Below are 222305 nucleotides of genomic sequence, written 5' to 3' on the forward strand. Positions count from 1 at the left end.
ATATATTCCAGGTGTCAGGTTGCTTACTTTTAAACTGTTATTTGCAAAAGCGCCGGTTTTTCCGTTTATGTTTGCAACATACGGGAATTGTGCACTTGCAGTTATAGAGATTTCTCCATTATTTTCACCAAGACAAGATTCTCCTTTTGATTCTACAGTGAAATTTTTTGATGGTAAGCTAAAACCACATTCGGTATTATAACTTGCGATTGCATCTTTATAAGTCGCCCATGTTTTATTTGCATAAGCTACATCATCAACAAGAATGCAAAGTAAATTTGGATTGTTTGAAAAGATACTTTGGTATTTACCATCTAAATTTGTATTGCCGCCATTTTTTAAATTTAATTTTGTCAAATTGCTATTGCTGCTGCAAAGAAGTTGTTTTAGTTTTGGGTTAGAAGATAAATCCAAAGTGGTTAATTTATTATTGTCGCAATAAAAGAATTCTAATAAAGTATTTTTTGATACATCTATATTTAGTAACTGATTGTTAGAGCACATAAGTGATTTAAGTGCTGTTTTTTGAGATACATCCAGAACTGTTAACTGATTAGAAGAACAATCGATTGATTCTAAAGCAGGATATTTAGAAAGGTCTATAGATGTTATTTGATTGTTATTACATCTTAAAGATTTTAAAAGTTTATTAGCAGAAAAATCAACTGAAGTCAAATTATTATAACCAACATTAATAGATGTTAGATTGCTGTTTTTAGATACATCTAATTTAACAAGTTTTTCATTCATACTACAATCTAAGAACTCTAACGCTAAGTTCTTTGAAACATCTAAACTCGTCAGCAAACCTTGTTGTAAGCTAAATACGCCTTCCTTATTAGACGAAGAGCAAGACAAGCTTTTAAGATTTATATTATTAGTAACATCTAAAACTGTTAATCTATTATAAGAACAATCAAGAGTTGTTAATGCACTATTTTTAGACACATCTAAACTCGTCAATTTGTTGCCATAACAGTTTAGATCTGTTAAAGCAGTGTTTTTAGAAACATCTAAAGTAGTTATACCGGATTGTCTGCAATCTAATTTTTTTAAGAATTGATTTTTAGACAGGTTTACAGTTGCTATATTAGCCTCGTTATTATTAGGAAATTTTAATTCTTCTAATGCTTCAAAATCCTGAATTCCTGTTAAGTCCTGAATTTTATATTTAGTATTGGCATTGCTTAAATTCAATACTTTTATTTTTGCAATTATATTGGTGAGGACTTTACCATCCTGAACACCGTCAATTCCTTTTTGTATTAATAGTTTTTCAAATTCAGCATCTGGAATAAGGGTATATAATGGTGCAGTACATGCTGCAGCAGTATAATCTACATATGCGTCTTTGTTTATCCAGTTTTGAGTTGAATAATTTACATCATCAACTTGTATACAATACAAACTCGGATTACCGTTTAAGGCTACATCTCCATTTGTTAGTTTTGTATTATTACCATTTTTTAGATTTATCTCGTTTAAAACTAGATTATATTGACAATATACTGTAGATAAATTAATGTTTTTAGACAAATCAAGACTTTTAAACTGACTGCTATTAGCGTTAAAATAGTTTAATTTTAAATTTTTAGAAACATCAATGTTTGTTAATTGAGCTGATCCACAAGTAATTGATGTTAAATTAACGTTTTTTGAAAGATCTATAGTGGTTATTGCAGTATCAGAAAAATTTACCCGCTGCAATACAATATTATTAGACAGATCAATAGTTGTAAATGGATTTCCAAAACAAGAAAGAGTGAGTAAACCTAAATTTTTAGAAACATCAATAGCGGTTAATTCATCTGCTTCACAATATAAGGCATCAAGATTTATATTTTTAGAAATATCTAAAGCTGTTATTTTGTTACCACTTATGTTTAAGTTTCTTAATCCTGTATTTTTACTAACATCAAGAATCGTTATATTAGTATAGGAACAACTAAATATACCCAATGCCTGATGTTTAGAAATATCAATTGTACTGATTAAAGTACTGTTGAATGCTAATTGCTGTAACGAAAGATTTTTTGTTATGTCTATATTTGCAATCTTATTTCCATTAAAAATTAAAGTAATTAATTTTGTGTTTTTAGAAATATCTAAACTTGTCAATTTATTTGCAGTACAATTTAAGGATGTTAAATTTATATTTTTAGAAACATCTAACTTTGCCAGCTTTCCATCTGCATCTCCTTTAAAATTATAACTACCTCCACTAGCAGAAAGTATTTCTAAGGCTTCAAAATCCTGAATTCCTGTTAAATCAGAAATAACTCTTGTATCAACGGTTAGTGATTTAACCGTTTTAATGTTAGACGTTAATACTTTACCATCAGTTGCACCTGAGTCAAGACCTAATGAGATTAATTTTTTTTCGAATTCAATATCAGGAATTGCCGTGTATACCAGCGGACATGAGTTTGAATAACTGGCGGAAGCGTCTTTAAATTTTTCCCAATTTGTATTAGAATAGACCACATCATCTACAAGTACACAGCTTAAATTTGGATTGTTTTTTAAATCGAGAGAATTTATCAGACTGTTTTTACCGTTTTGCACATTTAAAGTCGTCATTTCAAAATTCCCATTGCATGATATTGTAGACAAGGCAGTGTTTTTGCTTAGGTCTAGTGTTGTCAAACGATTAGAGTCAACAGTTAAGCTGGATAAATTTTTATTTGTAGAAAGATCTAATGAAGTTAATTGATTAGAATCACAATGCAGGTAAATCAATTGAGTGTGTTTAGAAACATTTAGCGATGTAAGTCGATTAAAACCGCATGATAGAACTAATAAATTTAAATTATTAGAAATATCGAGAGTTGTCCATTTAAGTCCCTGAATGTCCAGTTCCCTCAATTTTGTAAGTTTAGAAATGTCTAAGCTTGTTATAGAAGTAGATCCAAAATATAAATAAGTTAATGCTAAATTATTAGAAATATCAAGTGTAGTAATTGGGTTATTACTTACAAGTAAGTAGTCCAGAGCAGGGTTTGCGGATGTGTTAAGACTAGAAATTTTATTATAACTCATACTCAAAGTAGTCAATTTAGGATTGTTAGAAATATCTAAACTACTAATTTGATTTCCTCCAATAATCAAAGATGTCAAATTAACATTTTTTGAAACGTTTATCGTTTTAAGTTTACCATTTCCTCCGGCACCTGTATATGAATTTGCATTACAATTTAATAACTCTAAAGATTCAAAATCTTCTATTCCCGTTAAATCAGAAATTATCGAAGGATCAATAGTTAGCGATTTAACCGTTTTAATTTTAGAAGTCAATACTTTACCATCAGTTGCGCCTGTGTCAAGACCCAAAGAGATTAATTTTTTTTCGAATTCAATATCCGGAATCAAAGTATATTTCAAAGTAACCTCGTTAACATCTACAACGGATACATTATCAATTAAAATTTCAGAATTAAGAGATCCTGTTGTCCAGACATCAACTTCGATATTCTCAGATACTGTTGAAGTATATTCAAATTCAACTTTTCTCCAGTCTGTAGTAGAAAAAATAACATCAGATTTTTTTATTATTTCCTCTTTAAAAGTGCCTGGTTTGCGGTATAAACTTAAATCTAGAGAAGTAAAAGTTCCTTTTACAGTTTTGTGATATAAAGTTATGCGGTACGTTTTATTTGCCTGTACTGCAAAATACTCACTATTAATATAATTAAAAGTTCCGCTTGCTACCATCATGTTGGTACTTGATTTACCACTTTGAGCAGTTGTACTTTGAGAAACATAACCGCTAAAATAACGGTACCAGTTGTCTGGCTGTGAAGATGAAGCCCAGTTTTCGAAATCACCATTTGGAACCAAATTGGTTTGGGCACTAATGGTTAAAGAAATCAATAATAAAAATAAAAGTAGTTTTGTTTTCATATAATCAGTTTATAATTAGGTCAGGCAAGTGTACAAATTGCAATTCAAATTTCCTTACGGGAACACGTAATTGATTATTGTTTAATTTTTGAAAATAGGCTAAACATAAAAAGCCCCATTTTCATAGTATTGAAAATGGGACTTTTTAGTTGAATTAAATTATAATTATTCGACGATAACTTTCTTTGCAGAAGCAGTATCCTGATTAATTAAATAGACATAATAAACGCCTTTTGGCAAATCAGATAAATTAATCGTGTTATTTGTGTCGCTTGTACTAAAAGTAAACGATTTAACTAATTGTCCGATAGAATTATAAACAGTTGCTTTTTCTAAAGAGATATTGCTAATGTTTACTTCACCTTTAGTTGGATTTGGGTATAAAACAGCTTTATTAAAAGCAGCATCTTCCAGACCTAATGCAGAACAAGTCGCAGAATAAATAGTAGTTGGCTCTTTTATCTTAGACCAATTTGCATTAGAGTAAGCAGGATCATCAACCATCACACAACTTAAAGTAGTAAGACCAAGAAAAGATGTTCCTCCCGTATTTGCCGCTTTTTTATCTGTAACAGATGCTATTACAAGATTTCTGTTGTTTCCATTTCTAAGGTTTATTGATACTAAAGGATTGTTTGTAATATAGATTACTTTAATGTTAATATTTTTAGAAACATCTAATGTAGTAAGTTGGTTTGAGGAAACATTCAATGTTTCTAAAGCCACATTTTTACTCACATCAATAGTTGTCAGATGATTATAGCTACAATCTAAATAGACTAATGATTTGAAATTTTCGATTCCGGATAAATTAGAAATATTACTGTTAGAAAGATCTAAATAAGTAACAGAAGTAATATCTGCAACTGTAATTTTTCCGTTTAAACCATCCGTATCAATTCCTAAATCAATTAATCGCTGTTCAAAATTGTGATCTGCAATCAAAACAAAATCTCCTCCACAATTGGTATTAAAAGTTGCCGCAGCATCTTTTTGAGTTGACCAGTGCGAATTTGAATACGCTGCATCATCAACCTGAATACAAGTTAAATTAGGATTATTTCTAAAATCTACATTATATAAAATAAAGTTAGGATCAGGATTGTATGGATCTAAAAGAGTATTATTTCCGTTCTTTAAATTTAAGCTTGTTAACTTATTAGAAGCGCATTCAAATGAATGTAGATTAGTATTTACCGAAACATCTAAAGTCGTTAAAAGGTTATTGCTGCAATCTAATAAAGATAATTTAGTGTTTTTTGATACATCAAGATTTGTTAGCTTATTATTATCGCAATACAAATAATCTAATTTCAGGTTTTTCGAAACATCTAAATTTGTTATTACATTATCACTACAATCAAATATCTCTAAATTAGTATTGAATGAAATATCGATGCCTTGTAAATCATTTCTGTAAATAAGAAGCCTTGTCAAAGCTAAATTTTTCGAAACATCTAAATAAGCTAACTTATTTGTGTTACAGATTAATGAAGTTAAAGCAGTGTTTTTAGACAGATCAATAGTTGTAAAAAGATTGTTTCCGGACGACAATTCAGTTAATGCTAAATTCTTTGTAATATCCAGATAGTAGATTTGATTTGATGTACAAGTCAACGATTTCAAAGCCACATTTTTAGAAACCTCTATGTAACTTATTTTATTATATCCAAAATCAAGTTTTGTCAATTGAGTATTCTTTGTAATGTCTAAATCAGTGATTTGATTTGAAGCACATTGCAAAGTTGTTAATGCTTTGTTTTGAGTAACATCCAATATTTTTAGTCCGTTAGAGTAACAATTTAAATACGTTAAAGCCGTGTTTTTTGTAACATCTAATGTCGCAACAAGATAATTATTGTTACTGTCTAAATACGTTAAAGCAGTATTTTTAGAAACATCTAACGTTTTTAATTGATAATTACCATTACATTCTAATTTAGTCAAAGCAGTAAAACCCTGGATTCCTGTCAAATCAATAATAGAACTGTAAGAAACGTTTAAAGAAGTTACAGTATTAATATTCGAAGTCAAAACTTTCCCATCAACAACACCATAATCAATACCTAATGCGATTAGTTTATTTTCGAAATTCACATCTGGAATCAAAGTATAGCCATTTGAACAATTAGCCGAATAACTTGCAGTTGCATCTTTGGCATTTGCCCAATTTGTATTTGAATAGGTTACATCATCAACCTGAATACAGGTAAGATTAGGATTTTTGGTAAGAGTCAATATCGAACTGTTCAACAAAGTGTTTTTTCCGTTTTTCAAATTTAAGTTAGACAGATTATTCCAGTCACAAAACAAATTAATCAATGCGGGATTTTGAGATAAATCTAAACTTGTCAATTGGTTTGAGCCACAAGACAAATAGTTCAAAGCTGTATTTTTTGAAAGATCAATCGTTGTTAAAAAATTTGAGCCAAAATTAAATTGAGATAAAACAGTATTTTTAGAAACATCTAAAGTGGTTAATTTGTTAGACGCACAATTAAAGTTTTTTAACAAAACATTTTTCGAAACATCTAATGTAGTAATGTCATTTAAACCACAAAAGATGGTGATTAATTGTAAGTTGTTAGTAACATTTATTGATGACAACCTGTTTGCGCTACAAATTAAAACTTCTAAAGCTTTATTTTGAGAAACGTCTAAGCTTGTTATTTGGTTATTTCCGGCATATAAGTTTACTAACAATGTGTTTTTAGAAACATCTAGACTAGTTAGTTTTCCTTCGCCGCGATTGTATGAGTTTCCGTCCAGACCATCGCATCTCAATGTAGTTAACAAAGTGTTTTTTGTAACATCTAAGCTTAATAATTGTTTTGAACTACAATTTAAATCTTTCAGTAAAGTATTTTTAGAAACATCTAATGTTGTCATTAAATTTCGGCTGCAGTCTAAAGTTGTCAAAGCAGTAAAACCTTCAATTCCTGTTAAATCTGAAATTGAACTGTTATATACATCTAAAGTTGTTACCTGGTTAATATTCGAAGTCAAAACCTTACCATCAGCAACGCCCGAATCATGACCTAATGCGATTAGTTTGTTTTCGAAATTAACATCTGGAATCAAAGTGTATAAATTTGAACAATCTGCAGAATAATTTGTAGTTGCGTCCTTAGCAGCAGCCCAATTTGTATTTGAGTATGTTACATCATCAACTGTAATGCAGGTAAGATTAGGATTTTTGGTAAGATTTAAAACTGAACTGTTCAATAAGGTATTTTTTCCGTTTTTCAAATTTAAGTTAGACAGATTATTCCAGTCACAAAACAAATTAATCATTGCGGGATTTTTTGATAAATCTAAACTTGTCAATTGGTTTGAGCTACAAGACAAATAGTTCAAAGCCGTATTTTTTGAAACATCAATTGTAGTCAAAAGGTTTGAACCAAAATTAAATTGAGCTAAACTGGTATTTTTAGAAACATCTAAAGTGGTTAGTTGGTTAGAAGCACAGTCAAAGTTTTTTAACAAAACGTTTTTCGAAACATCTAAAACAGGAATGTCATTTACACCACAAAACAATGAAGTTAATCCGGTATTATTAGTAACATTTAATACTGATAACCTATTAAAATCACATATTAAAACAACTAAAGCAGTGTTTTTAGAAACATCCAGACTTGTTATTTGATTGCTGTTGCAATATAAATTAGTCAATAATGTATTTTTAGAAACATCTAAAGCAATTAATTTTCCATCGCCTCTGGCATATGAACTTCCGTTTAACCCGTTGCAGCGTAATGAAGTCAATAAGGTGTTTTTTGTAACATCTAAGCTTAATAATTTTTGTGAACTGCAATTTAAATCTTTCAATAATGTGTTTTTAGAAAGATCTAAACTTGTCATTAAATTTCGGCTGCAGTCTAAAGTAGTCAAGGCAGTAAAACCCTGAATTCCTGTTAAGTCTGATATAGAACTTGATGATACATTTAAAGTTGTCACTTTGTTAATATTCGAAGTCAAAACCTTACCATCAGCAACACCCGAATCAATACCTAATGCAATTAATTTATTTTCAAAATTAATGTCCGGTATTAAAGTGTAAGAAATAGAACAATCTGCTGTATAATTTGCAGCAGCATCTTTTTTACTTGCCCAATTAGTATTAGAATAAGTTACGTTATCAACTTGTATACAACTTAAATTAGAATTATTTGTAAAGTCAATATAGCTGGACAATGAAGTATTTTTTCCGTTTTTTAAGTTAAGGTTTACTAACAGATTTGATTTACAGGATAAAGCAGTAAGCAAAGTGTTTTTAGAGACATCAAGACTTGTTAATTTATTAGCACTACAATCTATATTATAAAGACCAATATTTTTTGAAACATCTAATCCTGAGAGTTTATTTGATTCACAACGTAAATCTGTCAAAGCGATATTTTTAGAAATATCAAGAGTTATTAACTCATTTGATCCACAAAATAATTCAGTAAGTAAAGTGTTTTTAGAAACATCTAAACTTGTAAATTGATTTGAAGTTGCATAAAGTTCTTTGAGTTTAATATGCTTAGAAATATCAATAGTTTTTAACGGATTAGAACTTACACGCAACGAAGTTAAATCTAAGTTTTTAGTAATATCAAGTGTGGAAAGTTGATTATAATGAGACCACAACTGCGTCAATTTAGTGTTTTTAGAAACATCAATAGTTGTTAATAAATTACCGCTAAAATTTAATTGGGTCAAATTAACATTTTTTGAAACATCAAGATTTGTTATTAGATTGTAACTGCAATCTAAATAAGTCAAAGCAAGATTATTTGATATGTCCAGATTTGTTAGTTGGGCTGGGCTTGAAGAACTTGAATTACAGGACAAATATAGTAAGTTTACATTTTTAGTAACATCCAAATTAGTTAATGGATTTAACCCAACATATAAAGTAGTCAGATTTACATTCTTAGAAACGTCAATATTTGTTATTTGATTTGAATCACAATATAATTCAAGTAATGCTACATTTTGAGTAACATTTAGGTTTGTCAATTTATTAGAATAACAAACTAATTGAGTTAGTGAAGTAAAATCCTGTATTCCCGTTAAATCAGTAATATAGCTGGAGGCAACATTTAAAGATTTTACAGATGAAATTCTTGATGTTAATACTTTACCATTTTGACCATCATTATCAATACCTAATTCAATTAATTTATTTTCAAAAAGTGGATCAGGAATAAGAGTGTAGGATCCGCAGATCGTATTAAATGCAGTTGCCGAATCTTTTTTTGTACTCCAGTTGTTGTTAGAATAAATATCATCATCAACCTGAATGCAGCTTAAACCGGGATTATTAGTAAATAAAATAGTGTTATTTACAAAAGCAGTATTATTTCCGTTTTTTAAATTTAGATAATAAAGATCATTATTATCACAACGTAGAGACGTTAAAAGCAAATTTTTAGAAACATCAATAAATGTTATTTGGTTAGAACTACAATTTAAAGTTTGCAGTTTACTAAAATATTCAATTCCTGATATATCTTTAATTGAACTGTTTGAAATATCAAGTGATGTCAGGTTGCGAATATTAGCAGTTAATACATATCCATTTTTTCCATCAGTATCAATACCAAGGCTAATTAATTTATCCTCAAACTTTTCATCGAAAATTTTTGTAATTTCAGTACAGCTTACCTCAGAATAGGTGCCTGCGGTACTGTTTAAGCTTGGCCAGTTTGTATTTGAAAAAGCAACATTATCAACCTGAATACATTTTAGATTGGAATTGTAGGTAAAATCTAAAGCATAATTGCGAATATAAGTATTACCTCCGTTTTTTAAATTTATCGACGTTAACTCATTAAAACTGCAATTGATTTGAGTCAGAGTTCTGTTTTTAGATAAATCAAGAGTGGTTAATTTATTATTATTGCAGATTAACTCATTTAAACGCATATTTTCTGTTACATCTAAAACGGTTAAGTTATTATTGGCACAATCTAAACGCGTTAAATTTGTATTGTCTGAAACAATTATACTACTAAGATTGTTTTGTGAACAAGACAAACTCACTAAATCTCTATTTCTGGATACATCTAAAACGGTCAGTTGATTTTGATTTACATATAAATCCTGCAATTTTAAATTTAGTGTTACATTTAAATTTGTTAATTTATTTTCACGACAAGATAAAGTAGTAAGATCTGAATTTTTCGAAATGTCTAAATTTGTTAGTTGATTTATGTGACAACTTAAAGTAGCGAGATGAATGTTTTTTGTAACATCAAGTACCGTTAATTGGTTATCTAAACAAGACAAATAAGTCAAAAGAGTGTTTTTTGAAACATCTAAACTGGTCAGTTTGTTAGAATAACAAAATAATTCTTTTAATTGAATAAAATCCTGAATTCCGGTTAAGTCTGCAATATTACTAGATGAAACATTAAGAGTGGTTAATGAATTAACATTAGCAGTAGCTACTTTACCATCAGGAATTCCTGAATCAATTCCCAGTGCAATTAATTTTTTTTCAAAGTTAATGTCAGGAATAGAAGTGTATTGAGCATAAATAGAAAAATTTGCCAGTAACAGCAATAAAAGTAGTTTTGTTCTCATAAATTAAATTTAGGATTTCGAGGTACAAGTATACAATTTAGAATTATCATTTTATTACGGGAAGACGTATTAAAAATAAATTACTTCTCATTTTAGACTGTAAACGTAAACGCCTTATATTTCACCTACTGTATTAGGTAGAAAAAAAGCCTGTTAATATCAAGTTCAGACGTTTCTTAAATCTTTTACATAAAAATCATAACACAGTGTTAATCGTTAGTTTTATGTAACAAAAAATTATAATTTAGACCCATATTTTAATTTCCATCAAAAATAAATACATGAGTCCTATAAAAATAAATACTTTATCTGCCTTTGCATTACTTGTATTTGCAGGCTGCAGCACTACTTTGCAAGCTCAAACATCTAAAGAAATAATTACTGCACCTTTAGCCGTTATCAAAAAAGCACCACTTAGCGAAAATGAATTAAAAAGATGGAGTCATCTTGATTTAATAAAGGATTCTATTCCTGGAATGAGTGTTGACAGGGCTTACGCCGAATTATTACAGGAAAAAAAAGGAGTAAAAGTAATTGTAGGAATAGTAGATTCAGGTGTTGATATCGAGCACCCGGATTTACAGGGAATGATCTGGACGAATCCTAAAGAAATTCCCGGTAACGGGATCGACGATGATAAAAACGGTTTTATTGATGATATTCACGGGTGGAATTTTCTTGGAAATGCCGTTCATGAAAATCTTGAATTAACACGTGTTATTAAAAAAGGAGATAACGGTTCTGCCGAATATAAAAGTGCTTTAGCGCAATACGAGGAAAAATCTAAAAAAGTTCTGGAAGATAAACAGCAAGTAGATTTTTTAATAGATGTTCATAATACTATAAAAAAAGCACTAAATAAAACCACTTATAAGTTAGAAGATTTAAGTACTATTTCTTCAACAGATCCAAAAGTGGCGAGAAGCAAAATGGTGATGACTCAAATTTTAACGAATGCAGGACCAACTTTTGACCCTGAATCAGAATTAGAAGATTACAGAGCATCAGTTTACGATCAATTCAATTACAATTTGAATAAAGAATATGACGGAAGAAAAATTGTAGGCGATAATCCGGATGACATCAAAGACAATCATTACGGAAACAATGTAGTTTTTGGACCGGATAAGGAAGAAGCACTTCACGGAACTCACGTTGCCGGAATTATTGCGCAAATTCGCGGTAATAATTTAGGCGGAGACGGCGTTACCAATAATGTCGAAATCCTTACTGTAAGAGCCGTTCCGGATGGTGATGAATATGATAAAGATATCGCATTGGCAATTCGTTATGCAGTAGATAACGGAGCAAAAGTAATTAACGGAAGTTTTGGAAAAAGTTATTCTCCGCACAAGCAATGGGTTTATGATGCTATAAAATATGCTGCTAAAAAAGATGTTTTAATTGTACATGCAGCAGGAAATGACGGATATGACATCGATAAAACAGAAAATATTAATTACCCAAATGATTCTGAAGACAACATCAAGGAATTTACCAATAACGTACTTACAATTGGAGCAATCAATAAACAATACGGAGAAACTGTAGTAGCTCCATTTTCAAATTTCGGAAAAATAAATGTTGATGTTTTTGCACCGGGAGAAGAAATTTATGCAACGGTTCCTAACAATAAATACAAATATTTACAAGGAACTTCAATGGCGTCTCCAAATGCAGCCGGAGTTGCAGCATTAATACGTTCTTATTATCCAAAATTAAAAGCAGCTCAGGTAAAACAAATTTTAATGGATTCTGGAGTTGCGCTTCCTGCAACAGTAGTTTTAGGAGAAGAGCATGTGCCAACACCAGTTGCTGAAACTTCAAGAACAGGTAAGATGGTCAATGCTTACAATGCTTTATTAATGGCAGAAAAAATGTCTAAAAAATAAAAACAACACACATTATTAACCTAATGGAAGAGTGAAAACTCTTCCATTTTTATTGAAAAATATGATGCAAAAAATTCTACTATTTTCATTTTTGAGTTTCGGCTTCAACGCAGCATTTGCACAAAGCGCTCCATATTGGCAACAACATGTTGATTACAAAATGGAGGTTTCGATGGATGTAAAAAACTATCAATACAAAGGAAAACAGGAATTGGTTTATACCAATAATTCGTCTGACACTTTAAAAAAGGTATTTTATCATTTATTTCCAAATGCTTTTCAGCCCGGAAGTGAAATGGATGCACGTTTGCATTTTATAAAAGATCCTGACGGAAGAATGGTAACCAAAGTAAAAGGTGCCGATGGAAAAGAAACAAAGCAAAGCCGCATTGAAACTTTAAAGCCGAACGAAATTGGTTTTCTAAAAATTACCAATCTAAAACAAGATGGTGTAACGGCTCAAACCAGAACATCAGGTACAATCTTAGAAGTAACTTTGGCTAAGCCAATTTTACCCCATTCAAAAACTACTTTTACTTTAGATTTTGACGGACAAGTTCCGGTACAAGTTCGTCGTTCAGGACGTAATAATTCTGAAGGAGTCGAATTGTCAATGTCACAATGGTACCCAAAATTAGCCGAATTTGATTTTGAAGGATGGCATGCAGATCCTTATATCGCAAGAGAATTTCATGGAGTTTGGGGAAATTTTGATGTAAAAATCACAATCGACAAAGAGTATACTCTTGGAGGTTCAGGATATTTACAGGACAAAAACGAAATTGGTCACGGATATGAAGATGCAGGTTTAACAGTTACGTATCCGAAGAAAGCAAAAACACTGACTTGGCATTTTATCGCGCCAAATGTTCATGATTTTACCTGGGCAGCAGACAAAGAATATACACATGATATTGTAAAAGGACCTAACAATGTTGATTTGCATTTCTTTTACAAAAACAATCCAAAAACTACTGAAAATTGGAAACAATTAGAGCCTTTAATGGTAAAAGTAATGGATTATTATAACCAAAGAGTAGGAGCATATCCATACAAACAATACTCCTTTATTCAGGGTGGAGATGGAGGAATGGAATATGCAATGTGTACTTTGATGTTAGGAAACGGAACGCTTCAGGGAATTTTAGGAACCGCAACGCATGAGTTGGGACATTCCTGGTTTCAGCATATTTTAGCTTCAAACGAGTCAAAACATCCATGGATGGATGAAGGTTTCACAACCTACATCGAAGACAGTGCTTTGAACGAAATCGCTGCTAAAAAGGAAGTAAATCCGTTTAAAGGAAATTATGCCGCTTATTACCAATTAGTACAATCAGGAAAAGAGCAGCCACAAGGAACACACGGAGATCGTTATGATGAAAACCGACCTTATAGTATTTCGGCTTATGTAAAAGGAAGCATCTTTTTATCGCAATTAGAATATGTAATTGGGAAAGAAAATGTTGATGCAACTTTAAAAAGATATTTCAATGATTTCAAATTCAAGCATCCAACTCCAAACGATATCAAAAGATCAGCAGAAAGAGTTTCAGGAGCTGAGTTAGACTGGTATTTAATTGACTGGACAGAAACTACTAATACAATTGATTACGGAATCAAAGATGTAGCAGATAATGCAGGAAAAACTACAGTAAGTTTAGAAAGAATAGGCAGAATGCCAATGCCAATTGACTTAACCGTTGAATATACAGACGGAACTACTGAAAGCTTTTACATTCCGTTAAGAATGATGAATTTCATTAAACCAAATCCGAATCCAACTGTAAAAAGAACCGTTTTAGAAGATTGGGCTTGGGCGCAATCGAACTACAGTTTTACAATTGATAAAAACAAAACAGCGATCAAAAAAATCACCATTGACCCAAGCGGATTAATGGCAGATGTAAAAGCTGCAAATAATGTTTATGAGGTGAAGTAAAAAACTCTAAATTCAATAAAAAAATCCAAAGCTGGTTTCCGGCTTTGGATTTTTTTTTGCTTTAAACAAGTCACACTATGTAGTAAACTGATATAAATTTAACCTTATTCTGATATAAAAATACCGTTTGCAGGGCAAAAAAATAATTATTGACTTATACTTTTAGCCGTTAATTTTTTAATAGTTTAAAAATGAGTGATGACGAAAAGTATAATTTCAGAATTCTGCACAAAATAAATTATGAGCTTTTCGACAAAAAACAGGAAGCAAATGTATCTTATGAAATTGAACTTAAAAAATTTGAAAATTATAATTTTCGAGTAGCATTAAAACGCGATAATTTCAAGATAGATGGACATAAGCCGGAATCAAAATTTGAAAAAATAGCTCATGCCTACAATGATGCACTTTTTCCCGTTTTGTTTGATATCATAGACGGTAATTTTTCGCTTGTCAATTTTAGTGAAATTATAGACCGATTAGAATTAAAAGATGCAGCACTTCAATTAAAATATCAGGGTTCGGGTTTTGATTTTATTAGAGAGGATTTTCTTCAAAAAGTGGCAAAAGACGGATATGCTATGGTTGAATATCTTTATTCTTTTGGATTGATTAGGATACTATTGCTTTGCGCAGAGAATCCTGAAAACAGTAATTGCTACAATTTTAATTGGAAAGTACTACCATTAGGAACCAATGTTTTCTGGAAAGGCAAAAAAAGCTTTGACACTGCATCTAATATTTTAAAATATGAGGGAGAAGGTGATGAAAATGATGCCATTTTCGAAAAAGTAAAAACTGCAGCAAACGCTTACCAATATCCTGATAAAGTTACAAATGAAGAGTCTGTAATTACTACTACAATTAAACAGGAAACACAATATAATACGACAGAATTAGATTTTAAGACTTTAGATACCCAAATAAAAATCAGTAACTCCTATTTCAATTACTTGGAGACTTTTTCTATAACAGCTTTTAGTAAAACAGAAGATAAACATGAGTATTAAATCACACGGGGATTTTAAGGTTCTAAGTAATATTCGTATGGAGCAACCAAATCACATAGCTGAAATAACAATTACCTATGAGTTTAGTTTTGAAGAACTTAATGAACGGGAATTAAAAATAGAAATGAGGAAGTTTTCATTTAAAGTAAATGACAGTACTGTAAAATTAGGTATAGCAGCAAAAGTTATTCAGGAATATTCAAAAGTATTGTACCCCCTTTTATTTAATGTTTATAAAGATTCAATTCAACTCTGTAATCACGAAGATATAATCGAGAGGATAAAGAAAAAAAACGAAAAACTTAGACTAGATCCAAAGTATTTTATAAAACGAAATTTAGAGCAGGCAGTTGACATTGACCAATATGCAGTAATTGAAAGTATTAAAGATCATTTTTTAGGTTTAGCCAAAAAAGACGGGAAACAGATGGCGAAATATTATTTACCTCTTAGTTTTTTGAAAATGGCAGTCTTCTGCACTAAAAAACAAAAAACGATACTTTTTATGAGTTTCCATGGAGTATTAATCTCTTTGGCTATGAAGTTGTATGGCAAGGTGAAAAGCATTTTGATCCTGTTTTAAATGAAGTAACCTATAATGGAGAAGTTATGGAAAGTCAGGAATTTTTGAAGATTGTAAATAAGGAGGCAAATTTATTTGAATTTGCTTTAGATATTAAAATTGAGCGAGAGCCTATGGTTTCCAGCATTAAACATACAGTAGAATTTCTTAATGAAACAGGAGATTTTGATTTTTCTGAAACTAACTTACAAATAGATATAGGTACTTTTTATAAACATCGTGAAACAATTTACATATCAGCCATTAATAAAAATAACCACAATGAATAATTCAATACCTTATTTAGTAAAAAAAGACGACACACTCGCAAGTATTGCTAACGAGCTTGGAATAACAAATCCATACGATCTCCGTCATTATCATAATATGAATGCAGGAATAAAGGACGGAATTGGACCTGAACCCACGGCAGGGAAAACACTCCTTACACCTCCTCCCGAAAAAATAAAGGAAATAAATACCAAAAGGGAAGCATTTGATAAAGTCGAAAAAATAGAAACAGATAAAGAAGATCAAACAAAAGAAGAGCAGAAAAAACAGCAGCAAGAAGAAAAAAAACAGGAAGAACAAAAAGAAAAAGAAACTGCTCAAAGTGAGCACGACAATAAATATTTTGTAGTACATGGAGCTTTATGTTGTTGTGATAAAGCAGAAAATCCTAATCAAACGGCAAAATTATTAGTTACTTCTCAAAGCAAAGTGGTGCTAAATGGAAAGGCAGGAAAATTTTTTGCTACAGAGATCGATAAAACGTTTAATCCCGCAGCAGCAACTTTTGGCAAATGCACACTCAAACCATCATCCGGCGGTAATCAGCCCTGCGCGCTCGTTCCGGCACCTAAATGGACAAAGGTATTTGATAAGACGAAGGTTTTTGGTAATAAAGTATTGACAGAAATCTCAACGCTGGATTGTACAATTGGAGGAAAAATAACGGTAGCAAAGTACGGACAAATTGAGAACGTAATGAAGGAGCATGCTGAAAATACCAATGCTGCCGCGCTTGCGCTGATAAACCCGGCGATAAAAATGCCTGTTTTAGAAACAGCCTATCCAAGTGTTTCTAATATTATATTAAAAAATCTTAAAAATCAACCCGACTTTAAGCCAGTATCATCAAAAGATGATACAAATGTCGAAAAAGTTACAATACGCCAAAACAGCGAATGTGATTTTTTTGCCAAAATAAAAAAAGGAAATGTTAACCTGACTTCATGGGTTATTTATGATGGTTTTACAGGCGATAAAGACAAAAGATTATTTATCGAAGAACAACTGGGAACCAGTTTTAAATATACATTTTCAACACTGGGAAAATATCGTATTGAAGGCTACGGCAAACCCAAAAAAGAAGATTTTGACGGAGGAAAATACAATAAAAACTATCCGGACTGTTCTATTGATGTTGAGGTAGTTGTAAATAAACTCGACGGGACTGAACTTGTACCAATTGACGGTGAAAATTTTGCCAGGATCGTAGGAGGAAAAATGAGGCTAAGGCAAAACTTTCCAGTTAGTTTTAAGGCCAAATTTTTAATGACGCCTACAAGTGAAGAACTTGAAAACTTGAAAATGTATGTTACAGATGCTTCAGGAAATGTCTTAAAATCGACAAGAATTGAAAATACAGTTTCATTTACTCCCGTAAATACAAAAGCAAAATATACTATTAACGCAGTATATAAATTTTCATTAGAAGAAGTGCAAAAGCAAAGTTTTTCAGCCGAAACAATTACCAACTCTGTGTCTCAGATAACACATAATGCTGAGGTAATCAGACCCGGAACCCCAATGACCTTTGGTGTCAAAAAAAGTACATTTAGTTTGTATATTCCAGAGGAACAAGAGGCAATCTCTAAAGAAGTAAGAGATATAAAGTGGAATTTAAACGGACGCTTAATGGGTAATGGCACAAACATCATTATACCGGGACATGAACTCATGAACCTTAAAAAATATGTAGTTGAAGCCTATGTAACATTAGCAAATGCCTACGGACAAAATGCAAAACATGAAGAGGACGACTGGCATTTTGAGGTTAAGGAAAATGATGTCATTGCTTTTAGCTACAACGGTATACCTAAAGTGGGTAAAACAACCCAACTGGAAGCAGATCAATTAGTATTCCCGGATTTGCCCGCAAACGAAATGGTAGTTTGGGAGACCACAATACCGCATAAGGATATAGATAAAAAAACGATAGCGATAACACCTCTTAAAGCAGGGAAAGAAATCGTAAAATGCTGTATTAACAGGCAGCCGGGAAAAACATTAAGTATAGATGTAAAACAAGCCAAAGTACTGGGAATGCTTTTTACAGACAGTAACGGTATCGAGATCGAAAAATCAAGCTGGTATCAAACGGTAAATATTTGGGTAAAGCAGGAACATCTTACAGGCGAAGACCTTATTATAGAAATTTGGGATAACGATGCTTTTAAAAATGATTACTGCAAAGTAATTAATGTAACTAATTATGACGGAAATCTTATACCATTTACTTTAGACAGCTATGTAAAAAACAAAGCTGGAAATTGGGGTATGTTGTATGTCAAAATTGGTGCACCTAAACTTAAATTGGCCAATGATAAAAATGTTTTTGAATCTAAAAACCATCTTGATGTAGAGGATAAAAGAGAAATTTACTCCGCCCAAATTGGTACTCAGGACGCCAAACAAAGACACTATCATGTCGATTATAACCAGGTAAGTTATTTCTATGGTAAATCGCGAGGCATAAAAGCAGAAGAAAAACTAAAAATCACAATTTACGAGAAAGGAAAAAAACTTTTTGAAGTATTGCCTCCGGATGTAAAAGTAGATACAAGTGGTGCAATACAAGCAACCTTAACATGGGATGCAATTGCTCAAAAATTACCTTCTCGTGCTGTGTATGCTGTTGTTCAGGATAGTGAGGATATAATTTTATACAATGGGGTTAAAACAAATGGCGGCGTGGCGATTACTAAAAAAAGTGCTTTGTTGGGATTGGCAGAATATAAGAGTGCGGTTTTGGTGCAGAAGTCTGGTTCATCTAAAAAAGACAACAAAAATTGTGCTTGTGAATGTGAGGCGCGAGTAAGAGCATTTATGAGAATGTTGAGGGTTGGTGAAGGTACAGGGGAATTGATTAAATCATATGATAAGGAGCAGAAAAAAATTGTTTATATATCTCATGATTTTCAAAAAGGATATACTACAGCTTTTAATAATAATGAAATTACAGATCTAAGTAAACATCCTGAGAAAAACTATGGGGGCTCAACTGCTGCAGGGGCTTATCAAATTATGCGATATGTATGGTGGGATTTATCAGGATTTGAAGTTGTAAAAAAGAAAAAAACAGGAAAATATTTTGAAAACAGAAATTTATTGAAGAAGTATAATGTATTTGATTATAAGGCTGACTCACAAGATAAAATATGCCTTGTAATTATGAAAAAACAAAGGTCACAATTAATGAAGAAGATTATATCAAATAAAATAGAAGAGGCTATTAAAAAAGAGGGTTCTCGCATTTGGGCAAGTTTACCAATTGAAGGCGATATTAGTTATTATGAATTAGATGAAAAACCGCAGCCCGCAACTCCATTGAAAATTTGTTTAGAACATTATAATAAATTTTTAAAAGAAGAATTAGCTGAAATGAGTAATTTACATCTGAAGAAAGGCTTTCTAAAGGAGTTTGAGTCTGATTGCTGTGACAAAGAGACTTCAAGCAAAAAAGGTTGTGGAGACAAAGATGATATTGATTTAAGAAGTAAAATGAACTTTATTTCACAAAAAGCCGGCTCAACAAACTGTGGAGCAATAGCTCGAAATATCGTTTCGCAGATTGAAGGAATTTACGCAGAAGGAACTGGAGAAAAAAATTCACATGCGTTTTTTCAATTAGCTCTAGAAAATGAAAAATCAACGGAACTTGTTTTCGATATATCTAAAAGCCAATCAGCCATTACCTATATCGATAAAAGTTTAGAAGCTGGTTATCCATTAAGGGCTGGTGTTAATCATACATTTGATCGAAATTATAACGAAGATGATAATCCTACAACAGATCATTACGTAGTTATAGTTGGTAGAAAGTGTGATAATGGTGTTCTCACATATTTATATTGGGATGTAGGTACAAAGAGAGGAGAATCTGCTGATTATAGGTTTAAATTAATAGATGGATATAAATTAATAAATACAAATGCTCATGGAACAGGGAATAATGATAATAAAATATTTACAGTTACTCAAATTGCAAGAAATTTTAAAGATGGAAAAATTATTTAAACTACTATTATTAATAAGTACTTTTTCAAGTTGTCAAGAAATTAAAACTGATTTTACAGAAATTAAGAATCATTCATTTTATGAAGTAAAAAAGATAAATTCAATCAATAGTATTTATGAGCCTTGCGATGCTTCAAACAAAAAATATATTTTAAAAGATTCAATTTTAATATATACAAGTGCTCAGGATGGTGATTTTAGATATAAAGTTTTGAATTTTTCAAAGAATCACGAAGGCTACCAACTTAAAATAAAAAATAACGATCCAACTCAGAATATATCATCATTAAGTATTAGAAAAATTGACACAAAATATTTTTCAATAAATGGAAAAACTTATATAGATAGTGTTTTTATAAAAACGATTCCCCATATAAAACAATCATGTGAAGAATGTGGTAATTGTGATGATGTTCAGGAAAAAGTAGATGATAAAAAAGACATCAAAAATCATGCACCTGATGGCTATTGGAAAATTAATTGTAGAAATGGAAATACTAGTATGAATATTAATAATAAGACAGCATTTTTAGAAGTCATGTTTAATCAAATTTATATAGATATGATTGAACTACAAAGATATGATTCAGAGAATGGAATAGCATATAAACTAAAAGAGATCCCTGAAGATAAAGGTGTTTTAGGGGCTAAATTAAACTGGAAAGAATATCTAAATGATAATCCAATTGCATATGTAAAAGTAATTGATAAAAATACAATGTATTTTTATTGGTATGGTTTTTTTAATAAAAAAACTCAAAAAAGAGAGTTTATCGAGTGTGGATTTCAACAAGAAAAAAGTGAAAGTAAACAAGAAATAATTCTAAAAAAATGTGCAGAATAGATTAAAGTAAATAATATTAATAAATGAAAGGAATACTAAGTTTTTTTTGTGTCATACTAATGTCTTCTATAATATCATGCAAAGACAAAAAAGAAACAACAAATTTTAAAGAAATACAACCACCTATCGGACATACTTTTTTCCGTATTGGGATAAATAATACAGATACCATTATATATCAGCCATGCGATGCTGATATTGCGAAATATATTTTATATAAAGATAGTATTTTCCATAACTGGGGCCAAGAACATTATATGCTGAATATTATTTCATCAATAATTGCAAATAATCGAGTTAAATTAAAAACTACTTATAAATATAATAATGAAATTCCTGATGGAATAGATAGTACGATTACTTTTCAACAATTAAATAAAAAAATCTGGAGGATAAATGGTGAAATTTTTATAGATAGTTTATATGTCAATTCAATTAAACATATAAACCAACTATGTAAAGAATGTGATAATTGTGATGATGAAAAAAAGAAAGAAGATATATCGGCTTTATTTAATATAAATAAGCAGTGGAGTAATCATTGCGAAGATGGATTAGATAAGGATAATTTAATTTTTTATTCTTCTGATGAGATAATTTTTGGGATAAGCTCAATTAATTTTATTTGCGGTGCAACTTCTAAACAAACAGGCAGTAATAGCATTGAAATATATTTAAAAGAATCAGGGAACAACTATGCGCCAAATGGCGAAGTATATTCTAATAATAACGTACCAAAAGAGATTGATTTTAATGACTGCTCATTAACTGTTCCTATAGCGGAGATTAAATTAATAGATGAAAATAAAGCAGAATTTAAATGGTTTGGTTTTTATGATAAGAAGAAGAAACAAAGGGTTTATTTGAAAAATCCCTTTACTAGTAAAATAGAAGAAAAATCGGTTGTTTTAAAAAAATGTGATGAGTAAATATTTCCAAACAGCATCTGTATGTAGAGGACAAACGTGAAATTTACTCTGCCCAAATAGGTACTCAGGACGCCAAACAAAGACACTATCATGTCGATTACAACCAGGTAAGTTATTTCTATGGTAAATCGCGAGGCATAAAAGCAGAAGAAAAACTAAAAATCACAATTTACGAGAAAGGAAAAAAACTTTTTGAAATCCTGCCTCTGGATGTAAAAGTAGATACAAGTGGTGTGATACAAGCAACCTTAAAATGGGATAGAATTTGAGTTTTAGAAAAGTATAGAAATAAAAATACCGAAGATGAACTCTTCGGTATTTTTTTGTTTAAATTTCTAATCTACAAATACATGAAACCTTGAAAATGGCAAGATTTTTTGTTTTTGATAGATTTTATCCTAAATGTTCCAGCATATCTTTTGTCATAGATTCAAGATCAAAAGTATGTTTCCAGTCCCAATCTTCTCTAGCTTCAGAGTCGTCGATACTTGCCGGCCAGCTATCCGCAATTTTCTGACGGAAATCAGGCTCATAAGTAATTTCAAATTCCGGAATATGTTTTTTGATTTCATTCGCAATCTCAGTCGGCGTAAAACTCATCGCCGCTAAATTGTATGACGAATGTATTTTTATTTTTTCGGCAGGAGCCTGCATAATATTAATAGTCGCATCAATCGCATCATCCATGTACATCATAGGCATTTTGGTTTCGGAAGATAGAAAGCATTCGTATTTTTTATCGGCAATAGCCTTATAGAAAATATCCACTGCATAATCTGTAGTTCCGCCACCAGGAGGCGTAGACCAGCTAATTAATCCGGGATAACGAATACTGCGCACATCAACACCATAAATATTATGGTAATATTCGCACCATCTTTCACCCGCTTGTTTACTAATTCCGTAAACCGTAGAAGGTTCCATTATAGTATATTGTGGCGTATTTTCTTTAGGAGTTGTTGGTCCAAAAACAGCTATGCTTGAAGGCCAGAATATCTTTTTTATTTTTTTGGCTTTAGCCAAATTTAAAACGTGAAATAAAGAATTCATATTTAAATCCCACGCAAAAGCAGGATTTTTTTCGGCTGTAGCCGATAAAAGAGCTGCCATTAAATAGATATCAGTAATTTGATGCACTTCGACAAGATGCTCAATCTGATTAAAATCTAAAGCATTGACCACTTCAAACGGACCTGAATTAACAACGTCAGTATTTAATTTTCGAATATCAGACGCAATTACATTGTCTGTACCATATAATTTACGCAGTTTTTGAGTCAGTTCTGTCCCAATTTGACCGCAAGCGCCAATGATCAATATTTTTGGATTCATTATGTAGTTTTTAGATATGCAAATATAACGTTTTCGCAAATATTTTTACTTTTTAGAACATCAAATTACAAATTTAACAATGATAAAGATGCTTTTTTAGATTATTCTCCGTTGAGGGTTTAATTATTTTTACGTTTAGCACACATACAGATTTTTTACCGCAAAGGGCGCAAAGTTTTTTAAATGAAGCAGTTTTTATAAAAACACAAAGTTCGCAAAGCTAGATGTTGAAACAGCTTTGCGAACTTTGTGTTTTCTAAACTTAACTATAAGATAAAAAAACTTTGCGCCCTTTGCGGTAAAATTTTTAAGCCAAAAAAACAACCATCATTTATAGAATCTTTAGCAAAAAACAGAATTCATAATTGTAAATTTACTTTGTAACTTTGTAGCTTAATGTTTTTTCAAATGAAATATAAAATATCTCTTTTTCTGCTTTTTGTCTTTGTGTTGCATTCATGTCAAAATGAAGATGAAAAACGTCGTGCTGAAAATGAAAAAGAAGCTAAAAAAAAGGAAGTTATTTTTGATAACATCAATAAAGGCTGGGTATTTATTGAGGAACCAATAAATGAAATTTCAGAACAAAAAGTAAATTCATGGAATGAATGGCGCGATTTTTTAAAAGAAATAGGCGATAAACCACGAAAAACTATTGGAGCTTTTCAAAAAAAGTCAACTGCGATTTCAAAAAAAGCAATGGCACTAAACAACAATATTCCTGCGGAGTTTAATGTTCCTGCAATAAAAAGCCGAATTTCTGTTTTGATTACCAAAATAAAAATGATGGATTTATTTATTCATTTAAATCAAATTCCGGCTGAAAAAGTGACGTTCTTAGTGGGAGACATCAATAAAGAATTAGTTTCTTTAGAAAGACAAATGGATAATATTATTGTAAAAAGTAAAATTCCGAAAGAACAGGGAGAAGAAGATTTTTTAAAAATGTTAGACACAACGCGTGCCATTCCCAGCACAAAGGTAAATCCGATTCCGGGAAGAAGTACAGATCCAAATTCACCACAACTTGAGTAAAAACGCCTTATATACAATGTATGATAATCTGCCAAAAAATCAGCAGATTGCCACACAATTACTGGAGCAGAATCAGATAAAAATGCATCTTAACGGATTGTTAGGATCAGCAGTTTCATTTGTGATACGCGCACTTTTCAAAAAAACCGAGTTGCCTTTTTTACTTGTCCTAGACAATAAAGAAGAAGCCGCTTATTACCTGAACGATCTCGAACAAATGATTGGCGAACAGGATGTATTGTTTTATCCGGCATCATTTCGCCGCCCTTATCAGGTGGATGAAACAGATAATGCCAATGTTTTACTTCGCGCTGAGGTTTTAAACCGAATTAATTCCCGAAAAAAACCAGCGATAATTGTCACCTATCCCGAGGCACTATTCGAGAAAGTAGTAACAAGACAACAGCTTGAGAAAAACACCTTGAAAGTCGCTTTGAACGATAAAATTTCGATCGATTTTATCAACGAAGTTTTATTTGAATACGAGTTCAAACGAGTCGATTTTATTACAGAACCCGGCGAATTTTCGGTTCGTGGAGGAATCGTCGATGTATTCTCCTTTTCAAACGATCATCCGTACAGAATTGAGTTTTTTGGTAACGAAGTCGACAGTATTCGTAGTTTTGATGTTGAGACACAATTATCTGTCGAAACCCATAAAAAAATCACCATAATCCCAAATGTCGAAAACAAGATATTCCAGGAAAACCGAGAAAGCTTCTTGGATTATATTGCGGAGAAAACCGTCATTTTTATTCAAAATACTGATGGACTTTTTAGTCAGTTAGACAAACAATTTGCAAGAGCGCAAGAAGCTTTTGAGAAACTTTCGGGAGAAATAAAACATGCAACGCCTGAACAATTATTTTTAAATCAGGCTTCGTTTATCAAGCGTGCTTTAGATTTTTCGGTTGTAGAATTGGCTTCGAAACCCATTTTTAAAACTACTAAAAAGTTTGATTTTCATATTCAACCACAACCATCTTTCAATAAACAATTTGATTTGTTATTGAACAACTTGAGCGACAATCATTTTAACGGATTCAAGAATTATTTATTCTGCTCGAATGAAGCGCAGGCAAAACGTTTTCATGATATTTTTGAAACTCTGGACGAAGCCAATTCAGAGAATATCCGCAAGCAATATCATACTATAGTTTTACCTTTATATCAGGGTTTTATTGACGAGGAAAATCAAATTACGGCGTATACAGATCATCAGATTTTTGAGCGTTATCATAAATTCAACATCAAAAACGGATATTCTAAAAAGCATAATATTACCCTTAAAGAATTAACCGCACTTTCGGTTGGGGATTATGTAACACACATCGACCACGGAATTGGGAAGTTTGGCGGATTGCAGAAAATTCAGGTCGAAGGCAAAACGCAGGAAGCCATAAAATTGGTTTATGCCGATAATGATATCGTGTATGTAAGCATACATTCGCTTCATAAAATTTCAAAATACAACGGAAAAGACGGAACGCCGCCTAAAATTTATAAGTTAGGATCGAATGCCTGGAAAATTTTAAAACAAAAAACCAAAGCGCGCGTCAAACATATTGCATTCAACCTGATTCAGTTGTACGCAAAACGCCGATTAGAAAAAGGTTTTCAGTTTGCACCCGACAGTTATTTGCAAAACGAATTAGAAAGTTCGTTTATCTATGAAGATACACCGGATCAAACCAAGTCGACACAAGAAGTAAAAGCCGACATGGAAAGCGATCGCCCAATGGATCGTTTGGTTTGTGGTGACGTAGGTTTCGGAAAAACGGAAGTTGCGATTCGTGCTGCTTTTAAAGCCGTTGATAATAGTAAACAAGTCGCGATTTTGGTTCCAACCACAATTTTGGCGTACCAGCATTACAGAACTTTTACGGAAAGATTAAAAGATATGCCGGTTTCTATTGGTTATTTAAATAGATTTAGAACCGCAAAACAAAAGGCACAAACCTTAAAAGATTTAGCCGAAGGAAAGCTGGATATTGTCATTGGAACACATCAATTAGTTAATAAAAACGTGGTTTTTAAAGATCTTGGTTTATTGATTGTCGATGAGGAACAAAAGTTTGGTGTAAACGTAAAAGACAAACTCAAAACGATTGCAGCAAATGTTGATACGTTGACATTGACGGCAACGCCAATTCCGAGAACTTTGCAATTCTCATTAATGGCAGCAAGAGATTTATCGGTTATTACAACGCCTCCGCCAAATCGTTATCCGATAGAAACAAACGTCGTTGGATTCAATGAAGAGATAATTCGTGATGCGATTTCGTATGAAATTCAGCGAAACGGACAGGTTTTCTTTATCAATAACAGAATCGAAAATATAAAAGAAGTGGCAGGAATGATTCAGCGTTTGGTGCCAAATGCCAGAGTCGGAATTGGACACGGACAAATGGAAGGTGCGAAACTCGAAGAATTGATGTTAGGTTTCATGAACGGAGATTTTGATGTTTTGGTAGCAACCACAATCATCGAAAGTGGTTTAGATGTACCAAATGCTAACACGATTTTTATTAACAATGCCAACAATTTCGGATTGTCAGATCTGCATCAAATGCGTGGTCGGGTAGGACGTAGCAATAAAAAAGCATTCTGTTATTTTATCTGTCCGCCATATTCATCCATGACCGAAGACGCCAGAAAGCGTATTCAGGCATTGGAACAATTTAGCGAATTAGGAAGCGGTTTCAACATTGCCATGAAAGATCTTGAAATTCGTGGTGCAGGAGATTTATTGGGCGGTGAACAAAGCGGTTTCATCAACGAAATTGGTTTTGATACGTATCAAAAAATCATGAACGAAGCCATCGAAGAATTAAAAGAAAACGAATTCAAAGATTTATATCCGGAAGAAAATGATATTGAAACTAAAGAATATGTAAAAGATCTACAAATCGATACTGATTTTGAGCTCCTGTTTTCTGATGAATATATCAATAATGTAACCGAACGTCTAAGTTTATATAACGAGTTGGGTTCTGTAAAAAATGAAGAAGAGCTGGTTATCTTTCAAAACAAATTAATTGACCGTTTTGGTCCAATGCCTCCGCGTGCCAATGCCTTGATGAATAGTATTCGCATCAAATGGATTGCGACCAATATAGGAATTGAAAAACTGGTCATGAAAAAAGGCAAAATGATTGGTTACTTTGTTTCAGATCAACAGTCTGATTATTACCAATCTACAAAGTTTAGAAAGGTGTTACAATTTGTACAAAAATATAGTTCACTTTGTACCATGAAAGAAAAACAAACTCCAAACGGCTTACGACTTTTGCTGACCTTCGAGAATGTAAAATCGACCAAACGCGCTTTGGAATTAATGGAAATGTTGGGGGAGTAAAAAAGTTTGCCACGAATTTCACGAATTTTCACGAATTAATTTTAAAGGTTTGCCGCATAAAAATTAGTGTTAATTAGTGAAATTCGTGGCAAGAAAAGATCGAGTTAAAAGTTTATTTTCCTTTATATAATTTCTCTAAATATTCGTTTTTATCTTTTTCTGCCTGAACCAAACGTTCGTAAAGCTCAACTACTTTGTCAAGAGGATTGAAAGTACAATGATAATTTCCATCATGATTTCCTATAGTTCCCTGACTATTGTCATTAAAAGTATTAAAATAATTAAAAACACTTTCTTCCGAAAAATTCTTAATGGCCTCAACACTTATGCCAAGTGCTTTTGCAACTAGTTTGAGTTTTTCTTCGTCTATAGTTTCACTATTTTCCATAGCAGATATTGCCTGTTGATTAGTTCCTAAAGCTTGAGCGAGTGCTTCTTGCTTCATGTCTTTCAGTTCACGAATACGACTGATATTTCTTCCTATATGATTTGGTTTTGTTATTGTGCTCATAACCCAAAGATATTAAAATTCTTAAGACAAAAATTGAATTCAGTAAAAAACAGTTTTATCTTTGTAAGATACATTTTACAAATTGAAACTGTTTTTAATTCCTCTAAAAATTTTATTTAATAAAAATATACTTTTCAAACGACTACTATTTAAATACAGTAATTAGTTAAAATAATTCGTGCTAATTTGCGAAATTCGTGGCAAAAAAACATTAAGCTTTATTTATCTTTTACTTAAGAAAATACTTAGAACTAAATAGGTTTCTTTGATCAACATCCAAAGTAACTTTTATATGCAGTATCAATTCATTCTTCTGTTTTTATTTTTCGGGTTAACCTCAACTTTTGCTCAGGGAAAAAATAGTATCGCTTTGAACGATACGCTTAAATCAACAACAATTGATCCTTTACGTCCTGCAAAAGCAGCTTTTTATTCCGCTATTTTTCCTGGTTTAGGACAGATTTATAATAAAAAATACTGGAAACTTCCGTTAGTTTACGGAGCAATTGGCGCGAGTACTTATTTTTATATCGACAGCCAGAAAAGTTATAACATTTACAGAGACGAATACAAAAACAGACTGGCAGGAAACACGGGAAGTTCTGAATACTTAGCCAACTTAAGCGAGAGTCAATTACTTTCGGCACAAAAGCAATTTCAGCGAAACAGAGATTTATCCGCATTGTTTATCGTTGGTTTCTATGTTTTAAATATTATCGATGCTAATATTGATGCCGCTTTGTCTCAGTTTAATGTAAGCGAAAATTTAGCTTTTAAACCTTCAATAAATAGGAATAATATAACATCAACAAATGATTTTGGGTTTGCACTCAATTATTCATTTTAAATGTTTCTTCAAATAAAACAAAAAATGGCGTATGAAAGTTTCATACGCCATTGGTTTTGATGCTTTAAAGGTCTATTCTAATTTTAAATAATGTAAGCCTTTAAATCCAGAAATTATAATTTTAGATTTAGAAAAAGAAATATCACTTATAAATGAATTTACAGGTAAATCCATTTCTAATTCCCATGTCGCACCAGAATTTTTTGTAACCAGCAATTTGTCTCCAGACTGAATGTACCACTCTTTTTCCGTTCTAAGAAATACTGAATTTACATTGGTTCTTAACACAGTCCATGATTTCATCATATCAGTAGATTGAACTAGTGTATTATCAACTTGATTTATTGTTAGGATTTGGTTAATGTTTTTAAATTTGTAATTGTAAGATAAGTTTTTACCTGTTTTAGAAATAGTATCTTTAATTGCCCAGTCGCTATAGCCAGTAGGGGATTCTAATACTGCATTTTTATTATTATCTATATTATAATTTAAATCCTGTATTATACCTAGTTGATAAAATTTACCATTGGATGTTGACTTTCCAAAAGTCTTGACATTCAATTTAATTTTACCAGTATTACTATTAATTGCCCAAGAAGGAGGTTGATTCTTAACAAAAGTTTTTCCGTTGTCATTAGTATACAACTGCCCTCCAAGCATTGTATTCAAAATGCATTGGTTACTTTCTAAAAAACCTATATTTAATTTGGAAGATGTAAATTTATACTCTGTAGTGATTTTATTTATATTTTGAAAAGCATCATCTGTGAAACTAGCGTTAGGAGTAGATATTAAAATTCCTGCTTTGTCATCAATCATTTGAAAATCTTCAAAAAAGCCGGGAACATTTATTGTGGTTTGTGTATAGCCATTTGATTTCGCTTCCAATTTCTTCGGAATTTCAGTATCTAGCAATGAAAAGATAGTTTTACTATTTTCTAAAACAGTAGATTTATAAATATTTATTGCTCCTAAAGCATTTATCTTATTCCATCCTTTCGCTATTGCATTGAAATTTAAAGGAATACTATTTATATTTTGGATTTGGATTCTGACTACATTTATTCCCGATTTTACATTTGGACTCGAAATTAAGATTTTGGTATCTGTAATTTCTTTAGGTGTTACTTCTACCTCGTTTACAAAAACTTTAGTGGGATAATCTTTATTAACAAAATTAGATCCTGTAAGTTCTAAATCTTCTCCTGAAAAAAGAAATTCAGTAGAAGCAGCTGTAATTGTAATAGGTGATGGATCAATTAATATAGGCGTTTTAGGCTTATCAGATTCATCGCCTGAGCAAGAAACAAATAATACTCCAAATAAAAGAATAATAATTAAAAGTAATTTTTTTTTCATTGCGGTATAGATTAATATTGGCTGTAAATGAATGGAATTATCAAGTAGTATCAAAATTTTAGAAGAGATTAATTTTAGGTTTTCGGAATAAAAAAAGGCATATGAAAATTTCATACGCCTTTTGCTTTTTATATAAACTTTAAGTTATTTAACAACCAGTTTTTTAGTCACATTAAAACCTTTTGAAATAATATTTACAACATAAATTCCTGATGCTAAATGATGATTAATTTGTCCCGAACTTGAAAGTCTTTCGGTTAAAACACTTCTTCCGTTCATATCAGAAACTGTAATTGAAGCTATATCACCATTTTCTAATTCAGGCAATACAACTTGAAATTGATTGTCTGTTGAAGGGTTTGGGTAAATAGTTACCGCTTTTTCTTCTATTGAAACTTCTTCCACTTTAAGAGCAGATTTAGCACTTGAAACAGTTGTTGGTTCCAATTGCCATTGTGCGCTAAACCAGCCATCCTGAGAATTGCCATATTGCGCAGATCCTGTTTGGTTTTCAACATGAATGATGTTTCCGGATTGCCATCTGTTTCTGATTCTGATCCAGGTTCCATCAACATTATCGCTAGACCATTGTGCGCTCCAGAAAGTAGAATCTGTAACATTACATTGCACAGATCCAGTTTGACCTTCGATATTAATCAGTTCGCCTGTCGCTACATTTTTAAGGACATAATATGTCGCATCTATGGCAATTTTTTGCCATTTGTAATTGTTGTTAGAGGCTGTTGCTCCGTAACCTGTATTTGCTCCGGCATCAGATAAATAAGCACCTGTCCATCTGTTTTTGATCGTGTAATAAGTTCCTCCGGTTGAAGATGTAGAAACGGTTACGGGACAAGTACTTGTTTTATTACCGTCAACTGTTGTAACCGTGATTGTCGCATTTCCATTTGCTACAGCGGTAATTAAACCGGAACTGTTTACAGTTGCCACAGTGGTATTATTTGAACTATAACTTACTGCTTTATTTGTTGCATTTGAAGGCAAAACAGTTGGAGTTAATTGTTGTGTTGCACCAACAGATAATGAAGCTGTAGTTGGACTCAAACTGATGCTCGTAACTGCAACAACAGTTCCCGGATTAGAATCATACCAAATATCGTTCATATACCAACCCGTTTTGTTTCTGGTTAAGTTGGCTGTTTGACTTGTACCATCGTTAAAAATTATATTGGTCGAAGTTACATTTGTAAATGTATAACTGTACCAGCCATTTCCTGCATTGGTCATGTTTACACCAGGCCAGGATGCATCTGCTAAAACTCCGGTTGGTAAAGCACTCCAATAATAAATTTTAATTCCGGTTCCCCAAGCTGATGGTTTGTAGAAGTATACCGTAAAATTACTATTTGGATTTACCGTAATAGTTGCTGTTGCGGTTTTATTTCCGTCCTGAGTTTTTGCTGTAATAATTGCCGTTCCTGCCGAAACTGCTGTAACCAATCCGGATGAATTTACAGTCGCAATTGCTGTATTGTTAGAACTCCACGTTACCGTTTTGTTTGTTGCATTTGCAGGAGCAATTGTTGCCGAAAGTTGTTGCGTATTTCCTGCATACAAACTTGCCGTATTTGGCGAAACACTTACTGAAGCAACCGGAATAGCTGCCACAGTTATTGCCGATGTTGCTGTTTTATTTCCATCAACTGTTTTTACTGTAATTGTTGTTGTTCCGGCAGAAACTGCAGTTACTAAACCAGAACCATTTACAGTTGCAACCGCAGTATTGCTCGAAGTCCAGGTCAGGTTTTGATTGGTTGCATTTGCCGGAGCAATAGTTGGATTTAATTGTTGTGTAGATCCTAAACCAACCGTTGCTGAAGTTGGATTTACAGAAACTCCTGTAACCGCAACAACCGGTGCGTTTGTATTGGTTAAAACCAAATATTCGTAAGCGGCAAACGATCTAGTTGCGCCTGCAGTTAATGTTACCGAAGCATTATTGTTATACGGATTTACATAAGTTCCCGCCAAAGCTGCCGGAATTACATACGATTTCGAAGCATTTCTCAAATTCGACATTACGATTACTTTTTCAGTACCTAATGTTTTGGTAAAAATACTAATATCGTCATTGGCATACATTGTTAAATCTCCACGTCTTATGGCTGCGCTTGCTGTTCTGAAATTTAGAATTTTAGCAAAATCGGCTGCTGCAGTTGGATTTTGTGACCAGTTGAATTTAAAGCCAGTCCAAGGCCAGTCGGTTTTGGGTTCATAATCTATTTCCTGTCCGCTCATTAAAAAAGGAACTCCTTTCATATAGGCCGAAACTAAGAAATTGGCAACGATTCCGTTATGATTGTTGAAGATTACAAAGGGTCTTTGTACACCATTATCATTGGTATACGTATCATGATTTCCTGTGTATCTTACGGCTTGGTTTGAACCTGTGGCATTGGCATATTCATAATCGTTTATGGTTTGAAAACGCTGCGAAACCGGGCCTCCGGCAGCAACATCTTTCAAGGCGTTCCAAAACCATCTGTCGCCAAAATTCATATCAAAACCCGCCGTAAAGTTGGCTTGTCTGTCTCCTTCGGCTAACATTAATAATTTATGAGACGAAATTCCACGGATGTTTCCAATCACTTCTGACCAAAAATCAAGCGGTGGATTATTTGCATAATCGCAACGGTAACCGTCGACATTTGCAGCCAGAATCCAGTAACGCATCGCATCTTTTATTGCGTTTCTTGTTGCGGAACTATTAAGATCAAGTGCTGCGATATCAGAGAAATTCCCTAATTGCTGAATCGTTGTTCCACTTCTTAAATAGTATTCCGGATGTGAAACTGTCCAGGCATTATCCCAGGAAGTTCCGTTAATGGCTATGTCAAGAATAACCGACATTCCACGGCTGTGAGCGCCATCAACTAAAGTTCTTAAATCGGCGAGGGAACCATATTCTGATCCTACCGCTTTAAAATCTTTAATGCAATAAGGCGAAGCAGAACTTCGGGAATCTGTACCATGTGGATAAATGGGCATTAAATAAATAACATTGGTACCAAGTGCTTTTATATTATCTAAACGGGCGGTTACTCCGGCTAGATTTCCGTTAGCACTAAACGGACGAATATGTACCTGATACATGTTTACATCTCTGGTATCCGGAACACCTGCAAATGGTGTACCGTATTGAGGTGGATCTTGCGCATAAACGGAACTTGCAAATAATATCAGAAAACAGATTAAAGTTTTCGTGATATGAAATAGTCTGGTAATTTTTTTAATTTCCATAATTTTAATTTTTTGCATGCTTGTCAGCATCTTAACTAAAATTCATTCTCACTCGCATTGGTTTTAAATTTGACAAACATTTGTGGTTAATAGTTTTCAAGCAGTAATAAAATTCTTAATTTTTTTTCGCCACGAATTACACGAATTCTCACGAATTAAGCTTTTTCATAATCTTAAACAGATTAAAATTTGTGCTAATTCGTGTAATTCGTGGCAAAAATCTTTGATTACATGTGATTATGTAATCTTATAACTTTTTCAATCCCTTTAATTCGTTAGCATTTCCCTCTTTGATGCTAATGGCAACACCTCCGCCCGGAGCTAAATACTGTTTCAAAATTGTTTTTGAGGTTACAACAACTTTAGTAACGGTATATTTTTGTGGATTTTTGTCCCAATTCGCTTCTTTCGCGTCAGCGTAAATGGTAGCGATGAATTTTTTTCCGGCAGGTAAATAATCAAAAGTAATATTGGCAGTTCTGGCATTTTCATCTGTGATTCCTCCCACAAACCAGGCGTCTTTTCCTTTTGCTTTACGGGCAATTGTGATATAATCTCCCGGTTCAGCTTCAAGAATATAACTGTTATCCCAATCAACAGCAACATCTTTTATGAACTGAAAAGCATCTGGAAAACGCTCGTAATTCCCCGGAATATCTGCCGCCATCTGCAACGGACTGTACATGGTAACATAATATGCCAATTGTTTTACCAAAGTCGTATTAACACGCTGAGAACTTCCGGTTCCGTAATACGAAAGATCGGTTTGGAAAATTCCAGGCGTATAATCCATTGGGCCACCCATTAATCTTGTAAATGGTAAAATTGTGGTATGATCCGGCGCTAATCCTCCCATAGATTCAAACTCAGTTCCGCGAGCAGATTCCTGAGCGATCCAGTTGGGGAAAGTTCGGTTTAAACCCGTTGGACGAACTGCTTCGTGACTGTCAATCATAATTTTATAATCGGCAGCACGTTTGGCTACGTTAATGTAATGATTGACCATCCATTGTCCGTCATGGTGTTCGCCACGCGGAATAATTTTACCAACATAACCCGTTTTTACAGCGTCATAACCGTTGTCATTCATAAATTGAAAAGCACGATCTAAACGACGCTCATAATTGGTTGCAGATCCCGAAGTTTCATGGTGCATGATAATTTTTACTCCTTTTGAAGCAGCATATTGATGAACTGCTTTTACATCAAAATCCGGATATGCGGTTACATAATCAAAAACTTCTTCTTTCCAGTTGTTGATCCAGTCTTCCCAGCCAATATTCCAGCCTTCGATCAGGATGGCATCGAAACCATTTTTAGACGCAAAATCAATATATTCTTTTGCACGTTCTGTTGTGGCTCCGTGTTTTCCGTTTGGCGTAAGCTTTGTAAAATCATCCGTTAATTTTACATTATTTTCTTTTCCAAAAGCCCACGTACTTTTTCCGGCTACGAAATATTCCCACCAGATCCCGATGTATTTTACCGGTTTAATCCAAGAAACATCCTTGTAACTTGTTGGTTCGTTGAGGTTCAGAATTAATTTTGATGCCAAAATCTCAGTTGCTTTATCGCTTACAACAATGGTTCTCCAGGGCGATTGTGCATCTGTCTGAATATATCCTTTTGCACCAACTGCATCCGGCGCTAAATGACTTACCATTTTATTGGTTTTAGCATCAACTTCAAGGTACATTGCCGGATAATTGATTAAACCTGCTTCGTGGATGTTGATGTATAAACCATCATCAGATTTCATCATGGATGGTGTTTGTACTGATAATTCCTTGATAGGCCATTGTGCATTGATTTCGATAGTTGCTTTTTTCATCAACGAAGGAATTTCAGAAATCTTCGAAGTCGTATAAGCATATTCGTTCGTGTCATAATCTCCCGGAATCCAGAAAATTTTGTGATTTCCTGCCAATTGAAATTCGGTACGTTCTTCTTTTATTACAAAATAACTCAAGTCATTTTGCTTTGGAAACTCATATCTAAAACCCAATCCGTCGTTGAATAATCTAAAACGAATTCGAATATATCGGTTGTTATTTTTGGCCTGAGCCAAAGTCACAACCAATTCGTTGTAATTGTTGCGAATTGTTTTTTCTTCACCTAAAACTGGATTCCAAGTATCATCAACAGAGGATTGTGCTGTATTTGTAACGGTAAAACCATCCAAAAACGAAGGCATATTTTGTAGTTCTAAACCCAAAGAACTTGGTTTTATAACTGCTTTTTGTTTATATGATAATTGGTAAGATGGAATTCCACCTTCTTTCAATTCAAATTTTAAGGAAAGATTTTTGTTTGGTGAAGTTATTTCCTGAGCGTGAATCCAGAAGGAATTGGCGCATATAAAAAGTAACAACGCTATTTTTTTGCTCAAACGAATTTGAAGCGGCATTTTTTGGGATTGAAAATTCATGTTATTTAGTTTTTTGCAAATCTAATTTAATTTTAAAGTTGCGTGGGTATTAATTCTTCAATATTAGATATTGAAAAGGAAGTAAAGTGATTTCGGCACCAAGAGTTACAGAATTTCCTGTAATAACATCTTTCCATGTTGCTTTTAATGAATTGGCTACCAGATATTTTACAGAATTATTGGTCAGGTTAGAAAGCACCAAAACTTTTTCAGTATCTTTTACCATCGTAAAAGCACTTATCGCATCACTGCTATATCCTGTGTAAGTTCCTCTTTTAACGGCATTGCTTGTGTTTCTAAAAGCAATTATTTTTTTGTATTCGGCTAACATTGAGGTATCTGCAGTTGTCCAGTCAATTGGAGTTTTGGCAAAATAATTAAGCCTTTTGTCATATCCTACTTCTTGTCCGTTGTAAATCATTGGAACAGATTTCATGTATGCTGCAACAACAAAAGTGGCGACAGATCCTTTTTTACCTCCAAAAAGTTCTAACGGTGTTCCTTCTGAAAGGTTCACATCATGATTGCTGGTATATCTTACTACTCTGTTTTCAGTAGTATAATTGTTCGCATATTCTGTAGCATTAGAATCCTGAATTGTAGTTGCGGGTTTACTTTCCTTAAATATTTTTTCTAATGTGCTGAAAAAGTTAAATCCAAAAGTATAATCAAAACCAGAAGCGAAATGATTGACTTTTGAACCTTCTGCCAACATTAATATTGTTTGATTTTTTTTGATGCTTCTTAATTTCGTAATCGCATCAGACCAAAATGTTTGCGGAACAAAATCGGCATAATCACATCTAAAACCATCAATGTTGGCATTATAAACCCAATATTCCATAGCATCGATCATTGCGCTTTTCATTTCGTCATTATTGAAATCCAATTGCGCTACATCATTATAATTTGTTCCGGGCGGAATAATGATATTTCCTTTGTCATCTTGTTGATACCAATTTTTATGTTGTGTAATCCACGCATTATCCCATGCGGTGTGATTGGCAACCCAATCCAGAACAACGGCCATATTTTTTTTATGAGCCTCTTCAACCAAAACCTGAAGATCCTGTAAAGTTCCAAAATCCGGATTTACAGCTTTGTAATCCTGAACGGCATAAGGCGAACCTAATTCGCCGGAAGCTTTTACTTTCCCAACAGGATAAATGGGCATTAAATAAATCACATTGGCACCCAATTCCTGAATTTGTGTTAGTCTTTCCTGAACGCCTTTTAAGGTTCCTGCCTGACTAAAGGCCCTAATGTTTACCTGATAAATTACGGCGTCTTCCTTACTTGGCATTTTTTCGAAAGAAGTACCATATTGCTGATATGGAGAACTTTCGACTGAATCATTGTCAGAAGAACTACACGAAATAAATGCTAAGGCAAGTATTAAAGTATAGGCAATATTTATATTTGATTTCATATTTTTTTGAATTTGGTTGTATAAGCTTAGCATTTTTTAAGTTTAAGATAGCCTGCCTTTCGCTCAAAAAAGGCAGGTATCACTCTAACTAATCTAGCTTATTAAAATGTTAGATTATTTTTTTACGATTGTACAAGTTGCCGTTGCAGGATATCCTGTTGTTGCCGGATCTACATCGTTTATGGTAAATGTTATTTCGTAAGTTCCCGGTTCTCCAATATCATAAGCACCGCCATTATCCTTATTGATTGTATTTGTTGATGCATCGGCTGGTCCGTAGTTTACATCCCATTTATCATTTAATCTGAATTTTAAAGCTCCGGCTAATAAATTGGCAGTTACTTTCCATGTTTTAGTTTCATGGTTGTAGGACATCGGGATAGAATGATTCCATCCATAATCTTTATCTTCCGGTGTTGCTGCATGAGTCGAAGATCCCACAATTCCCCAGGCATACGGAGTAGAAGTCCATTTTAAAGTATTTAAATTTACTTTTATCTGGTAAGATCCTTCTCCGGGTAAATTGAAATCAGTATCACTCATGTTTTTTAAATCGGCATTTGTGTCTCCCGCTCCGTAAAACTGAGCCCAGTTTCTTGCTGTATTTAATTTAAATCCGGTTCCGTAACCCGGCAGAACAGTTACATAACCTTGGTAAACACCTTTTGATATTGCGCTTAAAGCCAACGCCTTGTCAACATTCCATTCTCCCTGATACGCTCCCGGCATGTAAATTTCGCAAAAAACAACACTTTTTTCATAAGGTGTAACGGTTAAAGTAATAGGATCAGAGTAGATTTTTCGATCCATTGCAGCTTCTACACGAACTACTAATTTTCCGGCAACATCCGGTTGAAGTCCTAAGTCTGTGGCAATTTTATTTAAATCAATAGCAATAAATGACTTGCTTAAAACATCTTCACCAACAACAATTCTTTTGGCTTTTTCCCAGGCATTGCTGCCGCTGGTGTCGCCAATTAAATCAAATTGAATGGCATACGTAACCGGTGCATCAATGGGGAAGGTTACTTTTGGCCAGGAGACAAGTAAAGCATTATCATCTGCGGTTTCTTCTTTTAGCACTATTGTACTTGCAGAAACTTCGATTGCAGAAGGAAAACTAACGGATTTTAATGTCGTTAACTGACCTTCACTTTCACAGGAAGCGCCCAGAACAAGCAAGCTTGCTAAAAGGAATAATTTACTGATATATTTTTTCATGATTGTTTTGTTTTTAGTAACCCGGGTTTTGTTTCAGTCCACGATTTGCATCTAAAGCAGATGTTGGGATTGGGAATAATTTTCGGAAAGCAGGAGATGCAGGTCTGAATTCGTTTGCCAGTAAAAATTTGTCAAAACGAATCATGTCTTGTCTTCTGTGACCTTCCCAGTTGAGTTCGAATCCTCTTTCGTTATAAATATCATCAAGAGTTGGGTTTGCCGCTAATGCATCTAAACCGGCACGTTGTCTGATTTGATCTACGAAAGGTTTTGCAGCTCCGGGATTTCCTAAACGGGCATTACACTCCGCCATCATTAAAATAACATCAGCATATCTAAAAATTGGAAAGTCATTTGAAGCTCCTCCGCCACTTTTTGCTCCTGCAGGATAAAACTTAATGTTACGAACTCCCGCCTGAGGATCAGCTCCGGGATTGTCAAGAGAAGCCACTTCAAGGGTATAATTATATCCTCCGGGTTGTTCACCCACTAAAAATTGTTGTCTTCTAATATCTGTCAAAGCATATTTCAGGAAAAAATCTTTAGGAACAATAGTTCCGTTCCAACCCGCCATTCCAAATAAGGCGGTACCATGCGGACCATATACACTACGAACGGCATAAATGTTACGGGAAACGACATCAAGAGTGGCGTAAATAGGTAATATGGTTTCATCTTCCGGAAGTACATCTCCAAATAATTCATAATATTTATTTCCTAACGGACTAGAAGCATTTGCTGCTCCTGAATGTAGTGTAAAACCACCTTCGCTCACTTTGTTACAAGCTGCTAAACATTCACTCCATTTTGCTTCTCCGGTGTAAACCTGCGCATTCAAATATACTTTTGCAAGTAAAGTATAACCTGCCCATTTATTGAATCTTCCGTAATAATTTCCTCCTCTGGTTCCGGAAAGCAGTTCTACGTTTTCGGTTAATTCTTTTACAATAAAACTATAAATTTCCTTACGGCTTGATTGCGGAATTTTATCTACGGTAATATTATTATCAGTAAAAAACGGAACATCGCCAAAATCATCAATCAGTAAATAATAAAAGAAAGCGCGTAATACTTTAGCTTCGGCAATTTTTGAAGCTTCGGCATTTGATTTTTCTAATAAACCAACTGCTAAATTGGCATTGAAAACCGATTTGTACAACCAGTTCCAGGTATTGTTGATAATGAAATCTGTAGGTAACCATACATGTTTATGCAAACGTGCAAAATCCTGTTGCCAGTCTCCAGTATTTCTATGGGGTATCACCTGCTCGTCTGACGACATACAGTTCATATCATACCAGCCATTATCAGCACCTGCATAACCAACTCCTGGTATATTATTACGTTGAAAGTCACCGGGAATTTCGGCATAAACGCTCGCAAGGGCAATATTGGCTCCTTCGGGTGTGCCATAAAATTCTTCGGCAGGATATTTATCGTACACATTTTCGCTGATATCTGTGCATCCAAAAAGGGCTAGGAAACAAACGCTTCCTGCTATTACTATATTTTTAATTTTCATCTCTTTTACTATTTAAATTTTACAGTCAGACCAAATGCAACACTTCTTGTACGAGGATAAATTCCCCTGTCGCCACCAAAGTTGTCAGCTGGATTACCACTCCCACTTATATTCAATTCAGGGTCGAGACCTGTATAATTAGTAATCAGTAATAAGTTGTTTCCTGTAAGAGAAAGTCGGATAGAGTCTACATATTTATCTGTAAAACGGAAAGTATATCCTGCAGTAACATTTTCTAAACGAATAAATGAACCATCTTCCAACCACAAATCAGATCCATAAGGCGAAGAATAAATTCCTTTATCAACAGCACTTTCTAAAATATTTGATTTACCGGTATTTTCCAGCATACTTAAATTTTGATTTAATGCGTTGTAGATTTTATTTCCTCCTGAACCTCTTACAAGTACAGAAGCGTCAAAATTTTTGTATCTGTATGAAGGGTTAAATGCAAAAGTATAAGTTGGTAAAGCGGAACCTGCATAATAGCGATCAGGGCTTTTAACACCTTGATCAATAACACCGTTGCCGTCACGATCTTTTACGGTTTCAACTCCATTGTCATTTTTGCCTGTATGTTCTAAGATATAAAATGCTCCAACTGGTTTTCCTTGTACTAGATAAGAGTTTGCAGCTCCCCAGCCTACATAATCTGTATTTAAAGGAATGCCATTAATACTACCACTTAAATTAAGCACTTCGTTTTTCATCAAGGATACATTTCCTGCCAATGTAAGCGTACTGTTTTCGGTTTTGATAACATCGTATGCAAGAGCAATCTCCAGACCTTTGTTTGAAATGCTTCCTACGTTTGCCTTAATTTGATTATAAGGATAAGGTGGTTGAGGTACGGTGTAATCAAACAATAAATTTTCGGTTTTAGAATCATAAACGTCTACGCTACCTCTTAATCTATTGTTTAAAAGAGCAAAATCAAGACCAATATTCGTTTGTTTTTTGGTTTCCCATTGCAAATCAGCATTTGCATTCTGGGTAATATTAAAATTGGTAATAGGCATTCCTCCAAAATAAGTTGTTCCTGCACTGCCCACTAATGACAATGAGGTTTGTGGATAAAGACCTTGTTGATTACCGGTTTCTCCATATCCTACACGCAATTTTAATTCATTAAATAAAGTTTGAGTTGCCATGAATGACTCTTTGTTAATTTGCCATGCAACAGATGCTGACGGGAAATTTCCCCACTTGTTGTTGGCTCCAAATACAGATGAACCATCACGTCTGATACTTGCCGTAACAAGATATCGATCGAGTAAAGAGTAGTTTAATCTTCCTAAATAGGAAACTAAAGTCCTGTCATTTTTATAAGAAGAAATATCAGAAGATTGTACTTTCGAAAAATCCCCAAATTGTAATGCGTTGTAAGTAGTGTTATCATTTATAAAACCTCTTGCCTGCGCATAATTACCCTGATACGCCTGACTTTGCCATTCATATAAGGCTAATGCATTGAAACTGTGAATCCCGAAAGTTTTTTTATAATTAAGACTAATATTGGTTAATTTTTCATTTTGTCTTTCATTTTTAATATTAGCATATCCTTTTTGATCAATTGCCAAAGCATCTGTTGATTCTGCCGGCATGAAATATCCAATAGTTGCATTTGTTTTTCTCCAGCTTCCAAACCAGTTTGCCGAAAAACCTTTGCCTAAATCTAATTCAGCTTTTAAACTTCCAAATAAATTATCACTTTGTCTTTCATTTGTAGCGGTTTGAGCCACTGCATAAGGATTTAAATATTGAAAAACAGTTGGATCTGTATAATAGGTTCCGTTAGTATTAAAAACAGGATCTGTTGGTCTTGCCAATAATGAATTTGTAATCAGGTTTGATTTATACGAAACTGTTCCTACTTCGCCAATACTGCTTGTTACATTATTTACTCCTGTATTTAAATTAAAAGTCAATTTTAACTGGTCATTAAGAGCTAATTGTGTCGCCTGAATACGACCAATGTATTTTTGGTTACTGGAGTTAATTACAACTCCATCCTGTAAAATAGCAGTTAAAGAAGCTCTGTAATTGAATTTATCAGTTCCGCCACCAAAGGATAAAGTATGTGTTTGAGTGATTCCGGTTTGCGTTAAAAGACCATACCAATCTGTATTTGAACCATGATTTGCAGATGCCGGAACACCAACACTCTGAGCAGTCGCCCACCATTGATCAGCATCTAACATCTCTAATTTTTTTGGAATAAAATCGACAGAAGTAGAACCAATATATTCCATAGTAGTTTTTCCTGCTTTGTTCTTTTTAGTTGTTACGATAATAACTCCCGGCGCTCCTCTTGAACCGTAAACGGCAGTTGCAGAAGCATCTTTTAGAACATCAATACTTTCAATTTCGCTTGGCGGAACCTGATTTAGCAAATCCATGTTTCCCTGAATTCCGTCAACAACCACTAAAGGATCATTTCCTCCAATTAATGAAGAAATTCCACGAATACGAACACTTGGTCCTGAACCCGGTTCACTGCCAATTTGAGTAATGTTTACACCGGCTGCTTTTCCTGCAATCAATTGTAAAGGATTCACAATTGCACCCTGATTCATATCTTTTGCAGCTATGGAAGAAACCGCTCCCGTAACATCTTTTCTGGCTGTAGAACCGTATCCTACAACCACTATTTCCTGCAAATCTGTAGCATCAGGCATAAGCTGAATATTGATAACGGCTTGGCTGGCAACTACCTTTTTTTCTTTATAACCAACAAAAGATACAATGATTACTGAAGAAGCACTTTCTACAGTAAGTTTATATTTCCCGTCAAAATCAGTTACCATTCCGTTTTTTGTTCCCTCTTCAATCACCGAAGCTCCCGGCAAAGGCAAACCATTTTCATCCGTAATAATTCCGGATACAGTTTGTTTTTGAAATGGTGTATTTTGTGTTTTGAGTTCCGGCTTTTTTAGAATAATCTGAGTATCTCTCACTTTAAATTCAGTGGGAGTTCCCTTAAAAAGTTTATCTAAAACAATACTGATGTTCTGATCTTTTACAGAAATAGAAATAACACGATCAAGGTCAATGTCACTTAGTTTGTAAATAAACCTGAAATCTGTTTTTTGTTCGATGGTCTCAATAACCTTCTCGATTGTTGAATTGTTTAATTCAAGGGTTACTTTTGTTTTTTGTGCATAAGTATTCCCTCTAATATTAAACATGGCGACCAAAATAAGTAGTGTGGTTAGTTTCAATTTTAGGTCATTTTGGAACAATGAGTATAGGAACCCAATGTTCTTAGATTTTTTTTTCATAATTTTGTTAATTGATTGTAGTTAATTCGTTATATTCAATCACTTAGTAAATCGGAAATTGTTCGCAGCTCTTTCCGATTTTTTTTATTCCTGTAATTTTAGTTCTTCATAATTGATCCTGTTTTTGTGGTTATTTAATTAGTATCTGATTGTTTTTTATGGTGTAATGTATGCCGTGAATATCATTGAAATAGCTCATAACTTTCTCAATAGATTCATCGTTAAAACTGGCATTGAATTTTTCGCCGGCTAATTTTTCGTTTTTGTTTACAATTGTAACATTGTAGCGTCTTTCCAGCTTGGTAATAATATTTTTGAATGTCATATTTCTAAAAGTCAAACCGCCATTAATCCATGAAGTATAAATATCAGTAATGACCGGTTTTGTAGATATTAAAGTATTTTCTCTGTTGAAACTTCCTTTGTAACCCGGTTTTAAGATGGTGTTTTTTGCAGCATCAAAATCTTCATTTGAACGGTACATTCCCACAGAACCTTCAACTAAAACAACATCTGTTGCAGCATCTTCAGGATAATTAGAAACATTGAAATGAGTTCCTAAAACCCTAACATTCAACGCATCAGCATTTACAATAAAAGGATGTTTTTTATCTTTGGCAACATCAAAAAAAGCTTCGCCATCCAGAAAGACCTGTCTATTTTCACCGGCAATAAATTTTACCGGATATTTAAGAGTTGTACCTGAATTTAAGTGAACAAGCGTTCCGTCAGACAATTGTAATTTGAATTTTTTACCATACGGAATTTTAATTGTGTTGTAGGTTACATGCTCTAAATCAGAACTGTTTTCGTAAACAATTTCATCTCCGTTTTGATTTCCAACCACATTGCCGTGCGCATCTTTTACCTGAACCGAATTATTTTCGGATATAATCTGAACTTTTCCGTCTTCTAACTGCAATACAATATCAGTACTTTTATAGTCGAATTTAGGTTCTGTTTTAGCGGTATTGAAAATTCCCTTTTGATAAGCAAGACCAATTCCTAATAAAAGAACTAAAGAAGCAGCGATCGAAATGTACTTTCTGAAATTTGATTTTTTAGGAGCAATTTCTATTACTGTTTGCTTTTCCTGCGAATTATTCAAAATGTTTGCAAAAATAGAATCAGCAGTTCGTTGGTTCATTTTGGGCATTTCACTCAAAAGATTTTGAATATCTTGTACCGAAGGAAAATCATCTGTAAGTTTATTTTTTTTATAATAGTCGATTACCTCGCTTGTTTCATCGGGTGTACATTGGTTTAAAACAAACTTTTGTAAAAGTAGTTGCATTTCAGAATTTGAATTCATTACGAATTGATTTAGGTCCGGGTTTTATATAATACAGCCGAAAGCAAGTTGAGTACTACTCAAACGTTGTAAATTTTTTAATTTTAACGTTTTCTAAGGAGATTATTGTAAGAATAACGCTTGTTAAGTGCTGATTTTATTGAGTTTTTCGATTAAAATATTTTTTAAAAATATTTTCTTTTTTTGACGTTAAACAAGTTGTTTTAATTTCGAGGTACAAGGATTCCTGGAAACGTGACTAAACCCGACAGGTTTTAAAACCTGTCGGGTTTGCTATTCAGATTCAGTTTTGTAATCTAGACCAAAGGGACAGATCACCGCAAACAAAATCGCCAATCTTTGTAGAATTACGAGTGTGATCTCTCCCTTCGGTCGAAATGACAAACTTTGCGCTCTTTGCGTAAACCTTTGCGAACTCGCGGTTAAAACAAAAAAAAATCACTCTAAAAAAGAGTGATTTTGATGGTTAACTTGGTTTTGTGGTTTAGATAATTTCGTCATGAACCTGAAAAAAGACTCGCATTGATTCTAACGCTTTGCTCATTTGATTCCTGACTGTATTGATTGAAATCCCGAGTTCCTGACTAATTTCCTCATAAGTCATTCCTTTTTTACGGGACATCTTAAAAATTTGCTTTCGTTTTGGCGGCAATTGTTTCATTGCTTCTTTCCTGAGTTTTTTACAATCTTCTTCACGAATGGAATAATCTCCGTATTCATGTGATTTCTGACTTTCGTAAAAAATGGCTTCTTTCAGTAAAACATCATTTGCAGCTTTATTGAGGCAATTAAATGCCTGATTCCTGGCAATGGTAAAAATGTATGCTTTAAAAGATTGTTCAACATTTAAGTTTTCACGATGTTGCCAGACTTTCATAAAAACATCCTGTACATTTTCTTCCGCTGCTTCTCTTGATTTTAATAGACTGATGCTGTACCCATAGATATCCTGATGATATAAATCAAAAAGTGAACGAAATGCTTTTTCGTTGCCATTTTTGAGTTCGCTCACCAATAATTTTTCGCTATGGTCTTTCGTTTCTAACATTAATTTAATTAGTCGTATTTAAATCTAATTATATTATGATACTATCAAAATGGATACTCTGATTTACTTACTGATTAGCAAATATATAAAAATATTATTCGCAACAAATTATATTAAAAAAAACTTAATTGTGTTTTTTTTAATATAATTAATATTGAATCGCATAAAAGGTGACTTTTAAGACTGTAATTAGTCTTATGTTTTTATTGATGTTTTGAAAATTTATTTAATTATTGAGAATATTCTTATTTGAGATAATCTATATTGTTTATTACATCCATAAATAAAAAAATCCTTTCATCTTTATATTAAAAGATGAAAGGATTTTATAAGTTTCAAGAATCTTGAATTTGATTCTAAATCAAATTTTTATTTAGTTTTTCAAATCTTTAATAACTTTAAAAGCAACATCAACCTGATCTTCTCCAACTAAAATGGTGAATTCATTTGAAGTAGAAATTACCTCGTTTATGATAATTCCTTCCCAGGCCAAACGTTGAAAAATAAAATAGTAAATTCCCGGAACAACGATATTTTCCTTCGGTAATTTTACTGTTATAGAAGCAAGATTATCTAATTTCTGAATTAATTTTTCTCTCACAAAGTGCTTTTCGACTAAATGATTTACACTGCTGCTAACAACAATATTAGTTTCATTTACGCCACGAGATGAGGTATAAAATATATCAGATAAGGCATTTATGTCAGAAATTAAGTCGGCTTGTTTGTTTAAAACCGTTTCTGATGCAGCAAAGGTATAATCAGTCAATTCAGATCGAACGGTGATTTCACCAATATTCTTGATTACCTTATTAATTTTGTGATTCAATTTAAAATCTAATTCTTCAGTGAGTCGTTTTAAGGACATTACAACTGCGCCTTGTTTGACTTCTTTACCAAATTCGCTTTCTAATTCGGTCATAATATTTCGGGAAAGAGAAGTTAGGTTAATGATTCCAAGCGATAACGCATTTAATAAAAAGGGTTTCGTTTTAATGTAATTTTCGACGATTGAAGAAACGGTTTTCATAATTTTTTCTTTTTTTTTTGTAACTTAATTGTGGTTGTTTGGTGTAATAGCGATGTTATAAATCTTGGCAAAGATAAATAAAAAAACAATTTGTTACAAATATAACAATAAAAATTTATGTTAAAAATGATAAAAAGCGTCTGTAAGATGTTCAATTGCAAATGTTTCGCCGCTTTTATGAATGGCCATTATGTCAAATCTGATATTTAAATCATCACAAAAATCCTTTTCCCTATCGTTTATGTAGGCATTTACTGCTTTAACGAGAAGCTGAATCTTTTTTGGCTTCACAAAATCTTGTGGAGCACCAAAATCTAAACTTGATCTGGTTTTGACTTCAATAACCGCTAAAATATCATCTTTTAGTGCAATAATATCAATTTCAGCCTTTTGAAAAGTCCAGTTTCGATCTAAAATTTTATAACCTTCTTTCTGAAGAAATTCTACAGCAAGATTTTCTCCTTTTTTTCCTAATTCATTATGTTCGGCCATTTTTTAATTGTGAATTATAAGTTATGAATTATGAATTATGCTGTAGCGAATAATTTGCGCGCAAAGTCGTAAAGACGCAAAGCAATTTGGTTAAAACTTTGCGTCTTTGCGACTTTGCGAGAGATATATTGTGGTATTTTTTTCTTATTTAAAAGAAATGAGCGACTATATTATTTTTGAAAAGAAACAGTACTTCCCGTTCCGTTTACTTCAATTGTAATAGTGTTTCCCATTATCAAAGCGCGATTGTCCTGAATATGTCCCGCCGGAAAGTTAAAAATTACCGGAATATTGTATTTTTTAGTCACATCATCGACGATTTCAACTGCATTTTTCCCCCATGGTACTTCGTTATCTTTCATTTTAGTCATGCCGCCAACAATAATTCCCTTTAGGTTTTCGATACATCCATTACGCCTTAAATTCATCATCATTCGGTCAATATGATACAAATATTCATCAAGATCTTCGATAAATAAAATTTTATCCTTGCAATCAATTGCTGATGGAGAACCTAGTAAACTGTATAAAATAGACAAGTTACCACCAACTAATTCTCCGGTTGCTTTCCCGAATCTATTCATTTTGTCCGGAGCAATAGAATAGGACAATGGCTCACCAAACAAACTTGATTTCATGGAACTAATTGCCGCTGGAGTAGCACGAGGAATTGTAACCGGCATTACACCATGAATCGATTTATAGCCCATTGTGTTCAAATGATTGTGTAAAACCGTTACGTCACTAAAACCAATAATCCATTTTGGGTGTTGCTTGAACTTAGTAAAGTCTAAAAGATCAACCATTCTTACCGTTCCGTATCCGCCACGAACACACCAAATTGCTTTTATATTCGGATTATCCAACTGATGCTGAAAATCTGCAGCACGTTGTTCATCGGTTCCTGCAAGCTGATTAAAGTCAAGTCCAATTGTGGTTCCTACAACGGCTTCTAACCCCCAACTGTGCAATAAATCAATGGTTGGTTTTAAGTTATCGTCGACATTTTTTCTTGCAGTTGCTAAAATAGCTACAGTATCTCCTTTTTGTAAATAAGTTGGTGTTATCATGTTTTGTTGGGATTGACAGTTGAATGATTGCAGAGCAAAAATAAGAAATACGAATTTACAAAAACAAAAGTGTTTCCTGAAGTATTGAATTGGGCTCGTTTTCATGTTTTTCGCGGGTTCATTTATTAAATATAAACAAATATAGATATTTTAAAAAATAAAATAATTAGAAAATTCTTACAAATTAATTTATTTGTCTAAATTGAACTTTTTTAAAACATCAAATTTTATGAAGCTTACCAGATTATATCTTTATTGTATTGCAATTTTTTCATTTTCATTTTTGCAGTCACAATCAAAAAAATACACAATTCACACCGTTACTTTCTATAATTTCGAAAATCTTTTTGACACGATAAATGATCCAACAACTCATGATGACGAATGGACGCCAAACGGAGCGCAACATTGGACAAAAGAAAAGTACGAACAAAAATTAAAAAATCTTTCCAGAGTTCTGTCCGAAATAGGAACGCCGGAAAATTCAAACGCACCAACATTAATAGGAGGTTCTGAAATTGAAAATCGCGGTGTTCTTGAAGACTTAATCAAACAGCCTAAATTACAGAGTTTTGATTACGGAATTATTCACTTTGATTCGCCGGATAAACGTGGAATTGATGTTGCATTGCTCTATCAAAAAAAACATTTCAAACCTACGTCATATTCCAATATTCCTTTATATATCTACAAAAATAATTCAATTGCAAAAGAGGAAAAGAAGGAGGCATCAGATGATGAATTCGAAATAAAAACGGAAAATAAAAACCGAATTTTCACCAGAGATCAGCTTTTGATAACAGGATTTCTGGAAGATGAGGAAATTCATATTATCGTGAATCACTGGCCTTCGAGATCTGGAGGTGAGAAAAAAAGTAGTCCGTTTCGTGAAGCAGCAGGAAATTTAAACAGGAGAATTATTGATTCACTCCAACAAATAAATCCCAATGCAAAAGTCATGACGATGGGCGATTTAAACGATGGTCCGTTTAACAGAAGCGTAAAAGTCGCCTTAGGAGCAAAAGCCAAAAAGAGCGAAGTTCCCAAATTTGGCACCTTTAATCCGTTTGAAGAAATGGCAAATAAAGGCATGGGAACAATTGCCTTTAGAGATTCCTGGGATGTTTTTGATCAGATTATCATAACCGAATCTCTCCTAAAACCTGATTTTTCAACATTCAAATTTTGGAAAGCCGGTATTTTTAATAAGCCGTTTCTGGTTCAGACTTCGGGGCAATATAAAGGATATCCGTTACGCCACAGTTTAACCGAAGTTGGATTTAGTGATCATTTTCCTGTTTATATTTATTTGATAAAAGAGATGAAATAGTCGCAGTTTACAGTCTCAACTTATTGGAAACTGTGACTTAAAAATTTTCACATCGCAACTTACTGAAAACTGCGACTGAAAACTGAAAACTTTTTCCTTAACTTAGCTTCATAGAAATTAACCTTCAAAAAAATGTCAATAGCAAAGCCCTTCAATCTTACTAAATGGATCGACGAAAACCGTCATTTACTTAAACCACCAGTTGGAAATAAAAATCTGTATGTGGATTCCGGTGATTATATCGTGATGATTGTCGCGGGACCAAATGCCAGAAAAGATTATCATTATAATGAAACCGAAGAACTTTTTTATCAACTTGAAGGTAGTATAAAAGTGATTATTCAGGAAGAGGGCGAACGCAAAGAAATGGAATTACATGCAGGCGATATGTATCTTCATCCTGCAAAAATTCCGCATTCACCAGTTCGTTCAGAAGGTTCTATAGGTTTGGTAATCGAACGTAAACGTGCCGGAAAAGGATATACTGACGGATTGCTTTGGCATTGCGAGAATTGCAATCATAAACTTTACGAAGTGTTTTTTGAACTTCACAATATCGAAAAAGATTTCCTGCCACATTTCGAATATTTCTATAATTCTGAAGAGTTAAGAACCTGCGATAAATGCGGAACCGTAATGGAAAGTGATCCTAGATTTGTTGCGAAGAAATAAGTGTCATTTTGAAATATGTCAAATAGCAATTTTGGAATTTTAAAATGGTAGTTTTTAGTTTTTTCGGAGCTATTTCCCGCTATCCGTTTCAATCTTTTCCTGGCTAAAGAAGCCAGAAAAAGGATTTCCACTTCTATCGGGGCTAGCGAATTCAATTTCATAAGAATGATTGTATTTTTAAAGAAAGAATATTACTATATTTGCCTCATAAATGATATAAAATTAAATCAAAAATGATACAAGAAATTATCACATATAAAAATATACTTAATAGTATAGAGGAATTAATGGATAAATCGCCATTTAAAAAAACATATATTATTGAAAAAGCTGGTATACCAAGTCCTACTTTTTACAGAAAACTAAAAACTCAGACTTTTACTCCAGATGAGATGCTTTCTATTGCAAAAATACTTTCTCCGGAAGAAAATTTTCGATTAGAACTAAAAGCAGAAATTGAGCAAGGTAAACTTGATCTAAAGAATGGGGATTTTATAACGCATGAGGAAGTGTTAGAGGAATTAAAAAGAAAAAACCTAATATAAATTACAAATTATACATGTCTATTGGTTGTTGGCGATTATTCCAAAGAGCGATTAATGTAATAAAGCTTTCTTCTACTTCGTAATATAAGGTAATTTGTTTTGAAATCAATATTTCCCGACATTCCAAATCGGGTCTGTATTTCCCTAATTCGGGGTTGTTTTCTAGTAGTTTGGTAATGTGCATAACATCTTTTATAAACTTCTTAGTAATAAAAGGACTCCAATAGTGTTCAAGATAATTCTGAATACTATCAAAATTATATTTTGCTTTTTTAGACCAAATAATTTCCATTCAATTTCTAATTATTGGCTAAATTATAAAAATTAACTTACAAATAATTATTTACAACTCAAATCTTTTCCCTTGTTCCGGATAAATAATATACAAACCAAGATCATTTTGTTTTTGTAATTGTTCTTTAAGTTTGATAATATTTTTAGTTGGCGGTTTCAAATGCGTAACAATAATATTAAAACCTTTCAAAATTCCTTTTCCTGATAAATCTTCTAAAGTGTGAAGTTCTTTCATTAAATAATTTGGCGTTAAATGCCCAAACAAAAATTGATCTGGTTGTTCATTAGGGAACGAAACTTCAATAAAAATTCCTTTCAATTGTTTGCTTTTTACAAGAGGAGCAATCGCTGTCCAAAGTGTTTTTAATTTATCGCTTTTTTCTACCGAATCAGGACCTGTATCTCCCAGATAAAGCACATATGATTCTCCATTTTTAATTAAAAATGCAGTACTTTCAAATGGATTCACATGACTAAGCGGAAAAGCTTTTACGGTCATGGCTGTATTTGTAATGGGAGTTTCTTCACCGATATTTAAAGTTTGAAAATGATATTTTTTCAAAGGCTTTCCCGGGCCTTTATCTCCAAAATTCGCCCAGGTTTCGTCATTAAAATAATGATTTTCCATCATTTCCATACATTTTTCAGTCGCATAAACCGTCTTCGAAGAATCTGCGGGAGAGTTGATAATCAATCCCGAAACGTGATCTAAGTGTGCGTGCGAAATAAAATATCCTTTAATGTATTTTCGCAAAACTTCCTCTGTTGAAACTCTAAATACTTTATTTTCAATTGCTTTTTCGATTCCGGCATTTATAGTTCCGGCATCTAACGAAATAAAATCATTGGTATTTGTTGGAGCGACTAAATAAGCTGAAAGATTTTTTTCATCAATTCCGCCTTTTATTCCCAACGGAACAACCTGAAAAGAGGATTTTTGTTCTTTTTGAGAAAATGCATTCACAGAAATTAAGACGAAACAAATAAAAAAGCGATTGAAGATAGACATATTTAAATAATTTTGTTACTGCAAAGTTGCTGAATTACGACGAATAAATAGAGGAATATTTCTTTAATTCATTTTTATTAATCCTAAATTTACTTGATTTTAACAAAGTCGTTCGGTTGAAATTCAACACGAAATAATATCTTTACATAAAAATATAACAATTTTAACTAAAAAAGTTACAATGACAACAATAGCATCGCAATTTGGAATGAATGAGGCTCTGGAAAAATTAGGCATCAAATTGATCAATGAAGGAACATCGACTGGTGTAAATAATTTTTCATCAGGAGAAATTTTGGATAGTTTCTCACCGGTTGACGGAAAATTGATTGCTTCGGTAAAAATGTCCACACAGGAGGATTATGAAAAAGTAATGCAATCAGCCACTGAGGCTTTCAAAACTTTTCGTTTAATTCCAGCGCCACAACGTGGAGAAATTGTTCGTCAGTTTGGGCAAAAGTTGCGTGAAAATAAAGAAGCTCTTGGTAAACTGGTTTCTTACGAAATGGGAAAATCATTGCAGGAAGGATACGGTGAAGTACAGGAAATGATCGATATCTGTGATTTTGCGGTTGGATTATCTCGTCAATTACACGGATTAACCATGCATTCTGAAAGACCCGGACACCGCATGTATGAGCAATATCATTCATTAGGAGTTGTGGGGATTATTTCGGCATTTAACTTTCCGGTTGCAGTTTGGTCATGGAATACGGCTTTAGCATGGATTGCGGGCGATGTTTGCGTTTGGAAACCTTCTGAAAAAACACCTCTTTGCGGAATTGCATGCCAAAACATCATTGCTCAGGTTATTAAAGAAAATAATCTTCCGGAAGGAATTTCTTGTTTGATTAATGGAGATTATCAAATAGGAGAATTAATGACGGCGGATACCAGAATTCCGTTAGTTTCTGCAACAGGTTCAACCCGAATGGGAAAAATTGTGGCACAAGCCGTGGCAGGACGTTTAGGAAGATCATTATTAGAGTTAGGAGGAAATAATGCTATTATTGTGACACCGGATGCGGACATAAAAATGACGGTTATTGGTGCTGTTTTTGGTGCTGTAGGAACTGCAGGACAGCGTTGTACATCAACACGCCGATTAATCATTCACGAGAGTATTTATGATAAAGTAAAAGATGCTTTGGTTGCTGCGTACAAGCAATTACGAATTGGAAATCCGCTTGACGAAAACAATCATGTAGGACCTTTAATTGATACTCATGCCGTTGAAATGTATGCGATTGCTTTGAACAAAGTAGTTGCCGAAGGTGGAAAAATTTTAGTTGAGGGCGGAGTGCTTTCAGGCGAAGGTTATGAAAGTGGTTGTTATGTAAAACCCGCTATTGCCGAAGCTCAAAATTCATATGCCATTGTACAGCACGAAACATTTGCTCCGGTTTTATATTTGATCAAATATTCGGGAGATGTTGATAATGCGATTGAAGTTCAAAATGGAGTAGGACAGGGATTGTCATCTGCAATTATGACGAATAATTTACGTGAAGCCGAAAGATTTTTATCAGTAGTAGGTTCTGATTGTGGAATTGCAAATGTAAACATCGGAACTTCCGGAGCTGAAATTGGTGGTGCTTTTGGTGGAGAAAAAGAAACCGGCGGCGGACGTGAATCTGGCTCTGATGCCTGGAAAATTTATATGCGCCGTCAAACCAATACAATCAATTATACCACTAGTTTGCCTTTGGCACAAGGTATTAAATTTGATTTATAGAATTTGATTTTAAAATATTATGTAAAAGGCTTCCAAATTTGGAAGCCTTTTACTTTTAAAAATATATTTATTTCTTTATAATCGTCTGGTGGAATGAGCCATCATTAGTATTTACTTTTACTAAATAAGTTCCCGGAATTAACGGAGTCAAATCAATACTTTCTACCTCTTTTCCAACACTTTTAACTAATACTCCAGATAAATTATAGATTAATATTTGTTCTATTTTCTGACTTGAATTTGATAAATATAAAGTGTTTGTTACAGGATTTGGATATAGAATTGTTTTTGAAGATTGCGTAGTTTTGACTGTTTTTTCAGTTTCAGTAATTTGTGCTATTCTGGCTGTTCCGCTGCTATATTTTGTACTTATATAAAATAAATTGGCGACAGATCCTTTAGTAATTGTGTGAGAACCCGAAGAAATTGAGGCAGTAACAATTCCTGCAGATGCCGTGTAAGAAACATTATCGACCTTAACTGTTCCTGTAAAATTTGAATCGAAAACTAAAGTCAATGTCGAAGCGCTTGTTGTTGTATAGTTAATTGAAGTACTTGACTCGATTTTTAATCTTGCCGTTAAAGTTAGTCCTGCATAACTCACAGATCCTGAGGATGAATTCATGTTTCCTGTAATGTTATAAAATGAACTTGTTTTTCCCAAAGTTGAAAAATTGTGAATTTGATCTGTACCCGGATTACTTGTTGTTACTGTAATAGTTCCTGATCCTGTAGCGGCTGTTCCTGTGCCTACTGTTGCAATTGAATACGAAACAGTTGCTGTTGGTGTTCCGGTAATTGTGATTGTTTTTGCTGAAGCATTTTTTACAAAACTAATTCCAGATGCTGGTAATCCAGTTACTGTGGCATCAGTTGCACTTCCGCCCCATGTAAAAACGATAGAAGCAATTGCCGTTCCGCTGGCTACTGTTTGAGTTTTGTTAGATGGCGAAGTAAGCGTTTGAGCGCTCGCAGATGAAACAGTAATAGTTCCTGATCCTGTGGCTACAGTTCCAGTTCCGCTGGTAGTAATTGAATACGAAACAGTTGCCGTTGGAGTTCCTGTAATAGTAATTGTTTTTGCCGAAGCATTTTTTACAAAACTAATTCCAGATGCCGGTAATCCGGTTACTGTTGCGTCAGTTGCGCTTCCGCCCCAGGTAAAAACAATTGAACTTATTGCTGTTCCGTTCACTACCGTTTGGCTGTTATTTGTTGTAGACGTTAATGTTTGTGAACTTGCAGGAGGATTACCTTCGCCTTGTACGGCAACTAATGAACCTGTATAGTTGGTAAGTGCTGATTTTAAAGCTGTAATTACAAGTGATGATTTATCATCGATACTATTGTCAAATGTCCATTTTAAATCTCCGCCGGAAACACGTCCTGCGTATTGTGTTACTTTAGTTTTTGCAGTTGCCGGTTGATCTGTCACTAAGTTTTTTACATATAATGATGCATTTGTATCAAAGTTATTATACGTGTTTGCTCCTGATTTAGATTTTACATTACTGCTCACAACCTCACCTCTTGAAGATGCTGCATAAGCATCAAAATCTGTAGTAGAACTAATTTTTCCTGAAATATTATATAAAGGATTGGTGTCTCCATAAGCTACGAATCGCATATTGTTTGTAGCAATATCTGCATCAAAAGTATTATTAAAAGCTTTAATCGACCCACCTGCTTCACCAGAGAAAGTTCCCATAGTTCCGGCATTATTCACCTGATTGGCTTCGTCCCAAATATCTGAACCTTGTAAAGATGTTAGCATGGGATGTTTGCTGTTTCGGAAATAATTTCCTTCAACAAATAGGGAAGAACCCAATGTAGATCCAGAACCGTATTTTGAAACACCGTCAAAATAATTATTATAAATATGTGCCGAATAATAGCGTACACGAGGATGACGAGAATCTGAATGGTCGAACCAGTTGTGGTGATACGTAATGTATAAACCTGTTGTAGTTCCTTCGCTTAATCCTAAAAGACTTGCTTTTCCGCTGTCCCAAAAGTGATTATACGCTAAGGTTATATAGGTTGATGTTTTATTATCCAGTGCGCCGTCACCTTTTATCTGGTCAGCATCACTTCCTGCATTTCCATAAAATAAATCACAATTGTGAACCCAAATATGGTCATTGTCCTGCTGCATTCCAATATTATCTCCTGCCGTACTATTACAGTTCATAACACCAATATTGCTTACTTCTATATTTGATGCTGCTTTAAGACGTATTCCCCAACCATTGGCAACTGCATCGTTTCCAACGCCTTCCAGAGTTACGTAACTGGATGCGTTATTGGCATTTTCAATTACGATATCTCCGCCTTCCATTACGCTGAAATCTGTAATATTTCCGATTAATCGAATAATAAAAGGGCGTGTGTCTTTTCCTTTTTTAATCGCATAAAGAATATTTTGTAAACCAACACAAGGATTTGTGCTCGCTCCTGTGATGTCCAGTGAGATCGTGTTTTTTGTGTTTTGAGTAATGTATAAAATCACCGCACCGGTTTTTGGAGTTCCATCAGCATTATAACCGCCAGGAACGCGACCTCCGTCAAAAGCAAAACCATTTCGATCTTGTGCTAATACAGTTAAATTCCCCGTTGTGGCTCCTGTTCCTTCGGTTCCTGATAGTACAGGTTTTACTTTTATGGTATATGTTCCGGCTTTTAGTCCCGGAACATCAGCTCTGTAGTAAGAACCGTAACTTCTGATAAGTTGATCGTCAATTTTTTTGTCAACAAATCCATTTCCGCTATAATAAACATTGTAAGATTGTGCATTGCTAACGGGTTGCCATTTTACAAATGCAGATTCTAACCAGCCTGAGGCTTCGTTAATTGTTACTTGCTGTGCCCATATTTGCGAACAGACAAACAATAAGGCTAAAATAAGTAGGTTTTTTTTCATAATTGTGGTTTTTTAGTTAATAAAGTTTTTTGTGGTTTTTTGGTTATCGAAATCACCTGATTAATTGTAATCGATTGCACAAAAATATATTTAATTTCTTAATTATGTAAAAATTATGCTATAAAAATATTTAAATAATAAAAAATTATATATTTAAATATTGATTATGTAATAAATTACACTAAATGCAATTTATTACATAATGTAAGAAATATTTGTAAGACGTTGTTTGTATTGTGTCTTCAAAAATTGATAGTGGTCGTGAGATTGATAAATTGTCTCTAAATTCAAGTTTGAAACAGTTTTGATGCCGTAATTTAAAAAATAAGAAAAACACTATACATTAGTATTTTAATTGGAGATATTTCGACTCAAAATTGCTTTAATTTTAAATAATTTTGATGAATTGAAGAGGTAAATAGTTTAATAGATTTTATTTCGATACGTTTTATTGAGTGGTTTTTTCTAAAAAAAAAGAGCCTCCAGGCTCGATTAATTTTGTAGAGCTGGAATTCAGTCCAGTTTTGATAAAGTTTTAGGGTATAAAAAAGGCTCCCGATTCAGGAAGCCTTTCTGTTTTTTAATAGTTAGATTAAATTATTTTTTAATTATTTTTTTAGTAAATGTTCCTTTCTCAGTTGTTACCTTAACAATGTAGTTTCCCGTTGCCAGGTTGCTAACATCAATCGATTCAGTCTCTTTTTCAATAGTTTTTATTAACGCTCCTAAGACATTATAGATTTCTACTTTTTGTATATTTTCTGAAGAAATAAAAAGTTCATTCATTACCGGATTAGGATATAAAGTTAATTTCTGAACTTCAAAATTTTCACCTAATCCTAAAGTGCTAAATGCTGTTTTTATATAGAATAAATTTGCAGTATCTTTTTTTGCTATGGTATGATTTCCTGCTGCGATAGGCAAGGTTATGATTCCTCCCGTTGCAGTATAATTAACTCCGTCAATTTTAGCAGTTCCTGCTGGCTCAACAAAAACTAATGTCAATGTACTTGGCTGTGTTGTTGTGTAAGTTATAGTTGTAGCAGTTTCCATTTTTAAACATTGTGTCAATGTTAAACCATTATAAGTAACTGTTCCTTTATTTGTTGCCAGATTACCGGTGAAGGTATAAAATGTGCTTATCTTTGCCGAAACAGTAAAGTCATGAATTTGATCTCCGGCAGCTGGTATAGAAGTTGTTTCAAGAGTTATCATTCCTGATAACTTGGCGGGAGTTCCTCCGGTACCACTCGTTGTAATTGAGAAAGAAACGCTTGCCGTAGGAGTACCCGTTATGGTTATCGTTTTATCAGTTGTATTTTTTATAAAACTTATTCCAGACGCAGGTAATCCGGTTACTGTTGCATCTGTTGCATCACCGCTCCAGGTAAAAATCATTGGTTCAATTGCTGTTTGTTCAGCTACATTTTGGTTAATATCGCTGTCTGTAGTTAATGTTTGACTGCTTTCAATAACCGGAATTTCGCCTTGTACTTTAATTAACGTACTTGTATAATTAGAAAGTGCTGATTTTAATGCTGCAATTACAAGTGAAGATTTATCGTCAGTTGCATTATTAAATATCCATTTTAAATCACCGCCTGAAACTCTCCCTGCATATTGCATAACTTTATTTTTTGCTGCCAAAGGAGAATCGATTACCAGATTTTTTATATATAAAGAAGCATCGGTGTCAAAGTTGTTATAAATATTTCCTCCGGCAAAGGATTTTACAGTAACAGGAACCTGATCTCCACGATTAGTTACAACATATGCATCAAAATCAGTTGTTGAATTTATTTTTCCAGCAATATTGTATAGGGGATTTGTATCTGCATAAGCTACAAAACGCATGCTATTAGTTGCAATATCAGCATCAAAAGTATTATTAAATGCTTTGATGCTTCCCCCCGCTTCACCTGAAAAAGTCCCAACAGTTGTTGCATTATTTTTTTGAGCCGATTCATCCCATGCGTCTGTACCTTGCATTGAGGTCATCATTGGGTTTTTGCTGTTTCTGAAATAATTTCCTTCAACAAATAAAGAAGATCCTAAAGTTGATCCGGCTCCATATTTTGAATTACCATCATAATAATTATTGTAAATATGAGCAGAATAATAGCGAACACGTGGATGACGAGAATCTGAGTGATCAAACCAATTATGATGATAGGTAATATACAAACCCGCAGTAGTTCCTTCGCTTAAACCTAAAAGACTTGCTTTTCCACTATCCCAAAAATGATTATAAGCAAGTGTAATGTAGGTTGAGCTTTTGTTATCAAGCGCTCCGTCGCCTTTTATTTGATCTGCATCACTTCCTGCATCTCCGTAAAATAAATCACAATTATGAACCCAGATGTGATCGTTGTCCTGTTGCATTCCAATATTATCACCTGCAGTACTATTGCAGTTCATAAATCCCAGATTACTAACTTCAATATTAGAAGCTTTTTTCAATCGAATTCCCATTCCGTTAACGACGGCATCATTTCCTACACCTTCTATTGTAACATAGCTATTTACGTTGTTGTTATTTTCAATGGTAATATCACCGCCTTCCATTATTGTCAGGTCAGTTATGTTTCCAATAAGTCGAATGATAAAAGGACGATTATCTTTTCCCTTTTTAATTCCGTAAAGAATATTTTGTAAACCTACGCACGGATTTGTACTGGCTCCTGTTATATTCATCGAAATAGTATTTTTTGTGTTTTGAGTAATGTAAAGAATTACAGCATTATCTTTTGGCGTTCCATCAATTTTATATCCTCCTGGAACGCGTCCGCCTTGAAAAGCGAAACCCGCACGATCCTGAGCTATCACAGTTAGACTTGAGGTAGATGTTCCAGATCCTTCAATTGTTGCAGTTACCGGTTTTACGGTAATAGTGTAATTTCCTGCACTTAGTCCGGGAATGTCAGCCCGAAAATAACTTCCATAGCTGCGAATCAGTTCATTGTCGATTTTTTTGTTTGTTTGACCTCCTCCCGTATAATAAACATTATAAGAGTCAACTCCCGAAACGGGATTCCATTTTACAAAAGCTGATTCCAGCCAGCCTGCTGATTCATTAATTGTTACTTGTTGCGACCATATTTGATGAGAGGTCAATAATAAGAATAGAAAAAGTAGTTCTTTTTTCATAATTGGTGGTTTAAGGTTAGTAAAGCGTGGTTTTTTGTGGTTTTTATTTTTGATTGACAATTTGGGGGTTATTGTAATCGATTACACAAACATAATCAAAATTTCGACATTATTAATATTTTTGCCTTAAAAAACATATGACGTAAAAAAATACCGTTAATTTTAATTAATTTGTAATTTATTACATAAAATGTAATTTATTGCATATTACTGGTGCCGTTACTTACAAAGCTTTTTGAAAGTATTTTTTTATTTTTTTGAGAACTACTTTTTTAATAAATTTTATTTTAAAATCAAGATTATTTACTTTTAAAGTATAAGAAATTACACTTTAAAATTTATTTCTTTTACAAACAATGATTAAATTTTAATAGAATAAAAATTAAAATTTTTTAAAATTTGAATATCCCAATGAAGATATTTGAAATATGCGAGTAGAAAACAGGGAAGATATTTTAGAATAAGATTAGAGGACAAATAACTATCTTCTTAATTTTAAGAAGATGATGTAATGAAATTTAAAGAGCGTAAAAAAAGCCTTTTTGAAAATATCAAAAAGGCTTCGTATGTATTATTTAAAAAGAAATTAATTCTTGCTTGATAATTTTGATAGTAATCTTAAAAATTCAACGTACAACCAAACTAATGTGATCATTAATCCCATGGCACCGTACCACTCCATGAATTTTGGCATTCTTTCCTGAACACCTTTTTCGATTTGATCGAAATCTAAAAATAAGTTTAATGCTGCAATGATAATTACAAAAACACTAATTCCTATACTCATCATTCCATTTCCGTAATGAACAGGGGTGAAATTAAAAATTAAAGAAGCTACCCAAGAAATTAGGTAATAAGTTGCAATTGCTAATGTAGCTGCAATAACTACAGATTTAAATTGCTCTGTAACTTTTACAATTTTAAATTTATAAAGTCCCAGACAAACTAAAAAAGTTACCAGTGTTGCGCTTACCGCATTCACTACAATTCCCGGATACATAGCTTCAAAAATTGCAGAAATTCCTCCAATAAATAATCCTTCAAATAAGGCATAACCCGGAGCTAAATAGGGAGAAAGTTGCGGTTTGAAGGCTGAAATTATAACTAAAATTAATCCAACTATTGCACCACCAATTGTAGGTAACATTGCATTCATTCCGTTAAAAGCCATCCACCATGTTAACATTGCAGATCCGCATAATATTAAAAACAAAATTGCTGTCTTATTAATTGTACCTGACAAAGTCATTTCCTGATTGTAATCAATAATTTGAGCCTGGTGTACTTCTTCAGCTTTTGAAACAGCATTTGATGAAAAACGTTTGTTGCTTAAAAATGGATTTTTAGAATTGAAGTTCATAATAATATTGGTTTTAAAACTCATCAAATATAATCGATATTTTTTGATGTGCCTGTAATACTATGGAATTTTTAACAATTACTACCAATAAAAAAGCCATCAATAACAATTGATGGCTCTATATAAATTATGAATTTACTTTTAGTTTAAAAGATCTAAAACAAGTGATGGAAATAAACCTAAAACAATATTCAAAGTAATCGAAATTACAGCAACTGCATAAATAAGGAAAGGTTTTCCGGTACGTTCCTGATTTGGTTCTTTAGAGTACATTGCTAATATTAATTTGAAATAATAGCCAACACTAATAATCGAATTTATTACAGCAACAATTACTAAAGCAATATATCCTGCCTGAATAGTTTGACTGAATAAGAATAGTTTCGCAAAAAATCCGGAGAAAATTGGAATTCCGGCCATTGACAGTAATGATGCTGTTAGGATTGCTGCTAACAAAGGATTTGTTTTTCCTAAACCGTGAAAATTCGTAATATCTTCATTGTCTTGGTTTTTACATACATATAGAATAACACTAAAAGCAGCTATTCCGGCTAATGCATAAGCGGCTGCATAGTATAATAAAACTCCTGCTGAAGTTGCAATAGTTAATAAAGTCATTAGCATAAAACCTGCATGTGAAATTCCTGAAAATGCCAGCATACGTTTTACATTCACCTGACGTAATGCCATTATATTACCAACAGTCATAGAAGCAATAGAAATAATAACTATAATATTTTCAAAAGTGCCTAAAAGCTCCTGATTGTCTAAAGAAGGTACAAGATTTAATGCCGAAACTAATTTATAAAGTGTTGCAATTGCCACAACTTTGGCTAAAGTACTCATTAATGCAGTAGTCAAAGCTGGAGATCCTTCGTAAACATCCGGAGCCCAAAAATGAAAAGGAACTGCGGCTACTTTAAATAACATACCAATTATCACCATGATCATTCCAATAGGAAACCAGATTGGTAATTCGGCAGATAAAGAACTTTCATGAATTTCCGCAACATCAAAACTTCCCATTGCCCCGTAAATTAAACAAATTCCAAATAAGATAATTCCTGATGCAAATGATCCCATCAAAAAGTATTTCATACCTGCTTCGTTACTTTTTAAATTTAATCTTTCACTTGCTGCTAATACGTAAAGTGAAATGGATAAAATTTCGATTCCCAGAAAAAACATTGCTAAGTTTCCAAAAGAAACCATTGCAACTCCACCAGCTAATAAAAAGATTTTTATAGCCACAAAATCGGAGATTTTGGTTGGATGATTTTCATAAAAATTATGACTTAACGCTACTAAGAAAATAGTTATAATAATAAATAACGATGAAAACGTAGTCGAGAATTTACTCACTGTAATCATATTATTATAGTAACTTGCTGTTGATCCAAACTCGTAATAATTGATTGCCAAAACACCCAATAAACCAAGAATGGTAATAGGAACAATGGCCTTTCTTAAATTAAGAATTTCAAACAATAGGCAAAAAATACCCAATCCTGTTATAGCTATTAATGTATTCATTTTTGTTTTTTTGATTTAGGAAATCTCAAACTAATGATGCCCTAATTTATTTTTATTTAAAATACTAATTTTTATTGATGACGTTTAGGATTGACTCTAAACTTGGAGTAATCAAATCTGTAATTGGTTTTGGATAAAATCCAAAGAAAATTAAAACTGCAATAATTACTACAAATGAAATTCCTTCATTAATAGAAACATCTGCAAAAGTTTTAGAATTTGTTGCTCCTAACATTACATTTTGAAACATTTTAAGCATATAATAAGCTCCTAAAATAATAGTTGTTCCGCCTAAAACAGCAAACCAAACATTAATTTGAGAAAGACTATACAGAACAGTAAATTCCCCAACGAAGTTAAAAGTACTTGGTAAAGCTACCGAAGCCAATACCAAAATTAAAAACATCGAAGTGAATTTTGGTGATTGTGTACGAATACCGCCCATTTCACTAATTTCTCTCGTTTCAAATCTTCTGAAAATAACTTCAGCAGCAAAGAACAATCCTACTACAACAAAACCGTGAGCAATCATTTGTAAAACAGCTCCGCGGAAACCATCAATTGTTAGTGTATAAGTTCCTGCAGCAATTAATCCAACGTGTGCCAGAGAAGAATAAGCTAATAATTTTTTCAAATCTTTTTGTCTTAAAGCAACAATAGATCCGTAAATAACTCCTGCAATTCCTAAAGCAATGAAAATATTCATGTATTCTTTTGCAGCTAGTGGCGCAAGCGGCAACTGCCAACGAATTACACTATACAATCCCATTTTTAACATGATACCGGATAAAAGCATTGTTCCAACAGTTGGTGCTTTTTGGTAAACACTTGCCTGCCAGGTATGAAAAGGAATAATTGGAATTTTAATAGCATAAGCAAAAAAGAAAGCCAAGAATATCCAAAGTTGCTCAGAAGCTGATAAATTTAGTTTGTATAAATCTTCAATCATAAAACTTCCCGCTTTTGTATACAAGTAAATAAAAGCAACAAGCATGAATAAAGATCCTGCAAGAGTATAAATGAAGAATTTAATAACAGCTTTTCTACGTTCTTCTGCATCTCCATTACCCCAAATAAGAGCAATAAAGTAAATAGGAATAAGGGCTAACTCCCAAAAGATATAATATAAAAGACCATCTGCTGCAAGGAAAGTTCCAGTCATAGCAAATGCCATAAATAAAATTAAAGCATAAAAACCTTTAGCATTTTTATATTCATTTCCAAAAGAAGAGAATATAATGATTGGCGTTAAAGCCGCAGTCAATAAAAGCATTGCAATTCCTAATCCATCGGCATTAAGTGCAAATGAAATTTTAGGCTGATTGATCCAGTTGCTGACAAAACTAATACTTTCGCCTGCGTAAAAATGATTTAGTAATACAATTGAACAACCTAAAGCTACCAAACTAAAGAACAAAGCTACTTTTGATGCTAGTTTATCACCGGCAAAATAAGTGACAAATGCACCAATTAAAAGAATAATTAATATAAGAGAAACGTTCATAGTTGTAAAATTATTTAGCTAAAAATATATAGGAAACAATGGCGCAAAGACCCAAAACAAAAGCAAACAGATATAATCCGATACTTCCGCTTTGTAATTTTTTACCTTGAAATCCTATTTCATTGGTTACTTTTCCTAATCCGAAAACAAGTGCTGATAAACCTGTTTCAACAGTATCTCTAAAGAATTTTGATAATCCGTTAATAGAGCGAACAAATATTGCGTCGTAAATTTCATCTACATAATATTTGTTGTATAAAACTTTAGTCAGACCTGTAATGTTTTCGTCAGTTTCAGGAACGTTGTCTTGTTTAAAGTATTTAATGTAAGCAATTAATATACCTAATAATCCACCTAAAACAGCAACTCCCATTAAAGTATATTCTGTTGTTCCTAAATGATGTTCTTCGCCAGCCACTTTTATGAAAAGCGGAGCTAAGTATTCATTTAACCAACTATTTCCCGGCAAACTTATTAATCCGCCAAAAGTAGCCAGAATTGCTAAAATTATAAGAGGGAAAGTAATCAATGTGCCACTTTCATGTAAATGATGTTTTTGCTCTTCAGTTCCTCTAAAATCTTTAAAGAAAGTGAGGAACATTAATCTGAACATATAAAATGCCGTCATGATTGATGCAATAGATCCAATAACATATAAAGGAATACTATGCTCAAAAGCCGTTAATAATATTTCATCTTTAGAGAAAAATCCTGAGAAAAACGGAATCCCTGAAATTGCTAATGATGAAATCAACATTGTCCAGAACGTGATTGGCATTGCTTTACGCAAACCACCCATTTTACGCATATCCTGTTCGCCATGCAAACCGTGAATTACAGACCCTGATCCTAAGAACAAGCAAGCTTTAAAGAAAGCGTGTGTGATTACGTGAAAAACAGCAACTTCATAAGCACCAAGTCCTAATGCTAAAAACATTAATCCTAATTGTGAAACGGTAGAGTAGGCCAAAACCTTTTTAATGTCAGTCTGAACTAAACCAATTGTTGCAGCAACTAATGAAGTTATAGCTCCAATGACAGCAATAATATTTTGTACATCCGGAGCTAAATCAAATACAAAGTTTAATCTAGTTACCATAAAAATACCAGCTGTAACCATTGTTGCAGCGTGAATCAATGCAGAAACCGGAGTCGGTCCAGCCATCGCATCAGGTAACCAGGTATATAACGGAATTTGTGCTGATTTACCACAAGCTCCAATAAACAAGCACAAAGCAGCTAATGAAAGCAATGGCAAATTCAGGTTTGTTGCGCCAACAATAGCGGTTTTTAAAGTTGCATAATCTAAAGTCGAGAACATTGAACCAATAATGAACATTCCAATTAAAAGACCTAAATCTCCAATTCTGTTCATTATAAAAGCTTTTTTCGCAGCATTATTGTAATCCTGGTTTTTATGCCAAAATCCAATTAATAGGTACGAACAAAGTCCAACGCCTTCCCAACCAATAAATAAAACTAATAAGTTACTTCCCATTACAAGCGTAATCATGAAGAATATGAACAGATTCAAATAGGCAAAGAACTTGTGCATATTTTCATCATCGTGCATATAACTAATAGAGTATAAGTGTATCAATGAACCAATACCAGTTACAAAAAGCAACCACAATAATGATAACTGATCTAATAAAAATCCAAGATTAATATGTAAATTACTAATTTGAATCCAGTCAAATAAAGTAATCTGAATGGCTTGTTTTGTTTGGCTGATTTGATTGAAAAAGAAAAGCGTAACAGCAAAAGAAACTACTACAGCAGCAGTCCCAATAATTCCTGAAACAGTTTTTCCTAAGCTTTTGCCAAAGAAAACATTGATTAAAAATCCTAAAAAAGGAGCTAATACTAAAACTAAAGCTAAATTGGTATCCATTTCCATTTATCCTTTTAAATTTTTTAAATTATCGATACTAATCGAACCTAAATTTCTAAAGATCGAAACTAAAATAGCCAATCCAACTGCAACTTCTGCTGCAGCAACTGCCATCGAAAAGAATACAAAGACTTGTCCTTGTGCATCTTGATGATAAGTTGAAAAAGCAACAAATAAAAGGTTAACAGCATTCAACATGATTTCGATAGACATGAAAACGATAATAGCATTTCGTCTGTACAATACACCAAAAATACCAATACAGAAAAGTACAACACTTAAAAAGATGTAGTTTTCAATACCTATTTGATTTAATATATTACCCATTATTTATTTAATTTTTCTTTTTTAGACAATAATACAGTTCCAATCATAGCTACTAAAAGCAAGATCGAAGCGAATTCAAACGGAACCATATATTCGTTCAGTAATATTTTACCCAATACTTTAATAGACTGGAAATCTTCACCAGTTGAATCATACTCTCCAACAATTGGTTTAGAATTGATGAAAATGGCAATCAACACAATACAAATCAAACAGAAAGATACAATTGCACCCAGACGTGTAATTCTTGGTCTGTGCACATCTCGCTGTTCGTTCAAATTCATCAACATGATCGTAAACAGGAACAAAATCATAATAGCTCCAGAGTAGACTATAATATGTACGATAGCCAAAAATTGAGCGTTTAATAATAAATAGTGACCTGCAATAGAAAAAAAACAAATCACTAAGTAAATAGCGCTATGAATTGGGTTTCTGCTAAATATAGTCAGGAAAGCGGTGATTACAGTAATAAACGCTAAGAAACAAAATATAATTTGTACAGTTGTTGCGTGTGCAAAATCAGGAATATGTATCATTTAATTAGCATTATTAAGTTGTGCATTTTTGATAGCCACATCAAGAGGCATCACTAATCTGTCTTTTCCAAAAATGAAATCTTCTCTTTCATAGCTTGAAGGAACCAATACTTTAGAAGTCGTCAAATAAATGGCGTCTTTTGGGCATGCTTCTTCGCATAAACCACAAAAAATACAACGTAACATATTGATTTCGTATATTGAAGCGTATTTTTCTTCTCTGTACAAATGTTTTTCATCAGCTTTACGTTCAGCAGCTTTCATTGTGATAGCTTCAGCAGGACATGACAAAGCACATAATCCGCAGGCAGTACAGTTTTCACGACCTTGTTCATCACGTTTCAACTGGTGTTGACCACGATAAACCGGACTCATTTCACGCACTTGTTCAGGATAGTGAATGGTCACTTTTTTTCTGAATAAGTGTTTAAGTGTGATGAATAATCCTTTCACAATCGCCACAAGATACAATCGTTCCCAAAAAGTCATCTCTTTATTTGAGACCATCTTCTTTCTACCCGATAATGATATAGTTTCTATTGACATTTTTTTAATTTTTATTTTGAAGCCTAATCCTGCTATCCGCTATATCTTTTATTTTTTAAAGAAAAAAAATAAAAGGATACTGCTTCTATCAGGGCTAAGGCATTTGGTATTAATCAAATTTATTTTTTATAACCAATTTTTGTTCTTTCAATCTTATTTTCCTGTTTGTCCATTAACTCATCCAAATAAGTAAAGACTAATTCAATGTTTTTACTCTGATTCGATAATTTTGTTTTTATCTCTTCAATTTCCAATTTCATATTCAAGGTTTCCGAAATCTCCTGACGGATTTTTGTAAAAACACGAATAATTTGAATATTAACTCTTATAGCCGTTGCGCTATTCAAAACACTTGATAACATTGCAACTCCTTGTTCTGAAAACACCATCGGAACATATCGTGTGCCTCCCCAACTTGAGGTGCCAATTTGGCTCCTCAAGATTTCGCTTTCAATTTCAGTCAATTCAAACATAAAATCATCTGGGAATCTTTCTATGTTTCTACGAACCTGTCTTTTGAGTTGTTTAGTTTCCACTCCATAAAGTATGGCTAATTCAGAATCAAGCATTACCTTTTGTCCTCGAATAAGCAATATTTTGCTAATTATGAATTCTTCCGTAATAATTAATTCTTCACTCATTCATTATTTTTTATGCAGTGGGTGTAATTTACAACCGCTTTTTTGTTTTAGTGTCGCAAATTGTGATACCTAAGAATTAGACGCACTTTTAATTTAAAATCCTAAATATGCTGCGATTTGATGTCTTAAAATAACAACTCCGGTAATCATGATATTAACTATTGAAAGCGGAATCAAAATCCTCCATCCTAAATGCATTAATTGGTCATATCTAAATCTTGGAATTGTCCAACGTACCCACATATAGAAAAATATAAAGAAACATACTTTAGCAAATAATGCTACCATTCCTAAAACGTTTCCAATATTTACACCAACATTTTCTACCATCCATTGCATTCCCGGATAGTTATATCCTCCAAAAAATAATACAGAAATAATAGTTGCTGAAGTAAACATACTTGCATATTCAGCAAATAAATAGAATCCCATTTTCATGGATGAATATTCAGTATGGTAACCTCCAATTAATTCAGATTCACATTCAGCCAAATCAAAAGGAGTTCTGTTTGTTTCTGCAAACGAACAAATTAAGAAAATCAAGAATGATAGAGGCTGATAGAATACATTCCAGTTCATTCCTTGTTGCTGTAATGAAATTTCTTTTAAACTCATTGTTCCTGTCATCATCAACAATGCAATCATTGATAATCCCATTGCAACTTCATAAGAAACCATTTGCGAAGCCGCACGAACAGCTCCCATCAATGAGAATTTATTATTAGAAGCCCATCCACCAATCATGATACCATAAACTCCAACTGAAAGAACTCCAAAAATATACAGTAAAGCAATATTAATATCAGTTGCCTGAAGTATTACATCTCTTCCAAAAACATGAAGTTTATCTCCCCACGGAATTACCGCACTAGTCATTAAAGCAGTACTCATGGCGATTGCGGGTCCTACAACAAATAAAAATTTGTTAGGCGTATTTGGAAAAAATTCTTCTTTCGAAAATAATTTCATACCATCAGCAAGAGGTTGCAATAATCCTCCCCATCCGGCACGGTTAGGTCCTACACGATCCTGAAGAAAAGCAGCAACTTTACGTTCAGCCCAGGTAGAATACATTGCCATAATCATCGTCACGGCAAAAACCACAACAATTACAACACTCTTTTCTATAATAAACGCACCATCTACCATCATTAAGAATTTTTGTTGTTAGTGTTTAATGGAATTTCAGCCATACTAATTTTTTTACGGTCGATATCTCTACCTTCCAATATTGTTTTTTCTGTAGCAATTATTACTTTCTCTAATTTTTGAGTGTAATTGTTTTGGTTGATAACAGAATCTTTTTCAAATTCTCTTGGTCCTTCAATAACCCAGTCGTTTACGTTTTTGTGATCAAAACGACAACTGTTGCAAATGAATTCTTCTACTTCATGGTACTCATCTTTACGACCGGTCACACGTTGGATTTCTCCTCCAAACATCCACACAGTTGTTTTACCACAACATCCCGGAGTTGTACATTCTCTGTGTGCATTGTAAGGCTTATTGAACCAAACTCTTGATTTAAAACGGAAAGTTTTATCAGTCAATGCCCCAACAGGACAAACGTCGATCATGTTTCCGGAGAATTCATTGTCAATAGCTTTTGAGATACCGGTTGAAATATTAGCGTGATCTCCACGATCTAATACTCCGTGAACTCTGTTGTCAGTCAATTGATCTGCAACTTGTACACATCTTTGACATAAAATACAACGGTTCATATGTAGTTGAATATTTGGACCAATATCTTCTGGTTCAAATGTTCTTTTTTCTTCAATAAAACGTGATTTTGGATTTCCGTGCTCAAAACTCAAGTTTTGAAGATCACATTCACCAGCCTGATCACAAACCGGACAATCTAATGGGTGATTGATCAGTAAAAATTCAGTTACAGATTTACGCGCTTCGGTTACACGATCCGATGATTTACTGTTTACTTCCATTCCGTCCATACAGCCTGTTACACAAGATGCCATTAATTTTGGCATTGGTCTTGGGTCAGCTTCACTTCCTTTTGCAACTTCAACTAAACAACAACGACATTTACCGCCGCTGCCTTTTAATTTTGAGTAATAGCACATGGCTGGCGGAACTAAATCTCCACCAATCATACGTGCAGCTTGCAGGATCGTTGTTCCTGGCTCTACGTCTATACTTTGACCGTCTATGGTTACTTTCATCTCTTTGTTTTGTTTTTTTAGTTTCAGGTTTAAAGTTTCAGGTTGGGTACCTGTAACTAAAAAAACATGAAACTTGAAACTATTTTTTAACTTTTATACAATTACTTTACCGCCTACTAAATGCTTTACTTGCGAGAAAGGTTCAGTAACAAAGTGATCTCTATTTTTTATCTTTTCAGGGAAACGAACGTGATATTCAAATTCATCTCTAAAATGACGAATAGCTGCTGCTACTGGCCATGATGCGGCGTCACCAAGCGGACAAATTGTGTTACCTTCGATTTTGCTTTGAATGCTCCACAATAATTCGATATCCTCTTCACGGCCCTGACCGTTTTCGATTCTCCACAATATTTTTTCTAACCAACCTGTTCCTTCGCGACATGGTGTACATTGTCCGCAAGATTCGTGGTGATAGAAACGAGCAAAATTCCAGGTGTTTCTTACTACACAAGCAGTATCATTATAAACAATGAATCCACCTGAACCTAACATCGATCCGGTAGCAAAACCACCATCACTTAAAGATTCGTAAGTCATTAATCTGTCTTCACCATTAGCCGTTTTGAAAATTAATTCAGCTGGCAAAATCGGTACTGAAGATCCTCCCGGAACAAATGCTTTCAAAGGTCTGCTGGAAGACATTCCTCCTAAGTATTCATCAGAATTCATAAATTCATCAACACTTAATCCTAATTCAATTTCGTATACTCCCGGATTTTTTATGTGTCCTGAAGCAGAAATTAATTTAGTTCCTGTTGAACGGCCTACACCAATTTTAGCGTAATCATCACCGGAATTGTTGATAATCCAAGGCACAGTAGCGATAGTTTCAACATTGTTTACAACTGTAGGGTTTGCCCATAATCCAGAAACTGCAGGGAATGGTGGTTTAATACGAGGGTTTCCTCTTTTACCTTCTAATGACTCAATAAGTGCAGTTTCTTCTCCGCAAATATAAGCACCAGCTCCACAATGAACATATAATTCTAAATCGTAACCTGTTCCTAATATATTTTTTCCTAACCAACCGGCAGCTTTAGCTTCGGCGATGGCTCTTTCTAATATTTTGAAAACCCACATATATTCTCCACGAATGTAGATATAAGATAGGTTAGCACCTAAGGCAAAACTTGATGTAATCATTCCTTCGATCAATAAGTGAGGAATATACTCCATCAAATAACGATCTTTGAAAGTCCCTGGTTCAGACTCGTCGGCGTTGCAAACTAAATGTCTTGGTTTTCCTGATTTTTTGTCAATAAAACTCCATTTCATTCCAGCTGGGAATCCAGCTCCACCACGACCACGAAGACCTGATTTTTTCACTTCTTCAACAACTTCGTCAGGCGTAAGTGTTTTTAAAGCTTTTTCTACAGAAGAATAACCACCATTTTGGCGATATACTTCATAAGTTTTAATACCCGGAACATTGATTTTATCTAATAATATTTTTTGTGACATATTATTTATCGTGTAATATTATTTTATCATCTCTGCAATCAGCGATTAACTGATCGATTTTTTCTTCTGTCAATTTTTCTTTGTAGAAATCTCCTAACTGCATCATAGGAGCGTATCCGCAAGCGCCTAAACATTCTACGCCGGCAATGGTAAACATTCCGTCAGGAGTTGTTTCGCCCATTTTGATGCCTAATTTTTCAGAAGTATAATCCATTAAATTTTCAGCACCATTTAAACAACAACAAGAAGTCTGGCAAAATTCAAACATATATTTTCCAATTGGTTTTTGGTTGTACATGGTATAAAACGTAACCACTTCGTAAACTTCAATTGGTTTTATATGCAAAATTTCAGCAACTTTATCCTGCAACTCTGTACTTAACCAGTTATCATGCGCATCTTGCACTTCGTGCAAAACAGGCAACAAAGCTGATTTTCTTTTGTCTTCAGGATAATGACTGATTAACTCATTGATGCGATTCATCAATGCTTCAGTCATGTTTATTTCTTGTTTGTAATGTTTTCTTTCCATTCTTATTTTGGATTTTAGATTTTAGATTTTAGATTTTTCAATCCGTATCTATAATCGGCATTCTGCAATCTTTTTTTTAATTTTAGATTTTCTCAGTTTAGATTTGATATTTTTTCAATCTGAAATCTATATTCTAAAATCTACAATCTTCTTATGCGTCTAATTCTCCTGCAATAACATTTAAACTTGACAGAATAACAATTGCATCTGATAATAAAGCGCCTTTGATCATTTCAGGATATGCCTGGTAATAAATAAAACAAGGTCTTCTAAAATGCAATCTGTATGGAGTTCTGCTTCCGTCTGTAACTAAATAAAATCCTAGTTCTCCATTTCCGCCTTCAACAGGGTGGTAGATTTCTGCAACCGGTACAGGAACTTCTCCCATTACAATCTTAAAGTGGTAAATTAAAGATTCCATTGAAGTGTAAACATCTTCTTTTGGAGGAAGGTAATAATCAGGAACTTCTGCATGATATTCATTTCCGGCTGGCATTTTATCTAAAGCCTGACGAATAATGCTTAAACTTTCGCGAACTTCTGCATTACGAACACAAAAACGATCGTAAGTATCACCTGATTTTCCAACAGGAACAATAAAATCGAAATCTTCATAAGAAGAGTAAGGATGTGCAACACGAACGTCATAATCAACTCCGGCAGCACGTAAATTTGGACCTGTAAATCCGTAAGCCATTGCTTGCTCTGCTGAGATTGCACCTACGTTTACCGTTCTGTCAAGGAAAATTCTGTTTCTTTCGAATAAGTTTTCAAATTCTTGCCATGCGACAGGAAAATCTTTTAAAAACACATCCAGTTTGCGGAATGCTTCTGGTGTCCAATCTCTTTCGAAACCACCAATTCTTCCCATATTTGTTGTTAAACGTGCTCCACAAATTTCTTCGTAGATCTCGTAAACTTTTTCTCTAAATTGAAAAACGTACAAGAAACCGGTATACGCACCAGTATCTACACCAAGAATCGAATTACAAATCAAGTGATCTGTAATACGCGCCAATTCCATTACGATAACTCTTAAATATTGAGCACGTTTAGGTACTTCGATATTTAGTAATTTCTCTAAAGTCATCCACCATCCCATATTATTAATAGGAGAGGAGCAATAGTTCATACGGTCTGTAAGAGGGGTAATTTGGTAAAAAGGACGATTTTCGGCAATTTTTTCGAAAGCTCTGTGAATGTAACCAATAGTTGGTTCAGCTTCAAGAATTCTTTCACCGTCCATCAACAGGATATTTTGAAAAATACCGTGAGTGGCCGGGTGTGTAGGACCTAAATTCAATACTGAAAGCTCGCTTCCGTCTTCGTTTAGTTTATCCTTTACTATTTTAGCATAACGATGCTCTGGGGGTAATAATAGTTCTGACATTTATAATGTTGAATTATTTATTTTTTAGCAATTTGTTGTTGTTCTTCCAAAGAATCTATCATCTTTATCAGTTCTTCCGCTGTCTTCCATTGGGAATTCTTTTCGCATTGGGAACGATATCATTTCATCCATATTCAAAATACGTTTCAATTGCGGATGACCAACAAAGTTAATCCCAAAGAAATCGTAAGTTTCTCTTTCCATCCAGTTTGAACTTAAGAAAATATTTGAAATGGTTTTTATTTCCGGTTTTTCGCCGTTAAGATATACTTTGATTCTAATACGTTTGTTTTCGTACCAGTTGTGCAGGTGATACACAATTGCAAACTGACGATCTAATTCGTTGTCCGGATAGTGAATACCGCATAAATCGGTTAAAAAGTGAAAACGTAAGTCAGAGTCGTTTTTCAAAAAAAGAATTAAAGCTGTAATTTTATCAGCAGTAGTTTCCAGTGAAAAAATATCTCTTTCTTGTTGAAAGTTAAAAACACTTGCGTCAAATGTTTCTGTAAGTTTATCCTGAATCAGGGTATTTTCTAAAGCCATCTTATGAAATGTTATATGAAGCTAGTAATTCTTGGTACTCTGGTGAACTTCTACGTCTCACAGATTCAGATCTTACCAATTCTTGAAGTTTCATTACTCCATCTACTATTTGTTCTGGTCTTGGAGGACATCCCGGGACATAAACGTCAACTGGAATCACTTTATCGATTCCTTGTAAAACGGAATAAGTATCAAAGATTCCGCCTGATGAAGCACAAGCTCCAACTGCAATAACCCAACGAGGTTCTGCCATTTGCTCGTAAACTTGTCTTAAAATAGGGGCCATTTTTTTAGAAATAGTTCCCATTACCATTAGCATATCAGCCTGACGGGGAGAAAAACTCACACGCTCAGAACCAAATCGTGCTAAATCATAATGTGAAGCCATTGTTGCCATAAACTCGATTCCGCAACAAGAAGTTGCAAACGGTAAAGGCCAAAGAGAATTCGCGCGCGCCATTCCTACTACATCATTTAGTTTTGTGGCGAAAAAACCTTCACCAACAACACCTTCAGGAGGGGCAACCATATTTACTTTTGAATCGCTCATTTTTATTTTAGATTTCTGATTTTAGATTTTAGATTTGGGGAAATCGTAAAAATTAAAATCAATTTTTAAATCAGTATATTAATTCCAGGAAATCAAATCTTAAATTGTAACTCTAAATCTATTCGGATAACCGATTCTTAAATCTAAAATCACCAGTCTAAAATCTAAAATCGTTTTATTCCCAGTCTAAGGCTTTTTTCTTGATGATATAGAAAAAGCCAACTAAAAGAAGTGACATGAATACGATCATCTTTAACATTCCTTCAATACCAAGTTCTTTAAAGTTTACTGCCCAAGGGTAAAGAAAAATTACCTCTACATCAAACAATACAAATAAAATGGCTACCAGGAAATATTTTACTGAAAAAGGAATACGGGCGTTACCAACAGATTCGATACCGCACTCAAAGTTTTTATCTTTAACTTCTGAGGTTCTTTTTGGTCCTAATTTTCCAGAAATAATGATTGTTCCTACCACAAAACCAACAGCCAGAATAAACTGCATTAAAATAGGAAGATAACTGTATTGATCAGATTGCATAAACTTAGGTTTTTTACTTAAAGAATAAGCCACAAAGATAACTTTCAACTCTGTAAATCACAAGCTAAAAAAGGATTTAAGTGTATCACTTAAGGGTCATTATTTGTAATTTTTATTGATTATAAATAATAACAACCTATTTTAAGTTTTTTTTAAGATTTGAGCAAAAAAAAACGTCTCGAAATTAATCGAAACGTTTTTAAACCATTCAGAGGCAAAAAAAATAAATTGCTATATTTTTCTTAGATTACTGCTACTTTAGCAGCAACTTTCCCTTTTCTTCCTTCTTCTTCTTCGTAGCTTACACGGTCACCTTCGCGTAATTCTTCCGCGTTAATTCCTGAAGCGTGAACGAAGATATCTTTTCCTGTTTCTTCGTCTGTAATGAATCCATAACCTTTAGATTCATTGAAAAATTTTACTGTACCTGTACGCATTGTAATTGTAATAATAATTTATAATGAAGCAAATGTAATATATAAATTCATACAAAAGACAAGAAGGTGTTAATTTTTTGTAAAAATTATTGATTCACAGTGTTTTCGCTATTTATATTGCATCAATTTTGATATGTAAGTGCTTTATTTAGGAATCATCAATTGTAAGAAAAAAAGCTGTAAAAGTAGCTTATAGTGTACAAATATTTCTTAACTTTTGCAAAAGTAAATCCTGTAATTATGGGTTATGTGAGAGAATACTTGTATTTACTGAGGTTGTTGATTTCAATGAACCTGTTTTTCAAATTAAAAAATGTATAAAAAGAAAAACGGCAGCTAAAATTTTTTAGCTGCCGTCTCATTTTTCAAATTCTCAAAAAATTATATTGAGTCAATTTTAATGTGTAATTCTTTTAATTGGGCATCATCAATTTTAGCCGGTGCATCGATCATTACATCACGTCCTGAATTATTTTTTGGAAATGCAATAAAATCTCTAATGGTTTCCTGACCTCCCAAAATAGCAACTAATCTGTCAAGACCAAATGCTAAACCTCCGTGTGGTGGTGCTCCAAACTGAAAAGCATCCATTAAAAAGCCAAATTGCGCTTTTGCTTCGTCTTCGGTAAAGCCTAAATATTTAAACATCAATTGTTGAGTAGCTTTATCATGAATACGAATTGATCCTCCACCAATTTCATTTCCGTTTAAAACCATATCGTAAGCATTTGCACGAACTTTTCCAGGTTCTGTTGCCAGTAAATGCATGTCTTCAGGTTTTGGAGATGTAAATGGGTGGTGCATTGCGTGATAACGACCCGTTTCTTCATCAAGCTCTAATAATGGGAAATCAACTACCCAAAGTGGTGCAAATTCTTCCGGTTTACGCAATCCTAAACGAGTTGCTAATTCCATACGAAGTGCAGAAAGCTGACCTCGTGTTTTATCAGCCGGACCAGAAAGAACAAAAATCATATCACCAGGTTTTGCTCCTGTAATTTTTGCCCATTGTGCTAAATCATCCTGATCGTAGAATTTATCTACAGATGATTTGAAAGTTCCATCGTCATTACATTTTGCATACACCATTCCTGATGCGCCAACCTGAGGACGTTTTGCCCAGTCAATTAATCCGTCAATTTCTTTACGGGTATAATTTCCTGCTCCAGGAACTGCAATTCCCACAACTAATTCCGCAGCGTTGAATACCGGAAAATCTTTATGTTTTGCAAATTCGTTTAACTCACCAAATTCCATCCCAAAACGAATGTCCGGTTTGTCATTTCCGTATGTTTTCATGGCATATTCGTAGGTAATTCTTGGGAATTTATCTACATTAATACCTTTAATTTCTTTTAGTAAATGTCTTGTCAAACCTTCAAAAACATTCAAAATATCTTCTTGTTCCACAAATGCCATTTCGCAATCGATTTGTGTAAACTCAGGCTGACGATCTGCACGCAAATCCTCATCACGGAAACATTTCACGATCTGAAAATATTTATCCATTCCGCCCACCATCAATAATTGTTTAAAGGTTTGTGGAGATTGCGGCAATGCATAAAATTGTCCTTCGTTCATACGACTTGGTACAACGAAATCTCTTGCGCCTTCCGGAGTCGATTTTATTAAATAAGGAGTTTCAACTTCGCAAAAATCTAAATCAGATAAGTATTTACGAACTTCCATCGCTACTTTATGACGGAATAATAAACTGTTTTTTACAGGATTTCTTCTAATATCTAAATAACGATATTTCATTCGGATATCTTCTCCACCATCCGTTTCATCTTCAATAGTAAAAGGAGGCGTTAATGCTGCATTTAAAACAGTCATTTCTGTAACTAAAATTTCAATTTCACCAGTCGGAATGTTTTTGTTTTTGGCTTCACGCTCAATTACAGTTCCTTTTACCTGAATCACAAATTCTCTACCAAGAGTTTTTGCCAGTTCAAAAACCGTTTTATCCGTACGACTTTCGTCGAAAATAAGTTGTGTAATTCCGTAACGGTCACGTAAATCGACCCAATTCATAAATCCTTTATCGCGTGATTTCTGAACCCAACCCGCTAGTGTAACTTCCGTATTAATATTTGAGGCGTTCAATTCGCCACAATTATGACTTCTATACATGATCAAAATTTTAGACTGCAAAAGTAAACACAAAATTCAAGATAATATAGTAAAGTGATAAAGTTGATACATCGAAATTTGAAATATTTTGTTAATTCTTAAATTTTGACGCTGTAATTTCTTTAGATTTGAATCACTAAAAGCAAACTATAATTATTATGAAAAAACTTTTTATAACTGGTCTGTTGATTTTTAGCGCTTTGCATGTTATTGGTCAAGCTAAAAATCAAATCAAATTCACGGCTAAAATCTCTAACAGAAATAGCGATACTTTAGTTATTAGAGGCAAGGATAATTTTAAACAAGTTATCCCAATTGATAAAAAAGAAGTTTTTGCAGCTAATTTTGAAGCTCCTAAAGGATTTTATATGTTTTCTGACGGAACAGAATCTTCTAATTTATATTTAAAGGCGGATTCAGAAATTAACTTAACAATGGATGCCAAGGAATTTGATGAGACTATTTTATATAAAGGTAAAGGTGTTGATGAAAGTAATTTCATGGCACAACAGGCTTTAAAAGATGAGCAATTTCAAAAAGAGGCTTTCGCCAAAGAACCGACAGAGTTTGCGACTTTATTAGCGGCAAAGAAAAAGGCAGATATTGAAAATGTTGAAAAAGGTAATTTTGATCCTGAATTTAAAACAGCATTAAAAAACAGTCTTGAAAGTTTTAATCAATATGCTGCACAGGAATACGACAGAGCATCAAAAGCAAATAAACTAAACGGAAAACCTTCGCCCAATTTTGATTACGTTAATTATAAGGGAGGGAAAACTAAACTTTCTGATTTAAAAGGTAAATATGTTTACATCGATCTCTGGGCAACCTGGTGTGCGCCTTGTAGAGCTGAGATTCCGTATCTGCAAAAAATTGAAGAAAAGTATCACGGAAAAAATATTGAGTTTGTTAGTATTTCAATTGATAAACTGAAAGATAACGAAAAATGGAAAAAATTTGTAGCTGATAAAAGTCTGGGCGGAATACAATTATTTGCTGATAAAGATTGGGAATCTGAGTTTGTAACCAGTTATGGCGTAACCGGAATTCCCAGATTTATTATTGTTGATCCAAAAGGAAATGTTTTAAGTGCAGATGCTGATCGACCATCATCTCCAGAGCTTCAGAAGCAATTAGATACATTATTAAAGTAAATTATTATAAAACTTACAACGATATAGTAAATTATCATATTGTAATAAATATCAGTAAAACCAGTGCCTGAGCACTGGTTTTTTTGTTTTAGATCATTTTCCAATGTTAAGTTTTTATTCAATGTTACCAAATTGTTAAGTAAAAGTTTGTTTAATGTAAACTATTAATTATATTTGGTAAAGATTTGAAAACATAAATACCTAAAGATATGAAAAAGTGTGTAATTTTAGTTGCAATATTGTTCTCTGGAATTTTAGTTGCACAAGAGGTAAAACCAGAATTAGAAGCTGTTGGAAACAAAGTAAAAGCTACTTATTACTATGAAAATGGTAAAGTACAGCAAGAAGGTTTTTTTAAAGATGGTAAATTAGATGGCGTTTGGGTATCATACGATGAAAACGGGAATAAAGTTGCCGTAGGAGAATATACAAACGGATTGAAAACTGGAAAATGGGTTTTCTTTAATGAAAAAAACCTTAGCGAAGTTGCTTATGAAAACAGCAAAATCAGCTCAGTTAAAAACTTACAGAAAAATGCTTTGGCAAATAGAAATTAATACAATTTCAAATAATAATAAGAACCGCTTTTATGAGCGGTTTTTTTATGAATAAACATATTGTGTTTGTGGAGAAACATAGAATATTGTGAATCTGCTTTGCGGATTTACCGCAGAGTCTGCAAGTTTACATATAATAGTAATGTTTATAAACAGAAAGTTCACAAAACTTTATCTTGATCTGGCTTTGTGAACTTTGCATTTGCAATCATAAAATAAGATGAAAAGTTGTGTTCTTTGCGGTTAGATTTTTATGCCTTTATTTTTTTACAGGATTTTTTTCTTCTCCCGTACCAAATTACGAAACCGGTTACAGGCAAAGCTGCTGCTATCAAACTAACAATAAAAGCGACGATTTTCCCAGGCAGATTTAAGATTTGTCCTGTATGAATTCCGTAATTCATTTCGACAACTTTCAGGCCTAAGCTTTTTGAGTCATAAGGAACGCTTTGAATTAATTCCCCACGATACGGATGAAAATAATAATTACTTTGATGGTCAAATCGTAACGAGTGAGGATAAGCTCCCGTGTTAATAATATCTCCTTTTTTTTGCGGAAGCATTACGTAGAACATTTCAGATTTTGGATTCTTCAGCATAGTCTGAATCAGAGCACGATCGATTGCTGCAGAAGTATTTATATCAAATTTTGTAGTGTCAATTACAGGAGCTTTGATTTCGGTATTTTTATCTCCACCAAAATTAAAGCCTTTATAAATACCATTTCCAACCCAATCATAGGTAAAAGTTAAACCTGTAATGGCAATAATAACAGCGATAATTGTAATGTAAAATCCGGATGTATTGTGCCAGTCGTAATTTACTCTTCGCCATCTTGCGGACCATTTTACAGAGAAACTTCTTTTAATATCAATTCTTCGCTTTGGCCACCATTGAATGATTCCTGAAATTAACAATAAAATGAAAATGATGGTTGCGCCGCCAATAATGTGTTTGCCAATATAATCCGGCAGCAATAAATACAAATGAATATATTCTACAATCATAAAAAAGTCCGATTCCGGATCTTCAACTCTTAAAACTTTTCCTGTGTATGGATTAAAGTAGAGATATCTATTTTCTGTATCAGAATAGACATAAACAATTGCAGAGCGATTTCTTCCATAATAGGCAACCATACTGGATTTATATGTTGGCAGAATTTTTTTTACCTTTTCCTGTAAAAAAGATGGCAGGATAAAAGGTTTGTTTTGAGGTTCAACCAATCGCCATTCTTTACGAGTGATGTCTTTTATTTCATCATGAAAACAAAATATACATCCGGTGATGCTGACTATAAAAACAATAAGCCCGGAAATTAATCCGAGCCATTTATGTAAAAAACGTATTTTTAGTTTGAATCCCATTTTTTGAATAAAACGCAAAAGTATACGCTAAATCTCGCGGGGACAAATTATTTATGCCAATTTTTAAGAAACTACTTTTTTTGGCTTTAAGTGGTAAGCGACATAAAGTGTGATTGATGCTAAAACAATCCAAAAAACATCAATAAAGAAAACCTGAATATGATTTTGCAGGAATGAATTCCAAAACCAATTTCCAGATACAATTCCGTTTGTTATTGGAATCAGAAATCCTAAAATACTTCCCGATATTAAACAGAATTTATTCGTGAACGCATCATTCTTTTTAATTATAAAAAATATCGTAAGGATAAGCCATCCTCCAAAATAAACTAAGAAAAGATGATCCTGAGTTAAGGGATAAAATATTTTAGCAGCAATAAATGCAACCGCGGTAATGGGATACATACTCAAACAAATTGCCAAATAGATACGAACAACGGCTGCGTTGAAGCGTCTTTTCTTTTCAGGTAAATTATTTTTCTGTCTGGCAACTAACCAGATCATCACGCCGGAAATAATTACAAAGCAAGTGATAATTCCTAACACGAAACTCACAATCTTTAATGCATATCCGCCATAATCACCAAAGTGGATTCGATACAAAACGTTTTTCACAACGTCGAGATAGTTGTTTTGTGTTACAGGATTTTTCTTTGCAACTTCTTTTCCATCAGCGATTCGATAAATTACTTTTCCAACTCCTGTGAATTTTTTATGACTTAACATTTCGCCTTCAACGACAACATGCATATTGGCATCGCCATAATTTTGAATAAAAACGCGTGTAATTTCAAAATCTTTCCAGTTGTTTTTTGTTTTTGCAACTAGCTGGTCAATATTAAAAGGTGTTGCTAATTTTTTATTGTCAAATTGATAAACAGGATCATTGTATTCTAATTCTTTGTACAATTTGTCCTGATCGCCTTTGTATAATGCCATTACAGCAGGCGCAACAATCAAAAGCTTGATCATAAAGAATGCTCCTGTTACAGCATAGACAAATTGAAAAGGTAAACCAATCATTCCTAAAGCTGTATGTGCATCTGTCCACAAGGTTTTTAATTTTTCTTTTGGACGGAAAATATAAAAGTTAGAAACGATTTTTTTCCAATGTAATAAAACACCGGTCACAATTGCAAATAGAAAAAACAATGCGACAAAACCGGAAAGATAATATCCAAGCGGATAAGGAATCTGAGCCAGAAAGTGTAAACGATATAAAAATTCCCCTAACGAATAAGATTGTTCATAGGTGTAGGTTTTGAATGTTTGGGTGTCAAGGTAAAAAAACGTTCCTTCTTTTTGTTTGGCCGGAGCCAAAGTATCTTTGGTACCTTCAAGATAAACGGCAACTCTTCGTTCGTTACTTGGTTTAGAAATAGTAATGTTTCTTCCGTGTAAAATGTATTCTTTATTAAGTTTATTTAAAGTTGTATTATAGTCTAATTGAATTTCTTTAGTAATTGCAGAAGATTCATTTCTTTCCCAATTGATGATTTCATCCCTGAAGAAAGAAAAAGATCCTGCGAAAAAAATCACAAAAAGAACTACACTGATAACAATTCCGCTAACGGTATGTGTATGAAAATAGATATTATAATTACGGTTATTCATAAGTTACTTTGCTATCGGATTGTAGGTTTGACCCAAATAAATAAAAAGAGAAAAAACTAAAGTCAGCAGGATATAAATACCCCAGATTTTCCATGCGCTTTTTGCTAAAAAAGCAATTACCATTAGTGCTACCCAAAGTATAAATCCGGTAAAAGCCATTGTCATTAAAATATTAGCACGATTAAACCACGAAGCTAAAGCCAAATGAAAAGTGACAGAAACAAAATAGCCGCCTAATATAGCAGCTGTAATTTTGGCAAATCGTTGCCATGGAGATTTTGTTAGATATTTAGGATTTGCTGGCATATTTTGGTTAGAAATAAGTTAGTGGAAATAAAATTCTAGTAAAGCCACAATGATAAAAAGAGCAATAATAGCGAATCGGTTTATTTTTTTTAACGGAGTTAAAATGATGATTAAACTTCCAATAGTCATTAATTGAATAAAAAACATTAAAGTTCCGCAACATACAGATTGTGTAATCAGCCACAATGAGTAGGCAAGAAGCAGAAGAGCTAAGCCTACAAATTTAGTTGGTTTTGGATTGCTCTTCATCCATTTTTCAAAACCTAAATCATAAGATAAAGTAGCTCTTTTTGAAGTGTAATAAAGAGTATAAAAAGCTAAAAAAACGATAAGACTTGCTATTGTTATCATGATTTTATGAATTTAAAAAACACCTTTCTGTTTCAGCAAAAAGGTGTTTTTGTTTGTTTTATTAGAATTTGTATGAGAAACTTGCAGCTAAGCTTCGCATGTTTTTTGGGTGTATAGTTGACCAACCATCATAAGTATCAACATTTGCGATATTATCAAGTTTAAGTGTCAAAGTGAATTTTTCTGTTCCGTAGAATACAGAAGAATTAAGTACTGTATACTCCGGAATTGTAAATTGTCCGGTAAGTGTACGGTTCATGATTTTATTATTACTTGCATAATTTCCTCCAAAACCTAAACCGAAACCTTTTAAGTCTCCGTCAAGAAATCTGTAGCTTGCCCAAAGATTGGCTAAGTTTTGCGGTCCTGCACTTTCTGGTCTGTGACCTACAAAATCAGGATCTCCAGCAGTTAAAAGCGCATCATTATAGCTATAACCAGCAACAATGTTTAAACCATCAATAGGGTTTGCAACGATTTCAGCTTCAAAACCTTTATTTTTTTGTCCACCATCTTGGTAAGACGTTTGTGTTGTTGCAGTGTAAACTGTATAAACCTGATCTTTAACTTCAGTGTTGTAATAGCTGAAAGTTGCATAAAGTCTGTCTTTAAAAACATTCAATTTTGTTCCAACTTCAAACTGATTAGCATGTTCAGGAGAAAATGTTCTTGGTAAAGAAGTTCCATTTGCTAATATATCGCTGGTTGGTGATGTGTTAGCAAAACCATCCATGTAGTTTGCGAAAACAGATACTTTGTCAATAATTGGCTGATAAACCAATCCAAATTTAGGTGAAAAAGCAGTTTGGTTGTAATCATCAGTATCTGTATTAACATCACCTTGAGTCATGAAACGATCTACACGTAAACTTGCCATTGCAGATAATGCAGGAGTAAAGTTGATTACGTCAGATACGTAAGCACTCATTACTTCTTGTTTGGTTTTGTTATTGTTCATAGGAGCTGAAGATAAAAGTTTGTCAGCGCCTGCTTTTGTCAATTGACCACTATCTCCATTAGTAATGTATTTAGTTGGATCAGTAATTTGATATAGGTTTTCGTTTACTGTTTTAAGATCAAGATTTCCAATATAGATTCCGCCATTTGCTACATATCCGGTACCATTATCAATTGAACCTCTATTGAAATAATCTAAACCGGCAACAATCCTGTTTCGTAAGTTTCCTATTTTAAAATCACCAATAAAATTTTGTTGAATATCAGTAATTAAAGTAGTGGCATCTTGATAGTTCATTTGACGACCAAGTACAATTCCTTCAGTTATACCAGGATAATATTGAGTTCCTTCATATAAATAGGAATAATATCCTTGTGATTTTGCTGAATTTCTTGAAACAACAGTTTGAGAACTCCATTGATCATTAAATTTGTAATTCATTTGCCCTTGTAAACTATAAGAAGGAGTTTCCATAGCAAGTTGATTACTTGTGTATGAACGCTTATTGTCATAACCTAATTCATCAATATTATGCACTCTTAAAGGCGCACCTCTGTCTAAGAATAACATTGTTTGATTAGTTGATTTGTTATTCATGAATTCCGTGTTAATAAAAAACGAAAGTTTGTCATTAACCTGATAAGATAAAGATGGGGCAAAAAAGAATGATTTTTTGAATCCTGCATCCTGAAAACTGTTTTCGTTATGATAAGCAGTATTGATACGCAAGTTTACTTTGTGTTCTTCATCTAAAGGAGTATTAACATCAGCTGTAACACGATTTAAACCGTAACTTCCTGCAGTATAATTTATTTCTCCTCCAAAATGATCGTAAGGTTTTTTAGTTGTTAAATTGATTAAACCTCCGTATGAAATTAAACTGCTTCCAAATAAAGTTCCTGATGGTCCTTTAATTACTTCAATTTTTTCAATGTTAGCAGGATCAAGACTTCCGTTTGATAAAGCAGGTAATCCGTTAATCATACTTGGCTGAACAGCAAATCCTCTTAAAGAGAAATATGCAGCACCATCTCCACCACGACCTGTTGAAGCCCAAAGTGGTGATAATCCCGGAGCATTTTTAAGTGCGTCATCGATATTTGTAACTACTTGCTCTTTTAAAAGTTCACTTGTAATAGTAGTATAAACTTGTGGGTTTTCAAGATTTTTAAGTGGTAATCTTGAAACTTGCTGAGTCTCTTTACGTGCTAATGGATTTTTTTTATTTCCTCCATTTACTACAATTTCGTCTAATTGTTCTGAGTTTGAACTAATAGTAAAGTCTTCGATTATGTCATCTCCATTATTAAGAGTAACACTTTTCTCTTTTGAGGAATGTCCAACAGCAGAAACTCTAATTATATAGTTTCCTGGTTTAAGATTTTTAATTTCGTAAAAACCATTAGCGTCAGTATTCGTTCCTATTTTAGTTCCTTTTAAAACTATTGAAACATTGTCAGCAGCCTGATTGTTGGTTAAGCTAATTTGACCTTTGATGCTAGCTTTTTCCTGAGCTGTGATATTTGTAACAGCTAATAGAAAAAAACAAAAGCTCAAAAAAGAAATTGTAAATTTATATTTCATTTTATTTAGAATTGATTTTAATAGCGCAAATTTAATGGTTGATTATTAACCAAACAAGCTATTCTTATTTATTCTAAATAAAATATTTTTTAAAGGGTAAAATTTACGTTTATTCAAAAAATTAACATCTTAAGGAAGATTTAAGCTAATATTAAGAAAAAAAACCTGTTCAATTGAATGAACAGGTTTTAAATTATTGTCGAAAATGATTACAATTACAATTCTAAAGCACGTTTAGCATCGCCATTCATCAATAATTCAACTGGATTTTCTAAAGCTTCTTTTACAGCAACTAAGAAACCAACAGACTCACGTCCGTCGATAATTCTGTGGTCATAAGAAAGTGCTACGTACATCATTGGGTGAATTTCAACTTTACCGTTTACAGCAATTGGACGCTCAATAATATTGTGCATTCCTAAAATTCCTGATTGTGGAGGGTTGATAATTGGAGTACTCAACATGCTTCCAAAAACACCACCATTAGTAATTGTGAATGTTCCACCAGTCATATCGTCAACAGTAATTTGACCGTCACGAGCTCTTAAAGCTAATCTTTTGATTTCAGCTTCAACTCCACGGAAAGTTAAGTTTTCAGCATTACGAACTACGGGAACCATTAAACCTTTAGGTCCTGAAACTGCGATAGAGATATCAGCAAAATCATAAGCGATTTTGTAATCACCATCCATCATTGAGTTTACATCAGGATATAATTCTAATGCTCTTGTAACTGCTTTTGTAAAGAAAGACATGTAACCTAAACCAAGACCACCATGTTTTGCTTTGAAAGCATCTTTGTATTCGTTACGAATCAAGTTGATTGGCGTCATGTTAACTTCGTTGAAAGTAGTTAACATTGCTGTTTCGTTTTTAGCTGCTACTAATCTCTCAGCAACTTTACGACGTAACATTGATAATTTTGTACGCTCAGATCCACGGTTTCCTCCAGTTGGAGTTCCCATAGAAGGTACTGCATTTACAGCATCATCTTTAGTGATTCTTCCGCCTTTACCAGTTCCTGAAACAGTAGCTGGTGCTATATTTTTTTCGTCTAATATTTTTCTTGCTGCCGGAGATGGAGTTCCAGATGCGTAACTTGTAGCCGCCGGAGCTTGAGTTGGAGCTGCTTTTGGCGCTTCAGCTTTTACTTCAGCTTTAGGTGCTTCAGCCTTCACTTCTGCTTTTGGAGCTTCTGCTGCCGGAGCATCACCTGCTGGTTTTACACCATCAGTATCAATTAAACAAACTACAGCTCCTACAGCAACTGCATCACCTTCTTCTGCTTTAAGCGTAATAATTCCGCTCATTTCAGCCGGTAATTCAAGAGTTGCTTTATCTGAATCTACTTCAGCAATAGCTTGATCTTTTTCTACATAATCTCCGTCTTTTACTAACCAAGTTGCAATTTCAACTTCTTTTATTGATTCCCCTGGTGATGGGACTTTCATTTCTAAAATCATCTTTGTTTTTGTTTAAAGTTGTAATTGTTTAAAGTTTCATGTTGTTAAAAACCTGAAACTTTAAACCTGAAACATTTTTTTATCTGAATAAATCTTTATCGAATACCATTCTAATCGCATCTGCATGACGGCGTTTTGCTCTTGTATAACTTCCTGATGCCGGTGCAGCGTAAGCTTTTAACGAAGCTAATCTCCATTTTACAAGATCAAAGTTCATTAACATAAAGCTGTAAGCTCCCATGTTTTTAGGTTCTTCCTGAGCCCAAACATAGTCGTCAGCATTTGGATATTGTGCAATAATTGCTTTCAATTGCTCAACCGGCAAAGGAAACAATTGCTCAATACGCACAACTGCTACGTCATTTCGTCCGTTGTTTTCTCTTTCAGCAACGATGTCATAGTAGAATTTACCAGTAACAAAAACTAATGTTTTTACTGCTTTTTTGTCTACTGTATTGTCATCGATAGTTTCCTGGAAACTTCCTTTTTCTAAATCTTCGATTGTAGATACACATCTTGGATCACGTAACAAACTCTTAGGTGTAAAAACAATAAGAGGTTTACGGAATTTTGTTTTCATTTGTCTTCTCAACAAGTGAAAGAAGTTGGCTGGAGTTGTACAGTCTGCAACATACATATTTTGTCTTGCGCAAAGTTGTAAATAACGTTCCATTCTTGCAGAAGAGTGTTCAGCTCCCTGACCTTCATATCCGTGAGGCAATAATAAAACAATACCGTTTTGGTTGTTCCATTTGTCTTCACCACATGAAATGTATTGGTCTAACATAATTTGAGCTCCGTTAGAGAAATCTCCAAACTGTGCTTCCCAAATTGTTAAGGCATTTGGACTTGCTAAAGCATATCCGTAATCAAAACCTAAAACTCCGTATTCTGATAATAATGAGTTATAGATATTGAAATTTCCTTTTTTGCCTTCAAGGTTATTGATAAGGATTACTTCTTCTTCAGAATCTTCCACTTTAACAACAGCATGACGGTGAGAGAAAGTTCCACGCTCAACATCCTGTCCTGAAATACGAATATCATAACCTTCCTGAAGTAATGATCCGTAAGCTAAATGTTCTGCCATTCCCCAATCTAATAAATTGGTATCGAAGAACATTGTTTTTCTGTCGTTGATTAATTTCTGAATTTTACTGATGAATTGTTTGTCTTCCGGTAAATTAGAAATTGCATTTGCAATTTGAGTAAGACCTTCTCTTGAATAAGAAGTATCTACATTTTCAAGCATTTGCGTATCTGTTACCTGAACAAATCCGTCCCATTCGTTTTTCATGAATGGAGTTATAATAGTCAAATCTTTTTTACGGGAAGCTTCTAAATTCTCCTCCATTGTAGATTTGTATACTTTTTCTAAACCATTTACGTAAGAAGCATCGATTACGCCGTCTGACAATAATTTCTCTGCATAAATATCTCTTGGATTTTTATGTTTTGAGATGATTTTGTATAAAACCGGTTGTGTAAAACGAGGTTCGTCACCTTCATTATGTCCGTATTTTCTATATCCTAATAAGTCAATAAATACGTCACGACCAAATTGCATTCTGTAATCCAGTGCAAAAGATATTGCGTGTACAACAGCTTCAGCATCATCAGCATTTACGTGTAATACCGGTGAAAGTGTTACTTTAGCAACATCTGTACAATAAGTCGACGAACGTGCATCTAAATAGTTAGTTGTAAAACCAACTTGATTATTGATTACAATATGAATTGTTCCTCCGGTTTTGTAACCGTCAAGTTGAGCCATTTGAATAATTTCATACAAAATACCCTGACCTGCGATTGCAGCATCACCGTGAACGGCAATTGGTAGTACTTTTGAAAAATCATTAGGGAAATATTTCTCTTGTTTTGCTCTTGTGATTCCTTCAATTACAGCTCCAACCGTTTCTAAGTGAGATGGGTTTGGTGCTAAATTGATGTTTATATTTTTTCCTGTTCTTGTTTTTTTATCGGCAGTAAGACCTAAGTGGTATTTTACGTCACCATCAAAATATTCCTGATCGTAATCTTTACCGTCAAACTCACCAAAAATATCCTGAGTAGATTTCCCGAAGATGTTTGCTAAAACGTTCAGACGACCACGGTGAGCCATTCCCATTACGAATTGTTCAACACCTTTTTCTGCAGCTTGCTCGATTAAAGCATCCAAAGCTGGAATGATAGTTTCACCACCTTCTAATGAAAATCTTTTTTGACCTACATATTTAGTATGCAAGAAGTTCTCGAAAGAAACTGCCTGGTTTAATTTATCTAAAATAGTTTTCTTTTCTTCAGAATTGAAATTAGGCTGATTAACATTTACAGCTAATTTTTCCTGGATCCATTTTACAACACCAGGATTCCTGATGTACATATATTCAATACCAATATGTTGGCAGTAAATAGATTGAAGACGCGTAATAATGTCCTGTAATGTAGAAGGTCCCACTCCGATAGTCTGAGCAGCATCAAAAACTGTAGAAAGATCAGCGGTTGTTAATCCGAAATTCTCAATATCTAAAGTTGGAGAAGAAGTTCTGCGATCACGAACCGGGTTTGTTTTTGTAAACAAATGTCCGCGGGTACGGTATCCATCAATTAATTTTAGAACGTTGAATTCTTTTTGCAGTTTTTCTGAAACCTGACTGTAATCTGTGTTGGGGCTAGTCACATATTCAACAATCTGTTGAACAGGATTTTCGTCATTATAAGTGGTTTGTCCAAAGTCGAAACCCTGAAAAAAACTCCTCCAGCTTGGCTCAACGCTATCTGGATTTACTAAATACTGATCGTATAATTGTGCGAAAAATTCTGTATGCGCTGCATTTAAAAATGAAAACCTATCCATAATATTAGTGAATATACTTTTTGTTAAATAGAATGGCAAAAGTACAACAATCGACTTTATTTAAACCTTTTTTTTACGTACTTTTACGTAAAAATTTGTTAAAAATAGACTCAACTATGAATAATATTCAACTTTCAATCGATTGCAAGAATTATTTTGTGATTTTTGCAGTCTTATTCTTTAGTTCGGCAATTGCGCAACAAAATTATGTAATTGACAATAGTAATCACTTTTGGGACAAGGTTCAGTTTGGTGGCGGACTTGGTTTAGGAATTGGTTCCGGTTACACGGATATCTCTGTCATGCCAAGTGCGATCTACAATGTGAACGAAATCGTAGCGGTAGGTGTTGGGTTGCAATTTGGTTATTTGTCATCAAAAAGCTACTATAACTCATTTGTTTACGGCGGAAGCGTGGTTGGACTTGTAAACCCGATTCCTGAAATTCAATTATCAGCTGAATTAGAACAGGTTCGTGTAAATACAGATTATAATTCGACTCCATACAGACCTTCCTATTCAGATAATTACTGGAACACCGCCTTATATCTGGGTGCAGGTTACAGAGCCGGAAGCGTTACAATTGGTGCGCGATATGATGTTTTGTATGATCCAAACAGAAGTCTTTACGGATCTGGATTTATGCCTTTTGTGAGGGTTTATTTTTAAGGAGGTTCAAAGTTGCAAAGGTTCAGAGGTTTTAATCTATAAAATCTTCTTTTGAGAGAATAGATGACAACCCCCAACCAATTTTAAAAAATGTAGGGTTTAGAAATGATTATTTTTTCGAACAAATTTGTAAGAAGGACAAGATTGGGGTTATTATTGCGAAAGAATGGATTAAAATCCATCCCTACAATATATTTTGTTCCTACCGGAACTGCTAAAAATACGAGAAACTATTTTGTAAAAAAGTCCCAAGTCTTAAGAATTAAAGGCATTGAATTTTTACTCAATTTTTAATGCCTAAAAAAAACATATCTCGGAGAGATTATCTATTGGTAGAATATTAATAACATTCACCAACATTTGTCCCGTAAGGGACTAAACTACATTTGTAAATTTTAGCGTGAAAGGGAGAAAACTTAGAATCTCAGCACCTTATTTAGAATAATGCTTCCTAAACCAAACTTTCTGCCATTCCCTTTTCAATACTAAAAAAGAAACTTGTTCGGCAAGAATTACCAAATCTGAACCGTCTAGTTTTTTGATTTCTTCTTCCGATACATCGATAATGTAAAGCAGGTTGAGATATTCAGCAAATTTGTACTGAATCATTCTGTAGATTTTTTCATGAAGCTGAATTTTTAATTCTTCAGGAGAAATACTTAACGGAAAATCGATTCCTTCGTTTGCCAAATTAAAGTCTTTGTTAATTTGCTCAATCAGACTTATATATAAATTTTCACTTTCGGCATCAGCCAATAAAAAATCGGTATTTTCAGGAATCGGAAACATTGATGCTTTTTAAGATTGGCACAAAGTTAAAACTAAAAAATCATTTAACTGTAGATTCTCTTTCAATGATTCTTGTAGGAAGTTCGATAATTTGATGCGTTACGGGGCGATGTTCTTTGATATCGACAATTTCATCAATTAAAAGCGAAACTGCCTGATGTCCCATTTCAAATCCGGGCTGATCAATTGTTGTTAATTTAGGCGAAATAACTGTACTCATAAACCAATTACTGAATCCGAAAACTGCCACTTGTTCAGGCGTTTTTATTCCGGCTTCATTGAAATATTTAATTATTCCTATGGCTACCAAATCCGTAATGGCAAAAATGGCATCGATATCCGGATTTTCAGTCATTATTTTTTGGGCATTTTCATAACCATCTTCAAAATCAGTATTGTTGTCGCAAACATAAACCAATTTCGAATCGTACTCAATTCCGTGTGCTTCAAGCGCTCTTTTATAACCTAAAAAACGATCGATGGAGTTTTGCGGAACATACGAACCTCTAAAATGGGCAATTCTTTTATATCCTTTGTTAATAAGGTATGTAACGGCATCATAAGCCGCTTTTGCATCATTAATTACCACTTTGGAACAATCAACTCTTTTAGCAATTTTATCAAAAAGAACCACAGGAGTATTTTTGCGAATTGCTTCATTAATATGAGTAAAATCATCCGTTTCGTTTGAGAGCGACATTAAAACTCCGTCGACTCGTTTCTGAATTAATAAAGCAAGTTGTTTTTTTTCCAGTTCATATTTTTCGTTTGATTGCAGTATAATGACAAGATATCCTCTTTTTTCGGCTTCATCCAGAATTCCATTTAATACACTCGAAAAAAAATGATGAACCGTAGCGGGAATAATAACGCCAATGGTTTTGGTTTCATTGGTTCTTAAATTTACCGCAACAGAATTGGGGATGTAGTTCATTATTTCCGCCATTTCAATAACTCTGGCGCGTGTAGACTTACTAATATCTGTATATCCTTTTAACGCTTTTGAAACCGTTGTAACCGAAATTCCCAGTGCTGAGGCTATATCTATTAATTTTGTGTCATTCATGAAATAAAAGTACTAAAAATAAACTGCATTGATAAAAAATTAACTTCCGAAAACGTTTTAGGTGTTTTCGAAAACGTTTTCGATTTTTAATTTCTATATTCCTTATAATTAGTTATTAAGTTTGACAGTGATAACCATAATTACTAACTAACCGAACAAAAAAAATGAAAAAGCTACACCAGTATTCAGGTACATTACTTGTAATGATTTGCCTGTTTTTTTTATCCAATAAAGGGTTTGCCCAAACTCAAAATACAGTTTCAGGAAAAGTAGTCGATGACAGCGGTGCAACAGTTCCAGGAGCAAATGTTACTATAAAGGAAACAGGAAAAAGTACTGTTACGGATGAAAACGGAGGATATTCGTTCTCGAACATTACTGCAGGAACTTATACAATTATAGCAACAAATGTGGGGTATAAAACTTTTGAGAAAAAGTTTGCAGTAAAAGAAGGAGATTCATTAGAAGTAAACTTGCTTCTTGAAGGTGAATCTCAAAGTTTAAATGAAGTTGTGGTTACAGGATCATCAGCGCCAAGATCAAAGTTGGAATCCAGTGTTGCGATTACAACGATGGGAGCAAAGGCAATCGAAGACAGAGCGCCTTCAAGTACGGCTGCTTTACTACAAACTATTCCGGGATTTGTTGTTGAAGCTTCAGGAGGAGAAATAGGAAACAACCTTTTTGCAAGAGGAATTCCATCTGCGGGAGCTTATGAATATGTACAAATTCAGGAAGACGGATTACCTGTTTTTGAAGATGGAGCTTTGCAATTTGCTAACGCCGATACTTTTTACAGATTAGATGAAACCGTAAGTAAAATGGAAGCTGTTCGTGGAGGTTCGGCATCTATTTTTGCTAATAATGCGCCGGGAGGGATTATCAATTTTATATCAAAGACGGGTCAGAATGAATTTAAAGGAAGAGCAAAATTCACGACTTCAGATTACGGAATGTTCAGAACAGATCTTAATTTATCAGGAGCCTTAATTCAGGATAAATTATTTTTTAATGTTGGCGGTTTTTACAGAGCAGATAACGGCGTAAGAAATACTGGTTTTACAGCCAATAAAGGAGGTCAGATTAAAGGAAACATCACTTATAAATTCGATGACGACGATTATTTGAGAATCAATTTCAAACATCTTGATGACAGAAACACCTTCTATTTGCCAATTCCGCTAAAAAGCAATAACGGAAAGATTGAAGGAATTCCAGGATTTAATCCGAATTACGGAACGTTGACTTCAGTAAATTTAAGCCGATTAAATGTGCCTCAATACGGCGGCGGAACTTTTAGCGCCGATTTAGAAGATGGTTCTCACCCGATTATCAACTCAATAGGAGCGGAATTCAAAAAGAAAATATCAGAAAAAGTGACTTTTAAAAACTCTTTCAAACAAACGAATATTGATTTAAATTACAATGCTATTTTTCCAAATGGCGGACCTTGGACACAAGACGCTTATGCAACAGATATTCAAAGTACAACGGCTAGTAATCTGACATATTCTTATGTAGATAACGGACAAACTCTTGATCCAAACGCTTTGATTATGCGAGCTGATCTTTGGCATATCGAGAAAAAGATGAACAATTTTGCGAATAATTTCTCTTTTAATTTTGATTTAGATCCTGTAAAATTAACGGCTGGATATTATTATTCAAACTGGAAATCGAACCAATACTGGAACTGGAATTCCTATTTAGTAGGAGTTTCAGACAATCCGAGATTATTGAATGTAAAGGACAATACAACTGGAGTAGATCATACCTGGAATGGTGTAGAAAGAATTACATGGCTTGAAAGAGATGCACAAACAAAAGGACTTTTGAATGATATTTATGCTGACGCGGAAATTAAAGCGACTGATAATCTGACTTTCAACGCAGGTTTAAGATACAACAAAGACAAATATTCAGGTTACAGAGACAACGCAAGATTTTTTGCTGAAAACTTAGGACTTTTAGACAATAATACGGCTGATGATGCGGTGACGACTGTAAAAGGAAATCCGTATACCTACTGGAGATATGATGTAAGTGAATGGTCATATACCGCAGCAGGAAATTATAAATTCAATGATAAAATGGCATCTTATGCCCGATACAGTCATGGTTTTAGATCTCCAATTGAGGAATCATTTTATGACAATGCAGCAGATTTAAGCAAATTGGAGAACACAGAAGTGAATCAAATTGAATTGGGTTACAAATATGCTAATTCCTTCTTCTATGTGAATGCGAATTTATTTCACATGGGATTAAAAAATGTGGCTTTCACCGATATTTTATCTGACGGAAGCTCTGAAAATAAATTTGCCGATGTAAACAATATTGGTCTTGAAGTAGAGACCAATGCAAGATACGAAATGGTAAAACTGAACTTTACGTTCACCGTTCAAAAACCGGAATATGATAATTTTACAGGAACAAATGCGGATGGTTCTACGTTTGATTTTAACGGAAATACAGCACGAAGAATCCCTAAATTTTTCTGTAACCTAAGACCGGAAGTAGATATTACAAAAGATTTCACAGCCTATGTTCAGTTCTCTTATTACGATAAAAAATTCACCAATCAGGATAACAAACAAGTTTTGCCGGCTTATAAAGAAGTTGGCGCAGGATTAAATTATACCTATAATAATCTTCGTTTTGCAGTTGATGCTTCGAATTTATTCAACGAAATTGGTTTGACCGAAGGAGATCCAAGACAAACAACTTCTGCAGCGAGCGATGTGTTTATGGCAAGACCTATTTTAGGACGTGCGTTTAGATTTTCTGTAGCGATTAATTTCTAAATTTAACCCGTTTGGTGTTATTTTTTAACACATAGAAACATAGAATTATTGAACTGAAAAAAAGGCGTTTCACTTGCATTAATACACATAGCTATGTGTGAGAAACGAGTTTCTTTTTGATTTACTTTTTTCAAACACATAAAATCTATGTTTCTATGTGTTTAATTAAATTTTCATTACGCCCAATGAGTTAAATAGAATATATATACAGTTACTGCAGAGGCGCACAGCAGTGCGTCTCCGCACCATAACCACAAAGAAAAGCAAATAACAACAAATGAAAAACCTAGGAATCAAAATCTCACTTTACCTTAATTATTTTGTCTTTGCTATTTTATTAAACAGCGTAGGAATCGTGATTTTAAAATCGCAAAAAAATTACGGAGTTGATGAAGTTCAGGCGAGTATTCTGGAAGCTTTTAAAGATATGCCCATTGCTATCGTGTCTTTTTTCATAGCCTCTTTTTTACCCAGAATAGGCTACAGAAAATCGATGTTGATAGGTTTAGGATTGGTTATTTTGGCTTGTATTTCTATGTATTTTGGGAATTCTTTTGACAATGCTAAAATTCTTTTTGCCACCGTTGGAGTTTCATTTGCTTTGATCAAAGTTTCGGTTTATTCACTGATAGGAACCGTGACCGAAACCAAAAAAGAACACAACGCTTTAATGAGTAGTATTGAAGGTTTTTTTATGGTTGGGATTGCGTTAGCTTATTTTTTATTTCCGGCTTTTAATAATGAAAATGATCCTAATTCATGGTTGAATGTCTATTGGTTTTTAGCAGGATTATCATTCTTATCATTTCTGTTTTTACTTTTTGTAAAATTCGAAGAAGCAGAAATTTCAGCAGGAGTAAATCTCAAAGACGATTTCCTGCAAATGTTCAAATTAATGGCAAAATTGCTTACCGTTATTTTTGTAATCAGTGTCTTTCTGTTTGTCATGATCGAACAGGGAATTTTGTCCTGGTTGCCTACATTTAATACAAAAGTGCTTCATTTACCGGAGAATATCAGTATTATGATGGCGAGTATTCTGGCTATTTCATTAGCAATTGGAAGGTTGATTGCAGGTATTATAACCAAAAAAGTAAACTGGATTTGGGTTTTAAGTGTTTGTATATTTTGTGCCATGCTGATTGTCATTTTTGTACTTCCAAAAACAGTTGGATTAGAAGTTAAAAACATCAATACGCTTTCAGATATTCCATTAATAGGTTTCGCATTTCCGCTAATCGGATTGTTTATTGCGCCCATATATCCGCTATTAAACTCGATTGTCTTAAGTGCTTTACCTAAGAATTTACAAAGTTCCATGACGGGATTAATTGTGATTTTTTCTGCTCTTGGCGGCACATTAGGATCCAGAATTACGGGTTGGCTGTTTAAAAATGAAGGCCCGGAAAACGCATTTTACTTTACTTTAATTCCAATGTCTTTATTATTAATATCCTTTTTTATTCTTAAAAAAACAACTGCAAAAGATGAAATTTAAATTACATATCACCCAAACCATCGAAAAATTATTGGCTCAGGAAGATACTGACGGTGATAAAAAAATAACGATCGATGATAACGGACCAAAAAAGTTTTTGCTGAATGATGAAAACGGAAATTCTGCGGTTATTGAAGGAACTTATCAGCTTTCGAATTTGTTGCAGGAACTGGCTTTGGCCAAAAAAAACAAAACTGAATTTGCAGAAATAGATCTGAATGAAATCACCGAAGATCCTGTAAAAAGAATTTCAGGAAAAATAAAAAACCTGTATTGGAAAGGCCTAACGCGAACAATTGATGCAAATGGCGTAAAGAAAATTCTGGAAGACAATAAGATCGAAAATGAAATAGCGTATTTGTATGTGCCTTTTGGTGATGAAATTGTTTTTGATTATTTCAAGAAATTAGAAGCTACAACGCCAAAATTGAAAGTGGTGCAAATGCCTAAAAACATTTCGCCGGAATATGTTTTATCGCTCAATAAAAAACCGGGAATTTTGGCTTTGGCACTTCAGATAAAAAACAATGAAATTTCAGGAGTTCCGTTTGTAGTTCCTGGCGGAAGATTCAATGAAATGTACGGTTGGGACAGTTATTTTATTGCCAAAGGACTTTTGATAGATGATAAAATTGATCTTGCTTTAGGCATTGCCGAGAATTTTAAATACCAGATCGATCATTACGGAAAAATCCTGAACGCTAACAGAAGTTATTATTTAACCCGAACGCAGCCGCCGCTTTATACATCTTTAATTATGGATGTTTTAGAGAAGTCAAATCCTGATATTTTCTGGATCGAAAGACATTTAAAAACAGCCATAAAGGAATATCAAACGGTTTGGATGGAAGAAGGAAAACGACTTACAGCAAATGGATTGAATCGTTATAAAGCCGAAGGAATCGGGCTTCCGTTTGAGGTAGAACAGGGACATTTTGATGATATTCTGGAGCAATATGCGCCAAAATATAATCTGTCTACGCGCGAATTCGAAAAGAAATATCTCGAAAGAGAAGTTGTTGATCCTGAGCTTGATAAATATTTTATTCACGATCGCAGTATGCGTGAAAGCGGACATGATACAACGAACAGATTGGTTGGGGTTTGTGCCAATTTGAATACTGTTGCGATCAATAGTTTACTTTATAAATATGAAACGGATATTGCTTTTTTAATTAAGAAATATTTTAAAAATGAATTTCAGTATTTTGAAGATAAATCGTATTCAAGTGAATATTGGATTTCGAAAGCAGAATTGAGAAAAGAGAAAATCAATAAAATGTGTTGGAATGATGAATCCGGTTGTTATCTCGATTATGATTTTGTAAACGAAAAACAGCATTTTTTTGAAGCTGCGCCAACATTTTATCCGCTTTGGGCAAAAATAAGTACGCCGGAACAAGCCGAAATTTTGGTAAAAAAGACATTGCCCAGATTTAAAATGAAAGGCGGAATTGCAGGTTGTACCAAAGAATCAATTGCTGATCTAGAAGAAAATGCACCAATCAGACAATGGGATTATCCGTTTGGCTGGGCACCTCACCAAATGCTTTTATGGGAAGGTTTGCTCAATTATAATTTTCATGACGAAGCGCAGGAAATGATTTATCGATGGCTTTGGCTGATAACCAGAAACGCGGTTGACTACAACGGAACCATCCCGGAGAAGTTTGATTTGTCTATAAGTTCACACAAGATTTTCGCAGAATATGGAAACGTAGGAACCGAGTTTGATTATATCACCGAAGAAGGTTTTGGCTGGATGAATGCTTCTTATCAATATGGTTTAACGATTTTAGAAGATAATCTAAAACAAAAATTATCGGATTTAGTTGACCCTGATGAAATTTTTGAATAAATGAGTCTTCGACTTCGCTGAGGATGACATTCATTTTCTGTATAACTATTGTCAGGCTGAGCAGAGTCGAAGCCCTTTTTCGCTACAATGACAAACCCGACAGATTTTAAAACCTGTCGGGTTTAGCGTAGTTCTAAGTTACTGAAAACTGATACTGAAAATTGAAAACTAAACCTTTCTTCCCATTAAGTTCTCACCAAATTTTCTTAAAATATTTTTCTTTTCGGTATTAATATCCATCTTTTCTAAAGTTTCAAAAGCTTTAAAAGTATACATTTCGATTGCTTCCTGCGTTGCTTTTGAAGCTCCTGATTCGTTAAAAATAGTTTTTGCAGTTGCTATTTTGTTGGTATTATCTTCTAATTGTAAACTGAATAATTTTTCTAATTCTGAAGCTTTTTCAGTAGATGAAAATTCACGGGCTTTTAGGTATAAATAGGTTTTTTTGTTGACGATAATATCACCGCCAACTTGTTTTCCAAAAGTTTTAGGATCTCCAAAAGCATCTAAATAATCATCCTGAAGCTGAAAAGCCAATCCTAAATTTAATCCGAAATCGTAAATTAAATCAGCTTCCTTTTGAGTAGTTTTAGCTACAATTGCACCCATTTTCATGGCTGCAGCAACTAGTACGGCTGTTTTATATTCGATCATTTTAAGATATTCCGGAATTGTAACGTCGTTTCTTTTTTCAAAATCAACATCCCATTGTTGCCCTTCACAAACTTCAAGTGCCGTTTTACTGAACAATTTTGCCAAATCTCTAAAAACGACAGGTTCGTATTGTTCAAAATATTGATAAGCAAGAATCAACATCGCATCGCCGGAAAGTATTCCGGTATTCAGATCCCATTTTTCATGCACGGTTTCCTGTCCTCTTCGCAAAGGCGCATCATCCATAATATCATCGTGAACCAGTGAAAAATTATGAAAAACCTCAACAGCCATTGCCGCCGGAAGTGCCATTGTATAATCAGTATCAAAGACTTCTGATGCCATTAAAGTTAGTACGGGACGCATGCGTTTTCCGCCAAGACCTAAAATATATTCAATGGGTTCATAAAGGTTTTTAGGCTCTTTGTGGATGCTTTGATTTTCTAAATAATTAATAAAAAAATCCTGGTATTGGCTAATATCGTGCATAAAATATAATCTGAATTGCGAGCCTCAAAGATACAATTCATTATGAATTATTTCTTTCTTATAGTTTTAAATGATAGTTTCTATTTGAAATTTATATGTAATGTACTGTTTTTTAGCTTTTTAAAATTATTTTAAAAAAAACTTGGAAACTTTCTTGGTGTTTACAGTTTCCTGTTTATATTTGCACTTTTAATTGGAAACTCTGAACACTAAAAAAGTTTCCTTAAGAGTTTTGAGTAATATATAACCTCATTAAACCAGTAATTTATGAAAACAACATGGACCTTAGATTCTAGCCAATCAGATGTTTTAATTAAAATGAGACATTCGATAATCGCCTACATGGGAGGAACTACGAATAAATTTGATGGTTATGTGAATATTGAAGACAATGAAATTGAAGATGCTTCGGTTGAGTTTTCACTAGACATTAATAACAAAAAAGATAGTTTTCAACAAATAGACACGTATTTACAGCTTCAGGATTTTTTTGATGTAAATGAGCATCCTATTATTAGTTTTAAATCGACTTCTTTTCAAAAAATAAATAATAATATCAATTTCTTTAAAGGAGATTTGACTATAAAAGACGTAACCAGAGTAGTAGAGCTTGATGCTGAATTTATTGGCATCAATAATTACAATGGCGAGAGAAAAGTAGCTTTTGAAATTAAGGGTGACATTAAACGTCAGGACTTTGGCTTAGATTATAATTCGTTCAATCATAATGGAGGTTTAGCTTTAGGAAAAGATATTAAACTTATCGCAAACTTAGAGTTTAGTATATAATTCTTATACAATGAATAAATTAATGTAAAATTATTACAAAAATTACGGAAACTATTTTTCTGATTTTAGTTTCCTAAGTATATTTGTAATGCAATTTGAAAATTAAGATGAAAGAGAAAATTATATCAAAAGCAAGCGAATTGTTTTTAAAGCTTGGTTTTAAAAGTGTTACGATGGACGATATTGCCGGAGAAATGTGTATTTCGAAAAAAACGATTTACAAATATTTTTGTAATAAGGAAGTTTTGATCGAAGAGAGCACATCGACAGTTCATCAGCAAGTTCATCAGGTTATTGATACTATTGTAGCGAAAGATTATAATGCCATTCATGAAAATTTTGAGATTAGGGAAATGTTTCGCGACATGTTTAAAAACGCCGCTGATACTTCGCCATTATATCAGTTAAAAAAGCATTATCCTGAAATTTATCAAAATATAATGACCAATGAAATTGATCAGTGCAACCATTATTTTAGAGATAATATCTTAAAGGGAATCCGCGAAGGTTTATACAGACCGGATTTGAATATAGATTTATATGTAAAATTTTATTACACGCTGATTTTTCATATTAATGAAACTACGATTTCAGAAAGAGAAGCACAAAAAATAGAATTAGAAGCATTGGAATACCATACAAGAGCTATGGCAACCGAAAAAGGAATACTGGAATTAGAAAAGCAACTTAAAAAAATTATCATTTAATCATCAATCTATGAAACGAATAATTCTTATATTTTTGTGTTCAATTGGCTTGTCTGCCAGCGCACAAGTTAAAACACTAACCCTGAAAGATGCTATTTTATATGCGCTTGAAAATAAAGCAGACGCGAAAAAAGCAAAACTGGAGGTTGAAAATAGTGAGTACAAAATTCAGGAAGTACGCTCAAGAGCCTTACCTCAAATTTCTGCAAACGGAAGTTTAACTTACAATCCTGTAATACAAACTACAGTTATTGATGGAGCTGGTTTTGGTGCACCGGGAACTACTATCCAGGCAGCATTTGGTCAAAAATGGACTTCAACAGCAGGAATAGGATTAACTCAGACAATCTTTGATCAATCTGTTTTTACAGGGTTAAGAGCTGCAAGATCTACACGCGAATTCTATCAAATCAACAATCAATTAACAGAAGAACAAGTAATTGAAAGAGTTGCTAATAACTATTACTCTGTTTATGTGCAACGCGAAAGATTAATTTTATTAGACAGTAACTATGTTAATACCAGTAAAGTTCGTGACATTGTAAAAGGACAATTTGATAATGGTCTTGCTAAAAAAATTGACTTGGATCGTATTGTTGTTAAAATGTCGAATATTGATACAGAACGTCAACAAATTAAAAACCAAATTACATTACAGGAAAATGCTTTAAAGTTTTATATGGGAATGCCTATAGAAACTGTGATTGAGATTCCGAAAGAAGAATTTGAAGTGATTCCTGCTGCATTGTCAGAAATGCCTAATACAGAAACGAGAACAGAGTATTTGCTTTTGAAAAAACAAGAAGAGCTTTTAGTATTCAATAAAAAAGCGGTTGAGGCTGGATATTATCCTACGCTTTCGTTAACTGCAGGTTATAATTACATTGGTCAGGGTCCTGAAATGCCTTGGTTTGCAAAACCTAAAGATGGTGTTTACTGGTCAGATTACTCTGCAATTGGATTAAACTTACACGTACCCATTTTTACAGGATTTGGAACCCGTGCTAAAGTAAGACAAGCCGATGTACAAATCAGATCGCTTCAGGAAGATATAAAAGACACGAAACTTTCACTTGATTTAGATTACAGAAATGCAGTTGCTGATATGGAAAATAACCTTATCACTATCGAAAATCAAAAAGAAAATATGCGTTTGGCGACTGAAATCCTAAGCAATACAAAAAACAATTATCTTCAGGGATTGGCATCATTAACAGATTTATTAGATTCTGAAAATGCATCACTTGAAGCTCAAAATAACTATACCAGAGCAGTATTGAATTATAAAATTGCCGAAGTAGCACTAATCAAATCAAAAGGCGAACTTAAAACTCTTATTAAATAACTAAACAAAATGAAGAAAACTATTATAACAATCGTAATCATAATTGCAGCCCTTGGTGTGATTGGATATGTCTTAAATAATAATAAGAAAGAGAATAAAGCTAAAACAGATATCGTAGCAGAGAAAAATGCTGCAATTTCAGTTAAAGTAGCTCCGGTAAAAACAGAAGAAGTTTCGTTAGATTTCGTTACAAACGGAAACTTTCAACCTATTCAGCAATTGACTTTCTCTGCTGAAAAATCAGGAAAAGTAATTAGTGTTTTAGCTAAAGAAGGAGATTATGTAAAAGTAGGTCAGACTTTATTAACAGTTAGAGGTGATGTAATCAATGTAAATGCACAACAAGCTCAGGCCGTATATGCAAATGCAAAATCTGATTACAGCCGTTACGAAAATGCTTTTAAAACTGGTGGTGTAACAAAACAACAATTAGACCAGGCAAAATTAGCATTAACAAATGCTCAGTCTAGTTTAACACAAGCTAATATTAATGTTGGAGATACAAGAGTAAAAGCTCCAATTAGCGGATTCATCAATAAAAAATACATTGAGCCAGGATCTATTCTTGCAGGAATGCCGGCAACTGCTTTGTTTGATATTGTAAATGTTTCTAAATTAAAATTAGTAGTTACAGTAAATGAAACTCAGGTTGCAAGTTTAAAAAAAGGAGACAATGTAAATGTAACAGCTAGTGTTTATCCTGATAAAACTTTTACTGGAAAAATTACATTTATTGCTGCAAAAGCAGATGAATCTTTAAGTTTTCCTGTTGAAATTGAAATTGCAAATAACTCAAACAATGACCTGAAAGCAGGTATGTACGGAACTGCAAATTTTGCATCAAAACAACAAAAACAACACTTAATGGTTGTGCCTAGAAATGCATTTGTAGGAAGTGTGAGCAGTAACGAAATTTTTGTAGTTGAAAACGGTATTGCAAAATTGAAAAAAGTAACTGCCGGAAGAATCTTAGGAGATCAGGTAGAAATTGTAAATGGATTGTCTGACGGAGAAACTGTAATTGTTACAGGTCAAATTAACTTACAAGACGGTAATACAGTAGAAATTATTAAATAATTATAGGCTGTAAGCCGTAAGCAATAAGCTTTAAGCAATTCAAAAGCGTAAAGCTTATTGCTTATAGCCTAAAGCATAAATAAACAAATATGAAATTAGCCGAAATATCCATAAAACGTCCGTCGTTAGTAATCGTATTGTTTACGATTCTGATACTTGGTGGATTGTTTAGCTACAGCCAGTTAGGCTATGAGCTGATCCCGAAATTTGAACAAAACGTTATTACAATTTCTACTATTTATCCGGGAGCTTCTCCAAGTGAGGTAGAGAATACAGTAACCAAGAAAATCGAAGATGCGATCGCGTCCTTAGAGAATATCAAAAAAATTGACTCTAAGTCCTATGAGAGTTTATCTATTGTATCTATCACATTAACATCGACTGCAAAAGTTGATATTTCGATGAATGATGCACAGCGAAAAATAAACGCTATTATTAGTGATTTACCGGATGATGCCAAAACACCGGCGTTAACCAAGTTCTCATTGAGTGATTTACCAATTATGACGCTGGGTGCCAACGGAAAAATGGACGAAGCAGCATTTTATGACTTAATTGATAAAAAAATTGCTCCTGTTTTGTCTCGTGTAACAGGTGTTGCTCAGGTAAATATTATTGGTGGTGAAGAGCGTGAGATTCAGGTAAATCTTGATGCTGTAAAAATGCAGGCTTACAATCTTTCAATCCCTCAGGTACAACAAAATATTTTGACTTCGAACTTAGATTTCCCAACAGGAAATATCCAAACTCGTAATCAAAAAATATTAATTCGTTTAGCGGGTAAATATAAAAGTGTTCAGGAATTAAGAAACTTAGTAGTTTCTTCTCAAAACGGAATTCAAATTCGTTTAGGAGATATTGCAGACGTTCAGGATACTCAGAAAATTGCGGAAAAAATATCACGTGTAGATCAAAAAAGTGCGATCGTTTTACAAATTATCAAACAATCAGATGCAAATGCGGTTGCGGTAAGTGAACAATTATTAAAAACAATTGCGGCGCTGGAACAAGATTATAAAACCAGTCAATTAAAATTACAAGTTGCAAAAGATAGTACAATCTTTACTCTTGAAGCTGCAGATTCTGTAGTACACGATTTATTGATTGCGGTTATTCTGGTAGCTTTTGTAATGTTGTTCTTCCTGCACAGTATTAGAAACTCGTTGATTGTAATGGTTTCGATTCCTGCATCTTTGATTGCGACATTTATTGGTATTTACTTAATGGGATATACCTTAAACTTAATGAGTTTATTAGGATTATCTCTTGTTGTAGGTATTCTGGTCGATGATGCGATTGTGGTACTGGAGAATATTTACAGGCACATGGAAATGGGTAAAAGCCGAATTCGTGCTTCGTATGACGGAACTGCTGAAATTGGTGGAACTGTAACTTCGATTACATTAGTAATTGTGGTGGTATTCTTGCCTATTGCAATGAGTTCAGGTTTAGTTTCTAATATTATTACACAATTTTGTGTTACTGTAATTATTTCAACTTTACTATCGCTTTTAGCTTCATTTACAATTATTCCTTGGTTATCATCTCGTTATGGTAAATTGGAACATATTGAAGGAAAGAATTTATTTGGAAGAATTATTCTTGGTTTCGAAAGCTATTTAACACGTTTTACAAACTGGGTTTCCGGTTTATTAGAGTGGAGTTTAGATCATTATGTTAAAACAATTATAATAGTTCTTGTGTTGTTTTTTGGATCTATCTTTTCATTGCTTGGAGGAGGTTATATTGGAGGAGAATTCTTTGCTTCTTCTGATAGTGGTGAGTTCTTAGTTCAAATCGAAATGCCGAAAGATGCTTCGTTAGAACAAACTAACTTTATGACGCAGAAAGCTGAAGCATTTTTAAAAACTCAGGAATATGTTTACAGCCAAATTACAACTGTAGGACAAACCAGTGAAGGTTTAGGAGCATCGCAAGCTACAGCTTACAAAGCGGAGATTGACGTAAAAATGATCGAACAAAAAGATCGTACGGATGGTGCAGCAGTTTACGCTGCAAAAATGAAGCGTAAGCTTGAAAAAGTATTAGTTGGGGCAAAAGTAAAAACAGTTCCCGTAGGTATTTTAGGTACTGCTGATAATGCAACATTAGGATTAATTGTAACAGGTCCTTCAACTGATGCTGCTATGGCATATGCTAAATTAGCTGAAGCTGAATTGCGTAAAATTCCCGGAACAACAGAGATTAAATTAACTGTTGAGGACGGAAACCCTGAAATTAATGTTCAGGTTGACAGAGATAAAATGGCTGCTTTAGGTTTAACACTTCAAACAGTTGGTTTAACGATGCAAACTGCTTATAGCGGGAACACTGATGGAAAATACAGAGCTGGTGAATACGAATACGATATCAACATCAAATACAATGCTTTTGACAGAAAAAACATTACCGATGTTAGTAATCTGATCTTCATTAATTCAGCAGGTCAACAAATCAAATTGTCTCAATTTGCTACCATTAAAGAAGGTTCAGGACCTAGCCAGTTAGAGCGTAGAGATAAAACAGCATCTGTAACCGTGCAAGGTCAGAATGTTGGGGTTCCTTCAGGAACAATCGTTACGCAATGGCAGGAGAAATTAGATAAACTTAAAAAACCAGTAGGTGTAAGTTATATTTGGGGTGGAGATCAGGAAAACCAAAGTGAAGGTTTTGGTACTTTAGGGATCGCTTTATTAGCCGCTATTATTTTAGTTTACCTTGTAATGGTTGGACTTTATGATAGTTTTGTTCACCCGTTTGTAGTATTGTTTGCTATTCCGCTTTCGTTTATCGGGGTATTATTAGCCTTAGCTTTAACAAACAATACATTAAATATATTTACGATTCTTGGAGTCATAATGTTGATTGGTCTGGTGTGTAAGAATGCGATCATGCTTGTGGATTATACCAATCAAAGAAGAGCAGCTGGAGAATCAATCAGAACGGCATTAATTCAGGCGAATCACGCCCGTTTACGTCCGATCTTGATGACAACAATTGCCATGGTATTTGGTATGTTCCCAATTGCATTAGCATCCGGAGCAGGAGCAGAGTGGAAAAACGGATTGGCATGGGTAATTATTGGAGGATTAATTTCTTCATTATTCCTAACCCTGATCGTAGTTCCTGTTATTTATAGTATCATGGAAAAAATAATTGCAAGAGTTAGCAAAGGAGAAAAAGTTGATTATGAAGCTGAAATGGTTGCTGATTATGAGCATATCGAATTAAGCGAAGACGGTTTTAATCCTAAACATACTCATTAATAAATTCCAATATTTTAAATTCCAAATTCCAAAAAGGAAATTAATATTAAACATAAAAAATCCCAAATTCCAATTAAGGAGTTTGGGATTTTTGATTTATAAGAATTCCTAAGAATTGGAATTTGGAATTTAAAATTTAAAATATTGGAATTTAATACCGCTTATTTCTTCACAATTTTGATTGTCTTCGTTTGTCCTTCAGATTTCACCTTTAATAAATAAAACCCTGATGCAACATTTGATAAATCAATTTCAGAATGATTGCTATTTATCTTCTTAGTTAAAATAGATTTCCCTGAAACAGATACAATTTCAATTTCATCAATAGTAGAAGCATTATCTACTATCAAAGTATGCTGAACAGGATTTGGATAATAGCTGAAATTAGGCAAAACAACATCCGGAGTAGAAAGAGAACCGTTTAATTTTGCTGTAACAGCAAGACGTTCTATACTTTCGATTCCGTTTATGGTTTGAGAAGCATAATAAGTCGTTCCGTCAACTAATAAAGTTGTTAACGGCAAAGTAACTTCACTTGATTTAGTCGTTTTTCCTCCTAAAGGATTCTGATTGCTGTACCACTTAATGTTTTGACCATCAATGACCAAATCTCCTAAAGTTTGTCCGGCTTTAAATTCGATAGTTATAATATCTTTCCCATCTATTAAAGGAGCAGGAGGATCTACAGCAACAATAATTGATACCGTACAGCCATTTTGGTCTCTTACAAATACATCATGAATTCCATAAGAGATATTAGTAAAAATAGGACTGCTTTGAAAACTACTTCCATCTAATGAATATTGATAATTACCATTTCCGCCCGTAGCATGAACAACTATTTTTTGATTGTCTACCGTTACGGCAGCAACTATAGCAGTTGGTGCGTTTAGATCTACAGATACAACCTGAGTACAGCCATTTATATCTTTTGCTGTAATTATATAATTACCTGGACTAAGTTCAGTGAAGACATTGGTATTTTGAAAAACACCTCCATTTAACGAATAAGAATACGGAGCTAAACCTCCTGTAACATTAACTGCAATTATACCGTTTGATACACAAGTTACGTTAGAAACAACTGTTGCATTAACAAATATAGGATTCAAAGGCATAACAACTACGTTCTGAGTATATATTACATTTTGCGCATCACGAACTGTTAGGATATAGTTGCCAGGTTGTGTAACAATAAAAGTATCTGTTACATTATATGTAACACCATTATCGATCGAATATTGATATGGAACAGTTCCTCCTGTTGCGTTTATAGTGATCACTGCTATTGGGTTATCACAACTCGGCTGAGTGACGGTAGCTATTGCTAAAAGGGTTGGTGGCGATGAAATAGTTGCTACTTTTAAAGGCGATGAACAGCCTTTTGCATCTGTAACAAGTATGCTATATATTCCGGTCGCAAGATTACTAAAAGTATTTGATAACTGGGCAGGAATTATAGTTACATTATTGCCGTTCAAAAGTGAATAAGTATAAGGTGCTGTTCCTCCACTTGCCAGAACAGTTATACTTCCGTCATTGTTATTAGGACTTGTAGCATTCGTTACTGTCCAGATTGTACTTACAGGCACACTTGCGGATTGTATTGTAACATATATTGTTGCAATACAGCCATAACTGTCTTTTACGAATAAAGTATAGCCACCTGGTGATAATTCATTTGTGTTTACAGGCGAATAAGTACTTCCTCCTGTAAAAGAATAGGTATATGGAGCTTGTCCTCCGGTTGCATTGATAGTTGCGGAACTCTTACCTCCACAAATTGCGGCGTCAGTAATAGTTGCAGTTAATGTCAATAACGATGGTGATTCGATAACTAAAGCAGTTGTAAAAACACATCCATTAGCATCCTTAACATTCACAATGTGTGTTCCTGGTGCTGCACCAAAATATACATTGCTTGTTTGATAATTAGTTGAACTATTTACTGCGTATACATATGGAGCCTGACCACCATTTGCTGTTATAGTTATTGTTGAATTATAATTAATAGAACAATCTGCAATTTTAGTACTTGCAGCTGTTGCTGTCAAAGGAACCGGTTGTTCAAGAGTTATATTATTTGTAATTACCGTACAGTCAAGGGAGTCTTTTACCCGAACAAAATAAGTTCCTGCATTTATATTGGTAAAAGTATTGATTGATGTATAACTTGCTCCGTTATCTAACGAATATTGATAAGGTCTTTTACCTCCAGAAGCATTAACTGTTATTGTAGCATTGCTTACACAATCTATAGTTTTAGTAACAACAGCTATAGATGTTAAAGGAATATAAGGAATTATACTCGTACTAATACTTGTCGTATTGTTCTGACTGTCTTTAACATTTATAATGTAATTTCCAGCGGATAAATTAGAAAATGTATTTGAAGCACTATAACTTACACCATTATCTATTGAATACTGGTATGAACCGGAACCTCCACTTGCAATTATAGTTAGGGCTCCTGTAGGATTCACACATGTTATAGGCGTTATATTAGTTGTAGCTACAATAACAGGTGAATCAGTAATATTGATGTTATCACGCAATAACGAACATCCTTTTGCATCAACAATTTGTAAACTATAAATTCCTACCGGTAAATTCGTAAATGTATCAGATGTTTGAGGCCCTGAAATTATTTGGTTATTCTTTTGTAGATAGTAGATGTAAGGCGCTGTTCCATCTGTTGAATGTGCGGTAATTGTTTTATCATTAACTACAACCGTTGACTTTAATGGTTTAGGTTCTGTAATTGTTACTGTTACAACTGCGGTACAGTTATTTTTATCAGTTACTTGTATAGTATGAATTCCTGCGCTCAAATTTGTAAAAGTACTGGTTGACTGAGAATTAGTGTTATCTAACACATACGTATAAGGAGCCTGCCCCTGAATTGTAGTTACTCTTATTACACCATCATTAGAGCCATAGCAACTTAAATTAGAAACAATTTCTGCAGTTACTAATAAGGGTTGTGCAACATTAACAGTGATAAAAGAAGTAGTTTTAAAATTATTTGAATCTTTAACAGTTATCGTATAACTACCAGCATTTAGATTAGGTAAAATATTTGAGGTTGTGTAAGAATTTCCAAAATCCAATGAATATTGATATGGACTTTTTCCTCCGGTTGCAGTTACAGTTATAGTACCTTTAAGATCACGACATGTTATAGAAGTTGCAGTAGATATTGCAGTAAGCACTGATGATTGAGAAATAATTATATCAGCTTGTACGTATGTAGCGCCTTTAGAATCTGTTACTATGGTTTTGTAAGTGCCGTTTACCACATCTGTAAATATGTTACTTGCTTGAGTTTTATACGTTGGATAGCCGGAAATATCCTGAAGACTATACGTGTAAGGCAGCGTTCCTCCGGTTGCAGTAATTGTTAGTGTCCCTTTGTTAACTATAACAGATGAAAGAACAGGAATAGGCTTTATTACTGTTATCGTTTGAATTAGAATACATTTATTAGGATCCCTTACATAAATTGTGTGATTGCCATAACTTACATTTGAAAATACATTCGCATCCTTATAAGTGCCTCCATCCAGGGCATATTCATATTTTCCGTAACCTCCGCTAGCATTAATTACTACAGATTTATCAGAAATAATGATTTCAGCAGTTATAAGAGCAGGATCTTTTAATGTTACAGATCCGGAAACAATACAGCCATTAGAATCCTTTACTGATAAAACATAATTCCCTGCCGGCAAATTTTCAAAAAGATTATAAGAAATATATTCCCCTCCATTTATTGAAAAAAGATTAGGCGATTTTCCGTTACTTGCCCCTACTAATATTGAACCATTAGAATCTCCATGACATAGAACATCTTTATATGTTATGGTTATTTCCGGCATTTTTATAGGGTCTATTGTTGAAATTGCATCAACTACAGAATTTTGCGCATCACGAACTTTTATGTTGTAAGTTCCTGCAACTAAACCAGAGAATACATTAGAATTACCATAAGTATTTCCGTTATCTATTGAATATTGATAAGGTAAAACACCACCATGTGGAGTAACAGTTATAGATCCCGTAGTAATAACGCAAGTAATTGCAGTTACCGCTGCAGTAGTAGTGAGAGGAGTAGGAGCATTAAGTATATTTATTCCTTTTTGTGATAAAGTACATCCCTGAGTATCTGTTACGATTACTTCATATGATCCTACAGCAAGTCCGGTAAAAGGATTAGTTGTTTTAGACGGAATTATTATTCCTTTGTCATCTTTAAGAGCGTACATATAGGGAGGAACTCCACCAGAAACACTTAGATCTATTTTCCCTTCATTAGCAGCATTACTATCATTTGTTATAACTGTACTTATGGCTATAACAGGATTTATAGCACGGATGGTAAAATTAAAAGAAATAGTACATCCGGTTGCATCCTTTATTGTTACAGTATGGTCTCCGGCTTTTAAATTCCTGAAAATATTTGAACTTGCAAATTCGTTTCCTATAGAAAATAAATAAGGAGCTTTTCCTCCTACCGCGGTAACTTCAACAGTACCATCATTTGATTCCGGACAAGTTACGCCTTTTGTTTGGGCGCGCCAGGACAGTGGGCTCAGAGAATCTACAATCAATGATTTAGAAGCTACACAACCATTTCCGTCCCTAATATATACTGTTTGAGAACCAGGACTTGGATTATTAACAATATTATTTTGCGTAAAAGTAACTCCGGCATGTGAATATTCGTAATTAGAGTTACCACCACTTCCGGAAATCACAATTCTGGGAACACAGTTTACATAAACAACTGAAGCATTAGCTACTAAAACCGGATTCACAATCAAGTTAAAATAATTTGTAGTAATGCTTCCCTTATTATCAATTCTGGCATAAATAGTTGGAACATTTCCTGTTTCTACGAAATTTGCAGGATTTACAATTGGATTTAGGTTATTGTTTGCATCAGCAAGACTTATGTGATAACTAACAGTAGTTTCGGCAGGATTTAAATTACCAATTAAAAGTGGTTTTTGTAAAGTTAAATCAAATGTATTATTTCCTGCGCAGTGCTCCATATTACTGACCTGAGCATAAAAATAATTAGTAAACAATAAAAGAAAAAAAAGTAGAGTTTTTTTCATAGGTATAGGTTTGTTAATTTTTTTAACAAATATATACAAAAAACTCAATCTATTTCAAATACAAATAATGATTATAATAATCGATAATCGCCTTACCTTCAAGTAGAACGTCGGCACCAATAATGCCGTGAACAGGTTTTGCCTTATATGCTATTAATGCTTCGTTTACATGCGAAAGATCAAAAATTACAATATTGAAAGCTGCGTTTTTCCAACTCCCAATTTGTAAATTATTATGGGCAGAAATTTGGGTTTTCATACCAGTTCCGCCCGCGCCGGAAGCTTTGGTTTTAGATTTTTTTGCCGTTAATTCAAAACGTTCAATGCTTTCAAATCCCACGCATGAGTTTGATGCTCCGGTATCTAAAATAAAATTCCCTGAAACACCGTTTATTTTTACTTTTATTAAAAGATGTTGCGTCTTGGTAACTTTGAATTTTATTTTTTTGTAATTCTCTTTTTTGAGAACCTCGTGAAGATTTTCCATTTTATAAGGATTGAAAATCAAAAATAAACCAATTACGCTCAATAAACTAATGATGTAAAAGATATAATTTGTTGATTTTTCTTCTATAGAAATTGAACAACAATATACAATCAAATCATTCAATACGGGTTTTTTGATTCCAAAAGTTTACGCCTCAAATTCCGCAAATTTTAAATTCCGAAATTAAAAAAGAAATCTGTGATAATCTGTTTTTCCGTTTAACCTATGCGCAAATTTTCGATGAATTCATTTTTAGGAATCCTAAAAGGTGTTTGTTACGTTATATCAACATTATTTGTTAATTGTTACCCTATAATGTGAAATTTATTTACAATTGTTTTCTAAATTAGCGACAAAAAGTTTTTTATGGGCAAAACGAAAATTCATCCTGATCAAATATACATTGAAGGACTGGCAGCAAATGATTCGGCAATTATTCAGACGATCTATAAAAAGTTTGTTCCAAAAGTGGTAATGTTCATTATGAATAATTCCGGAGATAAAGAGCATGCGCAGGATATTGTTCACGAAATCATGATTTTACTTTTTAATCAGGCTAAAGCCAATACATTACAATTGACTTGCCCTTTTGATGCGTACTTTTTTTTATTGTGCAAACGCAAATGGCTTAACGAACTCAAACAAACATCTTATAAAGGCGTATCAATTAATGAAGATGCAGTATCTATGAATGAATCTGCACTGGAATTAATTACTCACACAGAAGAATTTGATAAAAAGCAACAACTTTTTGACACCTCATTTCTAAAATTAGAAGATAAAAACCAGGAATTATTAAAGCTGAGTTTCACCACAAAAACCACTGAAAAAGTTGATGAGATCTTGAATGATAATTACGGTGATGTTCAGGAAAACAAAGTGTTTTGTTCAGGACAATTAACGCAATGGATTCTGGAAGCCAACAATTTTAAATCGGTAAAAAATAATTAGTCATGAACCAAGACCGCTATATAGTATTTGATCAATATCTTCAGGGAAAAATGACTGATGAAGAACGAAATAGTTTTAAAGAACAATTGTCTCACAATCCTGAATTATCTTCAGAATTTGAAACTTTCAAAGATGTACAACTGCGTTTGAAACGTAAATTTGAATTTGAACAAGAAAGGCAATCATTTGCAGCAAATTTAACTACCATTTCAGAGAAACATTTTAACACCCATATCGATAAACCAAAAGTCGTGCTAATGCGACCGTGGTATTATGCCGCCGCCGCTTCCATCGTTATTTTATTTGCGTTATTCTTTTTTGATTATAATAACCCCACTTTTGCCGATTATGATAATCCGGAACCAGCAACGTTTTTAGAAAAAGGAGATGTAAATGCAACTTTAAATAAAGCACAAATAGCTTTTAATGACGGAAAATATGCAGTTGCGATTCCTGTTTTTGAAGAAATCCTAAAAGAAAACAATACGCCTGAAATTAAATATTTCTATGGAGTTTCGTTATTAGAAGAAAGTAAATACACAAAAGCCGAAGCTGTTTTTAAAGATTTGATATCAGGAACATCTGTATATAAAGAAAAAGCAAAATGGAATTTTGCCCTGTCAAAACTAAAACAAAAGAAATATAAGGAATGCGAGCAAATCTTACAGACTATTTCGCAGGATTATGAAAATTATGATGATGTTGAAAAGCTTCTGGATGAACTGAATTAGAGTTTGTTGTAACAAAAAATAACCCTAAAAAATATCGCTTTACGTAAAACCTCAATCGAATTTAGATTTTTAATTCTAAATTCGATTTTTCTTTTTATAAATGAACTAACCAAAACCATCTCTTATTATATGAAAAAAATTACCCTGTTTTTTCTACTTATCTTTTCACAAATTAGCTTCGGTCAAGCCAAAATAACAGAAAACGAAAAACTTATTGCGACCTGCAAAGTCTGGGGATTCTTAAAATATTATCATCCAAAAGTTGCCAATGGCGATTTTAATTGGGACAATCAGCTTTTAGAAACTTTACCTAAAATAGAAAAAGCCCATACTAAAGCAGAATTTTCAGTAGTGCTTGAAAACTGGATTGATGATTTAGGCGCGATAAAGGAAATTGCTCCAGTAATACCTGAAAAAGATGTTGAATACTTTAATAAAAACTTCGATTTATCTTGGATTAATAGCAATAAATTATTCTCTAAAAAGCTTTCTAAAAAATTGAAATTTATCGAAAATAACAGATTTCAAACTGATGAGGAAATGGGGCCGGGATACAATCCTTTTAAAAACGGAAATTATTTTGACCTGAAATACGATGATAAAAATTCAAGAATATTATGGTTGTTTGCATACTGGAATTTAGTAGAATATTTTTTCCCGTATAAATATGTAATGGATCAAAAATGGGATGTTACCCTGGAAAAAGCACTTCCCTTAATTCTTGATGCTAAAAACGATGATGATTTTTATAAAGCAGTGAGAAAAATATCGGCGAAGCTGGATGATAGTCATGTTGAACTTGCGGTGTATAAAAATAATAAATTTGAAGCAAACAGAAGATATTTTCCTGCAAACTGTAAAATAATAGAAAACAAAATGGTTATTACCGAAATTTTTGCAGACAGTCTCGCTCAGGCTTATGATTTAAAAGTAGGAGATGTAATTACAAAAATTGATGACAAAACAATTCCAGAGTTTGTTTCAGAATATAGAGATTTATATGCAGCTTCAAATGAACCTGCGCTTTTAGATAAAGTGGTTAGAAAAATTTTAAATGGGTATGCAGATAATGTAAATGTTGAGTTTTTAAAAGACGGTCATTACACAACAAAAGCAATGGTATGGTTTAATTATCATGATTCGCACAGAAATGAATTTAAAAAAGGAGCTAGAAAAAAGAAAGAAAAATTTAAAGTTCTGGATAACAATATTGGATATGTGAATATGGGAATCTTAAAAAGTGCAAATGTTCCTGATATGATTCAAGCACTAAAATCTACCAAAGCAATCGTTTTTGATATGAGAAACTATCCACAAGGAACTTATGATGATATTGCCAAATTTTTAAATGCCCACGAAGAAAAATTTGCAATCTATACTTATCCTGATTTTAATTATCCTGGAAAATTTAAATGGACAAAAGGATCGACTTGCGGTTCTGAAAACAAGGACAATTATAAAGGAAAAGTTATTGTCTTGCTGAATGAAGACTCGATAAGTCAGTCAGAATGGACTGCGATGTGTTTTCAAACTACGGGCAACACCACAGTTATAGGGAGCCAAACCGCAGGAGCAGATGGAAACGTTACAGAACTTGATTTTAAATCATTTCATACCAGATATTCAGGAATTGGGGTTTATTATCCTGATAAACGCGAAACGCAAAGAATAGGAATCGTTCCGGATATTGAAATAAAACCAACCATAAAAGGAATTCAGGAAGGGAAAGATGAGGTTTTAGATCGTGCTTTAGTATTTATTGAAACTGGGGTTTAGTATTGTGTAGTCCCTACGGGACAAAATCTACGATGTAATTGTTTTTTCTACCAATATGTAATCTCTACGAGATATATTTATATTGTAAAAAAAAATATTACAATAAAAATCATCATAATACTCCGTTAGGAGTTAAATATTGGTAGAAACATATTGGTAGAAACATGTTGATAGAAAATATTGGTAAAAAAAAATAACATAAAAATCAAAACAATACTCCGTTAGGAGTTAAATATTGGTAGAAAAATATTGGTAGAAACATATTGGTAGAAACATGTTGATAGAAAATATTGGTAAAAAAAAATATTATATAAAAATCAACACAATACTCCGTTAGGAGTTAAATATTGGTAGAAAAATATTGGTAGAAAAATGTTTATATAAAATATTGGTAAAAAAAAATATTATATAAAAATCAACACAATACTCCGTTAGGAGTTAAATATTGGTAGAAAAATATTGGTAGAAAAAAAATAACAATTAGAAAAATGTCCCGTAGGGACTAAACCATTATTAAAAACCCGCGCAGTTTAGCTGTCATACGCCATAAAGAGCGTTACGGATGTTTCCAATACCGCCAGCATACCGCACGGGATTATTGTAATAATTTTTGTTGGAAAAAAAAGCGACCATTAAAGTCGCTTTTTCTATTTAGTTATTCAACATCTAAATAAGGATTTAAAATTTCGGCCAATTCATTCAGCCAATAAAAACCATCTTCGAGATTTGTTTTCTCGATCATAATAGTTTCACATTCTCGCATCATACCTAAGGCAAGAACATAATTTTGTCTTCGGATTGTTTTTGCCATACTTTTAGGATCTATTGATTTGTTAAAAAAATCAATTAGCCTCGTTTCGGCTTCTTTCGAAAGCGTGTTTGTACTCATAATCTTAAATTTTAGGGAAATATAAAACCCGCATAGCTTAGCTGTCCTACGCATTTAAGAGCGTTACGGTTGTTTCCAATACCGCCAGCATACCACGCGGGCAAAAGTTTTATCGAGTTCATAATCTTAAATTTTAGGACTGCGAAGATACCAAAAAGCGTTATGATTTGTATGGTTTTTCTTTATGAATCTAAAATTGTTATGGTGAATTAATTATTACAATTTAGTCTGCACACAATCTTGTCATCCTGACGGAGCAAGGATCGTACTAGAAACTCCGCAAAGTATGAAACCAATCTTTGTTGATTCTCGCGTGCGATCCTTCCTCCGTCAGGATGACAAAAAAAATCCGCGTTTTCACAAAGTGAATCCGTCTCATCCGCGTGCCATTTCATCACAATAATATTCAAATTGGGAAAGTTTTTAATAATATCGTAATTTTGAACTTTAAAAATTATAAAATTGAATTCAACAACCATAATTACCGATACACATACACATTTATATTCTGAAGAATTTGATCAGGATCGCGACGAAATGATACAACGCGCCATAAATGCCGGAGTAACCCGTTTTTTTATTCCTGCTATCGATGCCGCTGCAACGCAATCAATGTATGATCTTGAACAAAATTATCCGGATCATGTATTCCTGATGATGGGTTTGCATCCTACTTATGTAAAAGATAATTATCAAGACGAGCTAAAACACGTTGAAACCGAACTGGCAAAAAGAAAGTTTTATGCCGTAGGCGAAATTGGGATTGATTTGTATTGGGATAAAACACATCTTAAAGAACAGCAAATTGCTTTTAAAAGACAAATTCAGCTTGCAAAACAATATAAATTACCAATTGTAATTCATTGTCGTGAAGCTTTTGATGAAATTTTTGAAATTTTAGAAGAAGAAAAATCTCCTGAATTATTCGGAATTTTTCATTGTTTTTCCGGAACACACGAACAAGCGCTTCAGGCGATTTCTTACAATATGAAGTTAGGAATTGGCGGAGTTGTAACGTTTAAAAACGGAAAAATCGATCAGTTTTTAAATCAGATAGATCTTAAACATATTGTTTTAGAAACAGATTCACCTTATTTAGCGCCAATTCCGTATCGCGGAAAACGTAATGAAAGCAGCTATTTAATAAATGTTATTAGCAAATTAGCCGATATTTATGATGTTTCTGAAGAAGAAATAGCATCAAAAACGACTCAGAATTCTAAAGACGTTTTTGGGATTTAACCCGTACCTTACAATACTTTAATTTTTTTTTTGTTCTTTTGCCCACTAAAATAGATATTTAATGCAGAAATTCGACGCAATTCGACCGTTTTATGATTCCGAAATAAATGAAGCACTTCATGGTGTTGTCAATCATCCGATGATGAAAGCCATGATGAATTTTACTTTTCCAGAATTAGAAGATGATGCTTGGAAAGATCAATTGAAAAAGACACATTCTATTCGTGATTTTCAATGTAATTTCATTTATAATACTATTCAAAAAGTACTCGATAAAAGTTCTGAAGGTCTTACAACTTCAGGTTTTGAGAAACTGGAAAAAAACACTTCTTATTTATTTGTCTCTAATCACAGAGACATTCTTTTAGATACAACCTTATTAAATGTTTGCCTTTTTGAGCATGGTTTAGTCATGACAGCATCGGCAATTGGGGATAATTTAGTTCAAAAAGCATTCCTGAGCACTTTAGCTAAACTAAACAGAAACTTTTTGGTTTTAAGAGGTTTAACGCCTCGTGAAATGTTGCAGAGTTCTAAATTATTATCAGAATATATAGGACAATTATTGCTTCGCGAAAACAGATCAGTTTGGATCGCACAAAGAGAAGGACGTACCAAAGACGGAAATGACGAAACCAATCCCGGAGTTTTAAAAATGATAGGAATGGGTTCTGACGAAGCTAATTTAATGGATTATTTTAAGAAATTAAAAGTGGTTCCGGTTTCAATTTCATACGAATATGATCCTACAGATGTTTTAAAAATGCCACAATTAATGGCAGAAGCAAACAACGAAGTTTATATTAAGGAAAAAAACGAAGATTTCATGACCATTTTAAGTGGTATCATGGGAACTAAAAAACGAATACACATTTCTGTAGGAGACGTTCTGGATACTGAAATTGACCAGATTGTGGTTGAAAATGACAACGCAAACAAACAAATTCAGGCTTTGGCACAAGTTATAGATGATTCTATTTTAAAGAATTATCATTTATGGCCAACTAATTTTATTGCTTACGATATTATAAACGGTACAGATAAGTTTGCTCATTTATACAAGGAAAATGAAAAATCGCTGTTTGAGCGTCGTTTAGAAATGCGCATTGGCAGTACCGAAAATCCGGTAGCAAGACAAGGATTTTTAGCCATGTACGCGAATCCTGTAGTCAATAAATTAAAATACCAAGATGTCATCTAAAGCTAAAATACTGCTAATTTATACCGGTGGAACCATTGGTATGAGTAAGGATTTTGCAACAGGTGCATTAAAAGCATTCAACTTTGGTAAATTATTGCAGAATATTCCTGAAATCAAACAATTAGATTGTGAGATTGAAACGGTTTCATTTGAAAATCCAATCGATTCATCAAACATGAACACCGCAGAATGGACAAAAATTGCAGAAATTATCGAGAAAAGCTACACTTCTTTTGATGGATTTGTTGTACTTCACGGTTCAGATACCATGTCATATTCGGCATCAGCATTGAGTTTTATGCTGGAAAATTTAGCAAAACCGGTTGTGTTTACAGGATCGCAATTGCCAATTGGTGATTTGCGTACAGATGCAAAGGAAAACCTGATTACGGCAATTCAAATCGCTTCGTTACAAGAAAACGGAAAACCCGTGATCACCGAAGTTTGTTTGTATTTTGAATATAAATTATACCGCGGAAACCGAACTTCAAAAGTAAATGCAGAACATTTTAAAGCATTTACAGCACCTAATTATCCTGAATTGGTAGAATCCGGCGTTCATCTTAAATTAAATTCTCATTTATTTCTTCCTGTAAATAGAGATGCAAAATTAATTGTTCACAAGAATTTAGACAATCATGTGGCGATTATAAAGATGTTTCCGGGAATGAGCGAAATTGTTTTATCCTCGATTCTCGCCATTAAAGATTTAAAAGGAATTGTGCTTGAAACCTACGGATCCGGAAATGCACCAACCGAAGACTGGTTTTTGAATTTGATTCAAAAAGCGATTCAGTCCGGTTTACACATTGTCAACGTAACGCAATGTTCTGCCGGAAGTGTCAATATGGGACAATACGAAACAAGTACGGCTTTAAAATCTCTTGGCGTTATCTCAGGAAAAGACATTACAACCGAAGCCGCCATTACAAAATTAATGTATTTATTAGGTCACAATATCCCAAAAGAAGATTTTAAAACTATTTTTGAAACTGCTTTGCGTGGTGAAATATCACTTTAGATTTGTCATCATATAAGTTTTTTTCTCACCATATAAGTGATATAAGTTCATTTAATTGAAGGGAATGTTTCAGTTTGTTTTTAATTGCCTCCTGCTTTAGCTGGAGGAGCTGGAGTAAAGAACGATTATTGGCTTTAGCCAAAATTCATTTAGGCTAAAGCCAATGTTAAACCTATAAATAAACCTCCAGCTAAAGCTGGAGGCAATTCAACTGATATTTTACAAAGAGTTCCGTAGGAACAAATCATATTGTAGAGATGGATTTTAATCCATGATTCATAGTATTGTGATTTTTCTTGTAATTTCTTATATAACTTATATGGCTTAAACTTTAAAATTTGGAATTTCTATATGGAATCTCACAAGTTTCTAAATCTTCTTCAACTGCTTTTTGGCTTTTGTAATACACATAAACAATTACAGAAATTATACATATTATTCCCTGAATAGCAACCGTATTTCGGGTTCCTATGATGTGTGAAACATAGCCAATAATTAAACTTCCCACAGGAATCATTCCCTGATATGCCATTAAATAATAACTAATACTGCGGGATCTCATGTTCACAATACTTTGCGTCTGAATGTAAATATTGATTGATGAGGTTTGCGCCATCATTCCTACGCCGCTCAAAGCCATGCATATAAGTGCAACCGTTAAACTGTTTGAATAAGCAAGTATAATGATGCTAAAGCCTAATAATAGACTCGCAGCGATCATTATTTTACCCATATTATCTGATCTTTTAAGATTCGCCAGATAAATAGCCGACAAAATAGAGCCAATTCCCGCAGCACTTTCAAACCAGCTGAAAGTTTGGGCATTTCCGCTAAAAATATCTTTGGCAAAAACGGGCATTAAAGTATTAAACGAAATCACAAATAAACTGCTGCACATCAACATTAAAAGCATTTTTGCCATTTCGGTTTCTTTTTTAACGTAATCCAGGCCTTCAATAAAATCTTCTAACATTTTAAACTTATCAGTTGCTTTGATATGCGGCGTAATTTTCATCATCAATAAAGAAACCAACACCGGAATGTAGCTTAAAAAGTTCCCTATAAAACAAATGTCTTCACCGTAATTGTGCAAAATAATTCCGGCAAGAGCAGGTCCCGCAATTCGGGCAAAATTGTTTAGAGTCGAGTTCAAAGCTACGGCGTTTGGCAAATCTTCCTTATTATCTACAATATCAATCATCATGGTTTGACGACACGTCATATCAAAAGCATTGATGATTCCCTGAATAAGGCTTAAAGCCAAAATAAAATTGATGTTGTAAATTTTTAAGTAAATCAGCAAAGCCAAAGCTCCAGCCTGAAGCATCGCTAAGGATTGTAATAAAATCATGGCGCGGTGTTTATCATAACGCCCAATAATACTTCCTGCCAAGGGCGCAAGAAACAAAGATGGAATCATACTTAAAAAAGTGGTTAACCCCAATAAAAAAACAGAACCTGTCACGCTATAAACCATCCAACTCACGGCTGTTTTTTGAAGCCAGGTTCCAACTACAGAAACTGATTGTCCGTAAAAGAATAATTTGAAGTTTTTTGATCTTAGCGCTTTAAACATGATTTCTACTATTTTTTACAAAGTTCGGGATTATGATTTCATTAGAAAAATTAATAATTTTACTGATAATAAGTATTTAAACTTATCAATATGGAAATTTATCAATTACAATATTTTATTAAAACTGCTGAGGTACTTCATTTTACTAAAGCTGCAGAGTTGTGTTTTGTAACGCAATCCGGCTTATCTCAACAAATGAAAAAGCTGGAGGAAGAACTCGGAATGCCTTTGTTTATAAAGATTGGCAAGAAAGTTCAACTTACCGAAGCAGGATCTGTTTTCCTGATTCATGCCAAACAAATCATCGAAAATGTACAAAGCGGCAAACAGGCAATCGACGATTTGAACGACATGATTGGCGGTGAATTACGAATAGGCGTAACCTATATTTTTGGACTTTTGGTTTTGCCAATCGTCAACATGTTTGCAAAAACGTATCCAAATTTGAGAATCGTAGTAGAATACGGCTCAACAGAACCTCTGGAAAATAAATTACTGAATAACGAATTAGATTTGGTTTTGGTAATTTCATCCAAAGAAATAAAAGAAACGATTCAGAAAATTCCCTTATTTACTTCAAATCTGGTTATGGCTGTTTCAAAAACACATCCTTTGGCAGTTTTGGATAAAATTTCTTTTAAAAAAATAGGCGATTATCCGCTTATATTACCCGTAAGAGGATTTAGTTCCAGAGAATTTCTCGACGAATTGTTTTTGAAAAATAATATGAAACCTAAAGTTTCAATTGAATTAAATGCAGTTCACGCCCTTTTGCAATTAGTAGAAGAAAGTAATTGGGTTACAATTGTAACCGAGAAAGCACTAAAAGGCTGGGATAATTTAAAAGCCATCGCAATTACCGGAGTTCCCACTCAAAGAGAATCGTTTATGTTAACGATCGAAGGCGCCTATCAAAAAAAGGCTGTAAAACTATTTATGGAAGAATTTAGAAAAAGCATGTAAAGAAAATTTTGCCACGAATTTCCCGAATTTCCACGAATAAATATTAATCTGTTGCTGTTCATAAAAAATTAGTGAAAATTAGTGAAATTCGTGGCGAAAAATAAAATTTACCAATACAATCAAAACTCTTCTAAACTAATCCCTGATTTGTTTTTCTAAGTCAGTTTTTTTTATGTTATTTGCAAACCCAATTTAGAGAGGTGTCCGAGTGGTTGAAGGAGCTAGCCTGGAAAGCTAGTATATGGGTAACTGTATCGTGGGTTCGAATCCCATCCTCTCTGCAAATTTTTGAACTTAAATAATACCAAACCTCGAAATCTATTTCGGGGTTTTTTTATTAACTTTCTCCAATTAGCAAATCTGTTGTAATATCCCCAATATAAAAACTTCTTTTTAAGATGGAAAAACAAGAATTTATTTTTTACAATACTGCTGATGGAAGGGCTAATGTCATTCTTCTTGCTAAAGATGGAGATGTATGGATGAACCAAAATCAACTGGCAGAACTTTTTGACACCTCTAAGCAAAATATAAGTTTGCATGTTGTAAATATCTTAAAAGAGAAGGAGTTAGATAAGAAATCAGTTGTAAAGGATTACTTGACAACTGCCTCTGATGGTAAAAAGTATAATGTTACATTTTATTCCTTGGCTATGATTTTGGCAATTGGTTTTAGAGTGAGAGGTAAAAGAGGAACTCAGTTTAGACAGTGGGCAAATCAAAATCTGCAGGAATATATGATTAAGGGTTTTGTAATAGATGATGAACGCCTTAAAAACCCTAACGGAAGATCTGATTACTTTGATGAATTACTCGAACGTATTAGGGATATTCGGGCCTCTGAAAAAAGATTTTATCAAAAAGTTCGTGATTTATTTACTTTAAGCAGTGACTATGACGCAACAGATAAAGCTACCCAAATGTTTTTTGCAGATACACAAAATAAAATGCTATACGCCATTACAGGAAAAACAGCTGCTGAAATAATTGTTTCACGTGCCAATGCTGATGAGCCAAATATGTCATTAACAAACTGGAAAGGAAATATTGTACGTAAACAGGATATTTATATAGCAAAAAATTATCTTACCGTTGATGAAATAGACACACTAAATCGTTTTGTAGTTGTATTTCTTGAAACTGCTGAATTGAGAGCAAAAAACAAACAAGATATTACAATGAGTTTCTGGAAAACAAATGTTGACAGAATTATAGAGTTTAATGATAAAGAAGTTCTGACTCACAAAGGAAAAGTAACTCATTTACAGATGGAAGAAAAAGTGGATGCTATTTATGATGCATTTCATAAGCAACGTAAACAATTAGATGCCAAAAAAGCAGATGAACACGATCTCGAAGAATTGAAACATTTAGAAGATAAAATTAAAAATAAATGAAGCTAATGTCTTTGAGATAATATTAATGACTAAAATTAATGTTTCAGTCATTAATATTATTTCTTACTGTAAATATCTTTTAAATTTGCACTAGCTTTAAAAAACAAAACAAAAAAGAGATCTCAAATGTGAGATCTCTTTTGGTGTAAATTTATGTTTTATAAAAGGCTATTTATTTCCCTTTTAATAATTTCTCCAAATATTCATTTTTATCTTTTTCAACTTGTACTAAACGTTCGTAAAGTTCGACAACTTTATCAAGAGGATTGAATGAACAATGATTAGACTGAGGTGCAACAATACTTCCATTAATTTCGTTATCGTAAATATTATTAAAATAATTAATTACGGCCTCTTCCGAAAAATTTTTAATGGCTTCAACAGTCATTCCAAGTGCTTTTGCTACTTCTTTAAGTTTCTCTTCGTCTATGTTTTCACTGTTTTCCATAGCCGAAATTGCTTGCTGATTTGTTCCCAAAGCCTGTGCAAGTGCTTCTTGTTTCATGTCTTTAAGTTCACGAATACGGCTTATTTTTCGCCCTATATGATATGGTTTTGTTGTTGCGCTCATAGATCAAAGATATTTAAAATTTTAGAGAAAAACAGATTTTAGTAAAAAACAGGCTTGTTTTTGTAAGATACGGTTTGCAATTTTATACTACAGGAATATAAATATCAAATTTTGCTCCCTGACCATGTTTACCGGTTGCTTTTATAATTCCGTTGTGGTTTTCTACAATCTTTTTTACAATTGCAAGACCAATTCCTGTGCCTTTATAATCATTTTTGTTGTTAAGCTGTTGAAACATTTCGAAAACACGACTTTCAAATTGCGAATCAAATCCAATACCATTATCACTAATAATAATATGACAATAATTAGCTGAAAGTGAATTTTTCGTTTTGGGTTTTGTATAAAGACTTTCTATTTTTATATGTGGTGCTTTTTCTTTTGCTGTAAATTTTAGCGAATTACTTATTAGATTATATATTAATTGGTGAAATTGCGACGAAATAATATGTGCTTTACAATCTCCGGAGATTTCGATTGTTGCTTTTTTTGTTTTTATTTCTTCTTTTAAATCCTCCAGAACCTTATTAATAATATCATTAAGGCTTACGTTTTCAAATTTCTTTTCTGTTACACTTGTTCTGGAGTAATTCAGTAAATCATTTATAAGTGCCTGCATATGAAAAGCAGCAACTTGTATGCGATCAAAATAGTACGTTCCTTTTTCGGTTAAATTATGGTGTTCATCTGTTGAAATTCGATCTGAAAAAACTTGTATTTTCCTTAACGGTTCCTGTAAATGATGACTCGAGATGTAAGTAAAAGCTTCAAGTTCTTTGTTTGCAAGAATTAATTCGGCAGCACGTTTTTCTTTTTCATTATTTTGAAAAGTAAGTTCAGCATTTGCGATAATAAGTTCAGCAGCCCGATCTTCTTTTTCATTATTTTGATATTCCAGCTCCATATTAGCGATAAGCAGTTCAACGGCGCGTTTTTCTTTTTCCTTGTTCTGAAAAGTCAGTTCTTTATTAGCAATAACAAGTTCTGATGCGCGATTTTCTTTTTCCTGATTTTGATAAGCAAGTTCAGTATTTGCAATCACCAATTCGGCAGCGCGTTTTTCTTTTTCATTATTTTGAAAAGTAAGTTCAGCGTTTGCGATAAGAAGTTCAGCTGCCCGATCTTCCTTTTCCTGATTTTGATAGGCAAGCTCCATATTAGCAATTACCAGTTCAGCAGCGCGTTTTTCTTTTTCCTTGTTCTGAAAAGTCAGTTCTTTATTAGCAATTACAAGTTCTGATGCGCGATCTTCCTTTTCCTGATTTTGATAGGCAAGTTCTGTATTTGCGATTACCAATTCGGCGGCGCGTTTTTCTTTTTCTTTATTCTGAAAAGTAAGTTCAGCATTGGCGATAACCAGTTCAGCAGCACGATTTTCTTTTTCCTGATTTTGATAGGCAAGTTCAGTATTTGCGATCACTAATTCGGCAGCGCGTTTTTCTTTTTCTTTATTCTGAAAAGTAAGTTCAGTATTGGCAATAACCAGTTCCGCGGCACGATCTTCTTTTTCCTGATTTTGATAAGCAAGTTCAGTATTTGCAATAACTAATTCGGCAGCACGTTTTCCTTTCTCTTTATTTTGATAGGCTAGTTCCTTATTCGCAATAATTAGTTCTGCTGCGCGCTTTTTTCGCACTTCAATTTGCTCTGCGAGTCTTTTATTAACAAATAGCAATTCATCATTATGATTTGCTTTATTCCGTTCAGGAAAAATATTTTTATCAAGCGGAATAATCTTTTTTTCACTCATGTTTTCGCACGCATTTATCCAAATATAATCTAACTGAATTAAATGTCTTACTTTAAAATATAATAACTGAATTTATAATTTTTAAGAGGCGGAAATGCTCAAATAGAACAATTATTTAGTTAAGTTTTTTCTTATTTTTTTCTGTAACTTAAATTTAGACAGAAAGATTTTTAGATTCTCCTTTGTCTGATTTTGTGATGGTTTTAGATTTAAATTAAAAAAAAAATAAAAAGCATGTAGCATTTTGGTTATAAAGTCGTCTTGATTTAAATGCCTGAATTATCAGATTTACAAGAGGACTAAAAAGTAAAAATGATTTTGCAGGTAATCAATCATCAATCAAAATTTTAAATCAATCACAATCATGAAAATAAATTTTTCTAAATCTTTAGTAATACCTATTTTAATTAGTTTAGTAAGTCTTGCAGTTAATTCTCAAAGCAAGCAAAATACAGATAGTATAGATGTCTTTCTAAAAAATAAAATGGAAAAACTTCATATTCCGGCTCTACAAATTGCCGTTGTTCAACACGGAAAAATCGTAAAAAGTAATAGCTACGGAATTGCTAATATCGAAAACTCAGTTATGGCAACAAATCAAAATATGTTTTCTATTAATTCATGTACAAAGGCATTTGTGGGTGTAGCAGTGATGCAGCTTCAGGAAGAGGGAAAACTAAATATCAATGATTCTATTTCAAAATATTTAGATGATTTGCCAGCTGCCTGGAAAGGTTTGAGTATGAAACAATTGTTTGCTAATATTTCCGGACTTCCAAATATTATCGATTATAAAGAAAATTTATTGGCAGATACTGAAAATGGTTCTTGGGAAAAGGTAAAAACATTACCAATGGAATTTAATACAGGAGATCGTTTTCGCTACAATCAGACAGGTTATGTGATTATTGGTCGAATTATTAATAAAGTAAGCGGTATGCATTTTACTAAATTTATTGAAGATCGTCAGTTTAAAGTAGTTGGAATGAAACAAACCCGTTTTGGAGATTCTAATGATATTATTCCAAATTCGGCCGGAGCTTACACAACTCAGGATATTGTTGACGGCAGATGGATTACTACTGATAAGGTAAGAAGCAGTTATGCTAAATTTCCGGAATTTTTTAGAACATGTACAGGAATAATTACTACATCTGATGAAATTGCACAATGGATTATAGCATTACAAAATGGAGTATTATTAAAACACAAATCAAGTTTAGATTTGCTGTGGCAACCGGCAGTTCGAAATAATGGGCGTGTGGGAGGATTTAATAAACTTGTAAACGGATATGCAATTGGTTGGCCAACAGTTACAAGAGAAGAACATCCGGCAGTTGGACCTATTGGCGGAATGCGATCTGCATTTTTTGTTTACCCAAAAGATGATCTTTCTATAATTGTTCTTACAAATCTTCAGGGAGCAAATCCGGAGTGGTTTATGGATGAAATTGCAGGTTTTTATATTCCTGATATGAAAGAATCTAACGGTTTTGGATTATCGCCTACAGTAAAAAAGTTAAGAAAGGAATTGATAGTTCAAAATTATAAAAATCCCTTAAAAATTGCTGAAAGCCTTAAAAAGAATAATGCAGCATTTAATTTAAGTGAAAACGATTTGAATGATTTTGGATATAAATTGTTAGCAGAAGGCAAACAAAACGAAGCATTGAAAATCTTTAAACTAAATACAGATCTTTATCCGGAAAGCGGAAACACTTATGATAGTTATGCAGAAACATTGGCTGGTTTAGGAAACAAAAAAGAAGCCATTAAAAATTATAAACGAGCATTTGAACTGAATCCAAAAAACATCAACGCTCAGGAACAAGCAAAGAAATTGGCAGTTTTGTAAAAAACATTGATTATTTTGATGAACCCTTTGTGAATGATTTTTCGCAAAGGGTTTCGTTTTTTAATTAAAGTTCCTAAAGTTTAATCTCAAACAAACTAAAAGAACCTTCTTTATAATGTTCCGGTAATTCGCTTGTCCATTCTATCGTGCTGATGCCTTTGTAATCGAAACCACAGCTGGTGTAGTATTTGTTTATTCTTTCGTTGCCGCTATGCGTGTCAAGCCTGATGTATTGTTTACCGTTTTCTTTGGCGTAAGTTTTAGCCCATTCAATAATTTTTTTGACATACGATTGTCCTCTAAATTTTGGATTCGTGGCAATTCTATGAAGATATATTGCAGGATCTGCACTGGCTTCTTTCCAAATAATTACATCATCAAAAGTAAGTACAAATGTACAGGCAACTTCATTTCCTTCTTTGATTATAAAATGACGATTTTCAGCAATTTCCTTTTCGATAAGTGCTTTTTCAAAACCTCTCCAGCTTTTGTTATTGACTGTTTTTTGATAAGATGTTGCTTCGTTATAAATATCGAAAACTGCATCGATATCTTCATTTGTAGTTTTAAAAAATTCCATTATTGTGTTGTATTCTCTAGATTAATGAATCCTGTAAAGATAAATCTTTCGTTAGCGTAAAGCCTGATAAATTATTGCTTTTAACTTTTTTTATCAGAGTTCAGCCAAACGACATTTTGTTCAGATTCGTGATTTTGCCCAATAATATCTCGGTATAATTCTGGTCTTCTAGCTTTTATGTAGCGGTTTCCTCCAGCCTGAATATTTTTTTCCGGAGTAATTATCGCGGTTGCAAAAGAGTCGTCGAAAGAACGGCATTCAGCAATTATATCTCCAAAAGGATCCACAATCATCGAACAGCCATTTTTTAGTTGGTCATCATCCATACCAATCGGGTTTGAAAAAACGGCATAAATGGCATTATCATAAGCTCGTGCCGGCAGCCATTTCATTAACCAGTCGCGACCTTTCATTCCGTCAAATTCCAGTCTTAACGATGTTGGATCAGCTTCTCGGTTTTTCCAAAGTTGAGGTGCAACAAAACCTGCACCAGGTCGCGTCGAAGGCGTGCACATTGTAACATGTGGCATGAAAATGATATCAGCTCCCAAAAGTTTTGTGGCTCTGACATTTTCGATAATATTATTGTCGTAGCAAATTAAAATTCCGCATTTCCAGCCTTTGATTTCAAAAATGCAGTAACAATCTCCGGGTGTTAAATATGGATTTATAAACGGATGAAGTTTCCTGTATTTTGCAATCAATCCATTTTTGTCAACGCAAACATAAGCTTTGAATAAAGTATCATTTTCGTCTTTCTCAAAAAGACCTGCTAATATGATAATGTCATAGTTTTTGGCAATTTCAGTAAGTTTTAAAATGCTTTCTCCTGTGGGAATAATTTCTGCGAGGTCCAGCATTTGTACTTTCGATAAATGTCTGGCAAAAGTATAGCCTGTTATCGAACATTCGTGAAACGAAATAACATCGCAACCGTCATTTGATGCCTTTTGCGAAAGTTTTTCTATTACAGATAAATTATAGTTTTTGTCGCCGCTTTTATTCTCGAACTGAGCTGTGGCTATTTTTAGATTTTTCATATGATACACTTTTAATGAGAATCAAAATTAGCGTTCAGGAAAATCTATAAATTGTATAAAACCGACATTTTAAAGTAAAACTGAAGGAGAAGTTTTTATAAGGTTATTGGCTAGTTTTCCGGTATTAAATAAATATTCTCTTGGAGAAATTCCGGTATGTTTTCTAAATTCTTTTATCAAATGAGATTGATCTGAAAATCCCGCCTCATAAGAAATTATAGTCAAATTAGTTGATTCAGATTTATTTTTTAATAGTTTGAGAAAATAATGCAGTCTTATAACGTTGCCAAATTTCTTAGGATTTAAACCAACGCATTCTTTAAATTTTCTTTCCAGATGCCTTTCGGTATAACCGGTATACTCAACCAATTGTTTTACAGAGAAAAGTCCCTTATTTACTATAATGAAATCTAAGGAACGGTTTATTAGTAAATGATTTGGAATCGATTTTTTATTTGCAAGTTTTCTAAAAAACTGATTTAGAAGTTGCATTTTTCCTTCATTATTTTGTTCCAATAATTGTTCCTGAAGAAGTAAAGCATCTAAGCCTGAAATAGCATCAATAGAAATAATGGAATCCTGAAATTCATTAGCAGGAATTCCTAATAACTGATGTATTCCGTTAGGCTGAAAAACAACAATTACCAGAGAAATCTCCTGATCAGAATAAATATCTTTGAAACCATTGAGTTGTCCGTACAAAAACGAATTAGGTAAATAATTTTTTACTTTATAATTGCTGATGTCTGAGATAAGTTTGTTTTTTAAAGAAAACACCATCCCGGTATTACCGTCAGAAAATAGGCGAAGTTTCTGGATATCACTTGATGCATTATCTAAAAAAAGATAATGTTTGATGTAAGGAGATAATTCTTTTAGCGGTGAAACTTGCATTGTTATAATTGTAATTTTCAGGAATGCCTAATCTTGCAAAACCATTTTTACTTTTGGTAAAATACGCTCAGTAAACAAAGTATACGCTTGTTTTGAAGGATGTAGACCATCTCCCGCAACTAAACCCGGACTTTCAATTCCCTTTTGTGTAATATCAGTTATTGAAACGAAAACTACGCCGTTTTCTTTGCAGTAATTCTCTGCAAAAGTATTGTATTGCGCAATTTCGGTTGAAATTCTTGTTCCCTGACCTTGCATTTGAATAGTTCCAAAAGGGGTATAGGCATAATCTGGAATTGAAATTACAATTACATTTTTCTTATCGCCCTTTGCCAGAGTAATTGCTTTGTTGACCAATTCCGGAAATTCGTTTTCATAAATTGAAAAATTCTTTCCCTGATATTGATTGTTTACGCCAATTAAAAGAGTAACTAAATCATAATTAGCCTCTAAACTCTGATTATTGATTGCCGAAATTAAATTAGTCGTTGTCCAGCCGGTTGTAGCAATTACTTTTAATGAAAAGTTAGTTTGCGGATAAATTGCTTTTAGGCTTGCTTTTAATTGTTCAGGATAACGACAGGTTTCGCAAACGCTTTGACCTATTGTATAACTATCTCCTAAAGCTAAATAATTGACAGTTTTTGAAATTGTATTGGTAGGAGGAACTTGTGTTACTGGCGGAATAATAGGATCCGGAGTAACAGCGATTTCTGACTTTGTTTCATCAGAGCTGCAGCTTAAAAGGAATATGGAAAGGATAACAATAACTATTTGTTTGAAATGTGGGTTCATAATTTAGGTAAATTAAGTTTCGGTTCATTCTAAACAAATAGTTACGTTAAATAACTTATTTCGGTTTTTATACCATTTCGGTTTTCATTATAATTTGTTCTTCGATGGCATTCCAAAGTCCAATTCGTTTTTCTAATGCAAGAATTGAAATTTCTTCGACTTCTTTCCATTTTTGAGCATCATCTTCACACAAATCAGAGATCATTTGCATTGCCATTGGTCCGTGTTCATCAGCATCTAATTCGATATGTCTTTCAAAATAATAAAGCAATTTGCTTAAATCTGTATCGGGAAGATTTTTTTGAAAGTTTTTCAATATTGCAGTAAACATACTCGGAATCAAATCTTCTCTCCCAAAAGTAAATGCAGCAGCAATTTCATGCGGTTTTCCTTGTTCGATCACTCTAAAAGTAAAATCTAAAAAGGCTTTTATATCTGCGTGTAATGAACTTTGTTTTATGGCAACAAAAATATTATGAAGAGAATTTACTTCAGCTAAAAAATTGTTGATTCCGTTGGTGTCGGCACCACAATCTTCCATTGCTTCAAGATACATTTCATAATGACTTTGTCTTCTTCCGTCGATTGTTAAATCTGTTTCTTCGGCAAGAACAATTTCATTGATTAAATATCTTGTTTCAGGATTTTTTGTAGCAAACCAAGGTGTTGTTGTACAGGTAAGTTTAGCTTGTAAAGCTTTTAATAATGACATAAAATCCCAAACCGCAAAAACATGACTTTCTAAAAAACGATGCAAATCATCAATGCTTTGGATTTTATTGTATAAGGAATGTTGTAAAAGTTGATCTTTTTGAGGTTGAATGCTATTGTGTATAGTTTCAATATTCATTTGCGTATTTTTTTGCAAAGATAAAAAGCTTCTTGATAACAAGAAGCTTTTCATATTGATTTTGTATATATTTTAATAGTTGTTTGTTATTTAAATGCTGGAATTCCAGTTACATCCATTCCTGTAATCAGTAAATGTATGTCGTGAGTTCCTTCATAAGTGATAACACTTTCCAGATTCATCATATGGCGCATGATAGAATATTCTCCTGTAATTCCCATTCCGCCTAGCATTTGTCTGGCTTCGCGGGCAATATGAATTGCCATATCAACATTGTTACGTTTTGCCATTGAGATTTGTGCCGTAGTTGCTTTTCCTTCGTTACGCAAAACACCTAAACGCCAGGTTAATAATTGTGCTTTTGTAATTTCGGTAATCATTTCTGCGAGTTTTTTCTGCTGTAATTGAGTTCCTCCAATTGGTTTTCCAAACTGAATTCTTTCTTTAGCATATCTTAAAGCTGTATCATAACAATCCATCGCTGCACCAATTGCTCCCCAGGCGATTCCGTAACGAGCAGAATCTAAGCAGCCAAGTGGCGCTCCTAATCCTGATTTATTAGGCAGGAGGTTTTCTTTAGGCACTTTTACATTGTCAAAAATTAATTCTCCGGTTGATGAGGCACGAAGCGACCATTTATTATGGGTTTCAGGAGTAGTAAAGCCTTCCATACCGCGCTCTACAATTAATCCGTGAATTCGTCCTGATTCATCTTTTGCCCAAACAACAGCAATATCTGCAAAAGGGGCATTTGAAATCCACATTTTTGCACCATTTAAAAGATAATGATCCCCTTTATCTTTAAAATTGGTAATCATACTTCCCGGATCAGAACCATGATCGGGTTCGGTTAGACCAAAACATCCCATAAATTCTCCCGTTGCCAGTTTTGGTAAATATTTCATTCGTTGTTCTTCGTTTCCGTATTTCCATATAGGATACATTACTAAAGATGACTGAACAGATGAGGTTGATCTTACGCCAGAATCTCCGCGTTCGATTTCCTGCATAATCAAGCCGTATGAAATTTGGTCTAAACCTGCACCTCCATATTCAACAGGAATGTAGGGTCCAAAACCACCAATTTCTCCAAGTCCTTTAATAATTTGTTTAGGAAATTCTGCTTTTTGAGCATATTCTTCTATAATAGGAGAAACTTCTCTTTTTACCCACGCACGTGCTGATTCGCGAACTAATTTATGTTCGTCTGTCAATAAATCGTCTAGGTTATAGTAATCTGGAGCTTGAAATAGGTCTGGTTTCATTTTTGATAGTTTTACAAAACAAATTTACGGAATAAAAATATAACAAAACAATGTTAAAATGTTATATTTTAATAACCATGAAAGAAGAAAAATAGTATAAATGCAAATTTATTTTAGTTTATTGAAAATTTATAAGCTATTTTTGAGATTCCAAAAACAAAATGAATGAGGCTGATCATCTCTTTTTTACTCTTTTTTGTTCTGAATAATGCATTTGCTCAACAAAAAAGTGCCTTAACAGAGCAGGAGTACTTAATTTTACAAGATAAGATTCGATTAAATATTAATGTAAATGTTGATAGTGCTTTTGTATATGCCAATAAAATGGCAAATTCCCATAATTATAAGCATCTTGCCTTTTCGAATGGAGCCATGTCATATCTATTTCAATTAAGAGGAAATACTATTCAATCAAAAGAAAAATATAAGCTTGCAATTGATTATTTAAATAAAATACCAGATTCGCGCGATAAAATTCAGCTTAGAACTTATTTGTATAATTATGCCGGATTGACTGAGTGGAAAAGAAGTAATTTTAGTAAAGCTTTAGAAAATTATCAGGAAGGAATGAAGCTTTCTGCACAAATTGGAGATGTTATTCAAATTGTAAAATTTAAAAACAACATAGCTTCCATAAATAATGCTGTAGGTAACTATCGATTAGCGATTAAAAATCTAAGACAGATTAATGATTTTGTGGATAAAAATGAAAGCTTTTATACAAAAGAGCAATTTTTAAATACTAAGAGTAATATCAACTTAAGTTTGGCGGGTTCGTATGAGAATTATTATGCAAAGAACCTGACCAAAAAAAACCTGCTGGATTCTTCGGAATATTTCTATAAACGAACAATTAGTTATTCTAAAAATTTTACAGATAATAAAATAGTTGCTAAATTAAGTCTAGGTAATATCTATAGCTGGAAAAAAGATTATGTCAACGCTGAGAAAACATATTATGATATTATATTTTTAGCAAATCAAAATAATATGCAAGACATGCTGTCTTCTGCAAATTACAATTTGGGAGATGTATATTATTCTACAAAAAAATATGATAAAGCATTAGTTTTTTTTAAAAAATCTGATTCAATTGGTTCAATAACTAAAACGAATGGAGTAGATTATTTAAAGTCAAATTACTATCAGGCAAAGATTTACAATATCCTCAAAGAACCTGATTTAGCGTATAAGCATTCAAAAATTTATTTGGATAATTATGAAAAATCCGAAACAAAATTAAATGATCAGATTTTAGAAGTAAATTACAAACTTGGAGTAGGTGATTTAACTGAGGAAATGGTTACTATTCAGGAAAAATATAAATATGAGGTTTTTTTAAATAAAGCTCTGAAAGTTTTTTATGTTGTTTTATTTGTTACAATTGTCTTTTTGTTAATTAAAAATATTCGGGATAAAAACAAAGCACATAAAAAGATGAATGCTTTAATTGAAGAATTCAAAGCCAATTTAGAGAAGAAAGTTCCTGTTGAACTACAAGAAGTTTTGATTGAGGAAGAAGAACAGGAAGAAATTCTGCTTAAAAAAGAAAATGTCAATTTAAGTATTGATGAAGCAAAAGAAAATAAAATAGTCGAAAAATTACTGGCTCTTGAAAGTAAACACGAATATTTAAATGCCGATTTTACTTTGTCGTATGTGGCTAAAAAGATAAAAACAAATACGACTTATTTATCTTATATAGTTAATAAACGATTTGGTAAATCATTTGGAGAATACTCTAATGAGCTTAAGATTAATTATGTGATTAATGAAATGATTACCAATCATATGTATCGTAAATATTCTACTCAGGCTATTGCTGAAAGTGTCGGGTTTAAAAATGCAGTATCTTTTGCTAAATCATTTCGCAAAAGAACTGGAGTATCTCCAGCTCAATTTGCGAATAATATTTAATATTAAAAAACTGCTTTTTAATTAGTGATTACCAGCTCCTTTTCCGTCTTTTATCGTTGGATCGACTTCGGGTTCATCACCATCACCTCCGCGAACTGCTTTTTGTTGAGTTTGTGATAATTTTTCAGTTTCAAAGTCTTCTAATTTTATTTTATAATTTTTCATGTTTTTTATATTTATAGTTTAACTAATTCCTTTACCTGCTCCAATAGTTGGATCTACATCACCTCCACAAACTGTTTTTTCCTGATCTTTTGATAATTTTTCAGTTTCAAAATCGCTGATAGTTAATTTATGATTTGACATTTTTTAATTTTTAATGGAATTATTATTTAAAAGTATACACTTATACTTGAAAATTACCAGTGATTTAAGATAGTGTGTTTGAGATTTTTGACCAGTTTTCAAATTGTTTTATGAAACTTTTCAAGTTTTTGAACATAATTTTTACTGTGAAAATAATTATGGACGAGTGGCACCTTTGCCAGTTTGGATACTTGGTTCAGTTGGATCGTCACCTCCTTTAACTGTTTTTTGTTGCATTCTTGATAACTTTTCTAATTCAAAATCTTCGAATTTTAATGTGGTATTTTTCATGTTTTTACAAATTAGGTTTATTGATTTATCAAAACTAGACAAAAAGCAAAACGCTTAATCGAGATTAGGGTTTTTGCAACTATGGAGAATAAAAAAACGAGTTAAATTATTGTTTTTCAGGTGTTTGTGTTTTTATTCAGACTGATATAATTTATAAATTGTATGTAGTATAATTAATAAATTGTATGCTTAGAGCACTTTTTTATCAATAAAAACACCAATATTTGCATTGTAATTATGATTTTAAAGATCCGAAAAGATGTTAAAACTTGTCCAAAAATTTCTACAAATAAATAGGTACTCGGAAATTAAAAATGAGTTTAAAGATTTGTTCCTTTCTCATCCTAATTATCCAAGCTTATTTGCGATAACAGATTCTTTGGATTTGCTTTCTGTAGAGAATGCTGCGGTACGAGTTTCGAAAGAACAAATAGTAGATTTGCCTTCGAACTTTTTAGCCTATTTTAAAGAAGAATTAATATTAGTAGAAAAGGCAAAAAACTTTGTTCGTATTAATACAATAAAAAAGGGAAGTATAAAAATGCCCTATGAAAAGTTTCTTTTGGATTGGAATGGAGTAATAGTTGCAATAGAACCTAATAATGTAATTGCAAGAGATAATTTAAAAGTAGAGTCTAGTTGGTTAAAATATACTTTGCCACTTTTGTTATTAGTTGGGTTATCTTTTTTTTATAATACTTATAACCTATTTAGTGTTGTTTTTTTAGCGACATCAATTTTAGGATTTTTAGTAAGTGTTTTTATTGTTCAGGAAAAACTAGGTTTTAAAAATAGTATTATTTCAAGATTTTGTAATCTAAGTTCAAATTCTTCTTGCAGTTCAGTAATAAACGGTAACGAAGTAATAGGAGATAAATGGATAAATTTTTCAGATTTACCGCTTATTTTCTTTGGATCAAGTTTGATAGCTATTTTAATTGCGCCTTTAGAGTCGGCTATTTTTGTTGGGTTTTTAAGTTTATTGGCGATACCGGTAATTGTATCATCAATTTGGATTCAAAAATTTGAAATTCAAAAATGGTGTGTAATGTGTTTGGCTGTTTCGGCTTTGATTGTTGCACAAAGTGTTATTTGGTTTGCATCAGATTTGTTTACGTTGAGTTTTAGTTTTGAGAATGTTTTTCCATTCTTATTGTCTGTAGTTCTTCTTTTCCCGATCTGGTCCATTTTAAAAACCATGATAAAAAATATTTTAGGGAACGAGAATTCTTTAAAAGAGATGAAAAAGTTTAAACGAAACTACTCTTTATTGGATTTCTTATCAAAAAAAGTTCCTTACACAAGTGGATTTGAAGATTTGAGAGGCTTGAATTTTGGAAATAGAAATGCAGCAGTAAAGCTTTCGATTATTATTAGTCCGAGTTGCGATCATTGCCATAAAACATTTCAGGAAGCATTTGATTTGGTATTAAGATTTCCAGACAAGATTTATTTAAGCGTTTTATTCAATATTAATCCTGAAAATGCCGAGAATCCATATAAAGCAGTTGTCGAAAGACTTTTAATCATAAATAGAGCAACACCAGGAAAAACGGTTGAAGCGATATCTGACTGGCATATTAAAAAAATAGGCTTAAAAAAATGGTTGAAAAAGTGGCATGTTGATTCCGTAAATATGATGATCAATCAGGAAATACAAAAGCAATATGAATGGTGTTCTAAAAATAATTTTAATTATACACCGGTTAAAATTGTAAATGAAAGAATATTTCCTCTAGAATATGAATTAAGCGAATTAAAATATTTTCTAAACGATTATATAGAAGAAAAGGAAACCCAGGTTCTTGAAAAAACAGCCTAGTTTCAGGATTTTATAGATTGAGTTAAGCAGTATTGTTGTTTTGAGAAAAGATTAATGAAGGAGTAAAAATATCAAAAACTAATTATCATGATAAAAAATATCTTAAACCTCGAAGGAGCTCATTTATTAAGTTCACATGAGCAAAAAGTTATACAAGGAGGACAGCCAATTCCGCCATCTACTTGTCATTGCTTTTGTGTTAGAGGAAATGTGTCGAGTAGTGCATCATGTTTTGCCTATTGCCCTGACGGATCGATTCCGGGTTTGAGCGAAGGAAGTACCGGAAATTGTAAGTTTCCGTTTGAATAGAATTTAATTGTAGTAAATATATAGATGTTAAAGAATATTTTGAATTTAGAAGATGCACAACATATAAGTAAAATTGAGCAAAAAACGATTAAGGGAGGAATTCCTGAATGTTGGATTTATGCAATTGAAGCTGGTTGTGTTTTAATACCCGTAGGCGGAACCTGCCCTGTAAATACATTAGCAGGTATTTGTGAAACAAGTCGCCTTTGTTGTTAATTTTTAACCGTTTTAATAGAAGTACAAAATAGCCTTTTTTAGAATTTAGTCATGTTTTTTTTAATTTGTAGGCGCTCGATCGTGGAACATTGAGCAAATTTCCCAACATTGATGATTGGTGTAGGGATTCTTAGGAAATTGGTCACTGAGTTGATTTTAATTGGTTAGGGTTAACCAGTGCCATGTCCTACAGAAATTGTATTTCTAATAAATATGGTCTTAAATACCTGAACAGAGAAGATGTAAATCTTCTCTGTTTTTTTATGCTTTAAACTTTTATTAAGTTTAATTTATTTTTACAATTCCTTTTTTAATTGTTTTTTGAGAAGAATATTTTTAAGTTCGTCAATATCTTATCTAAAATTTTGACAAAAATTAATCATTCATTTTCTCTTATTCGAGATATCCCCATTCTATTTAGAACAAAGTAGTTTGCTCATAGCGAGCATATCTGCCATTTCCTTTTATGTAAATCCTTTTCTTTTCTGGCTTATATTAAATTTTCATTCCATCTTAAAAGAATTAAACTAATACATTTTTATTTCTTAAAAGATTGTGAAGTTTTTTTTATTTTAATTTTCATTTGTAGGATTAAAAATAATGTTTTTCCTACTTTTGAAAGGGTAAACTTTTAAAAGAACTACCATCAGAAATTATTAAAGAATTAAAAGAAGCTTTAAATTACTATCAAATTATAAATGAATTAGAACAATATGCTTTTTAAAATAAAATTACTGTCTACTCTATTCTTTTTAATCCATTTAAATTTATTTTCTCAAAATGAAGAGAGTAAATATATTGATCAAAATGGTTTTTATAAAATAAATATTATATCAAAAAAAGATACCATTTCTATTCTCACCACAAATACGGATAAAAAGACACCAAAACCAACAATTCTATTTTTACAAGGATCATTAGCAAAACCCATAATTTTTCATGATTCAACAGGGGCAAGTGTTACAGCGTTTCCTTTTGAAATTGAAGAATATTTAAAAAAATTTAATTTTATTATTATTGCCAGATATGGAATTCCATTAGTGGGTTCATATGAAAAAGATACTGAAGGGTTTTTAAATAAAAAAGGACAAATACCAATTGAATTTATTAAAAATGACAATTTAAAATATAGAACATTTCAAGCCCAATCTGTTCTTAACTACCTTTATAAACAGAAATGGGTACAAAAAGATTCCATATTTGTTATTGGTCATTCAGAAGGATATAGAGTAGCGGCTCAACTTTCTGAAAAGAATAGAAAAATAGCTAAGCTAGTGTGTATGTCAGCCAATCCGTTTAATAGAATAGCTGAATACATTTTAAAATCCAGGATAGAAACCTTATCTACATCTTCAGATAGTTTGATTCAAAAAGAAATTGAACAAGATATCAATAGTTTTAAAAGTATACCTCTAAATATTGAACAATATAAAAATGACTATGAAGTATACAATAGAATGAGTTACAATAGTGTACTGTCGTATGAGAGTTTATTACAATTTAAAAAGCCTATTCTTGTTACTTATGGTACAGAGGATATTGGTTCATTAAATAATGATTTACTTCACTTTTTATTGAGAAAAAATAAGTTAACAATGTTTGTTTATCCAGATTTGGATCATAATTATAATAAAAAAGAATTTGATAAAAATGGTAACGAACTTGAGAGTAGTTATCATTGGGATAGTGTTTTTAAAGACGTACAAAATTGGCTTTTATAAAAAGAAGTAAAAGAATGATGATAACTTATAAATGAATATATTGACACCACTAATTTTTAGTTAGTGACCAATTTTGTAATTTTGACTTTATTGCTAAATATTTTCATAGAGAATATTTTACTCTGTATTTTTTATTTTTTTTGATGGCATCAGAATTATAATGTTAAATTGCACTAGAATTAAACATAATAAATTGAAGAAATTTACCAATTACAAACAGGCAGATCATAAAGATTGCGGTCCGACATGTTTAAAAATAATTGCCAAACATTACGGTAAAACAATCCAGATTCAGGAGTTGCGAGACATTAGTGAAACAACTCGTGAAGGAAGTAATTTGCTTTTTTTAAGCGATGCGGCAGAGAAAATTGGTTTCAGGACTTTAGGAGTAAAATTAAATCTTGAAAGATTAAACGAGGCACCTTTGCCTTGTGTTTTGCATTGGAATAAAAATCACTACGTCGTACTTTATAAAATTAAAAAAAATACATATTATATATCTGATCCTGCTTTTGGGTTAATCGAATATAATAAACGGGATTTTCTTAAATTCTGGATAGGCAATAATGCCGATGATGCAACTCAGGAAGGAATCGCCTTATTGATGGAAGCTTCGCCCAAGTTTTTTCAGTCAGAATTTGATAAAGAGGAAAATAAAGGATTAGGCTTTAAGTTGCTGTCACAATATGTATTGCGGTACAAATCATTTTTAACACAACTGAGTATAGGTTTATTAGCGAGTAGTTTGATTCAGCTAATTTTCCCTTTCTTAACCCAAAGTATTGTTGATGTTGGAATACAAAACCAAAACATTCATTTTATTTATCTCATTCTTTTTGCCCAGTTATTTCTCTTTGCCGGAAGAACAGGCTTAGAACTCATAAGAAGCTGGATATTATTACATCTTTCTACAAGAATAAACATTTCGCTTATTTCTGATTTTTTTATTAAATTAATGAATCTGCCTATTTCGTTTTTTGATGTGAGAATGACCGGAGATATCATGCAGCGTATAAATGATCATCGCAGAATCGAAAAAATCCTGACAACATCATCATTAAATGTGCTGTTCTCTGTAATTAATATGTTTGTAATGGGAGGAGTTTTAGCCTATTTCAACCTGCAGATATTTTTTGTGTTTTTTGCAGGAAGCCTACTTTACTTCGGATGGATTACTTTATTTTTGAAAAGAAGAGAAGTGCTGGATTATAAGCGCTTTGCTGAGGTTTCCCAAGAACAGAGTAAAGTAATGGAACTTATTAACGGTATGCAGGAAATTAAACTCCATAATGCCGAAAAACAAAAACGCTGGGGCTGGGAATATGTTCAGGCAAGATTGTTCAGGGTTTCTATAAAAGGATTAGTTTTAGAACAAACCCAAACTATTGGTTCCTCTGTAATCAATGAGTTAAAAAATATTTTCATCATATTCCTTTCTGCAAAACTGGTTATTGATGGTTCTATAACGTTGGGAATGATGTTAGCGATAAGTTCAATCGTAGGAAGTTTAAACGGACCAATAACACAACTTATAGAATTTGTGAGAGAACTTCAGGACGCTAAGATTTCATTGGCAAGATTATCTGAAATTCATGAAAAAGAAGATGAAACACAACAGGAAGAACATCAGACAAGCGATGTGCCGTATGATTCAGATATTGATATAAAAAATCTTTCGTATCGATATTTAGGATCTGATATTCCTGTATTGGATAATTTAAGCCTGAATATTCCTGCCAATAAAGTAACCGCAATAGTAGGTGTCAGCGGAAGCGGTAAAACCACTTTGATGAAATTGCTGCTTAAATTTTATGAACCTGAAAAAGGAGAAATCAATATTGGTAATGCGCAATTGAAAAATATTTCGCAAAAAGCGTGGAGATCAAATATTGGAGCTGTAATGCAGGAAGGTTTTATTTTTAGTGATACCATTGCTAATAATATTGCCATTGGTGTGGATAAAGTCGATAAGGAGCGATTGGTTTATGCTGCGGATGTGGCTAATATTAAAGAATATGTTAGCGGTTTGCCACTTGGTTATAATACTAAAATTGGTGCAGAAGGAACAGGAATGAGCACAGGACAAAAACAGCGTTTGCTAATTGCCAGAGCAGTTTATAAAAATCCTGAAATATTATTTTTTGATGAAGCAACATCTGCTTTGGATGCCAATAATGAAAAAGAAATTATGCAGAAACTAGATCTTTTCTTTAAAGATAAAACAGTAATAGTCATCGCGCATCGATTAAGCACAGTAATGAATGCGGATCAAATCGTAGTTTTAGACAAAGGAAAAATCATCGAAATAGGAAATCATTCGGCTTTAGTGGAGCAAAAAGGGAATTATTTTGAGCTCGTTAAAAATCAATTACAATTAGGCAATTAAATCATGGCTGAAGATACTACATTCGAACTCAGAAGTGAAGAAGTTCAGGACATTCTCACCAAAGTACCACATTGGATGATCCGTTGGGGAACAGTTTTAATATTCGTAATCATTTTTATGCTGTTTTTTGTGTCGTGGTTTATCAAATACCCGGATGTTGTAAATACTGAAATTGTAATTACAACCAATATTCCGCCAGAGAAAATAGTGTCAAAATCTTCCGGACGCATCGAAGCTATTTTGGTAAAAGATAAATCTATCGTGTCAAAAAACAGCACACTTGCCATTATCGAAAATACCGCCAATTACAAAGACGTTTTTTTATTAAAAAAAATAGTTGATGAATATAACATTAATAATCACCAAAAAGCATTTCCTTTTGCTTTGCTGAAAAATGCACAATTAGGTGAAATCGAAAGTGCTTTTGCTGTTTTTCAAAAAGATTATCAGGCAGAACAGTTGAATAAAAATCTTCAGCCGTTTGAAGTAGAAAACCGAGCGCAGGTTTCTGAAAAAATTCAAATCAAGGAAAGACTGGAAATTCTGCAACAGCAAAAAGTAATTAACGAAAGTGAATTGCAGCTTCAAAAAAATGAAATTGCACGTTTTGAAACGTTATTCAATAAAGGCATTATTTCGGCTCAGGAAATGGAAGCCAAAAAATTAGGCTATCTTCAGGCTCAAAAGAGCTATAAAAGCCTTTTAACGTCAATTTCTCAATTAAGGTCGTCTTTGATTGATAATTCAAAACTGAGTCAGAATTCGCAAATTAGCGGTACTAAGGAAGAAGTTACATTGGGCAGAAACATGGCGCAATCTTTTTATCAGCTTAAAAAAGTGATAAAGGACTGGGAATTGGCGTATGCTTTAAAATCATCCGTTAGCGGAGTTGTTACTTTTTTGCAGGTCTGGACAGAGAATCAAACCATAAATGTAGGTGATAATGTTTTTTCGATTATTCCCGATACTAAAAATGGGTTTGTTGGAAAAGTAAAAGCACCAGCATTGAATTCCGGAAAAATAAAAGTGGGACAGGTTGTAAATATAAGACTGGCGAATTTTCCGGATCGTGAGTTTGGCGTTTTAAGAGGTAAAATCCGTAATATTTCTCTGGTTCCTGATAAGGATGGAAATTTATTATTAGATGTAGCGCTTCCAAACGGATTAATGACTTCTTATAAAAAACAAATTGTGTTTCAGCAGGAAATGAAAGGAAGTGCTGAGATTGTAACCGAAGATTTACGATTAATCGAGAGAATTTTATATCAGTTTAAAAGCATTTTTGAGCAAGTTTAGAAAAACCAATAAACCACTAATTAACCAAACTATTTTTTATAATGAAAAAAACTTTACTTATTGTTCTTGTTTTATTATTTCAAATTTCATTTTCAAAACCAATAACTGAAATCCAAAAATTAACTGCAATGACTAAAATTTGGGGATTTCTAAAATATTATCACCCAAATGTCGCTGACGGAAGTAAAAACTGGGATGAAGAATTGTTTAAGATTTTACCAAAAATAGAGGAAGCAAAATCAGCAGAAGAATTTTCTTTAGTAATCGAAAATTGGATTAGTTCTTTAGGAGAAGTAAAGGCTTATAATGTTGTTAAGCCTGTTTCTAAAATGGAGTATTTTGACAAAAACTTTGATTTGTCATGGATTTCAAAAAGCAATTTTTTTTCGAAGTCCCTTTCACAAAAATTAAAATTTATTGAAGAAAACAGAATTCAGACCAAACAGTATTATGTTAATTATGAATTAGGTAGTGGAGCTGTGCCTTTGCAATTTACGAATGAAGTTAAATATCCGGATTTTAAGTGGACAGATAAAAATCTTCGTCTTTTGGCATTTTTCAGATATTGGAATTATATAGAATATTTCTTTCCGTATAAATATCAAATGGATCAAAAATGGGACAAAACCTTAGTGGAATTCCTCCCCAGAATTATTACCCCGGAATCAGAAAAAGATTTTGTATTAGCAATGCGTGAAATTTCTATAAAAATAAATGATACACATGCCTCAACTCACACACCGCAATTATTTGATTATTTCGGAGACAAATTTATTCCGTTTGATATTAAAATAATTGATGAGAAGGCTGTAATTATTGGTTTAAAAAATGATTCTTTGGCAAAGATCAGTGATGTAAAAATTGGTGATGTTATTACAAAAGTAGAAGGAAAAACTATCGCTGAAATTATAAAAGAAAACAGAAAGTACGTTGAAGGATCAAATGAGCCATCAGTTTTAAAAAATGCATATTGGATTATTTTTAATGGAAAAACAACATCAGTTGAAATTGAATTTCTAAGAGATGGTAAAACAGCTGTAAAATCAATTAATAGATATAAATATCAAGATTTAAAAATTGAATATCCTAATAAAAAAGAAAAATGGAAAATTTTAGAAGGGAATATTGGGTATGTTAATTTTGATGCCTTAGATATTGAAGATGTTCCAAATTTAATAAGTCAGCTTAAAAATACAAAAGCCATTATTTTTGATGACAGAAGAAAACCCCATAGTGTAATGTATGCGCTTGCAGATTGGCTTAATCCGAAACCGACAGAATATGCAAAATATATTGATTCGGACATTACGTTTCCGGGAAGATATATTTGGAGATCAGGAAATGAAAGTTTTGGAAAAATCAATCCGTATTATTATAAAGGGAATGTAATTGTTTTAGTAGATGAAAATGCTGTAAGTCATGCTGAACATGCTGCTATGGCTTTGCAAACTGCTCCAACTACAACTGTAATAGGTAGTCAAACCGGAGGTGCGGATGGAGGAAACTATAAGTTTTCGATCATAAAAGGATTTTCTTCCTCATTTACTTGTTATGGCGTTTTTTATCCTGATAAAAAAGAAATTCAACGTATTGGGATTGTTCCTGATATTGAGGTAAAGCCAACAATTTTAGGTATCCAGCAAGGAAAAGATGAGGTTTTAGACAGGGCTGTTCTTTTTGCGAAAAGCGGAAAATAGGAAGTTTAATCTTTGTCAGAGTTCAAGCTTTGGCAAAGATGTTTTTACATCTTCATGTAAAAATCCTTTGTCAGCTCAATATATTCGGGAGTATAAACATGTCTGTCAATTTCGATTGTTAACTCGTCGATTTCAACGTCTGGATTTTCACTTCGGCTAAAAGCCAATAAACTGCGTTTTACATTAGAAGTGGGAGTTCCTTTAACACGAGTAATTTTCAAAGGATATAGTTCTGATTCTTTTGCTAATAAGATAAAATTTGCTTCTTCTTTGAATGGAAGGATAACAGCAAATATTCCATTTTCAGAAAGTAATAAATCGGCTGCTTCAACCAATTCTTCAAAAGGCATTGCATCTTGAAAACGGGCTAAATCACGTTGCTCATTGTCTGTTTTATAATCTTCAGCATAAAAAGGGGGATTTGAAACAATTAGATCGTATTCGTCTTCCGGCTCTTCAATAAATTCATCCAATCCTGCATGAAAACAAAATAAGCGATCGCCCCACGGAGAATTTTCAAAATTATCAACGGCTTGTTCATAAGCATCTTCATCAATTTCAAGAGCATCGATTTGTTCCGCATGAGTTCGCTGAGCAAGCATCAAAGCAATAATTCCGGTTCCTGCACCAATATCAAGTACACTAAACGGATTATGATTAATAGGAGCCCAGGCACCTAATAAAACGCCGTCGGTTCCTACTTTCATAGCAGTTTTATCTTGTGTAACTGAAAATTGTTTAAATTGAAACATCAAATTAAAGGTTTAAAATTAATGACTGCTGTTTTCTTTGATAGATAGATAAATTTTCTGTTTCGATTAAACAGTTTTACCAATTAAACAAATAAACTTTTTACAAATACATTTCAACCAATCCTTCAGGTAAATTCATGATCACTTTTTTATTCTCGCGGTCAATTTTTACAAGAAAATGATCAATCATTGGAATCAGCATTTCTACTTCACCATTTAAAACTTCAAAAAGTGGCTGTGCAGTTGTATCGTTGACAGCAGCAATTTTTCCAAACACGCCTAAACGCTGGTCTTCGATTTCAAAACCGATAACTTCATGGAAATAAAATTTGTTACCTGTAAGTTTTGGTAACATATTCAAAGGGAGATAGATTGCGTTACCCATAATGGCATCTGCATCTTCTTCGGTGTTCATATCTTCAAAACGAATTCTAAGAAAATCGTTTTTATGTAAGGAACTTTTTTCAATAAAAAAAGGAACCAGGTGTTTGTTGCATTCAACAAACACTGATTCCAGATTTTCGTATAACTCAGGTTCATCCGTGTCTAAATAAGCCAGGACTTCACCTTTGAAACTAAATTTTTTAGCGATCTTACCTAAATAAAAACATTCTTCTTTACGCATTCCCGCTAAATATAATTATGCTTCAGTTGTTTCGTTATTTTCTTCAGCAGCAGGAGCTTCTTCAGTTGATTCTTCAACTTCAGCAACTTCTTCTTCAACTGCAGGATTTGCAGCAGCGATAGCATCAGCTTCAGCTTGAGCTGCAGCAGCTAAACGTTTAGCGTTAACTTCTTGTTCTGCTTTAAAAGCTTTAGATTTAGCATCAGCCTGTGCTTTTGTTAAACCTTCTTTTTTAGCATCAACTTTTCCAGCTTTAGCATCTAACCAAGCAGATAATTTAGCATCAGCTTGTTCTTGAGTTAAAGCTCCTTTACGAATACCTCCATCAAGGTGGTGTTTCAATAAAGCACCTTTATAAGAAAGAATTGCTCTGGCTGTATCAGTAGGTTGTGCACCATTGTGCAACCATTTTACAGCACTATCAATGTTTAATTCGATAGTTGCAGGGTTTGTGTTTGGATTGTAAGTACCGATTTTCTCTAAGTATTTACCATCTCTTTTTGAGCGTGCATCCGCAGCTACAACCCAGTAAAAAGGTTTTTGTTTTTTACCGTGTCTTTGTAATCTAATTTTTACTGACATAATCGTATGATTAAATTTTGAGGTACTCGACCTCTGTTAATTAAGGGCGCAAAGATATAATTTTTTTATCAATTTTCCGTTTCAAAATATATTAAAAATTAGCGGGGCTGATTTTTAACGTTTTTGACTGCTTTTAAGCGTAATTTTAAATTATTTATCTCAAATAAAATATTTTTGTATAAAATTTATCACTCATGAAAAAATACTGCTGCTTATTAATTACTGTTTTCTTGTTTGCATCGTGTACAGAAGATGTTAAATTTAATAATCCGGCATTTCAGGGTTTAAAAGATAACGTTTTTTGGAGGGCTCAAAGTTATAAAGCTCAGATGCAGACAAATGGAGTTTTTATTATTGAAGGTTCGTTGGGGTTTGAAAAAGTAACTTTCAATATACCGTCGCCATCTCAAGAAACTTATATTCTGGGTGTTGATAATTTAACTACAGCATCTTATTCTAATACTCTTCCTGCACAATCTGAAGAATTTACAACGGGAGAAAACAGAGGAAATGGGCAAATAACAGTAACGGAGTACAATGTTGAAAATCAGACTATTTCAGGAACATTTAAATTTAATGCACTAAATGTAGATGAAACAGATCTGGAAAAAACAGGAATTAATTTTACAGAAGGGGTCTTTTATAAAATTCCGGTTTCTCCTAATTTAGAGTATTAATATTAAGTTTTGAATTTAAGATTGTTCGATTTTATTGATTTTTATTTTTTTAAATCCAAATAAAAACATAAATAAACTAATATATAGTAGATTACAGAAAAAATAAGACTACATTTGCTACATTATTATAAATAAGTACATATGAACATTTTTGTTGGAAGTCTTCCATTCAGTATTGAGGAAGCAGATTTAAGAGAGTCTTTCGAGGCTTACGGAGCAGTAGATTCAGTTAAAATTATTACAGATAAATTTACTGGAAGAAGCAAAGGTTTTGGTTTCGTAGAGATGCCAAACGATGCAGAAGCTCAAAAAGCAATTGATGAATTGAACGGAGCTACTGTTCAAGGTCGTGCAATTGTTGTTAATAAATCTGAACCGAAACCTGAAGGTGAAAGAAGAAGCTTCAACAATAACAGTCGTGGTGGAGATTCACGCGGAGGTTATGGTGGAGGAAACAGCCGTGGTGGAAATGACCGTGGTGGTAACAGAGGAGGATATTAATATTTTTTTCTAAATATATAAAAGGGATCAACGAAAGTTGATCCCTTTTTTTATGAGGTAAATTTTGTTTCAGTTTTTATTTTTTTGTTTCACGTTTCAAGTTTCAGGTTGCGCAACCTGAAACCTGAAACAAATAAAACTTGAAACAAATTATAAATTTTCTACAAGCCAGTCTCCAACTTCGCTTGTTTTGTATGCTTTACTTCCTTTTACAGCTAAATCTTCAGTAACAATTCCTTGTTCTAATGATTTGTTTACAACTGTTCTGATCGCTTCAGCTTCGTCTTTTAACCCAAAAGCATCTTCGAACATCATTGCAGCAGATAAAATAGTGGCTAACGGATTAGCAATATTTAATCCGGTTGCTTGTGGATAAGATCCGTGAATTGGTTCGTATAATGAAGTATGCTCTCCAACAGAAGCAGAAGGCATTAATCCCATTGAACCTGAAATTACAGAAGCTTCATCGGTTAAAATATCTCCAAATAAATTTTCAGTAATCAATACATCATAAGAGTTTGGCCATTGTACCAAACGCATGGCAACAGCATCAACAAATTCGTATGAAACCGTAACTTCAGGATAATCTTTTTCCATTGCCTGAACCGTTTCTCTCCATAAACGTGAAGTTTCAAGAACGTTTGCTTTATCAACACAACATAATTTTTTACTACGAGTCATCGCTAATTCAAAACCTTTTTTAGCCAAACGCTGCACTTCGGCTCTTGTATAAACACAATTGTCAAAAGCAGTTTCTCCACCGTCTCTTCTTCCTTTTTCTCCAAAATAGATTCCGCCTGTTAATTCTCTTAAGAAAACTAAATCAGTTCCTTCAATTCGCTCTCTTTTTAAAGGAGAATTATCAATTAAAGAGGGAAATGTAAAAGTAGGGCGCACGTTAGCAAATAAACCTAATTTTTTACGCATCAATAATAAACCTTGTTCCGGACGAACCGGGGCGCTTGGATCGTTATCATATTTTGGGTGACCAATTGCTCCGAATAAAACCGCATCGGCAGCCATACAAACCTCGTGTGTTTCATCAGGATAAGGAACTCCAACTGCATCAATTGCAGCAGCTCCGGTTAAAGCTGGTGTCCATGTTATTTCGTGATTGAATTTTTTTGCAATAGCATCAGATACTTTTACAGCTTCATTAATTACTTCTGGTCCGATTCCGTCACCGGCTAAAAGGGCTATGTTAAATTTCATTTTTTTTAAGTATTTGTTAATTTTAAGGTTCAAAGAGGCAAAGGTCCAAAGGTTCAAAGTTTAAAAAAACCAAAGATTGGAAACCTTTGTAGCTTTGTAGCTCTGAACCTTTGGACCTTTCTTTAAGGAATCACATTCAACATTTTTTGAGTTGCGATAATCGCTGCAACTGTTTGATCAGAATCTAATCCTCTTGTTTTAAATTCTTTTCCGCTGTCATTGATCCAGGTGATAATAGTCTCGCATAAAGCGTCTGAACTACTTCCCGGAGGGATTCGAACAGCATAATCAATCAATTTTGGCAAAGTCATTTTTTTGCTTTTATAGATTTTTGTTAGTGCATTCATGAAAGCGTCAAATTGTCCATCGCCCTGAGCGTGTTCTTCAATGATTTCTCCGTCAAGATTTAAGCTTAATGTTGTTGAAGGACGTGTTCCTTTGGAATGAATTAATATATAGGATTCGATTGTAATTTTGTCCTGATAAGTATGACTGTCCAAAACATCTGAAATGATGTATGGCAAATCTTCCTTAGTAACCGTTTCTTTTTTATCGCCTAATTCGATGATTCTTTGGGTAACCAATTTCAAATCTTCATTGTTCAGTTTTAGGCCTAATTCCTGAAGGTTTTTTTCGATATTGGCTTTGCCCGAAGTTTTTCCTAAAGCATATTTTCGTTTTCTCCCAAAGCGTTCCGGAAGTAAATCGTTAAAATATAAATTATTTTTATTGTCTCCATCAGCGTGAATTCCGGCAGTTTGCGTAAAAACATTGTCACCCACAATTGGTTTGTTAGCCGGAATTCGATATCCGGTAAAAGTTTCGACTAGTTTGCTTACGGTGTATAAAGAAGTTTCCTTGATATTGATGCTAACCTCTGGCAGATAATCGTTTATAACGGCAACGGTGCTTTCAAGCGGCGCATTTCCGGCACGTTCTCCCATTCCGTTTACGGTAACGTGAAGTCCGTTTATGCCTGCTTTTACGGCTTCCATAACATTAGCAATGCTTAAATCGTAATCGTTATGAGCATGAAAATCAAAATGAATCTGCGGATATTTTGCTCTGATTTTCGAAATAAATTCAAATGTCAAGGACGGAATTAAGACGCCTAAAGTATCCGGTAGTAAAATTCTTTTTACAGGCTGAGTAGATAAAAAATCAAGAAACTGAAACACATATTCAGGAGAATTTCGCATTCCGTTGCTCCAGTCTTCCAGATAAACATTAGTTTCAATATCGTTTTCTTTCGCTAAAGCGATGATTTGCGCAATTTCAGAAAAGTGTTGTTCCGGAGTTTTTTTTAATTGATGTGTTAGGTGATTCATTGAACCTTTAGTCAACAAATTCTGCACTTTTGCACCCGCTTTTATCATCCAGTCAATTGAAACACCGCCATCAACAAATGTAAGTACTTCAATTCTATTAATATATCCTTTCTCGGTTGCCCAGAATGTAATGCCTTTTACTGCTTGAAATTCTCCTTCGCTTACACGAGCCGAAGCAATTTCGATTCTATCAATATTTAATTCGTCTAACAATAATTGTGCAATGGTCAGTTTTTCTGCAGCAGAAAAAGATACTCCGGAGGTTTGTTCACCATCACGAAGCGTCGTATCCATTATTTCAATTTTTCTTTTTTCCATATTGATATTCTATATTTCTGACTTTTTGGATAGTACTGATATCCCATATTTTAATTTTGACGCAGATTTTACTAATTCACTTTGCAAAAACGCAGATTATCACGGATTTTTCCTTTAGCTAAAAGATAATCCGTTTTTTTTTCGTGTTTTTGCGATAGCAATCTGTTTTATCCGCGTTCTGTATTTTCTACTTTAATTTAGAAAAACCCGACAAGTTTCAAAAACCTGTCGGGTCTAAATAGATTGAACCAGATTTTTTAGTAAGGAAGTTTATCGGCAAAAGCCACAATATCTTCTTTAATATTTTGTAGATAATCAATGTCATCAAAGCCATTAACCATATTGTTCTTTTTGTATCCGTTAATAGCAAATGATTCAGATTGCCCCGTTGCCAATAAAGTAATCGTTTGGTTGGGTAAGTTGATTTCTAATTGCGTATTAGGATCAGCTTCGATTGCTTTGAAGATTGTATCAGCAAATTCAGGGCTAACCTGAACCGGCAAAACACCAATGTTTAAACAATTTCCTTTAAAGATATCGGCAAAGAAACTAGAAACTACAGCTCTAAAACCATAATCGTAAACTGCCCATGCCGCGTGTTCTCTGGAAGATCCTGAACCAAAGTTTTTTCCTCCAACAAGGATTTTTCCGCTATAAGTTGAATCGTTTAAAACGAAATCAGCTTTTGGAGAATCGTCTCCGTTATATCTCCAGTCTCTAAAAAGATTGTCTCCAAAACCTTCACGTTTTGTAGCTTTCAGGAAACGAGCCGGAATGATTTGATCTGTATCTACGTTCTCAATTGGCAGCGGCACTGCACTGCTGGTAAGTATATTAAATTTATCGTATGCCATTGTTTTTTTTGCTTTAGGCTGTAGGCTTTAAGCTTTAGGCTTTTCCTACAGGTGTGTATTATGTATTGTGTTTTTTGCTTAAAGCCTATTGCTTAAAGCTTACAGCGGAATTAAAATAACTCCCTCGGGTCAGTTAGTTTTCCGGTAACAGCAGCAGCGGCGGCCATAATTGGGCTCGCTAATAATGTTCTGGATCCAGGACCCTGACGGCCTTCAAAGTTTCTGTTTGATGTACTAACGGCATATTTTCCGGCAGGAACTTTATCATCGTTCATTGCCAGACACGCAGAACAACCCGGCTGACGTAATACAAAACCAGCTTCGGTTAAAATATCTAATAAACCTTCTTCTTTAATCTGAGCTTCAACAACGTGAGAACCCGGAACTAACCAGGCAGTAACATTATCTGCTTTTTTTCTTCCTTTTACAATTTCTGTAAAAGCCCTGAAATCTTCAATACGACCGTTTGTACAACTTCCTAAGAAAACATAATCAATTGGTTTTCCAATCATTACGTCGTCTTCTTCAAAGCCCATGTAGGCAAGAGATTTTTTGTATGTTTCGGCACCACCTTCAACTTGATTGGCGTTCGGAATATGTTTTGAGATACCAATTCCCATTCCCGGGTTAGTACCGTAAGTAATCATTGGTTCAATATCCGATGCTTTGATGTTTAATTCAGCATCAAAAACAGCATCAGCATCCGTTTTTAAAGTTTTCCAGTATTCTACAGCTTTTGTCCACGCTTCACCTTTTGGGGCATATAAACGTCCTTCCAGGAAATCAAAAGTTTTTTGGTCAGGCGCGATCATTCCGCCACGAGCACCCATTTCGATACTTAGGTTGCAAACGGTCATACGACCTTCCATACTCATATTTTCGAAAACATCTCCGGCGTATTCAACAAAATAACCCGTTCCTCCGGAAGTAGTTAATTGTGCAATAATATAAAGGGCAACATCTTTTGGACCAACACCTTTGCTCAATTCGCCGTTCACGTTAATGCGCATTTTCTTTGGTTTTGGCTGCATAATACATTGTGTAGAAAGCACCATTTCAACCTCAGAAGTTCCGATACCAAAAGCAATCGCTCCAAAGGCACCGTGAGTAGACGTGTGCGAATCACCACAAACAATAGTAGCACCTGGCAAAGTAATTCCGTTTTCAGGACCAACTACGTGTACAATTCCATTTTTAATGTGACCTAAACCCCAGTGCGAAATTCCGTATTCGGCAGCATTATCTTCAAGCGCTTTAAGCTGATTGGCAGATAAAGCATCTTCAACTGGTAAATGTTGGTTTATGGTTGGTGTATTGTGATCTGCAGTTGCAAAAGTACGTTCAGGATATAAAACCTTAACATCTCTTGCTTTTAATCCTAGAAAAGCAACGGGACTTGTAACTTCATGAATGAAATGACGGTCAATAAAAAACACATCCGGTCCATCTTCAATTTTACGCACTACATGTGAATCCCATACTTTGTCAAATAATGTCTTACTCATTTTTTATTTTTTTTAATTGTAATTTCTAACCACAGCAATTTCCTGCTCATTATAATAGAAAAACAAAATTATAAAAAGATATAAGCTCGTCAATTTCAATATTTCATTATATACGATACCCAAACCAAAATACAAATTGGGATTGGGTTTTTTGTAACTGAATTTGATTGTAGAATGAATATAAATTGGTTTTACTTTTCTATTTTAGTGAATTTTGATTTTAACACTGTGTTTTTTAATAGTTGTCAAATTTATTTCGAAATAATCATAAATTATTGTTATATGGTAAAAAATATATAACAAAAACGATAAAAATAGTAATAATTGTTATGTTTGAATTCATTTTTTAATTTTTAGAGCTTTGCATTAAAACGCCTTTTCAGGATAATAAAAGAACATTTGAAAGCACGTTTTTATACTATTCTTTACTTGAAATACTACGACATCCAAGAAGTGTATTTTTATCAAATTTCGCGAATTTTAAGAGAAAAACTGATTACTTAATAAGAATCACTTTTTAAGGAGCTAACCGTTTTCTATCTCCAAAAAAAGCGTAAATTTGAACTTGCTCCATTTTCTATAAGACAATTTTTTATCCTCCATATAATCAAGTATTTATGTGGTGAAATTTTGGAATTTGGAATTTAATTTTTGCTATTTAAACTTATGTATTTAATATTCGATACCGAAACTACCGGATTACCAAAACGTTGGGATGCTCCAATCACTGATTCTGATAACTGGCCTCGCTGTATTCAGATTGCCTGGCAGCTTCATGACGAAATGGGAACGCTTATCGAACATCAGGATTATTTGGTTAAACCTGACGGATTTAATATTCCGTATGATGCGGAGCGTATTCACGGAATTTCAACCGAATTGGCTGAAGCCGATGGAATCACTTTGGCAGAAGTTTTAGAGAAATTCAACATTGCATTAAGCAAAACCAAATTTATTGTGGGTCAGAATTTAGGTTTCGACGTTAATATTATGGGAGCCGAATTTCATAGGATGGGAGTGGATTCTCAAATGGGTTCTATGCCGGTTTTAGATACTTGTACTGAGGTTACGGCTTCATTACTAAAACTTCCGGGAGGTCGTGGAGGAAGATTCAAATTGCCAACATTAACAGAGTTACACGAATATCTTTTTAATAAACCTTTTGCAGAAGCGCATAACGCAACTGCCGATGTTGAGGCAACTACGCGTTGTTTCTTAGAATTAATAAGAAGAGAAGTTTTTACCAAAGAAGAACTGGATGTTCCAAAGGATTATTTCAAGGAGTTCCAAAATAGAAACCCACAGGAATTTCCGTTAATTGGTTTAAAACACATCAACTTAAAAGCGGCTTCTGATAAAATCAGGGAGCAGCTAAAAGCTTTAGAATCTGTTGGTAAAGAAACTACAGTTTCACATTCTGACAGAGAAGATTTTAAAACGGCAAAATATGCGCATTTACACAATCATACTCAGTTTTCGGTTTTACAATCTACTATAGGAATTGGTAATATTGTTGCGGCTACAGCCAAAAACGGAATGCCGGCCGTTGCCATGACCGATACCGGAAACATGATGGGTGCTTTTCACTTTGTGAGTGCCGTTATGAATCACAATAAAGCCGCATCAGGAAAAAATAAAGCTTTGGTTGAAGCAGGTGAAGAACCAACAGAAACCGAAATAAAACCAATTGTAGGCTGCGAATTTAATGTTTGCGACAATCATCTTGATAAAAGTAAAAAAGACAACGGAAATCAGGTTGTGTTATTAGCCAAAAATAAAAAAGGGTATCATAATCTGGCGAAAATGTCGTCGATTGCTTTTACAGAGGGATTTTATTATGTTCCAAGAATTGATCGAAAAATCGTCGAGCAATATAAGGAAGATATCATGGTATTGTCAGGGAATTTATACGGAGAAATCCAGAGTAAAATCCTGAACGTGGGTGAAAATCAAGCCGAAGAAGCTTTGATTTGGTGGAAACAGCAATTTGGCGATGACTTTTATTTAGAGGTTATGCGCCACAATCAGGAAGACGAAAATCGCGTAAACAAAACCCTGATTGAGTTTTCTCAAAAACACAATGTCAAATTAATTGCGACAAACAATACCTATTATTTAAATAAGGAAGATGCCAATGCTCACGACATTTTGTTGTGTGTAAAAGATGGTGAAAAACAAGCTACGCCAATTGGTCGTGGTCGTGGATATCGTTACGGATTACCGAATCAGGAATACTATTATAAGTCGTCTGAAGAGATGAAAAAACTTTTTGCTGATTTACCAGAAGCTATTATCAATATTCAGGAAATTGTCGATAAGGTCGAGATTTACTCGCTTTACCGAGATGTATTGCTTCCTAAATTTGATATTCCGCAGGAGTTTGTAGTGGTTGAAGACGAAGCCGATGGCGGAGTTCGTGGTGAAAATAAATATTTGCGTCACCTGACCATGGTGGGCGCTAAAAAACGATATGGCGAAATTACAGAATCTATCCAGGAACGTCTGGATTTTGAGTTATTAACGATTTCGAATTCCGGATATCCGGGTTACTTTTTGATTGTTCAGGATTTCATCGCAGAAGCCAGAAATATGGACGTTTCGGTAGGGCCGGGACGTGGATCTGCAGCGGGTTCTGCCGTTGCTTATTGTTTAGGAATTACCAATATTGACCCTATTAAGTACGATTTGCTTTTTGAGCGTTTCCTGAATCCGGATCGTGTATCCATGCCCGATATTGATATCGATTTTGATGACGAGGGTCGTGGTCGTGTAATGGATTATGTAATCAATAAATACGGAAAAAATCAGGTTGCGCAAATTATTACTTATGGTAAAATGGCAACCAAATCAGCGATTCGTGATACGGCGCGTGTGTTGGATTTACCATTGTTTGAAGCCGACAGAATTGCAAAACTGATTCCGGCAATGATGCCGTCAAAATGGAATTTGGCGCGTTTTATTTCTGAAAATGAAGACGAGGTAAAAAAAGCACTTCGTTCTGATGAATTTGATAATGTAAAAGAATTGATCGCCATTGCCAATGAAGATGATTTGGCAGGAGAAACCATTCAACAGGCAAAAATCCTCGAAGGATCGATGCGAAATACCGGAATTCACGCCTGTGGGGTAATCATTACGCCATCTGATATTACGAATTTCGTTCCTGTTACCACCGCAAAAGATTCTGATTTGTATGTAACACAGTTTGATAACTCGGTTGCAGAAAGTGCAGGATTGCTGAAGATGGACTTTCTGGGTCTGAAGACCCTTACCTTAATAAAAGATACCGTTAAACTGGTAAAATACAGAAACGGAATCGATCTGGATCCGGATACATTCCCGATTGATGATGAAGAAACCTATGCGCTTTTCCAGAGAGGAGAAACTGTTGGAATCTTTCAATACGAGTCACCCGGAATGCAGAAATACATGAAAGATCTGAAGCCAACGGTTTTTGGAGATTTAATTGCCATGAATGCCTTGTATCGTCCGGGACCTTTAGAATATATTCCATCTTTCGTAAGAAGAAAAAACGGCGAAGAGGAAATCAAATACGATTTAGATGCCTGCGAGGAATATTTAGGAGAAACCTACGGAATTACCGTTTATCAGGAGCAGGTAATGCTTTTGTCGCAATCGCTGGCTGACTTTACAAAAGGTGAAGCCGACGTTTTGCGTAAAGCCATGGGTAAGAAACAAAAAGATGTACTGGATAAAATGAAACCCAAATTTGTGGAACAAGCCGCAAAAAAAGGTCACGATGCAAAAGTTTTAGAGAAAATCTGGAAAGACTGGGAAGCATTTGCGAGTTACGCCTTTAACAAATCGCACTCGACTTGTTATGCCTGGATTGCCTACCAAACAGCGTATTTAAAAGCACACTATCCTGCAGAATATATGGCAGCGGTACTTTCTAATAATATGAATGATATTAAACAAGTATCATTTTTTATGGAAGAATGCAAACGAATGGGATTACAGGTTTTAGGGCCAGACGTAAATGAGTCATTCTATAAGTTTACCGTAAATGATGAATATGCAGTCCGTTTTGGGATGGGCGCTATTAAAGGAGTGGGTTCCGGAGCTGTAGCAACCATTGTAGAAAGCAGAAAAGACGGTAAGTATAAATCGATTTTTGATCTGGCGAAACGTATCGATTTGCGTGCTGCGAATAAAAAAGCGATCGAAAATCTGGCTTTGGCGGGAGGTTTTGACTCGTTTGAAGGAACAACAAGAGCGCAATATTTTCATGATGATGGTGACGGAATTACCTTTTATGAAAAAGCAATTCGTTATGGATCAAAGTTTCAGGAAAACGAAAATTCATCACAAGTGAGTTTGTTTGGAGAAGCAAGTGAAGTGCAAATTGACGAGCCTGTTGTGCCTCCTTGTGAAGACTGGAGCACGATGGAAAAATTAGCCAAAGAAAAAGAAGTTGTCGGGATTTATATTTCAGGACATCCTCTTGATGACTTTAGATTCGAGATGAAATACTTCTGTAATGCCCGATTAGAAGCCCTGAAAAGCATGAATGAATATGTAGGTAAAAATCTAAATTTTGCCGGAATCATAAATAATGTTCAGCATCGTGTTGCCAAAAACGGAAAAGGTTGGGCAGTATTCAATTTAGAAGGATATGATGAAAGTTATGAGTTCAAGATTTTTGGTGAAGAATATTTAAAGTTCCGTCATTTCCTGATTCAGAATAATTTTGCCTTTCTAAAAATAGTAATAAAAGATGGCTGGGTAAATCACGATACAGGTAAAAAGTCAGATCCAAGAATGCAATTTGTTGAAATAAGACAATTGCAGGATATTCTGGAAGCTTTTGCTAAAAAACTGGTTTTACTTTTAAATATAGAAGATTTGCAAACAGAGTTTATTCATAACCTGAGCCAATTATTTAATGCAAATAAAGGAGATAATACCGTGACTTTTGAAATCATGGAGTTAGAAAAAATAAAACGTCTCGTTCAGGTTGAAACCGCTACTGATTTTGAGGAAGCTGATGATGCTGTTTTTGTTGACGAAAATGAAAGTGAAAATGAAGACACTCCAGTTGAAGAAACTAAAATTCAGGAAGTCAATGAAGTAGAAGAAATTAAGGTAGTAACTAAATTAACGATGCCAAGTCGCAGGTTAAAAATTAAGATTTCGACAGAACTATTGATAGAATTAGAGAAAATGCAGGTAAATTTTAAGCTAAACTAAATTTTAACAGTTAAAATTTAATAGAATGCATTTTTTTTAAGTTAAAAATATGCATGCATAATACTTTTTTAGTAATATTGCTTAAAATTACAACGATTTCGTACCAAGTCTAACAATGCAAATTATAAGATTGTGTTAAAATAATCTAAGTTTGTACAAATTAATTAAATCAGAATTATGAAAAAGAACCTATTTTTACTAGGATTATTAGTTTGCTCTATGGCCACAATGGCGCAAACAGAAAAAGCAGATAAACCAGAGTCATGGTATTTTAAATTGGGTGGATCTTATTTCAACCAGACCGCTTCAACAGAATTTCCAACAGTTGGAGGTCAATTACCAAACAGAGATGTATATGCTGGTACTTTAGCAAATAATAAATTGGTTTCAAGAGAAGGAGTAACTGGTTCTTTTGGACAAGGTTTTAGAAGCGGAATTACTGCAGGTTACCGTTTTTCAACACGTTTAGGAGTTGAGATGGCAGCAAATTACTACATTAGTAATAGCAAAACAATGGCGCAAACTACAGACAGACTTATTTCATACAATCCAGCTACAAGTCCAGCTGCTACTTACTTAAGTTTTACTGCAGAAGGAGAAATCAAAGCTTTTGATTTAGCTCCTGCTTTAGTAATGTTTTTAGGAGAGGCTCATGGATTTGAACCTTATACAAAAGTTGGGGTTATTGTTCCAGTTCACGGTACATTAGATATTAAAACAGACAGAACATATTCTACTTTTGTAGGTGCTAATAAAGTTGCTACAACAGAAGCTTATTCAAAAGATGTTGTAAAACCTAATCCTTCACTTGGTTTTATGGCTTCTATAGGTACATCTTATAAATTAGGAAAACATATCTCAGCTTTCGCAGAATTAGAATACCGTAACTTTACTGTACACGGAAAAACTAAAGAAACTGAAACTTACACTGAAAATGGTGTAGACAAATTAAATGTAGCCACTACTTTCCGTCCTGATGCATCATACTCTGCAAGTCATACGAAATATGTTGAGTCAATCAATTCTACTTCAAATAGTAAAGTAACTAATGCAGCTGGTTTTGATAATACAAAAGCTACTGATGACGTTAGTACTTACGTAGGAATTTCAGGTTTAGGTTTGACTTTAGGTCTTAAATACAGCCTATAATCTATATAGTTTTATACTTTATAAAAAAGAGGATATTCGTTAGAATATCCTCTTTTTTTGTGCTTTTTTGTCATTTCGACGAAGGAGAAATGATATATCATATTTAGGTAAATGTTAATGTGATTTACTTCGTCCGTTCGCGAAACCCAACATGTTTTTTAAAACCTGTCGGGTTTACTGGCTGAGCGTACTCGAAGCCCACGCCAATAAGCAGACTAAATTTAAAACATTTTAGATTCATAACGAAAAACCATACAAATCATAAGGCTTTTTTGGTATCTTCGGCCCTAATAGTTAAGTTTATGAAATCAGAAAAATTTTTTACCCGTGTGGTATGGTGGCGGTATTGGAAACAGCCGTAACGCACTTAACTGCGTAGGACACCTTAGCTATGCGGGTTTTATATTTCCCTAAAGTTAAGATTATGATTACAAACACCCTTTCAAAAGAAGCAGAATTGAGATTAACTGATTTTTTCAGCCAATCGATTGATCCCAAAGAAATGGCAAAAACAATCAGGCAAGTAAATCACATTCTTGCCTTAAGCCTAATGCGAGAATGCGAAACCCTTGAAACTGAAAAAACAACCCTTGAAAATGGTTATTATTGGTTAAACGAATTAGCAGAAATTTTAAATCCTTATTTAGATGTTGAATAAGGTTTGAATAGATTAAAAGCCACTGAAAAGTGGCTTTTTTTATGTTTTTTTGTCATCAAAAGGCATGAGGGATCTTCGTTAGCAGGTCGACAAAGATTGGCGATTTTCTTTGCGTAATTTCTAGTGTGATTTCTCCTTCGTCGAAATGACATAAATTGAGAGAAAAATTTGCCATTTAGCGACTTTGCTAGACTAAGGAACAACAGGTTGAATTATTATTTTTTAGAATCCCTAAACTCCTTTAAAACTTCATCAATGACCCAGGTTGTTCTTGCGGCTGAGGTTCCTTTTGATGGAGAAAAACCTTCTTTGCCTAAAAGCTCTTCAACAACAGTTTCTATAAAAGGCTGCTGTATATGAAGCGGATTTTCGATTGTAATAGTTTCCTTTTCTCCATTTGTATATTGAATCTCAAGTGGATCATTTCCAAAAGTAGAGAAAGATATTTTTCCTTTATCCCCAACAATATCAGTATTATCGTAACGCTCAAAACTGGCAAAGTTCCATAAACCGGTTCCGTGAATTCCGTTTTCGAATAAAAAAGACATCGAAACAGAATCTTCCGCAGGATAAGCAAGAAGCTGAGAACTTGCATGTCCGCGAACTGACTTTATTGGACCCAATACAAAATCAAGAAAATCTAAGGTATGACAAGCTAAATCAACGAATATTCCGCCACCTGAAATGTGTGGTAAAACCGTCCAGGGTAAATTAATATCGTCATCATAACGTTCTTCAAACGGATGATATAAAACGCAATTTACGTGTCTGATTTTGCCTAATTTATTTTGATCAATCAGTTCTTTTATTTTCAGGAATCTAGGTAAGCTTCTTCTGTAATACGCAACGAATAACGGAACATTGTGTTCTTTGCAAACGCTGATCATTTCGTTACATTCTTCAAAATTTAAAGCCATAGGTTTCTCTACATAAACCGGTTTTCCTGCTTTAGCACATAAAATAGTATATTCTTTATGAGAGGATGGAGGCGTAGCAATATAAACAGCATCAACTTCCGGATCATTAATTAAATCAACAGCGTTCGAATACCATTTAGGTACATTATGGCGTCTGGCATAATCTTCGGCAAGAGCCGCATCTCTTCGCATAACGGCAACCAAAGCCGAGTTGGGCGTTTTCTGAAAACCCGGACCGCTTTTAACTTCGGTTACATTTCCACAACCTATAATTCCCCATTTAACAATTTTCATCTTTCTGGTTTTTTAGTTTCTCAAATTTAAAAAAGGTTTGCCACGAATTACACGAATTTTCGCGAATTATTTTTTCACGCTCCCGATAGTTATCGGGAGCGTGAAAAAAGTTTTAAAAAAGGTTTGCCACGAATTACACGAATTTTCGCGAATTATTTTTTCACGCAGATTAAGCAGATTTTTCCACATAGTATCTGCTTAATCTGCAAAATCTGCGTGAAAAAATTAAGCAGACCTAAAAATAAAAATTCGTGTGAATTCGAGAAATTCGTGCCAAAAAAAAAGCCACAAATTAGAGAATCATTTTAATCCTTTAATCTGTGGCTATAAAAAAATAGACTAAAGTTTACTTTTTCGGTAAAGCCTTAAATCCCATATTGTAAAGCGTGAACGCCTGAATGTCTACACTTTCCTGAATCATTGCGGCAACAGATTTTCCTGCTCCGTGACCTGCTTTTACATCAATACGAATTAAAACCGGATTATCTCCCGTTTGTTTTTCTTGTAATTCGGCAGCAAATTTAAAACTGTGTGCAGGAACAACACGATCATCATGATCACCGGTTGTAACCATAGTCGCCGGATATTTAACCCCTTTTTTTACGTTTTGTACCGGAGAATATCCTTTAAGATATTCAAACATTTCTTTACTGTCCTGAGCAGTTCCGTAATCGAAAGCCCAACCTGCGCCAGCCGTAAAAGTATGATAACGTAACATATCCATTACACCAACAGCCGGTAATGCAACCTTCATTAAATCCGGGCGTTGCGTCATTGTTGCTCCAACTAATAAACCTCCGTTAGAACCTCCGCGAATCGCCAGGAAATCAGATGAAGTATATTTTTGAGCAATTAGATATTCGCCTGCAGCAATAAAATCATCAAATACATTTTGCTTTTGCAGTTTAGTTCCCGCATCATGCCATTTTTTGCCATATTCACCGCCACCTCTTAAATTGGCAACGGCATAAACTCCTCCATTTTCTAACCAGACAGCATTAGCAATACTAAAATTCGGAGTCAGACTAATATTGAATCCGCCGTAACCGTAAAGTATAGTTGGATTTTTACCGTTTAATTTTGTTCCTTTTTTATAGGTGATAATCATCGGGATTTTTGTTCCGTCTTTTGAAGTATAGAATACTTGTTTTGATTCGTAATCGTCACTTTTAAAGTCAACTACAGGTTTTTGATACACTTCAGATTTACCTGATTTTGGTTCCAGTGAATAAATCGATCCCGGAGTTGTATAATTCATAAAACTATAGTACAATGTTTTTTCGTGTTTTTTTCCTCCAAATCCAGTTGCAGTTCCTATCGCCGGAAGTTTAATTTCACGAATTAATTTTCCGCTGTAGTCGTATTGTTGTACAAACGAAACCGCATCTTTAGTATAATTGGCAAAAAAGAACCCACCACCCGTTGAAGGAGATAAAATATCTTTGGTTTCTTTAATAACGTCTTTCCAGTTTTCAGGTTTTGGATTGCTTACATCAACTGTAATAACACGTTTGTTGGGTGCGTTTAAATCAGTTTCAATAAATAATTTTCCTCCTTCATTTTCTATCACCTGATTGTCGCTGTTAAAGTTATCTACAATCGTAACAATCGGACTGTTTGGTTTTGTTAAATCTTTAATATATAATTCATTTCCGTAAGTTGAATTAGCTGCAGAAATTACCAGGTATTTATCATCTTCAGTAACATAACCGCCAATATATCTGCGTTTTTTATCGGCGCCAAAGATTACTTTATCTTCTTTTTGAGAAGTTCCTAATTTATGGAAATACAGTTTGTGTTCATCTGTTTTAGCGGATAATTCACTCCCTTTTGGTTTTTCATAACTTGAATAATAAAAACCTTCGTTTCCGTGCCATGCAACTCCACTAAATTTTACATCAACCAGCGTGTCTTCTAAAACTTTTTTAGACAAAGCATCAATGATAATAACTTTTCTCCAGTCGCTTCCACCTTCAGAAATTGCATATGCAGCTTTGTTTCCGTCTTTAGAAAAATCTAAACCTCCAAGCGAAGTTGTTCCGTCTTTAGAAAAAGTATTGGGATCTAAAAAAACTTCTTCTTTACCATCTGTTCCTTTTCTGTAAATAACAGATTGATTCTGAAGTCCGTTGTTTTTAGAATAATAAGTAAATTTTCCTTCTACAAACGGGGCACTGATTTTTTCGTAATTCCACAATTTTTCCATGCGTTTTTTAAGTTCATCACGAAAAGGGATTTTATCTAAATAGCCATAAGTAACTTCGTTTTGAGCTTTTACCCAAGCACCTGTTTCAGCAGATTTGTCGTCTTCAAGCCAACGATACGGATCGCTTACTTTTGTATCAAAATAGACGTCAACTGTTTCGCCTTTTTTTGTTTGTGGATATTGAATTTTATTTTGTCCAAATGAAATTCCTGCAGTAGTAATTGCCATTAATAGAAAAGTTTTTTTCATTGTTTAAGTTTAAACGGTTGTAACAAAAATAACAAATTATGTTGTGAAAAATAATTTAAACCATATAAGTGATATAAGTAAATATAAGCATGCTAAAACTAAAATGAACTTATATAACTTATATGGTGAAAAAATAATTTATAAGTTAAAGTTAACTCCCAGAACAATATTTCTACCAATATTAGGGATACCGTCTGTTTTTAATCTTGATAAGTGCGCAATATATTTTTTATCCAATAAATTGTTTCCGTTCAGGTTCACGTCAAAAGCATGTTTCCCCAATTTTACCGTTCCTCCAAAGCCAAGATTTACCAAAGTATAACCATTTGAAGCCGTTTCAAAACCACTCACATTATTCTGATTGAAAGTAGAGGAAACGTTTAAAGACGCATATCCCTCTTCAAACCAGTTTTTAATTTTAAATTCAGTTCTTAAAGTATTGTTCCAATTGTTTGCCGGAATTAACGGCAAATAATCATTGTTATCTTTTTTACCCGTTACAGTTTCAAAACTGGTTTCAAAATGCAGCCAGTCAAGCGGATGCGGGTGAAAGTGAAAACCAACTTCACCACCATACAATTTTGCATTGTCCTGAGTATAAGCAAAAACATCATTGTCATCACGAGTTTCTCCAGTTGGCGAAGTGTAGATGTAATTGTTGATATGATTATAAAATCCGTTAATGAAAAACTCAAAATGCGTGTTTTTATATTCTAAATTTAAATCTGTCTGAACGTTTTGTTCCGTTTTTAAATCAGCATTTCCTATTTCATATCTGTTAGTTCCTTCATGAACACCGTTTGAAGTTAATTCTGCTAAGTTTGGCGCTCTAAAACCAGTCGCCACATTCAATCGAAGCGTTAACGGTTCAGCAAGTTTTGTCTTATATCCTAACGAAGCATTAAAACTATCAAATGATTTATCCAGAGGCAGAAAATAACCTTCTTCACCTTCAGTTCCGTGAGCTTGCGAAGTAACATTTCGGTTGTCAAAACGCAGTCCAGCTTGTACAACACTATTATTCCATTCGTAATTTGCAGTTCCAAAAACGCCAAAATCATTAGTGGTAGCATCCGGAATTAAATATTCCTCACCTGAATTTTTATTTGTCTGATGCATTCCCTGTACGCCCAAAATTGTTTCAATTTTTCCAAGTTTAGGAAAATGATATTTAGCATTATAATTAAAAGTATTCAGCTTCATATGAAGCGAAGCCTCGTTACTGTCTTCAAACTCACTTCTGTCATTGGCAATATAACCCAAATCAACATCAAGTTTTGAGTTTTCAAAAAAGATAACATTGTTTAAACTCAATAAATGATTGAAAATTCCCTGACGAGGAAACAAGGTGTTTTTACTTGAAGATTGTTCTGCAATACCATCTTCCGGCATTCCAAGATCAAGTTTGTTATAGTTATATCTTAAAACACTTGAAAAACTAGAGTTGCTGTATCCAATTCCGGTTTTAAAATCAGTTTCATTGTAACGAGTATTGGTTACGCGATCACCATCGGCAATTTTATAATCAGAATGTGTGTTGAAACTTCCGCGAGCAAGAAATTTCCAGTTATCAGTAGATGTTTTTAATCCAATAGAAGAATTACTTCCTTGTGTATTTGTAAAATATTTTTGACTGAAATTTGCTTTAAAAGTATTCGCATCAGCAAATTTTTCAGGATTAAAATACAAAACACCACCCAGTGCATCAGAACCATATAATAAAGAGGCAGGTCCTTTAATGACTTCAACACTTTCAATTCCGGCATCATTTAAACCTAAACCATGCTCGTCTCCAAATTGTTGATTTTCAATACGAACACCTTGAGAATACACTAAAACACGATTTCCGCTCAATCCGCGAATAACCGGTTTTCCGATAGAAGTTCCGGTAGAAATTTGCGAAACCCCCGGAATCGTTGCCAAACCTTCAATTAAAGTCGATGTTCCTTTTTGCTGCAAAGTTTTAATACTTTCATGTTCCACCTTCATAACGTTTTGCGATTGCAACTTATTAAAAGGAGTAGAAACCACCACTTCATCCATTTCAAAAATAGATTCCGTTAAAGTTATGTCTATTGTGTTTTCTTTTAAGAGTTTAGAAATTGATTTACTTTGAGTTGTAAATCCAACGATAGTAAAAGTAAGTCGGAAACTTCCGTTTGGAAGATTTTTAAATTCATATTTTCCGTTTTCATCAGTTGTTGTTCCTTTATGTAATTCTGCTGCATAAACAGATACATTTGCTAATGGTTGGTTTTCAAGATTTGTTACGGTTCCTGAAACTGTATTTTGAGCCGAAAGAAAGCTCGAAAAGCCTAAAATTAAGGCAATTATTAATTTTTTCATTTGAAAATAATGCTATAGTTAAATTGATTTTCTCCTTGAACCAAAAAGCAAAATAATAGGGAAATTTGCCGATCCTGATAATTTCAAGATGGGGAAACTTTCTAATTTTTGAATTAGATTTAAAAGAGTTTTGTTTATTTCGAATATATTCGAGACTAAGAAACTATAGCTGCGGGCGGACCTCGTAATAAATACGGGCATTCTGAAAGGGAAAATATTTTTTCTGAAAGAGAGAAAAAATATGGAATTTCGATAGGGTAATTGTGAAATTGAAAAGCAAATTCTTGAGGTACAATATAACTTCCAAACACAAAATGACACACATAACACAACTCATAATCATGATGTTGATGCGTTATTTCACCACTTGGGTCATTATAATTGTGATGGCATTGTTTTTCTGAAAGTTGCTTTACAATGTGCTCATAACTGTGTATGGACTGAAACAATATTGAGAACAATAATGTTAAAGCCAGAAAAACACTTGATATGAGCTGTTTTCTTTTCATTGCTGACAAAGGTATAAAAGATCAAAGTAAAATAGATTCATTTTTTTAATTCTGTTACTTATTTATTGAAAAAAGTGCAACGAAAGATTTTATTCGTCATCAGAATCAGAATAATTACGATCTAATTGCATCCTGAACTAGCATTATATTATATTTGTAAGTAAAATAAATCTACCCTAAAAAACGTTTACTTGAAAAACTCCTTAAAACCAAAATACGATATGCGATTACTTTTTAGTTGTTTGTTTTTAATATCGTTTTTCAATTCTTTTGCGCAAGAGGTTAAGCCTGAGATAATCCCTATTGTGAAAATCGATTCCTTATATCGTGAGGATCAGTTTTATTTTTCGGTTACCTATAATTTACTAGTTCAGGGACCATCAGGTTTAAAACAAGATAAATTCTCTGCAGGACTTTCTGCAGGTTTTTTGCGCGATATGCCTATTAATAAATCCAGAACAATTGCAATCGCAGCCGGTTTGGGATTAAGTTATCAAAATTTCTTTCAAAATCTGACTATTTCAAAAAGCCAGGACGGAGCACAAATTTATGGAGTAAATAATTATAATGAATTTGTTTCAAACAGGTACAAGCAATATTCAGTTGATGTTCCAATCGAGTTTAGATGGCGAAACTCAACATTTGAAAGTTATAAGTTCTGGAGGATTTACAGTGGTGTGAAACTAAGTTATATTTTCTCAGACAAATCAATTTTAAGAGACGGTGAATCCACTTATAAAATCTCCAATAATAAGGATATCAATCAGTTTCAATACGGAGTATACATTTCTGCGGGTTACAATACCTGGAATGTTTATTGTTATTACGGCTTAAATGGCTTGTTTGATAAATCTGTTAAAACAGTTTCAAGCGAAAGTATTGGTGTTAACGCAATGAATATTGGTGTGATCTTCTACATTTTATAGCCACAAATACAAAAACAGCAATTGCGGAAATATTCCGATAAAGGTCCCAATTACCAATTCGTTTGGTGAATGTGCTTCCATTTCTAATCGTGAAGATGCTACAACACCTGTCATTAAAATTAAAAAAGCAGACCAATACGGATTTTGCATTTGAAGATGGATATTTAATCCAATCGCAAAAATCGTAAATCCACTAATTGCCATCATATGCAGACTTGCTTTTATTTTAAACAAAGAACACACTAAAGCTAATATTGTACTAAACAAAGCGCCCAGAAAAAAGAAATGCAACTCAGGATAACGAGTAATCACAATGCTTCTTTTTACCAATAAAATGTATAAAAAGCACTGTAAAATAAGCGGGATTTTGCGTTGCGTAGTTTCATGAACCATTATAGATTTTATATGTCCCGTTGAACGAAGCAACAGGAAAAACAATACCGGTACAAGAATCGTAATAATCAGGATTTGAAATAAAACATAATATTTTTCCTGATTCGTAAAAACTTCATTTTTGCAAAAAAGATAAAATAATGCAGCATACATCGAGATAAAAATCGGATGTAATATATAGGAGAATAAAGGAAGGATTCTTTTCAAAACGTTGTATTTAGTGGCGTTAAACAAATATAAACAAATAATATTTTTTTGCCACGAATTGCATGAATTAGCACAAATTTAATTTGCATCAAATTTTTTAAATCTGATTGACATTTGTTTCACGCAGATTTTACTGATTTAAGCCGATCTATTTAATAGCAAAAAATCTACGCTTATTGTTTAAATCTTTTTATTTCGATAGTTATAAGAAGCGTGAAAATAACCGCAAAGAATTCGTGTTGATTCGTGCAATTTGTGGCAGACTTTTTAATCTGTGAAAAAAGATACCACAAAGAATTATTGAAAATTCGTGTAATTCGTGGCAAACGTTTTTTTAAATTTGACAAAAAGAATTTTAAATGAGCATAAACTTAAAAAGCCTTATCCCGGTTCTTGATGCCAAATGGATGGGGTCAGATACTACTATTTTAGTAGATCATATTTCAATCGATAGCCGTTCCTTACAAAACGGATCTGAAACTTTGTTTATTGCCCTTTCAGGTGTTAATAATGATGCTCATTTGTATATTAAGGAGTTGATTGAAAAAGGTGTTCAGAATTTTGTTGTGCAAAATATTCCTGAAAATTCTGCCGGAAAAGCGAATTTTCTGGTAGTCAAAAATACATTGAATGCATTACAGGAATTGGCAGCTTATTATAGAAATCTTTTCAATTTTCCTATTATCGGATTGACCGGAAGTAATGGTAAAACGATAGTAAAGGAATGGCTTAATTTTTTATTAAGCCCCGATTATAATATTGTCAGAAGCCCAAAAAGCTATAATTCACAGGTTGGAGTTCCCTTATCTGTAATTTCAATTAACGAGAAACACAATTTGGGTATTTTTGAAGCCGGAATTTCGACGGTTAATGAAATGATTAAAATCGAAAAAATCATCAAACCTACAATTGGAGTTTTGACCAATATAGGTTCTGCACATGATGAAGGTTTTAAAAATTTGGAGCAAAAAATCAATGAGAAATTATTATTGTTTAAAGAATCTAAAGTAATAATTTATCAAAAGAATCCACTTGTAGATCAATGTCTGGACTCATTTTGTGCCGAATATCCCTTAACTGACAGAAAACTTTTTTCATGGAGTTTTACTGATATTGCTGCAGATGTTTTTATTCTGAAAAAGGAAAATAAAACCGATTCTACGCATATTAAATACCAATATAAAGAAGAGGTTTATAATCTGGAAATTCCGTTTAGTGATACGGCTTCTATAGAAAATGCCATTTCCTGTTTGCTGATTTTACTTTATTTTAAATACGATTATGAAACCATTCAAAGCCGCGTTCAAAATTTATATCCGGTACAAATGCGTCTTGAAGTTAAAAACGGAATCAACAATTGCAGTATTATTGACGATAGTTACAGCTCAGATTTTGAATCACTTAAAATCGCATTGGATTTTCTGGAAAGCCAAAAAAAGAAGAACGCTTCAAAAACGATTATTTTATCTGATATTGTTCAAAGTGGATTTTCTAAGGAAGAATTGTATTCAAAAGTAGCTCAGTTAATTGCTGATAATCAAATAAACCGGGTAATAGGAATTGGATCTGTAATTTCCTCTTATGCAGCAAAATTCCCCAACTGTATCACATTTCAAAATACAGCAGAATTTATCGCGCAGATTGAAAGTCTAAATTTCGAAAATGAAACGATTCTGATAAAAGGTGCGAGATCATTTCAGTTCGAGGAAATTGTCTCTTTATTAGAAGAAAAGACGCATGAAACCATTCTTGAAATCAACCTGAATTCAATAAGTCACAACCTCAATTATTACAAATCAAAATTAGCCGTTAACGTTAAATTGATGGTAATGGTAAAAGCATTTGGTTATGGAAACGGAGGTTTAGAAATCGCCAAATTACTGGAACATCATAAAGTAGATTATCTAGGAGTGGCTTTCGCCGATGAAGGAATCTCACTAAAAAATGGCGGAATTAAATTGCCTATTATGGTTTTGAATCCGGAATCGACAAGTTTTCCTTCGATCATTCAATACAATTTAGAACCCGAAATTTACAGCCTAAAAGGATTAAAAGCTTTCCTGAAAATTGCAAAAGAGAAGAATTTAAAAGATTTTCCAATTCATATAAAACTAGATACGGGAATGCATCGTTTGGGTTTTGAAGAAAATACACTCGATGAATTGATTCAAACTTTAAAAGGGAATTCAACTGTAAAAGTAAAAAGTGTTTTATCGCATTTGGCTACAAGTGACGAAATGAAACATTATGATTTTGTAATTTCTCAAATTAATTTATTCGAAAAACTATCTTCCAGATTGATAACAGCATTAAATATTGATCCAATTCGTCATATTTTAAATACATCGGGAATTAGTAATTTCCCGGATGCACAATATAATATGGTACGTTTAGGAATTGGTTTATACGGAGTTTCAAATGATTCGGCAGAACAAAAATATCTGGAAAACGTTGGGACTTTAAAATCAATAATTTCTCAGGTTCGTACCATTCCTGCCGGAGACAGCGTAGGTTACGGACGTCGTTTTATGGCAGAAAAAGAAACGAAAGTCGCCACAATCCCAATAGGTTACGCCGATGGGATTTCAAGATTGTGGGGAAATCAGGTTGGATATGTCGTAATTAAAAATCAGAAAGCCTTCATTTTAGGAAGCGTTTGTATGGATATGTTAATGGTCGATGTAAGTCATATTGATTGTAAAGAAGGAGATTCGGTGATCATTTTTGGAGAAAACCCAACTGTAATTGAAATGGCTTTGGCATTAAAAACAATTCCGTATGAAATAATGACGAGTATATCTCAACGTGTGAAAAGGGTATTTTTCAGATAGATTTTTGAACTTTGCAGAAAATTCCGTATTTTCGATGATCAATTAATTATAAACTAAAAGAAACAATTATGGGGATATTTTCAGAATTTAAGGAATTTGCAATGAAAGGCAACGTAGTCGATTTGGCTGTCGGTGTAATCATTGGAGCAGCTTTTGGTAAAATTGTGAGCTCATTAATTGAAAATGTAATTACACCATTAATATTAAAACCAGCATTAGATGCAGCACATTTATCTACGATAGAAGAGCTAACTGCTTTTGGCGGTGTCAAGTACGGTTTGTTTATTTCGGCAGTAATTAACTTTATAATTGTCGCGTTTGTATTGTTTCTAATCATAAAAGGAATAAACAATCTTAAAAAGAAAGAGGAACCCAAACCAACTTCGCCAGCCGGACCAACGCAGGAAGAACTTCTTGTTCAAATTAGAGATCTGTTAAAAAATAAACAATTATAAAATATACCGCTACACTAAGTCTAACTTAACCGTTCCTTAATTGGGACGGTTTTTTTATCAACGCTTAATGTTGTGGGAAAATATAGAATATTACCGCAGAGAAACACAAAGATTTTATCTAAGAGAATGCCTTAGAAGCCACAAAGTTCGCAAAGCTAAATCAGTACAAAGCTTTGCGAACTTTGCCTTTTATAAAAGCTAATAGTAAAACCTAGCGTTCTTTGCGGTAATTTTTTATCCTCCACACGTTTTGGGTTTACCCTGTTGTCTTGTTTTGTTTGATTTATAACATTTTGTTATTTTTTGTGAAGCTCCTTGTTTTGTTTTTTATTATAGCTACTTTTGTATTGTAAATTAGATTAATTCATACTAAAAATATAAAAATGAGAATAGCCGTTGTAGGTGCCACTGGTATGGTTGGCGAGATAATGCTTAAAGTTTTAGCAGAAAGAAATTTTCCTGTTACTGAGTTAATTCCTGTTGCTTCTGAAAAATCAATAGGGAAAGAAATTGAATATAAAGGTCAAAAATATAATGTTGTAGGATTGCAAACGGCGGTTGATATGAAAGCTGATATTGCTCTTTTTTCAGCTGGAGGAGATACTTCGCTGGAATGGGCGCCAAAATTTGCTGCAGCCGGAACAACGGTTATTGATAATTCTTCGGCATGGAGAATGGATCCGACAAAAAAATTAATTGTTCCTGAAATTAACGCAGATACTTTAACAAGTGCTGATAAAATTATAGCAAACCCAAACTGCTCAACGATTCAAATGGTGCTGACTTTAGCTCCGTTGCACAAAAAATACAACATAAAAAGAATCATTGTTTCTACCTACCAATCCATTACGGGAACTGGTGTAAAAGCGGTAAGACAGTTAGAGAATGAGTACGCAGGAGTTCAGGGAGAAATGGCTTATAAATATCCAATTCATAGAAATGCAATTCCACATTGTGATAGTTTCGAGGAAAACGGATACACTAAAGAAGAAATGAAATTAGTTCGTGAAACTCAAAAAATACTAGGTGACAATACCATCAGAGTTACAGCAACTGCAGTTCGTGTTCCTGTTGTAGGCGGACATAGCGAAGCTGTAAATGTTGAGTTTACAAATGATTTTGATGTAAACGAAGTTCGCGAAATTTTACACCATACTGATGGAGTAGTGGTACAGGATAATTTAGATACTTTTACTTACCCAATGCCATTATATGCAGAAGGTAAAAATGATGTTTTTGTTGGAAGAATTCGTCGTGACGAAAGCCAGGAAAACACCTTAAACATGTGGATCGTTGCTGATAACTTAAGAAAAGGTGCTGCAACAAACACGATTCAAATTGCCGAATATTTAATTCAGGCAGGTTTAGTATAATCAGAGATTAAAGAAAATTGTTATAAAGAGAAAGCCGTAATTGCAGTAATGTAATTGCGGTTTTTTTGGCTTTGTAAAATTCATTTTAATGTTTTAGAAAATAAATGAAGTATTAATATCTAAATAAAAGAGAAAATAATGAATGAATTAATCGAAAAATTAGATAAACAATTAGCCGGATTAAGACCAGAATATTATCGAGAACTTAAACCTTCTTTGAGCGATTTGGAAATTCAAAACTTAGAAAAACAATATAAAATCCAGCTTCCTGAAGATTTAAAAAGAATCTACAAATGGAAAAACGGACAAAATCAAAACTGTTATGAATCTTTTGTCAATAACGCTGTGTTTATGTCTTTAGAAGATGTATTAGATTCAGCAGCAGAACTTACCGCAATGATTGATTCTGATTTTGAAATTGAAAACTGGTGGAATGAAAACTGGTTTCCCATTTTTCACAATGGCGGAGGAGATTATATTTGTTTTGATTGTAAAGGCACTTTTACAGGAAACTCAGGGCAAGTAATCGAGTTTTGGCATGCTGATGCAGATAGAAACGTAATATCACCAACTTTAGAAGTTTTTATTTCGCAAATTGTAAAGTATTACGACACAACGAATCCACAAGATTTTGATGAGTATTTTGAAATAGAAAATATAGATAAATATCCACTTGAATTTACTGTTGAATAAATTAATAGTATAATGAATTTAAGCATTTATCACATTTCCCGTGTTGTTGATATACAGAATTGGATAAAAGATTAAACTAAAGAAATAAAAAAATCCTACTTTAGCTATTATAAATAAAAAATTTCATGAACTTCGATAATTACAAAATAATCCCAAATTATAAGACCAATACAACAGATTTATTTGTTGCTGATAATGCAGAAATCCTGGCTTGTGAAAAAACCTTAAACATTGTTTTTGATCAGGATTACAAAGAATATGTTCTAACATACGGAAGCGGAATTTTGGGTGGAACTTATGTCAGGATATTTCTTCCTGAAACAATAATTCTGACTTTGCAAGAATGGAAGGATCGTATAACAGAATATTGGTTTTGGGATGAAGGTGCAGCTATTTTGAGAAAAGAAGAAGTCTTAAACTCGATTAGAATTGGTGATACTTTTGACGGCGATGAAATTATTTTTCTAAAAAACGAATACTTTATTTTGCCAAGAAACAGCGAAATGATCTACAAAACAGGAAATACTCTTGAAGAAACGATAACGTGGTTGTGTTCATCAGGAATATTAACCGAAGCATTTTCTGAAAGAGAATTTGAACCTTTTGATCCGGGTGATCTGGAAGAATAATTTTAATTGGAATTATTTCTGTAAAGGCATTTATGGTATTTGCACTTTAGAATGCAATGAGAAAGCTATTAAAAAATACAATTAAAAAAAATATTTTAATTAGATAAAATTATGGAATTGCCAACGTTTAAATACAGTCCTAATGCTTATGATATTGATGTATTTATAAAAGAAGAAGGGACTTGTTCTGTTTGTAATCTAAAAAGAGGGATGAAATATACCGGTTCTTTCTATAGTATAGAGGAGCCGGAATACATATGTCCGTGGTGTATTCAGGATGGTAGTGCGTCAAAAAAATACGATGGGGAATTTAATGATTATGCAGGTATCGAAGGCATATCCGCTAATCCATCTATTCCGAATAGTTTAAATATGGATAAAGAATCTTTGCTCGAAGTTAGCGAAAGAACTCCCAGTTATATAAGCTGGCAGCAGGAAGCATGGTTGTCACATTGTAATGAACCATGTGCTTTTATAGGTTATGCAGACAGCGAAATGATAAAGCCCTATTTAGATGAACTTAAAGAGGATATTGAAGTCAATATTGGTTATGATCCGGAATTTGTTCAAAATAATTTAACAACTGACGGAAGTCTTGTTGGCTATTTATTTCAATGCATACATTGTGGAAGACACAGGCTCCACGCAGATTGTGATTAATGAAATTGGAATATAAAAAAAGCGTGAATTTTAATTCCCGCTTTTTTTATAACTTACTAGTAATGAATCTGAAATTTGATTACAAATACATTTTCATTCAATGATTTATCATAAATTACAAATAAAAAATTCCAAATCCTAAAAAGCAAGTTGCTAGTTGGAATTTGGAATTTTTAAAAAATTGTAATTTATTGTTTAGTATTCAGGTGCTAATTCTAATTCTAATCCTTCTAACTCGGTAGTAATTGGAATCTGACAACCTAAACGACTATTTGATTTAACATAAAATGCTTCCGACAGCATGGCTTCTTCTTCATCTCCCATTTCAGGTAATGCAACATCATTAAGAACATAACACTGGCAAGAAGCACACATGGCCATTCCGCCGCAGGTTCCCTCAACAGGTAGTTCGTATGCTTTGCACAACTCCATTATATTCATCGCCATATCAGTTGGAGCTTGTAACTCGTGTATAACTCCTTCTCGATCTTTAATCTTTATTAATACATCCATTTTAATTATTGGAATTTTACTGGTTAGGATTTTATAACGTGAAAAAATCCCTAATTTTATTAGCTATTTTTTATAGTAAAAGCATATTCTTTCTTGTTTCCTTCTTTAAGACGCATTTTTAAACCAAGAGTATTTCCGTTTTTCTCTAATATGGTTACTAAAGCAATTACAGAATAATAATCTTTATCTGATTGAAAAATAAGAGTGCCTTCATAAGTTGAATTCATTACTCCCTGTTTATCTGTTGTAACAGATACTTTTCTGGGATTTGTAAATTGAGCAGCGCTGTAAGTTGCTTTGTTTGAAAATTTAGCTTTCCCGTCGCATAAGTCATACAGGAAATCATAATTGCCAATTCTTAAACTTCCTTCTGCTTCATTTGCATTTGTTGAAAATACAATCTGACCTGCATGTTGAAAATCAGACCATTCTTCAGCCTCGTTTACCCAGGATTTATCAACCACCAGAGTTTGGGTAGTTTGTTGTGCGTAATTTACAGAAACGCAAAATAGCAATAAAAATAGTGCGTAATAATTCTTCATAGATTTAAGATTAAGTTAAGTTACAAATTTAAGTTAATTATGTAACAATTACTTAGCTCTAACTCTTAAAATTTTACGTTATTTTTTGATAATTCCGCAATAAGCAGTATTATTTATGCTGCTTTATTGTTAATTCTGAAATTAAACTACTCAAAGAACTATTATTCCTGTTAATTGTAAAAATCTAAAAAGCAGAAAAATATCATTTTATTACATGATATTTACTACAGTTTCAATTTGCGGAGCGTATTTTTTTATTGTTGTTTCAACACCTGCTTTTAGCGTCATTTGGTTTACACTACAACTAATACATGCTCCTTCAAGACGAACTTTGACATGTTTGTCATCGTCTATCGAAATTAGTGTAATATCTCCGCCGTCAGAATTTAAAAAAGGTCTGATTTCGTCAAGAGCCAATAATACGTTGTTTGTTAATTCTTCTGTTGTCATCATAATATTGAATGTGTCAATTAGAGCATTAGATAATGAGAAAATGTGTCAATTAGATAATATGTCAGTTAGAAAATGTGTCAGTTAGATAATTTCTCAACTATCCAATATTTCATTATCTCATTTCATAAAATTTCTAATTATCTCATTTTTTCATTATCTAATTTTTATCTCAATTATCTAATTATTTTTTAACTGCTGAACAACCTGCCATAGTTGTAATTTTAATGGCTTCTGTTGCTGGCAAATTATCATTTCTGTTTACTGTTTCCTGAACCACATTTCGGGTGATTTCTTCAAAAACAGCTTCGATTGCCGAAGCAGTCTGCATGGCTGCCGGACGACCAAAGTCACCAGCTTCACGAATTGATTGTACAATAGGAACTTCTCCTAAAAACGGAACATTTAAATCTTCGGCAAGGTTTTTTGCACCTTCTTGTCCAAAGATATAGTATTTATTGTCAGGTAATTCTTCTGGTGTAAAATACGCCATATTCTCTATAATTCCCAAAACAGGAACATTGATGTTGTCCTGCATAAACATGGCAACTCCTTTTTTGGCATCGGCAAGAGCCACAGCCTGAGGTGTACTTACAACAACAGCTCCGGTAATTGGTAATGATTGCATGATCGACAGGTGAATATCTCCAGTTCCCGGAGGTAAATCGATTAACATAAAATCTAATTCTCCCCAATCAGCATCAAAAATCATTTGGTTCAATGCTTTTGCAGCCATTGGACCTCTCCAGATTACAGCTTGACTTGGCGCTGTGAAAAAACCAATAGAAAGTATTTTGATATCATAACTTTCAACCGGTTTCATTTTTGATTTTCCGTCAACGGTAATCGAAATTGGTTTTTCGTTTTCAACATCAAACATAATAGGCATTGAAGGCCCGTAAATATCTGCATCAAGAACTCCAACATTAAAGCCCATCTTAGCAAGCGTTACAGCAAGATTTGCAGTAACAGTTGATTTTCCAACTCCACCTTTACCAGAAGCAACGGCAATAATATTTTTTATTCCCGGTATCGCTTTTCCTTTTATTTCGTTTGGATTTTCCTTAGCTTCAACCTTAATGTTTACTTTGATTTTTGCGTCAGGCGATACCAATTCAAGAATTGTTTTTTTGATATCATCTTCGGCTCTTTTTTTAATGTGCATTGCCGGTGTGTGTAAAAGTAAATCTACCACAACTTCATCACCAAAAGTGATAACATTGGCAACAGCACCACTTTCAACCATATTTTTTCCTTCTCCAGCTATAGTGATTGTCTCTAGAGCTTTAAGAATTTCTTTTCTATCTAATTTCATTTTAATCTACTGTTTTCTATTGAAAGAAATCAAATTAAGCATTGTGTTTATTTAAACTGATTTCAGACTGCAAAGATAACAGATTATGTTCGGATTCAAACCCTTTTAAATTGTATTTATTGATATTGGGATTGGTCAAAATGATTCTGATTGTTTGTATTTGCTTTCCTGTCTTAAAAATTGGAGTATTTTATTGCTACACTTTATTATCCATTGTAAGGAAAACTAAAATATTTATGATTTAACTTTAAATTTAAGAATAAGCTGATTAAAATGTCAATAATCTTAATTATATTTGAGTACCCAAATCTTTTTATTCTGCTATTTTGAAAAGTATAGAACTTCTCCTGGGTCAATTATGGGTTTCGGTATTTTTCGAATAGAATTTATTTTCTAATTTAAATTTTAAGATATGCGAAAATTTACTTCTTTATCTGTAATTATTGCCGTTATTTTTTTAATGTTTTCTTTTGAATCTTCTTCCAAAGGAATTAAAATAAAAAACTATACAACGGAATCTGAGATTGTTTTTACTTCTAAAAAATATGTCTCTAAAGTGACTGTTGATGTAAAGTCAATTGATGAATTTTATAAAAAATATCCTAAACTAAAAAAATACCAAAACGATGTTTTAGACCTTTATAAAAAAAAGGAATACAATTCAATTTGGTACGACGATAAAAGTGTCAGTGAATTTGGATCCCTTTTATACCATAAAGTGCGCTTGCTTAACGATCAGGGAGTTAAGGCAACAATGCCTTATATGGATTTGGTAGATGATGTTTTTAATGAAAATGTATCTGTTGACCTGCCTCAAATTGACACAGAACTTTTATTGTCTAATATGTATGTGTTTTATGCGAGCAATGTTTATTCGGGCGTTGATGCTGCAACCTTAAAAAAAATTGGCTGGTTTTTACCGGCCAAAACTATTTCGTATGCTAAAATATTAGATTCACTAATGGTTGATCCTGACCGATTGAATAAAGATGAAAACCTTTTGTACGGGCAATATTACAAACTGAAATCAATGTTGAAAAAATATCGGACTATCGAGAAAAATAACCAATGGAAAAAGATAGATATTGATGTTGCAAATTATAAAGAGTTAAAACCTTTTGATAGTGGTGTTGCGGTAAAACAAATCAGAGAACGCCTGTTTATTATTGGAGATCTCGCACAAGATTCTAAAAGCAAAGTATATGACGAAGAGATGATGGCTGGAATTTTAAAATATAAAGGCAGATATGGACTTAAACTGAATTATACTTTAACCAAAGAACATATCGACCAGATGAATGAGCCGATAGGCAATCGCATTAAAACGATAATGTTAAACATGGAACGATGCAGATGGATACCAACACAATTGACACAAGCAAGTGAATATGTGATGGTGAATATCCCGTCGTTTAAACTGGTGTATGTTAAAAATGGCAAATACGAACTTATATCTGATGTTTTTGTAGGTACCAGAATGACCGAAACGGTAATTTTTAGCGGCAATATAGACCGAATTGTTTTTAGTCCGTATTGGTATGTTCCGCAGAGCATCATCAAAAATGAGCTTAAACTGAAAATGGCAGAAGATAAAAATTATCTCGCAGATCATGATATGGAATGGAACGGAGGGAATGTGAGACAAAAACCGGGACCTAAAAACTCTTTAGGTCTGGTTAAATTTATTTTCCCTAATCCTAACGATATCTATTTGCATGATACACCGGCAAAAAGTTTATTTGATTTTGAACAGCGTATTTTTAGTCACGGTTGCATCAATGTAAAGGAAGCAAAAGGTCTAGCCCTTGCCATTTTAAAAGACAATCCTGACTGGCCGACAGATAAAATTGATCAGGCAATGAGCGGAGAAAAGGAAACGACCTGCATGTTGAAAAATAAAATCCCCATATATATTGGCTATTTTACAGCTTGGGTAAATGAAAATGGAGAAATTGGTTTTTATCCTGATGTATACGACAGAGATCCGCAATTAGATAAATTACTTTATTCAGATTCAGTCGCTGTGAAATAAAGACATCCTGTATTGAACCCGAAAAGTTTTAAAACCTGAAAGGTTTGACATTTTACACTATTAAATAAATAAACCCGCCAAATAACTTAATCTGGCGGGTTTACTAAAAAATGGTCTACAAGCTTATTCGTATTTTAAATATTTTAAGATGTCTATTTTGGTTACCTGATAGGCTTTTGCCAAAACGATTATCAGGGTTAAAGCCAATAAAGAAATTAGCGCAATACCAAATGGAACTAAAGAAACATTTATCCTAAAGGCAAAATCTTCCAGCCATTTTTGCAGTAAAATATAAGCCGGAATAATACCAATTACAAAACCTATTAAACAAAAGCCAACATATTGTTTTGATAATTCTTTCAATAAAATATCCGTTTCTGCACCCAATGTTTTTCTAATAGCAATCTCTTTCAATCTTCTTTCCATAGAAAAAGAAGCCAAAGCAAATAATCCAAAAACCGCAATAACGATTACTACAAGATTCAGGATAAAAAATAAATCTTTCTGTTTTACTTGCTCCTGATAGGTTTTAGCGAATCCTTTGTTTACAAATTCATATTGAAAAGGATAATCCTGATTGATATTTTTCTCCCAATATGCTTTAAGTTTCGCTAAAGTCTCTGCTAAATTACCAGGAGAAACTTTGATATACACATTATTAAAATTATTCCATTTAAGCGTTTTAAGATTGATAAAAACCATTGGAGGAACTTTATCCTGCAATCCTGTAATGTGAAAATCTTTTACAACACCAACGATTTTAAATTTTGCATTTTCGCCTTTTCCATCTCCCCAGCCAGAGGTAACGATTGTATTAACAGGGTTTTTGAGATTAATGGTTTTTGCCAGAGTTTCATTAATAAGCATATTATTAACCGTATCTGATGCAAACTGAGGAGATAAATCCCGACCCTGCAGTATTTTTATTTTCATCATTTCGAGAAAACCAAAATCCATCTCGACATTTCTTGGCTGTACAAAAATGCCATTGTGTCTAAATCCTGAACTTGAATTAGTACTGTTTCCAAAAGTCCCTGCGAAAGTACTAATATCTTGAACGCCGGGAATTTTTCTGATTTCTTGTTTTGCTGTCAGATATTTATCTATTCTTTTATTTCGTTCCGGATTATTAAATGGAATTCGAATGACCTGATCGCCGCTAAATCCAAGGTCTTTATTCATCATATAATTAACCTGGGAATTTACAATTACTGCTCCAATAATAAAAAATGCCGCAATCCCAAACTGAAAAATAAGCATTGAATTTCGAATCCAGATCCCGCTTTTACTTCTCGAAAAATTACCTTTTAAAACTTTTAAAGTTTCAAAATTTGAGATATAAACGGCAGGGAATATACCGGCAAGAATAATTACTAATCCAAAAATAAAAATAAGCTGCAGGTAAAATTCACCACCATTCATAGTCAGGGATTTTTTCAGGAAAGCATTGTAAAACGGTAATGAAATTTCGACAATTGCTAACGCAAAAAGTATAGCCAGAAAACTAATTATGGCTGTTTCAAAGATAAACTGAAAGATAATTTGTTTTTTTGAAGCCCCAACAATTTTGCGTACACCTACTTCCTTAGCACGTTTAATGGCGGAAGCTGTAGCCAGATTGATGTAATTTACCAGAGATAAAACTAAGATTAAAAGGGATAAGCCAATCATTATATAAAGTAATTGCAGATTACCTTTTCCTTCCGGAAAATTACGCCCAGGTGTAGATTTTGTCCCATGCAAGCGAGCTGTATCTAATTGATCGATGATTACAGTAGTTTCTCCGTTTTCTTTAACATATTGCTTTACATCCTGACCATTTTCTTTTGCTTCCTTTAAAGTTCTGTTCACAAAATTCACATTTTGCATTTTCTTTAAAAGAGCAGCAGGATCAATTCCTTTTTTAGTTTTGATTACCAATCCGTAATTAAAATTCCCCCAACTTGTTTTGTCGCTTTCATGCTGAACACCTCCAAAAACATAATTCGGTTCTATTGACGATGGTCTTATCAAATGATAAACAGATTTTACCGTATAGAATTTATTGTCATAATGAATTGATTTGCCAATTGGATCTTCGTTTTTAAAGAGTGTTTTTGCAGCTTCTTCAGACAAAGCAACACTATTATCTTCTTTTAAGATATTAGTCTTAGCTCCTTTTACAATTGGAAATGGGAAAATGCCAAAAAAGTCATTGTCAGCAGCGGTGATTTTTTCAGCCATTATTTTCCTGTTCTTGTATTTTATTGGAGCATCATCATACCAGGTATTATTGAAGAAAGAAATGGATTCAATTTCCGGAATAGTGGCTTTACAGGTTTCTCCAAATGGAATAGAGTTTGATGCCCAAATATCACCAGTTGAGCCAATTTTATTCAGAACCTGATAAACGTTTTCTTTTTCAGGATTCCATTTGTCGTAGGCGTTTTCGTTATTCCAATATAAAATGGCGAAAATAACGCCTGCGATGCCAATGCTTAATCCCAAAACATTTAAAAACGAAAACAATTTGTTTTGCTTTAAATGATAGATGAATATTTTAAACCAGTTAAAAATCATGTTGTGTTTTTTATAGTTATTATACTTGCTTTTAGTATTCTAACAATTTTAAATTTTGTTAGTTTTTATATCATTGCTATTACTTTGCAGACAAATCCCGCCAGGATTAAGATTGCTGTTACAATAAATTTTATCATCTTGAATTATTTAGCGTCCATAAAAACATCAACATTTCTCTGATTTAATCTTTCAGAAAATATAACACCATCTTTCATATGAATTGTTCTTTGCGAAAATGAAGCATCATAATCAGAGTGTGTAACCATCAAAATAGTAGCTCCTTTTGCATGTAAATCAGTCAAAAGTTCCATCACTTCATTACCGTTTTTGCTATCTAAATTCCCCGTTGGCTCATCGGCAAGAATAATTTTAGGATCATTTACCAATGCTCTTGCAACCGCAACTCTTTGCTGCTGACCGCCTGAAAGCTGTTGAGGATAATGTTTTAATCGGTGTGAGATATTAAGTTTCTCGGCAATTGCTTCGATTTTTTGTTTTCTGTCAGATGCTTTAACATTATTATAAAGCAAAGGCAATTCGATATTGTCATAAACCGAAAGTTCATCGATTAAGTTGAAATTCTGGAATATAAAACCAATATTTTCTTTACGAACATCCGCTCTTCCTTTCTCTTTTAAACCAATCATTTCCTGATCTAATAATTTATAACTTCCGCCATCAGCACTATCCAAAAGTCCGATGATATTTAGTAAGGTCGATTTTCCACAACCCGAAGGTCCCATAATAGTCATGAAATCTCCTTTTTTAATTTCTAAAGAAATGCCGCTTAAAGCAGATGTTTCTACTTCTTCTGTTCTAAAAACTTTGGTTAAATTTTGAATTGTTATCATAGTTTTAAAATTTAGTTGGTATTGATTGTGTTTTTGATTGATGATTGAAACTTGGCTAATTGTTAGTTGTTAATTGTTAATTGTAAACTGAGAACTGAGACTGCGACTGAAAACTGAAAAACTGAAAAACTGAAAAACTGTCACTGAGAACTAATTGCCAATTCCTCAACATCTTTATAGTCAGAGTAAGACGATATAATCACAGATTCTCCTTCTTTCAAGCCTTCCAGAACTTCGTAATACGAAGGATTTTCACGTCCTAATTTTATATTTCTTCTTTCGGCTTTATTTCCTTTTACAACAAAAATCCATTTTCCGGCTGTTTCCTGATTAAAACTTCCTTTTTGCAGGACGAGAGTTTTGTTTTTTTCTGATAAAATAAGCTTTACGCCAAAGCTAAGTCCGTCTTGCAGGACAATATTTTCCTTAGATACAAAAGCCAGTTCTACAATAAAATGTCCGCTTTTAACTTCCGGAATTACTTTGGTAACTAAAACTTCCAGATTTTTCCCTTGAAATTCAACCTGACCTTTTAAGCCTTCTCTAACTTTTTCCAGATAAAACTCATCCACTTCGGCAGTAAGTTTATAACCTTGTTTAGAATCTATTTTGCCTATGCTTTCTCCCGCCTGAAAAGTTTTTCCTAAAACGGGTTGAAACGAAGTTAATCTTCCGGATTCCGGAGCTGTAATCAAAAAGTTTTTCTTGTTGTTTCTTAAAATATCCAGGCTTTTTTCCATAGTTAGAATCGAACGATTAATTTGGGAAATCTGAAGCTGGTTGGTTTGTTTTTCCTTTTGAATACTTTGCTGAATCGTTCTTTTGCGTTCTTCCTGAAAGCGTAAACTTTCCTTAAAAGTATTCCAGTCATTTTTTGAAATCACCTCTTTTTCAAATAATCGTGCATTCATGTCATACAATCTTTTGGCATCATTATAATCGTGTTCGATCAAAACTAAATCCTTGTTGAGGTTTAATTCCTGGTTTCTGATGTTTAGTTTTCCAGTATTCAAATTATTAATTTGTTCAATAATGGCCGTTTCCTGAGTCAGATAATTCAATTCAGTATTTGGATTGTACAAACGTGCAAGCGATTGACCTTTAGTCACCATTGCTCCGTTTTCAACAAAAATCTCTTTTACAGATCCTCCTTCAGTAACATTGACAAGCATTACGTTCAAAGGTTCAACTTTTGCCTGAAAAACAACAAAATCTTCAAAAAAGGCCTTTTCCACTTTCTGAATATTTATCTCATCAGTTTTTACATTTAAACTTCTTTTAGTGTTGAATGAAAAAAAGACGATTGTTGCCAAAACTAAAAAAACTCCAATTGCTATTGTCAGATATCTAAATTTTCTATTTTTACGAGGAATTACTTTGTCCATTTTTTTAATAATTTACTGATTACCAATAGGTAAATACTGTGCCATAAAAATTATTAATTGTAAAGTATTGATTTTAAAGAAGCTTTAAAAACCGTTCAAAAAAGAACTGTTCGATAATGAACAGTTGACCGTTCGATATCGAACAAAAAAATAAACCATGCGAAGAAAACAAGCCCAAATATTAATCGTTGACGATCAGGAAGAGATTCTTTTTTCGGCAAAAATGATTCTCAAAAAGCATTTTGAAACCATTTTTACGGCAAATAGTCCTAAAAAAATCATTTCTATTTTAAATGAAAATGAAATAAATGTGGTTTTGTTAGACATGAATTATCGAATTGGTTTTGAAGATGGGCGGGAAGGAATTCATTGGCTCAAAGAAATAAAAACACTTTCGCCTCAAACTGTCGTGATTTTAATGACAGCTTTTGGCAAAATTGATACAGCGGTTGAAGGAATAAAAATAGGTGCTTTTGATTATGTTTTAAAACCCTGGAACAACGAAAAATTACTGGAAACCATTGATAAGGCTGTCGCCGAAAGCAGAAAGAACAGTAAAAAAACAGTAATAGAAAAAACAGATAAAAAATATTTTGTTGGAAATTCTCTTAAAATAAAGCAAGCCTATTCTATCGCAGAAAAAGTAGCCAGAACGGATGCAAATGTTTTGATATTAGGTGAAAACGGAACAGGGAAATATGTTTTTGCCGATTTTATATATCAAAATTCAGAACGAAAAGAACAGCCTTTTGTTCACGTTGATTTAGGATCTTTGAGTGATAATTTATTCGAAAGCGAACTTTTTGGTTATGCTAAAGGTGCTTTTACGGATGCCAGAACAGATACACCCGGAAGGTTTGAAACGGCGCAAAACGGAACCATTTTTCTGGATGAAATAGGAAATATTCCGCTTCATTTGCAATCAAAATTATTACATGTTTTACAAACTAAAACTGTCACTCGTTTAGGCGAAAGCAAAGCAAGACCTTTGAATGTTCGTATTATTGCAGCAACAAATAGCGACATAAAAGCAGAGGTTAAAAACAAAACGTTCCGTGAAGATTTATTGTACCGAATAAATACAATGGAAATTCATTTGCCTTCGTTACGCGAACGAAAAGATGATATTGTACCCATGGCGAATTTTATCCTAAATAAGATTGCCGAAAAATACCATCAGGAAAACTGGCATTTTGATGATAATGTAGCACCGTATTTAGAAAAGTATCCCTGGAAAGGAAATATTAGGGAACTGGAAAATAAAATCGAACGTGCGTTGATTTTATCTGATCATAATACAATTTCTGTAATTAATTTAGATATTCTTGATTTTGAAGAAATTCAGGAAAACGATGAAAATCCGTTATCAGAAATGGAAAAAAGTGCTATTGAAAAAACACTTTTTAAATACAACGGAAACATCAGCAAAACGGCAGAAGAACTTGGTTTATCCAGAGCTGCTTTGTACAGAAGAATCGAAAAATACGATTTAAAAAATTAATTTTACCGCAAAGCACGCAAGGTATTTTTTTAGGTCTGATTGTAATTGGCTTTATTAAGTTCGCAAAGCTTTCATAGCGAACCTTGCGTAAACCCTTTGCGAACTTTGTGGTTAAGTATAAAATATAAAAACACAAACAATGAAAAATTGGAAGTTTCATAACGCCTTATTTGTAAGAATCTTGTTTGTCATGATTCTCTTTTTTATTTGCGTTTTTCTAATTTATAAAATCCTTTATTACAATGCGCTTTTGGTTGGACTTTTTGCGGTTGTAATGCTTTTTGAAATGTATTTTTTTGTCAGAAACAAATTGCTTTTTTTCGACAAAACATTTATTTCGATACTTCAAAAGGATTTTTCAACCAACTTTCCCGAAGAGAATAAAAAAGACAGTTTTAAAAATCTCTATCTGTTATATGAAACTTTAAAAGTGCAGCAACAAGAGCAAACTTCAAAAGAGCTTATTTATCAATCAATTTTAAATAATATTGATACGGCAACTTTAATTTTAGAAAAGGAAAATGAGGATTGGAAGATTTTTTTAATGAACGATTGTTTTTCAAAGTTGTTTAAAGTCCCAAAAGTAAGTCATTGGAATTATCTTAAAAATTATTTACCGTCACTTTGCGATGAAATTGAGAAGGGTGGTTTCGCTGAATTAAAATCGGCGATTTCGATAAAAATAGAAGATCAGGATTTGCAGACCTTTATGTTGCAGACCTCTTACACGAAAACCTACAATAAAGAATATTTCATCATTTTATTGGATAGCATTCAGCGCGTTATTGAGAAAAAAGAAAAAGAAGCCTGGATTAATCTGATGAAAATTATTTCGCATGAATTAATGAATTCCCTGACGCCAATTCGCGCGCTTTCGCAAAATTTACTGCAAATCGTCGATCAGGAACAATTAGAAGATGATGATTTTGACGATATAAAAAGCAGTATTTCGACAATTATAAATCGAAGTGATCACTTGCAGGTTTTTGTGGAGAATTACCGAAAATTAGCCATGTTGCCGACTCCAACGAAAAAAATGACGCCAATAAATGCACTTTTCGAAGATTGTATGCGAATTATGAGTCCGATTTTAAAAGCAGAGAATATCGAATTAATAAACGAAATTAATAGTTCAAGATCTATTTTGATTGACAAAAACCAAATGGAACAAGTGATTATTAACTTAATTACAAATAGTATTTATGCGTTAAAAGAAAAGACCGAAAAGAAAATGTTCTTATCCGGTTATACTGAAAACAATCGCTTTTTTATCACTATTTCAGACAACGGTAAAGGAATCGATCAGGAAATTCGGGACAAAGTATTTCTGCCCTTTTTCACGACCAGAAAAGACGGCGCCGGAATTGGTTTAACTCTTTCTAAAAACATCATCGAAGCGCACGGCGGTTATTTAAGTTACCAGACAGATGAAGATAAAACGAGTTTCGTGATTTGTTTGATTTAGTTTTTTGAACCATATAAGTGATATAAGTTCATTTAAATGATGTCTTGATTTACTTTGTCATTTTAATCGTGCAAAGTCGCAAAGTCGCAAAGTTTTTTTATTTTGTTTGCGGCTTTTTGAGAGATTTATGCACAATGCTTAATATGAACTTATATCACTTATATGGTGAAAACTAACCTCTTTAAAGTTCAATTTCCGGTGACCAAAAATGTTTTTCTAAATCTATAATTTGATTGTTTTCGATCACAATGCCTTCGCTTTCCAGAAGTTGCTGCATTAAATTAGTGCCGTCAAAATGGTGTTTTCCGGTCAAAAGGCCTTTTCTGTTTACGACTCTGTGCGCAGGAACATCTTCCATATTATGGCAGGCATTCATTGCCCAGCCCACCATTCGTGCAGAACGAGCAGTTCCTAAAGCTTTCGCAATTGCGCCATAAGAAGTTACTTTTCCGTACGGAATCTGTCTGGCGATTGCATAAACGCGTTCAAAAAAATTATCTTCAGCCATAAAATTGATTTTACTTTGAAGTACTCATTTATAAAATTTCACGCAGATTTAAATAGATTTAAGCAGATTCAAAAGGATTTTTTTAAAATTTTCATCTGCTTAAATCTGCAGAATCTGCATGAAACAAATTCGAAAATCATTTTAATCTGTGAATCCCGATAGCTATCGGGAGTGGCTTATATTTTATTAACCAAAATAGTAATTCAGGATATTAAAAAGTGTTGCAATAGCAATTAATCCTGTAATGCTTCCAATGATAGTATTCATGTTTCGCATGATGTAATCGGTTTTCTTTTCTATTTTTCCAAAGAAACCAATATAGCTGTACAAAGCTGCAAATGAGCCCAAAACAGATCCGAATATAAAAGTAAAAATAATGTTGTTTTCGAATGCAAAAAGATGATATGAAGCCAGCGTAACACTCACTACAACATAATACGGAATGGGAAAAAAGTTCAAACCGGAAAGTAACATTCCTAAAAAGAAACGGCTTTTTTTACTTCTTTTTTTAATCTTCGATTTTTTGGCTTTTGGTTCTTTTGCAATAAACAAAAAATAAATCGTTAGAATCGAAAAAATAGCAAAACCAACTTCACGTAGTAAAGTAACAACATCCGGGCGATTATCAATTACCTGCGCAAATAAAACCGCCAGCGAAACCTGAAAAAAGATCACTACAACAGCGCCGGCAACAAACCATAAGGCATTTTTTTTACCCTCTTTTAGATTTACTTTTGCAGCAGTCATGTTGATTAAACCTGGCGGAATAATCCCAATGAAAGCGGCAATAAAACCTGAAAGTAATGGGGTAAGTAATGCCATTCAGTTATTTAATGTGTTGGAAAAACGTTCTTTAAAATTAAATTAGTCTTTAATTTTAAAGCGAATATACGTAATTGCCTTGTTAATTTCTAAATATTGTTTCTCGTAAAAAGTCTGGAAAGCAGTAACTTCCTCAGGACTTCCTTCATTTGTATACACATTATGATTCGCGTATAAAACCTCATGTCCTTCACCGTGCAGTAATCCAAGAGTATAACCGTGCATGAATTCACTATCGGTTTTTAGGTTTACGACACCATCTTTTTTAAGGATTTTTTTATACAATTTCAAAAACTCAGAGTTGGTCATTCTGTGTTTGGTTCTTTTGTATTTGATTTGGGGATCCGGAAAAGTAATCCAGATTTCGTCTACTTCATTTTCATTAAAAATATGGTCGATCAATTCGATTTGCGTACGAATAAAAGCAACATTATGAAGTCCGTTTTCAACAGCGGTTTTAGCACCTCTCCAAAAACGTGCACCTTTAATATCGATACCAATAAAATTTTTGTCAGGATATCTTTCTGCTAATCCAACAGAATATTCGCCTTTTCCACATCCTAATTCTAAAACTAATGGATTATCATTTTTAAAGAAATCAGAGTTCCATTTTCCTTTCAGAGGCATTAAATCGCCTACAACTTCTTCTCTGGTTGGTTGAAAAACGTTTTCAAATGTCTCGTTTTCTCTGAATCTTTTTAGTTTATTTTTACTTCCCACTTTTACAAAAATTTTCAGCAAAATTAAGGAATATAAACGAATGAAAGTAGCGCAATTGGGTTTAAAGTTTTTTGCCCCGAATTTTTACGTTGTGAATCATTTTTTTAACCACAAATTACACAAATTACCGCGAATTAATTTTTGCATATATTATTGACAAAATATTGAAATTCCGAGCTGTTTTTTGCCACTCCCGATAGCTATCGGGATTCACGGATTCAAAAGATTTTTTAATTAAGATTGTCTAATTAGTGTAGTCCCTACGCGACAAACTTGCGCTATTATTTGTTTATACCAATATTTAACTCCTAGCGGAGTATATCTCGTAGAGATTAAATATTGGTAGAAAATAATAGTTACCACGTCAGACATTGTACCATAGTGACTACACATTCATAGTTAGAATTAATCAAAAAAAATAATCATTTTAATCTGTGAAATCTGATCTGTGGCAAACTTATTTTCAGCCGTAATGGGGTTCTGTAATAGGTTTTAATTTCGGATCCAGCGTTTCATCGTGTTGGGATAAATCAAGTCCTATATGTTCGTTTTCTTCTGAAACTCGTAACGGAATAATAAAGTTGGTTACTTTGAATAAGAAATAAGCTCCGAAGAAAGTAAATATCGAAACCAGAACCAATGCCATCATATGGTGAGCAAAAACATTCCATCCTCCGTGTAATAAACTTGCATTTTCACCATGGGCGAAGATCGCGGTAAGGATCATTCCCATAATTCCGCCAACCCCGTGACAGGCAAAAACATCAAGCGTATCATCAAATCTTTTAGAGAATCGGCAATTTACAACCGAGTTTGAAACCAAAGCCGTTACAAATCCAAAAAACATACTTTCAGGAACTGATATATAACCTGCAGCAGGCGTTATAGCGACTAAACCTACAACAGCACCAATACAAGCGCCAAGAGCCGAAACTTTTCTTCCGTTCATTCGGTCAAAGAAAACCCAGGTTAACATTGCAGCGGCAGATGAAGTTGTGGTTGTAGCAAATGCCATTGCAGCAGTTCCGTTGGCAGCAAGTGCAGAACCAGCGTTGAAACCAAACCAGCCAAACCATAACATTCCCGTTCCTAATAATACAAACGGAATATTAGTTGGAATATGATCACTATTTTTTCTTTTACCTAAAACCAAAACTCCTGCAAGAGCTGCAAATCCGGAACTCATATGTACTACAGTTCCTCCGGCGAAATCTTTCACGCCAAAATAACTTCCTAAAACTCCCGTAGGATACCAAACCGAATGACACAAAGGTGCATAAATAAAAATGGTAAACAAACTAATGAAAAGTAAATAGGATATAAAACGAACACGTTCTGCAAACGAACCCGTAATAATAGCAGGAGCAATAATGGCAAATTTCATCTGGAACAAAGCAAATAACATAAACGGAATCGTACTTGCCAGTTGTTTATGAGGCAAAACGCCCACATAATCCATGAAAGCAAAAGTAGTTGGATTCCCAAAAAAGCTATAAAAATGTTCTCCTGAACCAAAACCCACAGGATCGCCAAAAGCCAGACTAAAACCTACTACAACCCATAAAAGCGTTACAACGCCTAAACAAATAAAACTTTGCAGCATGGTAGAGATCACATTTTTGCGACCCACCATTCCTCCGTAGAAAAATGACAATCCCGGAGTCATGATCAAAACCAGACAACAAGAAGTTAACATCCAGGCAACATCTGCAGGAACAATATGATCAATTGTTCCAAATTCTGATAATACGTAACTATTTTGAGTAACCGTTGGCCAGAATGCACCGGTAACACAAACAATACTTATAATAATAAAGGAAATGACCCAGCGTTTTTCTATTTTCATTTTTCAGATACTTTATTGAACCCTATTTTTTTTGGGGTCAAAGTTAAAAAAAAATAAAGATTTTGATTTTCAGGGCTATTAAAATAGAGGTTGTGCTTTTATTTTAGTCAATTTTGTAAAATTCAATCTCTTTTTTTGAGACTATCTTATTTTAAACTTCTAAAACAGGAGTAAAATTGCCAATTGTATTATAATTAATTTGATAACTCATAACCTAAAACGCTAGAAAAGTTAGGATTATAATAACAAAGCCTCAAAATGTTTATTTTTTTTGAAGCTTCGCAATCAAGAGGTCTTCAATTGGGGCTTTTGCTTTTGTCACAGCGTCAACTTCATCATTAGGGATTGTCATTGATAAAACATAATGCTGGATTTTCCATTCTTTCCCTACTTTAACCAAAACACCGGAACCACGGCAAATTTTCATTTGTGTATTGAGCAATTCATCAAACCAGGCAATTTTTCCTGTTTTGTCAAAAAAGATATGACGTTCAAGAGCCGTAAAATTCCATGTTTTTCCTTTATCAAAAAATGGTTTTGCCCAAACTTTAAAATCTTTTTTATTCCAGTTTTCGGCAGCATCAGTTCCTATAAAAATTCCGTCTTCAGCGATTAAATCAAAGTAGGCGTCAAATTTAACATCGGCGGCAGCCTTATGCCAAATATCGAGAGTTTGATTGACTTTGTCTTTTTCAGATGTTTGTGCATTGGCAAAAGTAGCGACGAATAATAATAGTAGAATTGATTTTTTCATAGTTTATCTTGTATTTGGATTTAAAGTTAGTAAAAAAAGTTTCAAAGAGGCAAAGGTTCAAAGGCGCAAAGTTTTTTCTTTGTAAATTTAAAACTTAGCGCCTCTACGCAAAATTCTCTATGCAAAACATTAGAAAACTTAAAATTTAAGTCACGTCAAGTCCCGGAGAAAAATAAAACTTCGCGACTTTGCGACTATATTATAAAGCAAATCTTATATTACTTATATGGTGAAATCTTAGTATATTTGAGGGCTTTAAAAAATATACATCATGAATCCAAAAGTACTCATCAGTTCACTAATTGTAACTTCCTTACTATTTGTTTCTTGCAAGAAAGAATTAGAACCGCAGGAAAGCACACCAACATCTGAATTGGTAAAATTAGGATTAGCAAAAGACACCGCAAAAACCCAGTCAGTAGTTCAGGTTCCTACCGGGAACCCCAACACTGTAATGGGCGCAACGCAAGGAATAAATCCTGCACACGGACAACCCGGACATCGTTGTGATATTGCAGTTGGCGCACCTTTAAATTCCGCTCCAACACAACAAACCCAAACTGCAACAACCCAAACCGCACAACCGGTAAAGGTAAATGCAGGTCAGCAGCAAGTCGTGACGACTACAGTTGCCGCGCCGGTAAAAGTAGCCAAAGGAATGAATCCGTCGCACGGACAACCCGGACACAGATGCGATATTCCCGTTGGAGCACCTTTAAATTCTGCGGCGCCTACACAACCAGTTGCCAATACTGCTCAAAGCGGAACCACAACTCAAAACTTTACTGTAACGCCACCCGCAAACAACGCAGTTCCGGCTTTATTAAGTACCGAAGTTGCAACCGCAGACGGAATGAATCCTGCACACGGAAAACCCGGACATCGATGTGATATTGCAGTTGGAGCTCCGTTGCCAAAATCATAAAATAACCAAGCCCTATATAATTTAGTACATAATATTCTGGGCGTGCCACCAATAAAAAAAGGGGCTGACTATGCAAAACGCTTAGTCGCCCCTTTTTTTATTGCTGTCGGGCCATCGCGCGCGAAGACATATTTTAGCTCCAGCGGAACGAAATATTTATAGAAAATAAAAACAACACATAACAAAACCCCATTGGAGTGACATCTTAAATTACGCTCAAAGCATATCTCGCTCCGCTGGAGCTATTTTAGTGACACATAATAAATAGCTATAAATATCTCGCTCCGCTGGAGCTGTGAATAAAAAATTTATATAAAATCGCGTGACGATATATTTATAGCTCCATGGGAGCGAAATATTTATAGAAAATAAAAACAACACCCAACAAAACCCCATCGGGGTGACATCTTAAATCGCTCAAAGCATATGTTGTTCCGTTGGAGCTATTTTACTGACGCATAATAAAGAGCTATAAATATCTCGCTCCGCTGGAGCTGTGAATAAAAAGTTATAGGTTTGTTTGCCACTGATTCGCTGATTAAAAAAGATTAAAAAAAATCTGCTTAATCTGCAAAATCTGCGTGAAACAAAAAAACATCAATCATTCTAATTTATGAATCCCGATAGCTATCAGGAGTAGAAAAATTTCTAACTTAGAGAAAACAAATCGCCTTATTATGAAAAAAGCAATTGTATACGGAGCAAGCGGATTGGTAGGATCTTATATTGTGGAGACCTTGTTGAATAATACTGATTACGAACAAGTAATAATTGTAGTCAGAAAAGAGTTAAATATTCAGCATCCAAAAATAAAAACCATAATAGGAGATTTTAATTACTTACCCGAAGTGGTAAAAGACATTCAAACCGATGAGGTTTTTATTGCGCTTGGAACCACAAAAAAGAAAACACCTGACGAAAAACTATATTACCAAATCGATCATGATTATCCGGTATTAGCAGCAAAACTGGCAAAAGAAAACGGAGCAAAAGCAGTTTTTTTAGTTTCGGCAATTGGGGCAAATGCAAAGTCGTCGATATTTTATACCAGAACCAAAGGCGAAACCGAACAGGATATTATCAATCAGAATTTCGATCGTACCTATATCTTTCGACCTTCGATGATTTTAGGCGACAGAAAAGAAAGCCGTCCTGTTGAAAAAGTTTTCATAGGAATATTCAAATTCATCAATCCGTTATTTATGGGAGGACTGAGTAAATATAAAGGAATCGAAGCGCGGGATATTGCAAAATCAATGGTCAATAGTGCGAAACAACTTAACGAAAAAGTCAAAATCCTGCATTGGGAAGAAATGACTAATTTGCTCAAATAAAAAATGGCATTATCTTAATTAGAGATAATGCCATTTTTAAATTTTGATGCTATATAAATTAATGCGCTTTCATTTTTTCGAAAGTCGTAGTAAGTGATTTTTTTGCTTTGGCAAGAGCACCGCTAAAAGCTTTTTCAATTGTATCGGCGTGGTCTGTTACCGTTAAGGGTTGTAAATTGGCAACACGAACTTCAATCACACATTTTTTATCGTTTAAGCTGAATTTTTCTCCGTTTTCATCTCCAAAATGTACTTCAACGCGTGTTATTTTTTCTTCAAAACGTGCTAAACCTTTTTCTAATTCTTCAGAAAAATAAGTAGCTAATCTTTCGTGTCCTTCGATGTTCTTGTCTGTATTGATTTGAATTTTCATATGGTTTTATATTTAATGATTGTTTCTCAAAGCTATCTTAATTAGAATTAAAAGACAAACGAGTTAATAAAACATTATGAAAAAATGTTGGAAAATTTCAAAGCCATTTTTGTTAGATTTGGCGGTGTTAAATTTTAGTATAGAACGCAGATTTAACGGATTCACTTCGTGAAAACGCGGATAAAACAGATTTTTTTTATTTGTATTTTTTGTCAGGCTGAACGAAGAACAGCGAAGTACTTTTGTCAGGCTGAGCGGAGTCGAAGCCACACAATAATAAGAAATTTAAAAACTAAGAAAATTACCTGTAACTTTTTTGATTTTCATATCTTCGCAGTCCTAAATTAAGTAAAGATTATGAACTCAGAAAAATTTCTTGCCCGTGTGGTACGGTGGCGGTATTGGAAACAACTGCAACGCTCTCTTTACAGCGTAGGACACCTAAGCTATGCGGGTTTTATATTTCCTTAAAGTAAAGATTATGAGTGTAAACACCCTTTCAAAAGAAACCGAATTGAGGTTAAATGAATTTTTCAACCAGGCTACAGATCCTAAAAGTTTCGCAAAAGCAATTCGAAGAGTAAATTATCTCCTCGCTATATCGCTAATGCGAGAATGCGAAACCCTGCAAATCGATACAAAATCAGTCGAAGACGGTTTTTATTGGTTGAATGAATTAGCCGAAATTTTAAATCCTTATTTGGATGCCGAATAAGGTTTTTGAATAGATTAAAAGTCACTGAAAAGTGGCTTTTTTTATTTTTTTGTCCGCCTGCTTTGTCATCCTGACGAAGGAAGGATCACACGCGGAACTACGTTACAATTGTCCAATCAAGAATTTCGTCTTTCGCGAATTGCATTCTCAATTTCAAGAATACACGAATCTAAATTCTTTTTGATATCGTTACTCCAAAAACGTAGAATCTTCCAGTTTTGAGATTCTAAATATGCATTGACTTCTATATCGCGTTGTATATTTCGTTCAATTTTTTTGATCCAGAACTCAGGATTGGTTTGTGGTTTTTTTCGGGTTTCCCAATCTTTCCCATGAAAGAATTCGGAATCTACAAAAATGGCAATTTTTAATTGTTTGAAAGTAAAGTCCGGTTTACCGAAAACTGTTTTGTTGTTTTTTCTATATCTGTAACCTAGATTCCATAATGCTTTTGCCAAAGTGACTTCGGCTTTTGTTGCAGTGCTTTTAATGGCACGCATGTTTTTTGAGCGTTGTTCTGTATTATGGACATCCATATATTTTAAAATACATTAAAATGAAATTTTAAATAATTTGAGTAATACCCAATCTACTAGAATAACTACTATACTCAACTTGCATTTCAGATAACAATTCTTTATTAAAAATTTTTATCTTATCAAATTGCTCTTTGAAGATCTTTTCTGGAACAGAAAAATTGTATCTGAAATCAAATAATAATGTGACATCATTTTCTTCAGCACTAAAATATAAGTGGTCGTATAATTTTACTGAATCAATGTCTGATGATCCTTTCTGAAATTCCATTTTAACATTGGTTTTTCTGATAGGATTTGTTATTTTTAAGCCACTTATTAGTTTTAGATTTCTACCATATTTATTCTGAGCTATATCACAAGGTCTTGTTAGAAGAAGAGCGATACTTGATATTTGCACTTCATCACCAATTTGTTTGCTAATATATTCCATTACATTTTTATCGTTATGAATAGAATACATTTCTTTCCATTCATTCTCTTTAAATTCAGAGATTAACCCAGGAACAATTAACTCGTTATTAATTTTTTTTTCTAATTTGAAATGAAACCAACTATTGAGTTCTTTATCTATAAAAGGTTGTTGAATTGCTTGTAGATTATATATTCTTTCGATAGTTTCTGGATTAATATCAGAGCTAATGTTTTTTCGGGTATTGGAAATCAAAATGGTATCTAAAGCTTCAAATAAAATAGCTCTTTTTCTTAGGGCATTGTCGCTTTCAATGATAGATCTGCCTCCATGACTAATTATAATTTTTTTTAATTTGTCATTAATTTGAGAAGGATCTTTTGTAATATTACTTATTACATTATTAGATGAGATCTTTAAATTATTTTTCCAAGTGAAAATTTCTTCAAGAGCGTTATTATTTTCAATAACTTCATTTACTTCTTGAATTAATTGTTGAAAATCATATTTGCTTTCTCCTGTTTTGGAAGGATATTCTGTTTTATTTTTTTCGATTGATAAGAAAGGTTTTCTATTATGTGTAGTTAATAATTCCAATACTTCTGCAGCTTTGCTAATATCTTTGGTCCATAAAACAAGAATGTAAAAAGTCTTTTCATCAACAATTGAACGTATCCAATTAGAACATTGTTCAGCATCAAATTTCCCAGAATAATATAGATCTAGGTATATTATATTTACATCTGAAAAATGTTTTTCAGGCATGTCATCACCGTCTGTATAGTCTGGATTTAATAGTTTACAGCCAATCCCATTGTTTTTATAATAATCTAAAATGTCTTGTATTTCTTGTTGATGATCATCTACAATTACTATATTTGGTTCGAAATACTTCATTCTTTATTGATTTTTATTAAAAATTAATTTTACAGCGGCGCCATCAAAATCTTCAGGTATTTTTTGTTGATTTAGTTCTTCCCGATTTAATAGAATATCAAATTTTCCATATTTTAGCATTATTGTATCTATTAAGTATAATCCAATTCCAATTCCATCAGATTTTCTTGAAAAAAATGGACGGATAAGTTCTGAAATATCGTCTTTAAAACCTGGACCATTATCAATGATTATTACGCATGTAGTAGTGTCTTCCTTATATGATTTTACATATATCGCTTTATTCGGTTTGTAAACTGTATCAAGCCAATAGATGCTATTGTCAATTATATTCATTACCATAGTAATGAAAAATCTTTTATCACAATTAATTGTTGTAACGTTGTCGTCAATATCAATGAAAAAATCAATGTTTCGATCAAGAAGTTTTGTTTTGTAATTTTTAAATGCTTTGTTAATTGATTCGTTAACATCAATTGGTTTATCTCCACCTTTTCGTAATACAGAAATAATGCCGTCAGTATATTGTCTTAATTCTTCTACTTGGTCATTGATTATTTTTATATCAATTGGATTTGTTTTAACCGTTTCCTCCATTCTTGGTACTAATTTTTCTATTTCATGTAATGCGATAGAAGCAGTCATTCCAACACCCGCGGGAATTAGAAGTATTTTTTTATCTTCCTCATATTTCTTTTCTAGAATTTCAGCTTCTTCCAGTAATTTTTGTTTTTTTTCTTCATTGTTTAAATCAGTGTTTTCAAGCAAAGTTTTAAAACTATTTATTTTTTGATCAAAAAGATTTCCTGATTCTTTTCTGTTAAAATTGAGCCACCTTTCTCTATCCTTATTTCTTTCAATTTTAAATTGAGTTAATATAAAATCAAGAATATATTTAAATACTATAAAAGCATTGTTTTCAACAAACCCTTCTCTATTTGTTTTTTCAGTTAGTTTACCTGAATTTTCAGGATCTAGGCTAACAAAACCGAGCACCAAGTTATTTGAAAACCAACTTGTATCTTGAACTCTTTTTAAATCTATCCCAAGCCAATCATTACCTTTTTCACCATAATCAAATACTCGTAAATCACCTTTATAAACTCTTATTCCAGAGTTTTCACGTAATATTTTTCTTGTTGTTGGTGGATCAAAAGAATAATCTTTTAAAGATTCAGAATCTAGATCAAATGTGTTTAATTCAAACAAAAGTCCTCCAAAAGGTAGTTGTTCCTCTTCGTCATATTTTGACAAAATGATTTCTATAGAATCTTTAGAGTACTCCTTTTTCTCCAATTCCTTTCTTATGTATGGTTTAATATCTCCTTTTATATTTCTATCATAAGAGCTATCGTCAATTACTCTGACTCCAAGTTCAGGATTGTTTTTTAAAGAAAAAGTATATTCGAATGTTAAATTGTAATTTTTATCAACTAAAGCAACAAGTTTAAAAGGAGCTTCATCAATAATTGTATCTATTTTGGGAAAATCGACTAGCCATTGATTATTAAAATTTAAATTTATTTTAAAGCTATTTTCGTCAACTTTTGGCGAAAGCATTGCTAAAGTTTGACCTTTTAAGTCCCTTGCCATCCCTTTAGTCCAATTTTCTTTTAAGCCACTTAAATGTATATATGTTCCACTTTCTTCTTTGAATCTAAAGCTATTTTTATCCTTTCTTAATTTCCATTTAATAGGTATATCTGATAAGTGTTTTGATTGATTAAAATCTTTCCAATTTATATATAATTCAATCTCATATTCAGCTAGATACTCATTAATTATTTCTGTTTTTTCTTCGTTGTAAATTAAAATTAAAGGTCTGGAAATTAGTAAAATTTTTGTTCCTAATTTATGTACAGCAAAGCGTCCAACACCTTTCTCTCCCATTGGGATTCTACCATAAATAGGAGATTTAATTATTTCTCTAATACCATCTTTATTAATTGGTTTTCTGAAATCAGAACCAGGTTCAAGCCAAACATCTTCGACTATTTCAGATGTCATTCCAATTCCATTATCCTCTATTATAATTGCAGCATTTTCTGCATTGTCAATATCTCTAAAATATACATCAACTTTTTTAGCATCAGCATCATAGCTATTTTTAACTAACTCATAGATAGCCATTACAGGGCTTTTTATTAACTCTTCACCTAATAAAGTTAGTATATGTGCCTTAGGTTTAAAATGTTTTTCTTTTAGCTCTTCTGACATAATAATTCTTTGATTTTTTTAGCAATTGCATTTGCCATTAATGGAGGAACTGCGTTACCAATTTGTTTAAATGCTGCCGAGCGTGAACCTTCAAAATAAAAATCATCAGGAAATGATTGTAATCTTGCAGCTTCTCTTACTGAAATTGAGCGACATTGTTTTTCATCAGGATGAATATAATAATGACCGTCTTTAGCAATGTGCGCTACTACTGTATGAGAAATACCTAGTCCGTCAATTACTTTGTATCGGTCTGTAAATGAAGTTTCGTTTTTATGTGTTTTTAATTCTTCTGGTAAATCAGGATAGCGCAATCTTTCCTGTCCTTTATTCCATTTTTGAATAGCGGTTTTATAAATAGCTAAGTCTCTTGAATTATGAGGTCTGGAAATATGTTGTGTAACAAAGTCAACACCATTTCGCAATTCGAATTTTTCAAGATATTCGTTCTTACTTTCTGTGTATTTTGTTGTTTTAAAACCTTCTCCCGGTTTTAGTTTTGGTAAATCCTGAAATGCATCATTAACTTTAAATTGTTGAATTATTTTTTCGAATTCTGGAAAACCAAAATCATTATCTTTTTTCCATCCAACAATAATTATTCTTTTACGTGCTTGTAAAACTCCAAAATCTGACGCAATTAAAGTTTCATGATAAACTTCGTAACCAATTCTTCTAAAATAAGCTTTTAGATTTTTAAAATGTTCACCTTTATTTGCCGTTAATAACCCAGGAACATTTTCGAATACAAATGCTTTGGGTTTAAACTCTTTAAGAAATCTTCCGTATTGAATATATAATTTATTTCTTGGATCTTCTTCAATTTTATCCTGATGTCTTCTTAATAAAGAATAAGCCTGACAAGGAGGTCCGCCAATTATTAGATCAATCGTCTTTCCAGATTGTTTAATTTTGTCAAAAAGCCCAGAAATTGTATCATCATTAATCTCTATGTTTGAAACAGACTTAAGGATTTCACTTGGGATTTCTTTATAAAAAGCTTCCTGCGTAATTTCGCTTTTTATGTATTTATAATATAAATCAAGATTGTTTTTTGATTTTAAATAATGGTATGCTGCTCTGGTTTTAATTGTTAAACAGGCTTCAGGATTCATTTCGATATGAGATACAGGATTAAATCCTGCTTTGATAAATCCTTCAGACATGCCAGATGCCCCGGCAAATAAATCAATAAAATTGAGATTATTCTCCATAATTAAATAGTTCCTGAATGTTTACTTCAAGTGCTTTTGCAAGTTTTTCAATGATTAGTAACGAAACATTTCTTTTTCCTTTTTCAATGTCAGAAATGTATGTTCTGTCGATATTGGCAATATTTGCCAGATACTCAATTGAGTATTCTTTTTGTTCTCTTAAGGCTTTTATCTTATTGCCAAAATTTTCTTTCAAATCGTTCACCGGATAAATGTAACAGAATGAGGACAATTGTCCGGTTGACAATTGTCCTCATTCTGTATTAGTTTTCAACCTTATTAAATTGATATGATTTTAAATTTTATGTATAAAAAAACGCCAATCATTTCTGACTGGCGTTAATTAATGTTTATAAAAGTTCTCATGAAACCAAATCTTTGTCGAGTTTCTAGTGTGATTTCTCTCTTCGATCGAAATGACAATATTGTGTAAAAATTGGAATGATAAAATTGCGTGAATTGGCGGTTGTTATTTAGTTTGTGATATACAAGACAGGAGAGAAAGTGTGACATAAATAAACTACTTCTCCTTCTTTCCCCATTTAATTTTCATTTTTCCCTCGTCATCTACGGCAATTAAATGCAGGACAATTCCGCGGTCGCGAACGGCGTCGCGTTCGGCTTGAGTGGCGAGGTTGATGTCGTTTTTGGAGTTTCGGAGTGGGATTGTCAGGGCGAGATTCGTGCCTCGTCCAAAGGAATAAATACCTTCGGCATCGAGGTTTAAAACGCTGGAACTAATGGTGAAATTATTGACATCGATTTGTTCTCCGCGTAATTTTAGCGTGCCGGATAAATCGCTGAATGTGATATTCTTGACATCACGAAACGGAAAAGCAAATTTGCCAATTTTTACAATAGGTTCAAAGTCCAACAAAGCGCCCTGATTCACGTTGAAGGTCAAATTACCGTGCATAGAATTGGTGATCAACGCGCCATTGCTGTTGATAAAACCTGTCACATTTGCCTGACTGCTTAATCGCCCTTTGATGTTGTCGGGATTAAATGAGGTAACGCCAAAGTTGTTGAACGAGCGCAGGAAACTGGCAATATCAACGCGATTTACTTTTGCGTTTGAGCTAAAGGCAAAGTTTTTTCCGCTTGGTTTTACTTCGCTGTTAAAAGTGATATTTCCGCCAGAGGTTTGCAAGGAACCGTTTTTAATGACTAATCTGGAATCTATCATTTCTATGGTTGCGGTTGTATTGGTCGCGGTTAATTTATTGTAGTTGATTTTATCGGCTTTAATGTCAATTACTACAGCGCATTTGTCAATTGCAGTCCGTATTTGGTTTGAAATCGTGGTTCGTTTGGTGTTTTTTGCCGTGGCTTTTGTTTTTTGCGATGTTGCCAAAACACCTAAAAATTGTTTGAGATCAATATTAGGACAATAAATTTTCCAGTTTACGATCATTTTTTCGGGCGCGTCATAATATAGATTTAGGAAATTGTCAATTTTTCCTTCAATAAAAATGGTGTTCTTATTGTGTTTATAAGCGATTTGTTTGATAAATAACGCTTTCTCTGTAAAATCAAGGTGAATATTGGTTTTTATGGCATGAACATTCTTTGGAATATAATGAAAAGAGGCGTCGTCAACATCTATTTTACCAATAAAACGTGGTTTTGTAATGTACAAATCAACGATATCAAACTGAAATTTCAGGTTGGCTTTTGCGTGACCATCTGTAAACTGAATCCATTTGTCGTTGCTGATTTCGTTGAGTCTTTCAACATCAAAATCAGAACTTACGTTTCCTGTTGCGACTGGTTTTTCAAGATTATTAATCGCCAATTGCGGAATCGTAAGCGGAATATTTTCATATTCTCCCGAAAAGCGCGTTAATATAATTGCCGAATTTGCATCGTTATAACCGTCTTTTGGTTTGAAATTATTGGTAAAAATTCCTTTGAAATTGCATTTTTTTATTAATCCGTCCGGAATACTCAATTCGTTGTCTTTTATAATCGCCTGAACTACAATTTTAGGATCTCCTTCGGCATTAAAATCGCCTTGTATGTCGCAATTAACATCAATAGGTTGGCGCAAATCGAATCGGTTTAGTTTTGTACTGATATTTGCCGATAATACATTCGACGCATTTTTCCATAAAATAGAAGTCCCGATATTAATCCCGAAAAGCGCATTTCCTTCGGCAAGATTAAAAAAAGCGGTGATGTCAAACGAGTCTGTTCCTATTTTTAGATTTCGGGTAACCACGTCAATTTTTTCTTTTTCAGAGGAATATGAAACATTAAAAGTGCCTTTCAGTTCTTTTTCTTTGGCAAAACTTCCGTGAACGGTATTAAATGCCAGACTTTTTATTTGTGTGTCCAGAAAAACATCGGTTTGCCAATCGTTTCCGTCATAGTCTACTTTTGTATTTAAACTGGCCACATGAAAATCAAACAATTTATGCCCCAACTTATTGTCTAAAATAAAATGAACATCGTTGAGGTCGATTTGATCAATTGTAGTTTCGGTTTCTGATTTATCTACAGGAGATTTCTTCTTTTTTGGCTTGAAAATATTGGCGTTCGAATATCCGTTTTCGGCTTTATAAACATAAATATCGGCATCGTTAATCAGGATTTTATGAATGTTGATTTCGTTGTGCAGTAAACTCCAAACATTCAAACGCGCTTCGATTTCTTTGGCTTTTAGTAAAGTATGTTTGTGTGCAGCCCATTGATTGTCTTTGAGTTCGACATCCTTTAATGCTAAAGTAAAATTAGGGAAACCAGTCAAAAACTTATATTGAAAATCGCCAACATGGAATTTTCCGTTGATGTTTTCGTTGATTTTTGTATTGATCTTCGCAATGATTTCGGTTTTATTCCGGCTCAAATAAATCGTTAATCCTCCATATGAAATGAGCAATAATACAATAAGACCTAAAAGAAAAAAGCCAAATCGCCTGGCATATTTTTTAAAACGAACAGATTGAAAAAAGTTTTTTATATGGAGTAAAGTTGTTGTCATCGGGAAGAATTTTCTGGATTATTAAAGATAAGGTAAAAAACCGAGGATATTCTAAAAAGATGACTGTCAATATATTGTAAATTAAAACTTACATTTTTAAAACATGGGAATCGTATAATAAATGACAATGCATTTATAACTAAAACTAATTTAAGAATGGTGTTTGATTAGTATTTAATTTTTAAATTTGTAGTCTAGTTTGAATAGATACAATTCAGACAATAATTTTAAAAGACAAGAAATTATGGCATTAGCAATAACAGATGCTACTTTTGATGAAGTAGTTTTGAAATCAGATAAACCAGTAATGGTAGATTTTTGGGCAGCATGGTGCGGTCCTTGTAGAATGGTTGGTCCAATCATTGACCAAATCAGCGAAGAATACGCAGGTAAAGTAGTTGTTGGTAAAGTCGATGTAGACGCTAATCAGGAATTTGCTGCAAAATATGGTGTGCGTAACATCCCTACTGTTTTGGTTTTTCATAACGGTGAAGTAGTAGGTAAACAAGTAGGAGTTGCTCCGAAACAAACTTACGCTGATAGTTTAGACGCTTTGTTGTAATCGTAAGATTATGATTTATATAAAAGAGGTTTGGCGAAAGTCAAGCCTTTTTTATTGGAATAAAATTGGATTGTGCATATTTTTAAACACATAGTGACATAGCTTTTCTGACTTGTTAAAAAAGGTATTTTATTTGTTTGAATACACATAGCTATGTGAAAAAACGTGTTTCGTTATGATTCTTAAAAAACTTTGCGCCTTTGCGTCTTCGCGCGATTATAATTTTAAGCATTTAACTGTTCGTGCGAAATTTGCGCGCAAAGACGCAAAGGCGCAGAGTTTAAAAACTCATATAGGAAGAATGGTTAGAATATAATCATAAAAGTAGTTCCTGAATCGGGTTTTGAGCGTACTTCGATTTTGCAATTTATGGCTGTAGCCAAATCCCGAATCAAATGCAATCCTAAACCTGATTTGATTCCTATAACTTGAGAGTCGTCGTATAACGCTTTAAATTGTTCCTGCGTTCCGCCTTTGCCATTATCTGTGATGGAAAGATAAGTTTGGTTGTTTTCCTGCCAGGCTTTCCAGATTATTTTTCCGTTTGAGGTTTTGTCCAGTGCTTTTATTGCGTTTCCGGTTAGGTTTCTGATGATGGTTTTTAGGTAATTTTCATCGGTATTCAAAAGGATATTTTCAGGATCTTCAAATAAAATTGCTACGGTTTCAATTCCTGAAAAATGGTTCTGCATTTCTTGAAATATAATATTTACGGGGATTTCCTTAAAGTGAGGTTTAAAGTTTTCCATTTGACCTTTACTCCATAATAAAATATCCTCCATTGAGGTTAACAGATTTTCGGCTCCGGTGATGACTTTGGTTTGCATTCTGAGCGCTGTGGCTTCATCGATAAGTTCCGGATTTTCTTTTTGAAGATGTAAAAAGTGAATTAAATTCGAAACCGGACTTCTCAAATCATGGTTCAAAATACTAAAGAATCGTGCTTTTATTTTATTGGCTTCGTCCAATTCCTGATTCAAAAGCTGTAATTTTTCATTGGTTTTTTTACGGTTTCGACTTTGTTTGTACAGTAATATTAAAATAATTCCAACAAGAATTAATCCTGAAATTAAGTAAACACGTTGCTTTCTTGCTTGGGCAATCTGAATGTTCTTGATAGTATTTTGAGCCGAAAGACTTTTGATTTCCTGCCCTTTGGTTTTGTTTTGATAATGTGCTTCGGCATTTGCAATACTTTGCTTGGCTGATTCCTGCATCATTTCATCATTGTATTTGCTGTAAATTTCGTTGTAATAAAAGGCTTCTTTCCAGAGACCTAATGCGGCATAACTTTGAGATAGTTTTTTATTGATGTTTACAAACGATTCCTTATCATAAGTCAAAGCATTTTTTGACGCTTTTTTTAGTATTTCAATGGCTTTTTTGTATGCTCCTTTTTCATATAAAACCCTTCCCATGACTGCATTGGCTTCCATTATTATATCCTGATCATTAGATTTTTTTCCTAATAAAACAGCTTTTTTCGCATAATTAAATGCAATATCTGGCTGTCTTTCGTTAGCATAATATTCAGAAACACTTTTGTTGGCAAAACTTAAATTAAGAAATAAGGAATCCTTTTTTGAAGGAAATGTATAGATCAATGTGTAATATTTTTGAATGCTGTCGAGGTTTTTTAAAGGAACAAAACACTGTAAATAATAGTTGCAGGAGAAAGCACTGATATAAGGTGAAGTTTTTATGTAAGGTTGGGCATAATTTAAATATTCAATAGCTTTATTATATTGTTTCATTTTAGTGTACGCCGCTGCAATCTGGCTGTACGAAACGCCAATTGTTTCATTATTTGCTACAGTTTTTTTAAGCAGTTTTTTATAATTAATTGCTTTTAGCTGATAGCCAATAAAGGTTTCATATTGAGCATTATCAAGATAATATTCACCAAGGCTTCCATAAAGTACAGATTTTGTATAACTGCTTTTTGTAGTATCAAGAACTTGTTTGATGTACGCTATTAATTGTTCTCGTTTTGAGGTTTCATTTAGGGCATAATAGGCGTAATTAAGGCGCATCAAAGCCGAAGTTTCGTTTTTAAGATGTCTTGCTTTTTGAGCATATTTTAACGCCAGCTCATAGTTAGCTAATGCATTTTTAGTTTGATTATTATTGAATTCGTAGGCGTTTCCTTTTAAAAAATAAAATCTTGATTTATACGCGAGTTGATCATTAGAAAGTACAATTCCTTTTTGTGCGGCAATGAGCAGTTTTGGATAATTGTCAGCATCTAAAACCTCATTCGTATATTTTAGCCAGGCTTTTAGTTTCTCATTTTTAGTTTTATACAATGCTAAATTTGGTTCTTGCTGTGCAAAGACAGCGATTGAGGTAAAAAGCAGCAATAAAAACCATGCTTTTTTCATTTAGAATAAGTTTAGGTTTTCCTTGTAACTTCTTCCAACGGGAATAGATACATTGTTGTTTAAAATAATTTCGGTTGAATTTATCTTGTTGATAAACTGTTTCTGAACCGCAAAACTTCGGTGAATCCTAATGAAGGACTTAAAGTGATCTTCTTTCAAAAGATTGCCAATACTCGATAAAACACAATGTCTTTTTTTATCGGTAATAATCAAAGTATAATCTTTTAAAGCTTCGAGATATAGAATTTCATGCAATTTGACTTTCGTTTGTTCGTGACCTTCTTTGATGTAAATAGTATCACCGCCAATGCTGGCTTCAAAAAGAGATGCTTTTAATTTAATTTCCATAAACTCTTCGATCCGGCTAACGGTTTGTGCAAAGCGATCCAGTTTTAAAGGTTTTACGATAAAGTCTAAAGTTTCAATCTCAAAACTTTCTACGGCATGTTCAGGATGTGCGGTTATAAAAATACAAACCGGAATTTCTAATGTTTTTTTTCTGAATTCAATTCCGTTTAAACCCGGCATATCGATATCCAGAAATAAAATGTCAACCTTTTGTTCTTCGATAAACGGAAGTGCGTCTTCTGCTGATTCAAAAACACCTAAAATGTCCAGAATCGGGAATTTCTTGGCAAACGATACTACCGTAAGTCTGTCTATTTCGTCATCGTCGACAATAATACAAGAGTATTTTTTGGTCATTTAATTTGGTTTTACGTCGTCTGTCTATTTAAAATGTTGTTTGTCTATTAGTGGTTTTTCTGCTGATTTTAATCCTGCAAATTTGTCTCGTAATTAAGTCATCAAATAAAAAGAAACTTTTTTTAAATAGCAATTGACTTTTACAAAAATAATGTTATTGAATTAGATAAGAATCATTTAGCCAAATTAAAACCAATTATTATGAAAATTTTTAAAACCATTTTTACACTTTTATTAGTTGCAATTTTTACAATATCATGCAGTAGCGACGATGGAGAAAACGGAATAGACGGGATCAATGGAATCGACGGAAAAAACGGAATTGACGGGAAAAACGGAGTTGATGGACAAGCAGGGGCAGTAGGCGCACCAGGAGCACCCGGAACAGCAAATGTTATTTACAGCAAATGGATCACAGCGCCAGTAGCTGTTGCAGAAACTGTAGATGGTACCGCAGGAATGTCTACCAGTATTAATGCACCAGAATTATCAGAAGATATTTTGGCTAAAGGAACCATATTAGTGTATGTTTCTTTTGGTTCAGGTACTTATACGCTGCCTTACACATCAACAGCCGGAGGATTTGTTAATACAATTACCGCTATTTCTACAGCAAAAAAAATTAAACTGTTCAGATTTAGACATGACGCAGGAGGAACTGTGAATTTGCCAACGAGTCTTAGCTGGCGCTATATTTTAATCCCTGGAGGAGTTGCTGCTACAGCAGGAAAAGGTGTCAAAGCAGATTATGCTAAAATGAGTTACGAAGAGGTTTGTGCGCATTTTAATATTCAACAATAATTAGACAAAATAAATTACAAGCAATAATTCTATTTATAAAATAGGGAATCATTTAAAAACAAAAGATTATGAAGACTTTAAAAACCATTTTTACGATTTTATCAGTTGCATTATTAACCATTTCCTGCAGCAGTGATGATGATAAAGAAGAGGCAGTTAAATACAACGAAGAAAATCCTCTTGATGCCTACATGGCGGGTTCAGGATTTAGCCAAAAAGCAGTTGATGTAAAAAACTCAGGAATTTATGAGTACGGTTTTAGTTTTAAACCAACTGTAACCGGTAAAATAACAGCATTGATAGTTAAAATTCCAGATGTAAATTCGGCTTTAAGAATCACTTTATGGGATGCAGCAACAAAAACAGTTATAAAATCTGAAACGCTAACCGTAGCGACTGCAAATGTTACGGTTGAAAAGGTGATTACGGCAATTCCGTTAACAAAAGACAAGGAATACTTTTTTACTGTAAACAGCGACGACTGGATCAACAGAACAAAAACAGACGGATCAGCAGCAACTTATCCTATTGTAGCAGGAAATATTACAATTACAGGTTACGCTTATATATCAAGCACGGCGACAGAAACTATTTTCCCAACCAATGCGCGTAACACTTATTATGCAGGAGATATGACGTTTAAGTTTTTACAAACGCAATAATTTTTTTAATATTCGAATTAGTATGTTTGAAAAGGTCTGGCAATAGTCAGGCCTTTTTTGTTGGACTAAATTGGACATAATTTTTAAACACATAGAGACATAGTTTTTTTAACTTAAAATAAAAGGCATTTCATTTGTTTAAATACACATAGCTATGTGAAAGAAATATGTTTCTTTATGCATTCTTTTTTTTTCAGGAATGTAAAGCTATGTCTCTATGTGTTTAATGATTTTTCATTGAAAAAAATGATTCTCATGGATTAAGAAAATCATTTTAATCTATGGCAAAAAGAATTTTAATTCGTGCTAATTCGTGAAATTCGTGGCAAACTTTTTTTATTTTTACAAATCTAACATTCCCTTAAAAATGAAAATTTTCTACAGCCTTCTTTGTTTTCTTGCAATTGCTTCAAATAGTTTTTCTCAATCTCAGTCAAAAGAAAATCTTGTTTTGGACAATGGCGTTTCTCAACAAATGGCTATTTTTCGAAAAAAGCAAATTTCTGATGTTACATACGGACTCTCTTTTCAAATTCCGACGCAAAAACAGCAGGAAATCAATTCAGATCTTACTTTGAAACTGACAATTTCAGATCTGAGCGAACCTTTATATTTAGATTTTAAAGAAAAAACCTCAAACATTAAATCAGTTGAGGTAAACGGGAAAAATAAACCTATTGTTCACGAAAAAGGACATATCATTATTGCTTCAAAAGATCTGATTTCAGGAAAAAATACAGTTGCTATTTCGTTTATCGCAGGTAATTTATCATTAAACCGAAATGATGATTTTTTATATACATTATTAGTTCCTGATCGTGCGAGCACATTATTCCCTTGTTTTGATCAGCCAGATCTTAAAGCGACTTATAAATTAAGTTTATTGGTTCCTAAAGATTGGTCGGTTTTGGCTGGAGCCGATGTGAAAGAGAAAACAGAAAAAGGGGATTTTATAAGTTACTCTTTTGGAGAATCAGATAAAATGAGCACGTATTTGTTTTCGTTTGTTGCCGGAAAATTTAAAACCGTAACACAGAAACCGGGAAATAGAGAAATGACAATGTTATATCGCGAAAATAATGCAGAGAAATTTCGCGTAAGTGTTGATACTATTTTTAATTTACACCAACAATCATTAGACTTTTTAGAAAAATATACCAATTATAAATTTCCTTTTCAAAAGTTGGATTTTGCTTCAATTCCCGTTTTTCAATATGGTGGAATGGAACATGTTGGCGCGATTCAGTACAGAGAATCGACTTTGTTTCTTGACAATAGCGCAACCGACAGCGAGAAATTAGATCGTGCAAAATTGATTGCACACGAAACTTCGCATATGTGGTTTGGCGATTTAGTCACCATGAAATGGTTTGATGATGTCTGGATGAAAGAAGTATTTGCGAATTTTATGGCAGATAAAATAATGAACCCTATTTTCCCGAAAGTCAATCATAATTTACAGTTTATAAACGCTCATTATTCCAGCGCTTACGCCGAAGACCGTTCCTTAGGTACGCATCCTATAAAACAAAATCTTACAAATTTAAAAGATGCGGGTTCGCTTTACGGAGCTATTATTTATAATAAAGCGCCAATAATGATGCGCCAGTTAGAAGCTTCGATGGGAAAAGAATCTTTCCAGAAAGGAATCGAAAAATACATTAAAAAATACGCAAACGACAATGCCGATTGGAATAATCTGGTAGAAATTCTTGATGCCGAAACTCCGCTGGATATGCAAAAATGGAGTAAAGTCTGGGTCAATCAATCTGGAAGAGCCATTTTTACAGATAAAATAGAATACGACGCTAAAAACAATATTAAGAAGTTTGAAATAAGTCAGCACGCCGAAGATAAATCAGATAATGTCTGGCCTCAAATTTTTGATATTGGTTTGGTTTATCCGGATGAGGTAAAAGTGATCAACGTTACTATTACCGACAAAAATATAGTGGTAGAAGAAGTAATAGGACTTCAAAAACCAATTGCTGTAATTTACAATTATAATGGTTTTGGTTACGGCGTTTTTCCGCTTGACGGGAATACTATAGAATCTGTTTTGAGTTTGAAAGATGAGGTCGCAAGAGCTTCAACTTATATCAATATTTATGAAAATACTTTAACCGGAAATGTTGCGCCAATCAAAGCTTTTAATTGTTTTATAAAAGGAATTCAGCAGGAAGAAAACGAATTGGTTCTTAAAATTATAGCCAATCAGACAAGTTCAGTTTATTGGAAATTCCTGACTGAAAAGCAGCAAAATAAAGTTCATAAACAACTTGAAGACTTTGTTTATGCGCGTTTACAAGCTAATTTGCCCAGTAATATTAAAAAGACATTGTTCAATTTATTCAGCTCAATTGCGTATTCAGATTCTGGGAAAGCTAAATTATATGCCATTTGGAATAAAGAAAACGTAATTCAAAGTTTAAAATTAAACGAAGACGACTATACGAATATGGCAATGAATCTGGCTATATTCAAACATGCAAAAGCAGATGAGATTTTAAATAAAACCAGAAAAGCAATTACAAATCCTGATAAGCAAAAACGATTTGAATTTTTGCTTCCTTCTTTATCACAAAAACAATTGGTTCGCGATGCTTTTGTAAAATCATTAGAAGAGGATGAAAACCGGGAAAAAGAATCGTGGGTTGCTGTAGGTTTGGCGAATATCAATCATCCTTTACGTCAGGAAAGTGCTCAAAAGTATATTAGATTTTCACTAGATTTGGTGGAGGAAATTCAGAGAACAGGAGATATTTTCTTCCCGAAGGACTGGTTAAATAATACCATTGGAAAATACTCATCGAAATATGCTTTTGATGAAGTACAGCGATTCTTAAAAGAAAACCCTAATTTTAGTCCGATATTAAAACGAAAACTGTTGCAGGCGACAGATGGTTTGTATCGCGCACAAAATATTAAAAAAGAAAGTGAATGAAAATTGAATCGGAAATAGAGAAGGTATCCAGTTTTCAGCATCTCGAAATGCTGGCAAATCAGGTTGTAGAAGGTTTTATATCCGGAATGCACAAAAGTCCGTTTCATGGATTTTCGGCTGAATTTGCTGAGCATAAAGTCTATAATGCAGGAGAAAGCACGAAACATATCGATTGGAAATTATTTGCCAAAACAGATCGTTTATACACGAAACGTTACGAGGAAGAAACGAATATGCGTTGTCATCTTATTGTTGATAATTCATCATCCATGCATTATCCTGAACTAAAATCGAATCAGCCTTTTTACGAAAAAAAGATTGGTTTTGCCGTTTTAGCATCGGCAGTTTTAATGAATATTTTAAAGAAACAGCGCGATGCCGTTGGTTTAAGTGTTTTCTCAGACAATTACGAATATTATGCGCCCGAAAAAGGAAGCGATCGTCATCATAGAATGTTGCTCAATAAACTGGAGCAATTATTAGAACAGCCCAAAGTCAAAAAAACGACCGATACAATTACATATCTGCATCAAATAGCAGAGAAAATGCATCGCCGCTCTATGATTATCATATTTACAGATATGTTCCAGGCCGAAGATGATGAAAAGCTTTTTAATGCATTACAACACCTTAAACACAACAAACACAAAGTAGTTTTGTTTCACGTTGTAGATGATAAAACAGAGCTTAAATTTGACTTTGATAACACGCCAAGAAAGTTTATTGACCTAGAATCCGGCGAAGAAGTATCGATTTTTGCCGATAATGTTAAAGTCGAATATGAAAAAAGGGCAGAAGAGTACTTTAAAAAATTAGCTTTGACTTGCGCAAAGAACCAAATTAAGTACGTTCCGGTGAATGTTGGCGATAATTTTGAAAAAATATTGACTACGTATTTAGTTGAAAAACAAAACTTTGGCTAATAATTTAAAAATATATATAATTTTTTTTAGCAAAACGCTTGCAGAAATGAAATTCTGTACTATCTTTGCAACCGCAATAACGCAGAGGTTTGGTAGTTCAGTTGGTTAGAATACATGCCTGTCACGCATGGGGTCGCGGGTTCGAGTCCCGTCCAGACCGCAATATTGGGAAAAGCCTTTCTTAACGGAAAGGCTTTTTTGCCCAAATACGGTATCTAAGATTAGTTGTGTTGTTTTGCTACGACTTTGTAACTCGTAGCTGGTTTAGTAGTTAGACCAATGAAAAGCTTTCCACTTTTGTGGATGGCTTTTTTGATTTAAGACGTTTTTGTTTTGAACCATATAAGTGATATAAGTTCATATTAAGACAAAAAGTTTAACAGCAAAGAGTGCTAAGATTTACGCAAAGTCCGTAAAGTTTTTTTTAAAGCTTTGCGGATTTTTTGTTTTTACTTTATATTAGGTTGAGAAAACATAAGGTTGATGGATCAACACGAAAACCTGTGGAGAGAGAAAAAAATAACACAGAGCACTCAAAGATTTTTTACTAAGCAAGATGGATATAAACACAAAGTTCACAAAGCTATGTCAACACAAAGCTATGTGAACACAAGCTTTGTGAACTTTGTGTTTGTCAATACACTCTATGATAAAAAACTTTGCGTTAAAAATCATCCAATATATAAATGTAATATCTCGGGATATTTTTTTTACTCCGTTAGGAGTTTAATATTGGTAGGATAAGAATCAACCAGAAAAATATCCAGTAGGGATTAAACTTTTTAATGTCAATTTATTTATTGAATTATTAAACGAGCAACTTCAATTAACGATTAATCTCTTTTATGTTTCCCCACAACTTTTAGAATTGATACCAAAGTTGATTTAAGGCCAAGCTTTGCGAACTTTGCGTTTTTAGAACCAATCATGCATACCAACTTTGCGGTTTAATTCGACTTTTTAGCTTTTTAGATCTGGAATTTGGAATTTTTTAACTTTGGAATTTCTTTAAAATCAGTTCATTAAAAATTTCTCAAATTTTATTCGTAAAAAACCTTGCAAAACCCAGTTTCTATTGTATTTTTGCACTCACAATAACGCAGTTGGTTTGGTAGTTCAGTTGGTTAGAATACATGCCTGTCACGCATGGGGTCGCGGGTTCGAGTCCCGTCCAGACCGCAATATTGGAAGAAGCCTTTCTTAACGGAAAGGCTTTTTTGTTTTTAAGGTTTAACTGCAAAGAACGCTAAGATTTACACAAGGTTCGCAAAGTTTCTAATTAAGCTTTGCGAACTTTGCTTTTTACCTGGTGTCTTTTGCGTTTAAATCTATGCAATCTAATATTGGAATTTGGGATTTTCAAAATATTGGAATTTTAATTTACTACATTTATATTACAAGAAAGATATTCGATTTACTTCAATGGAACATTCCGGTCAGAAACTAGATAGATATTACATCAAAAAAGTAGATGCTGATAAAAAAAGTATTTATTGCCACCACGATTTGATGGGTGAATTGTTTGTGCCCACACATAAACACGAAAAGGCGCAATTGTTATATGCCGAAGGTGATGTAGTATTTGTAACTACCGAAACCAAATCGTATTTTTTACCGGCAAGACATTTTATATGGATTCCCAGTGGGGTTGCGCACAGTATTGAACCGAAATCTGAAAGTGTGACAATGCGGAATTTGTATTTTCCGGTTGAAAAAGACGAAGATGTTTTTTATAAAAGTGAAGGAATCTATCCGGTCAATAATTTACTGCTGCAAATGATGCTTTTTACCAACCGCTGGAATGGTGATCTTAAAAAAGGCACTCCAAATTTTACAATTGCCAAAGCGATCAAAGCAATTCTGCCACAAATTTGCACTACTACTCTTCCATTAGAATTACCACAACCAAAAGATCAGCGTTTGAGTAAAATTCTGCGACATATAGAGAATAATCTGGGAGAAACGATTCTGTTTGCTGATGTCGCACACGAATTTGGTTACAGCGAACGATCTTTGTATCGCTTGTTTCAAAAAGATCTGCAAATGTCATTTATTCAATATTATACTATCAGAAGAATTTTGAAGGCGATTGAGCTTTTATTAGAAAGAAAGCTTTCGGTTAAAGAGGTAGCGCTAGAAGTTGGTTATAATAGTGTTCCGACATTTAGTAATACATTCTTTAAATTCCTCGGGCAAAGACCTTCGGATTACTTTAATGGAGAGAATATTTTATAAAACAGATGAAGTTATTCTCACGCAGATTTAGCAGATTCGGCAGATTTTTATTTATAAGTGGTTTATCTGTTTGATCTGCTAAATCTGCGTGAAAAAAAAATTAAAACAGATTTTACAGATTGAAGCAGATTCGCGCCTATTTATTTTGATGATCTATAACATTTGCCTAAATCTTTTTAAATCTGCGTGAACCTTTAAATTACATGTTTTTTTTAATGAACTATTATTCAGTGTTTTAATATAACGTTTTCGGAAAATTAAATTTTAACATTTGTCCGAAATGAATATGTTATTGACTTTTTAGAATTATCAGTCATCAGAAAAATGCAGGAACTTTGCACTATAAAAATATTTATAAATTCATGTTCCTTAAAACAACTAATTATACAGACGATTGTTTTCTCAAAACCGTGTTACTATTTCTAATTATATTAACATTTAATGGTTTACAAGCACAGGAAATCCATTCGGTTTCTTTGACTGAAGCGGTGAAACTGGCTAAAGAAAACAATAAAAAAATCCTCAGATCTCAATTAGAGACTACACTTTCTGAGCAAAACATCAAAGAAAGAAAAGAACTCCGTTTACCGGATATCGAGTTAAACGGTGAGTATTCCAGAATTACCAATATTACTGAATTCAAAGGAAATGGTTTCCTGAATGGTAAAGAAGTTACTAAGGCTATTCCTGAAATTTATCAGGTGAATTCGACTTTTAAAATGCCAATATATGCCGGTAATAAAATCAACAATGCCATCAAAATTGCCAATCAGGAAAATGAAATTACCAAAATAAAAACCGAAAAGACTCAACATGATATTGAGCTCGAAGTGGTAGCCAATTATTTGTCAATTTACAAAATGATGGAACTTCAAAAGATTTTTGAAGAAAATATCAAAGAGGAAAAAAGCCGATTAAAAGAAGTTCAATCGCTGCAAAAACACGGAACGGTAACTAAAAACGAGGTTATTAGAGCCGAATTACAGCTTTCTGACCGTGAATTAAACTCGCTGACAAATTCTAAAAATATAAAGATCGCACTGCATGATCTAAAAACGTTGATTCAGATTCCTGAAAACGAAGAAATGGCGATTGATACAACATCAAATATTGATAAAATGAATAGCTTAGATCCGTATGATTTTTATTTGGATAAAGCTTTTCAGAACGAAGAAATGCGAATTGCCAGTCAGGAATTAAACATCAAAAAAACCGAACTGCAATTGGTGAAAGGAAATTTTCTGCCAACGGTAAACTTCTTTGGGAATTATGGTTTTTATTATCCTAACTATAAATTTTTCCCGCCAAATCCTTATTTGTACACTTTAGGTCAAATTGGTATCGAAGCACATTTTGATATTTCGGCTTTATATAAAAACAAAACCAAAGTACAACAAGCTACAACGCAAATTGAATGGCAAAAAATGCAAACTGAAATTACAAAAGATGAAATTCAGGATCAGCTGTTTAAAGAACATACCCAATATCAGGAAATCCTGGAAAAATTTGTGGTGGTAGATAAAGCTTTGGATTTAGCGAATGAAAATTACCGAATCGTAAAGTTGAAATACTTAAACCAATTGGTTTTAATAACCGAAATGGTTGATGCTGATAACGCTTTATTGCAAGCAAAATATAACAAGATTTCTACCAGACTTGACGCTGTTCTAAAACATTACGAGTTGCTTCATACTGCGGGGATAATGCCGGATGAGATTTAGAAGTTAGAGAATAGAAGAAAGAAGTTAGAGAATACAAGAAAGAAGAAAGAGAATAGAAGCAAGAAGCAAGAGAATAAAGGCAAGAGAATATATAAAGATAATAGACAATAGATAAAGTATATGGTAAAGATTAAAAATGAAACTCGCGCAAACAGATCGTTTCATATCATTATAACAATAATTGCGTGCATTTTAGTAGCAAGCGGAATCATTTTAGGGATTTGGTTTTATGTATTCAATCAAAATCACGAAGAAACAAATGATGCTCAGGTTGAGCAATATGTAACGCCTATCATGTCGAGAATTACCGGTTATGTTCAGGAAGTTCGTTTTGATGAAAATCAGTTTGTGCATAAAGGCGATACCCTGGTAATTATTGATAACAGAGAATACAAATCAAAGCTGAATGTGGCTCTTGCCGATGTGCAAAGTGCAAAGCAAAGTAGTGTTGTAGCCGAGAGAAACGTGGCAACAACAGCAAGTTCAACCGTGATTGGCGAATCGCAATTGGCTGCGGCCAAAACTAATCTTTGGAAAACAAAATTAGAATACGAAAGATATCAGGCTTTAGTAAAAGACGAAGCCGCAACTTCACAGCAATTAGAAAAAGTTAAGGCAGATTATGAATCGGCGCAAGCACATTTTCAGGAAATGCGAGACAGGATTCAGTCTTCAAATTTAAGTACATCTCAGGCGCAGGCAAACGTTCCTGCGTCACAAACCAACATTGCATCTAAACAAGCTGTGGCAGACAATGCGGCATTGTTTCTTTCATACACCATAATTACGGCGCCTTACGATGGTTGGGTTGGGAAAAGAACTTTGCAGCCGGGACAATTGGTTAAAGAAGGGCAATCGCTACTATCAATTGTTAGTAAAGAAAAATGGATTACAGCCAATTTCAAGGAAACACAATTGCAATATTTAACCGTAGGTCAGGAAGTTAGAATTCAGGCAGATGCTTTGAACGATAAAGAATTTACAGGAATCATAAAGTCATTATCGCCTGCAAGTGGCGCGAGATTTTCGTTATTGCCTCCTGATAATGCAACAGGAAACTTCGTGAAAATCGAACAGCGAATTCCGGTTCGTATTCAATTGAAAGAAACTAATAAACAAGCTGATTTTTTAAGAGCCGGAATGAATATCACCGTTATCGCTCAGCACAACTAAAATGGAAGATAAAAGTATATTTAAATCCTGGGTTCCTAATTGGGCGATCATCCTCATATTGTTTGTGTGTTTACTTCATTCAATGATTTTGTTGGGTGTTTACAGCTCAAACGTGGCTTATGCGGCGAGTTTTCTGGACATTGAGCCCGAAGATTTGCAGTTTGCAATGTGTGTAACTTATGGAACTTTACTGGCAACAATCCTGATCGAAAGCAGGTTTTCTAATTACTTTCCTGCAAAAGGGTATTTAATGTCCTTGTATATTTTAATCGCTGTCACGATAGTTTCATCTGCTTATGTGACTAATTTTGCGGTTTTTATTATTTTAAGAGTTGCCGAAGGAATCTTAATGGCTTTGCCTGTGCTGATTTTGAGACAGTTGCTAGTCGAACGTTTTAATTCTAAAAATGCCATAATAATTGGTTTTTCATTCTATTACGGATCACTTTTACTGGCAACACCTTTTATCATGAATATTGCCGTTTGGTTTCTGGATCATTATGATTGGAAATACATGTTGTATGTTTCAGGAATGCTTCAGGTTATCAATGTCTTTCTGATTTTGGTTACTTTTAGAAGTCATAGAATCACCAAGAAAATCCCTTTGTATCAAGTCGATTTTTTGAGTTTTGTTTTGATTCTGACTTCGATTTTAAGCGGAGCTTTCTTTTTTGTTTATGCCGAAAAAAAGTATTGGTTTGATTCTTCCCAGATGATTTTGGCTTTGATCATTTGCCTTATAACTGGCGGATTATTCATTTTTAGACAATTACTGATAAAACGACCAAGTTTTGATTTTGAAGTTTTCAGATATTCGAATTTGCGAACCGGATTTCTGTTATTTTTTCTTTTTTATATCGCCAGAGCAACATTAAGTCTTTGTCATAGTGCAATGTTCTCCATCTGGAATTGGGATCCTTCACGCGTTGCCGGAGTGCAATACATCAACGGCTTAGGAAATGTAATTGGGTTGATTCTGGCAGCATTTTTTCTGATGAAATCCATGTCGACCAAATATATTTTTATGATTGGTTTTGCGCTTTTGTCGGTTTTTCATTTTTGGTTTACTTATCTTTTTGTGTCCGATGTTTCATTGGCAGATATTATAGTTCCGTATATTCTACAAGGAATCGCGGTTGGAGTTTTATTCGTGCCTTTGGTTTTATTTACCGTATCGGCAGTTCCTAATAAAATGATGACTTCATCCGGAATTATTGGGGTTTCAGGTCGTTTTTGGGGAAGCACGATTGGTTTTTGCATTATGCAGAATGTACAAGTTTTCCTGAATAAAAAACACTTCCTCAAACTAAGTCAGTTTGTTACCGGCGATAATCCTCAGGCTCAGGAAACAATTGCTAAAACAGCGCAGAGTTTCATGGCAAAAGGATATTCGCTTGACGATTCAAATTCTCTTGCCTTAAAAAAGGTTTTTAGCACCGTTGCAAAACAAGCGACATTATTGTCTGATATGGAAATTTATACCGTTGTAGGTTATGGATTATTGGCTTTAGTAATCCTGATAGGATTTAACCAACATTTGCGACACACGGCGAATTTGTTTAAAAAGAAGATTTGGATTAGCTAGGAAAATTAAACTCCAAATTCCTATAAAAAATATTAAGGATTGATTACCCTTGATTGGTTTGATTGAATGATGTGAAGACCCGTGCTGATTACACGGGTTTTTTTATACCCCAAAAAAAATCAAAGTTGAACCCATATATGCCTTCAATTGAAAAATAAATCTCATGATTTTTGTATGAAATATTAAAATTATGAGCACAAATAACCTTTCAAAAGAAGCTGAAATTAGATTGTCGGAATTTTTCATGACTATGATAGATCATGGAAGTATGGCAAAGAAAATAAGACAAGTAAATTATGTTCTTAGTTTAGGCGTAATGCGAGAATGTGAAACTTTACAATCTGAAATTATAAATCTTGAAAATAGTTTTTATTGGATGAACAAATTAGCGGAAGTTTTAGATCCTTATTTAGATGTTGAAACAAAATGAGGTTTTTGCGTCTGGTTTGTCATTTCGACCGAGGGGAGAAATCACACAAGTAATTCGACAAAGATTGACGATATTCTTTGAGAAGTTTCCAGTGTGATTTCTCCTGCGTCGAAATGACACTGTTTGTGGTTACTTTGTGTTCAAGGGATTGAAATCCCTAGCTACAAAATAAATCATTCCTCTGGAATTTTACAAAGAGTTCCGGAGCAACGGACCATATTGTAGGGATGGATTTCAATCCATTCTTCGCAATTCGACAAAGATTGACGATATTGTTTGCGGAGTTATAATGTGATTTCTATCTTCAGTTGAAATGACACTGTTTGTGGTTACTTTGTGTTCAAGGGATTGAAATCCCTAGTTACAAAATAAATCATTCCTCCGGAATTTTACAAAGAGTTCCGGAGGAACGGAGCATATTGTAGGGATGGATTTCAATCCATTCTTCGCAAGAAATTTAACAAAGATTGACATATTCTTTGCGGAGTCTCTAGTGTGATTTCTCCCTTCGGTCGAAATGACATTGTTTGTGGTTACTTTGTGTTCAAGGGATTGAAATCCCTAGCTACAAAATAAATCATTCCTCCGGAATTTTATAAAGAGTTCCGGAGGAACGGAGCATATTGTAGGGATGGATTTTAATCCATCATTCGCAAAGAATTCGACAAAGATTGACGATATTCTTTGCGGAGTTTATGATGTGATTTCTCCCTTCGGTCGAAATGACATTGTTTGTGGTTACTTTGTGTTCAAGGGATTGAAATCCCTAGCTACAAAATAAATGATTCCTCCGGAATTTTACAAAGAGTTCCGGAGGAACGGAGCATATTGTAGGGATGGATTTCAATCCATTCTT

At 33.4% G+C, this 222305-nt stretch carries 167 protein-coding genes and 3 tRNA genes (1 of these 170 running past the window's edge); 74 read left to right on the forward strand and 96 right to left on the reverse strand.

Features of this window, described 5'->3' with window-relative positions; genetic code table 11:
- Both ACHRVX_RS08790 and ACHRVX_RS08795 read right to left on the reverse strand, forming a co-directional pair.
- On the reverse strand, positions 1 to 3900 hold the 5' portion of the coding sequence (locus ACHRVX_RS08790) for a T9SS type A sorting domain-containing protein (protein WP_395331309.1). It extends 528 nt beyond the left edge of the window; 3900 of the gene's 4428 nt are visible here — the first part of the coding sequence; its start codon is at positions 3898 to 3900; the stop codon falls past the left edge of the window.
- A gap of 165 nt (positions 3901 to 4065) precedes the next feature.
- Positions 4066 to 10473 (reverse strand): leucine-rich repeat domain-containing protein, encoded by a 6408-nt coding sequence (locus tag ACHRVX_RS08795; RefSeq protein ID WP_395331311.1) that lies wholly within the window; start codon positions 10471 to 10473, stop codon positions 4066 to 4068.
- 281 nt (positions 10474 to 10754) lie between these two features.
- Between ACHRVX_RS08795 and ACHRVX_RS08800 the strand changes: the two genes are divergently transcribed.
- From ACHRVX_RS08800 to ACHRVX_RS08835, 8 genes are all read left to right on the forward strand, one after another.
- On the forward strand, positions 10755 to 12365 hold the full coding sequence (locus ACHRVX_RS08800) for a S8 family peptidase (RefSeq protein WP_395331313.1): 1611 nt from the start codon (positions 10755 to 10757) through the stop codon (positions 12363 to 12365).
- A 64-nt stretch (positions 12366 to 12429) separates the two neighbouring features.
- Complete coding sequence (locus ACHRVX_RS08805) at positions 12430 to 14307, forward strand: M1 family metallopeptidase (protein ID WP_395331630.1); 1878 nt, start codon at positions 12430 to 12432, stop codon at positions 14305 to 14307.
- A gap of 191 nt (positions 14308 to 14498) precedes the next feature.
- Complete coding sequence (locus ACHRVX_RS08810) at positions 14499 to 15317, forward strand: hypothetical protein (protein ID WP_395331315.1); 819 nt, start codon at positions 14499 to 14501, stop codon at positions 15315 to 15317.
- The gene (locus tag ACHRVX_RS08815; RefSeq protein ID WP_395331318.1) at positions 15307 to 15900 is read left to right on the forward strand and encodes a hypothetical protein; all 594 of its coding nucleotides are present in this window, start codon (positions 15307 to 15309) and stop codon (positions 15898 to 15900) included. The genes ACHRVX_RS08810 and ACHRVX_RS08815 overlap by 11 nt, the downstream gene beginning before the upstream one ends.
- Positions 15901 to 15926: 26 nt before the next feature.
- A complete protein-coding gene (locus ACHRVX_RS08820) occupies positions 15927 to 16169 on the forward strand; it encodes a hypothetical protein (RefSeq protein WP_395331321.1) in 243 nt (80 codons plus the stop codon).
- Positions 16162 to 20181: a PAAR-like protein gene (locus ACHRVX_RS08825; RefSeq protein ID WP_395331324.1), complete on the forward strand. Its 4020-nt coding sequence runs from the start codon at positions 16162 to 16164 to the stop codon at positions 20179 to 20181. Before ACHRVX_RS08820 ends, ACHRVX_RS08825 begins: the two co-directional genes overlap by 8 nt.
- Positions 20165 to 21025 (forward strand): hypothetical protein, encoded by an 861-nt coding sequence (locus ACHRVX_RS08830; protein WP_395331327.1) that lies wholly within the window; start codon positions 20165 to 20167, stop codon positions 21023 to 21025. The genes ACHRVX_RS08825 and ACHRVX_RS08830 overlap by 17 nt, the downstream gene beginning before the upstream one ends.
- Before the next feature lie 23 nt (positions 21026 to 21048).
- Positions 21049 to 21954, forward strand: a complete 906-nt coding sequence (locus ACHRVX_RS08835) for a hypothetical protein (RefSeq protein ID WP_395331330.1) — start codon at positions 21049 to 21051, stop codon at positions 21952 to 21954.
- Positions 21955 to 22347: 393 nt separating this feature from the next.
- On the opposite strand, the gene ACHRVX_RS08840 is transcribed toward ACHRVX_RS08835, so the two are convergent.
- On the reverse strand, positions 22348 to 23286 hold the full coding sequence (locus ACHRVX_RS08840) for an L-threonine 3-dehydrogenase (RefSeq protein WP_395331333.1): 939 nt from the start codon (positions 23284 to 23286) through the stop codon (positions 22348 to 22350).
- Positions 23287 to 23694: 408 nt separating this feature from the next.
- Between ACHRVX_RS08840 and ACHRVX_RS08845 the strand changes: the two genes are divergently transcribed.
- Positions 23695 to 24321, forward strand: a complete 627-nt coding sequence (locus ACHRVX_RS08845; protein WP_395331335.1) for a hypothetical protein — start codon at positions 23695 to 23697, stop codon at positions 24319 to 24321.
- Positions 24314 to 27679 (forward strand): transcription-repair coupling factor, encoded by a 3366-nt coding sequence (gene mfd, locus ACHRVX_RS08850; protein ID WP_395331337.1) that lies wholly within the window; start codon positions 24314 to 24316, stop codon positions 27677 to 27679. Before ACHRVX_RS08845 ends, mfd begins: the two co-directional genes overlap by 8 nt.
- A 112-nt stretch (positions 27680 to 27791) precedes the next feature.
- On the opposite strand, the gene ACHRVX_RS08855 is transcribed toward mfd, so the two are convergent.
- Entirely contained in the window at positions 27792 to 28190 is a 399-nt protein-coding gene (locus ACHRVX_RS08855) for a helix-turn-helix domain-containing protein (RefSeq protein ID WP_395331340.1), read from the reverse strand.
- Positions 28191 to 28482: 292 nt separating this feature from the next.
- On the opposite strand from ACHRVX_RS08855, the gene ACHRVX_RS08860 reads away from it, so the two are divergent.
- A complete protein-coding gene (locus ACHRVX_RS08860; RefSeq protein ID WP_395331343.1) occupies positions 28483 to 29037 on the forward strand; it encodes a DUF5683 domain-containing protein in 555 nt (184 codons plus the stop codon).
- A gap of 72 nt (positions 29038 to 29109) precedes the next feature.
- Here ACHRVX_RS08860 and ACHRVX_RS08865 read toward each other — a convergent pair whose 3' ends face one another.
- The 12 genes from ACHRVX_RS08865 to ACHRVX_RS08920 form a co-directional block, all read right to left on the reverse strand.
- Positions 29110 to 30396 carry an IPT/TIG domain-containing protein gene (locus ACHRVX_RS08865; protein ID WP_395331346.1) on the reverse strand — a complete coding sequence of 429 codons (1287 nt, stop codon included), beginning with the start codon at positions 30394 to 30396 and terminating at the stop codon, positions 29110 to 29112.
- Positions 30397 to 30540: 144 nt separating this feature from the next.
- Positions 30541 to 33657 carry an Ig-like domain-containing protein gene (locus tag ACHRVX_RS08870; RefSeq protein WP_395331348.1) on the reverse strand — a complete coding sequence of 1039 codons (3117 nt, stop codon included), beginning with the start codon at positions 33655 to 33657 and terminating at the stop codon, positions 30541 to 30543.
- Between the two features lie 247 nt (positions 33658 to 33904).
- The gene (locus ACHRVX_RS08875) at positions 33905 to 36085 is read right to left on the reverse strand and encodes a glycoside hydrolase family 97 protein (RefSeq protein ID WP_395331351.1); all 2181 of its coding nucleotides are present in this window, start codon (positions 36083 to 36085) and stop codon (positions 33905 to 33907) included.
- Positions 36086 to 36134: 49 nt separating this feature from the next.
- The gene (locus ACHRVX_RS08880) at positions 36135 to 37514 is read right to left on the reverse strand and encodes an alpha-amylase family glycosyl hydrolase (protein ID WP_395331354.1); all 1380 of its coding nucleotides are present in this window, start codon (positions 37512 to 37514) and stop codon (positions 36135 to 36137) included.
- 114 nt (positions 37515 to 37628) lie between these two features.
- A complete protein-coding gene (locus ACHRVX_RS08885; protein ID WP_395331356.1) occupies positions 37629 to 38735 on the reverse strand; it encodes a SusE domain-containing protein in 1107 nt (368 codons plus the stop codon).
- Between the two features lie 13 nt (positions 38736 to 38748).
- Complete coding sequence (locus ACHRVX_RS08890; RefSeq protein WP_395331359.1) at positions 38749 to 40257, reverse strand: RagB/SusD family nutrient uptake outer membrane protein; 1509 nt, start codon at positions 40255 to 40257, stop codon at positions 38749 to 38751.
- 8 nt (positions 40258 to 40265) lie between these two features.
- Positions 40266 to 43478, reverse strand: coding sequence for a TonB-dependent receptor (locus ACHRVX_RS08895; RefSeq protein WP_395331361.1), 3213 nt, complete (start codon positions 43476 to 43478; stop codon positions 40266 to 40268).
- A 190-nt stretch (positions 43479 to 43668) separates the two neighbouring features.
- On the reverse strand, positions 43669 to 44850 hold the full coding sequence (locus tag ACHRVX_RS08900; RefSeq protein ID WP_395331363.1) for a FecR family protein: 1182 nt from the start codon (positions 44848 to 44850) through the stop codon (positions 43669 to 43671).
- Positions 44851 to 45334: 484 nt separating this feature from the next.
- Complete coding sequence (locus tag ACHRVX_RS08905) at positions 45335 to 45898, reverse strand: RNA polymerase sigma factor (RefSeq protein ID WP_395331365.1); 564 nt, start codon at positions 45896 to 45898, stop codon at positions 45335 to 45337.
- Between the two features lie 373 nt (positions 45899 to 46271).
- Positions 46272 to 46928, reverse strand: a complete 657-nt coding sequence (locus tag ACHRVX_RS08910) for an aspartate kinase (protein ID WP_089477609.1) — start codon at positions 46926 to 46928, stop codon at positions 46272 to 46274.
- Positions 46929 to 47048: 120 nt separating this feature from the next.
- Complete coding sequence (locus ACHRVX_RS08915; protein WP_395331367.1) at positions 47049 to 47420, reverse strand: YraN family protein; 372 nt, start codon at positions 47418 to 47420, stop codon at positions 47049 to 47051.
- Between the two features lie 170 nt (positions 47421 to 47590).
- Positions 47591 to 48490, reverse strand: coding sequence for an LD-carboxypeptidase (locus ACHRVX_RS08920; protein ID WP_395331369.1), 900 nt, complete (start codon positions 48488 to 48490; stop codon positions 47591 to 47593).
- A gap of 229 nt (positions 48491 to 48719) precedes the next feature.
- On the opposite strand from ACHRVX_RS08920, the gene ACHRVX_RS08925 reads away from it, so the two are divergent.
- The 3 genes from ACHRVX_RS08925 (at position 48720) to ACHRVX_RS08935 (ending at position 51037) form a co-directional block, all read left to right on the forward strand.
- On the forward strand, positions 48720 to 49820 hold the full coding sequence (locus ACHRVX_RS08925) for an endonuclease/exonuclease/phosphatase family protein (RefSeq protein ID WP_395331371.1): 1101 nt from the start codon (positions 48720 to 48722) through the stop codon (positions 49818 to 49820).
- A gap of 132 nt (positions 49821 to 49952) precedes the next feature.
- Positions 49953 to 50492, forward strand: a complete 540-nt coding sequence (locus ACHRVX_RS08930; protein WP_395331373.1) for a 3-hydroxyanthranilate 3,4-dioxygenase — start codon at positions 49953 to 49955, stop codon at positions 50490 to 50492.
- Positions 50493 to 50725: 233 nt separating this feature from the next.
- A complete protein-coding gene (locus ACHRVX_RS08935) occupies positions 50726 to 51037 on the forward strand; it encodes a hypothetical protein (RefSeq protein ID WP_395331375.1) in 312 nt (103 codons plus the stop codon).
- A 1-nt stretch (position 51038) separates the two neighbouring features.
- Here the strand turns inward: ACHRVX_RS08935 and ACHRVX_RS08940 are convergent, their stop codons facing one another.
- Together ACHRVX_RS08940 and ACHRVX_RS08945 are read right to left on the reverse strand one after the other, a co-directional pair.
- Positions 51039 to 51329, reverse strand: a complete 291-nt coding sequence (locus tag ACHRVX_RS08940) for a type II toxin-antitoxin system RelE/ParE family toxin (RefSeq protein ID WP_395331377.1) — start codon at positions 51327 to 51329, stop codon at positions 51039 to 51041.
- A gap of 51 nt (positions 51330 to 51380) precedes the next feature.
- Positions 51381 to 52340: an MBL fold metallo-hydrolase gene (locus ACHRVX_RS08945; RefSeq protein WP_395331379.1), complete on the reverse strand. Its 960-nt coding sequence runs from the start codon at positions 52338 to 52340 to the stop codon at positions 51381 to 51383.
- 181 nt (positions 52341 to 52521) lie between these two features.
- Between ACHRVX_RS08945 and ACHRVX_RS08950 the strand changes: the two genes are divergently transcribed.
- Positions 52522 to 54075 (forward strand): aldehyde dehydrogenase family protein, encoded by a 1554-nt coding sequence (locus tag ACHRVX_RS08950; protein WP_395331381.1) that lies wholly within the window; start codon positions 52522 to 52524, stop codon positions 54073 to 54075.
- A 67-nt stretch (positions 54076 to 54142) separates the two neighbouring features.
- On the opposite strand, the gene ACHRVX_RS08955 is transcribed toward ACHRVX_RS08950, so the two are convergent.
- From ACHRVX_RS08955 to aspS, 20 genes are all read right to left on the reverse strand, one after another.
- Positions 54143 to 56995 (reverse strand): T9SS type A sorting domain-containing protein, encoded by a 2853-nt coding sequence (locus ACHRVX_RS08955; protein ID WP_395331383.1) that lies wholly within the window; start codon positions 56993 to 56995, stop codon positions 54143 to 54145.
- Positions 56996 to 57592: 597 nt separating this feature from the next.
- A complete protein-coding gene (locus tag ACHRVX_RS08960; RefSeq protein WP_395331385.1) occupies positions 57593 to 60142 on the reverse strand; it encodes a T9SS type A sorting domain-containing protein in 2550 nt (849 codons plus the stop codon).
- 586 nt (positions 60143 to 60728) lie between these two features.
- The gene (locus tag ACHRVX_RS08965; protein WP_395331387.1) at positions 60729 to 61502 is read right to left on the reverse strand and encodes a Bax inhibitor-1/YccA family protein; all 774 of its coding nucleotides are present in this window, start codon (positions 61500 to 61502) and stop codon (positions 60729 to 60731) included.
- Between the two features lie 141 nt (positions 61503 to 61643).
- The gene (locus ACHRVX_RS08970; RefSeq protein ID WP_395331389.1) at positions 61644 to 63035 is read right to left on the reverse strand and encodes an NADH-quinone oxidoreductase subunit N; all 1392 of its coding nucleotides are present in this window, start codon (positions 63033 to 63035) and stop codon (positions 61644 to 61646) included.
- 64 nt (positions 63036 to 63099) lie between these two features.
- Positions 63100 to 64539 carry a NuoM family protein gene (locus ACHRVX_RS08975; protein WP_395331391.1) on the reverse strand — a complete coding sequence of 480 codons (1440 nt, stop codon included), beginning with the start codon at positions 64537 to 64539 and terminating at the stop codon, positions 63100 to 63102.
- Between the two features lie 10 nt (positions 64540 to 64549).
- On the reverse strand, positions 64550 to 66433 hold the full coding sequence (nuoL, locus tag ACHRVX_RS08980) for an NADH-quinone oxidoreductase subunit L (protein WP_395331393.1): 1884 nt from the start codon (positions 66431 to 66433) through the stop codon (positions 64550 to 64552).
- A gap of 6 nt (positions 66434 to 66439) precedes the next feature.
- The gene (nuoK, locus tag ACHRVX_RS08985; RefSeq protein ID WP_017494599.1) at positions 66440 to 66760 is read right to left on the reverse strand and encodes an NADH-quinone oxidoreductase subunit NuoK; all 321 of its coding nucleotides are present in this window, start codon (positions 66758 to 66760) and stop codon (positions 66440 to 66442) included.
- The gene (locus ACHRVX_RS08990; protein WP_055097509.1) at positions 66760 to 67299 is read right to left on the reverse strand and encodes an NADH-quinone oxidoreductase subunit J; all 540 of its coding nucleotides are present in this window, start codon (positions 67297 to 67299) and stop codon (positions 66760 to 66762) included. The genes nuoK and ACHRVX_RS08990 overlap by 1 nt, the downstream gene beginning before the upstream one ends.
- Entirely contained in the window at positions 67300 to 67845 is a 546-nt protein-coding gene (locus ACHRVX_RS08995; protein WP_059114695.1) for an NADH-quinone oxidoreductase subunit I, read from the reverse strand.
- Positions 67846 to 67964: 119 nt separating this feature from the next.
- A complete protein-coding gene (locus ACHRVX_RS09000) occupies positions 67965 to 68486 on the reverse strand; it encodes an ORF6N domain-containing protein (protein WP_395331396.1) in 522 nt (173 codons plus the stop codon).
- A 93-nt stretch (positions 68487 to 68579) separates the two neighbouring features.
- Positions 68580 to 69638, reverse strand: coding sequence for an NADH-quinone oxidoreductase subunit NuoH (gene nuoH, locus ACHRVX_RS09005; protein ID WP_395331398.1), 1059 nt, complete (start codon positions 69636 to 69638; stop codon positions 68580 to 68582).
- Positions 69638 to 70669, reverse strand: coding sequence for a 2Fe-2S iron-sulfur cluster-binding protein (locus tag ACHRVX_RS09010; RefSeq protein WP_395331400.1), 1032 nt, complete (start codon positions 70667 to 70669; stop codon positions 69638 to 69640). Before ACHRVX_RS09010 ends, nuoH begins: the two co-directional genes overlap by 1 nt.
- A gap of 93 nt (positions 70670 to 70762) precedes the next feature.
- Positions 70763 to 72133 carry an NADH-quinone oxidoreductase subunit NuoF gene (nuoF, locus tag ACHRVX_RS09015; RefSeq protein ID WP_395331402.1) on the reverse strand — a complete coding sequence of 457 codons (1371 nt, stop codon included), beginning with the start codon at positions 72131 to 72133 and terminating at the stop codon, positions 70763 to 70765.
- A gap of 1 nt (position 72134) precedes the next feature.
- The gene (locus tag ACHRVX_RS09020; RefSeq protein WP_047774917.1) at positions 72135 to 72665 is read right to left on the reverse strand and encodes an NAD(P)H-dependent oxidoreductase subunit E; all 531 of its coding nucleotides are present in this window, start codon (positions 72663 to 72665) and stop codon (positions 72135 to 72137) included.
- A gap of 151 nt (positions 72666 to 72816) precedes the next feature.
- Positions 72817 to 74055, reverse strand: coding sequence for an NADH-quinone oxidoreductase subunit D (locus ACHRVX_RS09025; RefSeq protein ID WP_395331404.1), 1239 nt, complete (start codon positions 74053 to 74055; stop codon positions 72817 to 72819).
- Between the two features lie 24 nt (positions 74056 to 74079).
- Positions 74080 to 74601 (reverse strand): NADH-quinone oxidoreductase subunit C, encoded by a 522-nt coding sequence (locus ACHRVX_RS09030; protein ID WP_395331406.1) that lies wholly within the window; start codon positions 74599 to 74601, stop codon positions 74080 to 74082.
- A 1-nt stretch (position 74602) separates the two neighbouring features.
- On the reverse strand, positions 74603 to 75151 hold the full coding sequence (locus ACHRVX_RS09035; protein ID WP_127338250.1) for an NADH-quinone oxidoreductase subunit B: 549 nt from the start codon (positions 75149 to 75151) through the stop codon (positions 74603 to 74605).
- 175 nt (positions 75152 to 75326) lie between these two features.
- Positions 75327 to 75692: an NADH-quinone oxidoreductase subunit A gene (locus ACHRVX_RS09040; RefSeq protein ID WP_055097501.1), complete on the reverse strand. Its 366-nt coding sequence runs from the start codon at positions 75690 to 75692 to the stop codon at positions 75327 to 75329.
- 242 nt (positions 75693 to 75934) lie between these two features.
- Positions 75935 to 76129, reverse strand: a complete 195-nt coding sequence (locus ACHRVX_RS09045) for a cold-shock protein (protein ID WP_007137066.1) — start codon at positions 76127 to 76129, stop codon at positions 75935 to 75937.
- A gap of 381 nt (positions 76130 to 76510) precedes the next feature.
- Entirely contained in the window at positions 76511 to 78262 is a 1752-nt protein-coding gene (gene aspS / locus ACHRVX_RS09050) for an aspartate--tRNA ligase (protein WP_395331409.1), read from the reverse strand.
- A gap of 158 nt (positions 78263 to 78420) precedes the next feature.
- Here aspS and ACHRVX_RS09055 point away from each other — a divergent pair, with 158 nt between their 5' ends.
- Together ACHRVX_RS09055 and ACHRVX_RS09060 are read left to right on the forward strand one after the other, a co-directional pair.
- On the forward strand, positions 78421 to 79416 hold the full coding sequence (locus tag ACHRVX_RS09055; RefSeq protein WP_395331411.1) for a TlpA family protein disulfide reductase: 996 nt from the start codon (positions 78421 to 78423) through the stop codon (positions 79414 to 79416).
- 209 nt (positions 79417 to 79625) lie between these two features.
- Positions 79626 to 79973 carry a toxin-antitoxin system YwqK family antitoxin gene (locus ACHRVX_RS09060; RefSeq protein WP_395331413.1) on the forward strand — a complete coding sequence of 116 codons (348 nt, stop codon included), beginning with the start codon at positions 79626 to 79628 and terminating at the stop codon, positions 79971 to 79973.
- Positions 79974 to 80224: 251 nt separating this feature from the next.
- Here the strand turns inward: ACHRVX_RS09060 and ACHRVX_RS09065 are convergent, their stop codons facing one another.
- From ACHRVX_RS09065 to ACHRVX_RS09095, 7 genes are all read right to left on the reverse strand, one after another.
- Positions 80225 to 81340 (reverse strand): PepSY-associated TM helix domain-containing protein, encoded by a 1116-nt coding sequence (locus tag ACHRVX_RS09065; protein WP_395331415.1) that lies wholly within the window; start codon positions 81338 to 81340, stop codon positions 80225 to 80227.
- A gap of 63 nt (positions 81341 to 81403) precedes the next feature.
- The gene (locus ACHRVX_RS09070) at positions 81404 to 82954 is read right to left on the reverse strand and encodes a PepSY-associated TM helix domain-containing protein (protein WP_395331417.1); all 1551 of its coding nucleotides are present in this window, start codon (positions 82952 to 82954) and stop codon (positions 81404 to 81406) included.
- A gap of 3 nt (positions 82955 to 82957) precedes the next feature.
- Positions 82958 to 83260 (reverse strand): hypothetical protein, encoded by a 303-nt coding sequence (locus tag ACHRVX_RS09075; RefSeq protein ID WP_395331419.1) that lies wholly within the window; start codon positions 83258 to 83260, stop codon positions 82958 to 82960.
- An 18-nt stretch (positions 83261 to 83278) separates the two neighbouring features.
- The gene (locus tag ACHRVX_RS09080) at positions 83279 to 83611 is read right to left on the reverse strand and encodes a hypothetical protein (RefSeq protein WP_395331421.1); all 333 of its coding nucleotides are present in this window, start codon (positions 83609 to 83611) and stop codon (positions 83279 to 83281) included.
- Positions 83612 to 83672: 61 nt separating this feature from the next.
- Positions 83673 to 86153 carry a TonB-dependent siderophore receptor gene (locus tag ACHRVX_RS09085; protein ID WP_395331423.1) on the reverse strand — a complete coding sequence of 827 codons (2481 nt, stop codon included), beginning with the start codon at positions 86151 to 86153 and terminating at the stop codon, positions 83673 to 83675.
- 215 nt (positions 86154 to 86368) lie between these two features.
- Positions 86369 to 87616, reverse strand: coding sequence for a 2-oxoglutarate dehydrogenase complex dihydrolipoyllysine-residue succinyltransferase (odhB, locus tag ACHRVX_RS09090; RefSeq protein WP_395331425.1), 1248 nt, complete (start codon positions 87614 to 87616; stop codon positions 86369 to 86371).
- Between the two features lie 79 nt (positions 87617 to 87695).
- On the reverse strand, positions 87696 to 90473 hold the full coding sequence (locus ACHRVX_RS09095; protein ID WP_213295797.1) for a 2-oxoglutarate dehydrogenase E1 component: 2778 nt from the start codon (positions 90471 to 90473) through the stop codon (positions 87696 to 87698).
- 116 nt (positions 90474 to 90589) lie between these two features.
- Between ACHRVX_RS09095 and ACHRVX_RS09100 the strand changes: the two genes are divergently transcribed.
- Complete coding sequence (locus tag ACHRVX_RS09100; protein WP_395331427.1) at positions 90590 to 91141, forward strand: hypothetical protein; 552 nt, start codon at positions 90590 to 90592, stop codon at positions 91139 to 91141.
- Between the two features lie 432 nt (positions 91142 to 91573).
- Here the strand turns inward: ACHRVX_RS09100 and ACHRVX_RS09105 are convergent, their stop codons facing one another.
- Both ACHRVX_RS09105 and ACHRVX_RS09110 read right to left on the reverse strand, forming a co-directional pair.
- Positions 91574 to 91930, reverse strand: a complete 357-nt coding sequence (locus tag ACHRVX_RS09105) for a hypothetical protein (RefSeq protein ID WP_395331429.1) — start codon at positions 91928 to 91930, stop codon at positions 91574 to 91576.
- A gap of 40 nt (positions 91931 to 91970) precedes the next feature.
- A complete protein-coding gene (locus ACHRVX_RS09110; protein ID WP_395331431.1) occupies positions 91971 to 92996 on the reverse strand; it encodes a LacI family DNA-binding transcriptional regulator in 1026 nt (341 codons plus the stop codon).
- A 164-nt stretch (positions 92997 to 93160) separates the two neighbouring features.
- On the opposite strand from ACHRVX_RS09110, the gene ACHRVX_RS09115 reads away from it, so the two are divergent.
- The 3 genes from ACHRVX_RS09115 to ACHRVX_RS09125 all read left to right on the forward strand — a co-directional run bounded on the left by ACHRVX_RS09115 (position 93161) and on the right by ACHRVX_RS09125 (position 99156).
- The gene (locus ACHRVX_RS09115) at positions 93161 to 95800 is read left to right on the forward strand and encodes a TonB-dependent receptor (protein ID WP_395331433.1); all 2640 of its coding nucleotides are present in this window, start codon (positions 93161 to 93163) and stop codon (positions 95798 to 95800) included.
- A 277-nt stretch (positions 95801 to 96077) separates the two neighbouring features.
- On the forward strand, positions 96078 to 97298 hold the full coding sequence (locus ACHRVX_RS09120; RefSeq protein ID WP_395331435.1) for an MFS transporter: 1221 nt from the start codon (positions 96078 to 96080) through the stop codon (positions 97296 to 97298).
- Positions 97288 to 99156: a trehalase family glycosidase gene (locus ACHRVX_RS09125; RefSeq protein ID WP_395331437.1), complete on the forward strand. Its 1869-nt coding sequence runs from the start codon at positions 97288 to 97290 to the stop codon at positions 99154 to 99156. The genes ACHRVX_RS09120 and ACHRVX_RS09125 overlap by 11 nt, the downstream gene beginning before the upstream one ends.
- 168 nt (positions 99157 to 99324) lie before the next feature.
- Here ACHRVX_RS09125 and ACHRVX_RS09130 read toward each other — a convergent pair whose 3' ends face one another.
- Positions 99325 to 100299 (reverse strand): polyprenyl synthetase family protein, encoded by a 975-nt coding sequence (locus tag ACHRVX_RS09130; RefSeq protein ID WP_395331439.1) that lies wholly within the window; start codon positions 100297 to 100299, stop codon positions 99325 to 99327.
- A 267-nt stretch (positions 100300 to 100566) separates the two neighbouring features.
- Here ACHRVX_RS09130 and ACHRVX_RS09135 point away from each other — a divergent pair, with 267 nt between their 5' ends.
- From ACHRVX_RS09135 to ACHRVX_RS09155, 5 genes are all read left to right on the forward strand, one after another.
- Complete coding sequence (locus ACHRVX_RS09135) at positions 100567 to 101088, forward strand: YceI family protein (RefSeq protein ID WP_395331441.1); 522 nt, start codon at positions 100567 to 100569, stop codon at positions 101086 to 101088.
- A gap of 107 nt (positions 101089 to 101195) precedes the next feature.
- Positions 101196 to 101795 carry a TetR/AcrR family transcriptional regulator gene (locus ACHRVX_RS09140; protein ID WP_395331443.1) on the forward strand — a complete coding sequence of 200 codons (600 nt, stop codon included), beginning with the start codon at positions 101196 to 101198 and terminating at the stop codon, positions 101793 to 101795.
- A gap of 10 nt (positions 101796 to 101805) precedes the next feature.
- Positions 101806 to 103140, forward strand: coding sequence for a TolC family protein (locus tag ACHRVX_RS09145; protein ID WP_395331445.1), 1335 nt, complete (start codon positions 101806 to 101808; stop codon positions 103138 to 103140).
- A gap of 9 nt (positions 103141 to 103149) precedes the next feature.
- Positions 103150 to 104217, forward strand: a complete 1068-nt coding sequence (locus ACHRVX_RS09150; protein ID WP_395331447.1) for an efflux RND transporter periplasmic adaptor subunit — start codon at positions 103150 to 103152, stop codon at positions 104215 to 104217.
- Between the two features lie 89 nt (positions 104218 to 104306).
- Entirely contained in the window at positions 104307 to 107483 is a 3177-nt protein-coding gene (locus tag ACHRVX_RS09155) for an efflux RND transporter permease subunit (protein WP_395331449.1), read from the forward strand.
- Between the two features lie 161 nt (positions 107484 to 107644).
- Here the strand turns inward: ACHRVX_RS09155 and ACHRVX_RS09160 are convergent, their stop codons facing one another.
- Complete coding sequence (locus ACHRVX_RS09160) at positions 107645 to 112603, reverse strand: T9SS type A sorting domain-containing protein (RefSeq protein WP_395331451.1); 4959 nt, start codon at positions 112601 to 112603, stop codon at positions 107645 to 107647.
- Positions 112604 to 112652: 49 nt separating this feature from the next.
- A complete protein-coding gene (locus ACHRVX_RS09165) occupies positions 112653 to 113090 on the reverse strand; it encodes a retropepsin-like aspartic protease (RefSeq protein WP_395331453.1) in 438 nt (145 codons plus the stop codon).
- A 366-nt stretch (positions 113091 to 113456) separates the two neighbouring features.
- Here ACHRVX_RS09165 and ACHRVX_RS09170 point away from each other — a divergent pair, with 366 nt between their 5' ends.
- The 3 genes from ACHRVX_RS09170 (at position 113457) to ACHRVX_RS09180 (ending at position 116548) form a co-directional block, all read left to right on the forward strand.
- Entirely contained in the window at positions 113457 to 114041 is a 585-nt protein-coding gene (locus tag ACHRVX_RS09170; protein ID WP_395331455.1) for an RNA polymerase sigma factor, read from the forward strand.
- Between the two features lie 2 nt (positions 114042 to 114043).
- A complete protein-coding gene (locus ACHRVX_RS09175) occupies positions 114044 to 114772 on the forward strand; it encodes a tol-pal system YbgF family protein (protein WP_395331457.1) in 729 nt (242 codons plus the stop codon).
- Between the two features lie 129 nt (positions 114773 to 114901).
- The gene (locus tag ACHRVX_RS09180) at positions 114902 to 116548 is read left to right on the forward strand and encodes a S41 family peptidase (protein WP_395331459.1); all 1647 of its coding nucleotides are present in this window, start codon (positions 114902 to 114904) and stop codon (positions 116546 to 116548) included.
- 655 nt (positions 116549 to 117203) lie between these two features.
- Here ACHRVX_RS09180 and ACHRVX_RS09185 read toward each other — a convergent pair.
- Positions 117204 to 117437, reverse strand: coding sequence for a hypothetical protein (locus tag ACHRVX_RS09185; RefSeq protein WP_395331461.1), 234 nt, complete (start codon positions 117435 to 117437; stop codon positions 117204 to 117206).
- Positions 117438 to 117899: 462 nt separating this feature from the next.
- Between ACHRVX_RS09185 and ACHRVX_RS09190 the strand changes: the two genes are divergently transcribed.
- The 3 genes from ACHRVX_RS09190 (at position 117900) to ACHRVX_RS09200 (ending at position 120901) form a co-directional block, all read left to right on the forward strand.
- Positions 117900 to 118679, forward strand: a complete 780-nt coding sequence (locus ACHRVX_RS09190; RefSeq protein ID WP_395331463.1) for a TatD family hydrolase — start codon at positions 117900 to 117902, stop codon at positions 118677 to 118679.
- Between the two features lie 61 nt (positions 118680 to 118740).
- A complete protein-coding gene (locus ACHRVX_RS09195) occupies positions 118741 to 119880 on the forward strand; it encodes a 1-acyl-sn-glycerol-3-phosphate acyltransferase (RefSeq protein ID WP_395331465.1) in 1140 nt (379 codons plus the stop codon).
- The gene (locus ACHRVX_RS09200) at positions 119870 to 120901 is read left to right on the forward strand and encodes an asparaginase (RefSeq protein ID WP_395331467.1); all 1032 of its coding nucleotides are present in this window, start codon (positions 119870 to 119872) and stop codon (positions 120899 to 120901) included. The genes ACHRVX_RS09195 and ACHRVX_RS09200 overlap by 11 nt, the downstream gene beginning before the upstream one ends.
- A gap of 331 nt (positions 120902 to 121232) precedes the next feature.
- Here ACHRVX_RS09200 and ACHRVX_RS09205 read toward each other — a convergent pair whose 3' ends face one another.
- The gene (locus tag ACHRVX_RS09205) at positions 121233 to 122477 is read right to left on the reverse strand and encodes an MFS transporter (RefSeq protein WP_395331469.1); all 1245 of its coding nucleotides are present in this window, start codon (positions 122475 to 122477) and stop codon (positions 121233 to 121235) included.
- 90 nt (positions 122478 to 122567) lie between these two features.
- On the opposite strand from ACHRVX_RS09205, the gene ACHRVX_RS09210 reads away from it, so the two are divergent.
- The 3 genes from ACHRVX_RS09210 (at position 122568) to ACHRVX_RS09220 (ending at position 124837) form a co-directional block, all read left to right on the forward strand.
- Complete coding sequence (locus tag ACHRVX_RS09210) at positions 122568 to 123440, forward strand: LysR substrate-binding domain-containing protein (RefSeq protein WP_395331471.1); 873 nt, start codon at positions 122568 to 122570, stop codon at positions 123438 to 123440.
- A gap of 194 nt (positions 123441 to 123634) precedes the next feature.
- Positions 123635 to 123721 (forward strand) — tRNA-Ser (locus ACHRVX_RS09215).
- A 117-nt stretch (positions 123722 to 123838) separates the two neighbouring features.
- Positions 123839 to 124837, forward strand: a complete 999-nt coding sequence (locus ACHRVX_RS09220) for a virulence RhuM family protein (protein WP_395331473.1) — start codon at positions 123839 to 123841, stop codon at positions 124835 to 124837.
- Between the two features lie 172 nt (positions 124838 to 125009).
- Here the strand turns inward: ACHRVX_RS09220 and ACHRVX_RS09225 are convergent, their stop codons facing one another.
- Both ACHRVX_RS09225 and ACHRVX_RS09230 read right to left on the reverse strand, forming a co-directional pair.
- Positions 125010 to 125408 carry a helix-turn-helix domain-containing protein gene (locus ACHRVX_RS09225; protein ID WP_395331475.1) on the reverse strand — a complete coding sequence of 133 codons (399 nt, stop codon included), beginning with the start codon at positions 125406 to 125408 and terminating at the stop codon, positions 125010 to 125012.
- A gap of 82 nt (positions 125409 to 125490) precedes the next feature.
- Positions 125491 to 127158, reverse strand: coding sequence for an ATP-binding protein (locus ACHRVX_RS09230; RefSeq protein WP_395331477.1), 1668 nt, complete (start codon positions 127156 to 127158; stop codon positions 125491 to 125493).
- A gap of 364 nt (positions 127159 to 127522) precedes the next feature.
- On the opposite strand from ACHRVX_RS09230, the gene ACHRVX_RS09235 reads away from it, so the two are divergent.
- Positions 127523 to 129013: a serine hydrolase gene (locus ACHRVX_RS09235; protein WP_395331479.1), complete on the forward strand. Its 1491-nt coding sequence runs from the start codon at positions 127523 to 127525 to the stop codon at positions 129011 to 129013.
- A gap of 73 nt (positions 129014 to 129086) precedes the next feature.
- Here ACHRVX_RS09235 and ACHRVX_RS09240 read toward each other — a convergent pair whose 3' ends face one another.
- The 6 genes from ACHRVX_RS09240 to ACHRVX_RS09265 form a co-directional block, all read right to left on the reverse strand.
- Positions 129087 to 129593: a GNAT family N-acetyltransferase gene (locus ACHRVX_RS09240; protein ID WP_395331481.1), complete on the reverse strand. Its 507-nt coding sequence runs from the start codon at positions 129591 to 129593 to the stop codon at positions 129087 to 129089.
- A gap of 80 nt (positions 129594 to 129673) precedes the next feature.
- Positions 129674 to 130633: a nitrilase family protein gene (locus tag ACHRVX_RS09245; RefSeq protein ID WP_395331483.1), complete on the reverse strand. Its 960-nt coding sequence runs from the start codon at positions 130631 to 130633 to the stop codon at positions 129674 to 129676.
- Positions 130634 to 130702: 69 nt separating this feature from the next.
- Complete coding sequence (locus tag ACHRVX_RS09250; RefSeq protein WP_395331485.1) at positions 130703 to 131527, reverse strand: DUF6597 domain-containing transcriptional factor; 825 nt, start codon at positions 131525 to 131527, stop codon at positions 130703 to 130705.
- Between the two features lie 27 nt (positions 131528 to 131554).
- On the reverse strand, positions 131555 to 132322 hold the full coding sequence (locus ACHRVX_RS09255) for an SGNH/GDSL hydrolase family protein (protein WP_395331487.1): 768 nt from the start codon (positions 132320 to 132322) through the stop codon (positions 131555 to 131557).
- 67 nt (positions 132323 to 132389) lie between these two features.
- The gene (locus ACHRVX_RS09260) at positions 132390 to 133172 is read right to left on the reverse strand and encodes a DUF3050 domain-containing protein (protein ID WP_395331489.1); all 783 of its coding nucleotides are present in this window, start codon (positions 133170 to 133172) and stop codon (positions 132390 to 132392) included.
- Positions 133173 to 133258: 86 nt separating this feature from the next.
- Positions 133259 to 134437, reverse strand: a complete 1179-nt coding sequence (locus tag ACHRVX_RS09265) for an acyl-CoA dehydrogenase family protein (protein ID WP_065451550.1) — start codon at positions 134435 to 134437, stop codon at positions 133259 to 133261.
- 1659 nt (positions 134438 to 136096) lie between these two features.
- On the opposite strand from ACHRVX_RS09265, the gene ACHRVX_RS09270 reads away from it, so the two are divergent.
- Entirely contained in the window at positions 136097 to 136354 is a 258-nt protein-coding gene (locus ACHRVX_RS09270) for a helix-turn-helix domain-containing protein (protein ID WP_395331631.1), read from the forward strand.
- A 21-nt stretch (positions 136355 to 136375) separates the two neighbouring features.
- Here the strand turns inward: ACHRVX_RS09270 and ACHRVX_RS09275 are convergent, their stop codons facing one another.
- From ACHRVX_RS09275 to ACHRVX_RS09285, 3 genes are all read right to left on the reverse strand, one after another.
- A complete protein-coding gene (locus ACHRVX_RS09275) occupies positions 136376 to 136519 on the reverse strand; it encodes an rSAM-modified peptide (protein WP_395331491.1) in 144 nt (47 codons plus the stop codon).
- An 18-nt stretch (positions 136520 to 136537) separates the two neighbouring features.
- The gene (locus tag ACHRVX_RS09280; RefSeq protein ID WP_395331493.1) at positions 136538 to 136660 is read right to left on the reverse strand and encodes an rSAM-modified peptide; all 123 of its coding nucleotides are present in this window, start codon (positions 136658 to 136660) and stop codon (positions 136538 to 136540) included.
- A 156-nt stretch (positions 136661 to 136816) separates the two neighbouring features.
- A complete protein-coding gene (locus ACHRVX_RS09285; RefSeq protein ID WP_395331495.1) occupies positions 136817 to 136951 on the reverse strand; it encodes an rSAM-modified peptide in 135 nt (44 codons plus the stop codon).
- 259 nt (positions 136952 to 137210) lie between these two features.
- Here ACHRVX_RS09285 and ACHRVX_RS09290 point away from each other — a divergent pair, with 259 nt between their 5' ends.
- The 7 genes from ACHRVX_RS09290 (at position 137211) to ACHRVX_RS09320 (ending at position 146398) form a co-directional block, all read left to right on the forward strand.
- Positions 137211 to 138773, forward strand: coding sequence for a vitamin K epoxide reductase family protein (locus ACHRVX_RS09290; RefSeq protein ID WP_395331497.1), 1563 nt, complete (start codon positions 137211 to 137213; stop codon positions 138771 to 138773).
- Positions 138774 to 138860: 87 nt separating this feature from the next.
- Positions 138861 to 139082, forward strand: coding sequence for a hypothetical protein (locus tag ACHRVX_RS09295; RefSeq protein WP_395331499.1), 222 nt, complete (start codon positions 138861 to 138863; stop codon positions 139080 to 139082).
- Positions 139083 to 139106: 24 nt separating this feature from the next.
- Positions 139107 to 139298, forward strand: coding sequence for a hypothetical protein (locus ACHRVX_RS09300; RefSeq protein WP_395331501.1), 192 nt, complete (start codon positions 139107 to 139109; stop codon positions 139296 to 139298).
- 713 nt (positions 139299 to 140011) lie between these two features.
- Positions 140012 to 141019 carry a hypothetical protein gene (locus ACHRVX_RS09305; protein ID WP_395331503.1) on the forward strand — a complete coding sequence of 336 codons (1008 nt, stop codon included), beginning with the start codon at positions 140012 to 140014 and terminating at the stop codon, positions 141017 to 141019.
- Between the two features lie 193 nt (positions 141020 to 141212).
- On the forward strand, positions 141213 to 143405 hold the full coding sequence (locus ACHRVX_RS09310) for a peptidase domain-containing ABC transporter (protein WP_395331505.1): 2193 nt from the start codon (positions 141213 to 141215) through the stop codon (positions 143403 to 143405).
- A 3-nt stretch (positions 143406 to 143408) separates the two neighbouring features.
- Positions 143409 to 144701 (forward strand): HlyD family secretion protein, encoded by a 1293-nt coding sequence (locus ACHRVX_RS09315; RefSeq protein WP_395331507.1) that lies wholly within the window; start codon positions 143409 to 143411, stop codon positions 144699 to 144701.
- A gap of 41 nt (positions 144702 to 144742) precedes the next feature.
- Positions 144743 to 146398, forward strand: coding sequence for a S41 family peptidase (locus ACHRVX_RS09320; protein ID WP_395331509.1), 1656 nt, complete (start codon positions 144743 to 144745; stop codon positions 146396 to 146398).
- Between the two features lie 44 nt (positions 146399 to 146442).
- Here the strand turns inward: ACHRVX_RS09320 and ACHRVX_RS09325 are convergent, their stop codons facing one another.
- From ACHRVX_RS09325 to ACHRVX_RS09335, 3 genes are all read right to left on the reverse strand, one after another.
- Complete coding sequence (locus tag ACHRVX_RS09325; RefSeq protein WP_395331511.1) at positions 146443 to 147150, reverse strand: tRNA1(Val) (adenine(37)-N6)-methyltransferase; 708 nt, start codon at positions 147148 to 147150, stop codon at positions 146443 to 146445.
- Positions 147151 to 147250: 100 nt separating this feature from the next.
- Positions 147251 to 147775, reverse strand: a complete 525-nt coding sequence (rimM, locus tag ACHRVX_RS09330) for a ribosome maturation factor RimM (protein WP_155076699.1) — start codon at positions 147773 to 147775, stop codon at positions 147251 to 147253.
- Between the two features lie 15 nt (positions 147776 to 147790).
- On the reverse strand, positions 147791 to 148357 hold the full coding sequence (locus ACHRVX_RS09335; RefSeq protein ID WP_395331513.1) for a 30S ribosomal protein S16: 567 nt from the start codon (positions 148355 to 148357) through the stop codon (positions 147791 to 147793).
- 194 nt (positions 148358 to 148551) lie between these two features.
- Here ACHRVX_RS09335 and ACHRVX_RS09340 point away from each other — a divergent pair, with 194 nt between their 5' ends.
- Both ACHRVX_RS09340 and ACHRVX_RS09345 read left to right on the forward strand, forming a co-directional pair.
- Positions 148552 to 149034, forward strand: a complete 483-nt coding sequence (locus ACHRVX_RS09340; RefSeq protein ID WP_395331515.1) for a DUF6252 family protein — start codon at positions 148552 to 148554, stop codon at positions 149032 to 149034.
- A 141-nt stretch (positions 149035 to 149175) separates the two neighbouring features.
- A complete protein-coding gene (locus tag ACHRVX_RS09345; protein ID WP_026982652.1) occupies positions 149176 to 149535 on the forward strand; it encodes an RNA-binding protein in 360 nt (119 codons plus the stop codon).
- Between the two features lie 150 nt (positions 149536 to 149685).
- On the opposite strand, the gene leuB is transcribed toward ACHRVX_RS09345, so the two are convergent.
- The 4 genes from leuB to leuC all read right to left on the reverse strand — a co-directional run bounded on the left by leuB (position 149686) and on the right by leuC (position 154752).
- The gene (gene leuB / locus ACHRVX_RS09350; RefSeq protein ID WP_395331517.1) at positions 149686 to 150747 is read right to left on the reverse strand and encodes a 3-isopropylmalate dehydrogenase; all 1062 of its coding nucleotides are present in this window, start codon (positions 150745 to 150747) and stop codon (positions 149686 to 149688) included.
- Between the two features lie 122 nt (positions 150748 to 150869).
- A complete protein-coding gene (locus tag ACHRVX_RS09355; RefSeq protein WP_395331519.1) occupies positions 150870 to 152393 on the reverse strand; it encodes an alpha-isopropylmalate synthase regulatory domain-containing protein in 1524 nt (507 codons plus the stop codon).
- Between the two features lie 257 nt (positions 152394 to 152650).
- Positions 152651 to 153247: a 3-isopropylmalate dehydratase small subunit gene (leuD, locus tag ACHRVX_RS09360; protein ID WP_072955274.1), complete on the reverse strand. Its 597-nt coding sequence runs from the start codon at positions 153245 to 153247 to the stop codon at positions 152651 to 152653.
- A gap of 110 nt (positions 153248 to 153357) precedes the next feature.
- Complete coding sequence (leuC, locus tag ACHRVX_RS09365; RefSeq protein WP_395331521.1) at positions 153358 to 154752, reverse strand: 3-isopropylmalate dehydratase large subunit; 1395 nt, start codon at positions 154750 to 154752, stop codon at positions 153358 to 153360.
- A 666-nt stretch (positions 154753 to 155418) separates the two neighbouring features.
- Between leuC and dnaE the strand changes: the two genes are divergently transcribed.
- From dnaE to ACHRVX_RS09380, 3 genes are all read left to right on the forward strand, one after another.
- Positions 155419 to 159963 (forward strand): DNA polymerase III subunit alpha, encoded by a 4545-nt coding sequence (gene dnaE / locus ACHRVX_RS09370; RefSeq protein WP_395331523.1) that lies wholly within the window; start codon positions 155419 to 155421, stop codon positions 159961 to 159963.
- 177 nt (positions 159964 to 160140) lie between these two features.
- Complete coding sequence (locus tag ACHRVX_RS09375) at positions 160141 to 161112, forward strand: outer membrane beta-barrel protein (RefSeq protein ID WP_395331525.1); 972 nt, start codon at positions 160141 to 160143, stop codon at positions 161110 to 161112.
- Positions 161113 to 161536: 424 nt separating this feature from the next.
- Positions 161537 to 161770 carry a hypothetical protein gene (locus tag ACHRVX_RS09380; RefSeq protein ID WP_395331527.1) on the forward strand — a complete coding sequence of 78 codons (234 nt, stop codon included), beginning with the start codon at positions 161537 to 161539 and terminating at the stop codon, positions 161768 to 161770.
- 215 nt (positions 161771 to 161985) lie between these two features.
- Here ACHRVX_RS09380 and ACHRVX_RS09385 read toward each other — a convergent pair whose 3' ends face one another.
- The 4 genes from ACHRVX_RS09385 to ACHRVX_RS09400 all read right to left on the reverse strand — a co-directional run bounded on the left by ACHRVX_RS09385 (position 161986) and on the right by ACHRVX_RS09400 (position 168291).
- On the reverse strand, positions 161986 to 162981 hold the full coding sequence (locus ACHRVX_RS09385; RefSeq protein ID WP_395331529.1) for a Gfo/Idh/MocA family protein: 996 nt from the start codon (positions 162979 to 162981) through the stop codon (positions 161986 to 161988).
- A 346-nt stretch (positions 162982 to 163327) separates the two neighbouring features.
- On the reverse strand, positions 163328 to 165436 hold the full coding sequence (locus ACHRVX_RS09390; RefSeq protein ID WP_395331531.1) for a prolyl oligopeptidase family protein: 2109 nt from the start codon (positions 165434 to 165436) through the stop codon (positions 163328 to 163330).
- A 138-nt stretch (positions 165437 to 165574) separates the two neighbouring features.
- A complete protein-coding gene (locus ACHRVX_RS09395; RefSeq protein WP_395331533.1) occupies positions 165575 to 167782 on the reverse strand; it encodes a TonB-dependent receptor domain-containing protein in 2208 nt (735 codons plus the stop codon).
- 155 nt (positions 167783 to 167937) lie between these two features.
- Complete coding sequence (locus tag ACHRVX_RS09400) at positions 167938 to 168291, reverse strand: hypothetical protein (RefSeq protein ID WP_395331535.1); 354 nt, start codon at positions 168289 to 168291, stop codon at positions 167938 to 167940.
- A gap of 191 nt (positions 168292 to 168482) precedes the next feature.
- On the opposite strand from ACHRVX_RS09400, the gene ACHRVX_RS09405 reads away from it, so the two are divergent.
- A complete protein-coding gene (locus tag ACHRVX_RS09405) occupies positions 168483 to 169217 on the forward strand; it encodes a porin family protein (protein WP_395331537.1) in 735 nt (244 codons plus the stop codon).
- On the opposite strand, the gene ACHRVX_RS09410 is transcribed toward ACHRVX_RS09405, so the two are convergent.
- A complete protein-coding gene (locus ACHRVX_RS09410; RefSeq protein WP_395331539.1) occupies positions 169212 to 169817 on the reverse strand; it encodes a hypothetical protein in 606 nt (201 codons plus the stop codon). The two genes, ACHRVX_RS09405 and ACHRVX_RS09410, sit on opposite strands and share 6 nt — an antisense overlap.
- Positions 169818 to 170176: 359 nt before the next feature.
- Between ACHRVX_RS09410 and ACHRVX_RS09415 the strand changes: the two genes are divergently transcribed.
- From ACHRVX_RS09415 to ACHRVX_RS09440, 6 genes are all read left to right on the forward strand, one after another.
- Positions 170177 to 172648 carry a bifunctional UDP-N-acetylmuramoyl-tripeptide:D-alanyl-D-alanine ligase/alanine racemase gene (locus ACHRVX_RS09415; RefSeq protein WP_395331541.1) on the forward strand — a complete coding sequence of 824 codons (2472 nt, stop codon included), beginning with the start codon at positions 170177 to 170179 and terminating at the stop codon, positions 172646 to 172648.
- 68 nt (positions 172649 to 172716) lie between these two features.
- Positions 172717 to 173103, forward strand: coding sequence for a large conductance mechanosensitive channel protein MscL (gene mscL, locus ACHRVX_RS09420; protein WP_395331543.1), 387 nt, complete (start codon positions 172717 to 172719; stop codon positions 173101 to 173103).
- A gap of 383 nt (positions 173104 to 173486) precedes the next feature.
- Positions 173487 to 174476: an aspartate-semialdehyde dehydrogenase gene (locus ACHRVX_RS09425; protein WP_395331545.1), complete on the forward strand. Its 990-nt coding sequence runs from the start codon at positions 173487 to 173489 to the stop codon at positions 174474 to 174476.
- 138 nt (positions 174477 to 174614) lie between these two features.
- Positions 174615 to 175169: an SMI1/KNR4 family protein gene (locus ACHRVX_RS09430; RefSeq protein WP_395331547.1), complete on the forward strand. Its 555-nt coding sequence runs from the start codon at positions 174615 to 174617 to the stop codon at positions 175167 to 175169.
- 125 nt (positions 175170 to 175294) lie between these two features.
- Complete coding sequence (locus ACHRVX_RS09435) at positions 175295 to 175798, forward strand: SMI1/KNR4 family protein (protein WP_395331549.1); 504 nt, start codon at positions 175295 to 175297, stop codon at positions 175796 to 175798.
- A 111-nt stretch (positions 175799 to 175909) separates the two neighbouring features.
- Positions 175910 to 176458, forward strand: a complete 549-nt coding sequence (locus ACHRVX_RS09440) for a CbrC family protein (protein WP_395331551.1) — start codon at positions 175910 to 175912, stop codon at positions 176456 to 176458.
- Positions 176459 to 176653: 195 nt separating this feature from the next.
- Here the strand turns inward: ACHRVX_RS09440 and ACHRVX_RS09445 are convergent, their stop codons facing one another.
- The 4 genes from ACHRVX_RS09445 to ACHRVX_RS09460 all read right to left on the reverse strand — a co-directional run bounded on the left by ACHRVX_RS09445 (position 176654) and on the right by ACHRVX_RS09460 (position 179278).
- Positions 176654 to 176971 (reverse strand): 2Fe-2S iron-sulfur cluster-binding protein, encoded by a 318-nt coding sequence (locus tag ACHRVX_RS09445; RefSeq protein WP_026982672.1) that lies wholly within the window; start codon positions 176969 to 176971, stop codon positions 176654 to 176656.
- Between the two features lie 59 nt (positions 176972 to 177030).
- The gene (locus tag ACHRVX_RS09450; RefSeq protein WP_395331553.1) at positions 177031 to 177513 is read right to left on the reverse strand and encodes a hypothetical protein; all 483 of its coding nucleotides are present in this window, start codon (positions 177511 to 177513) and stop codon (positions 177031 to 177033) included.
- Positions 177514 to 177723: 210 nt separating this feature from the next.
- Positions 177724 to 177963 (reverse strand): NifU family protein, encoded by a 240-nt coding sequence (locus ACHRVX_RS09455; RefSeq protein ID WP_055097397.1) that lies wholly within the window; start codon positions 177961 to 177963, stop codon positions 177724 to 177726.
- A 184-nt stretch (positions 177964 to 178147) separates the two neighbouring features.
- Complete coding sequence (locus ACHRVX_RS09460) at positions 178148 to 179278, reverse strand: Mrp/NBP35 family ATP-binding protein (RefSeq protein WP_213306347.1); 1131 nt, start codon at positions 179276 to 179278, stop codon at positions 178148 to 178150.
- A gap of 412 nt (positions 179279 to 179690) precedes the next feature.
- On the opposite strand from ACHRVX_RS09460, the gene ACHRVX_RS09465 reads away from it, so the two are divergent.
- A complete protein-coding gene (locus tag ACHRVX_RS09465; protein ID WP_395331555.1) occupies positions 179691 to 181310 on the forward strand; it encodes a murein L,D-transpeptidase in 1620 nt (539 codons plus the stop codon).
- A gap of 123 nt (positions 181311 to 181433) precedes the next feature.
- Here ACHRVX_RS09465 and ACHRVX_RS09470 read toward each other — a convergent pair whose 3' ends face one another.
- The 3 genes from ACHRVX_RS09470 to ACHRVX_RS09480 form a co-directional block, all read right to left on the reverse strand.
- Positions 181434 to 183869: an ABC transporter permease gene (locus ACHRVX_RS09470; RefSeq protein ID WP_395331557.1), complete on the reverse strand. Its 2436-nt coding sequence runs from the start codon at positions 183867 to 183869 to the stop codon at positions 181434 to 181436.
- Between the two features lie 143 nt (positions 183870 to 184012).
- Positions 184013 to 184720, reverse strand: a complete 708-nt coding sequence (locus ACHRVX_RS09475; protein WP_395331559.1) for an ABC transporter ATP-binding protein — start codon at positions 184718 to 184720, stop codon at positions 184013 to 184015.
- A gap of 140 nt (positions 184721 to 184860) precedes the next feature.
- Positions 184861 to 186105 (reverse strand): efflux RND transporter periplasmic adaptor subunit, encoded by a 1245-nt coding sequence (locus ACHRVX_RS09480; protein WP_395331561.1) that lies wholly within the window; start codon positions 186103 to 186105, stop codon positions 184861 to 184863.
- Positions 186106 to 186262: 157 nt separating this feature from the next.
- On the opposite strand from ACHRVX_RS09480, the gene ACHRVX_RS09485 reads away from it, so the two are divergent.
- Together ACHRVX_RS09485 and ACHRVX_RS09490 are read left to right on the forward strand one after the other, a co-directional pair.
- Complete coding sequence (locus ACHRVX_RS09485) at positions 186263 to 187606, forward strand: sigma-54-dependent transcriptional regulator (protein WP_395331563.1); 1344 nt, start codon at positions 186263 to 186265, stop codon at positions 187604 to 187606.
- A gap of 139 nt (positions 187607 to 187745) precedes the next feature.
- Positions 187746 to 189071 (forward strand): sensor histidine kinase, encoded by a 1326-nt coding sequence (locus ACHRVX_RS09490; protein WP_395331565.1) that lies wholly within the window; start codon positions 187746 to 187748, stop codon positions 189069 to 189071.
- Between the two features lie 181 nt (positions 189072 to 189252).
- Here the strand turns inward: ACHRVX_RS09490 and ACHRVX_RS09495 are convergent, their stop codons facing one another.
- From ACHRVX_RS09495 to ACHRVX_RS09515, 5 genes are all read right to left on the reverse strand, one after another.
- On the reverse strand, positions 189253 to 189579 hold the full coding sequence (locus ACHRVX_RS09495) for an MGMT family protein (RefSeq protein ID WP_395331567.1): 327 nt from the start codon (positions 189577 to 189579) through the stop codon (positions 189253 to 189255).
- Positions 189580 to 189765: 186 nt separating this feature from the next.
- Entirely contained in the window at positions 189766 to 190401 is a 636-nt protein-coding gene (locus ACHRVX_RS09500; RefSeq protein WP_395331569.1) for a LysE family transporter, read from the reverse strand.
- A 42-nt stretch (positions 190402 to 190443) separates the two neighbouring features.
- Positions 190444 to 191121, reverse strand: a complete 678-nt coding sequence (gene trmB, locus ACHRVX_RS09505) for a tRNA (guanosine(46)-N7)-methyltransferase TrmB (protein ID WP_213306424.1) — start codon at positions 191119 to 191121, stop codon at positions 190444 to 190446.
- A gap of 463 nt (positions 191122 to 191584) precedes the next feature.
- Complete coding sequence (locus ACHRVX_RS09510) at positions 191585 to 192967, reverse strand: ammonium transporter (RefSeq protein ID WP_395331571.1); 1383 nt, start codon at positions 192965 to 192967, stop codon at positions 191585 to 191587.
- Positions 192968 to 193229: 262 nt separating this feature from the next.
- Positions 193230 to 193721, reverse strand: coding sequence for a nuclear transport factor 2 family protein (locus ACHRVX_RS09515; RefSeq protein WP_395331573.1), 492 nt, complete (start codon positions 193719 to 193721; stop codon positions 193230 to 193232).
- A gap of 271 nt (positions 193722 to 193992) precedes the next feature.
- Here ACHRVX_RS09515 and ACHRVX_RS09520 point away from each other — a divergent pair, with 271 nt between their 5' ends.
- Both ACHRVX_RS09520 and ACHRVX_RS09525 read left to right on the forward strand, forming a co-directional pair.
- Complete coding sequence (locus ACHRVX_RS09520; protein ID WP_395331575.1) at positions 193993 to 194646, forward strand: hypothetical protein; 654 nt, start codon at positions 193993 to 193995, stop codon at positions 194644 to 194646.
- Positions 194647 to 195323: 677 nt separating this feature from the next.
- Entirely contained in the window at positions 195324 to 195980 is a 657-nt protein-coding gene (locus tag ACHRVX_RS09525) for an oxidoreductase (protein WP_395331577.1), read from the forward strand.
- 58 nt (positions 195981 to 196038) lie between these two features.
- Here ACHRVX_RS09525 and ACHRVX_RS09530 read toward each other — a convergent pair whose 3' ends face one another.
- Complete coding sequence (locus ACHRVX_RS09530) at positions 196039 to 196353, reverse strand: HPF/RaiA family ribosome-associated protein (protein WP_395331579.1); 315 nt, start codon at positions 196351 to 196353, stop codon at positions 196039 to 196041.
- Positions 196354 to 196834: 481 nt separating this feature from the next.
- On the opposite strand from ACHRVX_RS09530, the gene ACHRVX_RS09535 reads away from it, so the two are divergent.
- Positions 196835 to 197068 carry a hypothetical protein gene (locus tag ACHRVX_RS09535; RefSeq protein WP_395331581.1) on the forward strand — a complete coding sequence of 78 codons (234 nt, stop codon included), beginning with the start codon at positions 196835 to 196837 and terminating at the stop codon, positions 197066 to 197068.
- 116 nt (positions 197069 to 197184) lie between these two features.
- Here ACHRVX_RS09535 and ACHRVX_RS09540 read toward each other — a convergent pair whose 3' ends face one another.
- The 6 genes from ACHRVX_RS09540 to ACHRVX_RS09565 form a co-directional block, all read right to left on the reverse strand.
- Positions 197185 to 197604, reverse strand: a complete 420-nt coding sequence (locus ACHRVX_RS09540; protein ID WP_395331583.1) for a very short patch repair endonuclease — start codon at positions 197602 to 197604, stop codon at positions 197185 to 197187.
- 28 nt (positions 197605 to 197632) lie between these two features.
- The gene (locus ACHRVX_RS09545; RefSeq protein ID WP_395331585.1) at positions 197633 to 198913 is read right to left on the reverse strand and encodes a hypothetical protein; all 1281 of its coding nucleotides are present in this window, start codon (positions 198911 to 198913) and stop codon (positions 197633 to 197635) included.
- Between the two features lie 3 nt (positions 198914 to 198916).
- On the reverse strand, positions 198917 to 201130 hold the full coding sequence (locus ACHRVX_RS09550) for an ATP-binding protein (protein WP_395331587.1): 2214 nt from the start codon (positions 201128 to 201130) through the stop codon (positions 198917 to 198919).
- Positions 201115 to 202344: a DNA cytosine methyltransferase gene (locus ACHRVX_RS09555; protein WP_395331589.1), complete on the reverse strand. Its 1230-nt coding sequence runs from the start codon at positions 202342 to 202344 to the stop codon at positions 201115 to 201117. Before ACHRVX_RS09555 ends, ACHRVX_RS09550 begins: the two co-directional genes overlap by 16 nt.
- Complete coding sequence (locus ACHRVX_RS09560; RefSeq protein ID WP_395331591.1) at positions 202334 to 202591, reverse strand: helix-turn-helix domain-containing protein; 258 nt, start codon at positions 202589 to 202591, stop codon at positions 202334 to 202336. Before ACHRVX_RS09560 ends, ACHRVX_RS09555 begins: the two co-directional genes overlap by 11 nt.
- A 273-nt stretch (positions 202592 to 202864) precedes the next feature.
- Positions 202865 to 205327 (reverse strand): AsmA-like C-terminal region-containing protein, encoded by a 2463-nt coding sequence (locus tag ACHRVX_RS09565; protein WP_395331593.1) that lies wholly within the window; start codon positions 205325 to 205327, stop codon positions 202865 to 202867.
- A 199-nt stretch (positions 205328 to 205526) separates the two neighbouring features.
- On the opposite strand from ACHRVX_RS09565, the gene trxA reads away from it, so the two are divergent.
- Complete coding sequence (trxA, locus tag ACHRVX_RS09570) at positions 205527 to 205889, forward strand: thioredoxin (protein ID WP_395331595.1); 363 nt, start codon at positions 205527 to 205529, stop codon at positions 205887 to 205889.
- Between the two features lie 305 nt (positions 205890 to 206194).
- On the opposite strand, the gene ACHRVX_RS09575 is transcribed toward trxA, so the two are convergent.
- Both ACHRVX_RS09575 and ACHRVX_RS09580 read right to left on the reverse strand, forming a co-directional pair.
- Positions 206195 to 208270 (reverse strand): ATP-binding protein, encoded by a 2076-nt coding sequence (locus ACHRVX_RS09575; RefSeq protein WP_395331597.1) that lies wholly within the window; start codon positions 208268 to 208270, stop codon positions 206195 to 206197.
- Positions 208271 to 208975 carry a LytR/AlgR family response regulator transcription factor gene (locus tag ACHRVX_RS09580; protein ID WP_395331599.1) on the reverse strand — a complete coding sequence of 235 codons (705 nt, stop codon included), beginning with the start codon at positions 208973 to 208975 and terminating at the stop codon, positions 208271 to 208273.
- A gap of 201 nt (positions 208976 to 209176) precedes the next feature.
- On the opposite strand from ACHRVX_RS09580, the gene ACHRVX_RS09585 reads away from it, so the two are divergent.
- The 11 genes from ACHRVX_RS09585 (at position 209177) to ACHRVX_RS09635 (ending at position 221449) form a co-directional block, all read left to right on the forward strand.
- A complete protein-coding gene (locus ACHRVX_RS09585) occupies positions 209177 to 209776 on the forward strand; it encodes a hypothetical protein (RefSeq protein ID WP_395331601.1) in 600 nt (199 codons plus the stop codon).
- A gap of 68 nt (positions 209777 to 209844) precedes the next feature.
- Entirely contained in the window at positions 209845 to 210438 is a 594-nt protein-coding gene (locus ACHRVX_RS09590; RefSeq protein ID WP_395331603.1) for a hypothetical protein, read from the forward strand.
- A 367-nt stretch (positions 210439 to 210805) separates the two neighbouring features.
- Positions 210806 to 213382, forward strand: coding sequence for a M1 family metallopeptidase (locus ACHRVX_RS09595; RefSeq protein ID WP_395331605.1), 2577 nt, complete (start codon positions 210806 to 210808; stop codon positions 213380 to 213382).
- On the forward strand, positions 213379 to 214305 hold the full coding sequence (locus tag ACHRVX_RS09600) for a DUF58 domain-containing protein (protein WP_395331607.1): 927 nt from the start codon (positions 213379 to 213381) through the stop codon (positions 214303 to 214305). Before ACHRVX_RS09595 ends, ACHRVX_RS09600 begins: the two co-directional genes overlap by 4 nt.
- 86 nt (positions 214306 to 214391) lie before the next feature.
- A tRNA-Asp gene (locus ACHRVX_RS09605) sits at positions 214392 to 214465 on the forward strand.
- A gap of 945 nt (positions 214466 to 215410) precedes the next feature.
- A tRNA-Asp gene (locus ACHRVX_RS09610) sits at positions 215411 to 215484 on the forward strand.
- 171 nt (positions 215485 to 215655) lie between these two features.
- Positions 215656 to 216540 (forward strand): AraC family transcriptional regulator, encoded by an 885-nt coding sequence (locus ACHRVX_RS09615; protein WP_395331608.1) that lies wholly within the window; start codon positions 215656 to 215658, stop codon positions 216538 to 216540.
- A 410-nt stretch (positions 216541 to 216950) separates the two neighbouring features.
- Complete coding sequence (locus tag ACHRVX_RS09620; RefSeq protein ID WP_395331610.1) at positions 216951 to 218261, forward strand: TolC family protein; 1311 nt, start codon at positions 216951 to 216953, stop codon at positions 218259 to 218261.
- A 120-nt stretch (positions 218262 to 218381) separates the two neighbouring features.
- Positions 218382 to 219434, forward strand: coding sequence for an HlyD family secretion protein (locus ACHRVX_RS09625; protein ID WP_395331612.1), 1053 nt, complete (start codon positions 218382 to 218384; stop codon positions 219432 to 219434).
- A gap of 1 nt (position 219435) precedes the next feature.
- Positions 219436 to 221019 carry an MFS transporter gene (locus ACHRVX_RS09630; RefSeq protein WP_395331614.1) on the forward strand — a complete coding sequence of 528 codons (1584 nt, stop codon included), beginning with the start codon at positions 219436 to 219438 and terminating at the stop codon, positions 221017 to 221019.
- Positions 221020 to 221209: 190 nt separating this feature from the next.
- Complete coding sequence (locus ACHRVX_RS09635) at positions 221210 to 221449, forward strand: hypothetical protein (RefSeq protein ID WP_395331616.1); 240 nt, start codon at positions 221210 to 221212, stop codon at positions 221447 to 221449.
- Positions 221450 to 222305: the final 856 nt, after the last annotated feature.

The sequence above is a fragment of the Flavobacterium sp. FlaQc-47 genome, assembly GCF_044006475.1.
In the GTDB taxonomy this organism is placed as follows: Bacteria; Bacteroidota; Bacteroidia; order Flavobacteriales; family Flavobacteriaceae; genus Flavobacterium.

What these genes read in the sequence shown, in the direction of transcription:
- ACHRVX_RS08795 (WP_395331311.1), bottom strand. Translation starts at nt 10,473, where the DNA reads ATGAGAACAAAACTACTTTTATTGCTGTTACTGGCAAATTTTTCTATT.
- ACHRVX_RS08800 (WP_395331313.1), top strand. Translation starts at nt 10,755, where the DNA reads ATGAGTCCTATAAAAATAAATACTTTATCTGCCTTTGCATTACTTGTA.
- ACHRVX_RS08805 (WP_395331630.1), top strand. Translation starts at nt 12,430, where the DNA reads ATGCAAAAAATTCTACTATTTTCATTTTTGAGTTTCGGCTTCAACGCA.
- ACHRVX_RS08810 (WP_395331315.1), top strand. Translation starts at nt 14,499, where the DNA reads ATGAGTGATGACGAAAAGTATAATTTCAGAATTCTGCACAAAATAAAT.
- ACHRVX_RS08815 (WP_395331318.1), top strand. Translation starts at nt 15,307, where the DNA reads ATGAGTATTAAATCACACGGGGATTTTAAGGTTCTAAGTAATATTCGT.
- ACHRVX_RS08820 (WP_395331321.1), top strand. Translation starts at nt 15,927, where the DNA reads ATGGAAAGTCAGGAATTTTTGAAGATTGTAAATAAGGAGGCAAATTTA.
- ACHRVX_RS08825 (WP_395331324.1), top strand. Translation starts at nt 16,162, where the DNA reads ATGAATAATTCAATACCTTATTTAGTAAAAAAAGACGACACACTCGCA.
- ACHRVX_RS08830 (WP_395331327.1), top strand. Translation starts at nt 20,165, where the DNA reads ATGGAAAAATTATTTAAACTACTATTATTAATAAGTACTTTTTCAAGT.
- ACHRVX_RS08835 (WP_395331330.1), top strand. Translation starts at nt 21,049, where the DNA reads ATGAAAGGAATACTAAGTTTTTTTTGTGTCATACTAATGTCTTCTATA.
- ACHRVX_RS08840 (WP_395331333.1), bottom strand. Translation starts at nt 23,286, where the DNA reads ATGAATCCAAAAATATTGATCATTGGCGCTTGCGGTCAAATTGGGACA.
- ACHRVX_RS08845 (WP_395331335.1), top strand. Translation starts at nt 23,695, where the DNA reads ATGAAATATAAAATATCTCTTTTTCTGCTTTTTGTCTTTGTGTTGCAT.
- ACHRVX_RS08855 (WP_395331340.1), bottom strand. Translation starts at nt 28,190, where the DNA reads ATGAGCACAATAACAAAACCAAATCATATAGGAAGAAATATCAGTCGT.
- ACHRVX_RS08860 (WP_395331343.1), top strand. Translation starts at nt 28,483, where the DNA reads ATGCAGTATCAATTCATTCTTCTGTTTTTATTTTTCGGGTTAACCTCA.
- ACHRVX_RS08865 (WP_395331346.1), bottom strand. Translation starts at nt 30,396, where the DNA reads ATGAAAAAAAAATTACTTTTAATTATTATTCTTTTATTTGGAGTATTA.
- ACHRVX_RS08870 (WP_395331348.1), bottom strand. Translation starts at nt 33,657, where the DNA reads ATGGAAATTAAAAAAATTACCAGACTATTTCATATCACGAAAACTTTA.
- ACHRVX_RS08875 (WP_395331351.1), bottom strand. Translation starts at nt 36,085, where the DNA reads ATGAATTTTCAATCCCAAAAAATGCCGCTTCAAATTCGTTTGAGCAAA.
- ACHRVX_RS08880 (WP_395331354.1), bottom strand. Translation starts at nt 37,514, where the DNA reads ATGAAATCAAATATAAATATTGCCTATACTTTAATACTTGCCTTAGCA.
- ACHRVX_RS08885 (WP_395331356.1), bottom strand. Translation starts at nt 38,735, where the DNA reads ATGAAAAAATATATCAGTAAATTATTCCTTTTAGCAAGCTTGCTTGTT.
- ACHRVX_RS08890 (WP_395331359.1), bottom strand. Translation starts at nt 40,257, where the DNA reads ATGAAAATTAAAAATATAGTAATAGCAGGAAGCGTTTGTTTCCTAGCC.
- ACHRVX_RS08900 (WP_395331363.1), bottom strand. Translation starts at nt 44,850, where the DNA reads ATGAATTCAAATTCTGAAATGCAACTACTTTTACAAAAGTTTGTTTTA.
- ACHRVX_RS08905 (WP_395331365.1), bottom strand. Translation starts at nt 45,898, where the DNA reads ATGTTAGAAACGAAAGACCATAGCGAAAAATTATTGGTGAGCGAACTC.
- ACHRVX_RS08910 (WP_089477609.1), bottom strand. Translation starts at nt 46,928, where the DNA reads ATGAAAACCGTTTCTTCAATCGTCGAAAATTACATTAAAACGAAACCC.
- ACHRVX_RS08915 (WP_395331367.1), bottom strand. Translation starts at nt 47,420, where the DNA reads ATGGCCGAACATAATGAATTAGGAAAAAAAGGAGAAAATCTTGCTGTA.
- ACHRVX_RS08920 (WP_395331369.1), bottom strand. Translation starts at nt 48,490, where the DNA reads ATGATAACACCAACTTATTTACAAAAAGGAGATACTGTAGCTATTTTA.
- ACHRVX_RS08925 (WP_395331371.1), top strand. Translation starts at nt 48,720, where the DNA reads ATGAAGCTTACCAGATTATATCTTTATTGTATTGCAATTTTTTCATTT.
- ACHRVX_RS08930 (WP_395331373.1), top strand. Translation starts at nt 49,953, where the DNA reads ATGTCAATAGCAAAGCCCTTCAATCTTACTAAATGGATCGACGAAAAC.
- ACHRVX_RS08935 (WP_395331375.1), top strand. Translation starts at nt 50,726, where the DNA reads ATGATACAAGAAATTATCACATATAAAAATATACTTAATAGTATAGAG.
- ACHRVX_RS08940 (WP_395331377.1), bottom strand. Translation starts at nt 51,329, where the DNA reads ATGGAAATTATTTGGTCTAAAAAAGCAAAATATAATTTTGATAGTATT.
- ACHRVX_RS08945 (WP_395331379.1), bottom strand. Translation starts at nt 52,340, where the DNA reads ATGTCTATCTTCAATCGCTTTTTTATTTGTTTCGTCTTAATTTCTGTG.
- ACHRVX_RS08950 (WP_395331381.1), top strand. Translation starts at nt 52,522, where the DNA reads ATGACAACAATAGCATCGCAATTTGGAATGAATGAGGCTCTGGAAAAA.
- ACHRVX_RS08955 (WP_395331383.1), bottom strand. Translation starts at nt 56,995, where the DNA reads ATGAAAAAAAACCTACTTATTTTAGCCTTATTGTTTGTCTGTTCGCAA.
- ACHRVX_RS08960 (WP_395331385.1), bottom strand. Translation starts at nt 60,142, where the DNA reads ATGAAAAAAGAACTACTTTTTCTATTCTTATTATTGACCTCTCATCAA.
- ACHRVX_RS08965 (WP_395331387.1), bottom strand. Translation starts at nt 61,502, where the DNA reads ATGAACTTCAATTCTAAAAATCCATTTTTAAGCAACAAACGTTTTTCA.
- ACHRVX_RS08970 (WP_395331389.1), bottom strand. Translation starts at nt 63,035, where the DNA reads ATGAATACATTAATAGCTATAACAGGATTGGGTATTTTTTGCCTATTG.
- ACHRVX_RS08975 (WP_395331391.1), bottom strand. Translation starts at nt 64,539, where the DNA reads ATGAACGTTTCTCTTATATTAATTATTCTTTTAATTGGTGCATTTGTC.
- nuoL (WP_395331393.1), bottom strand. Translation starts at nt 66,433, where the DNA reads ATGGATACCAATTTAGCTTTAGTTTTAGTATTAGCTCCTTTTTTAGGA.
- nuoK (WP_017494599.1), bottom strand. Translation starts at nt 66,760, where the DNA reads ATGGGTAATATATTAAATCAAATAGGTATTGAAAACTACATCTTTTTA.
- ACHRVX_RS08990 (WP_055097509.1), bottom strand. Translation starts at nt 67,299, where the DNA reads ATGATACATATTCCTGATTTTGCACACGCAACAACTGTACAAATTATA.
- ACHRVX_RS08995 (WP_059114695.1), bottom strand. Translation starts at nt 67,845, where the DNA reads ATGTCAATAGAAACTATATCATTATCGGGTAGAAAGAAGATGGTCTCA.
- ACHRVX_RS09000 (WP_395331396.1), bottom strand. Translation starts at nt 68,486, where the DNA reads ATGAGTGAAGAATTAATTATTACGGAAGAATTCATAATTAGCAAAATA.
- nuoH (WP_395331398.1), bottom strand. Translation starts at nt 69,638, where the DNA reads ATGATGGTAGATGGTGCGTTTATTATAGAAAAGAGTGTTGTAATTGTT.
- ACHRVX_RS09010 (WP_395331400.1), bottom strand. Translation starts at nt 70,669, where the DNA reads ATGAAAGTAACCATAGACGGTCAAAGTATAGACGTAGAGCCAGGAACA.
- nuoF (WP_395331402.1), bottom strand. Translation starts at nt 72,133, where the DNA reads ATGTCACAAAAAATATTATTAGATAAAATCAATGTTCCGGGTATTAAA.
- ACHRVX_RS09020 (WP_047774917.1), bottom strand. Translation starts at nt 72,665, where the DNA reads ATGGAAAGAAAACATTACAAACAAGAAATAAACATGACTGAAGCATTG.
- ACHRVX_RS09025 (WP_395331404.1), bottom strand. Translation starts at nt 74,055, where the DNA reads ATGTCAGAACTATTATTACCCCCAGAGCATCGTTATGCTAAAATAGTA.
- ACHRVX_RS09030 (WP_395331406.1), bottom strand. Translation starts at nt 74,601, where the DNA reads ATGGCTTTAGAAAATACCCTGATTCAGGATAAACTTACAGAAACATTT.
- ACHRVX_RS09035 (WP_127338250.1), bottom strand. Translation starts at nt 75,151, where the DNA reads ATGAGCGATTCAAAAGTAAATATGGTTGCCCCTCCTGAAGGTGTTGTT.
- ACHRVX_RS09040 (WP_055097501.1), bottom strand. Translation starts at nt 75,692, where the DNA reads ATGCAATCTGATCAATACAGTTATCTTCCTATTTTAATGCAGTTTATT.
- ACHRVX_RS09045 (WP_007137066.1), bottom strand. Translation starts at nt 76,129, where the DNA reads ATGCGTACAGGTACAGTAAAATTTTTCAATGAATCTAAAGGTTATGGA.
- aspS (WP_395331409.1), bottom strand. Translation starts at nt 78,262, where the DNA reads ATGTATAGAAGTCATAATTGTGGCGAATTGAACGCCTCAAATATTAAT.
- ACHRVX_RS09055 (WP_395331411.1), top strand. Translation starts at nt 78,421, where the DNA reads ATGAAAAAACTTTTTATAACTGGTCTGTTGATTTTTAGCGCTTTGCAT.
- ACHRVX_RS09060 (WP_395331413.1), top strand. Translation starts at nt 79,626, where the DNA reads ATGAAAAAGTGTGTAATTTTAGTTGCAATATTGTTCTCTGGAATTTTA.
- ACHRVX_RS09065 (WP_395331415.1), bottom strand. Translation starts at nt 81,340, where the DNA reads ATGGGATTCAAACTAAAAATACGTTTTTTACATAAATGGCTCGGATTA.
- ACHRVX_RS09070 (WP_395331417.1), bottom strand. Translation starts at nt 82,954, where the DNA reads ATGAATAACCGTAATTATAATATCTATTTTCATACACATACCGTTAGC.
- ACHRVX_RS09075 (WP_395331419.1), bottom strand. Translation starts at nt 83,260, where the DNA reads ATGCCAGCAAATCCTAAATATCTAACAAAATCTCCATGGCAACGATTT.
- ACHRVX_RS09080 (WP_395331421.1), bottom strand. Translation starts at nt 83,611, where the DNA reads ATGATAACAATAGCAAGTCTTATCGTTTTTTTAGCTTTTTATACTCTT.
- ACHRVX_RS09085 (WP_395331423.1), bottom strand. Translation starts at nt 86,153, where the DNA reads ATGAAATATAAATTTACAATTTCTTTTTTGAGCTTTTGTTTTTTTCTA.
- odhB (WP_395331425.1), bottom strand. Translation starts at nt 87,616, where the DNA reads ATGATTTTAGAAATGAAAGTCCCATCACCAGGGGAATCAATAAAAGAA.
- ACHRVX_RS09095 (WP_213295797.1), bottom strand. Translation starts at nt 90,473, where the DNA reads ATGGATAGGTTTTCATTTTTAAATGCAGCGCATACAGAATTTTTCGCA.
- ACHRVX_RS09100 (WP_395331427.1), top strand. Translation starts at nt 90,590, where the DNA reads ATGAATAATATTCAACTTTCAATCGATTGCAAGAATTATTTTGTGATT.
- ACHRVX_RS09105 (WP_395331429.1), bottom strand. Translation starts at nt 91,930, where the DNA reads ATGTTTCCGATTCCTGAAAATACCGATTTTTTATTGGCTGATGCCGAA.
- ACHRVX_RS09110 (WP_395331431.1), bottom strand. Translation starts at nt 92,996, where the DNA reads ATGAATGACACAAAATTAATAGATATAGCCTCAGCACTGGGAATTTCG.
- ACHRVX_RS09115 (WP_395331433.1), top strand. Translation starts at nt 93,161, where the DNA reads ATGAAAAAGCTACACCAGTATTCAGGTACATTACTTGTAATGATTTGC.
- ACHRVX_RS09120 (WP_395331435.1), top strand. Translation starts at nt 96,078, where the DNA reads ATGAAAAACCTAGGAATCAAAATCTCACTTTACCTTAATTATTTTGTC.
- ACHRVX_RS09125 (WP_395331437.1), top strand. Translation starts at nt 97,288, where the DNA reads ATGAAATTTAAATTACATATCACCCAAACCATCGAAAAATTATTGGCT.
- ACHRVX_RS09130 (WP_395331439.1), bottom strand. Translation starts at nt 100,299, where the DNA reads ATGCACGATATTAGCCAATACCAGGATTTTTTTATTAATTATTTAGAA.
- ACHRVX_RS09135 (WP_395331441.1), top strand. Translation starts at nt 100,567, where the DNA reads ATGAAAACAACATGGACCTTAGATTCTAGCCAATCAGATGTTTTAATT.
- ACHRVX_RS09140 (WP_395331443.1), top strand. Translation starts at nt 101,196, where the DNA reads ATGAAAGAGAAAATTATATCAAAAGCAAGCGAATTGTTTTTAAAGCTT.
- ACHRVX_RS09145 (WP_395331445.1), top strand. Translation starts at nt 101,806, where the DNA reads ATGAAACGAATAATTCTTATATTTTTGTGTTCAATTGGCTTGTCTGCC.
- ACHRVX_RS09150 (WP_395331447.1), top strand. Translation starts at nt 103,150, where the DNA reads ATGAAGAAAACTATTATAACAATCGTAATCATAATTGCAGCCCTTGGT.
- ACHRVX_RS09155 (WP_395331449.1), top strand. Translation starts at nt 104,307, where the DNA reads ATGAAATTAGCCGAAATATCCATAAAACGTCCGTCGTTAGTAATCGTA.
- ACHRVX_RS09160 (WP_395331451.1), bottom strand. Translation starts at nt 112,603, where the DNA reads ATGAAAAAAACTCTACTTTTTTTTCTTTTATTGTTTACTAATTATTTT.
- ACHRVX_RS09165 (WP_395331453.1), bottom strand. Translation starts at nt 113,090, where the DNA reads ATGGAAAATCTTCACGAGGTTCTCAAAAAAGAGAATTACAAAAAAATA.
- ACHRVX_RS09170 (WP_395331455.1), top strand. Translation starts at nt 113,457, where the DNA reads ATGGGCAAAACGAAAATTCATCCTGATCAAATATACATTGAAGGACTG.
- ACHRVX_RS09175 (WP_395331457.1), top strand. Translation starts at nt 114,044, where the DNA reads ATGAACCAAGACCGCTATATAGTATTTGATCAATATCTTCAGGGAAAA.
- ACHRVX_RS09180 (WP_395331459.1), top strand. Translation starts at nt 114,902, where the DNA reads ATGAAAAAAATTACCCTGTTTTTTCTACTTATCTTTTCACAAATTAGC.
- ACHRVX_RS09185 (WP_395331461.1), bottom strand. Translation starts at nt 117,437, where the DNA reads ATGAGTACAAACACGCTTTCGAAAGAAGCCGAAACGAGGCTAATTGAT.
- ACHRVX_RS09195 (WP_395331465.1), top strand. Translation starts at nt 118,741, where the DNA reads ATGCAGAAATTCGACGCAATTCGACCGTTTTATGATTCCGAAATAAAT.
- ACHRVX_RS09200 (WP_395331467.1), top strand. Translation starts at nt 119,870, where the DNA reads ATGTCATCTAAAGCTAAAATACTGCTAATTTATACCGGTGGAACCATT.
- ACHRVX_RS09205 (WP_395331469.1), bottom strand. Translation starts at nt 122,477, where the DNA reads ATGTTTAAAGCGCTAAGATCAAAAAACTTCAAATTATTCTTTTACGGA.
- ACHRVX_RS09210 (WP_395331471.1), top strand. Translation starts at nt 122,568, where the DNA reads ATGGAAATTTATCAATTACAATATTTTATTAAAACTGCTGAGGTACTT.
- ACHRVX_RS09220 (WP_395331473.1), top strand. Translation starts at nt 123,839, where the DNA reads ATGGAAAAACAAGAATTTATTTTTTACAATACTGCTGATGGAAGGGCT.
- ACHRVX_RS09225 (WP_395331475.1), bottom strand. Translation starts at nt 125,408, where the DNA reads ATGAGCGCAACAACAAAACCATATCATATAGGGCGAAAAATAAGCCGT.
- ACHRVX_RS09230 (WP_395331477.1), bottom strand. Translation starts at nt 127,158, where the DNA reads ATGAGTGAAAAAAAGATTATTCCGCTTGATAAAAATATTTTTCCTGAA.
- ACHRVX_RS09235 (WP_395331479.1), top strand. Translation starts at nt 127,523, where the DNA reads ATGAAAATAAATTTTTCTAAATCTTTAGTAATACCTATTTTAATTAGT.
- ACHRVX_RS09240 (WP_395331481.1), bottom strand. Translation starts at nt 129,593, where the DNA reads ATGGAATTTTTTAAAACTACAAATGAAGATATCGATGCAGTTTTCGAT.
- ACHRVX_RS09245 (WP_395331483.1), bottom strand. Translation starts at nt 130,633, where the DNA reads ATGAAAAATCTAAAAATAGCCACAGCTCAGTTCGAGAATAAAAGCGGC.
- ACHRVX_RS09250 (WP_395331485.1), bottom strand. Translation starts at nt 131,527, where the DNA reads ATGCAAGTTTCACCGCTAAAAGAATTATCTCCTTACATCAAACATTAT.
- ACHRVX_RS09255 (WP_395331487.1), bottom strand. Translation starts at nt 132,322, where the DNA reads ATGAACCCACATTTCAAACAAATAGTTATTGTTATCCTTTCCATATTC.
- ACHRVX_RS09260 (WP_395331489.1), bottom strand. Translation starts at nt 133,172, where the DNA reads ATGAATATTGAAACTATACACAATAGCATTCAACCTCAAAAAGATCAA.
- ACHRVX_RS09265 (WP_065451550.1), bottom strand. Translation starts at nt 134,437, where the DNA reads ATGAAACCAGACCTATTTCAAGCTCCAGATTACTATAACCTAGACGAT.
- ACHRVX_RS09275 (WP_395331491.1), bottom strand. Translation starts at nt 136,519, where the DNA reads ATGAAAAATTATAAAATAAAATTAGAAGACTTTGAAACTGAAAAATTA.
- ACHRVX_RS09280 (WP_395331493.1), bottom strand. Translation starts at nt 136,660, where the DNA reads ATGTCAAATCATAAATTAACTATCAGCGATTTTGAAACTGAAAAATTA.
- ACHRVX_RS09285 (WP_395331495.1), bottom strand. Translation starts at nt 136,951, where the DNA reads ATGAAAAATACCACATTAAAATTCGAAGATTTTGAATTAGAAAAGTTA.
- ACHRVX_RS09290 (WP_395331497.1), top strand. Translation starts at nt 137,211, where the DNA reads ATGTTAAAACTTGTCCAAAAATTTCTACAAATAAATAGGTACTCGGAA.
- ACHRVX_RS09295 (WP_395331499.1), top strand. Translation starts at nt 138,861, where the DNA reads ATGATAAAAAATATCTTAAACCTCGAAGGAGCTCATTTATTAAGTTCA.
- ACHRVX_RS09300 (WP_395331501.1), top strand. Translation starts at nt 139,107, where the DNA reads ATGTTAAAGAATATTTTGAATTTAGAAGATGCACAACATATAAGTAAA.
- ACHRVX_RS09305 (WP_395331503.1), top strand. Translation starts at nt 140,012, where the DNA reads ATGCTTTTTAAAATAAAATTACTGTCTACTCTATTCTTTTTAATCCAT.
- ACHRVX_RS09315 (WP_395331507.1), top strand. Translation starts at nt 143,409, where the DNA reads ATGGCTGAAGATACTACATTCGAACTCAGAAGTGAAGAAGTTCAGGAC.
- ACHRVX_RS09320 (WP_395331509.1), top strand. Translation starts at nt 144,743, where the DNA reads ATGAAAAAAACTTTACTTATTGTTCTTGTTTTATTATTTCAAATTTCA.
- ACHRVX_RS09325 (WP_395331511.1), bottom strand. Translation starts at nt 147,150, where the DNA reads ATGTTTCAATTTAAACAATTTTCAGTTACACAAGATAAAACTGCTATG.
- rimM (WP_155076699.1), bottom strand. Translation starts at nt 147,775, where the DNA reads ATGCGTAAAGAAGAATGTTTTTATTTAGGTAAGATCGCTAAAAAATTT.
- ACHRVX_RS09335 (WP_395331513.1), bottom strand. Translation starts at nt 148,357, where the DNA reads ATGTCAGTAAAAATTAGATTACAAAGACACGGTAAAAAACAAAAACCT.
- ACHRVX_RS09340 (WP_395331515.1), top strand. Translation starts at nt 148,552, where the DNA reads ATGAAAAAATACTGCTGCTTATTAATTACTGTTTTCTTGTTTGCATCG.
- ACHRVX_RS09345 (WP_026982652.1), top strand. Translation starts at nt 149,176, where the DNA reads ATGAACATTTTTGTTGGAAGTCTTCCATTCAGTATTGAGGAAGCAGAT.
- leuB (WP_395331517.1), bottom strand. Translation starts at nt 150,747, where the DNA reads ATGAAATTTAACATAGCCCTTTTAGCCGGTGACGGAATCGGACCAGAA.
- ACHRVX_RS09355 (WP_395331519.1), bottom strand. Translation starts at nt 152,393, where the DNA reads ATGGAAAAAAGAAAAATTGAAATAATGGATACGACGCTTCGTGATGGT.
- leuD (WP_072955274.1), bottom strand. Translation starts at nt 153,247, where the DNA reads ATGGCATACGATAAATTTAATATACTTACCAGCAGTGCAGTGCCGCTG.
- leuC (WP_395331521.1), bottom strand. Translation starts at nt 154,752, where the DNA reads ATGAGTAAGACATTATTTGACAAAGTATGGGATTCACATGTAGTGCGT.
- dnaE (WP_395331523.1), top strand. Translation starts at nt 155,419, where the DNA reads ATGTATTTAATATTCGATACCGAAACTACCGGATTACCAAAACGTTGG.
- ACHRVX_RS09375 (WP_395331525.1), top strand. Translation starts at nt 160,141, where the DNA reads ATGAAAAAGAACCTATTTTTACTAGGATTATTAGTTTGCTCTATGGCC.
- ACHRVX_RS09380 (WP_395331527.1), top strand. Translation starts at nt 161,537, where the DNA reads ATGATTACAAACACCCTTTCAAAAGAAGCAGAATTGAGATTAACTGAT.
- ACHRVX_RS09385 (WP_395331529.1), bottom strand. Translation starts at nt 162,981, where the DNA reads ATGAAAATTGTTAAATGGGGAATTATAGGTTGTGGAAATGTAACCGAA.
- ACHRVX_RS09390 (WP_395331531.1), bottom strand. Translation starts at nt 165,436, where the DNA reads ATGAAAAAAACTTTTCTATTAATGGCAATTACTACTGCAGGAATTTCA.
- ACHRVX_RS09395 (WP_395331533.1), bottom strand. Translation starts at nt 167,782, where the DNA reads ATGAAAAAATTAATAATTGCCTTAATTTTAGGCTTTTCGAGCTTTCTT.
- ACHRVX_RS09400 (WP_395331535.1), bottom strand. Translation starts at nt 168,291, where the DNA reads ATGAAAAGAAAACAGCTCATATCAAGTGTTTTTCTGGCTTTAACATTA.
- ACHRVX_RS09415 (WP_395331541.1), top strand. Translation starts at nt 170,177, where the DNA reads ATGAGCATAAACTTAAAAAGCCTTATCCCGGTTCTTGATGCCAAATGG.
- mscL (WP_395331543.1), top strand. Translation starts at nt 172,717, where the DNA reads ATGGGGATATTTTCAGAATTTAAGGAATTTGCAATGAAAGGCAACGTA.
- ACHRVX_RS09425 (WP_395331545.1), top strand. Translation starts at nt 173,487, where the DNA reads ATGAGAATAGCCGTTGTAGGTGCCACTGGTATGGTTGGCGAGATAATG.
- ACHRVX_RS09430 (WP_395331547.1), top strand. Translation starts at nt 174,615, where the DNA reads ATGAATGAATTAATCGAAAAATTAGATAAACAATTAGCCGGATTAAGA.
- ACHRVX_RS09435 (WP_395331549.1), top strand. Translation starts at nt 175,295, where the DNA reads ATGAACTTCGATAATTACAAAATAATCCCAAATTATAAGACCAATACA.
- ACHRVX_RS09440 (WP_395331551.1), top strand. Translation starts at nt 175,910, where the DNA reads ATGGAATTGCCAACGTTTAAATACAGTCCTAATGCTTATGATATTGAT.
- ACHRVX_RS09445 (WP_026982672.1), bottom strand. Translation starts at nt 176,971, where the DNA reads ATGGATGTATTAATAAAGATTAAAGATCGAGAAGGAGTTATACACGAG.
- ACHRVX_RS09450 (WP_395331553.1), bottom strand. Translation starts at nt 177,513, where the DNA reads ATGAAGAATTATTACGCACTATTTTTATTGCTATTTTGCGTTTCTGTA.
- ACHRVX_RS09455 (WP_055097397.1), bottom strand. Translation starts at nt 177,963, where the DNA reads ATGACAACAGAAGAATTAACAAACAACGTATTATTGGCTCTTGACGAA.
- ACHRVX_RS09460 (WP_213306347.1), bottom strand. Translation starts at nt 179,278, where the DNA reads ATGAAATTAGATAGAAAAGAAATTCTTAAAGCTCTAGAGACAATCACT.
- ACHRVX_RS09465 (WP_395331555.1), top strand. Translation starts at nt 179,691, where the DNA reads ATGCGAAAATTTACTTCTTTATCTGTAATTATTGCCGTTATTTTTTTA.
- ACHRVX_RS09470 (WP_395331557.1), bottom strand. Translation starts at nt 183,869, where the DNA reads ATGATTTTTAACTGGTTTAAAATATTCATCTATCATTTAAAGCAAAAC.
- ACHRVX_RS09475 (WP_395331559.1), bottom strand. Translation starts at nt 184,720, where the DNA reads ATGATAACAATTCAAAATTTAACCAAAGTTTTTAGAACAGAAGAAGTA.
- ACHRVX_RS09480 (WP_395331561.1), bottom strand. Translation starts at nt 186,105, where the DNA reads ATGGACAAAGTAATTCCTCGTAAAAATAGAAAATTTAGATATCTGACA.
- ACHRVX_RS09485 (WP_395331563.1), top strand. Translation starts at nt 186,263, where the DNA reads ATGCGAAGAAAACAAGCCCAAATATTAATCGTTGACGATCAGGAAGAG.
- ACHRVX_RS09490 (WP_395331565.1), top strand. Translation starts at nt 187,746, where the DNA reads ATGAAAAATTGGAAGTTTCATAACGCCTTATTTGTAAGAATCTTGTTT.
- ACHRVX_RS09495 (WP_395331567.1), bottom strand. Translation starts at nt 189,579, where the DNA reads ATGGCTGAAGATAATTTTTTTGAACGCGTTTATGCAATCGCCAGACAG.
- ACHRVX_RS09500 (WP_395331569.1), bottom strand. Translation starts at nt 190,401, where the DNA reads ATGGCATTACTTACCCCATTACTTTCAGGTTTTATTGCCGCTTTCATT.
- ACHRVX_RS09510 (WP_395331571.1), bottom strand. Translation starts at nt 192,967, where the DNA reads ATGAAAATAGAAAAACGCTGGGTCATTTCCTTTATTATTATAAGTATT.
- ACHRVX_RS09515 (WP_395331573.1), bottom strand. Translation starts at nt 193,721, where the DNA reads ATGAAAAAATCAATTCTACTATTATTATTCGTCGCTACTTTTGCCAAT.
- ACHRVX_RS09520 (WP_395331575.1), top strand. Translation starts at nt 193,993, where the DNA reads ATGAATCCAAAAGTACTCATCAGTTCACTAATTGTAACTTCCTTACTA.
- ACHRVX_RS09525 (WP_395331577.1), top strand. Translation starts at nt 195,324, where the DNA reads ATGAAAAAAGCAATTGTATACGGAGCAAGCGGATTGGTAGGATCTTAT.
- ACHRVX_RS09530 (WP_395331579.1), bottom strand. Translation starts at nt 196,353, where the DNA reads ATGAAAATTCAAATCAATACAGACAAGAACATCGAAGGACACGAAAGA.
- ACHRVX_RS09535 (WP_395331581.1), top strand. Translation starts at nt 196,835, where the DNA reads ATGAGTGTAAACACCCTTTCAAAAGAAACCGAATTGAGGTTAAATGAA.
- ACHRVX_RS09540 (WP_395331583.1), bottom strand. Translation starts at nt 197,604, where the DNA reads ATGGATGTCCATAATACAGAACAACGCTCAAAAAACATGCGTGCCATT.
- ACHRVX_RS09545 (WP_395331585.1), bottom strand. Translation starts at nt 198,913, where the DNA reads ATGAAGTATTTCGAACCAAATATAGTAATTGTAGATGATCATCAACAA.
- ACHRVX_RS09550 (WP_395331587.1), bottom strand. Translation starts at nt 201,130, where the DNA reads ATGTCAGAAGAGCTAAAAGAAAAACATTTTAAACCTAAGGCACATATA.
- ACHRVX_RS09555 (WP_395331589.1), bottom strand. Translation starts at nt 202,344, where the DNA reads ATGGAGAATAATCTCAATTTTATTGATTTATTTGCCGGGGCATCTGGC.
- ACHRVX_RS09565 (WP_395331593.1), bottom strand. Translation starts at nt 205,327, where the DNA reads ATGACAACAACTTTACTCCATATAAAAAACTTTTTTCAATCTGTTCGT.
- ACHRVX_RS09575 (WP_395331597.1), bottom strand. Translation starts at nt 208,270, where the DNA reads ATGAAAAAAGCATGGTTTTTATTGCTGCTTTTTACCTCAATCGCTGTC.
- ACHRVX_RS09580 (WP_395331599.1), bottom strand. Translation starts at nt 208,975, where the DNA reads ATGACCAAAAAATACTCTTGTATTATTGTCGACGATGACGAAATAGAC.
- ACHRVX_RS09585 (WP_395331601.1), top strand. Translation starts at nt 209,177, where the DNA reads ATGAAAATTTTTAAAACCATTTTTACACTTTTATTAGTTGCAATTTTT.
- ACHRVX_RS09590 (WP_395331603.1), top strand. Translation starts at nt 209,845, where the DNA reads ATGAAGACTTTAAAAACCATTTTTACGATTTTATCAGTTGCATTATTA.
- ACHRVX_RS09595 (WP_395331605.1), top strand. Translation starts at nt 210,806, where the DNA reads ATGAAAATTTTCTACAGCCTTCTTTGTTTTCTTGCAATTGCTTCAAAT.
- ACHRVX_RS09600 (WP_395331607.1), top strand. Translation starts at nt 213,379, where the DNA reads ATGAAAATTGAATCGGAAATAGAGAAGGTATCCAGTTTTCAGCATCTC.
- ACHRVX_RS09625 (WP_395331612.1), top strand. Translation starts at nt 218,382, where the DNA reads ATGGTAAAGATTAAAAATGAAACTCGCGCAAACAGATCGTTTCATATC.
- ACHRVX_RS09630 (WP_395331614.1), top strand. Translation starts at nt 219,436, where the DNA reads ATGGAAGATAAAAGTATATTTAAATCCTGGGTTCCTAATTGGGCGATC.
- ACHRVX_RS09635 (WP_395331616.1), top strand. Translation starts at nt 221,210, where the DNA reads ATGAGCACAAATAACCTTTCAAAAGAAGCTGAAATTAGATTGTCGGAA.